Here is a 229,693-nt window from a genome sequence, read left to right as displayed (position 1 = left end):
CGTCGACCTCGGGAGCGTCGTCGGGGCCGGCCTGCGCGGCCCGCTTGATCAGGCGGAACTCGACCACGGCGAGCGTGCCGTAGATCGCGGTGAAGGCGAGCAGCGAGATCAGGACCTCGAGGCCGCTCACTCCGGGCGAGACTCCGTCGGCGGTCTTCAGCAGTCCGAACACGAGCCACGGCTGGCGGCCCATCTCGGTGAAGACCCAGCCCACGATCATCGCCATCAGCGGCAGCGGGGCGGCCCAGATCGCGACCTTCCACATCCACTGCTTCGGCTCGCGGCCCTTCCGGGTGAACCAGAGGCCGGCCGCGGCGATGCCGATGGCCAGGACGCCGAGGGCCATCATCCAGCGGAACGACCAGTAGGTGACCCAGATGATCGGCGTGTAGTCGCCGGGTCCGTAGACCTGGGTGTACTGCGCCTGGAGGTCGTTGATGCCTTCGACCGTGCCGGTGAAGGTGTGCGTCGAGAGGAAGGAGAGCAGGTAGGGGATGCGGATCGAGAACAGCTCGCTCGAGCCGTCCGGCGTGCCCCAGGTGAAGACGGAGAAGGAGGCGTCGACGCCCGTGGAGGTCCTGTAGAGCGCCTCCGCGGCCGCCATCTTCATCGGCTGCGTGTCGACCATCGCGAGGCCGAGCGAGTCGCCGGTGAACAGGGTCAGGCCGCCGCTGACGAGCATCATCCAGGCGCCGAACCTCAGCGCGGGGCGCATGGTCTCGAGGTGCTGGTTCCGCGAGAGGTGGTAGGCCGCGACGCTGATGATGACGGCGGCCGAGACCATGAAGCAGGCGAAGATCGTGTGCGGGAACGCGGCGAGAGCGACCTTGTTGGTGAGGAGCGCCCAGATGTCGGTGAGCTCCGCGCGGCCCTTGGTCTCGTTGATGCGGAAGCCGACCGGGTTCTGCATGAACGCGTTCGCGGCGATGATGAAGTAGGCCGAGAGCGTGGTGCCGAGCGTGGTCAGCCAGATGGTGGCCAGGTGCAGCTTCTCGGGCAGCTTGTCCCAGCCGAAGATCCAGAGGCCGATGAAGGTCGCCTCGAGGAAGAAGGCGAGCAGGCCCTCGAACGCCAGCGGGGCCCCGAAGACGTCGCCGACGAAGCGGGAGTAGTCGCTCCAGTTCATCCCGAACTGGAACTCCTGGACGATCCCGGTCACGACGCCCATCGCGAAGTTGATCAGGAAGAGCTTCCCGAAGAACTTCGTCAGCTGCAGGTAGTGCACCTTCCCGGTGCGCACCCAGCAGGTCTGGAAGATCGCGACGGTGAGCGCCATGCCGATCGTGAGCGGCACGAACAGGAAGTGGTAGATCGTCGTCAGACCGAACTGCCATCTCGACAGCAGGAGCGGGTCCAGGAGTTCGTTCACAGCTCCGAGAGTAGGTCGGCGGAAGGGGTCCGACGGCCTCCGATCCCAGTACTGGGGCGGATGTGCGGCCTTCCGCGAGCTCCTGGCGGCACCCTTTCCGGGGTGGCCCCGGACGCCCCTCCGAGCGCTCCCGCCGACCGGTCGCTCGACGTCGAGACAGTCCCTCTCGACGTCGAGGGAGTCCCCCGCGCGGCGACTGCCGAGCGGGGCTCGCCTCCGTCGGACCAGCCGCCGCCGGCCTCTCGACGCCGAGCGATCAGGCGGGCGACGGAGCGCTGAGACTTCCTCTCACGGGCCTTCAGCGGATTCCCAGGCGCACATCCGCGAGATCGGCTCTGGGAATCCGTTCACTGCGCGACGCCATCGACGGACTCGCCCGGTGAAGAGACTCCCGGAGCCGATGCCGATGTGCCGTCGGCGGGCGCCCCGCGGTCAGCCGGCGTCGACGCGCGAGCGGGAGCCGGAGAACCAGGCGGGCGCCTGGAAGCCGTACTTCAGCACGGGCAGGTCGCGGGTGAGGCGCCAGTAGCCCAGCGCCGCCGCGACGCCGATCCCGCAGACCAGGAGCGGCACGACCGGTCCGATGACGTCGAGCCAGCGCTCGCCGTCGAAGAGCAGCAGGGTGCTCGTGGCGAGCGAGACGAAGAGGACGTGCACCACGTACACCGGGAGCGTGTTGCGGCCGATGAAGGTGATCCAGCCCGCGCCGCGCCGGTTCGAGAGGAAGCGGGCGACCACGAGCCCGGCGAGGACCGCCAGCACGCTCACCAGGACCAGCCCGATCGTCAGCAGCGGGAAGCGGGCGCGGACGGCGAGGATCACGCCGGCGAGCACGAGGAACAGCACGCCGAAGCCGACTCCGCTGAGGATCCCGCGGCGCTCCACGAACGCGATCACCGCGTTCCGCAGGTAGAGGCCGAGCAGGAAGAACATCAGGTAGCGGGCCATGCCGTCCCAGGCGATGTTCCCGGTGCCCTCGGAGGTGCTGGAGCGGACGGCGTACCAGACCACGGCGATCGCGGTCGCGATGCCGATCTGCACCCGCCAGTCGATCCGGCCCTGCGCGAGCTTGGCGGCCACGAAGAAGATCGTGAGCGCGTAGAGGAACCAGAGCCCGTTGTGCGGCATCACCGGCTGGAGGAGCAGCGCGAGCGGGTCGGACTCGTCGGTGCCGCCCGGGTTGGGCACCACCAGGAAGAAGAGGAACCGCACCACGGACCAGAGCAGGAAGGCCCAGACCAGCAGGCTCAGCCGCGAACGCCAGAGCTCCGGCCACGACCGGGTGAGCACGGAGCCGGCGAACAGCCCCGAGGCGAGGAAGAACAGCGGCATCCGGAAGGTGATGAGGAGGAGGTTGATCTCGTTCCACGAGTCGGGGGCGATCCCGGCCGTCGTGGTCCACTGCACGGAGTGGGCCAGGGCGACCAGGATGATCGCGATGCCCTTCGCCGTGTCCACCCAGGTGATGCGTGCGCGTGCCATGAGTCCTCGTCGTGATCGTCCATCGGAAGTCGGCCGGCGGCGACGATGGCGATGGCGATGTGCAAGTGTTGCACGGCTGTGCATCCTCTGTGATGTTCTGCACGGATCCGATCACGGCGATCCGGTGACGGAGAGACGGCCACCGGGTGCGCGGGTCCTCGGACGGCCGCATCGTGGACGACGCGCCCCCGCCGATGCCCGAGGATCGAGCCATGACTCGAGCGACGCCCTCCGGCTCCGCCCCCGGCCCCCGCCGCATCCGCCTCCGCCTCCTGGTCGCGCTGCTGGTGCTCGCGCTGGTCCTCGCCAGCGCGGGCATCGCCCTCTCGCTCGCCTCGCGGAGCGGAGGCGCGGGCGCTCCGGCCGCGAGCTCCCCCGACCCCGGCCCGACCTCCTCCGTCGACATGGCCGAGCGCGTCGCCGGTCTCGAGAAGCGCTTCGCCGCCGGGTTCCCGCAGCACAGCATCGTCCTCACGGGCAGCTCCACGATCGGCCGCTGGACGACCTCCAAGGAGGACCTGCGTCCGCTCGAGACCTACAACATCGGGATCGGCGGCACGACCGTCGCCGATCACCTCGCGTGGCTGGACCGCATGGTCGCCCCCTTCGATCCCCGCGCCGTGATCGTGTACGTGGGAGCGAACGACATCAGCGGCGAGGAGGGCTCGCGCACCGGCGCCCAGACCGCCGGCGCCGTCGTCGAGTACCTCCAGCGCGTGGAGGAGGTCGCCCCCGACGCCGAGCTGTTCTACGTCGAGATCGCGGAGACGCCCGCCCGCGCCTCCGTCGGCGCCGAGGTCCGCGCCGCCAACACCGCGGTCAGCGCCTACGCCGAGACGGACGACCGCGTCACCTTCGTCCCCACCGCCGACGCGCTCGTCACTCCCGACGGCTCTGTCGACCCCTCCCTCTTCGTCGACGACGGCCTGCACTTCGACGAGGTCGGCTACGCCCGGTTCTCGGAGGCGGTCCGCGCGGTGGTCCTGCCCGCTCTGGAGTGAACCGGCGGGCCGACGCGCTGCAGCCCCGCTCGACGTGAGCGGCCCGGGGACACCGCGCCCGGAGCCCCCAGTGTTGACCCTGAAGGGGGACACGGCCCCTCCGCCGCGCGCGCCTATCCTGGCCCCGCGTCATCGCCGACAGCGCCCTCTGCACCGCCGCAGACCGCCGCTCGCTCAGCAGCGCCGACCGTCTCGGAGTCACCGATGCCCCGCTCGAGGATCCGCCCCCGCGGTCTCGCCCTGCTCACCGTCCTGGCGATCACGGCCGCCGCGCTCGTCGCCGGGCCCGCGGGTCCGGCGTCCGCCGCTCCCGTCGTGCCCGCCGGCTTCACCGACTCGCGGGTGGCGGCCGTCCCCGCGCCGACCGCCCTCGCCTTCACGACCGACGGGCGCACCCTCGTCTCCTCGCAGACCGGAGCGATCCGGGTGATCCGCGCCGGCGGCCTGGTCGCCACTCCGGCCCTCGACCTGCGCTCGAAGGTCTGCGCCAACGGCGAGCGCGGTGTGCTCGGCCTCGCGGTCGACCCGGCACCGGGCTCGCGCACCGTCGTCGTCTACTACACCGCGAAGGGCTCCGACTCCTCCTGCCCGACCAACGCCGGCGGCACGGTGAACCCCGCGGGAGCCCCGCGCAACCGCGTCTCCTCGTTCCAGCTCGGCACCGACGACCGCATCGACCCGGCCTCCGAGCGCGTCCTCCTCGACGGCATCTACTCTCCCGCGAGCAACCACAACGGCGGCGACCTCGCCATCGGCAAGGACGGCCTGCTCTACGTCAGCGTCGGCGACGGCGGCTGCGACTACCGCGGCGGAGTCGGCTCGCCGGGCGGCAGCGGCTGCGGCGGCCGGAACGACGCCGCCCGCGACCCGAACATCCTGAACGGCAAGATCCTCCGGATCACCCTCACCGGCGGCGTCCCGGCCGGCAACCCCTACCTGGGCACCGGGACCGCCTCCTGCCGGCTCGCCCCGGCCGCCGCGGACCTGCGCTGCCGCGAGACGTTCGCGAGCGGCCTGCGCAATCCGTTCCGGATGGCCTTCGACCCGAACGCGACCGGCACCGTCTTCCGCATCAACGACGTGGGCCAGGACGCCTGGGAGGAGATCGACCAGGGCGTCGCCGGCGCCGACTACGGCTGGAACACCCGTGAGGGCCACTGCGCGAAGACCGGCTCGGCCTCGAACTGCGGAGCCGCGGCGCCCGCCGGGCTCACCGACCCGGTCCACGACTACGCGCACAGCAGCGGCTGCGCCTCGATCACGGGCGGCGCCTACGTCCCCCGCGGCGTCTGGCCGGCCGCCTACGACGGCGCGTACCTCTTCGGCGACTACGTGTGCGGGAAGATCCGGACCCTCGGCCGCACCGGCGCGGCCGGCGACCTCGTGACCGGCCTCGGCGGCAGCAGCGCCGTCGCCATGGCCTTCGGTCCCTCGCGCGGGACCCAGGACTTCTTCTACACCAGCTACGCGAACGGCGGCGAGGTCCGGCGCCTCGCCTACACCGCCGCGGCGAACCGCGCCCCGACCGCGACCCTCACCGCCGCCCCCTCCTCCGGCGCGGCTCCTCTCGCCGCGCGGCTGAACGGCTCGGGCAGCAGCGACCCGGAGGGCGGTGCCCTGACCTACCTGTGGTCGTTCGGCGACGGCACCCCCGACCGCATCACGACCGGCCCGACCTTCACCCACAGCTACGCCGCCGGCAGCTGGACCGCGTCCCTCCGCGTCCGCGATCCGAAGGGAGCCGTCTCCGCACCCGCGACGACGAGGATCACCTCGGGCGGCAGTGCCCCGACGGTGAGCATCACCGCACCCGCCGACGGAGGGGTGTTCGTGACGGGCCGGAGCTACGGCCTCCGCGCTACGGCGACCGACGCCGAGGACGGCGTCCTGCCCGCCTCGGCGCTCACCTGGACCGTCCAGCGCCGCCACGCTCAGCACACGCATCCCTTCCTCGGGCCGCTGACGGGGAACGACCTCTCCTTCGTCGCCCCCGGCCCGGAGGACCTCGCCGCCGCCGCGGACAGCGACCTCCTGATCAGCGTCACGGCGACGGACTCGAGCGGAGTGTCGACGAAAGCGACGCGGACGTTCTCCCCGCAGAAGGTCTCCGTCACCCTGGCCACCGCTCCCGCCGGCCGGACGGTCGTCGTCAACGGCACCGAGGTCGCCGGAGGCACGACCGTCGTCTCGTGGGCGGGCTCGGCCCTCCAGCTGGAGGTCCCGGACCAGACCGACGCGTCGGGCACGGCCTACCGGTTCTCGTCCTGGTCGGACGGCGGCGCCGCCTCGCACAGCGTCGTCACTCCCGGGAGCAGCACCACGCTGACGGCGACCCTCGTCGCCGCCGGGCTCCCCGGCGCTCCGACCGCCGTCACCGCCACGGCGGGTTCGGACGGCACGGCGACGCTCGCGTGGTCGCCCCCCGCGGGGACCGGTGGCTCGGCGGTCACCGGCTACCGGGTGTCGCGCGACGGGTCCGACACGAGCGGAGCCGGAGCCTGGAGCGCCGTGGTCGCCGCGACCAAGCGCTCGCAGACCTTCACGAAGCTGGTCCCGGGCCGCAGCTACACCCTCTCGGTGCAGGCGGTCACGGCGAACGGCACCGGCCCGGCGGCCTCCGCGCTCGTCGCCGTCCCCTGACCGCCCGGCGTCCACCGGCCTCCCGGGCGCAGCCCTGCCGCCGCCCAGCCGTGCGCCCCTACGATCTAGCCATGCCGAGCATCCGGAGCCGCCGTCGGCCCCAGCCCCCGATCGAGTCCCCGGCGGGCAGGGGCGCCCGGTGAACGACACCCTCACCGGGATCCTGGACTTCGTCGTCAGCGTCCCCCCGGTCTGGCGGACGCTCCTCGCCGGACTCGCGATCTTCTTCGAGACCACGATCCTGGCGGGCCTCGTCGTCCCCGGCGACACGATCGTGATCGTCAGCGCGACCGGCGTGACCAGCCCGCTGCAGTTCGCGGCGCTGGCCGTCACGGTCGTCATCGGCGCCCTCTGCGGCGAGTCCGTCGGCTTCTACCTCGGCCGCTGGTTCGGGCCGCGGATCCGCGCGTCGCGCCTGGGACGCCGGCTCGGCGAGAAGAACTGGCTGAAGGCCGAGCGCTACCTCGCGCGGCGCGGCGGGTTCGCCGTGTTCCTCTCGCGCTTCCTGCCGGTGCTGCACTCGCTGATCCCGCTGACGGTGGGGATGAGCGGGATGCGCTATCGGACCTTCATGGCCTGGACGATCCCGGCGTGCGTGCTCTGGTCGTCCGCCTACGTCGGCGTCGGCGCGGCCGCGGCGGGCAGCTACCGGGAGCTCTCGGAGAGCCTGCACGGCGCCGGCTACGTCTTCGTGGGCGTCATCGTCGTCTTCGCCCTGCTCGTGCTCCTCGGGAAGAAGCTCCTGAACAGAGCGGAGGCGCGTCACCTCGACGAGTGACGCGCCTCCGGGCGTGGATCCGGGGAGGATCAGTCGACGAGACCCGCCGACTTCAGCCACTCGCCCGCGATCGCGGACGCGGACTTCTGCTCGTTGACGCTCTCGGAGTTGAGGGCGACGAGGTCGTCCGCCGTGAGCTTCGCGCTGACCGCGTTCAGCACCTCGGCCGCGTCGTCCGTGATCTTGCTCGAGACGATCGGCACGACGTTGTCGGCCACGAACAGTCCGTCCGGGTCCTCGAGAGCGACGAGGTCGTTCTTCTGGATGTTCGGGTCGGCCGTGTAGACGTTCGCCAGCTGGATCTGGTCGCTGGTGAGCGCGTCGACGGTGGTCGATCCGCCGCTGTCCTCGATCGCCTGGAAGGTGGTCGTGATGCCGTACTTCGACTGCAGCGTGTCGGGCCCGTAGGGGCGCGTCTGCAGCTCGGAGTTGCCGCCGACCACGATCGGGTCGGTGACGTTCTTGAGCGACGCGATGTCGGTCAGGTCCCACTTGTCGGCGAAGGCCTGGGTGACGGTGTACGAGTTCTGGTCGCTGGCCTCGGCGGCGTCGAGGGCGCGGAGGCCGTCGGGCAGCGCGTCGCCGAGCGCGGAGTACACGTCGTCGGCGGTCGTGGCCGTCGCGTCGGGCTCGAGCGCCTGCAGGAGGCTGCCGTCGTACTCCGGGAAGACGTCGATGGATCCGCTCTCGATCTCGGGCAGGTAGATCTCGCGCTGGCCGATGCGCAGCTGGCGGTCGACGGTGAAGCCGTCGTTCTCCAGCGCCTGCGCGTAGATCTCGGCGAGGATCTCGTTCGAGTAGTAGTCCTGCGAGCCGACCACGATGGTCTCGCTGCCCGCAGTCGCACCCGATCCCTCATCGAGCGGATCGCTCGAGGAACACCCTGCCAGTGCCACGACGGCACCGACCGCGAGTGCGCTGAGCGCGACACGGCCCTTCGTGAAATGTGCTGTGAACATTGCTATTTCCCTTCTTCGATGGGGATTCCCATCACCGCGCGTCGTCGGGGCGACGAGGCGCGGGAACCTGTGCGGCCGGCGGTGCCGGCCAGGCCGAGCACGACTCCGCGCGGCACGGCGAGCCGCTGGAGGAGGGCGAAGAGGACCTCGCTGAGGAGCGTCAGCACGATCACCAGGATCGAGCCGGCGAGCATCTGCGGGTAGTCCCCCGACTTCACTCCGCGGAAGATGTACTGCCCGAGGCCGCCGGCGCCGATGTAGTCGGCGAGCGTGGCGGTCGCGATGATCTGCAGCGCCGCCGAGCGGAGCCCGCCGATCAGCAGCGGCAGCCCCAGCGGGATCTCGACCTTCGTCAGGATCTGCCACTCGGTCATGCCCATCGAGCGCGCCGCGTCGACCGTGCGGCGGTCGACCGCCTCGAGCCCGGAGTACGCGCCGGCGAGCACCGACGGGATCGCGAGCACGACGAGGGCGATCACCGGAGCGCCGAGGCCGAGCCCCAGGCTCATCGCCGCGAGGACGAGCACGCCCAGCGTCGGCAGGGCGCGCAGGCCGCCTGCGACCGGCACGGCGATGCCCTTGCCGCGCCCGGTGTGCCCGATCAGGTAGCCGATCGGGATCGCGATCGCGGCCGCGATCACGAGCACCAGCAGGCTGATGCCGACGTGCTGGGCGACACGGGTCGGGATCGCGTAGACCCCGGTCCAGTGCGCGGGGTCGGCGATCCAGGCGAAGGCCTCGGCGATGAGGTTCACGACGTCACCGCCCTCTCGACCGCGACCGGTCTGCGCGAGCGGCGCGTGCGGTCCAGAGCCGTCCAGGGCATGAGGAGACGGCCGATCAGCACCAGCAGTCCGTCGAGCACCAGCGCGAGGACGATCGTGAGGACGATGCCCGTGACGATCTCACCGGTGATGCCGCGCTGGAAGCCGTCGGTGAAGAGCAGGCCGAGGCTCTGGATCCCGAGCACCGCGCCGACCGTCACCAGGCTGACCGTGCTGACCGTGACCACGCGCAGGCCCGAGAGCAGGACCGGACCGGCCAGCGGGAACTCGACCCGCCAGAAGCGCGCCCAGCCGGAGTAGCCCATCGCGGTCGCCGACTGGCGGACGTCGTCCGACACCGCGCCCAGTGCGTCCGAGGTGGTGCGGACCATCAGCGCGACGCCGTAGAGGGTGAGGCCCGTGATCACGTTGGCGGTCGAGCGGAGCGGGATGCCCAGCAGGACCGGCAGCAGGATGAACATGGCCAGCGAGGGGATGGCGTAGAGCACGCCGAGCCCTGTCAGCAGGGTGCCGCGGCTCCAGCGGTAGCGGTTCGCGAACCAGCCGAACGGCAGCGAGACGAGGAAGCTGAGCAGGATCGGCGGGACCGACAGGGCCAGGTGCGCCAGCAGGTTCGCGACGATCGCGTCCGTGTTGTTGACGACCCAGTTCACGCGGCGGGGCCGTCCTGCGCGCGCAGCACTCCGGTCGGGCGCCCGTCGCCGTCGACCACGATGCGGGCGCCGTCGCGCTCCTCGATCCGGAGCGAGCGCTTGCCGCGGTCGGCACCGACGAAGCCGGCGACGAACTCGCTCGCGGGGTTCGCCAGGATCTCGGCGGGCGAGCCCTTCTGCGCGATCCGGCCGCCCTTCTCGAGGATGACGACCTGGTCGCCGAGGAGGAACGCCTCGTCGATGTCGTGGGTGACGAAGACCACGGTCTTGTCGAGCTCGTCCTGGAGCCGCAGGGTCTCGCGCTGCAGGTCGGCGCGCACGAGAGGGTCGACCGCGCCGAACGGCTCGTCCATCAGCAGGATGTTCGGGTCGACCGCCAGGCCGCGCGCCACCCCGACGCGCTGCTGCTGGCCGCCGGAGAGCTGGCTGGGGTACCGGGCGGCGAGCGCACGGTCCAGTCCGACCGTGTCCATCAGCTCGAGCGCGCGGGCGTGCGCCTGCTTCTTGGCGACCCCGTTCAGGCGCGGCACGGTCGCGATGTTGTCGATGACCTTGCGGTGCGGCAGGAGGCCGGAGTTCTGCATCACGTAGCCGATGCGGCGGCGGAGCGCGACGGCGGGCAGGGACGAGATGTCCTCGCCGTCGATCTCGATGGTGCCGGAGGTCGGCTCGATCATCCGGTTGATCATGCGGAGGATCGTGGTCTTCCCGCAGCCCGAGGAGCCGACGAAGACGGTCGTCTGCCGGGAGGGCAGCACGAGCGAGAAGTCGTCGACCGCCCGCGTGCCGTCCGGGTACTGCTTGCTGACGTTGCGGAACTCGATCACGAGGCCGCCCGCCGTCCGGCGGTGTGCGCGCCGATCTGTCCCTGGTCCACGACTGTGCCCGCTCTCGCTCCGCGCGTCCGGCCGTTGCACGGCCCGCGGCCCCGAACGGGGCCAGGCGGCAAGGAAAACACCAATAGCAGCCGCCTGCCAACCCGGACCGCGAAGTGTTGCGGGATGTTCCGGGAGCGACTAGGGCCTTGACAGTCCTAGCCGGTCAGGACTCCTCGACGGCTCCGTAGTGCGAGGTCATGTAGTGGCGCAGCAGCGAGCGGCTCTCGTCGATGAAGCGCTGGTCGCCGTTGGGGTCGATGAGGAACGCGCGCGTGAGCAGCGCGTCCGCGACCTCGATGGTCACCTCGAGGCGGAAGGACAGCTGCGCGCCGCCCGGGAGGCCGTACTCGGACGCGAGGATCTCGGCGAAGCGGCGGGCGAAGAAGCCGGCCTCGAACGCCTCGCCCGCGACCTCGGGGGCGTGGATCGTGTCCACGAAGCGGATGGAGCGGAAGCCCGGCTCGTTGCGGTGCATCTCGCAGAAGGCGTCGATCGCGCAGTCGACCGCGCCCCACCAGTTGCCCGGGTGGGTGTCGCGGATCTCGGTGATGACGCGGCGGCGGAAGCGCTCGAGGGCCCGCTCGCGCAGCGCCTGGAGGACGGCGATGCGGTCCGGGAAGTAGCGGTAGACCGTGCCGATCGCGGCTCCCGCGCGCTCGGCGACCATCGCCGTGGTCAGACGGTCGAAGCCGACCTCGTCGACGACGGCGGCCGCCGCGTCGAGCAGCGAGGCGAGACGGGCGGCGCTGCGCACCTGCACCGGCTCGTTGCGGACCTGGGACGATTCACCGAACGGTCGATCGACGAGGTTTCCAAGAGGCACGGCGGGCTCCTTCGGTCGTGGTTCCTACAATCGTACGCACGGCGACCGCCGGTCGGGGTCGTCTCATCGAAAGTCCCTCGTGTTTCGCGCCCCCGGAAGGGCGACGGCTCCGCGGGTCCGATCCACCCGGGAGAAACCATGTGCGGACGCTTCGTCCTCTCGCAGACCACCGCCGACCTGGTGGCGCTCTTCGACATCGACGAGCCGGGCGCCGACCTTCCGGAGCCGTCCTGGAACATCGCGCCGACGCAGCGGATCGCCGTCGTCGCGGAGTCGATGAAGGGGGTCGAGGAGGGCAGCCCGCCGCGGCGTCGGCTCGCCGGAGCCCGCTGGGGCCTGGTGCCCCGCTCCGCCGCCGACCCGTCCGCGGGGCCGCCGCTGTTCAACGCGCGGATCGAGTCCGTCGCCGAGAAGCCGTCGTTCCGCGAGTCCTACGCCTCCCGGCGCGCGATCGTGCCCGCCTCGGGCTGGTACGAGTGGCGGGTCGGCGCGGACGGGGCGAAGGCACCCGTCTACGTCTCGCCGGGCGAGGGCTCGCTCCTCCTGTTCGCCGGTCTCTACGAGTGGTGGCGCTCGGCCCAGCCGGGCTCTCCGTGGCTGCTCTCGGCGACGGTCCTCACCCGCCCCTCCGCCGGGCCGCTCGCCGAGGTGCACGAGCGGATGCCCGTGCTGCTGCAGCCGGAGCTGATCGAGGACTGGCTGGACCCGGCGCCCCCCGGGGACGGCGAGCTGCTGCGCGCGGCCGCCGAGGGTGCGGCCGAGCTGGCCGAGGAGCTCGAGGTGCACGGCGTCGGTGCAGCCGTGGGCTCCGTCTCGGCGAACGGCCCCGAGCTGATCGAGCCCACCGGAGCCTGACGATCGCGTGAGAGCGCGATCCGCGGTCCGGCATCCGGTCTGACAGACTGGGCGGATGCCGCTGACGCCCGAGAGCAAGCCCCTGAGCGCAGGCAAGGCGGAGGTCATGCACCGCGCCGCCCGCCTCGAGGACCGACTCCACTCCTTCCGGATGAGGCGCGTGAAGCGCAAGGGCTACGTCCCGAGGGTCATCCCCTACACCGGCTACGGCTCGACGACGCAGCTGCGCGTCCTGGCCCGCGTCCTCTACACGCGGCCGACCCCTCCCGGGGTCGAGGAGGTCCGCCCCGTCGAGGGCGTGCGCGGCTGGCGGAGCTTCACCAGCGTCTTCGTGAGCGGGGCCGTCGTGACCGTCGAGGCCGACGGGCAGACCCACCGGGTGACGGCCGACCGCGGCGGAGTCGTCGACGCGGACCTCCCGATCACGCTCGAGCCCGGCTGGCACACCATCACCTTCTCGACCGCGGGCTCGAAGCCCGTCGAGGCGCCCGTCTTCATCGTGCGTCCGGAGGCGCGGCTGGGCGTCGTGTCGGACGTGGACGACACAGTGATGGTCACCGCGCTCCCCCGCCCCTTCGTCGCCGCCTGGAACACCTTCGTGCTCGACGAGCACGCCCGGATGCCCACGCCCGGCATGGCGGTCTTCCTCGACCGCTTCGCCCGGCAGTACGAGGGCTCCCCGGTCATCTACCTCTCCACCGGCGCGTGGAACGTCGCCCCGGCGCTCACCCGCTTCCTGTCGCGGCACCTGTACCCGGCCGGAGCGCTCCTCCTGACCGACTGGGGCCCGACGCACGACCGCTGGTTCCGCAGCGGCAAGCAGCACAAGGAGATGAACCTCCGCCGACTCGCGGCCGAGTTCCCGGACGTGCGCTGGCTGCTGGTCGGCGACGACGGGCAGCACGACGAGGAGATCTACTCCGACTTCGCGGACGAGCACCCCGACAAGGTCGCGGCGATCGCGATCCGCCAGCTCTCCACAGGCGAGGCGGTGCTCGCGGGAGGCCGCTCCAAGGCCGAGGACCGCTCCCTGACCAGCGGCACGACCTGGGTCTTCGCGCCCGACGGCGCCGGCATCTCCGAGCAGCTGACGGAGCTCGGCATCCTCTGATCCCGCACCGGCTCCGGGAACGACGGAGCCGTCCGCTCCCCGGGGGGAGGGACGGCTCCGGTCGATCGGCTCGGACTACGCCTGGTGGGCGGCCTGCAGGTCGAGGGTGATGGTGACCTTCTCGCCGATGAGCACGCCACCGGTCTCGAGGGCCGCGTTGTAGGTCAGACCGAAGTCGGTGCGGTCGATGGTGGCCTTGGCGGTGAGGCCGGCCTTGTAGTTGCCGTAGGGGTCGGTGCCGAAGCCGCCGAACTCCACCTCGAAGGTGACGGGCTTGGTGGTGCCCTTGATGGTGAGCTCGCCGTCGACGAGGAAGTCGTCGCCGTTCGGGCGGACGGCGGTCGAGACGAAGTGGATCTCCGGGTACTTCTCGGCCTCGAAGAAGTCGCCGGTGCGGAGGTGGCCGTCGCGGTTGGGCTCGTTGGTGTTGACGGAGGCGACCTCGGCGGTGGCCTCGACCTTGGAGTCGAGCGGGTTCTCGCCGGTGGTGAACGTGGCGGTGAAGCGCTCGAACTTGCCCTTGACCTTGCTGATCATCAGGTGGCGGACGCTGAACGCGACCTCGCTGTGGGTGGGGTCGATGACCCAGGTGCCGGCCTTGTAGCCGGGGATGGTGACGGTGTCGGTCATGGTTTCTCCTCGAGTGTGACGGTCGTCGCGGGGAGAGCGTCCCCGTCCGATGTATGCAAGCGCATCGACGTCGATCAGTATTCCATGTAGCGACAACTATTTCATCCACGTTCCGTCGAAGGATCGGCGGACACCGCGTGAACACGAAGCGCCGCACCCCGGACGGGGGTCGGAGACGCTCCCCGAGCAGTCGTCAGCGGTCGGCGGGAGCCGGGTTGCGGATGCCGAGGAGGGAGACGACGCCCCCGGCGACCAGGAGGGCGGAGGTCGCGACGGCGGCACGGGAGAAGCCCTCGACGTCGAGCGAGTCGCCGACCACGAGCGAGGTCGCGGCGATGGCGACCAGCCCGGCGATGCGCGAGACGGCGTTGTTCACGGCGGAGCCGACTCCGCTGTGCCCGTCCTCCACCGCGCCGAGGATCGTCGAGGTCAGCGGAGCGACCGTCACCGCGAGGCCGAAGCCGAAGAGGAGGATCCCCGGCAGCAGCTGCGTGGCGTAGTCGGCGCCCTCGTCGACGAAGGAGAGCAGGAGGAACCCGGCCGCGGCGATCAGCGGTCCGACGCCCATGAAGAGCCGCGGGCCGAACCGCGCCGACAGCGACCCGGAGACCTGCGAGAGCAGGAGCAGCAGGATCGTCGGCGGGAGCGTCGCGAGCCCGGCCAGGGTCGCCGAGAAGCCCAGGGTCTGCTGGAGGAACAGGCCCAGCGCGAAGAAGCCGAAGGAGAGCGCGCCGTAGACGAACGCCGTCGAGACGTTGCCGACGGTGAAGTTCCGCGACGCGAAGAGCGACAGCGGCAGCATCGGATGCGCCGCGCGCCGCTCCCACACGACGAACGCGACGAGGGCGGCGACTCCCCCGATCAGGGCGGTCAGCACGAGCGGATGCTGGATCCCGAGCCGCTCCTGCTCGATCAGCGCGAACACCGGCCCTCCCAGGCCGATCACCCCGAGCACCGCGCCGACGCCGTCGATCGGCACCCGGGTCCCCGAGTCGACCGCGCCGAGCCTGCGCAGCAGGGCCAGCGTCACCGCGATCGGCAGCAGGTTGAGCGCGAAGACGTACCGCCACGAGCCCGCGTCCACCAGCAGGCCGCCGAGCACGGGCCCGGCGATCGTCGCCGTGCCGGTCCAGGCCGTCCACGCACCGATGGTCCGAGCCTGCGCGGCGCCGTGGACGGTCGCGATGATGAGGGCGAGCGAGCTGGGCACGAGGATCGCGCCGGCGGCACCCTGGAGCATCCGCGCCACGATGAGGACCTCGGCGGTGGGGGCCAGCGCGCACAGCAGCGAGGTGACGCCGAAGCCGATCAGGCCGATGGTCATGCTGCGGGCCCGGCCGATGCGGTCGGCGAGCGAGCCGGCCACGAGGATCAGCGCGCCGAGCGTGATCAGGTACCCGTCGACCACCCACTGCTGCACCGCGAGCCCGCCGCCGAGCTCGCGGGTGATGGCGGGCAGGGCGACGTTGACGACGGTGCCGTCGAGGAAGGCGACGAAGGAAGCGAGGACGGCCACCACGAGCACCGCGCGGCGGCGCGTCTCGGCGGGGTCGGCGGAGGCGGTCATGCTCGGGCTCTGGTCACCCGCTCACCGTACCGGCGGCCGCCGCCCCCGGGGCCGGGAGGGCGGGCATCCGGGCCCCCGGGCGCGGCCGCACGACGGATCCAGACTCGTCGCCTACTCTCGTAGCCATGTCTGCGCAAGGAACCGCCCGCGGCGGCGTGCTCGCCCGGGTCCTCGGGATCGTCGGAGCCAGCCTCGCCGGGGGCCTGCTGATCACGGTCGGGGTCACTCCCGCCCTCGCCGTCACCGGTCTCGCCGAGAACAACCCGATCGGGCTGTTCGAGACGGTGCCCGAGTACCTCGAGCTCGGCCAGCTGGCCCAGAAGACCGAGATCTACGCCAAGCGCACCGACGGCTCGGACGAGCTGCTCGCCTCCTTCTACGCGCAGAACCGCGAGGAGGTGGCCTTCGACCAGGTCAGCCAGTCCGTGAAGGACGCGGCGGTCTCGACCGAGGACCCGCGCTTCTACGACCACGGCGGCGTCGACCTGCAGGGCACGATCCGCGCGGTGCTCAGCAACATCGTCGGCGGGGACCTCCAGGGCGGATCCTCCATCACTCAGCAGTACGTCAAGAACGTCCTCGTGCAGAAGGCGGAGTCGCTGAGCGCGACCGACGAGGCGGCCTCCGAGGCCGCCTACGAGGAGGCGACCGCGACCACTCCGAGCCGCAAGCTCAAGGAGATGAAGCTCGCCGTCGACCTCGAGAAGAAGTACAGCAAGGACGACATCCTCCTCGGCTACCTCAACATCGCGGGCTTCGGCGGGCAGGTCTACGGCATCCAGGCGGCGGCCGAGTACTACTTCTCGACCACCGCGGCCGACCTGAGCCTGGCGCAGGCCGCGAGCCTGATCGCCACGGTCAACAACCCCAACGGCCTCAGGATCGACCAGCCCGAGAACATCCCGGACAACAAGATCCGCCGCGACTACGTCCTCGACCAGATGCTGCAGGAGGGGAAGATCTCGCAGGCCGACCACGACGCCGCCGTCGCCGAGGAGGTCGTCCCCGCGATCACGCAGACGCCCACGGGCTGCCAGACCGCCGGCAACGCGGCCTTCTTCTGCGACTACATCACCCGCGTCGTCCAGAACGACCCGGCGTTCGGCGACGACGCGGACACCCGCCTCGCGAACTTCCAGCGCGGCGGCTACAAGATCTACACGACGCTCGACCGCGACCTGCAGGACACCGCGGCCAACGCGACGAACAACGCCGTCCCCAAGGTCCCCACCCTCGACACCAACATCGGCAGCGCGACCGTCTCGATGGAGGTCGGCACCGGCCGGATCCTGGCGATGGTGCAGAACAAGGACTACGACGCGGCCGGCGCCGTCAACGGCGCGAACTTCTCCGCCGTCAACTTCAACACCGACACGGCCTACGGCGGCTCCGCCGGGTTCCAGGTCGGATCGACCTACAAGGTGTTCACGCTCGCGCAGTGGCTCGCGAGCGGACGCACCCTGAACGAGACGATCAACGGCCGCGAGCGCACCTTCTCGGGCTTCCCCGCCAGCTGCGCGCCGGGCGGCGAGCTCGACACCTCCTACGAGGTCAACAACGACGACAGCGAGAACGGCAGCTACAGCGTGCTGACCGGCACGATGCAGTCGATCAACACCGTCTACGTCTCGATGGCGCAGCAGCTCGACCTCTGCGCGATCCGCGACCGCGCGGTCGGCTTCGGCGTGAAGGCGGCCGACGGCGGCGAGGTCGACTACAAGCCGTCCGCCGTCCTCGGCTCGGACACGCTCATCTCCCCCCTCTCGATGGTCACCGCCTTCGCCGGCTTCGCCAACAACGGCACCGCCTGCTCCGCGATCGCCATCGACTCGATCACCGACGCGACCGGCGCCGCCGTCCAGCCGCCGACCTCCACCTGCAACCAGGCCCTCAGCCCCGAGCTGACGGCGGTCGCGAACTACGCCCTGCAGCGCGTCGTCACCGGCGGCACGGCCGCCCAGTCCGACCCGGACGACGGCATCGAGCACATCGGCAAGACGGGCACCACCGACAACGCGGAGTCGACCTGGATGGACGGGGCGAGCTCTCGCGTCGCGACCGTGGTCTGGGTGGGCAACATCGACGGCCACACCTCGATGCGCGAGGTCCGCTTCCCGAACTCGGAGCTCGAGAGCCGCCCGTACGCCTCCAACATCCGCCACTACATCTGGAACTCGGTGATGACCCGCGCCGACCAGAAGTACGGCGGAGACGACTTCGAGGAGCCCAGCAGCGCCCTGCTGAACGGCCGCCAGATCGCCGTGCCGACCGTCTCCGGCCGCTCGGTCGACGACGCCACGGAGGCGCTGGAGGACCTCGGCTTCGACGTCGAGGAGGGGGCGACCATCGACTCGTCGCTCCCGGCCGGCGTGGTGGCGGGCACCGACCCGGCCGCGGGCACGACCGTCGCGCGCTACTCCGACATCGCCCTGCTGATCAGCAACGGCTCGCAGGTCCCGGCTCCCGCCACCCAGGCACCGGCTCCGGCTCCGACCGGCACGGGAGTCCCCGCGACCGAGGCTCCCCCGGCGACGCCCACGGCGACCCCGACAGCGACAGCCACGGCGACTCCGACGGCGGAGGTCGAGGAGTGAGCTTCGACGCGGACTTCCTCGGCGTCCCCGCGGGTGCGCCGCGCCTGAGGGTCGAGCGCCCGGTGCGGCTCCTGCCGTACACGCACTTCGAGGTGCTGCTGGATCCGGAGCGGCGCCTGGCCGCCTCGACGGCCGTGAACATCGACGGCGCGCGCCTGGTCGAGCTCGGCCGCGGCGACGACTGGCACCTCGACGACCGCATCCCCGCCTCCGAGCAGACCGGGCCGGAGGTGTACGCCCGCAACGACCTCGACCGGGGCCACCTCGTCCGCCGCCGCGACCCCGTCTGGGGCGACCGGGACGAGGCCGCCGCGGCCAACCGCGACAGCTTCTGCTACACGAACGCCGCGCCCCAGGCGAGCGGCTTCAACCAGTCGCAGGAGCTGTGGCTCGGGCTCGAGACGCTGGTGCTCGAGTACGCGCAGACCTGGCGCACGCGCCTGAGCGTCTTCACCGGGCCCGTGCTCGCGGACGACGACCCGGTCTACCGCGGTACGGGCATCCCCCGCCGCTTCTGGAAGATCGCGGCGTGGAGCCCGGACGGATCGACGCTCGCGACGAGCGCGTACCTGCTCGACCAGAGCGAGCTCGTGGAGCGGGTGCGCGAGGGCCTGGTGCCGCTCGGCGGCTTCAGGACGTTCCAGCTGCCGGTCGCCGCGATCGGCGAGCTGACCGGTCTCGACGTGGACCTCCTCGCCGGGGCCGACGTGCTCGGCTCGGCAGGACTCCGGCCGGAGCCGTGGCGCGAGATCGTCGAGCCGTCCGACGTGGCGAGCGGCCTCCTCCCCCGCTGAGGCTCCGCCGGGGGCAGGATGGGCGGATGAGCACCCCCGTCCTCGTCGAGATCACCTCCGGCGCCGTCGTCCTCCGCGACCCGGAGGGTCCGCTCGTCCGCGTGGACGAGGCGGGCTACCTCCGCGGCGACGGGGTCTTCGAGACCGTCGCGGTCCTCGACGGACGTCCCCGTGCGCTCGGCGAGCACCTCGAGAGGCTGGCCGGATCGGCCCGGGCCGTCGGGCTGACGATCCCGGAGGCGCCCCTCTGGTCCCGAGCGGTCGACCTCGCCGTGGCGGAGCACGACCGGGTCGACGACCTGACGGTCCGCTTCATCGCCGCCCACGGCTCGAGCGACTCCGCCCGGTGCACCGTGCGCGCGGCTCCGACTCCCGACTCGAGCGCGCTCCGGGAGAAGGGCGCGGCCGTCGTCGTGCTGGACCGCGGGTACGCGAGCGGTCCGCTCGCGCCGTGGCTGCTCCCGGGCGTCAAGACCACCTCGGGCGCCGTCACCCGGGCGGCGCTGCGCGAGGCGGCGTCCCGGGGCGCGGACGACGTGGTCTGGCGCACGAGCGACGGGCTTCTCCTCGAGGGGGCGACGTCGAGCCTGGTGCTCCTCGGCGACGGGGTGCTCGCGACGCCGCTCTCGGGCAGCGTGCTCGCCGGCACGACGGTCGAGCGGGTCCTCGCGCTGGGCGAGCGCCGCGGGCTCGCGTCGTCGCGCCGCGAGCTGCCGGTCACGGCGCTCACCGGTGCGGATGCGGCGTGGCTGGTGTCGAGCACCCGGCGGGCGATCCCCGTCCGCTCGGTCGACGGCGCACCGCTCGCGATCGACGCGGGCCTGACGGCGGCGTTCGAGGCGGGGCTGCTCGCCGGCTGACCGCGTCCGCGGCTCGGACTCCCTGCGCCTCAGGCCGCTGCGGCCAGCGCGCGGGACGTGTGCGGGCCGACCCCGGCCTCCTCCGCGTCTCCGAGATCGGCGAGCGTGTCGACGTCCAGCCTCAGCGTCGACGAGCCGGGCAGCACGACGACGGCGCAGCCCGCGTCGCGGTGCCGGGCCAGCGAGCCCGGGCCGAACGCCGGAGCGACCAGGGCCCCTGCCGCCAGCAGGAGCGCCGTGGTGCCGCTCCCCTCGCGGTCCGGGACGACGGCCGGGAGCGACCGCGTCGCGAGCGCCTCGGAGAGGTCCGACGTCAGCAGGGCGGGCAGGTCCCCGGTCAGCACGATCACCGGGGCGCCCGGCCGGCGGTGGAGGGCGGCCTCGGCTCCCCCGGACACGGCGGCGTCGAGGGTCCCCGGGTCGGGCACCACCACCAGCTGCGGGTGCTCCGCCCGTGCGCGGTCGGCCGCACCGGCGTCGGAGGTGACCAGGAGAAGGCTCGTCACCGGCTCCGCGGCGGCCACCGCGGCGAGCGTGTCCAGGAGGAACGCCTCGGCCAGCGCCGCGCGGCCCGGCACGTCGAGGCGCGTCTTCGAGCCGCCGCGGCCCTTGAACACGACGACCGCGCTCCAGCCGGTCACGGGCGCTCCTCGCGCGAGGCGGCTCCGGCCGCGAAGCCCTCGGCGAAGGCCTCGTCGGCGCCGAGGCGGAACATGTCGTCGGGGCCCGTCCGGGTCAGCGTGCGGGCGCCCGGGCTCTCGATCCCCGTCACCAGGCGGGCGAGCCCGCGGACGACGGCGACGGGGCGACCGCTCGCCTTGCCCTTCACCAGGTCGCCGAGCGCGGCGATCTCGTCCGCCACGGCCGGCATGGTCACTCCGAGCGTGCGCCCCAGGGCGTCGACCCCGCCGCGGAGGTCGTCGATCACGAGGACGCCCGCGGCTCCGATGGCCGCGTCGGTCTGTCCGACCCGCCACGCGCGGCCCAGGGTGTCGCTCACGAGCACACCCACCTCCACGCCGAGCCGCTCCCGGAGACCCGCGCAGAGGGCCCGCGCCGAGGCGTCCGGGTCGACGGGGAGGAGGAGGACCGTCCCCTCCGCGACGTTGCTGGCGTCGACTCCGGCCGCCGCCTGCACGATCCCGAGGCGGTTCTCCACGATGCGGGTGACGCCGGAGCCGTGCGCCCGGGTGGCGACGACGCGGACGGTCTCGGCCGTGATCGCGTCCTCGCGGTCGGCCGCGGCGACGACGCGCCCCTCCGCCTTCGAGACGATCTTGCTCGTGACCACGAGGATGTCGCCGTCCGCGGGCCGGTCCTCCTCGGCGGCGGCGGCGACGGCCGCGAGGATCAGCTCGAGCAGGTCGTCACCGGGAGTCACCTCCGGGATGCCGTCGAGGGCCCAGGCCTGCACGCGCGTCTCGCTCACCGGTCCATTCTCCCGGCTGCCGCGGGCGCACGGGTCCACGGCCCGGGATCGCCCGGGTGGACGATCGGCGGCGCCTCAGCCGGCGGCGAGGTACGCGGCGACCGCGGGCGGCACGTAGGGGGCGACGTCGCCGCCGAGGGAGGAGACCTGCCGCACCAGCGAGCTCGACACATGGGCGTGCGCGGGATCGGGCAGGAGGAACACCGTCTCGACGTGCGCGAGGTTGCGGTTCACGATCGCCATGGGGGTCTCGTACGCCACGTCGACCTGCGAGCGGATGCCCTTCACCAGGATGCTCGCGCCGACGTCGGTGCAGTAGTCGACGAGCAGGCCCATGCTCCACGAGGCGACGACGATCCGCCCCTCGAGCCCGGCCTCCGCGATCGACTGCTCGATCAGCGAGACGCGCTGGGCGATCGGCAGCAGCGCCGTCTTGGCGGGGTTGTGCACCACCACGACGTGCAGCTCGTCGACCAGGCGCGCGGCCCGCTCGATCACGTCGAGATGACCGAGGGTCACGGGGTCGAAGGAGCCGGGGACGACGGCGATGCGGGCCATGCCGACAGAGTAGCGGGCGGGCACCGCCTAGCTCTTGGCGAGGAACTCCCGGTCGCGGTCCTGCACGCGGCGCTCGAGCGCGGCACGGAGCCGGTCGTGCGCGGCGAGCGACGGGTCCTCCGCGAGGAGCCGCTCGGCCAGCGCCCGCGCCTCCACGATCACGTCGGCGTCCTGCACCACCCGCAGCAGGCGGAGCGACGAGCGCCCGCCGGACTGCGAGTCGCCCAGCACGTCGCCCTCGCGGCGCAGCTCGAGGTCGACCTCGGCGAGCGCGAAGCCGTCGAGCGTCGCGGCGACCGCCTCCACCCGCTCGCGCGCGACCGTCCCCGCCTCCGCCGCCGTCACGAACAGGCACACCCCCGCGACGCCGCCGCGCCCGATGCGCCCGCGGAGCTGGTGCAGCTGCGAGACCCCGAACCGCTCCGCGTCGAGCACGACCATCATCGAGGCGTTCGGCACGTCCACGCCGACCTCGATGACCGTCGTCGACACCAGGACGTCGATCTCCCCCGCGGCGAAGGAGCGCATCACGGCGTCCTTCTCCTCCGTCGTCATCCGCCCGTGCAGCGCGGCCGACCGGCGCTTCCCGAGCAGCGGATGCGCGCGCACGCCCTCCAGCGTCGCCGCGACGGTCGTGAGCGGCGCGGCGGCGTCCTCCTCGGGCGGCTGCGCGCCCTCGGCGGGCTCCCCCGGCTCGATCGCCGGGCAGACGAGGTAGACCTGGTGCCCCGAGCGGATCTCCTCCTCGGCGCGCTCCCAGGCCCGCGCGATCCACGCGGGGTGGTCGGCGAGCGGGACCACGTGGCTCGTGATGCCGGGGCGCCCGGCGGGCAGCTCGCGGATGGTCGAGGTGTCGAGATCGCCGAAGACCGTCATGGCGACGGTCCGCGGGATGGGCGTGGCCGTCAGCACCAGCACGTGCGGCGGGGTGGCGCCCTTCCGGCGCAGAGCGTCCCGCTGGTCCACGCCGAAGCGGTGCTGCTCGTCGATCACGACGAGGCCCAGGTCGTAGAAGGAGACCGCGTCGCCGAGGAGGGCGTGCGTGCCGACGACGATCTTCGCCGTGCCCGAGACGATCCGGAGGAGGGCCGCACGGCGCTGCGCCGCCCCCAGCCCGCCGGTGAGGAGGGTCGGCACCAGCTCGGCCGCGAGCTCCGGGCCGAGGGTCCTCGCGATCGAGCGGAGGTGCTGCCCCGCGAGCACCTCTGTGGGAGCGAGCAGAGCCGCCTGCCCGCCGCTCTCGGCCGTGGCGAGCATCGCCCGGAGCGCGACGAGGGTCTTGCCGGAGCCGACCTCGCCCTGCACCAGCCGGGTCATCGGGCTCTCGGCGGCCAGGTCGGCGGCGATCTCGTGCCCCACCGCGGTCTGGTCGCCGGTGAGGGCGAAGGGCAGCGCGGCGTCGAAGCGCTCGAGCAGCCCGCCGGGGCCGGGCACGCGGGCGGTCGCGGGGCTGCTGCGCGCCGAGGCCCGGCGCTCGAGCAGGGCGAGCTGCAGGAGGAACGCCTCGTGGAAGCGCAGCGTCTCGCGCGCCTGCGCCTCCTCGCCCTCCCGCTGCGGGCGGTGGATCAGCTCCAGCGCCTCGCCGAGGCCCAGCAGCGAGCGGCCGGCGCGCACCTGCTCGGGCATCGGGTCGGGCACGTCGCGCAAGCCGTCCAGCAGCACGCCGATCGCGGCCTGGAGCTGCCAGCTCGAGATCGCGCTGGTCGCCGGGTAGATCGGGATCGGCCGCTCGGCCCAGTCCTTCGCGAGCTCACCGCCTCCCGTCTCCGTCGCGGCGGCCTCCTCGTCGTCGAACAGGCGGTAGTCGGGATGCGTGAGCTGCGGGGTGTCGCGGAACATCGAGACCGTGCCCGCGAAGATCCCGCGCACGCCGCGGTGGAGCTTCGCCGCGCGCCAGGGCTGTCCGAAGAACGTCAGCGAGAGCGTGCCCGAGCCGTCCGAGATGACGACCTCGAGCAGGGTGCCGCGCCGGTTGCGCATCGGCCGCTCGCGCACCTCGCGCACCTCCGCCACGATCGTCACGCTCTCTCCCACGGGGAGACGCGAGAGCGCCGTCAGCTCGCCCCGCTTCGCGTAGCGGCGCGGGTAGTGGCCCAGGAGCTCGCCGACCGTGCGGTACCCGAAGGCCTTCTCGACCGCGGTCGCCGTGCGCGGCCCGATCAGCGGCGCGAGCGAGGCGTCGAGGGGGTCCGGGATCACCTAGCGATCATAGGTCGGACCTCGGACGCGCGAGCCGGGCGACCGGGTCCAGCGCCGAGCGCGGCACGACCGACGCGAGCACCCGACGACCGGCACCCGCGGAGCCGCGGAGCGCGGCGGCCACGGCGGTCGCGTCGTCCCACGCCTCCGACTCGCTCGCGGACGGCGAGTAGCGCCGGCGCTCGACGCGCTCCCGGAGCCCCTGCAGACGTGCCGCCGCTCCGGGGTCGAGGGCGGGAGCCATGCGGGCCTCCTGCGCGCGCGGAGACTCCGTGTCCTCCACGGGGACGCCCAGGTCGCGGGCGGTCGCCAGCAGCTCGGCCCACGCGGCCTCGACGGAGCCGGAGCGCGCGGACCGGCGCCGCAGCGCGCGCTGGACGGCGCGCATCAGCCAGGGGACGAGCACGAGCAGCAGGAGCAGCACCCAGAGCGTGGCCGCGGGAGCCGCCGTGGTGCTCGAGGCGCCGACGGCACCGGGGGTCGGCGTCGCCGACGCGGCCGTCGGAGTGGGTGTCGCGGCGGGAGCGCTGGTCGCACCGGGCGCGGTGGTCGCGGTCGAGCCCGGGGCGGTGGGGCCCGAGGACGCCGTCGCGCTCGGCAGGGTGTAGGAGGCCGGAGCGCCGCGGCTGGGCGTCGGCTCGAAGGGCAGCCAGCCGACTCCCTCGAAGTACAGCTCGGGCCAGGCGTGCAGGTCGGAGGAGAGGACGCGGTAGGTGGTCAGGTCGCTGCCGCCGGAGGGCACGACGGAGCCGGGCTGGTAGCCGATGGCGAGCCGCGACGGGATCCCGAGCTCGCGCGCCATCACCGCCATCGCCGAGGCGAAGTGGACGCAGTAGCCCTCCTTCGTCGTCAGGAACGCCGAGAGCACGCCGACTCCGTCGCCGTCGTAGCCCTCCTCCGCGGGGGTGTCCTCGGAGTAGCGGAACTCGGACGAGCGGAAGTACGTCTGCAGCGCGCGCGCCCGGTCGTAGGCGGTCGGAGCCTCCGCCGTGACCTCCTCGGCGGTGGTGCGGACGATCTCGGGCACGTCGTCGGGGAGCGAGAGGTACCGGTCGACGCCGGACGGCGCGGGCGCGGCGAGCAGCTGCTGCGGGTCGGGCTCGAGCCGCAGCGCCTGCACCTGGTAGTCGTCTCCGGAGCGGGTCGTCGCGTCGCCGCGGATCGAGCCGTCCTGCACGTCCTGGAGCCAGCCGTCGCCGACGCCCGTCAGCGACGAGACCGGATACGGCACGGGGAGCCACTGGCTCCGCAGCGTCTCCACCGAGACGTCGACCTCCTCCGCCTCGCGCGGCACGCTCTCGGAGAGCCCCTCGGGCGCGATCGGCGCCTCGATCGGAGCGGTCTGCTCCGTCTCGCTCGGCGCCCAGTCGTCACCGTCGAAGTCCGAGACGGTCAGCACGCGGAGGTAGACGGGCAGGTCGGAGTCGGTGGCGTAGCGCAGCACGGTCACGGGGTTCGGGCGGCGCAGGTCCGCGCCGAGAGCGACCACCGGGTCGATCGCGCCGTTGAAGAGGCTGCCGGAGACGCCCGAGGGGGCGGTGGTGCGCGCGTAGCCTGCCGCCGACCCGGCGACGACTCCCGCGCCCAGGACGACGACGGTCACGGCCGCGAAGGCGGGCAGCACGGCCGCGGCCGCGCTCGGGCCGCTCGGGCGGCGAGGGGCGGCCGTGGCGGCGAGCACGCCCGCGTAGGCGAGCGCAGTGACGACGAGGCTCGCCCAGGACACCTCGGAGGGGTCCACGATCGCCGGCACCGCGAGCAGCGCCGCAGGGAACAGACCGGCCAGGGCGGGGAGGCGGACGGAGAAGGCGAACAGGTCGGCCGCCCAGGCGAGCACGACCACCCCGCCGATCAGGAGGAACGAGATGCCGTCGTCGGCGATGGCCGGGAGCCCCTGCTGGGCGATGGACTGGAAGCCGCCCTGCGCGAGCGCCTCCGCCTGCGCGACGGCGCCGGGCGTGGGGATCACGAACAGCAGGGCCCGACCGGGCACGAACATCGCGGTCAGCACGCCGACCATCGTCAGCGTGCCGAGGATCGGCGGGACGACGGGGTGCACGCGCAGAGCCCGGGCGGCGGCCGGGACGCCGAGCACCACGGCGACCGCGCTCGCGAGGAGCACCAGCCAGTCGACGCCGACGAGGAGCCGCCCGATCCCGGCGGCGGCGGCCGTGATCGCGAGGAAGAGCAGACCGCTCAGAGGAGCCGACCCGGCGCGCGGATCGCTCTCGACGCGGCGGCTCACGCCACCACCCGCAGAGCGAGAGCCTGCGCCCACGCCTCCTCGACGGAGGCACTCGGGTCGACGGACACCGCGTACCAGCCGAGCGAGGCGAGAGCCGCCTCCTCCTCAGCGGTGCCGGCGACGACGAAGGCGATCGCGGGGCGCGACTGCGCGGCCAGGGAGCCGAGGGCGTCGAGGTCCGACTCGAGGAGTCGGGTGAGGACGGCGAAGACCGGTCGCACTCCCCCGGTGTCGCGCATGTCGGCCGAGATCCGGGTCACCGCGTCGACCGACTCGCGCGAGGGCGCCAGCTCGGCCAGGCGCAGCAGCACGTCGTGCGCCACCTCGCGCTCGTCCTCCGAGTGCTCCGGCTCGCCGTCCGCACCCGTCTCGACGAGGTGGGTCTCGAAGCCGCGGTCGAGCAGGTGCACGGCGAGGGAGGCCGTCATCGACACCGCCCACTCGAGCCGGTCGTCGCCGCGCCGCTCGAGCACGCGCTCGGCCCGGGTCTCGAGGAGGATCCACGCGTGCGGATCGGTGTTCTGCTCGTCCTGGCGGACCATGAGCTCACCGGAGCGGGCGCTCGCCCGCCAGTGCACCCGGCGCATGGCGTCCCCCGGGCGGTAGTCGCGCGGGATCACGTCGTCCGTGCCGGCGCCGGCCGTCGCGTGCGCGACCGGGCTCGATCCGCCTGCTCCGTGCGCGTCCAGGACGTCGCTCTGGAGCGGCACGACCCGCGGAGTCACGACGAACGGCTGCGCAGCCCCCACGACGCTCTCGCGGAGCGCGAGCCCGAGGCCGTCGCCGCGCACCAGGCGCAGCGGGCCGATGCGGTGGATCCCGCGCCGCTCGGCGGGCAGACGGTAGCGGGCGCGCACGCGGCCGCCCGACGGGACGCCCGGCAGCCCGAAGACGCCCTCGGCGACCGGCCGGCCGACGACGACCCCGCGCTCCACGCGCTCGAGCCGGTCGTGGGCGCGCGCCCCGCTGCGGACGGCGCGGCCGCGGTTCTCGAGCAGCACGTCGACCTCCACCACGTCGCCGGCCGCGACGGTCTGGGGAGCGAAGCGGCGCTGCACTCGGAACGACGCCGGCGCCAGGAGCAGGGAGACGAGCGCGCCCAGGGGCAGGCCCAGCAGCACCAGGCCGACGAACAGCAGCTCGCGGAACTCTGTCAGCGGCGCGATCACCACTCCCGCGACGCCCAGCAGAACGAGCGCCCAGCCGCGCAGCGTCAGCGCGACCCCGCGGAGCGCGGGCAGACCGCCGAGACGGGACGACGGCGTCTCGGCGGCGCGGGCCTCAGTCGCCACGGTTGCCGAAGGGGACGGGGGTGGCCGCGACGATGCGCTGCACGATCTCGGTGACCGAGTGCGAGGATCCGGCGCCGGAGCGGCCGGGGAGGCGCGTGGCGGGCAGGAGGCGGTGGCCGAGCACGGGGACGGCGAGCGCGTCGACGTCGTCCGGCACCACGAAGTCGCGGTCGCTGAGGGCGGCGAGAGCCTTCGCGGCGGCGATCAGCTGGAGCGTGGCGCGCGGGCTCCCCCCGAGCCGCAGCTCGGGGTCGACCCGCGTGGCCTGCATGATCGCCACCACGTACTCCTGCACGGGTGGTGCGACGTACACGGAGCGCACGTAGGCCATCATCCGCTCGAGCTCGGCGAGGCCCACGACGGGCCGCAGCTCCTCGAGGGGGCTGGCCGAGTCGCGGGTGCGGATCATCTCGAGCTCGGCGCGCTCATCGGGGTAGCCGAGCGAGAGGCGGGCCATGAAGCGGTCGCGCTGGGCCTCGGGCAGCGAGTAGGTGCCCTCCATCTCGACCGGGTTCTGCGTCGCGATCACGGCGAAGGGGCGCGGGAGGAGGTGGGTGGTGCCGTCGACCGAGACCTGGCGCTCCTCCATGCACTCCAGCAGCGCCGACTGCGTCTTGGGCGAGGCCCGGTTGATCTCGTCGCCGATCAGGATGTTCGCGAAGACCGGGCCCGGCTTGAACTCGAAGTCGCGGGTCGCCTGGTTGTAGACCGAGACCCCCGTGACGTCGGAGGGGAGCAGGTCGGGCGTGAACTGGATGCGCGCGACGCTGCCGCCGACCGAGGCCGCCAGCGACTTCGCCAGGACCGTCTTGCCGGTGCCGGGGACGTCCTCCATCAGGAGGTGCCCACCGGCGAGGAACACCGTCAGCGCCATCGAGACCTCGGCCGACTTGCCGTCGATCACGCGGGTGAGGTTCCCGAGGACGGCGCCGCAGTGCGCCGTGAACTCCTCGCGGGTCAGGGGCGTCTCGGGAGCCGCTCGGCGGCCGACAGCGGAGCGGGTGTCTTCGAGCGACGTCATAGCTAGGGATTCTCGCAGTCCTGACGGGAAAAGGGTCCAGGTTCCGAGAGTTCGCAGTGTGCCGCCAGGCGGGAGCGCGCGGCGGCCGCCGGACGCCGTGGGCAGGGGTGCCGCCCTATGCTCGATCCGGTGACCAGGATCATCGCCGGATTCGCCGGCTCGCTCACCCTCCGGGTCCCGCGCGCGGGCACCCGCCCCACCAGCGACCGCGTGCGCGAGGCCGTCTTCTCGGCCCTCGAGGCCCGGGACGCCCTCGACGGCGCGACGGTGGTCGACCTCTACGCGGGCTCCGGCGCCCTCGGGCTCGAGTCGGCCAGCCGCGGAGCGAGCGCGGTCGTCCTGGTCGAGCGCGACCCGAAGGCCGCCCGGACCGCGGGCGAGAACGCACGGGCGATCGTGACCGCGGCTGCCAAGAACAAGCGGCCCGCCCCGCGGATCGAGGTGGTGACCGGCTCGGTCCGCTCCTTCCTCGACGGGTCCCCGGCCCTCAACACGGACACGGTGTTCCTCGACCCGCCCTACGACCTCGGCGAGGACGACCTCGCCGCCGATCTCGCCGGCGTGCTGCCGCTGCTGCGCGAGGACGCGGTGGTCGTCGTGGAGCGGAGCTCCCGCAGCCCGGAGCCGCGCTGGCCCGCGGGTCTGGAGCGGGAGCGGAGGAAGGACTACGGCGAGACCACGATCTGGTGGGCTTCACCGGCGTCGCCCGTCTCGCCCGCTTCCTCCGCGGCCGGCTGACCGGCCTCAGCCCGCGGCGCCGTCCCAGCCGAGGTACGGGTCCCAGCCCCCGCGCCCCTCGAGCGCGACCCCGCCCAGGCGCACCTCCGGGTCCCCCTCGCGGACGACCCCGAGCGGGACGAAGCCCTCCGGCAGCGCCGCGGCGGGCGGGAAGCACGCGAGCATCGCGTGGTCCTCGCCGCCTCCCAGCACCAACGCCCTCGCCAGGTCGAGGTCCACGCCCTCCACGCCCGTGAGCCCGCGCGCGTGCACGTCGACCGCCGCGGCATCGAGGTCGATCGCCACTCCGCTCGCACGCGCCATCCGACGGGCGTCGAGCACCACGCCGTCCGAGACGTCCATCATCGCGGTGGCGGTCCCGCCCGCGGCCTCGCCCGCGGAGATCGGCGCGGTCGGGCGCAGCTGCGCCTCGAGGAGGGACGGATGCCGCTCGCGGAGCCGGGCGGCGAGGTCGGCCGACGGCTCCCCGTCCCGCCGCGCCTGCTCGAACAGCAGGCGCAGCCCGAGCCCCGCTCGTCCCAGCGGACCGGCCACGGCGAGCACGTCCCCCGGCCTCGCACCGCTGCGGAGCACCGGCGGTCGTCCGTCGAGCGAGCCGAACGCCGTGATCGAGAGCGTCAGCGTCGCGGAGGCGGACAGGTCTCCCCCGACGACTCCGCATCCCGGCGCCATCGCGGCGCAGCCGGCGGCGAGGCCGCCCGCGATCCCCTCCAGCACGTCGACGCCCAGCGACTGGGGTGCCGCGAGCGCGACGACGAGCCCGGTGGGACGGGCCCCCATCGCCGCGACGTCGGCGAGGTTCGAGGCCGCCGCCTTCCAGCCCAGGTCCGCCGGGCGCGACCAGGCCAGCCGGAAGTCGGGGCCGTGCACCATCATGTCCGTGGTCACCACGAAGCGGCCGTCGGGAGCGCGCAGCACCGCGCAGTCGTCGCCGGGCCCGACCAGGGTCTCCGCGCCCGGGCCGCCGAGCCGGGCCAGCACCCTCGCGAGCACCTCGCCCTCGCTGAGCTCGGCCAGGGTGGGACTCCGATCCTCTGCCATGGTTCACACGCTAGCGTTGACGGCGATGTCCCCCCGCCGACTCCGCTCCCCCCTTCTCGCCGCCGCCGCCGTCCTGCTGCTCTCGGGCTGCTCGGCCAGCGTCGCCCTCGAGCCCGCCGCCGATGCGACGAGCACCGGCTGCGCGGAGGTCTCGGTGCGCCTGCCCGACGTGGTCGCGGAGCAGCCCGAGCGCGAGACGAACGCTCAGGGCACCGCCGCCTGGGGCACCCCGGCCGCCGTCATCCTCCACTGCGGAGTCGAGGTGCCCGGCCCGACGACGGACCTCTGCGTGAACGTCAGCGGAGTCGACTGGATCATCGACGAGACGCAGAAGGACGAGGACATCTACACGCTGACCACCTACGGTCGCGATCCCGCGGTGGAGATCACCGTCGACCAGAGCCGCGCGTCCGGATCCTCCGCCGCGCTCGACCTGGCGAACGCCGTCTCCTACGTCCCGCAGACGCGCGAGTGCACCGACGTCTCGGACGCCGACACCCTCGATCCGACGGACACGCCCACCGGCTGAGCTTCAGCGTCAGACGCCGAGGGCTCGACTCGCTGCGGTGAGCGCACCATCGGAGGTCGCCCCCAGCTCGCGCGCGCGGGACGCGAACACGGCGGCCGCGGCCTGCAGCTCGCGCTCCAGCGCGTCCACGCCTCCCGCGACGACCGTGCCCGCCCGGCCGCGCGTCTCGACCAGGCCCGCCGACTCCAGCTCCCGGTAGGAGCGGGCGACCGTCCCCGCGGCGACGCCCAGCGTCTCGGCCAGCGCGCGCACCGGCGGCAGCCGCGTGCCGACCGGCAGCTCGCCCGCGGCGATCAGAGCGGTGATCTGCTCACGGATCTGCTCGAAGGGCGCCGCGGCCGCGCCCGCCTCGACGCGGAGCGCGAGCGCCGACGTCATCGGGCGGCGACCGGGACGCGGTCGAGCGCCGAGTCGAGCAGCTCGCTGATCAGGTCCGGGTAGTCCACGCCGCTCGCGCCCCACATGCGCGGGAACATCGAGACCGGCGTGAAGCCGGGCATGGTGTTGATCTCGTTGACGACGAAGCCGTCGGCGGTGAGGAAGAAGTCGACCCGGGCGAGGCCCTCGGCTCCGATCGCGTCGAAGGCGCGGATCGCGAGGGACCGCATCTCGGAGAGCTCGCCGTCGGTGAGATCGGCCGGGCAGACCAGCTCGATGCCGGACGCCCCGAGGTACTTCGCCTCGAAGTCGTAGAAGCCGCGGCCGGTGACGACCACCTCGCCGGCGACGGAGGCGCGGGCCGGAGCACCGCGGCGGCCGCCGAGCACGCCGATCTCTACCTCGCGGCCGACGATGCCCGACTCGATCAGCACCCGCGAGTCGTGCGCGAACGCCTCCTCCAGCGCGGCCTCGAGCTGCTCGCGCTCGTCGATCCGGCTGACGCCCACGCTCGAGCCGGCCCGCGCCGGCTTCACGAACGCGGGCAGGCCCAGCTCGTCGAGGGCCGAGGAGGCGTCGCCCGGGTCGGCGCGCCACTCCGCCTCGGTCACGAGGTACCAGGGCGCCACCGCGAGGCCCGCGGCCCGCAGCACCGTCTTGGTGAAGTGCTTGTCCATGCCGAGCGCCGACGCGAGCACGCCCGAGCCGACGTAGGGCAGCCCGACGAGCTCGAGCATCCCCTGGACGGTGCCGTCCTCGCCCCACGGGCCGTGCAGGATCGGCAGCACCACGTCGACCTCGCCGAGCGAGCGCGTCGCGCCGTCCTCGGTCGTCACGGTGAGCTCACGCGAGAGGGCCGACTCCGGCCAGCGCACACGGGAGCCGTCGTCCTCGACGCGGGGCAGCGACGCGGCATCGAGAGCGAACTTCTCAGGACGGTCCTCCTCGAGCACGAAGGCGCCGTCGGAGGTGATCCCGACGGGGATCACCTCGAAGCGGTCACGGTCGATCGCCCGCAGCACCCCGGCCGCCGTTGCGCAGCTGATCGAGTGCTCGCTGGAGCGCCCCCCGAACAGAACGGCCACGCGGAGCTTGCTGGTCATCGAGGTTCCTCTCACCCTGTGGCTCGTCCGAATCCGTGGTCAGGTGCGGCGCGATGTCCTTCGGATCGAGCGTACCGGCGAGCACCTGCGACACCTGCTCGACGATGGGCATGTCGACTCCCCTGGCGCGCGCCAGCTCGAGGACCGGCGCGACGGAGGCGAGCCCCTCCGCCGTCTGCTGCATCGACTTCACCACGTCGGTGAAGCTGTAGCCCTGGCCGAGCAGGCGCCCGGCCGTGTTGTTGCGCGAGAGGGACGAGCTCGACGTCGCGATGAGGTCGCCGAGCCCAGCGAGTCCGGCCATCGTCTCGGCCCGTCCGCCGTACGCGACCGCGAAGTCGGTCATCTCGGCGAGACCGCGCGTGATGATCGATGCCTTCGTGTTCTCGCCGTAGCCGACGCCGTCGACGATGCCGATCGCCACGGCGATGAGGTTCTTCAGCACGCCGCCGAACTCGGTGCCGATCACGTCGGTGTTGACGTAGGAGCGGAAGTAGCGGTTGGTCGCCGCGAGAGCCACCTCCTGCGCGGTGACGAGGCTCTCGGAGGCGATGACCGCCGCGGTCGGCTGCTCCTTGGCGATCTCGAGGGCGAGGTTGGGCCCGGAGGCGACGGCGATCCGGTCGAGAGAGACCGGCAGCATCTGCGCGATCACCTCGCTCATCCGCTGGCCGGTGCCCTTCTCGACGCCCTTCATCAGGCTCACCAGCACCGTGCGCTCGGTGAGGAACGGCGTGATCGCCTCGAGGTTGCTCCGCAGCGACTGCGACGGGATGGAGAGGTAGACGTGGTCCGCGCCCTCCAGCGCCTCCTCGATGCGCGGCGTGGCCCGGATGTTGCGCGGGAGGTTGATGCCGGGGAGGTAGTCGCTGTTGCGCTTGGCCTCGGTGATCTCGCGGGCCAGCTCGGCGCGGCGCGCCCACATCACGACGTCGGAGCCGCCGTCGGCGAGGATCTTCGCGAACGTGGTGCCCCAGCTGCCGGCGCCGAGGACGGCGACGCGGCGGGGCACGGGGATGGGCGCCTTCCTACTGCTCGGACTCAAAGCGACCCGTGCCCTTCTGGTTGTGCTCGGAGGGGTTCCAGCGCTTCTCGGGCGCCGCCTCGCCGCGCAGCTCCTCGAGCAGGGCGGTGATCGCCGCCATCACGACCGCGGAGGCCTCGTTGAGTGTGGCGGAGTCGAGGCTGCGTCCGCGGAAGGCGGACAGGTCGACGGGGTCGCCGACGATCACGTCGACGCGCTTGCGGCGGAAGAGGGTGATCCGCTTGGAGTAGCGGCCCATCAGCTGCTGCGCGCCCCAGTGCGCGACCGGGACGACGGGCAGGCCGTACTGCAGCGCCATCCGCACCGCTCCCGTCTTGCCGCGCATCGGCCAGAGCTCGGGGTCGCGGGTGAGGGTGCCCTCGGGGTAGATGATGACCGAGCGGCCCTCGTCCACGAGAGCCTTGGCGGTCTTCAGCGGCTCGCTGCCGCGGACCGAGCCCGAGCGCTCGACGGGGATCTGCCCGGAGCCGCGCAGGATCGAGCCGAGCACGGGCACCGAGAACAGCGAGGCCTTGGCGAGGAAGCGCGGTGCGCGGCCGGCGCGCCACAGGGTCCAGCCCGTGATGATCGGGTCAATCTCGCTGTAGTGGTTCGGCGCGAACACGAAGGCTCCGGTGCTCGGGATCTTGTCGCCGTTCCGGATCCGCAGGTCGACCGAGGCGGTCATCACGGGGATCACCGCCGCCGCGAGGAACCAGAAGATGGACGGACGGCTTCGCTCAGACACCCGCCCATCCTCGCATCCCGCATCGGAGGGGCCGCGTCCCCACGCCCGGGAGCAGCGGGGCCCCGCGGTGGGAGGAGCGGCCCGGCCGCCGGGTACGGTACCGGCACGCCCCGTCCGCGTCGCCGCCCGTCGCCGTGGGACGCCGTCGGCCGAGCGCTCGGCCGCCTCGCCGACTCGCCGATCGCGCAGTCCGGCCTGGTGCTCCTGCTCGTGTGGGGAGTCGTGCTGCTCGCCACGCAGGCCGGACGCGACGCGGCCGCGCTCGGCGACGGCCTCCTGCTGACGCTCGCGGTCCTCGTCGGCGGCTCGGCGGCCGTCGCCCTCGTGATCGGCGGGGTCGACGCCCTCTGGCGCGTGGCGGTGGCACCGCTCGCCCACGTCGAGGCGGAGGCGACCGGCGGCGTCGCGGTCCTCGGACGCGGCCGGCTCGGAGCGGGCCTCCGTCGTGTCGAGCCGCGGTTCCCGCTGCCGACGCTGCGGCCCTACGCGGTGGTCGTGCCGCGCCGCCGGGGACTGACCGTCTCCTTCGGCGACTGGGGCGTCGTCGTGCCCTGGGCGCGGATCGCGCGGCTGGAGCGGCGGTGGGTGCTGGTGGGCCTGCGTCCGCGCGAGGCCCTCGAGGTCGTCCTGGCCGGCACGCGGCGCGGACGCCTCACGCTGGTCCTGGTCGAGTCGCCCGGACCGCTGAGCCTCCGTCCCGCGCCGGAGACGACGCTCGCGCTCCTCGAGAAGCGGATCCGGGGACGCCTGGAGGAGGACGCGGAACCGCCCGCGTGGGGCGCGCCCGGGCGCGACAGGACCCCGGGCCGCTGAGGACGGTCGTCCTCAGCGGCACCGGGGTCCCGGTGGGCGGCTACGCGTCGAGCGAGAAGTCGGCGCCCAGCAGCTCGAGCTTGGTGAGGAAGTTCTCGTAGCCGCGGCTGATGATGCCGACGTTCGAGACCGTCGAGGTGCCCTCGGCCGAGAGCGCCGCGATCAGGTGCGAGAAGCCGCCGCGCAGATCCGGCACGACGATGTCGGCGCCGTGCAGCTTCGAGGGTCCCGAGATCACGGCCGAGTGCATGAAGTTGCGCTGCCCGAAGCGGCAGGCCTGCCCGCCGAGGCACTCGCGGTGGATCTGGATGGTCGCGCCCATCTCGACGAGCGCGTCGACGAAGCCGAAGCGCTGCTCGTAGACGGTCTCGTGCACGATCGAGACGCCCTTGGCCTTCGTGAGCGCCACGACCAGCGGCTGCTGCCAGTCGGTCATGAAGCCGGGGTGCACGTCGGTCTCGATGATGACCGGCTTGAGCTCGCCGCCCGGGTGGTAGAAGCGGATGCCGTCCTCGGCGATCTCGAACGCGCCGCCGACCTTGCGGAAGACGTTGAGGAAGGTGGTCATCTCCTGCTGGCGGGCGCCGCCGACGAAGATGTCGCCGTCGGTCGCGAGGGCCGCGGCCGCCCAGGAGGCCGCCTCGTTGCGGTCGAAGAGCGCGCGGTGGGAGTAGCCGGTGAGCCGGTCCACGCCCTCGATGCGGATCACCCGGTCGGTGTCGACCGAGATGATGGCGCCCATCTTCTGCAGGATGTTGATCAGGTCCATGATCTCGGGCTCGATCGCCGCGCCCGAGAGCTCGGTGATGCCGGAGGCGCGCACCGCGGTCAGGAGGACCTGCTCGGTCGCTCCGACGCTCGGGTAGGGCAGCGACACCTTGGCGCCGTGCAGGCCCTCGGGTGCCGACATCCGGATGCCCGAGGGCAGCTTCTCGACGACGGCGCCGAAGTTGCGCAGCACCTCGAGGTGGTAGTCGATCGGGCGGTCGCCGATGCGGCAGCCGCCGAGGTCGGGGATGAACGCCTCGCCCAGGCGGTGCAGCAGCGGGCCGCAGAAGAGGATCGGGATGCGGCTGGAGCCGGCGTGCGCGTCGATGTCGGCGAAGTGCGCGGACTCGACGTTGGAGGGGTCGAGGATCAGCTCGCCCACCTCGGCGCCCTGCTTCACCTTGACGCCGTGGACTTCGAGCAGGCCCTTCACGACGCGGACGTCGCTGATGTCGGGCACGTCGCGGAGGGTGGAGGCGGTCTCGCCGAGCAGCGCCGCGACCATCGCCTTGGTGACCAGGTTCTTGGCCCCCTTGAGCTCGATCCGGCCCACCAGCGGTCGCCCGCCGTTGATGGTGATCCGCTCGGTCGTCATTCCCACCCGTGCTCCCGACGCCTTGGCGTCCTGCAGGGCCTTGGCGTCCTGAAGAAGTGTGTTCACGCTATTTCACCGGCAATGTCTTGGGCCGCCAGCTCTCGCGGCGGGTCTCGAATTCGGAAATGAGCGCTTCGTCGCGCAGGGTCAGGCCGATGTCGTCCAGGCCCTCGATCAGGCGCCATCGAGTGTAGTCGTCGATCTCGAAGTCGAAGGTCTCGCCACCGGCGGTGACCGTACGCGCAACCAGATCCACCGTCGGTTCTATTCCCGGGGTGCCCTCGATGATCTCCCACAGCCGCTCGACGTCGGGCTCCGAGACGACGGCCGCGAGCAGTCCCTGCTTGCCGGCGTTGCCCCGGAAGATGTCGCCGAAGCGGGGGGAGATGACGACCCGGAAGCCGAAGTCGCGCAGCGCCCAGACGGCGTGCTCGCGGCTGGAGCCGATGGCGAAGTCGGGGCCGGCGACGAGGATGCCGGCGCCGCGGTAGCGCTCCTGGTTGAGGACGAAGTCCGCGTCCTGCCGCCAGCCGTGGAAGAGCGCGTCCTCGAAGCCGGTCTTCGTGATGCGGCGGAGGTAGATGCCGGGGAGGATCTGGTCGGTGTCGACGTTGGCGCGCTTCAGGGGCGCGGCGATCGCGGTGACGGTCTCGAACTTCTGCACGGTCAGACTCCTGCTCTCTCGCGGACCGGCTCCAGATCGGAGGGACTGGAGAGGGTGCCGCGCACGGCCGTGGCCGCGGCGACGAGGGGCGAGACGAGGTGGGTCTTCGCCCCCTTGCCCTGACGACCCTCGAAGTTGCGGTTGGACGTGGAGGCCACGCGCTCCCCCAGGACGAGCTGGTCGGTGTTCATCCCGAGGCACATCGAGCAGCCGGCGAAGCGCCACTCCGCGCCGAACGCGGTGACGATCCGGTCGATCCCCTCGGCCTCGGCCTCGAGCCGCACCCGGGCGGAGCCGGGGACGACCATCACGCGGACGCCGGGGGCCTTGGTGCGCCCCTCGACGACGGCAGCGAAGGCCCGCAGGTCCTCGATCCGCGAGTTGGTGCAGGAGCCCATGAAGACCACGTCGACCGGGATCTCCTTCATCGGCGTGCCGGGCTCCAGCGCCATGTACTCCAGCGCTCGCAGAGCGCTGGCGCGCTCGTTCGGATCGTCGAGGACGTCAGGGTCCGGTACCGCCTGCGAGAGCGAGACGCCCTGGCCGGGGTTCGTGCCCCAGGTGACGAACGGCTCGAGCGCGTCGGCGTCGATCACGACCTCGGCGTCGAACACGGCGCCCTCGTCGCTCGGCAGCGTCCGCCAGTAGGCGACCGCGGCGTCCCAGTCCTCGCCCGCCGGAGCGTGCGGGCGGCCGTGCAGGTAGGCGAAGGTCGTCTCGTCCGGCGCGACCATGCCGGCCCGCGCACCCGCCTCGATCGACATGTTGCAGATCGTCATCCGGCCCTCCATCGAGAGCGCGCGGATCGCGGAGCCGCGGTACTCGAGGATGTAGCCCTGGCCGCCGCCGGTGCCGATGCGGGCGATGACCGCGAGGATGATGTCCTTGGCCGTCACCCCCTCCTTCAGCGTGCCCTCGACCGTGATCGCCATCGTCTTGAAGGGTTGCAGCGGCAGCGTCTGCGTCGCCATCACGTGCTCGACCTCGCTCGTGCCGATGCCGAAGGCGATCGCGCCGAACGCGCCGTGCGTGGAGGTGTGCGAGTCGCCGCAGACCACCGTGACGCCGGGCATCGTCAGGCCCAACTGGGGGCCGACGACATGCACGATGCCCTGCTCGACGTCGCCCAGGGAGTGCAGGCGGACGCCGAACTCGCCGGCGTTGCGGCGCAGCGCGTCGATCTGGGTGCGGCTGATCGGATCCTCGATGGGGCGTCCGATCTCGAGGGTCGGCGTGTTGTGGTCCTCGGTGGCGATGGTGAGGTCCGGCCGGCGCAGCGGGCGCCCCGCGGCACGCAGGCCGTCGAACGGCTGCGGGCTGGTCACCTCGTGCAGCAGGTGCAGGTCGATGTAGAGCAGGTCGGGAGCGCCGTTCTCGCCCGCGACGACGACGTGGTCGTCCCAGACCTTCTCGGCGAGGGTGCGCGGCTTCTCGGCTCTCCTGCCGGTCCCTGCTCCACTCGACGCGGGCGCGGCTGTGCCGGGTGTGGTCTCGATCATGACGGTTCCTTCTCCTCCTGGAGTCGCTGCTCGGCCGGGCGAGGCACCGCGACGAGGGAGGCCGTCAGTTCGAGGTCTCGTCGCGGCACGGAAGGAGGTGCGGGCCACTCAGCATGGACCGAGAATAGCACCGCGCTCCCCCGCCTCCCGGGCGGGCGCGGCACGGAGTCGCCCGGCTCAGGCGCGGGCGTCGAGCACGGCGTCGACGACGACGACGGTGACGTTGTCCCGTCCGCCGGCCTCGACCGCCGCACGCACGAGCGCCTGAGCGAGGTCGGCAGGGTCGCCGGAGTCGCGGCGGGCGAACAGGGCGGCGATCCGCTGGTCGGAGAGCTCCTTCGTCAGCCCGTCGGAGCAGAGCAGGTAGCTGGCGCGCGGCACGACGGGCAGCGTCCAGACGTCCGTCTCGACCTCCTCGTCGGCGCCGAGGGCGCGGGTGACGATGTTGCGGTCGGGATGCGACTCCGCCGACTCGGGGGTGAGCAGGCCGGCCGAGACGAGCTCCTGCACGGCGGAGTGGTCCACCGTCAGCTGCTGGAGTTCGGCACCGTCCCAGCGGTAGACGCGGGAGTCCCCGACGTTGAACAGCGCCCAGCGGGCCGGGCCCGCGGGCTCGGGGAGCACGAGCATCAGCCCGGTCAGCGTCGTGCCGCAGAGCGCACCGCCCACGTCGAGCGCGCGCACGGCCGTGTTGGCGCCCTCCACCAGGTCGAACACCGCGTCCACCGGACCCAGGCTCGTCGGCCGGTTCTCGCGCAGCGCCTCGACGGCGGCTGCGCTCGCGAGGTCCCCTCGTGCGTGCCCGCCCATCCCGTCCGCGACTGCCAGGAGCAGCTCGTCGGCGAGGAGGGCGTCCTCGTTGACGCGGCGGACGGCGCCGACGTCGGTGCTGCTGCTGACGGCGAGCCGCAGCGCCCCCTGGGGCAGGTCGACCGTGGTCGTCGTCATCGCGGGATCACTTCTCCTCGGCGGAGGACCGGGCGTCGTCCGCGACGACCTCGGGGTGCCCGTCGTGCAGCTGGATGTGGCGGTGCTCGCGGCGCATCTTCGCCAGGCTCGCCAGCGTCGCCACGGTCATGCTCAGCACGATGACCACGAGCGAGGTGATCGTGTCGATGTCCCACACCGGCACCGGCTCGCCCCCGTTGAGGAAGGGCAGGTCGTTCTCGTGCAGGGCGTGCAGGACGAGCTTCACGCCGATGAAGGCGAGGATGAACGCGATCCCGTACTTGAGGTACTCGAGCTTGTCGATCAGCCCGCCGAGCAGGAAGTAGAGCTGGCGGAGCCCCATCAGCGCGAAGACGTTCGCGGTGAACACGATGAAGGGGCTCTCGGTGATGCCGAAGATCGCCGGGATCGAGTCGAGCGCGAAGAGCAGGTCGGTCGAGCCGATCGCGAGGAACACGATCAGCATCGGCGTGAAGTGGCGCGTGCCGTCGATCGTGGTGCGGATCCTGGAGCCGTCGAACGAGTCCGAGATCTTGACGCGGCGGCGCAGGAGCCGGATGAGCAGGTTGTCGGTGCCCTCGTCCTCGTCCTCCGCGCCGAACGCCTGGTTCCAGGCCGTGTAGACCAGGAACGCGCCGAAGAGGTAGAAGATCCAGCTGAAGCTCTCGATGAGCTGCGCGCCGAGCAGGATGAAGACGCCGCGGAAGACCAGCGCGATGATGATGCCCACCATCAGCACCTCCTGCTGGAGCTTCGCCGGCACCGCGAAGCGGCCCATGATGATGACGAAGACGAACAGGTTGTCGACCGAGAGGCTGTACTCGGTCAGCCAGCCTGCGACGAACTGGCCGGCCAGCTCGCCGCCGCCGAGGATCAGCATCAGCAGCGCGAACACGAGCGCCAGCGACACGTAGAAGCCGACCCACAGCCCCGACTCCTTCAGGCTCGGCACGTGCGGGCGCTTGTAGACCAGCAGCAGGTCGGCGGCGAGGATCAGGCTCAGGACGACGAACGAGCCGATCACGAACCAGACGGGCAGATCGAGCATGGGGGCCTTCCGAGTGGATGAGGGGCCGAAAGTCTCTCCCCGGGGAGCGGACGGCCGTGCCGGTCCGCGTCACCCGTCCCGCCCCGGCGCCGCGCAGGGGCGGTGCGTACTGACGGGAGCGGAAAGGTCGGGATACTCCCCTTCGCGGATGCGATCCTAGCGCCGATCCGGCCGGGCACCGCCGCGGGCGGGAAAGCCGGACCGGGGTGGACACCGGAGCGTTAAACGAGAAGAACCCCCGGGATGACCGGGGGTTCTTCTCGTGTTGCCGTGGTGACCCCAGCGGGATTTGAACCCGCGTTACCGCCGTGAGAGGGCGACGTCCTAGGCCGCTAAACGATGGGGCCGCGTTTTTGCAACTCGAAGAGTGTTGCACACGGATCCGCATCCGTGCAAATCGAGCGGCCCGCCGATCCGCTCGCCGACCCGCAGGCCCTTGCCCGCCGCTCGCCGACGCGGTTGGCTCGGAGGATGAGACTGACGAAACTCGAGCACGCGAGCGTCCTGATCGAGGAGGGCGGCGCCCGGCTCGTCCTCGACCCCGGCTCCTTCACCCGGCCCGTCGAGGGGACGGCCGGGACCGTCGCCGTGGTGATCACGCACGAGCACGCCGACCACTGGACCCCGGAGCAGCTGCGGCGCCTGCGCGACGCGGCCCCGTCGCTCCGGATCCTCGGCCCGGCCGGGGTCGCCGCCGCGGCCGAGGGCTTCGACGTCGAGACGGTCGCCGACGGCGATGTCGTGACGGTGGGCCCGTTCGAGCTGCGCTTCTTCGGCTCCCGTCACGCGGTGATCCACCGGAGCATCCCCGTCATCGACAACGTGGGCGTCCTCGTCAGCGGCCGCGTCTACTACGCCGGCGACTCCTTCACCGTCCCCGAGGGCGTCGACGTCGAGGTCCTCGCGGCCCCGTCGGGCGCGCCGTGGATGAAGATCGCCGAGGCGATGGACTACGTGCTCGAGATCGCGCCGCGGCACGCCTTCGCGACCCACGAGCAGGTCCTCTCGGAGGCGGGACGCGCGCTCGGCCACGACCGGCTCGGCTGGGCCGTGCGCGAGGGGGGCGGGGAGTACCACGCGCTCGAGCCCGGCGACGTGCTCGAGCTCTGACGCCGGGGACGACGACGGCCGGGTCGGGGGCGAGCCCCGGCCCGGCCGTCGTCGCGATCCGCTAGCGGATCAGTAGTACTCGCCCTGGCGGTAGTCCCAGGAGTTGAACTGCTCGGCGAGGTTCAGCATGATGCGCTCGTAGTCGAGCCCGCGGCGGATGAGCACGGGACCCGGGGTGATCGAGCGCTCGCCGCCCTGCACCGGGATGAGGGCGCCCGAGGCGTCCACCATCGAGACCATGACGCCCTGCTCGTGGCGGGAGTCCTCGTCCTTGTCCGGCTGGATCGAGGAGACGTAGGAGTCGGCCGAGACGATGACGTCGGCCTCGTTCTCGATCCGCTCGCCGATGTTCGCGACGCGGCCGCGGTTGCCCACGCCCGAGGGGTTGGCCGAGCTGGCGAAGGTGAGGGTGCGGTCGCGCTCCCACATGGTGGCGACCAGCTGCTCGGCCGGGCGGCCGAAGCGGATGACGAAGCAGCTGGTGCCCCGTCCGTCGCGGACCAGCTCGCGGGCGTCCTCGTCGATCAGGTCGACGGCCTCGGCCTTCCACGGGAGGATGCAGCCGAGCAGGACGTCCTGGTCCCAGTGCTTCTGGTAGAAGGCGAGGACCTCCTCGTTGAGCTCGGCGAGCTCGGTGAGCTGCTCGATGCTGGAGCAGAGCACGACGCCCGGCTTGTTGCGGTTGCGCTGCTTGGCCGAGAACTTGCGCTCGAGGCCCGCTCCGTCGGTCGTCATCAGGATGTAGCCGACCTTGGTCGCGCAGACGACCAGTCCACCGGGGGCGTAGAGCGCGTCCACCGCTTCCGCAGGAGCCTGCTCACGCCATTCGATCACCGTCGTGCTGGTCATTCTTTCCCTTTCGTGGTGTCCAGAGACGCCATGGGCGGGGCCCCGGCCGAGCGGAAGCCTAGCGGATCGCCTCCCGTCGTCCGCGGCGGTGATGCCGCGAACGGACGCGCACCGGGCTCCGGATCGACTCCGGTGCCCGGTGCGCGCCCGTCCGCGCCGCGCGCGCCGACGGGACGGCTCAGGCGAGGGCCGTGAGCGAGCCTCGCGCGAGCGTGTTGACGGTCAGATGGAAGCCGACCAGCGAGGCCGGAGTCGACTCGTCGACCGGCAGCGTCGGCACTCCGAGCGCGTGCACCGTGAAGAGGTAGCGGTGCGGGCGGTCACCGGGCGGCGGGGCCGCACCGGCGTAGGCGAGCGACCCGAGGTCGTTGAGCGCCGGGCGCCCCACTTCCGTCGAGCCGGCGGCCAGCTCGGTGACCTCCTTCGGGATGTCGACCAGGACCCAGTGGTGGATGCCGCCGAGGGTCGGCGCATCGGGGTCGAACACGGTCACGGCGTACGACTGCGTGCCCTCGGGGCCGGCGCTCCAGCGCAGGGACGGGCTGGTGTCGCCGCTCCCCTGGGCCTCGGCGAGCCGCTCGCCGTCGGTCACGTCGTCGCTGGACACCTCCAGGGGCGCCGTCGCGGGCAGGAAGTCGAGCGGGTGCGGGGGCGTGCTCCTGGTCAGATCGGTCATGTCGTTCTCCTTCTCTCTCAGTCGGTGACTCGGCCGCGGACGCCGTCGAGCCAGTAGTCGGAGTGGCGGTCCGCGGTCGCCGCCTCGCGGAACGAGTACGTCTTCAGCAGCCAGCGGAAGCGGGTCTTGTCGCGGTCCTGGACGTCGACGAGCTGACGGCTGTGCAGGCCGTCCTGGTTCGCGATGATCAGCAGGTCCGCGTCGCGGATCCGGTGGTACTGCTCGCTGACCTTCGAGAGCGCATCGCGGAACTGCCAGAGCGCCCACAGGTGCGGCAGGTCGTCCGGGTCGGCCGGCACCGTCCGGGTGTCGTAGTAGCGGAAGCTGTGCTCGTTCTCGAGCAGAGCGTGCTGGTCCGACACGATCTGGTTCTTGTTCTGGGCGCGCGAGAGCTCGTCGAACGGGGTGATGTAGACCGCCTCGCGCAGGAGCGCCTGGTTCTCGGGTGAGATGAAGCGCAGGATCTCGCGGCCGTCGACGTACTTCGTGTAGACGAGGTCGGTCTCGGGCGTGCGCAGTCCCAGGAGCGAGATGAAGTCGGCGCGCACCGGGTGCGCGGTCCGCTCGTTGTGCCAGTACAGCTCGCCGTCGGTCTTCTGCGTCTGGGTGTTCGAGAAGCGGTTGTCGGCGTAGACGTCCTGGAAGAAGTCGCCGTTGTTGCGGGTGGCGTACGCGAGCAGCGGCGAGCCGAGGTACTGCGACTGCAGCTCGAGCAGGCCCTCGCCGACGAACGTCAGCTTCTTGCGGTACTTGTCCTCGAGCGCGTCGTCCTGGTCGAGCCAGGGGATCTCGTCGTCGACCGGGTTGTTCGAGATCAGGTGCGCGTAGGTGATCTTCTCGTCGCGCTCGCGCCGGATGCGGGCGAGCGCGTCGACGAAGCCCTGCGGGACGTCGCCGCTGTCGATCAGCGCGGCGATCGCGTCGCGGAAGCGGTCGTAGTCCTTGTAGGGGTCGATGGCGACCGCCAGCAGCGACTGCTGGAGGGTCGATCTGTCGGAATCGGAGAACGTGTAGATGGGCTGCATTGCTTCACTCCTTGCACGTGGATGAGGGACGCCGCCGGCGGGCTCTTCCCGGACTTCCTCTGTCACTCCGCTTCCGCGGTGACGGCCCTCCTCTCCTGTCGTCGCATCGAGACGGCCCCGATCGTCTGCGCGAGGACCGCGAGGACGACGAGGACGATGAGGGTCGGCGCGGTCCCTCCCGTGAGGGGGACGAGTATCCCGGCGCCGACGAGCAGGACGGCCTGGAGGATCCCCTGGTTGCGCTCCAGTCCGCGCATCACCGCGACCCGGGCGCCGTCCTCGAGCCCGTTCATCGCCGGCGCCAGGGCGATCATCGTCGCGGGCCGCACGAAGCCGCCCGCGATCCCGAGCAGGGCCAGTCCGGCGATCGCGGCGCCGAGCACCCCGAGGGTGGTCAGGGCGAGGCCCAGCACCTGGGTGAGCGCCGTCAGCCGGAAGACCAGGGGCGTGCCGGCGATGAGCGGCGAGAGCCGGGCGGCGGCCAGGCCGGCGAGCGTGTAGAGGCCGAGCACCAGGCCGAACGCGGGCAGCGTCAGACGCAGCTCCTGGAACAGCAGCAGCGGGATCACGAAGGTGTAAGCGGCGAGCAGGACGGCGCGGTTCACGGAGTAGTAGAGGGACCAGAAGCGCACCGCGGCGGGCAGGACGGCCGGCCGCACGGCGCGCGCCGCCACTCCCGAGGCGGCGCTCGCGCCGAGCGGCAGGCGGGCAAGGAGCACCACGGCCAGCGCGGCGCACGACACGAGCGCGCTGAGGAGGAACGGCAGCCGGTCCCAGAGCGCGAGCGAGGCGGCCCCGAGCACTCCCGCGCCGAAGGAGGCGAGGAACATTCCGCTCTGCACCCGCGTCTCCTGGCGGCGAGCATCGGCTCCGGCGCGCAGCGAGGAGGCCAGCGCGGCGTCCCGCCCGGCCGTCAGCGAGAAGCCGCAGCCGGCGAGCAGCTGGCTGATCACGACGGCGACCGGATCCGCGTCCAGCACGATCACGACGAGGCCCAGTGCCTTCACGCCCTCGCCGACGACGAGCGCGCCCGCCGAGGACAGGCGGCGTGTGAGCGGCGAGAGCGGGCCGTCGGCGAGCGCCGCCACCACTCCGTAGAGCGCCAGCAGCAGCGCCACGGCCAGGATCGGGTAGCCCCGCGCCAGCAGGAACACCGCGACCACGGGCAGGTGGAAGTAGGCGCGCGAGACGATCCGGTAGACCGTGATCAGCCCGGCGGCGCTGCGGCCGCGCGGGGCGTCCCCGCGCCCGAGGTCAGACAAGGGAGGGCACGACGACGCGCAGTGCGTCGGCGCCCACGTCGCCCTGACGGACGATCGACGCGCCGCCCACGAGGGAGACGATCGTGCTGCTCATCGTGGAGTCGGGGGCGGTGGTGCTGCGGATCAGGTAGTCGCTGTCGCCGCCGAGGTGCTCCGCGGCGAGGTCGAAGTCGACGAGTCCGGTCGACACCGTGCCGCTGATGTTGGCGGAGGTGGCCGCGAGCGGCAGGCCCGCGAATATCGAGAGCAGGTTGATCGGGGCGCTGAGGTTGTGCACGACCGACACCGTGTCCTGGCCCGAGGTGACCCAGTCCGGGACGACGGGCTTGCGGCGCAGGATGACGTTCAGCGGCCCCGGCCAGAACGCTGCGACGAGCGCGTCCATGTCGGCCGTCTCCGGGGCGAAGGCCCAGGTCGCCCAGTCGCGGGGCGCGGAGACGAAGAGGGTGAGCGGCTTCGCGCCGTCCCGCTTCTTCATGTCGTAGAGGCGGAAGCAGGCGCTGCGCGAGAAGGGGCTGGCGAACACGCCGTAGTTCGTGTCGGTCTGCGCGATGACGGTCGCGCCCTCGCGGAGCTCCTGCCCGACGCGCCGGAGCTCGTCGAGATCGGTCGCGTCGATGATCTGTGCCGTCATGGGTAGTGCTCCTGCTGCGCTCGGGCGCGTCCGGGCGGGGCCGGATCGCGTCGCTGTCGTGTGGCCCGCTGACGGCGGCGCCCCACGGAGGGCGCCTGGCGGGTCGGACGGCGGAGGCCGTCCGGATGCGGGTGACCACGGAGGAGAGATGCGGCTGCGTCCTCCCCCCGAGGACGTCTGCCCGGTGAAAGTAGCAGGGTGCGCATCCGGCCCGCGTGTTCGCGACGCTGCATGACGAAAGAAGTCGTCGACGTCGGGGAGCAGGGTCGGGGATCGGTATGTTCCGCTGACGCGCCGCGTCTCCGCGGCGTTCTCCCGGCTCCGCGGATCCGCGCGATCGTCCGTCTGGCGGCGCACCACGGCCGGGGCTGGACGGCTCGCGGCGACCCGGTCTCCGGGCCCTCCCGCTCCTCGACAGAAGGACCGCCCATGACCGACTACTGGCCCGTGCTCCTCATCCTGCTCACGATCGTGGCCGTCGTGGTCCTGATCGTCGTGCTGAAGGTCGAGCCGGTGATCGCCCTCCTCGTCTCGGCCCTCGGGCTCGGCCTCGTCTCGGGGCAGGGCGGCGAGGGGACGGTGACCGCGATGACGTCCGGATTCGGCGCGGTCCTCGGCGACATCGGCCTGCTGATCGCGCTCGGCCTGCTGCTCGGATCGCTCCTGGAGGCGCTGGGCGTGGCCCCGCTGCTCGCCCGCTGGCTCGTGAAGCGCTTCGGTCGGCGCGCGCTCCCGGTCGCCTACGCGCTGACCCTGGGCGTCGCCTTCCCCTCGATCTACTCCGACGTGCTGGTCGTGATGAGCGCACCGCTGACTCGTCTGGCCTCGCGGGGGCTCGGTGCCGGTGGCTACGGGCTGCTGGCCGGCTCCTCCATCGTCGGGATGATCGTGGGCGTGGTCTTCGTCGTCCCCGGAGCCGCCGCGCTGGCCACGGCAGGCATCGCGGGCGCTCCCCTGCCGTCGATGGTCGCCATCGGCGCCCCGCTGGGCATCGTCACCATCGTGCTGACCGTGCTGGTGTACAGCGCCCTGGTGAAGCGCGGCGGCTGGCGGGACGAGCGCGACCTCGAGGGCGGGGCGGTCCCGGGGCCCGCTCTCGAGCCCGAGGCGGGCGCGGCCACGGGAGGCACGGCGCTCGCGACGCGGCGGGTGCCGCTCGCGCTGGCCGTCGCTCCGATCGCCCTCACCATCGTGCTGATCGCCGCGAACTCGCTCACCCAGCTGGCCGAGCTCGACGTCCCCCTCCTGCGGTTCCTCGGCGACGCGCACATCGCGCTGCTGGCCGGCTTGGTGCTGGCCTACGCGACGGCACTGCGGACGCTCCCGAAGGGCGCCGTGGCCACGGCACTGGGCGGAGCACTGACCCGCAGCGGCCCGATCGTCGTCCTGACCGGGGTCAGCGGCAGCCTCGCCGCCGTGGTCGGAGGAACCGGGGTCGGCGACGCGCTCGCCGGCGCCTTCGACGGGCGGGCCCTCTCGCCGATCCTGCTCACCTGGGTCGTCGCGGCCGTGCTGCACGCGGCGATCGGCTCGGTCTCGACGGCCGCGATCACCGCGGTCGGCATCGTCGCCCCGCTGATCCCCGTGCTCGACGTGAACCCGGCGCTGATCGCCCTGGCCGCCGGCTCCGGCGCGCTCTTCCTCGGGATGGTCAACGCCAACGCGTTCTGGCTCTTCAAGTCCGTGCTCGGCCTCACCGTGCGGGGCACGTTCACCGCCTACTCGCTGACGCTCTCGATCGCCTCGGTGATCTCGCTGCTGGCGCTGCTGGTGGCGGGAACGTTCGTCTGAGCGTCGGCCGGCCCCCACGAGGCCACGCTCGCGAGGTCGGCGCCGAACTCGACCCGGAGGCGCACGGGCGCGCCCCCGCGCAGCACGCCCGGCAGCCAGAGGCGGGCGTCATCCCACATCCGCTCGAACGGCACCTCCTCGACCGGGACGAAGGCGGCGGCGAGCTCGCTCGACTCGGTGACCTCGCCGGTGACGCGGCGGCAGAGGAAGACGTGCGAGCGCTGGCTCCAGGCCGGCCGGTGCGGGAAGGAGTAGTCGAGCACGCCGCGCGGCTCCAGATCGGCCGCTCGGGCGACGAGCCCGGCCTCCTCCTGCAGTTCGCGGACGGCCGCGTCGACGGGCGACTCCCCGGGCTCGAGCTTGCCGCCGGGGGCGACCACGCGGCCCTCGCCGAGGCCCCTGCGCTTGCAGCCGAGGAGCACCTCCGCGCCCCGCGGGCCGTCGCGGAGGACGTAGACGACGCAGACCTCGGGCAGCCCCACCGCGCACCTCCGCTCCGACGGGCCGGGAGCCCGGCACCGCCGTCGTAGGCTAGCCCGGTGACGACGACCGCGCTCGAGCGCTTCCAGGCCCTGCTGCGCGTCGACACCGTGTCCCACTCGGACGAGTCGGCGACCGACTGGAGCCGCTTCCACGCCTTCCGGGAGCTCGTCGCCGAGCTCTACCCGGCGCTGCACGCGGCGCTGGAGTCCGAGACCGTCGCCGGCCACTCCCTCCTCTGGCACTGGCGGGGCGAGGAGCCTGGCGAGCCGGCCGTGCTGATGGCCCACTACGACGTGGTCAGCGTGACGGCGGCGGAATGGTCGCACGACCCGTTCGCGGCCGAGACGGTCGTCGCCGCGGACGGCCGCACCTCCGTCGTGGCGCGCGGCGCCCTCGACGACAAGGGCTCCCTCGTCGCCCTCCTCGAGGCGGTCGAGGCGGCCGTCCTGCGGGGCGAGCGGCCCCGGCACGACGTGTACCTCCTCTCCACGCACAACGAGGAGACGGCGGGCGACGGCGCCCCCTCGGTCGTCGCCCTGCTCGGCGCGCGCGGGGTCCGCCCGCGCCTCGTGCTCGACGAGGGCGGGAACGTGCGGCGCGGCATCCTGCCCGGAGTCACGACCCCCCTCGCCGTGATCGGGGTCACCGAGCGCGGGATCATGAACCTCGAGCTGACCTGCCGCGACGTCGGCGGCCACGCCTCCGCTCCGCCGCCCCCGCCCGGGCTGCTCGCCACCCAGCGGCTCGCGAGGGCGATCCACCGCCTGACCGAGAACCCGTTCCCCTCGACCCTCCCGGAGCCGATCGCCCAGCTGGTGCGCGCGGCGGCCGACCACGCGGACGCGGCCCACGCCGTCTGGTACGCCCGCCCGCACGAGCACCCGGACGCCGTCGTCGGCGCGCTCGCCGCCCACTCCAACCGCTCGGCCGCGATGCTGCGGACGACGGTCGCGATCACCGAGCTGCGCGGCAGCACCGGAGCGAACGTCCTCGCCTCCAGCGCCAGCGCCACCGCGAACGTGCGGATCAACCCGGGCGGCACCGTGGCGGGCGTGGTCGAGCGCATCCGCGCCGTCATCGACGACCCGGAGGTCGAGGTCGAGGTGAAGGTCGCCCACGAGCCCTCCCCCGTCTCCCCCACCGGCGAGCGCGGCGACGGCGGGCCGTACGACCTGCTCCGCGCGGTCGTGCAGGAGTCGTTCCCGGAGGCGGTCGTCGCTCCGTACGTGCAGACCGGCGGCAGCGACGCGCGGCACTTCCACGCGATCAGCGACCACGTCTACCGCTTCATCCCGTTCGAGATCAGCCCGCGGCAGCAGCTCGGGATCCACGGGGTCGACGAGTCGGTCGAGGCCGACCAGTTCGAGCGCGCGATCGCCTTCTACGCGCGCCTGCTCGCGCGGCTCTGAGCCCGGCGTCGGGACCGCCGGGTCGGAGGAGGACATCGGAGCGGCGTCCCTGGCACAACCTGGGAGAACCGTTCGATGACGCGCCGACCGGTGTTGGCCCGGAGTTCACCCCGCGATGATGGACTGATCGCAGCGGGGTCGCCTCCGCTGGAGCAGTGCGCAAGTGCCGACGCCGGGTCGCGTGATCCGGCTCCCGCCGATCGTGGAACCCGAGGATCATGTCCCTCCGCCAGGCCGAGTACCCCCGGCCCAACCACTTCATCCTTCACCTGAGCGACACCCACTTCATCGCCGGAGACGGCGGCCTGTACGGCTCCGACGTCGACAGCGAGGCCCAGCTGCGGCTCCTGTTCGACGAGCTGGAGGCGTCCGGCGGACGTCCGGAGGCCGTCGTCATCACGGGTGATCTCGCCGACAAGGGCGAGCCGGAGGCGTACGCGAAGCTGCGCGCCGTCGTCGAGCCCGCGGCCGCACGCCTCGGCGCCGAGGTGATCTGGGTGATGGGCAACCACGACGACCGCGGCGCGTTCCGCTCGGGGCTGCTCGACCAGCTCCCGACCACGCAGCCGGTCGACCGCGTGCACGACGTCAACGGGCTCCGGATCATCGCGCTGGACTCCACCGTGCCCGGCGCCCACTACGGCGAGATCTCGGACGCGCAGCTCGACTGGCTGGCGGAGGAGCTCTCCAGCCCGGCCCCGCACGGCACGATCCTCGCGCTGCACCACCCGCCGGTGCCGAGCGTGCTCGACCTCTCGGTCCTCGTGGAGCTGCGCGACCAGCCCGCCCTCGCGGAGGTGCTCGAGGGCTCCGACGTCCGCAGCATCATCGCGGGCCACCTGCACTACTCGTCGACGGCGATGTTCGCCGGCATCCCGGTCTCGGTCGCGTCGGCCACCTGCTACACCCAGGACCTCAACGTGCCGGTCGGCGCGACACGCGCCCGCAACGGCGCCCAGGCGTTCAACCTGATCCACGTCTACGACGGCACGGTGCTGCACTCGGTGGTGCCGATCGGCGCCTCGACCGAGGTGTCGTACGTTTCGGCGGACGAGACGCAGCGGATCCTCGCGGACCGCGGCGTCGAGATCGCCGCGGCGACGGCGGCTCCGGTCGCGCGCGACGAGGCGCTGTACCCGCCGCTCGTGGAGCCGGTGGGCGTCAGCGCGTAGCGACGCGACGGGGCGTCGGGGTCGCCCCGACGCCTCCGGGCGCCGCGTCGACCGCGTCCTCGGACACGGCCGGCGGTATCAGCGCCCGCCGGCGCGGTCCCGCGCGAACAGCCATCCGGCGAACGCCAGCGCCGCGGCCAGCGCGACGCCCACGCCGACGCCCGCTCCCACTCCGATGCCCGGGAACACGAGCGAGCTCGCCAGGCCGAGAAGCAGCCCGGCAACCGCTCCCCCGACGGCCCAGCCCACGGTCAGTCCTCGCGCTCCCACGGAGCCGGGATCGGGTAGTACTCCTCGAGGAACCCGATGACGGCCTTGGTGCGCGCCTCCGCCGAGATCTCGGGGAAGCTGCCGTCGTTGAGGCAGAAGAAGTCGACTCCGCGGTTCTTGAGGAGCTTGCGCATGTCCTTCAGCCCCTGGTGCATCGTCGTGTCGACGTACTTCACCGAGGCGTTCTCCTGCACGACCGCGCGGCCGGTCATCAGCGCGTAGTAGTGGTAGAGCGAGTTGGTGACGGAGACGTCGCTCGCGGAGCGGAAGCGGCTCGCGGCGGTCGCGGTGAACTCCGGCTCGAACTCGGCCTCGAGCTCGGCCATCACGGTCTTGCGGAGCGGCGTGGCGGCGTGCTCGAGGTGACGGGTCGTCATCGCGCCGAAGCGCTCGCGGAGCAGGCGCCGGTTGACGCGGGCCGCGTTCTCGAAGCCGCTGCGGGAGGCGTTGGAGTCGCCCATGCCGATGCGCGTCGTCGCCTCGATGAACTTCGTGATGCCCCCGGGCGAGAAGAAGATCGACGGGTCGACCGGGCGCCCGAAGAACATGTCGTCGTTGGAGTAGAGGAAGTGCTCCGCCAGCCCCGGGATGCGGTGCAGCTGGCTCTCGACCGCGTGGGAGTTGTGCGTCGGCAGCACCGAGAGGTCGCGGAAGTGGTCCTCGCTGCGCACGAGGGTGACGTCCGGGTGCTCGTCCAGCCAGCGCGGGCGCGGGGAGTCGGTGACGATGTAGATGTGCCGGATCCACGGCGCGTACATGTAGACGCTGCGCAGGGCGTACTTGAGCTCGTCGATCTGGCGGAAGCGCGCCGGAGCGTCGTCGCCCTCGCCCACCACGTAGCTCGCCATGCGGGCCGCACGGGCGCGCTGGAACTCCAGGTCGGTGCCGTCGACCCACGAGAAGACGATGTCGACCTCGAAGCGGATGTCGCTGACGAGCGGCTCGAACATGCCCTCGAACGTCGGCCAGGTGCGGCCGTACGCCTCGACGTGGGCGTCGATGGCTTCGGCGACGGGGAGGCTGTTGCGCATGAGCGCGTTCTCGGCGGGAGTGATGATCTCCTCCTCGCCCACCTTCCACAGCTCGAGGCGGACGCCGCTGCGGGCGCCGTAGCGCAGCGATCCCGTGGAGGAGACGCGCGGACGGAAGAGCTTGAAGACGGAGGCGCGCGGATACGGCGCGAGCACGCCCTCGGCCAGGAGCTGGGGCGGGGTGCCCCGCTTGTCGACCGTCTTGGCGTAGAAGGGCTCGGTCGCGAAGGCGCGCGCCAGCAGCGTCGCCAGCTCGGCGCCGAGCACGCGGTCCACCGCGAGGAAGGGCGAGCCGTCGGTGCCGCGGATGAGGCGGTAGGGGAATTCGGCGGCATCGAGGACCTCGCCGATGGCGATCAGGTCCTCGGTCCAGGCCGCGCGGGGCGTCGTACTCGAGTTCACCAGCGAGAACAGGCCGGCATGGACCACGACGTCGTCGCGGTCGAAGTGGCGCGGGCGCAGGAGCGGTGACGGAAGAGCACGGACGGAAGGCATGATTCACATTATCCGCCGTGGATTTCGTCCGTGTGACCGGGCCGTCGGCTTGACAGCGACCGCGGGGCCGCACGGTCAGCGCGAGAGCGACCCCAGACGGTCCCCCGCCTTCTCCGCGGCCTTCGCGGCCCGCCTGGCGCGGTGCCGCTCCTCGGCGGCGACGACCCCCAGCGCGAAGGCCCCCTCCCCGCTGCGATCGGCCTCCTTCAGGATCAGCGCACGGGCGGCGAGCGCGTCGCGCTCCTCCCCCAGGGCGTCGGCGAGGTCCTCGCCCGCCTCGGCGAGCGAGCGGCGCCGGGCGCCGACGGCCTCGGGGACGACCGCCCGCCACGCCTCCACGGTGTAGCGGAGCCGCTTCGCCGCCTTCCGCAGGTCGTGACGAGCCTCGAGCGAGCCGCCGGCCGCCGCGGAGCCCGCCGCGGAGATGCGCGCGAGGTCCTTCGCGACGGAGCGGCGCACCAGCGCCGTCGCGCTCGAGCCCGCCCGCGCGGTGCGGGGCGGATCCGCGAGCAGGGCGTCGAGCGAGGCGAGGAGCGCGAGGTAGCGGCCGCCGCGCAGAGTGCGGTCGACGCGGCGCAGCGCCGAGGCGTGCCGGTGCTCGATCTCCTCCAGCAGGGCGGTGGGGGTGCTCGGGGCGCCCTCGACGGCCGCCAGGGAGGTGCGGAACCGCTCGGCGAGCACCTCCTGGTCGCGGGCCGCGCCGAGGACCCCTCCCAGCCAGCGCAGCTCGTCCCGCACGGGGTCGGTCGCCGCACGGTCGAGCACGGAGCGGGAGGCGGCGAGGACGGACCGGAGCCGGCGCGCGAGCACGCGCATCCGGTGCAGGGCGTCGTCGGCCTCGAGGCGCACCCGCGGGTCGACGGCGCGCAGCTCGCGCAGGAGCGAGCGGACCGCGGCGAGCGCCGCCTCCCCGCCGTTCCGCGGATCCGGGACCGCCTCCTCGATCGGGCCGCCGGTGGCCCGGGCGAGCTTGGAGGCGCTGGCGGCCGGGCGGGCGCCCGCGGCGAGGAGGCGCTGCTCGATCGCGTCGAGGACCCGCTCGCCCTCGTCCCCAGGGACGTCGACGAGCTCGACCTCCCACTCCCTCCAGCGCCGCTCGCGGCCGGTGCGCTGGTCGCGCGCGGTCACCAGATCGTCGGCGATCTCGGCGAGCTCCCGCCCGTGGGAGTCGAGGGCGCGGGTGATCGAGCGGACCGTCTCGAGCAGCGCCAGCGGCTCGAGCGGCGCGCGCCCCACCTGCCCGAGCACCGGCTCGCGGACGGCGGACGGGACCGTGCGCGAGGCCGTGAGCTCCGCGTGGATCTCGGTGCGGCCGGAGGAGCCGGGCAGCTTGACGTGCCAGCCCTGGTCGGATCCGCCCTCGCGGCGGCGCAGCGTGATCCGCGCCCGGGACAGAGCGCGCTCGGCGGTGTCGAAGTACTCGGCGCGGAGGGTCACCGGCTCCTCGGTGCGGACGCTCGCGACGCTCCCGGTGCCGGTCAGGTCGGGCAGCCGGGTGCCCGCGTCGACGTCGTACTTGCGCTCGACCTCGGTCTGCACTCTCCGCGCACCGCCCGCCCGGGACGTCGCCGACTCGTTCTCCGCACCGCTGGCCATGCTCCATTGTGATCACGCCCGGCGCCGCTGCGGCACCCCGGGCGGCCAGGGGCGCCCTCGCCCTAGGCTGGAGCGATGACCGCGCCCGTTCCGCCCGTCGCCCGCCGCGTCCCCCTCGAGCGCCGCCACCACGGCGACGTGGTGGTCGACCACTACGAGTGGCTGCGCGAGAAGGAGAGCCCCGAGGTGATCGCGCACCTCGAGGCCGAGAACGCGTACACCGAGGCGGTGCTGGCTCCTCTCGCTCCGCTGCGCGAGCGCCTGTTCGAGGAGATCCGCTCGCGGACGAAGGAGACCGACCTCTCGGTGCCCGTCCGGGAGGGCTCCTGGTGGTACTTCTCGCGCTCCTACGAGGGCCGCCAGTACGCCGTGCACTGCCGGGCGCCGATCAGCGGGCCGGACGACTGGACGCCGCCGTCGATCGCCGAGGGCGGTCCGCTCGAGGGCGAGCAGGTCGTCCTGGACGGCAACGCGGAGGCGGAGGGGCACGACTTCTTCTCGCTCGGCAGCTTCGACGTCTCGGCCGACGGCCGACGGCTGCTCTTCGGCACCGACGTCGAGGGCGACGAGCGCTACACCCTCCGCATCCGCGACCTCGAGACCGGCGAGGATCTGCCGGACGTCATCGAGGGCACCGGCGGCGGAGCGACCTTCGGCGCCGACGCGCGCTTCGTCTTCTACCCGACCGTCGACGAGTCCTGGCGCCCCGACACGATCTGGCGGCACGAGGTCGGCGCCGGGACCCCGGACGAGGTCGTCTTCGCCGAGCCCGACGAGCGCTACTGGATCGGCGTGGGCCTCACCCGCAGCCGCCGCTTCCTCGTCATCGAGATCGGCAGCAAGATCACGAGCGAGTGCCTGCTGCTGGACGCGTCCGACCCGACCGGCTCCTTCCGCTCGGTGTGGCCGCGCCGCGAGGGCGTGGAGTACGAGGTCGAGCACGCCGTCGTCGACGGACGCGACCGCCTGCTGATCGTGCACAACGACGGCGCCCTCGACTTCGAGATCGTCGAGGAGCCGGCCGACCTGTCGCTCGACGCCGACGCCCGGGCCCGCGAGCGCCGCGTGGTGGTGCCGCACCGCGAGGGCCGCCGGATCGAGGGCGTCGACGCCTTCGCCGGGCACGTCGTCGTCTCCTACCGGGCCGACGGAGCCACCCGGCTCGGGCTGCTCCGCGAGGACGGCGCCGGAGCGCGGCTCGAGGAGATCGTCTTCGACGAGCCGCTCTACGACGCGGGCCTGGCGGGCAACCCGGAGTGGGAGCAGCCCTCCCTCCGCCTCGCCTACACCTCGTTCGTCACCCCCTCGACCGTGCTCGCGCTCGACGTCGCGACGGGCGAGCGCACGGTGCTCAAGCAGCAGCCGGTGCTCGGCGACTACGACCCCGCGCTCTACGTGCAGCGGAGGGAGTGGGCCGTGGCGGAGGACGGCACGCGGGTGCCCCTCTCGCTCGTCTGGCGCCGCGACGCCGCCGATCCGGACTCGGCCCCCGCGCCGCTCCTCCTCTACGGCTACGGCTCGTACGAGGCGAGCATCGACCCGGGCTTCTCGATCGCGCGCCTCTCGCTGCTCGACCGCGGCGTCGTCTTCGCCGTCGCGCACGTCCGCGGCGGCGGGGAGATGGGCCGCTCCTGGTACGAGAACGGGAAGACGCTGGCGAAGCGGACGACCTTCACCGACTTCGTCTCCGCGGCGCGGCACCTGGTCGACGCGGGCTTCACCACTCCGGACCGCCTGGTCGCGCAGGGAGGGTCGGCCGGCGGCCTGCTGATGGGCGCGGTCGCGAACCTCGCCCCGGAGGCGTTCGCCGGCGTCCTCGCGCAGGTCCCGTTCGTCGACGCGCTCACCTCGATCCTCGACCCGTCGCTCCCGCTCACGGTGATCGAGTGGGACGAGTGGGGCGACCCGCTGCACGACGCCGAGGTCTACGCCTACATGAAGTCGTACTCGCCCTACGAGAACGTCCGCGAGGGCGTGCAGTACCCCCGGATCCTCGCGACGACGAGCCTCAACGACACCCGGGTGCTGTACGTGGAGCCGGCGAAGTGGGTGGCCAGGCTCCGCGAGGTCGGCGCTCCCGCGCTGCTGCGCACCGAGATGACAGCGGGACACGGCGGAGTGAGCGGACGCTACGAGCGCTGGCGCGAGATCGCGTTCGAGTACGCCTGGACGCTGGACGTGCTCGAGCTGGCCTGAGCGCCCCGCCGCAAGCCCCTCCGCCCGTCGTCCGCGGCCAGTAGGGTTCGGGGTGCCGACGGAGGGAAGAGCATGAGCGCAGGCCTGTCGATCGACCGCATCGCCGCATGGGTGGCGGACCAGAGGTGGTACGCGAGCAAGGGGCGGCGCCCCGAGCTGGAGGTCCGCGGCGCCTGGTCGCTGCACCCCGGCGAGGCGGAGGTGGTGGACCACCTCTTCATCGACCGGGCAGGCACGAGCCCGGTGCTGTACCAGGTGCCGGTGACCGTCCACGCGGCTCCGGTGCCCGGGCTCGAGGACGCCCTCGTCTACTCCGACGACGCGCACTACGTGTACGACGCTCCGCGCGACCCGGTGTTCGCCCGCGCCCTGCTCGGGATGATCGCCTACGGTGGCCGCTCCGACGAGGACGGCGCCCAGGGCGGCGCCCGCGCCGAGGGCCACCGGCAACCGGGTGCCGCGATCGGGGCGTTCGCGTCCTCGAAGGTGCTCAGCGGCGAGCAGTCGAACACCTCGGTGATCGTCCGCACCACCGCCGACGACGGATCCGACGCGACCCCGGTGATCGTCAAGGTCTTCCGCGCCCTCCACCACGGCGACAACCCGGACGTGACGGTGCAGTCGGCGCTCAACGCCGCCGGGAGCGCCCTCGTCCCGCCCGTGATCGGCAACGTGACCGGCGAGTGGGACGACGAGGGCGAGGAGACGGGCCGCGCCTTCGGGCACCTCGCCTTCGCGCAGGAGTTCCTCCCCGGGGTCCAGGACGCGTGGCGCGTCGCCCTCGAGGCGGTCGCCGCCGACTCCGACTTCACCGGACCCGCCCGCGAGCTGGGCCGCGCCACCGCCGAGGTGCACGCGACGCTGGCGGAGGTCATGCCGACCGAGGACACCACGTCCGAGGTCGTCGAGCGGATGGTCGCGGCCATGCGCCGTCGCCTGCGCATCGCCTCGGCCGAGGTCCCCGTGATCGCCGAGGACTCGGAGGCGATCGAGGCCGTGTTCCGCGCCGCCGAGACCGCTCCGTGGCCGAGGCTCCAGCGCATCCACGGCGACTACCACCTCGGGCAGGTCCTGTCCGTGCCCGATCGCGGCTGGGTGCTCCTCGACTTCGAGGGCGAGCCGCTGCGGCCCATGCACGAGCGCCGTCTTCCCGACGTGGCGCTGCGCGACGTGGCGGGGATGCTGCGCTCCTTCGACTACGCGGCGGGTGCGCACGAGCAGGCCGAGCCGGGCGCCTCGAGGGCGGCGTGGGCGGCGGCGAGCCGTGCCGCGTTCCTCGAGGGCTACGCCGAGCAGGCGGGCGACGCGGTCACCGCGCACCGGGCGGTGCTCGACGCGTTCGAGCTCGACAAGGCCGTCTACGAGGCGATCTACGAGGCGCGCAACCGGCCGGAGTGGCTGTCGATCCCGGTCGCCGCGGTGCAGCGCCTCGCCGGACGCTCGTAGGGTGGCAGGCATGAGCGACGACACCGACGACAAGAAGCCCCTGGACCCGCTGAGCGACTTCAGCATCCCGGGCGACACCGATCTGCACACGACCGGCGACGCCTCGGGCGCGGACGGCGACGAGGTCGCGGAGCCCGGAGCGGACGAGGACTGAGCCGCCTGCTCTGCGGGGCCGGCCGTCGGCTCGGCTCCGCGGAGCCGACGGCCGGACTAGCGCAGCGGGGCGAGCGGCTCGACCGCCGGCCCCTCCAGCACCGTCCCGTCGGCTGCGAAGCGAGAGCCGTGCAGCGGACAGTCCCAGCTGCGCTCCGAGTCGTTCCAGGTGACGATCCCGCCCAGGTGCGGGCACACCGCCGACACCGCGCAGCGCCTCCCCTCCACGGTGGAGACCGCGACGGGCTGCAGGCCGTCGCGGGCGAGCGAGCCCTGGCCCTCCGCCGGCACCACCCCGGCCGACCGGGGCGCGCGGAGCACTGCCGACCAGCCGCGGGCGTACCAGGCGCCCACCGCCAGCCCGGCGCCGAGCCCCTCCGCCATCACCCGCGGCAGCGTGGGCCGGCGGTGCAGCGTCCTCGCCCAGGCCGGCGTCCTGCCCTCGAGGTCGGCGACGAGCGTCATCGCGGCCTGCACCGCGTTGGTCATCCCCCACTTGTCGTAGCCGGTCGCCAGGAAGATCCGTCCGCGGCCCCGCGGCAGCCAGCCCACGAACGGCACGCGGTGGAACGGCTCGTAGTCCTGGGCGCTCCACTGCGCGACCGGCTCCGCCCCCGGGAAGGACCGCCGCGTCCAGGCGACCAGGTCGTCCACCGCCTCCGAGGTGACGGGCCTGCGCCCCACGGGGTGGCCGTTGCCGCCGATCAGGAGGAGCCGCTCGCCGTCGCGCTCGGCGTCGCGCACCGAGCGGGACGGCTCGTCGACCGAGAGGTACATGCCGTCGGGGATCGGCGCGTCGGTGCGGAACGCGACAGCGTACGAGCGCAGCGCGGCGATCTTGGCGAAGTAGAGGCCGCGGTCGAGGATCGGCGCCCCCGTGAGCAGGTAGGCCCGGTCCCCGGTCACCGGGCCCGCGCTGGTGCGGACCCGGACGGGAGCGGTCGCTCGCATCCCGAGGGCCCGGACGCCCTGGACCAGCGTGCCCCCGGCGGCGCGGAAGTCGGCGGCGAGCGCCGTGAGGACGTCCATCGGGTCGAACTGGGCCTGGTCGTCGAGGGCGACGGCCGCCGTGCTGGGGAACGGCACGTCGAGCTCGCCGACGAGGCGGGTCGCGAGGCCGAAGCGGCGCGCGGTCGCGTGCTCCTTCAGGACGGCGTCCACGCCCTCGGGCGTCTGCGCGTAGCTGTAGGCGGTGCGCCTCTGCACCGGCACGCCCGCGCCCTCGCAGTAGTCGAGCAGCCAGCGGAAGCCCGCGAGGTTCGCCGCGACGTAGGCCTCGGTCACCGCGGGGATGTTGCGCTCCGAGATCCGGGAGAGGTGCGCTCCCTGCAGGAGGCTGAGCTTCGCCGTCGTGTTCCCGGTCGTGACGGCGCCGACCTCCCGCGCCTCCAGCACCAGCACGCGCCGGCCGGTCCGCTGCAGGAGGAGCGCGGTGACCAGCCCGGTGAGCCCGGCGCCGACCACGACGTCGTCGTAGTGCGCGCCCGGCACGAACTCGTCGGAGGGGATCGGAGCCGCGCCCGCCCGCCAGAGGGAGCGGGGCCGCGGGGCCGTCGTGGTCGTGTCCTCCGGAGTCATCGGGAGTCCCTCCGTTCAGGGGCCGGACGGCCCGCGAGCGACGCTACGCGGAGCCTCCGGCACCGTCACGGTGTTGACACGTCGCGGGACGCGGGCTCAGAGCCAGCCCCACCGCTTGAAGAGCCGGTGCAGCACCACGCTCGAGGCGAGCATCGCCGCGAGCGCCGCCGGGTACCCCCATGCCACGTGCAGCTCGGGCATCACGTCGAAGTTCATGCCGTAGATGCTCGAGATCATGGTCGGCGCGAAGAAGATGGCCGCCCAGGCGGAGATCCGCTTGACCTCGTCGTTCTGCTGGTTGCCCACCTCCGCGAGCTTCTTCATGTCCTCGTTCTGGCGCTGGGCGACGAGGGTCGCGTTCACCGCCAGGATCTCCCGCAGCGTGGTGCGGAAGCCGTCGACCCGCTCGGTGACGAGCGCGACGTGGTCGGCGACGTCGCGGATGTAGCGGCGCAGCTCCACATCCGACTGGAACACCTCGAAGTCGGTGACGAGCCGCCCGAGCATGCCGGTCAGCGGAGCGACCGCACGCTGGAAGTCCAGCACCTCCTGGCTGAGCTCGTAGATGCGGCGGGACACCGCCGGGTCGCCCTCGAAGACCTGCGCCTCGATCTCGTCGATGTCGTTCTCGAGACCGGCGACGACGGGCGAGTACTGATCCACGACGGCGTCGAGGATCGCGTACAGCACGGCGACCGGGCCGACGCGCAGCAGCTCCGGATCGGCCTCCATCCGCCGCCGCACCAGCGAGAGGTCGGGCTTCTCGGAGTGGCGGACCGTGACGACGAAGTTCGACCCCACGAACAGGTGGAGCTCGCCGAAGTCGACCTCCTCGCGCTGGTCGGAGTAGCTGGCGGCGCGCAGCACCACGAACATGTCGCTGCCGTACCGCTCGAGCTTGGGCCTCTGGTGCGCGCTGATCGCGTCCTCGAGGGCGAGCGGGTGCATCGAGAACTCGTCCTCGAGCGCGGCGAGCTCGGCCGCGTTCGGCCGGTACAGCCCGATCCACGCCATCGCGTCGGGCAGCTTCTGCAGGGCGGCGAGCGCCTCCGGGATGCTGCCGGGTGAGACGACCCGGCGGCCGTCCTGGTAGATCGCGTTGTCGACCGTGCTGGTGCGGGCCGGCTCGTCGTCCGGGCGCAGACGCTGGATGGGAGCGGTGTCCTCGGCGGCGGCGCGGGTGCGCGAGCCCAGACCCAGGATCGTCGCGGGGACGCGGGGCAGCTTCACGACCATCTCCTCTGCTCGACCGACGCCCTATTGTGCACCTCCCGGTGAACGGGAGGTGTCCGCTGCGCCGCCGGTGTCGGAGGGCCTCACTAGCCTGGAGGCGCTCCCCCGGACGACGCAGAGGAAGGACGACCGTGAAGCTGCTGCACACCTCGGACTGGCACATCGGCCGCACCTTCCACGGGCACTCCACGACGGCGGCGCTCGCGACCGTGCTCGAGGCCCTGGTCGAGACGGTGCGGGCCGAGCGCGTGGACGCGGTGCTGATCGCCGGCGACGTCTTCGACTCCGCCGTGCCCGCCGCGGAGCACTACACCCTCCTCACCCGCACCCTCGAGGCGATCCGCGCGGCCGGCGCCGAGGTCGTCCTCACCAGCGGCAACCACGACTCCCCCGCCCGGCTCGGCTTCCAGGCGGGGCTCCTTCGCGGAGCGGGCGTCCACGTCCTCACCGACCCCGAGGCGTACGCCGAGCCGGTCGTGCTGCGCGACGCGTCCGGGCTCGAGGTCGGCGTCCACGGCATCCCCTTCCTCGAGCCCGCCCTCTACCGCCACCGGCACCCGGAGGAGCAGCTGCGCCGCCACGAGGACGTGCTCGCCTTCGCGATGGCGCGGGTGCGCGCCGCCGCCGAGGCGGCGGGCCGTCCCTGGGTCGTGCTCGCGCACTGCTTCGCGGTCGGAGCCCCGGCCGCGGTCCTCGAGCGCGACATCACGGCGGGCGGGCTCGACTACGTCTCGGTCGAGCACTTCGCCGCGGCCGACTACGCGGCGCTCGGGCACATCCACGGACGCGCCGAACTGCTGCCGGGCGTGCGCTACTCCGGAGCGCCGCTGCACTACTCGTTCGGCGAGGCGTCGAAGCCGCGCGGCGCCTGGCTGGTGACGATCGGGCCCGAGGGGCTCGAGGGCGTCGAGTGGTCGCCGCTCCCCGTACCGAGGAGGCTCAGCGTGATCGAGGGCGAGCTCCAGCAGCTGCTGCGCGATCCCTCCCTGGCCGAGGTGGAGGGCGACTGGGTCTCGGCGGTGCTCACCGATCCCGTGCGCCCGCTCGACGCGATGGCGCGCCTGCAGTCGCGCTTCCCCGGCTGCGCCACGCTCGAGCACCGGCCCCCGCACGCCGCGGCCGAGCCGCGCGCGTACGCCGAGCGGATCCGCGGGCGGAGCGACGTGGAGGTCGTCGACGACTTCCTCGCCCACGTCCGCGGCGGCCACGGCGCCACGGACACCGAGCGCGCCCTCACCCTCGTCGCGCTCGCGGCCGTCGAGGCCGAGGCTCTGCGGTGAGGATCCGCCGACTCGCCTTCGCCGGACTCGGACCGTTCCGCGCCGAGCAGTGCGTCGACTTCGACCGGCTCGAGGACGTGGGCGTGTACCTCATCGCCGGGCGCACCGGAGCGGGCAAGTCGACGATCCTCGACGCGATCGCGTTCGCGCTCTACGGCTCGGTCCCCCGCTTCGACGGCACCGCCTCGCGCCTCCGGAGCGACCACAGCGGCCCCGAGGACGAGACCTTCGCCGAGCTCGACTTCGAGGCGGCGGGGCGCGTCTACCGCGTCCGGCGCTCGCCCGAGTACGAGCGGCCGAAACGGCGCGGCACCGGCACCACGACCCAGCCGGCGAAGGTCGAGCTGCTGGAGCAGGTCGACGGCGCCTGGGTCGGGCTCTCGTCGAGCGCGAAGGAGGTGGGTGCCGACATCGGCCGGATCGTCGGCCTGACGAAGGACCAGTTCCTCCAGGTGATCCTGCTGGCGCAGAACCGCTTCCACGAGTTCCTGCTCGCGAAGAACGACGACCGGCAGCGGCTCCTGCGCACGCTCTTCGCGACCGAGCGCTTCGATCTGCTCCGCCGCCGCCTGCTCGAGCAGCGCGACGCGAGCGCCGTCGGGCTCGAGGAGGAGCGCGCGGCCGTGACGGCGCTCGCGGACGAGGCCGTCCGGCTCCTCGATGACGGAGCCGAGCCGCCTCTGCCGGACGCCGCCTGGTTCGCCGGGCTGCCGGCGCGGCTCGCCGCTCCGCTCGAGGCGGCCCGGGCCGGCTCCGCCGCGGCCGACGCGGCGCACGAGGCCGCGGGCACCGCTCTCGACGAGGCACGGCGCATCGCCCGGGGCCAGGAGCGGCGCCGGCGCGCCCTCATCGAGGCGGAGGAGCTCGTGGTCGCCGAGGCGCACGTCGAGCAGCAGCGGGCCGCGATCGAGCGCGCGCGCCGGGCCGACGGCGTGCTGCCGCTGCTCCGCTCCGCCCGGGCAGCCGCCGAGAAGGAGCGGGCCGCCCGGCAGCAGCGCGACCTCGCCGCCGACGCCTACGGGGACGCGTCCGGGGGCCCGGCCGCCGAGACGGCCGAACGGCTCGCCGCTGTCCTCGGCGCCCTCGCCGAGGCGCTGGCAGAGGAGCGCCGGCTCCCCGACGCGGAGCGCGTCACCGAGCGGTCCGCACGCGCCGAGCAGGCGGCGGCGACCGCGCTCGCGGGGATCGAGGCGGAGCTGCGCGAGCTGCCCGCCCGCGTCGACGCGCTCGCCGCCGAGGAGGAGTCCCTGGCCGGGGAGGCCGCCGCTGTCCCCACGCGCGTCGACGAGCTCGCCGCGCTCGAGCGGAGGATCGCCGCGGCCCTCGAGCGCGATCTCACTGCGGCGGGTCTGCAGCGGCTCGGCACGGCCTACGCCGACGCGGCGCGCGTCCACGGCGAGCGCGCCGCGGAGCAGGCCGCCCTGATCGCGCGCCGGTTCGCCGGGTTCGCCGGGGAGCTCGCCGAGCGGCTGGAGCCGGGCGAGCCCTGCCCCGTCTGCGGCTCGTGCGAGCACCCCCGCCCGGCCGAGCACGACGGCCCGACGACGGTCGGCACCGACGACCTCGACCGGGCCCGCGTCGCGGTGGAGCGCGCCGCCGCCGCCCTCGACGGCGCCCGCGAGCGCGAGGGAGCCGCGGCTCGGGCTCTCGCGGCGCTCGAGGAGCGCGTGGGCGAGGACGCGGATCCGGAGTCGCTCCGCCCGGCGCACGAGGAGCGGCTCGCCTCGGCGCGCCGCGCCGCCGCCCGCATGGAGGAGCTGCGGCGCGAGCGCATCCGGCTGCGCACCCGGATCGACGCTCTCACGACCGGGCGGGACGCCGCTCGTGAGGAGCACCGCGCCCGCGCCGACGAGTCCGCCCTCGCCGCTGAAGCGCTGCGGCTGCTGCGGGAGCGCGTCGAGGCCTTCCGCGACGGCGCGACGAGCGTCGCCTCGCGCGTCGAGCAGCTGAACGCCCAGCGCCGTCGTGCCGTCGCCCTGGTCGAGGCCGAGGAGGCGGCCGTCTCGCGGTCCGAGGCCGCCGCCGCCGCCCGGGAGGAGCTCGCCGAGGTCCTCGCCGAGCGCGGCTTCACGACCGCCGAGGAGGCCGAGTCGGCCGCGCTGGCCAGCGGGGACCGGGCGCGGGCCGAGGCCGTCGTCGCCGAGCACGAGCGGCGGCGGAGCGCGACGGAGGCGGTGCTCGCCGACCCGGAGCTCCGCGGACTGCCGGGCACGGCCGTCGACCTCGCCGACGCCGAGGGGCGCTCGCGCGAAGCCTCCGCCCGTCGCGACGAGGCGCGAGCCGGCCTCTCCGTGCTCGAGCACCGCTCGGAGCGCCTGGCCGAGCTCACCGCGACGGCCGCGGGCCGCCTCGCGGTGCTGGGTGAGCGCCTCCACCGCCACGAGGAGCTGCGCGCGCTGGCCGAGACCGTCTCCGGCCGGGGGCAGAACACGCGCCGGATGGACCTCGAGGCCTTCGCCCTCGCCGGACGCCTGGAGGAGATCGTGACCGCGGCGAACCTCCGCCTCGACGCGATGACCAGCGGCCGCTACGCACTCGCCCACGACGACTCGCTCGCCTACCGCGGTGCCGCCTCCGGCCTCGGGATCGACGTGCTCGACGCCTTCACCGGCGTCCGCCGGCAGCCCGCCTCGCTCTCCGGCGGCGAGACGTTCCTCGCCTCGCTCGCCCTCGCCCTCGGCCTCGCCGACGTGGTGACGGCGCAGTCCGGCGGCATCTCGCTCGAGACCATGTTCATCGACGAGGGCTTCGGCTCGCTCGACGCCGAGACGCTCGAGACGGCGCTCAGCACGCTCGACGAGCTGCGGTCGGGCGGTCGGACGATCGGCCTGATCAGCCACGTCGACGCGATGCGCGAGCGGCTGCCGATCGGCCTCCGCGTCGCGGTGGGGCCGCGCGGCGACTCGACGATCCTCACCGGCTGAGCGGCCGCTCCCGGGCGAAGGGGCGACGACGGCCCGCTGGCTCCTCTCGCACTGCAGCAGCGAGCGCGCCCGCGCCCGCTGCTAGGGTCGTGCGCAGTGACACGGGGTGCCCGCCAGGGCTGAGAGAAGACCCGTTGAACCTGATCTAGTTCGTACTAGCGAAGGGATGTCGCGAATGAGCATTCGCACGCCTGTCCACCCGACCCTCCCCGCCGACACGGCGCCCGACCCGGCCTCCGTGGGTCGCGATCTCGCCGAGCTCCGCGCCGCCGGGCCCCTGGTGCAGTGCATCACGAACGCGGTCGTCACCGGCTTCACCGCCAACAGCCTCCTGGCCCTCGGCGCCAGCCCGGCGATGTGCGACCTGCCCGGCGAGGCGGGCGTCTTCGCGGGCCTCGCCTCCGCGGTGCTCGTCAACCTCGGCACGCCCGGAGCGGAGCAGCGCGAGGGTGCTCGCGAGGCGGTCGCCGCGGCCGGACGCGCCGGCACCCCGTGGGTGCTCGATCCGGTCGCCGTGGGCCCGCTGCCCGTCCGCACCGCTCTGGCGGTGGAGCTGCTCGAGGCGCGGCCCGCGATCATCCGCGGCAACGCCTCCGAGATCCTCGCCCTCGCGGGAGCCGGTGCGGGCGGCCGCGGCGTGGACGCCGTCGACACCGCCGAGCAGGCGCTCGACTCCGCCCGCGTCCTCGCCCGCCGCACCGGAGGCGTGGTCGCCGTCTCGGGAGCGGTCGACCTCGTCACCGACGGCGAGCGGATCGTCCGGGTCACGGGGGGCCACCCGCTACTGACCCGCGTGACCGGCGGCGGCTGCGCGCTCGGCGCCGTGATGGCGGCGTTCCTCGGCGCGGGCGCCCGCCCGCTCGACGCGGCCGTCAGCGCTTCCGCGGTCTGGGGCCTCGCCGCCGAGCGGGCCGCCGCCGCGAGCAGCGGTCCCGGATCCTTCGCCGTCGGCCTCCTCGACGCCCTCGCTGCCCTCCAGCCGGCCGACGCCGAGGCCGGGGCGCGCATCGCATGAGCCTCGACCTCTCGCTCTACCTCGTCACGGACACCGCCCAGTGCGGCCAGCGCGGCGTGCCCGCGGTGGTCGCCGCCGCCGTCCGGGGCGGAGTCACGACCGTGCAGATCCGCGATCACGACGCCCCCGCCGCCGAGCTCGTCGCCCTGACCCGGGCCGTCGCCGCCGTCCTCGACGAGCGCACGACCCTGCTGGTCGACGACCGCGTCGACGTCGCCCTCGCCGCCCGCCTCGCGGGCGCCCGCGTCCACGGCGTCCACCTCGGGCAGTCCGACCTCCCCGTCACCGCCGCCCGCTCGCTGCTCGGTCCCGACGCGGTGATCGGGCTCACCGCGAACACCCCCGAGCACCTCGCCGCCGTCCGTGCCCTGCCCGCGGGGACGGTCGACTACCTCGGCGTCGGCGTCATCCGGCCCACCGCGACCAAGCCCGACCACCCCGCTCCCCTCGGTGTCGACGGGTTCGCCGCCCTCGCCGCGGCCGCGGCGCTGCCCTGCGTCGCCATCGGCGGAGTCGGAGCCGCGGACGCGGGGCCACTCCGCCTCGCCGGTGCGGCCGGCCTCGCGGTCGTGTCGGCGCTCTGCACGGCCGCCGACCCCGCGGCGGCCGCCCGCCTGATCCGAGCGGAGTGGGACCGGTGACCGCCGGCGCCCGCGTCCCCCGTGTCCTCAGCATCGCCGGCACCGATCCGACCGGCGGTGCAGGCGTCCAGGCCGACCTCAAGTCGATCGGCGCGCTCGGCGGCTACGGCATGGCGGTCGTCACCGCGCTCGTCGCGCAGAACACGCACGGGGTCCGCTCCGTGCACCTGCCACCCGCCGTGTTCCTCCGCGAGCAGCTCGACGCGGTGAGCGACGACGTCACGATCGACGCGGTGAAGATCGGGATGCTCGCCACGGCCGAGTACGCCGGAGTCGTCGCCGAGTGGCTCGACGAGGTCCGCCCGCCCGTCGTGGTCGTGGATCCGGTGATGGTCGCGACCAGCGGTCACCGGCTGCTCGCTCCCGAGGCGGAGGACGCCGTGCGCGACCTGCTCCGCCGCGCCGACCTGGTGACGCCGAACCTCCCCGAGCTGGGCGTGCTGGCCGGAGAGCCGACCGCCTCCGACTGGCCGGCCGCGCTCGCGCAGGGAGCAGAACTCGCCCGCGCCCTCGACGCCGCCGTGCTGGTGAAGGGCGGCCACCTCGACGGCCCCGCCACCCCGGACGCGATCGTCACCCCCGACGGCCTCGTGCGCGAGGTCCCCGGCGAGCGCGTCGCCACCTCGAACACGCACGGCACCGGGTGCTCGCTCTCGTCCGCGATGGCGACGCTCCTGGCCGGGCGCGACACCTCCTCCGACGCCCTGGTCGAGGCGCTGACGGAGGCCAAGGAGTGGCTGACCGGCGCCCTGCGCGCCGCCGACGCTCTCGAGGTCGGCACCGGCAACGGCCCGATCGACCACTTCCACCGGCAACGTCCTCCGGCGTTCTGCGCGGACGTCTGGGAGCGGACCCGGACCCTCCGCGACGAGATCGACGCGCTCCCGTTCGTGCGGGCCCTCGGCGACGGCTCCCTCGGGCGGGAGGACTTCGAGTGGTACCTCGAGCAGGACGCTCTCTACCTCACCGAGTACGCCCGCGTCCTGGCCGTGGCGGCGCAGCGCGCGCCGACCACCGCCGAGCAGGTCTTCTGGGCCGAGGGCTCGGCGTCCGCCCTCGCAGCGGAGGCGCAGCTGCACCGCGACCGGCTCGGGACCAGGGACGCGGCTCCCGCGCCCGTGACCCGCGGCTACACCGACCACCTGCTCGCGGTCGCCGCGGGCGGCGGCTACGGCGAGATCGTCGCCGCCCTGCTCCCCTGCTTCTGGCTCTACGCCGACGTCGGGTCGCGCCTCGCCGCCTCCGGGCACCCCGAGCACCCCTACGCGGACTGGCTGCTCACCTACGGCGACCCGGTCTTCGCGACGGCCACCGAGCGGGCGATCGAGTTCACGGAGCAGGCCGCCCGCGACGCCTCACCGAGGGAGCGCGCCGCGATGAGGGACGCGTTCCTGCGGTCGAGTTCGTTCGAGAAGGACTTCTTCGCCGCACCGCTCGCCCGGACCGGCTGAGCTCTCAGCCGGCCCGGTCGGGTGCGCTCAGCCGATCGCCTCGCGCAGGACGTGCATGAGGGCGTCCAGCTGCACCGTGTCGGCCGAGGCCGTCTCGGCGTCCGCGCCGTCGAGCGCCCGGGCGGCGAGACCGGCCTTGGCGTCGATGAGCTCCGCGATCTTCGCGTCGATCGTGTGCGCCGCGATGATCCTCCACGCCGTCACCGGCTCCTCCTGGCCGATGCGGTGCACGCGGTCGATCGCCTGCGTCTGCTCGGCCGAGGTCCACGACAGCTCGGCGAGCACCACGTTGGACGACGCCTGCAGGTTCACGCCGACTCCCGCCGCGGTGAGCGAGCAGACGGCGACAGAGACGTCCGGGTCCTCGTTGAAGGCGTCGATCTGCGTCTGGCGGAACGCCGCGGTCTGGTCGCCGCGGATGGAGACGGACGTCAGCTCGCGCTTCTCGAAGGTGTCCTCCGCCTGGTCCATCACGTCGATGTGCTTCGCGAAGAAGACGACCTTGCCCACCGAGCGGGCCAGCTGCGAGGCGTAGTCGGCGGCCAGCGCCGCCTTGGCCTGGCCGATCCGGCGCACCATGGTGAAGACGTTCTCGCCGGTCTTGGCCGACTTCGACTCCTCGAGCTCGCTCTGCGCCACGATGCGGATGAACCGCTCGCGCTCGTCGTCGTCGAGCTCGTGCGTGATCGAGGAGGTGACCGCCCTGAAGCGCTGCAGCATGCGGGCGCCGAGCTCGCGCTCGGCCTTCTGGATGGAGCGGCCGAGGTCGTCGTCCAGCTCGACGGGCAGATCGACGATCCGCTTCGACGGCAGGTCGGCGGCGACGTCGATCTTCTTGCGCCGGACGATGCCGAGGTCGATCACGGCCTCGCGCGCCTCCGGGTAGAAGCCCGTGTCGGCGGGGGTGAGGCCCGTCTCCTCGAGGCGGCCCATCAGCTCCGGTCCCGGCTTGGTCTCGTCGATCCAGCCGAGGAAGCGCCAGATGGCGCGGAAGTCGTCGACGTCGTTGATCAGCGGGGTGCCGGTCAGCGCGATCATCAGCGGATCGTGCCCCGGAGTGGTCTCGCGGATCCTCGACGCCAGCGCGAGCACGCTCTGCGAGCGCTGCGAGCGGAGGTTCTTGATGAAGTGCGCCTCGTCGACGACCATGCCGCGGAAGCCCAGGCTCCCGAGCCAGCCGATGTGCCGGTCGAGGATGTCGTAGTTGACGATGACCACGTCGGCGAACGCGTCGAGCGTGCCGCCGTCTCCGTGGATGACCGTGGCGCGCCGCTGCGGCGTCCAGTGCTCGACCTCGCGCGCCCAGTTCATCTTGACCACGTTCGGCACCACCGCGAGCAGCGGGTACGCCCCGACCACCGAGGCGGCGAGGAGGCTCTGCGCGGTCTTGCCCAGACCCGGCTCGTCGGCGAGCAGGAAGCTGCGGTGCCCCTCGCGGGCGCTCTCGATGAAGCGCGCCTGGTGCGGCATCAGCTCGCGGCCGCGCGGCGAGACCCGGTCGAGCTTCGGCGGCTCCGGGAGCTCCATGCTCGCGGCCCGTCCGCCCGCTCCGTACTCGAACGCCTTGAAGAGCGGCCCGAGCAGCTCCCAGTCGTCGAGCCTGCGGCGCGGCGCCGGAGCCGAGGCCTCGGCGATCGAGAAGTCCGGCGGGAGGAAGGGGTTCGCCAGCTGGCGGGCGCGCACCGACTGCGGCACGACCTGGTTGACCGGCACCTCGGGCTTGGGCTCCGGCTCGGTCACGATCAGCAGCTCGTCGGGGCTGAGCTCCGCGCCCGCCTCGAGCAGCCAGTCGCGGCGGAGCTTCTGCGCGGCCGCCGTGACGCCGGCCTCCGATTCGAGCAGCGCGATCAGGCTGGTGTCGCGGGCGGCCGTCTTGGCCAGGATCGTGGCGATGCCGTCGAGGCGCTTCATCTCCTCGGCGCGCTGCGCGTCGCTGAGCGAGGGATCGACCTTGACCCGCTTGCGCTCCTCGCGCATCAGGAGGGCGATCACCAGGAACTTCGTCCGGTTGGTCGGCCCGACCTTGCCGGTCTGGGCCTTCGCCTCCACCTCGCGGACGCGGCGGGCGAGGATCGGGATGATCCCCGCGTTGTCCACGCCGCGCGAGCGCGATCGGGGTCGGCTCCCGGCGGCGTTCGACGCTCGTCGCGTCTGACCGGACTGACGCTGGCCGCTGCGAGCCATGCTCCTCCTCGATGTGTGACGGGGGGCGGAGGAGGGGTTCCCGCGCGCTGCCGTCGCCGTGCATCCGCCGGATCGCCTCCGGGGAGGCGTCGGGCGTCGGTGCATCCGGTGGCCGTCGGGAGCTCCGAGCAACGGGTCTGGGACCCGGTCGCAGCATCCCCGGCGTGCGGGTGCGGCGCCAGTCTACTCCTCGGGGCGGTCCGGTCGGCGCTCCGCCGCGCGGACGGTCGCGCTCGTCGTCATTCCGGGGTCGGGACGCGGATCACGAGACCCGCCGCCACGAAGACGCCGACCGCGGCGAGGCTCAGCGAGAACCAGATCGCGTCCGGGAACGCGAACGGCAGCACCGGGTTCCACAGCACGAGCACGGGGACGAGCCCGATCAGCCAGAGGAGTGCGCGCGCCTGGATCGCGAACCAGCCGATGACCGCCGCGAGGATCGCGACCGGGTAGCGGATGAAGTCGTAGGCGTCGGAGCCGACGAGGGCGAGCCCGGCCAGCAGCACGATCGCGCCGAGGATCCCGGGCGCGAGCGCCATGCGGGCGCGGTCGCGCGAGGGGTAGCGGGCGGCGGTCGCGCGGGACGGCTTGCGGGTGCTCACCCCTCGATCGTAGGCGCGCATACCCCGCCCGGGTACCGCCTGCGGCGCGTAGGCTGGAGGAGTGATCGAGGACCTCAAGAAGCGCTCGCTGCACCGTGCCCGGATCCTGGGCGGCCAGATGCGCGGCCTCGAGCGGATGATCGAGAACGAGGACTACTGCGTCGACATCGTCACGCAGTCCCTCGCGATCCAGAAGTCGCTCGGCTCGCTCAACAAGCTCATCGTCGAGAACCACCTCCGCACGCACATCACCGCGATGTTCGAGGAGGGCGGAGACGCCCGCGAGGCGGCCATCGCCGAGCTCGTGAAGATCTTCGAGCTCTCCAACAACCGCTCGTGACCGCCGGCCTCGTCGCCGCGGCGCGGGTGCGCCCGCTGCTGCTCGACGGGGGCCTGGGCACGGAGCTGGAGGCGCAGGGCGCCGCGGTGGACTCCTCGCTCTGGAGCGCCCGGGTCCTGCTGGAGGAGCCCGGCCGGGTCGTCGCCGCGCACCGCGCCTTCGCCGAGGCGGGCGCCCGGGTCGCGGTGACCGCGAGCTACCAGGTGTCCGCGACCGGATTCGCGGCCGCGGGGCTGGCCCCGGGCCTCGTCGAGCGCGCCCTCCGGGAGAGCGTCGACCTGGCCCGGCGCGCGCAGAGCGGCTGGGTCGCCGCCTCCGTCGGCCCTTTCGGTGCGAGCCTCGGCGACGGCTCCGAGTACCGCGGCGACGACGGCCTCACCGTCGGCGAGCTCGCCGCCTGGCACCGCCCGCGCCTGGAGACCCTGGCCGCGGCCGGGCCCGACCTGCTCGCCGTCGAGACCATCCCGTCGGTGCGGGAGGTGCGGGCCGTCGTGGAGGCCCTCGCGGGCTCCTCGGTCCCCGCCTGGATCTGCGTGAGCGGCCGTTCGGGCCGCACCGCGGCCGGCGAGCCCCTGGCCGAGGCGTTCGCCGTCGCCGCCGCCTCCGAGGAGGTCGTCGGCGTGGGAGTGAACTGCTGCCCGCCCGGCGACGTCGCCGAGGCGGTCCGCATCGCCCGCTCCGTCACCGGCAAGCTGGTCGTCGTGTACCCGAACAGCGGCGAGGAGTGGGACGCCGTCGAGCGTCGCTGGGCAGGCGACGCGGCCTTCGACCCCGCGCTGGTCGCCTCCTGGCGCGCGGCGGGAGCGGATCTGATCGGCGGCTGCTGCCGCGTGGGACCTGCGGCGATCGCTGCCCTCGGACGAAGCCTGGAGGAGGAGTCGTGACCACCCTGAGAGCCGTGCGCGGCGACCTCACCCGCGAGCACGTCGACGCGATCGTGAACGCGGCGAACTCGTCGCTCCTCGGCGGCGGCGGCGTCGACGGCGCGATCCACCGCGCGGGCGGACCGGAGATCCTCGCCGAGTGCCGCCGGCTCCGCGGGACCGAGCTGCCGGACGGTCTGCCCGCCGGCTCCGCGGTCGCCACGACCGCCGGCCGCCTCCCTGCCCGCTGGGTCGTGCACACCGTCGGTCCCGTCCACTCGCGGTGGGAGGACCGCAGCGCCGTCCTCGCCTCGGCCTACCGCGAGTCGGTGCGCACCGCCGTCGGTCTCGGTGCGCGGACGCTCGCCTTCCCGGCCGTCTCGGCGGGCGTCTACGGCTGGCCGATGGACGACGCGGCGCGCATTGCGGTGGAGACGGTCCGCGAGGCGACCGCGGACGGCGCACTCGACGAGGTCCGGTTCGTCCTCTTCTCCGCGGACGCCCTCGCGGCCTTCGAGGCCGCCCTGGCCGCGGAATGACGGAAGGGGAGCCGACCCTGCGGTCGACTCCCCCTCCACGGTGCTGCGCTAGGCCGTCTTCGGCCGCGCGAACTCGTCGTAGGGCAGCGTGATCGGGCGGGTCCGCGGAGGCATCCGCACGACCGCCTCGAGCGCCGGGCCCAGTGCCTCGCGCCACGCGCGGTAGCCGTCCTCGTTGAGGTGCAGGCCGTCCGGCGAGTACTGCTCGAGCAGTCCGCCGTCCTCCCCCGCGAGCACCGGCCACAGGTCGAGGTAGCCCGCGTGCGCCGTGGGCGCGAACTGCCACAGGTGGCGGTTGATCTCGCGGATCTGCGGTGCGAACTCGTGTCCGCGCGGCAGGACCGAGGTCACCAGGATGCGCACGTCCGGAAGATCGCGCCGGAACGTCGCGACGATCGTCTCGATGTTGCGCACGACGTGCTCCGTCGTGCGGTGCCAGGCGAGGTCGTTGGTGCCGATCAGCAGCACCACCGTGTCCGGCTCCTGCGCGACCAGCTCGGCGAGCCGCGCGACGACGTCCGCCGTGGTGGCCCCTCCGACTCCCTCGTCGACGACCGTCGACTCCGTCAGCCACTCGCCCCAGGCTCCCGACTGGATGATGCTGTCCCCGATGAAGAGGACCTTCCCCAGCTGGAGTCCGCGCCCCGCGTCCGTACTCGACCGTTCGCTCATCGTGCTCCTCTCGTCGGCGTCCCGGGCGGCCTCGCCGCCGCCGGACCCCTCCATTGTCACCGCTGCACCCGGCGCCCGCCAGGGGAGCGCTCGTCGCCGGAGTCCGGCAGGTCGGCCGCGGTGGCCGTGATGCGGTTGGCCATGCCGTTGAAGATGATGCCGTGGAAGGGCAGGATCGCGAACCAGTAGAGCCTGCCCGCGAGGCCCTGCGGGAAGAACACCGCGCGCTGCGTGTAGACCGAGCCGCCGTCTCCGGAGGGCTCGGCGCGCATCTCGAGCCAGGCCCCGCCGGGCACCTTCATCTCGGCGCGCAGGCGCAGGAGCTTCGGCCGCTCGATCTCCTCGACGCGCCAGAAGTCGAGGGCGTCGCCGGCGTGCAGGCGCGCGGAGTCGCGGCGCCCGCGCTGCAGGCCTACTCCCCCGACGAGGCGGTCCATCCAGCCGCGGATCACCCACGCGAGCGGGAAGGAGTACCAGCCGTTGGTGCCGCCGATGCCCTCGATGACGCGCCAGAGCTTGGCCGGGTCGGCCTGGGTGCGGCGCTCCTTGAGGTCCACGTAGACCGTGTGGCCGGCCCACTCCGGGTCGCTCGGCAGCGGATCGCTGGGAGCGCCGACGACCTCCGCGTTCTGCCAGCTCGTCTCGATCTCGCCCGCCTGCATCTTTCCCAGCGCGAGCCGGACGGCGCGGCGGTAGGAGGTCAGCCCGCCCTCGGGGTCGGGGATGAGCGCGCGGATGTCCTGCTCGTGCACGACGCAGTCGTACTGCAGCGAGGCGATGATGGGCACCGCGAGCGAGCGCGGGATCGGCGTGACCAGGTTGACCCACTGCGAGGCCAGCCACGGGGTGAACACCGGCAGGGACGCGATCGGCCGCTGCGGGAGCCCGGCCTCGACCGCGTAGCCGTTCATCATCTGGCCGTAGCGGAGCACGTCGGGCCCGCCGATGTCGAAGGTGCGGTTGAGCGTGGCGTCCTCGAGCGACGCGGAGCCGATCAGGTAGTGCAGCACGTCGCGCACGGCGATCGGCTGGATGAAGTTGCGCACCCACTGCGGCGCGGGCATGTACGGCAGCACGTCGGTGAGGTGGCGCACCATCTCGAACGAGGTCGACCCGGAGCCGATGATCACGCCCGCCTGCAGGGCGATCGTCGGCACTCCCGACTCCATCAGGATCCGGCCCACCTCAGCGCGCGAGCGGAGGTGCTTCGAGAGCTCCTGGCCCTCGGGGTGCAGGCCGCCGAGGTAGACGATGCGGCCGACGCCGGCCGACTCCGCGGCCGTGGCGACGTTGTGCGCGGCGCGGCTCTCGACCTCCTCGAAGTGGGCGTGGTCGTTGCCCGAGCCCATCGAGTGGACGAGGTAATAGAGGACGTCGACGCCCTCGACCGCGGCCTCCAGCGACTCCGGATCGCCGAGATCGCCCTGAGCGACCTCGACCTCCTCCGCCCACGGCACGTCGACCAGCTTGCGCGGGTCGCGCACCAGGACACGCACCCGGAAGCCCGCCTCGAGGAGGCGCGGCGTCAGCCGGCCGCCGATGTAGCCGGTCGCGCCGGTGACGAGCGCGAGGGGGCGCGCCGAGTCGGAGGGGGTTTCGCTCATGCGGCCACGGTACGCCGATGGCCCCGGGACCTCTCCCGCTGGTGCGGGCCCGCGGCCCCTGCTAGGCGGCGCCCGGCATCCCGCTCAGTCGATGCCGAGGACCTCGCGGACCTGCACCACGTCGTGGTTCATCTGGCGGATGAGGGGCTCGACGCCCTCGTAGGCGACCTGGCCGCGGATCCGGCCGACGAACGCCACGTCGACCACGCGGTCGTAGAGGTCGAGGGTGTCGAGCGTCTGATCGAGCACGTACGCCTCGACCTGCTTGGGCGGCACTCCGACGAAGGTCGGGTTGCTGCCGACCGAGATCGCGGCGGGATGCGTGACGCCGTCGGTGGTGAGCCGGCCCGCGTAGACGCCGTCGGCCGGGATCAGGCCCTGCGACTCCGGCGAGAGGTTCGCGGTCGGGAAGCCCAGCTCGCGGCCGCGCTTCGCTCCGTGCACGACCACGCCGCGGACGACGGGCTCGTGCCCGAGCAGGCGCGTCGCGTGCTCCACATCGCCCTCGGCCAGCAGCTCGCGGATCCAGGTGGAGGAGACGCGGCGGCCGTCCTCGGGCCGCACGTCGTCGATCAGCTCCACCTCGAATCCGTGCTGCCCGCCGAGCACGTGCAGCAGGTCGACGTCGCCCGCTCCCCGGGCGCCGAAGCGGAAGTCGGAGCCGACGAGGACCACACGGGCCTCGAGCGCCTCCACCAGCACCTGCTCGACGAACTGCTCGGGTGAGAGCGCCCGGAACGCCTCGTCGAAGGTGAGCAGCAGCGTCGCGTCCACGCCGGTCCCCGCGAGGAGCTCGAGCTTCTGCTCGTTGCCGACCAGGACGGGCGGGCACTTCTCCGGCGCGATCACGCTGAGCGGATTGCGGTCGAAGGTGACGACGACGGCGGCGAGCCCCTGCTCGCGGGCCCGCTCGTGCAGCCGGCCGATGACGGCCCGGTGCCCGGAGTGGACGCCGTCGAACTTGCCGATCGTGACGGCGGAGGGTCCGATCCCGGCCAGGTCGCCGGGGCGGGTCTCGACGCGCATCAGGCGGCCGCCCGGGGCGTGCGCCGCCCCTGCACGCGGAGCCACCAGAGGCCGAGCACGGGCAGGACGAGCGGGATGAGCAGGTAGCCGGCGCCGAAGGCCGCCCACACCGTCGACTGGCGCCCGAACGGGTCGGCGCTCGCGAGCCCGAGGAGCTGCGGAGCGAGGAGGCTGAGCGCGCCGACCACGAGCACGCCCACCAGCTCGAAGGTGATCGTCACCCACGCGACGCGCTGCCAGGCGCGGCCCGGGACGATCAGGGCGACCGTCGCGACGATGTACACGACGGCCGAGAGCGCCGAGAGCGAGAACGCCAGCGGCGCCTCGTCGAACCGGTCGATGATCTGGAAGACGGAGCGCCCCGTCGCGGCGAGCGCGAGGATCCCGTAGACCACGACCAGGAGGCTGCCGATCCCGCGCGAGCGGGCGGAACGGGTCGGCTCGCCGCTCCCGGGGGCCGAGGGGACTGAGGGGTCGTGAGCGGCCCGTCCGGACGCATCGCTGGCTGGTTTCGACATCGCACGTCCATGCTAGGCGCTCGCCGGGCCGGGCCCGGTGGCGGGCCCGATCAGGCGCTCTGGAAGAACCAGATCTGGTGCATCCGGTAGACCATGACCGCGATCGAGAGGCAGGCGACGCCCAGGATCACGGTGCTCCAGCGGCTCCGCTCGATGAGCGCCCAGAACCCGGCCGCGAGCGGCAGGAGCAGCGCCGAGATCAGGTAGATGTAGTACTCCGGCAGGCTCCCCGACGGGCGGTTGCCGACCAGCGGCGACACGATCGCGACCGCCAGCTGGACGATCAGCAGCAGCTCGACGATCGCCGTCGCGCCGACCGAGACGTCCGAGGGACGGCGGGCGAGCAGCCCGAGCACGAGGCAGAGCAGGCCGGCCGCGACGGCGATCCCCACCTGGAGGATCGTGAACCACTCGATCACGAGGCGGCCGTCCGCAGGTCCTCGGTCGGGAAGTTGACGACGCTCTTGAGCTGGGTGCCGCGCCGCTCGGCGAGGCCGATCAGCCGCTCCCCCGGGCCGACCGCGGCGAGGAGGCCCTTCGCGCCCGCCACCGCCTCCGGGGCCGGGATGCGCTTGCCGTTCGCGAGATCGCCCGCCTCCTGGGCGTCGAGGCGCAGCAGGGGGAACAGCTCGCCCGCCACCAGCGTCGGCGGCAGGAGCGCGGCGGGGACGTCGAGCTCGTCGATCTCGCCGGCCTGCGCCACGGAGAAGGGGCCGACCGCGGTGCGCCGCAGCGCGGTCAGGTGGCCGCCGACTCCGAGGGACGCGCCCAGGTCGCGGGCGAGCGCGCGGATGTAGGTGCCGGAGGAGCAGGTGACGCGCACGTCCAGGTCGAGGAACCCCTCGACCGGGCGGCTCGCCAGGACGGCGAACTCCGAGACGGTCACGGGGCGGGAGGCGAGCACGACCTCCTCGCCGTCGCGGGCGCGGGCGTAGGCGCGGCGGCCGTCCACCTTGATCGCGCTGACCGTGCTCGGGACCTGCTCGATCGCTCCGGTGAGGGCCGCGATCGCGTCGGACACCGACTCCGGGGCGAGGGCCGCGACGAGGGCGGGCTCCGCCGAGGCGAGCACCTCGCCCTCCTGGTCGTCGGTGGTGGTGGAGGAGCCCAGCCGGATCGTCGCCTCGTACTGCTTGTCGAGGCCGACGAGGTAGGTGAGCAGGCGCGTCGAGGGGCCGAGACCGAGGATCATCAGCCCGGTCGCCATCGGATCGAGCGTCCCCGCGTGGCCGACCTTGCGGGTCCCCGCGCGGCGGCGGGTCCGCGAGACGAGGTCGTGGCTGGTGATGCCGCCGGGCTTGTCCAGCAGGAGGATCCCGTTCGGAGCCGGGGCGGGGGTCTCGAGCACGGGTGCGAGGATACACGGACGGATCGGGAGTACCCCCGGGGTGGAGCCGGAGCCCTCGCCCGCCCGTCCTAGGCTGTCCGGATGAGGATCGCAGTACTCGGAGCAGGCGCCGTCGGCGGCACCATCGCCGCCCTTCTCGACCGCGCCGGGCACGACGTCGAGGTCACCGCCCGAGGCGACCACCTCACCGCGATCCGCCGGTCGGGGATCCGGCTCGACGGGGCGTGGGGCGAGCACACCGCCTGGGTCCGCTGCGGCGAGTCCCTCGACCTCGTGCCCGATCTCGCCTTCGTCTGCACGAAAGCGCAGGACGCCGAGGACGCGCTGCGCACCAACCGCCGCACGGTCGACGGCACTCTCGTCGTCGTCGTCCAGAACGGACTGGACGGACTCACCGCGGCGGCCCGGCAGGTGCGCGACGCCCGGCTCGTGGGTGCTCTCGCCCTCTTCGCCGCGAGCCACCTCGAACCCGGCCGCGTCACCGTCACGGCTCCTGCCACGACCACGCTCGGCGTCCCCGGCCGCCCGGCCGACGACGACGTGCGCCGTGCCGCCGCCGTGCTCGGCGAGGCGGTCCCCACCGCCGTCACCGACGACTTCACCGGAGCGCAGTGGACGAAGCTGCTGATCAACGAGGTCAACGCCCTGCCCGCGATCACCGGGCTCTCGGTCCAGGAGACGATCGTCGATCCGGGGCTGCGGCGCGTCCTCGCCCGGTCGATGCGCGAGGCCGCCCGGACGGGCCTCGCGTCGGGCGTCCGCTTCGGCTCGCTGCAGGGACTCTCGAACGCGTCCGTCCGCGCCCTGGCCGCCGCTCCCCTGCCCCTGGTCGAGCTGCTCCCCCGCCGGATGGCCGCGCGGATGGGCGAGGTGCCGAACCCCGGGTCGACGCTGCAGAGCGTCCGCCGCGGAGTGCCGAGCGAGATCGACCACCTGGCCGGGGCCGTGGTCCGCACCGCTCACCGCGGCGGGCGCGAGGCACCGGTCAACCAGCTGCTGGTCGACCTGGTGCACGAAGTCGAGCGGGCGGGCGCCTTCGTGCCGCCGGCTGAGGTCGTGCGCCGCGCCGCCCTGGTCTGAGCCCGCGGCCCTGTCGGACCGACGCCGCCCGCGGCGGCGGCCTCCGTCCCGAGGCTCAGCAGGAGTCGGCGAAGAGGCGCCGGGGCTGCTCCGGATCGCGGATGTCGACGAGGATCCCCGCCAGCCGGCGCGGATCCGTCGTGGCGCGGTACGCCGCGTCCACCGGCGGCTCCTGCGTGTCGAGGCGGATGCTGGTGCTCCACGCGCCGCGCAGCTCCGGCCGGAGGGCGAACTCGCCGTCGACGAGCAGCACCGCGTCGCGGCCGGCGGTCCGCCAGCGCGCCTGCCGCGCCTCGTCGCGCACCGCGTCGAAGCCCGCGAGCACGAACCCGGTGCTGCCGCCGAGGGTGAACGGATCGAGCAGCACGCGGCGCAGGAGCTCGTAGTCGTACCCGGCCGCGTAGGAGCGCTGCTCCTCGGGCACGGCGGGGTCGTCCCGATCGGCGCGGGGACGTCGGAAGTCGGTGAGGTGCGCGACGATCGCGTCCTTGCCGGCCCGGCGGAGCGCCTCCGCGAGGTCGAGCGCGAACGCCGCGCTCACCGCGGGGTCGTCGCCGTCGATCCCGACCTTGACCCGTCCGCGCCCGTAGTTGTGCAGCACCTCCGCCGCGAGAGCGTCGAGCACATCGGCCTTCTGCGGAGCCCACCTGGTCATCCGCCCACGATACGCGCCGCCGCCTAGTGTGGGCTGATGCCCTCCGACCCTCTCGCCGACGCGATCACCGCCTGGTTCCGCGCGAGCGCCCGCGACCTGCCGTGGCGCCGAGAGGGGTTCCCCGCCTGGGGCACGCTCGTCAGCGAGTTCATGCTGCAGCAGACCCCGGTGGTCCGCGTCGTCCCGCGTCTGGCGGAGTGGCTGGAGCGCTGGCCGACACCCTCCGCGCTCGCCGCCGTCCCGCCCGGCGAGGCGGTGCGCGCCTGGCAGTCCCTGGGCTACCCGCGGCGGGCCCTGCGCCTGCACGCCTGCGCCGTGGCGATCGCCGAGGAGCACGGCGACGTGGTCCCCGACGACGTCGAGACCCTCCTCGCGCTGCCCGGCATCGGCGACTACACCGCCCGCGCCATCGCCGTGTTCGCCTACGGGAGGCGGCACCCCGTGGTCGACACCAACGTCCGCCGGGTCCTCGCGCGCGCGGTCGACGGAGCGGCGGAGCCCGGTCCGCCCCGCGCGAGGGCCGACCTCGCCGCGATGTCGGCGCTGCTGCCCGAGTCGCTCTCCGAGGCGGCGGCCTTCAACGCGGGCGCGATGGAGCTGGGGGCGGTCGTCTGCACCGCCCGCGCTCCGCGCTGCGACGAGTGCCCGATCCGCGACCTCTGCCGCTGGCGGGCGGAGGGGTACCCCGAGCACACCGGGCCCGTGAAGGCGAAGCAGAAGCGGTTCGAGGGCTCGGACCGCCAGGTCCGCGGCCTCATCCTCGCCGAGCTGCGCGCCGCGCACGGCCCGGTCACCGCGGCCGAGGTGGAGTCTCTCTGGCCGGACGCCGACCAGCGCGGTCGCGCCCTGGCCGGGCTCCTCGCCGACGGCCTGGCGACGGGCGGCCCGGAGGACGGCTACCTCCTCCCCGGCTCCTGAGGGCCCGTCGACCGCCGTCCGCGTCGGAGGAGGCGGGTAGGGTCGGCGCCGTGACCGGTCGCCGCCTCCGCCTCCCCCGCCCCGACGCCGCCGTCGAGCGCGCCCTCGACGTCGACCTCGCCCAGGACGTCCAGCGCGCCCTCGCCGCGGTCCGCGTCGAGAACGACATGCCCGGCCCGTTCCCGCCGGCCGCGCTGGCCGAGGCCGAGCACGCGGACGCCGGAGCGGACGACGAGGACCGCGTCGACCGGACGGACCTCCCCTTCGTGACGATCGACCCGCCCGGCTCGCTCGACCTGGACCAGGCCCTCCACCTGGAGCGCACGTCGGAGGGCGTCGTCCTCCGCTACGCCATCGCGGACGTTCCCGCGGTCGTCCGCACCGGCGGGGCGCTCGACGCCGAGACGCGCCGCCGCGGCCAGACCTACTACCTCCCGGACGGCCGCGTCCCGCTGCACCCCGCGGTCCTCTCCGAGGGGACCGCGTCGCTCCTGCCGGACGAGACGCGCCGAGCGCTGGTCTGGACGCTGACCCTCGACGAGCGGGCGGAGCCGCGCTCGGTGCACCTCGAGCGGGCGCTCGTCCGCAGCGTGGCCCGGCTCGACTACGAGGGCGTGCAGCGCAGCGTCGACGCGGGCGATCCGCACCCCTCCCTCGCCCTCCTCCCCTGGTTCGGACGCGAGCGCCTGGCGCGCGAGGCCGAGCGTGGAGGAGCGAGCCTGACGCTGCCCGAGGAGGAGATCGTCGCCGCCGACGGCGGCTACCGGGTCGAGCGCCGCGCTCCCCTGGCCGTCGAGGGCTGGAACGCCCAGGTCTCGCTGCTGACCGGTATGGCGGCGGCGACGATGATGCTCGACGCGGGGGTGGGCATCCTCCGGACCATGCCCGAGGCCGACCCCGCCACCGTCGCGGCCTTCCGCTCCCGAGCCGCGGCGCTCGGCGTCCCGTGGCCCGAGGAGGAGGCCTACGGCGCCTACCTGCGCCGCCTCGACACCGCCGACCCCGCCCAGCTCGCCATCATGTACGCCGCGGCGAGCCTGTTCCGCGGCGCCGGCTACACCGCCTTCGACGGCGCCCCGCCGGAGCATCCCGAGCAGGCGGCTCTCGCTGCGCCGTACGCGCACGTCACCGCGCCGCTGCGGCGCCTGGTCGACCGGTTCGGCCTCGCCGTCTGCCTCGCGGTGTCCCGCGGCGGAACGATCCCGTCGCAGCTGCGCGAGGCGCTGCCCCTGCTCCCGCCGCTCCTCGCCGCGAGCGACCGCCGGGCCGGAGCCGCCTCCCGTGCGGCGACCGCGATCGTCGAGGCCGCCGCCCTCCGCGGCCGCGAAGGAGCCTCCTTCAGCGGGATCGTCGTCTCCTCGACGCGCACCCGCTCCTCGGTCCAGCTGCTCGACCCGGAGATCACCGTCGACGTCCCGGCCCCGCTCACGCCGGGAGCCCGTGTCGTCGTCGTCCTGGAATCGGTCGACGTCGCCACGGGCTCCGCGGTGTTCGGGCTCGGCGCCTAGTCCTCGTCGTCCTCGCGGGGCTTCACATAGGGGTCGGCCTCGCCGGCGTAGTCCGCCTGAGCGGCGAGCGACTGCACCTGCGAGTCCTGGCTGCGCGCGGCGGCGAGCAGATCCTCGATGTGCTTCGCGTTCTCGGGCACCGCGTCGAGGATGAACTCGAGCGACGGCGTGAGCCGGGACGTGATGTTCCTGCCCACCTCGGTGCGGAGCATGCCGGTGGCGGCCTTGAGTGCCGCGGCCGAATCGGCGCGCTCCTCATCGGTGCCGTAGACCGTGTAGAACACCGAGGCGTGCTGCAGGTCGCCGGTCACCTGGACATCGGTGATGGTGACGAAGCCGAGGCGCGGGTCGCGGAGACCGCGCTCGAGCCGCTTCGCGACGATCACCTGGATACGTTCGGCGAGCTTCCTCGCCCGGGCCGGATCTGCCATGGCTGGTCCTCACATCTCTCTCGGCGAACCGTTCAGCTCGCCATTCAACCACTCTCCGCCCGGACGACCGGTCGCGTTTGAGGGGGCCTTGCTTCTGGGGCGTGATGCCCCTCGACCGCGCGTCATCGACGGCGCGGGTGGGGTGCCTTCTCGCGGCTCCCTCCCGCGGGCCTGCGGCCCGCCCGCCAGGCCCGGCCAGGAGCCGCGAGAAGGCACCCCACCCGTGCCCGCGATCGGAGGGAGTGCGGGTCCGCCCCCCGGATCCTCGGGGACCGGGGCGGGAAGGCTCAGGTGCTGGATCGGGAGCCGGACGTCGCCCGCAGGCGCGCTGCTCGCGAGCTGCTCGTTCAGCGGGCGCACCCACCGAGACAGGAGCGCCTGATCGGGGTCGGTCTCCCGCACCCGGGGGTGCGGAAGCGCCCACTGGAGGGTGCGCACCTCCGGGACACGGGCGGCCCCCGATTCCTCCCGCAGGGCGCGAGAGGACGAGAGTCCCCTCCCGATCCCGCACGAACAGCGCCGTGAGACGCCGGAAGGCCCGGGCGGACCCGGGCCTTCCAGTGGAGCGGATCAGCCTCGCGGCTTCTCCTTCATCTCGATCGTCTCGATCTCGTCGCCGATCTGGATGTCGTTGTACTTTCCGAGTCCGATACCGGCCTCGTAGTCCGTACGGACCTCCGTGACGTCGTCCTTGAAGCGACGCAGCGACTCGATGGCCAGGTTGTCCCCGACCACGACGCCGTCACGGATGACGCGCGCCTTCGAGTTGCGGGTGATCGTGCCGGAGCGGACGATGACACCCGCGATGTTGCCGAACTTGGAGGAGCGGAACACCTCGCGGATCTCGGCGACACCGGACTGGACCTCCTCGAACTCGGGCTTGAGCATGCCCGTGAGCGAGTTCTCGACCTCTTCGATCGCGTTGTAGATGACCGAGTAGAAGCGGATGTCCACTCCTTCTCGAGCAGCGCGCTCGCGGGCCTTCGGGTCGGGGCGGACGTTGAAGCCCACGATGATCGCGTTGTCGATCGTCGCGAGGTTGACGTCCGACTCCGTGATCGCACCGACACCGCGGTGGATGATGCGCAGCTGCACCGAGTCGTCGACCTCGATCTTGACGAGCGACTCCTCCAGCGCCTCGACGGCACCGGACACGTCGCCCTTGATGATGAGGTTGAGCGACTCGACCTTGCCCTCCTCGAGAGCACGGGTGAAGTCCTCGAGCGAGATGCGCTTGCGGGCCTTGGCCAGCAGGGCGTTGCGCTGAGCGGCTTCGCGCTTCTCGGCGATCTGACGGGCCGTGCGGTCCTCCTCGGTGACGAGGAAGGTGTCGCCGGCGCGGGGCACGGACGAGAGTCCCTGCACCTGCACCGGACGCGACGGCACGGCTTCGAGGACGGCGTTGCCGTTCTCGTCCGCCATCGCACGGACGCGGCCGTAGGCCGTTCCGGCGACGATCGCGTCTCCGACGCGCAGCGTTCCCGACTGGATGAGCACGGTCGCGACCGCACCGCGTCCCTTGTCGAGCTTCGCCTCGATCGCGACTCCGCGCGCCTCCTTGTTGGGGTTGGCGCGCAGGTCGAGACCGGCGTCCGCGGTGAGCAGCACGGCGTCCAGGAGGTCTTGGATGCCGGTGCCCGCGCGAGCCGACACGTCGACGAACATGACGTCTCCGCCGTACTCCTCGGCGACGAGCCCGAACTCGGTGAGCTGCTGGCGCACCTTGGCCGGGTTGGCGTCGGGCTTGTCCACCTTGTTCACCGCGACCACGATCGGCACGTTGGCCGCCTGGGCGTGGTTCAGCGCCTCGATGGTCTGCGGCATGATGCCGTCGTCCGCCGCGACCACGAGGATCGCGATGTCCGTGACCTGGGCACCGCGGGCTCGCATGGCGGTGAACGCCTCGTGACCCGGGGTGTCGATGAACGTGATCGGGCGCTCGATGCCCTCGTGCTCCGCGACGACCTGGTACGCACCGATGTGCTGCGTGATGCCGCCCGCCTCGCCGGCGACGACGTTGGCGTTGCGGATCGCGTCGAGCAGGCGCGTCTTTCCGTGGTCGACGTGACCCATGACGGTGACGACCGGCGGACGGATCTCGAGGTCCTCGTCCGTCTCGTCGTCGAGCTCCTGCTCGAGGTCGAGACCGAAGCCCTCGAGGAGCTCCTTGTCCTCGTCCTCGGGCGAGACGACCTGGATCTTGAAGCCGAGCTCGGAGCCGAGCACCTCGAAGGTGGCCTCGTCGAGCGACTCGGTCGCCGTCGCCATCTCGCCGAGGGCGAAGAGGACGGTGACCAGGTTGCCGGGGGGCACCGGCACGCCGGTCATGGCCTCGATCTTGTCGGCGAAGTCCGAGATCGACGCGCCGCGGCGCAGACGGATGACCGTCCTGCCGTCGCCGCGGGGGACGCTGACGCCGCCGAGCGACGGGGCCTCCCTGAGCTCGAACTCCTGACGCTTCGTGCGCTTGGACTTCCGGGCCTTGCTCTTGCCGCCGCCGCGACCGAAGGCTCCTGCGGTTCCACCGCCGGGGCCGCGACCGCGACCGCCGCCGCCACCGGGACGCGGGGCGAAGCCGCCACCGGCACCGGGAGCGCCGCCGGGGCGCTGGAAGCCGCCGCCGGCCGGACGACCGGCACCGCCGGGACGTCCTGCTCCGCCGCCGGGTCCGCCGGGACGCTGGCCGAAGCCGGCGGGGCGCTGGCCCATGCCGGGTCCGCCGGGTCGGGGCGCGCCGGGGCGCGGAGCAGCCGGGCGGGGGATGTTGCCCGGGGTCGGACGCGATCCCATGCCCTGCGAGCTGGCGAAGGGGTTGTTGCCGGGGCGCGGGGCGGCGGGACGCTGTCCCATGCCCTGGTTGCTGGCGAACGGGTTGTTGCCCGGGCGCGGGGTGCCGCCGGGGCGGTTGGAGCCGCCCGAGGCGCCGCCGGGGCGCGGGGTGTTCGCGGCGGGAGCCGGACGCGGGGTCACGGGCTTGGGTCCGCCGGGGGTCGCGCCGGACGCCGGCTTCTCGGCGGCGGCCGGAGCCGCGGGGGCCTCGGTCGGAGCCGGAGCGGCGGCCTCGGCGGGCGCGTCCTTGGCTGCCTGAGCGCGCTGAGCGGCCGCGGCCTCCTGGGCGGCCTGAGCCTGGGCCTGGCGCTCGGCGACCGACATCGGCGGTGCCGGCGCCGGAGCGGGCGGCTTGGCCGGTCCGGGCGTGGGCGCGGACGGACGCGCGCCGGAGGGGCGCGGGGCCCCGGGACGGGCGCCGGCGGCGGGGGCGGCCGGGGTCGCCGACGCTCCCGCGGAGGAACCGCCCTGGCCCTGGAGGGCCTGGCGGAGCTTGCGCGCCACCGGGGGTTCGATGCTCGAGGACGGGCCCTTGACGAACTCGCCGAGCTCCTTCAACTTCGCAAGTGCGACCTTGCTATCGACACCCAGTTCGGATGCGATCTCGTGTACGCGTGGTTTTGCCACTTCTCTCCTGTCTTGGGCCTGCACCCAAGACGGGGGCAGGCGTCACGAACGGACGGGTCTCATTTCGAGCCGCTCATCAGTCTTCGCTCATGATCAGTTCACGGGCCGTTCTGCCTGTTCTCTATGGTGTGATCGTGCGCTGCTCCGGCCCCTCCGGTCGAGGGGCCGAGCCGGTCGGATCGTGCGATGTACTGCTCCAGCTCGCTCGCGTCCACGCTCTCGCGTGTCCGGAACGCTCTTCCGAACGCGCGGCGCTTGACCGCGAGCTCGTAGCAGTCGGCTGTGTCGTGGAGCCACGCTCCCCGACCAGGACGGACGGCACGCGGGTCTACCGCGAGGACGTTCGAGTGGAGGACCAGCCTCAGAAGAGAGGCCCGGGGGGCGCGCAGACGGCAGCCGACGCACGTTCTGACGGCTTCCACTCTACTCCCTCCCCTCCGGGACCGCTCCCCCGCACGGCCGATGCTCGGGGATCACTCCCCGTCCATCACCGAATCGGGCTGGATGTCGATCTTCGCGCCGGTCAGCTTGGCGGCGAGGCGGGCGTTCTGGCCCTCCTTGCCGATGGCGAGCGAGAGCTGGTAGTCGGGGACGAGCGCGCGGACGGCCTTGAGGCTCTGGTCGATCACGAACGCGCTGGTCACCTTGGCGGGCGAGAGCGCGCTGGCGACGAAGGTCGGCAAGTCGGAGGAGTAGTCGACGATGTCGATCTTCTCGTTGTTGAGCTCGGCGGTCACCGCGCGCACGCGCTGGCCGAGCTCGCCGATGCAGGCGCCCTTGGCGTTCACGCCGGGCTCGGTCGCGCGCACCGCGATCTTGGTGCGGTGGCCGGCCTCGCGGGCGAGGGAGACGATCTCCACCACGCCGGACGCGATCTCGGGGACCTCGAGGGCGAACAGCTTGCGCACCAGCGACGGGTGGGTGCGGGACACCTGGACCGACGGGCCCTTGGGTCCGCGGCCGACGCTCGTGACGTAGACGCGGATGCGGCGTCCGTGGCTGTAGTCCTCGCCGGGCACCTGCTCCTCGGGCGAGAGGATCGCCTCGATGGAGCCGAGGTCGACGTGGATCATCCGCGGATTGGGGCCCTGCTGGATGACGCCGGCGACGATGTCGCCCTCGCGGCCCTTGAACTCGCCGAGCACGTGCTCGTCGGCGATGTCGCGCAGGCGCTGGTTGATGACCTGCTTCGCGGCGAAGGCGGCGATGCGGCCGAAGTCGCGCGGGGAGTCCTCGGCCTCGCCCACGACGGCGCCCTCCTCGTCGAGCTCGGGCACGAAGACCGAGACGTGACCGGTCTTGCGGTCGAGGTGCACGCGCGCGTCGACGGCGGTGGCCTTGTCGGCGTCGTCGGCCTGGCCGATGTGCTTGAGGTAGGCGGTCAGGATCGCCTGCTCGATGATCTGCACGAGTTCCTCGAAGGGGATCTCGCGCTCGCGCTCCATGAGTCGCAGAACGCTCAGGTCGATGTCCACGGGCGGGCCTTTCTCTCTATTCACTTGGATGCCGCGGTGGTGACCGCGGTCGTTCGCCTGCCGGGCTCTCACCCGGATCAGCCCTCAAGGGTACCCGACGCGGCCCGGGGTTCCACCCGCGGTTCCTGCCGAGGCACGGAGGGCCCCGCCTGCCGCGGGAAGCGGTGGCGGGGCCCTCGGCGTGTCGGGTCTAGGCGCCCAGCCGGGCGAGCGCCTCGGCGACCGGGAGCTGCTCGCGCTCGCCGGACCGGCGGTCCCACAGCTCGACGATCCCGTCTGCCGCTCCTCGCCCCGCGATGACGATCACGGGCACCCCGATCAGCTCGGCGTCGCCGAACTTGACGCCGGGCGAGACCTTCGGGCGGTCGTCGATCAGCACGTCGCGGCCGGCGGCCTCGAGGGAGGCACCGACCGACTCGGCGAGCTCGAGAGCCGCCGCGTCCTTGCCGGTCGCGATGACGTGCACGTCGAACGGCGCGACGTTCGCGGGCCACAGCAGTCCGCGGTCGTCGTGGGTGGCCTCGGCGATGATGGCGAGGATGCGGGTCACGCCGATGCCGTAGGAGCCCATCGTGACGGTGACCAGCTTCCCGTTCTCGTCGAGCACCTTCAGCCCGAGGACGTCGGCGTACTTGCGGCCGAGCTGGAAGACGTGGCCGATCTCCATGCCGCGGGCGGTCTCGATCGGGCCCGAGCCGTCGGGCGCCTCGTCGCCGGTGCGGACGTCCGCGACCTCGACGGTGGCGTCGCCGTGGAAGTCGCGGCCGGCGACCAGGTCGAGGACGTGCTGCCCGGAGACGTTGGCCCCGGTGATCCAGGCGGTGCCGTCGACCACGCGCGGGTCGAGCAGGTAGCGGACGCCGGTCGCCGACTCCTCGCCCAGGACGGCTCCCTCGGCCGACCAGGGTCCGATGTAGCCCTTGACCAGTCCGGGGTGCTTCGCGAAGTCCTCCGCCGTGGCGGCCTCGACCTCGGCCGGGGCGAACGCCACTTCGGCGCGCTTGAGGTCGACGTCGCGGTCGCCGGGCAGCCCTACGATCACGAGCTCGCGGGTGCCGTCGAGCGCGGTGAGCGCGAGGACGACGTTCTTCAGGGTGTCGGCGGCGGTCCAGGCGCGGCCGTCGGGGCGGGGCTGCGTCGCGTTCGCCAGGTCGACCAGGGTCTGGATGGTCGGGGTGTCGGGCGAGTCGAAGACGCGCGCCTCGGGCAGGCCCTCGACGGGCAGCGCCGCGGGGACGGGCGTGCGGTACGCCTCGACGTTCGCCGCGTACCCTCCCGCCGACCGGACGAAGGTGTCCTCGCCGACGGGGGTGGGGTGCAGGAACTCCTCGCTCCGGGAGCCGCCCATCGCTCCGGCGTCGGCCTGCACGATCACGTACTCCAGGCCCAGACGGGCGAAGATCCGCTCGTAGGCGTCGCGCTGGCGCTGGTAGCTCGCGTCGAGGCCGGCGTCGGTGTAGTCGAAGGAGTACGCGTCCTTCATCGTGAACTCGCGGCCGCGCAGGAGGCCCGCGCGGGGCCGCGCCTCGTCCCGGTACTTGTCCTGGATCTGATAGATCGACAGGGGCAGGTCCTTGTAGGAGGAGTAGAGGTCCTTCACGAGCAGCGTGAAGAACTCCTCGTGCGTGGGAGCCAGCATGTAGTCGGCGTCCTTGCGGTCCTTCAGGCGGAACACGCCGTCGCCGTACTCGGTCCAGCGGCCCGAGAGCTCGTAGGGCTCGCGGGGCAGGAGCGCGGGGAAGTGCACCTCCTGGGCGCCGGCGGCCTCCATCTCCTCGTGGATGATCCGCTCGATGCGGCGCTTGACGCGCAGTCCCAGCGGCAGCCAGGCGAAGACGCCGGGCGCCTGACGGCGGATGTAGCCCGCGCGGACGAGGAGGCGGTGGCCCGCGACCTCGGCGTCGGCGGGATCCTCCCGGAGCGTGCGGACGAACAGATGCGAGAGACGGGTGACCACGAGGGACGATCCTATCCGCTGCGCTCCCCCGGCTCGCGAGGGCGCCGGGAGCCTCAGTCGGGGATCCGCGAGAAGACGACCGCTCCGCCCGTGCCGTCCAGCAGCACGTCGTCGGGGGTGCCGCCGATCGTCATCGGGCCGGAGAGGAGCGCCCGGAGCCGGATGGCCTCGGGGCTCGGCGTGTCGGAGCAGGTGTCGGATCCGGTCACCTCGTCGCCGGGGATCAGCACGCCGTCGTCGATCCGGTAGGCGGCGCTGACCACGAGGCAGCCCGTGCCGACGACCAGGGTCGGCGCACCCCCGATGCTCTCGGAGCGGAGGCGGACGCGGGCGTCCTCGACCCAGGCCGTGTACGGGGTCTCCCCCTCGGCCGCGGTCAGCACCCAGCGGTCGCAGCCGAAGGGGTCCTGCGGGCTGCGGCTGTCGATGCACTCGCCGGCCTCGGAGGACGGGCCGCTGCGGAGCGCGGCGACACCGGAGGCGAGGAGCGCGGCGGCGACGACCACGAGCGCGAGGCGCAGTGCGGGGCGGACCACGTCGATCCGCCCCGCGCCGTCAATTCGCGCCGACGGTGACGACCGGGGCTCCGGTCGAGGTGTCGTCGGCCGGCATCTCGGCGGCCAGGCGGTTGGCCTCCTCGATGAGGGTCTGGACGATCTCGGCCTCGGGGACGGTCTTGATGACCTCGCCCTTGACGAAGATCTGGCCCTTGCCGTTGCCGGAGGCGACGCCCAGGTCGGCCTCGCGGGCCTCGCCGGGTCCGTTGACGACGCAGCCCATGACGGCGACGCGCAGCGGGACGCTCATGCCCTCGAGGCCGGCGGTGACGTCGTTGGCGAGCGTGTAGACGTCGACCTGCGCGCGGCCGCAGCTGGGGCAGGAGACGATCTCGAGCTTGCGCTCGCGGAGGTTCAGCGACTGGAGGATCTGCAGGCCGACCTTGACCTCCTGCGCGGGCGGGGCCGAGAGGGACACACGGATGGTGTCGCCGATGCCCTCGCCGAGGAGGATGCCGAAGGCGGTGGCGGACTTGATGGTCCCCTGGAACTCGGGGCCGGCCTCGGTGACGCCGAGGTGGAGGGGCCAGTCGCCGCGCTCGGCGAGCTGGCGGTAGGCCTTCACCATGACGACGGGGTCGTTGTGCTTGACCGAGATCTTGAAGTCGTGGAAGTCGTGCTCCTCGAAGAGGCTGGCCTCCCAGACGGCGCTCTCGACGAGGGCCTCGGGGGTGGGCTTGCCGTACTTCTGCAGGATGCTCGGCTCGAGCGAGCCGGCGTTGACGCCGATGCGGATCGAGACGCCGGCGGCCTTCGCGGCGGCGGCGATCTTGCCGACCTGGTCGTCGAACTTGCGGATGTTGCCGGGGTTCACGCGGACCGCGGCACAGCCGGCGTCGATCGCGGCGTAGACGTAGTTGGGCTGGAAGTGGATGTCGGCGATGACCGGGATCTGGCTCTTCTTGGCGATGATCGGCAGCGCCTCCGCGTCGTCGCGGCTCGGCACCGCGACGCGGACGATGTCGCAGCCGGACGCGGTGAGCTCGGCGATCTGCTGGAGGGTCGCGTTGATGTTCGTCGTCGGTGTGGTGCACATCGACTGGACGCTGACCTGCGCGTCACCGCCCACGAGCACCTTGCCCACCTTGATCTGGCGGGACTTGCGGCGGGGGGCGAGGGTCATGGGGACCTTGGGAAGACCCAGATTCACTGCTGGCACGCGCCCCATCGTACGCGCGCCGCGGTACCCCTCGTCCGCTCGCCGCACCTTCCCAGCCGCCGCCCCTCCTGCGCGCCTCGGAACCCGTCCACCGCACCTGCTCTCAGCCCGAGACCGCACGACGATCCGCGGTCGCCTCGCTCCCGAGCCGAACCGCCGATCCCGTCCCAGCGATTCACCTCAGACGGTCGCAGCCCCGAGGCGAACGGGTGAATCGCATCCCAGCGTTTCGCCCCAGCCGTCCGCACCCCGCTCCACCCACGCCCCCACCCCGAGAAGCCGACCGCGCCACGCCGGGCGAGGCCCGGCGTGGAATCCAACTCAGAACAGCGTGATCGGCTTGACGATGTCGGCGTAGATGAGGAGGGCGCTCATGCCGCCGAGGACGAGGACGACGACGTAGGTGAGCGGGAGCAGGCGGGCGATGTCGACGGGGCCGGGGTCGCGGCGTCCGAAGAGCTTGGCGATCCGGCGGCGCAGGCCCTCCCAGAGGGCACCGGCGATGTGGCCGCCGTCCATGGGGAGCAGCGGCACCAGGTTGAAGACGAGGAGGGCGACGTTGAGCGAGGCGAGGACGCCGACCATCGTCTGCACCTTCGACACGACGGGGAGCTGGTCGGAGGCGGCGATCTCGCCCGCGATCCGGCCCACTCCGACGACGCTGATCGGGCCGTTGGCGTCGCGCGCCTCCGAGCCGAACGCCGCCTGGGCGACGTCGATGAGGCGCTGCGGCAGGTTGAGGATCACATGGGCGACGCTGGTGATGTTCGACCAGACCGTCTCGGGCACCGCGGTGACCGGCTGCTGCGCGAGGGCCGACGTGGGCGAGATGCCGATGAAGCCGACCGTCTGCGTCTCGATCGCACCGGAGGCGTCGGTGACGGGGGCGCCGTTCGCGTCGGTCACCGCGACCTCGTTCTCGGCGGGGGTGATCGTGAGGGTCAGCGGGGCGCCGTCGCGCTGGACGGACACGCTGAGCGGGACGCCCGCGGAGCGCTGGATGATCGGGGTCAGGTCGTTCCAGGTGCTCACCGGAGTGCCGTCGATCGCCGTGATCGTGTCGCCCGGCAGCAGGCCGGCCGCGGCTCCGGGTGCCAGCGGGTCGTCGGCGGTGCAGGTCGCGGTCGCGCGCTGCGACTCCGGGACCACGCACTGCGAGACCGCGGCGAGGGTGCTGGTGCTCTGCGGGATCCCGATGCCGCAGAGGAGGACGGTGAAGAGGACCGTGGCGATCACGAGGTTCATGAAGGGGCCGCCGGCCATGACGACCACGCGCTTCCACACGGGGAGCCGGTAGAACGCGCGATGGTCCTCGCCGTCGCCGATCGTCTCCGCGCTGGCGGCACGGGCCTCGTCGATCATCGTGGCGTAGGCGCCGCGCCGGGGCTCCTCGAGCTGGGCCTCGGAGGACGCCAGGCCGTTGAAGAAGCCTGTGCTCGACTCCGTGGGCCGGTCCCCCGGGTGCTTCGGCGGGTACATGCCGATCATGGCGATGTAGCCGCCGAGCGGGATCGCCTTGACGCCGTACTCCGTCTCGCCGCGTCGCCGGGAGAAGAGGGTCGGCCCGAACCCGATCATGTACTGCGTGACCTTGACCCCGAACAGCTTGGCGGGGAGGAGGTGCCCGACCTCGTGCAGGGCGATGGAGAGGGCGACGCCGACGGCGATGATGACGACGCCGAGGACGAAGAGCAGCACGGATTCCACCGACACACTGTAGGCCGGGCCCGCCCGTCCACGCTGGGGTGCGCCTGCACGGATCCGATGAACTCCGCGGCCGAGCGGATCAGCGGCGCGACGTCCGCCGACACGGATCCGCGGAGACGGAGCCCGTCCGGATGACCCCTGGTCAGACTCCGGCGATCCGCTCGTCCGCCGTGCGGCGCGCCCACTCCTCCGCCGCGGCCAGCGACTCGCGGGTCAGCGTGCCGTCGACGCTGTGCGCGTCGACCACCGCCTCCACCGTCTCGAGGATGTCGAGGTAGCCGATCCGCCCGGCGTGGAACGCCTGCACGGCCTGCTCGTTCGCCGCGTTGAACACGGCCGGGTAGGAGGCGCCCGCCTCCCCGACGCGCTTCGCGAGCCGGACCGAGGGGAACGCCTCCTCGTCCAGCGGCTCGAACGTCCAGGAGTGGGAGCGGGTCCAGTCGAGCGGGACGCCGACCCCGGCGACGCGGTGCGGCCAGTCGAGGCCGAGCGAGATCGGGAGCCGCATGTCCGGCGGCGAGGCCTGGGCGATCGTCGAGCCGTCGACGTACTCGACCATCGAGTGGATCACCGACTGCGGGTGCACGGTGACGTCGATCCGGTCGTAGGGGACGTCGAAGAGCAGGTGCGCCTCGATCACCTCGAGCCCCTTGTTGACCAGGGTGGAGGAGTTGGTCGTGACGACCAGGCCCATGTCCCAGGTCGGGTGCGCGAGCGCCTGCGCCGGGGTGACGTCGCGGAGGGAGGCGCGGTCGCGTCCCCGGAACGGCCCGCCGGACGCGGTCAGCACGAGGCGGCGGACCTCGCGGTGCTCGCCCGCGAGGAGGGCCTGGGCGATCGCGGAGTGCTCGGAGTCGACCGGCACGATCTGGCCGGGACCGGCGAGCGAGGTGACGAGCTCGCCGCCGACGATCAGCGACTCCTTGTTGGCGAGGGCGAGCGTCCTGCCCTCCTCGAGCGCCGCGAGCGTCGGGCCGAGCCCCACCGAGCCGGTGATCCCGTTCAGCACGACGTCCGCGTCGACCGAGCGGATCAGCTGCTCGGCCTCCTCCGCGCCGAACGCCGTGTGCTCGACGCCGAACGCGGACGCCTGCTCGGCGACCGCCGCCCGGTTCGAGCCGGCGGCGAGGCCGACGACCTCGAACCGCTCGCGGTTCGCGCCGATGACGTCGAGAGCCTGCGTGCCGATGGACCCGGTCGAGCCGAGGATGATGACCCTGCGCATCCGCCCATCCTGGCACGGAGCGCCCAGCGCCTCCCGGTCAGCTGATGGCGAGGATGTCGACCACGAAGACGAGGGTGTCGGTCCCGCTGATCCCCGCGTTCTGGTTGCCCTGGTCGCCGTAGCCCTTCGACGGCGGGATGGTGACCAGCACCTGCGAGCCGACGGTCCGGCCGACCACGGCCTCCTTGAAGCCCTCGATCACGTCGCCGGTGCCGAAGGCGGCGGGAGCGGGCTTCCCCCAGCTCTGGTCGAACACCTCGCCGGTGCCCCAGACCACGCCCTGGTACTGCACGATCAGCTGGTCGCCGTCGGCCACGGTCGCGCCGCTCCCCTTCTTGAGGACGGCGAGCTGCAGGTCGGCGGGCGGGTCGGTCGAGGGGATGGTGACGGTGGGCGCCCCGTCCTCGGCGAGCGCCACCGTCGGCAGGCCGTCGACCGGGGGCTGCGGCTCGCCGTCGGCGGCGGTCGGCACGATCTGCTCGACGTCGATCACCATGACGATCGAGTCGGTCGCGGCGATGCCGAACTGGCTCTGCCCGGCGTCGCCGAACGCGTCGGCCGGGGGAACGACGGCGACGACGCGCGAGCCGACGGTCGCGCAGTTGACGGCCTTCACGAGACCGGCGAGGTACTGGTCGGTGTCGACCTCGAAGGCCGCGCGGCCACCGGACGCGTAGCTGCTCGCCGAGAACTCGGCACCGCTCGTCCCGTTGTAGAGCGTGTAGTCGACCAGCACGGTGTCGCCCTCGGCGACCTCCTCGCCGGTGCCCTCGATCGCGACGGAGCGCTCGGTGGCGTCCACGCTGACCGGGCTGGGGAACACGGTGACCGGCTTGGTGGCGAAGTCGCCGCTGGTCTGCACCGCGGCGGTCGCCTCGCCCTCGGTCGCGCAGCCGAGCGGGGTGGCGGAGGCGGACGGCGCTGCATCCGGCTCCCCGGGGGTGCAGGCCGCCAGGCTCAGGGAGGCGCCGAGGACGGCGAGGATCGCGAGGGTTCTGCGCACAGGGGCACCTTTCGTGACCGGCGGCGGCCGGTGGACGTTCGGGGATCGCCTCCATCCTGCACGGCGCGCCTCGCAACGCGCTGGGTGCGGGTCCTCGAACGGTCCCAGGCCTACCATCGGGGCATGCGTGAATTCTCGGTCCCCCAGTCCCGAGAGCTCGTCACCGAGCTCCCCGGCCCGCGCTCCGTCGCCCTCCAGGAGCGCCGCGTCGCCAGCGTCTCCCGCGGCGCCGGGACGCTCGCGAACATCTACATGGACCACGCGTCGGGCGCGGTCCTGGTCGACGTCGACGGCAACCGCCTGATCGACCTCGGCTGCGGCATCGGAGTGACCACCATCGGCCACGCGCACCCCGCGGTCGCCGCGGCGGCCGCCGCGCAGGCCGAGAAGCTGACGCACACCCTCTTCACCGTCACTCCGTACGAGAACTACGTCCGGGTCGCCGAGAAGCTCGCCGAGATCACCCCCGGGGACTTCGAGAAGCACTCGATCCTGGTCAACTCCGGCGCGGAGGCGGTCGAGAACGCCGTCAAGATCGCGCGGAAGTTCACCGGCCGCCGCGCCATCGCGACGCTCGACCACGCCTTCCACGGCCGCACCAACCTCACGATGGCGATGACCTACCGCCCCTGGCCGGAGCGCGCGGGCATGGGCCCCTTCCCAGGAGAGATCTACAGCCTCCCGATCAGCTACCCGTTCCGCGACCCCGAGGGCATGACGGGCGAGGAGGCGGCCGAGCGCACCATCGACTACATCACCACCCACATCGGCGCGCAGGAGCTGGCCGCGCTCTTCGTCGAGCCGATCCAGGGCGACGGCGGCATCATCATCCCGGCGCCGGGCTACTTCCGCCGCCTGTCCGAGTTCTGCACCGAGAACGGCATCGTCTTCGTCGCGGACGAGATCCAGGCCGGCATCGCCCGCACCGGCACCTGGTACTCCATCGAGCACCACGGCGTGGTCCCGGACCTCATCACGACGGCCAAGGGCATCGCCGGCGGCTTCCCGCTCGCCGCCGTCACCGGCCGCGCCGAGATCATGGACGCCGTGCAGCCCGGCGGCATCGGCGGCACGTTCGGCGGCAACCCCGTCTCCACCGCCGCGGCGCTCGCGACGTTCGAGGCGATCGAGTCCGAGGGCCTGCTGGAGGAGGCGCAGCGGGTCGAGCGCCTGCTGCAGGCGCGGATCGGCGACTGGGCCGAGCGCTTCGCGGTCGTGGGCGAGGTCCGCGGCAAGGGCGCGATGTGGGGCGTCGAGCTCGTCCACCCGGGCACGAAGAAGCAGTACCCGGAGGCGCTCACCGCGATCCTGAAGCATGCCACCACGAACGGCGTGATCGTCCTCGACGCGGGCAGCTGGGACAGCGTGCTGCGGATCATGCCGAGCGTGGTCATCAGCGAGGAGCTCATCGACGACGCCGCGACGGTCATCGAGGAGGCGCTCGCCCAGTTCGGCTGATCCGCCGCATGACCGGAGCGGCATGGACGCCCCGGTAGCTTCGTCGGAATGCGGATCGACGACGACCACGAGAGGCCGACTCCCCCGGGGATCGGCCTCTCCGCGCGTCTGGCGCGCCTGTCCATCGGCGGCGTCGGCCGGCTGGTCTACCGGCCGATCGTGGAGGGGCGCGACAACGTCCCGGCCGAGGGACGCGTGATCCTGGCGGCCAACCACCTCTCGTTCATCGACTCCCCGGTGCTGACGCTGCTCGCCCCGCGGCCGGTGCAGTTCCTGGCCAAGTCGGACTACTTCACGGGGACCGGCGTGCGGGGCGCCCTCTCGCGCGCGTTCTTCACGAGCGTCGGAGCCGTCGCGGTCGAGCGCGGCGCCGGCCAGGCCGCTCAGGAGGCGCTGGACCTCGGCCGGGCGATCCTCGAGCGGGACGAGGCGTTCGCCGTCTACCCCGAGGGCACCCGCTCCCGCGACGGGCGCCTCTACAAGGGCCGCACCGGAGTGGCATGGCTCGCCCTCACCACGGGCGCGCCGGTGGTCCCCGTCGGCATGATCGGCACGCAGGAGCTCCAGCCGGTGGGCACGAGGGTGCCGCGCCTGCACCGGATCACGGTCCGCTTCGGGGCTCCGCTGGACCTCTCGCGGCACGGCTCCGCCGACTCCGGCCGCGCCCGACGCCACGCCACCGACGAGGTGATGGCGGCCGTCCACGCGCTCTCCGGGCAGGAGCTCGCCGGTGCGTACAACGAGTCGCCGCCGACGACCACGGTCGAGCGCATCCGCCGGGCGCTCCCGCACGAGCGCCGCTGAGCCTCAGCGCGCGGACGCCTCCGGCTCGTGGGCGACGGGGAAGTTCACCGAGTTCGCGATGAAGCAGAGCCGGGAGGCCTCGGCGTGCAGCGTCTGGGCGATCGCCACCATCGACTCCTCGGCGACAGTGACGCGGGGCCGGAGGGTCACCGAGGTGAAGCGGCCGCTCTCCCCCTCCTGCAGCATCGAGCCCACCGCGTCGTCCGTGTAGCCGGTGACGACGACTCCGTTCTTGACCGCCACGTGCAGGTAGGAGAGGAGGTGGCACTGCGCGAGCGCCGCGAGGAGCAGCTGCTCCGGGTTCCAGCGGTCGGCGTCGCCCCGGAAGGGCGTGTCGGCCGAGGCGAGGATGGGCGCCGGGCCCTCCGCCGTGACGGTCAGCTGGCGCCCGTACTCGCGGTAGCCGCTCGTGCCGGTGCCCCGGTCGCCCTCCCAGACGACGGACACCGCGTACTCGTGCTCGGACTTCATCGGGCTCCTCCTCGACGGCGGTGGATCAGGCCGGTCGCGCCGGTCTGGACCTCTGGACGCGGAACCCCCGCGGGTAGACTCCGAGGACCATGACAGACACGCTCGCCCCCCAGGTTCCCACGTCCGCAGTCCCCCAGGAGCGGCGCGTCGCGACCGAGATCCCCGGGCCGCGATCCCGGGCCCTGCATGAGCGCCGCCTCGCCGTCGTGCCCACCGGCGTCGGCACCGCGCTCCCCGTCTACATCGACCGCGCGCACGGCGCGATCCTGGTCGACGTCGACGGCAACAGCTTCATCGACCTCGGCGCCGGCATCGGCGTGACGACGATCGGGCACACCGACGACTGCGTCGTCGCGGCCGCCGCGGAGCAGCTCGCGCGCCTCACGCACACCCTCTTCACCGTCACTCCGTACGAGCCCTACATCCGAGTCGCGGAGCTGCTGGCCCAGCACACCCCCGGCGGCTTCGCCAAGAAGACCGTCCTGGTCAACTCCGGCGCCGAGGCGGTCGAGAACGCCGTCAAGATCGCGCGCAAGCACACCGGCCGCCCGGGCGTCGCGGTGCTCGACCACGCGTACCACGGACGCACGAACCTCACGATGGCCATGAACTTCAAGGCGCTGCCCTACGGCCTGGGCTTCGGACCCTTCGCCAGCGACGTCCACCGTGCGCCGAGCTCGTACCCGTACCACGACGGCCTGTCGGGAGCCGAGGCCGCCCAGCGCGCGATCTCGTACCTCGAGAAGACCGTCGGCGCGTCCGCCCTGGCCTGCCTCGTCGCCGAGCCCATCCAGGGCGAGGGCGGCTTCATGGTCCCCGCCGACGGCTTCCTCCCGGCACTGCAGGAGTGGTGCACGGCCAACGGCATCGTCTTCGTCGCCGACGAGATCCAGTCGGGCATGGCCCGCACCGGCGCCTGGTTCGCCAGCGAGCACCTCGGCCTCGTCCCCGACCTCGTCCTCTCGGCCAAGGGCATCGCCGGCGGCCTGCCGCTCGCGGGCGTGACGGGCCGCGCCGAGATCATGGACTCGGCGCAGGCCGGCGGACTGGGCGGCACCTTCGGCGGGAACCCCGTCGCCGCCGCCGCCGCCGTCGCGGTCTTCGAGCGCATCGAGCGCGAGGGCCTCCTCGCCGAGGCCGACCGGATCGGCGCACGCCTGGGCGCGGCGCTGCGAGGCCTGCAGGAGCGCTACGACATCATCGGCGACGTCCGCGGCATCGGCGCGATGATGGCGATGGAGCTCGTGCAGCCCGGCACCGCCGGCACCACGAAGGAGCCGAACGCCGTCGCGGTCCAGGCGATCATCGACTACGCCGCCCAGCACGGGGTCCTCGTGCTGAGCGCCGGCACCTACGGCAACGTGGTCCGCTTCCTGCCGAGCCTCGCCCTCACCGACGAGCTGCTCGACGACGCCGTGTCGGTCATCGCTGACGCGTTCGCCACCCTCTAAGCGCGATCCTCCGAAGGCCACCGCGGGCGCCGAGGCGCTCCCCGGTGGCTTTCGGCGTCTCCGGGAGCGCGGGACCGGTCGGCGCATCGGGCAGGATGGGGGGATGCCAGCAGGAACCTTCACCGTCGCCGAGTCCGTCGAGCTGGCCGTCGTCGAGCGATCCGGGTTCGTCGAGTCGCGCCACGCCGGCTCCGCCGTCCTCCTCGACTCCGAGGGCCGCGTCGCCCGCAGCCTCGGCACCCCGACGGCTCCCGTCTTCCCCCGCTCCTGCCTCAAGCCGTTCCAGGCCCTCGCGGTGATGACCGCCGGAGTCGAGCTGAACGGCGCGGAGGCGGTCATCGCCACCGCGAGCCACGCCGGCATCCCCCAGCACGTGGCGCTGGTGCAGAACCTGCTCTTCCGCGCCGGCCTGGACCACACCGCCCTGCAGTGCCCGGCCGACTGGCCCGGCGACTCCGGGACCCGCGCTCAGCTGCTGCGGGCGGGCGCGACTCCGGACCCGCTCTACATGAACTGCTCGGGCAAGCACGCGGCGATGCTGCTGGCCTGCGTGCAGAACGGCTGGAGCACCGAGGACTACCTCGAGCGGACGCACCCGCTGCAGCAGCACATCGTCGACACGATCGAGCGCCTCACCGGCGAGCGCGTCGTGGCCTCGGGGATCGACGGCTGCGGAGCTCCCGTGCACGCCCTTCCTCTGACCGCGCTGGCGAAGGGCGTCTCGCGGATCGTGTCCTCCTCCCCCGCCTCACCGTTCGGCCTCTACCGCCAGGCCGGCGTCCTCACGGCCGCGATCCTCGAGAACGCGTGGGCGATCGACGGCCCGGGCCGGGACAACACCGTCGTGATCGAGCGCTTGGGCCTGGTCGCCAAGCTCGGCGCCGAGGGCGTGCTCGTGATGGCCTCGCCCGACGGCACCACCGTCGCCCTGAAGATCCTCGACGGGAGCCTCCGCGCCGCGACCGTGGTCGCACTGAAGCTCCTGGTCGAGGCGGACGCGGTGGACCGGACCGCGGCGAACGACGTGCTGGTGCGGCTGAACCCGGTCGTGTCGGGCGGCGGGCGCCCGGTCGGCGCGATCCGCGCCTCCTACGTCTGACCGCACGTCCCGGCACGCCCTGAGCTACTGCTCGCGCGCGAGGCGCTTCGCCCGGGCCGCCGCGGAGACCTGCGTGATCACCACCACGAGGATCGCGAGGACGAACACCGCCGATGCGATGACGTTCGCCTCCGCCGGGATGCCGCGCGCCGCCGCGATGTAGATGTACTTCGGGAACGTGGTGACCGATCCGGAGTTGAAGTTCGTGATGATGAAGTCGTCGAAGCTCAGCGCGAACGAGAGCAGCGCCGCGGCGAGGATGCCGGGCAGCAGCAGCGGGAAGGTGATCCGCCAGAAGACCTGGTTCGGCGACGCGTAGAGGTCGCGTCCCGCCTCCTCCAGCTTCGGGTCCAGGCTCGCCACCCGCGCCTTCACGGTGACCACGACGAAGCTGATGCAGAACATCGTGTGCGCCAGCACGATCGTGACCAGCCCCTTCTCGGCGCCCACGCTGAGGAACTGCGCGGCGAGGCCGGCTCCGAGCACCACCTCCGGAGTCGCCATGGGGAGGAACAGCAGCAGGCTGATCGCCGACCGGAACCGGAAGCGGAACCGCACGAGCGCGATGGCGATCATGGTGCCGAGCGCAGTGGCCAGCACGGTGGCGATCACACCGACCAGCAGGCTGTTCCCGAAGGCGGTCATCACCTCCTCGCTGGTCCAGGCCGACACCCACTTGTCGAGGGTGAACCCGCGCCAGGCGAGGTTGCTCTTCCCCGAGTCGTTGAAGGAGAAGACGAAGGTGTACCCGATAGGGATGAGCAGGAAGAGCAGCGCCAGCGCCGTGTAGACGCCGAGCCCGAGGCCCCGGAAGCGGCGGCGGCCCCGGATCGGGGCGGGGGGCGGCGCGCCGAGCGCCTCCTGGGCGCTCGCGAGCGGACGGTCGGCCGTCGCGGTCACAGGAGGTCCTCCGTTCCACTGCGCTTCACGTAGAAGCCGACGATGACCAGGATCACGGCCATCAGCACGATCGAGAGCGCGGCGGCCGCCGGGTAGTTCTCGAGCGTGAGGAAGTTCGCCTCGATCGCGTTGCCCACCATCGAGGTCTGCGACGAGCCGAGGAAGTCCCGGCTCGCGTTGATGTAGTCGCCCGCCGCGGGGATGAACGTCAGCAGCGTGCCGGAGACGATGCCCGGCATCGACAGGGGGACGGTCACGCTCCAGAACACGGAGGCGGGGTGCGCGTAGAGATCCGACCCTGCCTCCAGGAAGCGCACGTCGAGGCGCTCGAGCGTCGTGTACAGCGGCAGCGTCATGAACGGGATGAAGTTGTAGGTGATGCCGAAGATCACGGCGATCGGCGTCCCCGTGAGGTGGCCGTCGCTCGGCAGGACCGCCACGGCCTTGAGCGCCTGCACGAGCGGGCTCTCGTCCGCGAGGATCTGCTTCCACGCCAGCGTCCGGAGCAGGAAGCTGATGAAGAAGGGCGCGATCACCAGCGTGAGGAGCAGGTTCTGCAGCAGCGGCCAGGGCCGCGCCTTCACTCCGATGAAGTAGGCCAGCGGGTAGCTGATCACCAGCGCGAGCACCGTCGCGATCAGCGCGTAGCCGAAGGAGCGGAGCACGTGCGGCCAGTAGTCGCCCATCACCACGAGGTAGTTCTGCCAGGCGAACCCGGGGGCGTACTCGCCGATGTCCCCGTCCGGCACCTCGGCCTGGAAGGACGTGAGCACGAGCGAGATCAGCGGCGCCAGGAAGAACAGCAGCATGTAGGCGATGCCCGGCAGCAGCAGGACGAGCGCGACCGTCGACCGCCGGCGGACCGGAGCGTCCTGAGGATCCGCCTGCCCCGTGGCGAAGGCGGCGAAGGCCATGCCTACGCTCCCCCACTGCGACCGGCCAGGAGCCCCCGGCGCTGCACGGCGATGGCGCTGGTGGAGTCGTCCGCCTCGAAGCGCGGGACCGAGCCCGGTTCGTCCGCGAGTCCGAAGCCGTGCTCGGTGCTGAAGCCGACCCACACCTCCGCTCCCTCGCCGACGACCGGCCCGAAGACCATGTTCTGCGCGAAGACGACCACCGGGCCCAGGCCCGGCATCCGGATCGTGTACTGGGTGCTGACCCCGCTGAAGGAGACGTCGACCACTCGGCCGGGCCCGAGCACGTTCCGGCCGGAGTCCGCCGGCGGCTCCTGCGTCAGCAGCAGGAGCTTCTCGGGGCGGACGCCGACCGTGATCTCCCCGCTCGTGCGGGCGCAGCGGGCGACGGGCACGACGATCCGGTGCCCGCCCGCGTCGACGGTGAGTGCGCGGTCGGTGCTGCCGACCACCTCACCCGTGAAGAGGTTGGACTGGCCGAGGAAGTTCGCGACGAACGCGGTGCGCGGGAGCTCGTAGAGCTCCTCCGGCGCGCCCATCTGCTCGATCCTGCCCTTGTTCATCACCGCGACGGTGTCGGCCATCGTCATGGCCTCCTCCTGGTCGTGCGTGACGTGGAGGAAGGTGAGGCCCACCTCCTCCTGGATCGACTTGAGCTCCAGCTGCATCTGCCGGCGGAGCTTGAGGTCGAGGGCGCCGAGCGGCTCGTCGAGCAGGAGCAGGGCGGGCCGGTTGACGAGGGCGCGCGCGAGGGCGACCCGCTGCTGCTGACCACCGGAGAGCTGCGCGGGGCGGCGCTGGGCGAGGTGGTCGAGCTCGACCAGACGGAGCGCCTCGTGCGCCTTGCCGACGGGGTCGGCGATCCTCCGCCGCTTCAGGCCGAAGGCGACGTTCTCGAGGATCGACATGTGCGGGAACAGCGCGTAGGACTGGAACACGGTGTTGACGGGCCGCCGGTACGTCTTCGTCTCGGTGACGTCCCGCCCGCCGATGAGGATCCGGCCGGCGGAGGGCTCCTCGAGCCCGGCGACCAGGCGCAACGTCGTCGTCTTGCCGCAGCCCGAGGGGCCCAGCAGGGCGAAGAAGGAGCCCGCCGGGATGGTGAGGTCCAGGGAGTCGATGGCCGTGAAGCCCGGGTACTGCTTGCTGATCCCGACCAGCTGGAGGTCGGCGCCGCTCTCGGCGAAGGTCCCGATCGCCATCAGATGCCCAGGAGCACCTTCTGGAACTCGGCCTGGTACTCCTTCTCCTCCGCGGCGGTCAGGGTCCGGAACACGTGCGCCTGCGCGAGCGTGTCCTCGTCGGGGAAGATCAGCTGGTTCTCGGCCAGCTCCGGATCGATGCTCTCCATGACGTCCTTCGCTCCATCCACGGGGGTGATGTAGTTGACCCAGGCGGCCACCTCGGCGGCGACCTCGGGCTCGTAGTAGTAGTTCATCAGGGCCTCGGCGTTGGCCTTGCGCTCGGAGCCCATCGGGACCACGAAGGTGTCGTTCCAGAGCGCGCCGCCCGAGTCGGGGAAGGCGAACTCCCACTTGTCGCCGGCCTCGGCGTTGATCAGGGTGATGTCGCCGGACCAGCAGATCGCCGCGAGGGTGTCCTCGTTCTGCAGGTCGTTGAGGTACGCGTTCCCCTTGATGTTGCGGATCTGTCCGGCGTCGACCTGCTCGCGGAAGACGTCGATCGCGTTCATGTACTCGTCGTCGCCCCAGGAGCCGGCGATGTCCGTCCCCTGAGCGAGCATGATGAGCCCGATCGTGTCGCGCATCTCGCTCAGCACGCCGACGCGGCCGCGGAGCGACAGATCCCACAGCTCCTCGATGCTCGAGAGGCCCTTCGGCAGCTTCTCCCTGTTCCAGCAGATGCCCGAGAACCCCGCCTGGTACGGGAGGGAGAGCCGGCGGCCCGGATCGAAGTCGGGGTTCGCCAGCGAGGGCGTGAGGTTGGCGATGTTCGGGATGTTCGCGTGGTCGAGCTCCTGCACGTAGCCGCGGCGGACCAGGCGCGAGACCATCCACTCCGTCAGGCAGACCGTGTCGGCGCCGATGTACTGCCCGAGCGCGAGCTGATCCTTCACCTTGCCGTAGTACGAGTTGTTGTCGTCGACGGCGACGTTGTAGGTCACCGCGATGCCCGTCTGCTCCTCGAAGCCCTGGAGCGTGGGGTGGTTCCCGTCGTCGTCCTCGTCCATGTAGGCGGGCCAGTTGTCCCACACCAGGCGCGGGTCGCCGGCCGATCCGTCGGCGGCGGCGGTCGGAGCGGCACGGGTCTGCGGGGCGCAGGCGGCCAGGGCGAGGGCACCCGCTCCGAGGCCGATCCCGCCGAGGACCGCCCGACGCGAGAGGACCGCCCGGCGCTCGCGCTCGTGCGAGCGTGCCGCGGCGACGGCCCGGCGGAGGACGGGATCCCTCGGGAGGGGACGGGTCATGGCGGGGGCTCCTGACTGCGTCGGGGCTCGTGCCTCGGGGGCCGAACGTGGGGAAATACTGGCACAGCGCTCATCCGCCTGTCACGGCGAACGGAGGAGAACGCTCATCCGGAAACATGATCGTCACGAATTCCGCACCCGGAGGCCGTGTCGACCGCCGATTCGGTCCCCGGAGGCCGTGCCGTCAGCGGGTGAGGGGCGGGCGTCCCGAGCCGCCGGCGGACCCGTCGACGCGCTCGACCGCCATCTCGACCGAGGAGAGCAGGATCCGGCTGCCGAGCTTCGCGCGGTAGCGGCGGCCGGCCTCGAGCGGGAGCGGCGCCTGGGTCGGCGCGACCAGCACGGACCCGTTGGCCGACCAGCGGTCCCTGACCCAGAGCCCGCCCTCGTCGAAGCCGAACTCGAGGTGGGTCTTGGAGAGGGATCGCGACGGATCCGGGATCGCGAGGATGTGCCGGAACGTCTCGTTGGGGTCCGGGAGCGGCTGGCGTCCGATCAGGCCGTTGCCGGTCACGATCGCGTGCTGCCCGGTCGCGAAGCTGAGGCGCACGAGCCCCTGCGAGGGCGGCGCCATCGGTGCGCCGGGGGCGGGACGCCGGTGCCGGCCGGGGGCCAGGCCCGGCAGCCACGCACGGCGGGACGGGTCGAGGACCGTCGTGTCGCCGGAGGACGAGGGGCGGGACGCACCCGTCGTGGCATGCGCCGCCACCGACGAACCGCACTCGCCGCAGAGGATCGCCCCGGGAGCGAGATTGGAGCCACACGTGCTGCAGATCACCGAGAACGCCCTTCCGCTCACCATCGTACCCAGCGCCGGCGCGGGGAGCCTCGAGCCGGCCGAACCCGACGCGAACCGGCAGGCGCAGGACCGTCGTACGGCCGTTCGGCGCGTGCGGGCGGTCCGGCGGCACCGCGACCGCGGCCGTCCCGTGCCGGAGCGCTGCTCGTCAGACCGGTGCGCCGGCCTCCTCGTCGCCGGTGACCGCGAGGACGTCGACGACGATCACGGTGACGTTGTCGCGCCCGCCGTTGTCCAGCGCGGCGTCGACCAGGGCGTCGGCCGCCTCCTGAGCGGAGCCGGTGCCGCTGAGCAGGTGGCCGACGCCGGCATCGGTCAGCTCCTTCGTGAGTCCGTCCGAGCAGATCAGCAGACGCGATCCGGCGAGGACGGGCACGAGCCGGTAGTCGGGGACGGGCGCCTCGTGGAAGCCGACCGCGCGGGTGATCACGTTGCTGTGCGGATGCACGTCGGCCTCGTCGCGGGAGATCAGGCCCGCGTCGACCAGCTCCTGGACGATGGAGTGGTCCACGGTGAGCTGCACGAGGGTCCCGGCGACGCTCAGGTACACGCGCGAGTCGCCGATGTTGAAGACGGACCAGTAGGGCTCTCCCCCGACCACCGTGAGCGCGATCCCGGTGACCGTGGTCCCGGTGCCGACGTCGGCCGTGTGCGACTGCCGGGCGATGTCCCCTACCGCCTCCCGAAGCGCCCGGTCGATCTCCTCCGCTCCGACGGTCGCGCCGAGCGCCGCGGTGGACAGGCGCGACACGACCGCGTCGCTGGCGACCTCTCCTGCCGCGTGCCCGCCCATCCCGTCGGCGACAGCGAAGAGCGGGCTCTTGGCGAGGTAGCTGTCCTCGTTCGCGCTGCGCACGTGGCCGGTCTCGGTGCGCGCGGCCCAGCCGAGGGTGACTTCGGCCGAGGGTGCGTCGGAGCTCCAGGCGGAGACGGGGACGGTGACGGACGCGCGGCTGCGGCCGATCTGCGTCATCGCTGCTCCTCGCATCCCCGTGGCCCGCAGCCGTCCGGTCCGACGGCCCGTGACCGCCGGCTCCAGGGGTGCCCGGCCGCCTCCCGATGGTAGTCGCTGACGGCCCTCCGCCGAGCCGGCCGCCATCGCTGTCGCCCGATGTCCGTCGCGCAGACGGGACCACGCTCAGACCACCGGATCCGATGCCGGAGCGAGCTCCGACGTGCGGATCCACTTGCCCGGGCACTCGAGGACTGCCAGAATCGCCGCATGGCCCCGTCTCGCCCGCCCTCTCAGCGTCCTGTCCAGCTCGACGAGGTGTCGAAGGCGATCATCGAGCAGCTGCAGGCCGACGGTCGGCGCTCGTACGCCGAGATCGGCAAGGCCGTGGGCCTGAGCGAGGCGGCCGTCCGGCAGCGGGTGCAGAAGCTCACCGAGTCGGGCGTCATGCAGATCGTCGCGGTGACGGATCCGATGCAGCTCGGCTTCTACCGCCAGGCGATGATCGGTGTGCGCGTCACCGGCGACACCCGCGACGTCGCGGACCGGCTCGCCTCCATCCCCGCCGTCGACTACGTCGTGCTGACGGCCGGCTCCTTCGACATCCTCGCCGAGGTCGTGTGCGAGAACGATGACGATCTGATCGCCCTGCTCAACCAGGAGATCCGGTCGCTTCCCGGCGTGCTCTCGACCGAGACCTTCGTCTATCTGAAGCTCCACAAGCAGTTCTACAACTGGGGAACGCGGTAAAAGATGACCACCGAGACAGCCTTCTCGACCTCCGGCCTCGAGTCGGGCGATCCCGTCCGCGGGACCGACGCGCCAGGGGGGATCGACGACGCCTCCCTGCAGAAGAAGGCGAAGGACCACCTCTGGATGCACTTCACCCGTCAGTCGACGATGGACTCGGGCGCGGGCGTGCCGATCATCACGCGCGGCGAGGGACACCACATCTGGGACAGCACCGGGCGCAAGTACTTCGACGGCCTGTCCGGCCTCTTCGTCGTCAATGCGGGACACGGGCGGCGCCGACTGGCGGAGGCCGCGGCGAAGCAGGCGTCCGAGCTCTCCTTCTTCCCGCTCTGGTCCTACGCGACCCCCTCGGCGATCGAGCTGGCCGACCGGCTCGCCGACCACGCGCCGGGCGACCTCAACCGGGTCTTCTTCTCGACCGGCGGCGGCGAGGCGGTGGAGACGGCCTTCAAGCTCGCCAAGCACTACTGGAAGCTGCAGGGCAAGCCGGGCAAGCACAAGGTCGTCTCGCGCTCGGTCGCGTATCACGGCACTCCCCAGGGAGCGCTCGCGATCACGGGCATCCCCGGGATGAAGTCGATGTTCGAGCCGCTGGTGCCGGGCGGCTTCCGCGTCCCCAACACCAACTTCTACCGGGCTCCCGAGCACGGCGACGACCTGGAGGCGTTCGGCCTGTGGGCGGCGAACCGCATCGAGGAGATGATCGAGTTCGAGGGGCCGGACACGGTGGCCGCCGTGTTCCTGGAGCCCGTGCAGAACTCGGGCGGCTGCTTCCCGCCCCCTCCCGGGTACTTCCAGAGGGTCCGCGAGATCTGCGACAAGCACGACGTGCTGCTGGTGTCCGATGAGGTGATCTGCGCGTTCGGCCGCATCGGGCACATGTTCGCCTGCGACGAGTACGGCTACGTGCCGGACATGATCACCTGCGCGAAGGGGATGACCAGCGGCTACTCCCCCATCGGCGCGACGATCGTCAGCGATCGGATCTACGAGCCCTTCCGCCACGGTCAGGTCGTCTTCCCGCACGGCTACACCTTCGGCGGCCACCCCGTCTCGGCCGCGGTCGCGCTCGAGAACCTCGACATCTTCGAGGAGGAGGGCCTGAACGAGCGCGTGCGCGAGAACTCGCCCGTCTTCCGGTCCACGCTCGAGAAGCTGCTCGACCTGCCGATCGTCGGCGACGTCCGGGGCGACGGCTACTTCTTCGGCATCGAGCTGGTGAAGGACAAGGCGACGAAGGAGACGTTCGACGAGGACGAGTCGGAGCGGCTGCTGCGCGGATTCCTCTCGAAGGGGCTCTTCGACGCGGGGCTGTACTGCCGGGCGGACGACCGCGGCGATCCCGTCGTCCAGCTCGCGCCGCCGCTCACCATCGGCCCGCGCGAGTTCGACGAGATCGAGCAGATCCTCCGGAGCGTGCTCACCGAGGCCTGGTCGCGGCTCTAGCGCCCTCACGCGGCGCGCTCCCGACGATCGGCGGCGAGTGCGGCCGCGACTCGGCGCGCACCTGCGTGGTGCGGATCGAGAGCGACAGCCTCGTCGGCGAGCCGTCCGGCCTCGTCGGCACGGCCCTCGCCGGCCAGGATCCGGGCGAGGAGGACGAGCACTCCGGCTCGCTCACTCGGGGGTGCGACGACGGCGGCACGGCGGAGCAGCGGGGCGAGCGCTCCCGCCGCGCCGGGGTCACCGCTCCGCGCCGACCGCAACACGCGGTCCGCACCGCGGCTGCGCTGCACGGCCACGACGAGCGCAGCCAGGCCCGCCGGTCGGATCTCGGGATCGGGACCGGCGAGAGCTCGCCGGAGGAGGTCGTCGACACCGCGCAACAGCACGTCGGGCAGTTCGGCCCGCGGGTGGCGGTCGAGGAGACGGTCGACCGCGGCGGCCACCGCTCGCGGGTCGTCCCGGTCGCCGGCCTCGAGCCCATCGTCGCCGCCGGACGACGGGAGCACGGCGACGCGGAGGGCGAGGCCGGGGAGCCGGCGCGCACGCTCCTCGAGGGCGGCGACGAGTCCCTCGCACGACTCCGGACCCGCCTCGCCGGGATGCACCAGCGCGAGTGCTCGCTGCACCCGCCCGAACCGGCCGAGCGCACCGAGGCTGGCCCGCGCGATCAGGGACGGATCCGCCCCCGACAGCTCGAAGCGGAGCGAGCCGCTCGGCGCGCCGGCCCGGAACGGGACGAGCACGAGGCTCGCCTCGGCCGCACCCCGCCGGGACCCGTGAGCGGCGTGGAACAGGGCGGCGTCGTCGGGTGAGGCCGGGACACGCGAAGCGGGAGCGGGGTGGAGGAAGATCGCTGAGGAGGTCATGCTGCGATCCTGCCGACCCTCGCACCCGCCGAGAGCGACGGCCCTCGGGATCATCGGAAGGATCTCGAGATCGCCGCCTGTGGAGGGAGAGGTCCCATCGACACCGAATCGCCGGCGCACGGATGGCGCCCTCCGGCCCCCAGGAATCCCTCCACAGGGACCGATCGGCCGAGTTCTGCACCGGTGTCCGATTCCCGCCGGTCGGTGGGGAGTCCCGCGGATACTCTCGACGCATGAGAACGACTCCCCTTCACGTCCGACGGACGACGAGCCCCCTCGGCCGCATCGAAGTGGGCAGCGACGGCGATGCGATCGTCTCGCTCGCCATCGAGCAGGCCGGTCTGCTCCCGCACGAGCACCTCCCGGAGTCGGACCTCCCGGTGCTCCTGCGGGCCGTCGAGCAGCTGGACGAGTACTTCGATGGGACCCGCCGCTCCTTCGATCTGCCGGTCGCTCTGCGCGGCACGCCCTTCCAGCTCGAGATCTGGCAGCGGCTCCAGGCTCTGGGCTTCGGGGAGATCACCTCCTACGGCGCACTGGGCACGGCCGCCGGTCGCCCCCGGGCGGGCCGGCCGATCGGCGGAGCGGTCGGTGCGAACCCGGTGCCGATCATCGTGGGCTGCCACCGCGTCCTCGCGAGCGACGGACGGATCACCGGCTTCAGCGCGGGCGAGGGCGTCGCCACGAAAGCCTGGCTTCTCGATCACGAGGGGATCCCCCACCGATGAGCACGGCCGACGGACTCGTCGAGGGAGAGGACGGCCTGGTCCGCTGCGCCTGGAGCGGCGCGGATCCGGAGTACCGCCGCTACCACGACGAGGAATGGGGCACCCCGCTGCACGGAGATCGCCTGCTGTTCGAGAAGATCTCCCTCGAGGCGTTCCAGTCCGGCCTCTCCTGGATCACGATCCTCCGCAAGCGGCCGAGGTTCCGCGAGGCCTTCGACGGCTTCGATCCGGCCCGCGTCGCCCGGTACGACGACACCGATGTCGAGCGGCTGATGGAGGACAGCGGCATCATCCGGAACCGCGCGAAGATCATCGCCACCCGGGACAACGCCCGGGCCGTGCTCGCGCTCCTGGAGCAGAGAGGCGAGGGCGCGCTCGACGAGCTCGTGTGGTCCTTCCACGATCCGGACGTCGAGGACCGGGTGGTCCGAGCCGCCGACGTCCCTGCGACGACGCCCGGGTCGACGGCGCTCGCGCGAGCGCTGAAGGCCGCCGGGCTCCGCTTCGTCGGACCGACCACCGCGTACGCGCTGATGCAGTCGGCCGGAGTCGTCGACGACCACCTCACCGGCTGCTGGCGCCGACGCTGACGCCTACGACTCCGGCACGACGAGGTCGAGCTCTCCCGTGTGCCGGTTCTCGGCGAGCAGGAACCCGCGCCCGGCCGCCCACGCCGAGAGCTCGCCGAGCGACTCCGTCGCCACCCGGTCCTCCGCCAGCGCCCTAACGAAGCGTCCCTTGCCCTGCTTGTTGAAGTGGTTCAGCGACCGGAGGACGCCGTCGGCCCCGCGCGAGCGGACGCGGACGAAGAACCGCCCCTCGCCCGCAGGGACCGGTCCGAGCGCCGCGTACGCCTCACTCCGCAGATCGAGGACGAGCCCGTCGAGCGCGCTCAGCACCCGCCCGGCCTCCGCCGCCCACCACCGCTTGAGCGGTCTGCCCGGCACACGGGAGTCGTGGGACAGACGGTATGCAGGGATCAGGTCGAGGGCGCGGATCGGCCCCCAGAGCGCGGACTGCACGATCGCCGTCCGACCGAGCACCTCCCGTGCACCGGAATCGAGGCTGCGCGCGTCGAGCGCATCGAAGAGCACCCCGTCGAAGCGGTCGACCGCGGGGAGGCCTGCCGCGGTCGCGAGCCCCGCGTTGCGATCGATCTCGCCGAGCTGACGCGGACCGAGCTTCAGCGCCCGGGCAGAGAGCTCGGGGTCCCCGGCCAGCGCGATCAGCGCCTCCGCCAGCTCGCGCCGCTTCGCGTGGAGCTCGGGGAAGGCGAGCGACTCGAGCACGAACGGCTCGTCGCCGCCGTCGCGCTTCGTCTCGGACGGTGGCAGCAGGACGTGCACAGGACTCCTTCGGAGAAGAGGGACGGGCGGCACGACGAAGGGGCCGGACGATCGCGATGATCGTCCGGCCCCTCCGTGCCGCGGTGAGCGGCGGTGTACTAGACCAGCGATGCCTGACGGGCGACCACGGTCACCACGTCGTTCTCGACGGACAGGAAGCCGTCGTCGGCCTGCGCGGTGAGACGCGTGCCGTCCAGGGCCGTGACGCGCACCTCGCCGGTGGCGAGGATCGCGAGCATCGGCTCGTGGCCGGCGAGGATGCCGATCTCGCCCTCGACCGTGCGAGCCGTGAGCTGCTTCGCCTCTCCGGACCACACCTCGGCGTTCGCGGACACGACGCTGACCTTCAGGGTCCCGGCCATGATCAGCCGTTCTCCTTCTGGATCTGGGTCCACTTCTCCTCGACGTCCGAGATCGAGCCGACGTTGAAGAACGCCTGCTCGGCCACGTGGTCGAACTCGCCCTTGGTGATCGCGTCGAACGACTCGATCGTGTCCTTCAGCGGGACGGTCGATCCCTCGACACCGGTGAACTTCTTCGCCATGTAGGTGTTCTGCGAGAGGAACTGCTGGATCCGGCGCGCACGCGACACCGTGATCTTGTCCTCCTCCGACAGCTCGTCGACACCGAGGATCGCGATGATCTCCTGCAGCTCCTTGTTCTTCTGCAGGATCTGCTTCACGTTCGTCGCCACGCGGTAGTGGTCGGCGCCCAGGTAGCGGGGGTCGAGGATTCGCGAGGTGGACGTGAGCGGGTCGACGGCCGGGTAGAGGCCCTTCGACGCGATCTCACGGGAGAGCTCGGTGGTCGCGTCGAGGTGGGCGAAGGTGGTCGCCGGCGCCGGGTCGGTGTAGTCGTCGGCGGGGACGTAGATCGCCTGCAGCGAGGTGATCGAGTGTCCGCGCGTCGAGGTGATGCGCTCCTGGAGCACACCCATCTCGTCGGCGAGGTTCGGCTGGTAGCCCACCGCGGAGGGCATGCGGCCCAGGAGGGTCGACACCTCCGAGCCGGCCTGCGTGAAGCGGAAGATGTTGTCGATGAAGAGCAGCACGTCCTGCTTCTGCACATCGCGGAAGTACTCCGCCATGGTCAGTGCCGACAGGGCGACGCGCAGACGCGTTCCCGGCGGCTCGTCCATCTGGCCGAAGACGAGCGCGGTCTTGTCGAAGACGCCCGCCTCCTCCATCTCGGCGATGAGGTCATTGCCCTCACGGGTGCGCTCGCCGACGCCGGCGAACACGGACACTCCACCGTGGTCCTGCGCGACGCGCTGGATCATCTCCTGGATGAGGACGGTCTTGCCGACGCCCGCGCCGCCGAACAGGCCGATCTTGCCGCCCTGCACGTACGGAGTGAGCAGGTCGATGACCTTGATGCCGGTCTCGAACAGCTCGGTCTTGGACTCGAGCTGGTCGAACTGCGGGGGCTTGCGGTGGATCGGCCAGCGCTCGGTGATCTCGAACGACTCTCCGTTGATCTTCCCGTCGGCGTCGGCGTTGAGCACCTCGCCGATCACGTTGAAGACCTTGCCCTTGGTCACGTCGCCGACCGGGACCGAGATCGGCAGGCCGGTGTCGTGGACCTCCTGGCCGCGGACGAGTCCGTCGGTGGGGTTCAGGGAGATGGCCCGGACGAGGTCGTCGCCCAGGTGCTGCGCGACCTCGAAGGTCAGCTTGCTCGAGACGCCCTCGACCTCGACGTGCGTGTAGAGCGCGTTGTAGACCTCGGGGATCGCGTCGTGGGGGAACTCGATGTCAACGACGGGGCCGGTGACGCGGGCGATGCGGCCGATGGCCCCGCCCGACGTCCCGGTCGCCGCCTCAGGTGCGGTCAGTGTCATTGCTACTTCCTTCTGTGGTCTCACCGCTCCCGGAGGGCGGAGTCGAAACTGTGTGGAGCGGAGCCCTCTTACTTGGAGGAGGACAGGGCGTCGGCGCCGCCGACGATCTCGGCGATCTGCTGCGTGATCTCGGTCTGGCGGGCGTTGTTGGCGAGACGCGTGTAGGTCTTGATCAACGTGTCCGCGTTGTCGCTCGCCGACTTCATGGCCTTCTGGCGTGCCGCGTGCTCCGAGGCCGCCGACTGCAGCATCGCGTTGAAGATGCGGCTCTCGACATACACGGGCAGGAGGCGGTCGAGGACCGTCTCGGGGTCGGGCTCGAACTCGTAGAGCGGGTACAGCTCGCTGTTCTGCTCCTCGGCGCCCTCGACGACCTCGAGCGGCAGCAGCCGGACGACGGTCGGCTGCTGGGTGACCATGCTGACGAAGCGGTTGTAGACGAGGTGGATCTCGTCCACGCCGCCCTCCTCGTCATCGAGGTTGTACGACTCGACGACCGCGTCCGCGATCTCCTTCGCCGTCTCGAACACGGGCTGGTCGGTGCCGCCCGTCCAGACGCGGACGCTGGCCCGCTTCCGGAACGAGAAGTACGCGTTCGCCTTGCGACCGACCAGGTAGAAGACGACCTCCTTGCCCTCGCTGCGCAGCAGCGCGGCCAGCTCCTCGGCCTCCTTGAGCACGCTCGAGGAGAACGCGCCGGCGAGGCCGCGGTCGGAGGTGAAGATCACGATCGCGGCCGTGTCCAGCTTCTCGCGCTCGGTCGTGAGCGGGTGCTCCACGTTCGAGTAGGTCGCGACAGCGGACACGGCGCGCGTGATCGCGTTCGAGTACGGCGCCGCGGCAGCGACGCGGTTCTGCGCCTTCTGGATGCGCGAGGCCGAGATCAGCTCCATGGCCCGAGTGATCTTCTTGGTCGTCTGGGCCGAGCGGATCTTCGACCGGTAGACCCGGAGTTGCGCTCCCATGTGTCTCCTGTTGTCCTAAAAGTGGCGAATCGACGGGGTGCCGCTGGTCAGCGACGGCCCTTGACGATCTTCTCCTGGCCGACCTCGTCGGCCGCGATGGCCTGGTGCTCCTCGCGCCCGACCGAGGCGAGCGGCTTGCCCTCACCGGTCTGGAACTCCAGCTTGAAGCCGTCGACGGCACGGTTGAGCTCGGCGACGGTGTCGTCGGAGAGCACGTTGGTGTCGCGGAGGGTGTTCAGCACCAGGGTGTTGCGGCCCAGGTAGTCCAGGAGCTCGCGCTCGAAGCGCAGCACGTCGGGGACCGGGACCTCGTCGAGCTTGCCGTTCGTTCCGGCCCAGATCGAGACGACCTGCTCCTCGACGGGGTACGGCGAGTACTGCGGCTGCTTGAGCAGCTCGGTCAGGCGGGCGCCGCGGGCGAGCTGACGGCGCGAGGCGGCGTCGAGGTCGGAGGCGAACATCGCGAAGGCCTCGAGCGAGCGGTACTGCGCCAGCTCGAGCTTCAGCGTGCCGGAGACCTTCTTGATCGACTTGACCTGCGCGTCGCCGCCGACCCGCGAGACCGAGATGCCCACGTCGACCGCGGGCCGCTGGTTGGCGTTGAAGAGGTCGGACTGGAGGAAGATCTGGCCGTCGGTGATCGAGATCACGTTGGTCGGGATGTAGGCCGAGACGTCGTTCGCCTTGGTCTCGATGATCGGGAGACCGGTCATCGAGCCGGCGCCGAGCTCGTCGGACAGCTTCGCGCAGCGCTCCAGCAGACGGGAGTGCAGGTAGAAGACGTCGCCCGGGTACGCCTCGCGTCCCGGCGGGCGGCGCAGGAGGAGCGACACGGCGCGGTAGGCCTCGGCCTGCTTCGACAGGTCGTCGAAGATGATCAGGACGTGCTTGCCGCCGTACATCCAGTGCTGGCCGATGGCCGAGCCGGTGTAGGGGGCGAGGTACTTGAAGCCGGCGGGGTCGGAGGCGGGGGACGCGACGATGGTCGTGTACTCCATCGCTCCGGCGTCCTCGAGCGCGCCCTTCACCGAGGCGATGGTCGAGCCCTTCTGGCCGATGGCGACGTAGATGCAGCGGACCTGCTTGTTCGTGTCGCCCGACTCCCAGTTGGCCTTCTGGTTGATGATCGTGTCGATCGCGATGGCCGTCTTGCCGGTCTGGCGGTCGCCGATGATGAGCTGGCGCTGGCCGCGGCCGACCGGGATCATCGCGTCGATGGCCTTGATGCCGGTCTGCAGCGGCTCGTGGACCGACTTGCGTGACATGACGCCGGGAGCCTGGAGCTCGAGGGCGCGGCGGCCCTCGGAGGCGATCTCGCCGAGTCCGTCGATCGGGTTGCCGAGCGGGTCGACGACGCGGCCGAGGTAGCCGTCGCCGACGGGGACCGAGAGGACCTCGCCGGTGCGGGTGACCTCCATGCCCTCCTCGATGCCGGAGAACTCGCCGAGGACGACGACGCCGATCTCGTTCTCGTCGAGGTTCTGGGCCAGGCCCAGGACACCGTTGGAGAAGCGGATGAGCTCGTTGGCCATGACGCCGGGGAGGCCCTCGACGTGGGCGATGCCGTCGGCGGCGTCGATGACGTAGCCGACCTCGGTGGTGGAGGCCTTGCCCGGCTCGTACGACGAGACGAAGTCCTTCAGCGCGTCGCGGATCTCATCCGGGCTGATGGTGATATCTGCCATGGGAATTCCTATTCGTTGGGTCCGTGCGAGCCGAAGAGGTCGTCGGGGCCTGACCTGGATGGTGCGGGGATCGAGGGCAGTGCCCTCTGAGGATACGTGCGCCCGTCAGGACGCGAGCTGGAGCTTCAGGTCGGACAGCCGTGCGGAGACGGTTCCGTCGATGACCTCGTCGCCGACGTGCAGGCGCATCCCGCCCAGGAGGGAGGGATCGACCACGACGTTGACGGAGACCGGTCGGCTGTACTGGCGCGTGAGCGCCGAGCGGAGCCGGTCGAGCTGCTCGGGGGCGATCGGTGCGGCGACCGAGACCGTGGCGAGGATGAACCCGCCCTGGTCGGCGACCACGCCTGCTGCGAAGCGGACGAGCTCCGGGATGCGGCGACCGCGCGGGTGCGCGATCAGCTGCCGGAGGATCGCCAGCGTCTCGGCCGCGGCCTTGCCCTCGAGGAGGCGCTGCACGAGCGCGACCTTCGAGTCGGCGGCGGCGAGCTTGCTGCCGAGCGCGAGCTCGAGCTGGGCGTCGGAGGCGACGACCTCGCCGAAGGAGTGGAGCTCCTTCTCGAGGTTGACGCCCTCCGGAGCGGACGACGCGATCGCGCGGACCCCGACCTCCTCGACCCCGGCGACCATGTCGCTCGGGCTCGACCAGCGGTGGCCGACGATCACGGTGAGCAGGCGCTTGGCCGGCTCGCCGAAGGGACCGAACACGCGGGCGACGAGAGCCTGCTTGCTGCTCGAGTCGGCGCTCGGGTCGGCGAGGGCCGCGCGCAGCTGCGCCTGGCCGTCGATGACCCGTGCGGCCTCGAAGAGCTGCTGGGCCGTGTCGAGGGACGCCTGACCGGCGAGGGCGGAGAGCTCCGCCTTCGCCGATGCGAGTGCCTGCCTGGACGCGCTGCCCATCAGTTGTTCGCCTTCTCCGAGGCCTCGAGGTCGGCGAGGAAGCGGTCCACGATCGCGGACGCCTTCGCGTCGTCGTTGAGGCTCTCGCCGATCACGCCGGAGGCGAGGTCGATGGCGAGGGTTCCGACTTCGGAGCGGAGCGAGACCACGGCGGCCTGACGGTCCGCCTCGATCTGAGCGTGCGCGTTGTGGAGGATGCGCTCGGCCTCGACCTGCGCCTGCTCCTTCTTCGCCGCCACGATCGCGTTGCCGTCGGCGTTCGCCTTCTCACGGATCACTCCGGCCTCGGCGCGGGCCTCGGCCAGCTGGGCGGTGTACTTCTCGAGGGCGGCCTCGGCCTGTCGCTGGGCCTCGTCGGCCTTCGCGATGTTCCCCTCGATCGCGGCGGAGCGCGCGTCGAGCATCTTCTGCAGGCGCGGCAGGACCAGCCTCCAGAAGAAGAACAGCAGGATGAGGAAGATCACCCCCGACCAGAAGAAGTCGTAGAACTCCGGGATCAGAATGACCGCGGGGACGTCACCTTCTTCCGCAGCGATGTTCACAGCGGTGCTGAACACGACTACGCCGCGAAGATGAAGTAGGTGGCGAGGCCGATGAGCGCGAGCACCTCGGTGAACGCGATGCCGAGGAACATCGTGGTCTGGAGGCGGCCGGCCATCTCGGGCTGGCGCGCCATGGCCTCGACGGTCTTGCCCGCGACGATGCCGACACCGATGCCGGGGCCGATCGCTGCGAGGCCGTAACCGACCGTCGCGATGTTGCCGGTGAGTTCGGCGAGAACGGTGACTGAGTCCACGAGTGGGTCCTTTCAGTGGGGTGATCGTGAGAACGGGCGGGAGCCCGTGAGTAGTGGGGTCAGTGCTCCTCGGCGACGGCCAACTGGATGTAGACCGCAGCGAGGAGGGTGAAGATGTAGGCCTGCAGCACGGCGACGAGGAGCTCGAAGAGCGTGAACGCACCGCCGAAGGCGAAGGTCACGACGCCGAAGAGCTTGAAGCCCGGGTCGATCTGGGAGCTGAAGAGGAAGAACTGCGTGGCCGAGAAGCACAGCACCAGCAGGAGGTGGCCGACGATCATGTTCATCACGAGCCGCAGTGCGAGCGAGAGCGGACGGATGATGAACGTCTGCAGCAGCTCGATCGGCGTGAGGATGAAGTAGATCAGGAACGGCGCTCCGGGCGGGAACAGGGCGTTCTTGAAGAAGCCCATCCCCCGGTCCTTGATGCCCGCGTAGATGAACGTCACGTAGGCGACCAGGCCGAGGAAGAGCGGCATGCCCACCACGGAGGTCCCCGCGATGTTCAGGAACGGGACGATGCCGGTCAGGTTCATCGAGATGATCGCGAAGAAGATCGTCACGAGGATCGGGAGGAACCGGCGCGCGTCCTTCTCGCCGAGGATGTCCTTGGCGATGGTGACGCGGACGAAGTCGAACGCGAGCTCGACGACGTTCTGGAAGCGGCCGGGGACGAGTCGCAGCTTGCGCGTCCCGAGCCAGAAGAACACCATCAGTGCGATGACCGCGATGAAGCGGACCAGCATGACGCGGTTGATCTCGAAAGGGGTTCCCTCGAAGAGGAAACCGGGCGGGAAGAACTCGGAGATCGACGGGGTGTGGAAGTCACTCTCACCGGTCGAGGACGAGACCAACAGGGTCACAGCGTTAGCAAACAGCGCTAGCTCCTGGAATTCGGGGCGTGGCACGTTGCAGCCGACCGAATCGAATCATTCGGACGCAACGCTCTCGCGACGACGAAAGGTGGGGTTTTCCGCTCGGACGGCGATCGTGCTCGACGACCGCCATCAACGATGAGACGATCTGAGGACACGTTCGCCTGCGGGATTCGTCCCTACTGTAGCAACAGAACGGCCTGAGAGCCGAATCGTGGTCCTCTCAGGAACCGTTCGGCTCGTCCTCATCGAGCGATGTCGCTGACGTTCGGCATGCGCGAGCGCGAGACGACGAGGACGTCGATCACCAGGGACCCCAGGACGGCGACGATGATCGTGACGAACATCGCGGTGCTGTTCAGCCACGGCTGATCGCGCAGGACCAGGGCGGCGATCACGAACAGCACGAACTTGGCGAGCCACGTGCCGAGGACGACGGCGAAGAACCCGCCGATGTCGAGGCGGTTGGCGACGAGGATGCTCGCGGCGGTGAGGAGCACCATCACGCCGCCGACGATCGCGCCGAGGAGGGCTCCGATCGCGCCCTCTCCCCCGGCGGCGATCCCGCCGACGACGGTGCCGAGAACGGCCAGGGCGAGCACGAAGAGGCCGCCCACGACCAGCGCGCGGCGCAGGACGGGGACGGACGCGGGCTGCGGACGGGGGGTGGCCGGGGAGGCTCCGGTCATGATGCTTCCTTCCGCGCCGTGGTCGGCGCTGTCGTGTCCCGGTCGATCGGGAGTCCGGCCGGCGGACGGAGCAGCTCCGTCGAGGACGCGCGGTCGAGGGGGTCGAGGACGGGTGAGGCCTCCGCGGACTGCGCCGCCGCCTCGAGCCGCTTGCGGCGGCTGAGCGGGGCGAGCGTGACGACGGTGCAGACCAGCAGACCGACTCCGAGGAAGACGAGCGGGACCCACAGCACGTCGACCACGAACATCAGCAGGCAGCTGACGGCGACGACGGCGGTCCACGCGTAGAAGATCAGCACGGCGTGCAGGTGGGAGTGCCCCATGTCGAGCAGGCGGTGGTGCAGGTGCTTCCGGTCGGCGCTGAACGGCGACTTTCCCGCGCGCAGGCGCCTGATCACAGCGAGGCCGAAGTCCATCAGCGGCACCACGAGGATCGCGAACGGCAGGATGATCGGGATGAACGCGGGCAGGAGCTCCTTCGCCGCGAGCTGGGCCGGGTCGATCTGGCCGGTGACCGCGATCGCGGAGGTGGCCATCAGCATCCCGATCAGCAGTGCGCCGCTGTCGCCCATGAACATCCGCGCCGGACGCCAGTTGATGGGGAGGAATCCGGCGCAGGCGCCGACGAGCAGGACCGCGATGAGCGAGGCCAGGTTGAAGTAGTCGGTGGGCGAGGTCTGCTGCACCAGCAGGTAGCTGTAGAGGAAGAAGACCCCGTTGGCGATCAGGGCGACGCCCGCCACGAGGCCGTCGAGGCCGTCGATGAAGTTGAGAGCGTTGGTGACCAGGACGATCGCGAGCACGGTGATGATCAGCGACATCCACGGCGAGCCGACGGTCAGGCCGCCGATCGGCAGGGAGACGATCTGCACGCCCTTCCAGGCGATCAGGCCGGCGGCGATCAGCTGACCGGCCAGCTTCGTGGTCCAGTCCAGGTCCCAGATGTCGTCGGCGACGCCGATGAGGACGATGAGCAGGCTCGCGCCGAGGATCGCGAGGATCGGCTCGGGATTGGCGAACACCAGCCGGAAGTAGGGCAGCTGGGAGGCGATGCCGAAGCCGACGAGGATCCCGAGGAACATCGCGATGCCGCCCAGGCGGGGGGTCGGCCGCGTGTGCATGTCCCTGACGCGGATCTTCGGGTAGAGCCGGTACTTCAGGCTCAGCTTCCAGATGACCCACGACAGCGCTCCGGTCACGAGCGCGACCGCGAGCGAGACGAGGGCGAAGGTGATCACCGGTTACTCACCCGGAGCGGAGTCGGTGCGGGCGGCGCCGGTGCCGGTGTTGGGCGTCGGCGCGTTCGTGCTCGACGAGCCCGTGTCCGGCGCATCGGCGGAATCGACGGGCGCGGAGTCGCCGGGCGCGGAGTCGTCCTGCAGGCGGGCGCCGGAGGCCCAGTCGGGGCGCGCGGTCGGGGTCCGCTCGAAGGCGTACGGGTCGCTGCCGGTCGCGGTCTCGGCGGGCTCCTGCTGGTACCCGGCCTGCGCCGCGCCGACCGTGGAGGCGTCGGGCTCCGACGTCTCGGCGCGGGGCGCGTCCGGATCCGGCAGCAGGTCGCCGACGACCTCGCGGATCCGCTCGGCCGACACGACGCCCTGGCGCAGGATGCGCAGGGTGCCGCCCTCGAAGCTCAGCGCTGTCGCATCGACGATCGTCGAGGACTCGCTGGCGCCCGCGGGGCGGTCGCTGTAGCGCGATCCGGCGGCGCCGGCGTCGAGATAGACGTCGACGGAGTCGCCGAGCTGGTCGAACGCCTCCTGTGCGGTCGTGGCCGAGGGCTGCCCCGTGCGGTTGGCGGAGGAGACCGCCAGCGGACCGGTCTCGGCGAGGAGCTCGATCGTCACCGGGTTGTCCGGCATGCGCAGCGCCACGGTCCCGCGCGTCTCGCCCAGGTCCCAGACCAGGGAGGGCTGGGCGTGCAGGACGATGGTGAGCCCGCCGGGCCAGAACTCGCGCGCGAGGTCGCGCACCGCCTCCGGCACGTTCTCGGCGAGGGCGTCGAGGGCGGCCACGTCCCCGATCAGGACGGGCGGCGGCGACTGCCTCGTCCGTCCCTTCGCGTCGAGCAGGCGCTGGACCGCGGCGGCGTCGAACGCGTTGGCCGCGACGCCGTAGACGGTGTCGGTGGGGATCACCACGAGCTCGCCGCGGCCGATGGCCGTCCGCGCGAGACGGGTGCCGGTCAGGAGGTCCGTGTCGACGGAGCAGTCGTAGATGCGTGCCATAACGGGTCGATGATACCGGCGCGGTCCGTGTCCGGACCGGCTGCGGCGCGGCGGTCGCGTCAGCGCCGCCCGAGGCCGGGGCTCGGCGGCCGTCGCAGCGGCGCCCGACCCGCGCCGGCCGAGGCCGCCGGAGCGCTTCCGTGAGGCACTCGGCCCGGCGCGGGCGCCTCCGCCGACAGGACGCCCACGAGCGCCACGGAGACGGCGAGCGTCGCGAGCGAGTGCTGATCGCCGAACCAGGTGGTGTTGTCGGCCATCCCGTGCAGGAACGTCCAGAGGACGGCGACGGCGAGCGCACCGACGGCGACGGCCTCGTTCCGGGCGACCCGGAGGAGCAGGCGCACGACGGCGACGGTGGCGAGGAGGAGGAACGCGAGGACGGGGAGCGCGATCGGGAGTCCGCCGTTGGTCCACGCGGTGACGAGGAGGTTGTGGGGCGGGCGCGGCTCGCTGTGCTGGGTGAACTGCGACCCGCGCGCCAGCCACAGCTCCTGCCATCCGCCGTACCCCAGCCCCAGCAGCCAGTTGTCGGGGAACGCACTCGCAGCCAGGCGCAGGAAGTCGCCGCGGGCCCCGAGCGTGAGCAGGCCCGCCTCCGCCAGCTGAGGGAAGGACACGGCGACGGCGTACACGGCCGTGATCCCGGAGGGGATGGTGATCATCCAGGCGACCGGACCGAGGCTGCGTCCCTTGAGTCCGCGGATCGCGGCGACCAGCAGGGGCAGGACGATCGCGAGGACGATCGCGGTCTTGGACAGCGTGAAGAGGGCGCCGACCAGCCCGGCGACGGCGACGAGCAGGAGGAGCCTCCCCCGCTGCCGTCTCCAGACGGCGAAGGCCAGCGCGCCGGTCGTGGCCATGTACATCGAGGCGATGTTGCCGTTGAGGAAGAACCCTCCCGACTTCTCCTGCAGGACGTTGTTGAAGGACGTCGTGAAGATGTCCCGCACGTAGATGTCGGAGAACAGCACCGCTTCCGGCCACCGGAGGTAGGCGGTCTCCTGCACGGGATCGAGCTGGAAGAGGATCGTGAGCGTCACCTGGAGGAGGAACACGGGCGCCGCCCAGTTGAGGGCGCGGCCGACGACACGCCAGGCGCCGTCGCCGAGCCCGCGGACGGCCAGGTACGGAGTGAGGAAGGAGACGACGGAGACCACGTCGCGCAGCGCGGCCGCGCGTGCTCCGGAGTAGGTGAGCGCGAAGAGGGTGCCGGCGATCACGAGGAGGACCACGACCACGAACCGGTCGATCCGCCCGCCGCGCAGCCGCGCCACGGAGTACGGGAGGAAGAGCAGGCTCCAGGCGACCGGAGCGGTGACGGGGCCCAGGGTGTAGAGCTGCACGACGCTCAGCGCCAGGAGCACCGCGAGGAAGACGAGGACGATCCGCTCGTGCCGCCGCTGAGCGGGATCCGCCGGCGCGCGCGACGGCCGCCCGCGGGTCTCCGGAGCGTCGGTGACGCGGGTCGCGGCGATGACGGAGGGACGAGAGGCGGTCGGGCGGCGGAGGAGGGCGTCGTCGGCGTGGCGGCCCATGTCAGAGCCGTTCCGCGGAGGTGCCGGTGGCGGCCTCCGTCTGGCGGAGCGGAGGAGCGGCGCGCCGATTCCGGGACGACGGGCCGACCTCTCGCGGCGGGAGGGTCGTCCGCGGGCGCCGGTCCGGAGCGGGAGGCGGATCGAGCAGCACGGGAGAGGCGGTGGCGTCGGCGGACGCGGGCGGGAGAGGGGATGCAGGTGGCATGTCGCGCCGACACTAATCGCGCGGCACGAGCCTCGACGGGCTTGGCGCGGAACGTCGATCCGCGTGCGCGCGGCGGCCCCGCGCCTCAGCCACGGGGGTCTGCCAGCAGCTCGTCCGCGCGGCGGGCGATGCCCGGCCAGCCGAAGTCCGCCGCTCGGCGCCGCGACGCCGCAGCGACCTCCGCGCGTCGCCGGGGATCGCGCAGCGAGGCGATGAGGGCGGGGAGCTCCGCGAGGACGGCGTCCGCGACCTCCTCCTCCGTGCCTGGCGGGACGAGGACGGATCCGTCGACCACTCCGTCGGAGGTGCGCAGGATCTCGGGGAGGCCTCCGCGCTCGACCGTCACGACGGGGATCCCCCGCGAGAGCGCCTCCACCACCACCATCCCGAACGGCTCGTCCCAGCGGCAGGGGTAGAGCAGGAGCGCCGAGGAGCCGAACAGCTCCAGCAGGTCCTCGTGCCGGAGGAACGGGAGCCGGCGCACGACGCCGGGCAGGGCGGCGACAGCCTCGTCGAGCGCTCGGACGTACGGGGTGGGCGTCGCGTCGTCCCCGAGGCCCGATGCGCCGGCGATGACCAGCCGCAGATCGGCGCCGTGCTCGCTCCGCATCCGCCTCACGATCTCGACGGCCTCGCGGGCTCCCTTCTCGGCCACCAGCCTCCCGGCGAAGACCGCCTCCGCAGTACCGCCGAGCGGCGCCGGCGGGACCTCGGGCGGAGGGACGACCCCGTTGTACAGGACGGCTGTGGCGATCAGGCCGTACCGGTCGACCGCCCGGGCGCGCAGGAACTCGCTGCAGAAGATCCACTCGTCGACCGCGTCGAGGTAGCGCCGGGCGGCGGCGGGATCGGGTGGCAGGTGATCGAGCAGGTCGTTGTGCAGGTGTGCGACGATCCGCCCCCGGTAGCCCAGGCGGCGCAGGCGCACGGCGTAGCGGGGGCGGTTGTGGATCCAGACCGTCGGGACACGGCGCAGCGACGGAGCGAGCACCAGCAGCCAGAAGCGCCCGCCGAAGGACAGCCGGCGCAGCTCGGCGCCCGGGTCGCTGTCGCGCCGACGCGCCAGGAGGAGTGCCGCGCGCCGCTGGACCGCGTAGATCCGCCGGTACAGGCGGTGCGGCCGGACGTCCACGCCCGGTGACGCCGACGACCACGGCGCGTGCACGGCGATCCGGAGCGAGGACCGGGACACCGTCTCGCGGACCCAGGTCGCCACGGCTCCCCCGCTGCCGTCGAAGCGCTCCTCGGCGGCCAGCACCACGGCGACCTCGACCGGGGCGGCGGAGCCGGGCCGGAGCCGGGCGGGCAGTCGCGACAGGACGAGCGATCGCGCCTCGGCGATGTCGCGCCCCGGCGCCAGGAGGGCGGTCGCTCCCAGCACGAGGACCGCGAGCGCCAGCTCCACCGGGAGCAGCCGCAGGGGCGCGCCCTCGGGGAGCAGGCGGAGCAGGAGCAGCACGATCGCCATCGGTGCGGCGAGCAGCGGCCCCGCGGCGCACGCGCGCAGGAACGCGCCGAGGCGCACTCCGAGCACCACCCGCAGCACGGCGCAGGTGACGGCGAAGCCGAGAGCGCTCGAGAGCAGCAGCCCGCCGATCAAGCCGTCGAGTCCGAACAGCACTCCCCCGCCGACGATCATCGGGACCGTGATCGCGGTCTTCACGATGTTCACGACCAGCCCGAACCGCACCCGGTCCATCGCCATCAGGATGAAGCCGACCGGATTGCCGATCGCCCGCACCGCGCCCACCACCGTCAGTGCGCTCGTCATGCCCGCGATCCAGCCCCAGCCGGGTCCGTAGAACAGCCGCACGATCTCCTCGGAGCGCAGCGCCACCAGCATCAGCGGCGGGATGCTCGCCATGCTGAGCACCGCGGTGACGCGGAGGTGGTTCCGCGCGACGCGCTCACGGTCGTGCTGGATCGAGGAGAACACCGGGAACATCACCCGCGTCACGATCGGGTTGACCCTCGCGGGGAGGTTCACGGCGAGGTTGTATCCCAGGGTGTACCCGCCCAGCTGGGCCGGTCCGAGCAGGCGGCCGATCGCGAGCGAGCCGGCGTTCGAGCCCAGGTAGTTGACGATGCCGTCGAGGGTCTGGAAGACGCCGAAGGAGAGGAAGCGGGCGGTCTCGCGGATCCGGAACCGGAACCGCAGCCGGAACCAGCGGCGGGCCTGCACGAGGGCGAGCACGGAGCGCAGAGCCGCGGTCGCGACGAGCCCCCACGCATAGGAGAGCGCCCCCGCGCCCGAGACCGCGAGGCAGACCGTCACGGCGAAGCCGCCGACGAGAGCGATCGTCTCGGACACGGCGACCGCTCGGAACCGGATCCCCTTCTCGAGCACCGCTCTCGGCACCTGCCCGGCCGCGCTGCCCACGAACACGAGCGAGGCGACGGTGAGGACCGGCGCCGCGGCGGCGGACCCGAGCAGGGAGGCGATCGGTGCGGCGCCCAGGAGGACGGCGACGGTGACCAGGAGCCCGACGGAGAGGTTGAGCCAGAAGACCGACGAGAGCTCGAAGCTGGTCGCCCGCCGGCGCTGGATGATCGCCTGGGCGACCCCCATTCCGAGGAAGATGTCGACGAACGCGTTGAGCAGGGCGACGATCGCGATGATCCCCATCTCGGAGGGGTCCAGCAGTCTCGCCAGGAGCGCGAACTGCCCGAGCTGCACGACGAGCGCGACGGCGAACGAGACCGCCGTCCAGGCGGTCGCGTCGACGGTGCTCCGGCGCAGGCTCACCTCTCCCGCCCGGCGGAGGCCGGACGGAGGCCCGGTCGCGGATCGTCGGCGCGGTGCTCGGCGCGGCTCATCCGTGATCTCCGTCCGTCGTCGACGCTGACCGCCCGGCCGCTCGGTCGTAGAGGTCCTCGAGGTCGCGGATCCGCTCGGCGAGGTCGAACGAGGCGAGCACGCGCTCCCGCCCGGCCGCGCCCATCCGCGTCGCGCGGTCCGGGTCCCGGAGCAGGGCGGCGAGCGCCCCGGTGAGGCCGGGCACGTCCCCCTCCGGGACGAGCAGCCCGGTGACGCCGTCCTCGACCGCCTCCGGGACGCCGCCGTGGTGGTACGAGACGACGGGGACGCCGGCGAGCGCGGCCTCGAGGAAGACCATGCCGAAGCCCTCGGAGTCGCCTGTCGCCGCGGTCCGCGACGGTGCGCAGAAGACCGCGGCGCCGGCGAGGAGGCGAGCGACCTCGGCGGGGGGCAGGGAGCCGGTGAAGGTCACCCGCAGGCGCAGCCGCGCCGCCTGCTCGACGAGCGCCTCCCGCAGGTGGCCGTCGCCGACGACGGTCAGGGGGACGTCGCGGATCGGTCCGGGGAGGGCGGCGACCGCCTCGAGCAGATCCGGGACGCCCTTCTTGTCGGTGAGGCGTCCGACGAAGACGATTCCCGCGCGCTCCGCAGCCGGTGCGGCCTCGGGGCGGGAGGTCGGGACGCCGATGTAGCCCACTCCGGTGCGCCGCGGGTCCGCGCCCAGGCGCAGGAGCCCGTCGGTGATGAAGCGGGAGACCCCGATCACCGCGTGCGCGGTGCGGAAGACGGCGCGGGCCTCGAGGGCGCGGTGAGCTCGGGCGAGGGGGCGGAGCAGGCGCGGAGCTCCGGTCGCGAGCGGCCAGCTGGTCACGTCGTAGCCGTGCCCCGTCACGACGAGCGGGAGGCGCCTCCTCCGTGCGTACCGCGCGATGAAGACGGCGTCGATGAGGAAGTGCGCGTGGATGAGGGCGGGCCGGTGCTCATCGACGATCGCGTCGAGCCGTCGTGACACTCCGAGCCACCGCAGGAGGAGGGACCGCCGCCCGCGAGGGGTGATCGGATCGTGCAGGACGATGTCCGTGCGGTCGTGGAGGACGCCCGAGCCGGTGCGCTCGAGGCCCACTCCGAGGGCGCGCCAGCGCTCGAGTCCGTGCATCTGATTGCGGACGAACGTCTCGGAGTCCTGCAGCCACGCGCGCTTCCAGACCAGGACCAGCGGCCTCTCGGCGGCGGCGGCGACTCCCGCGTGCTCAGCGGACGGCACGGCGCACCCGGTAGCGGAGGGCCGCGACCACGCTCGGCAGCACCCGCACGGCGTCGCCCAGATAGCGCCGCCAGAGCCTGCCGGGCTCCCGGCTGAGCCGGTGCGCCCACTCGAGGCCGAGGCGCTGCACCACGAGCGGCGCCCGCGGGATCTCGCCGGCGAGGAAGTCCACGGCGGCGCCGACGCCGAGGCACACCGCTCCCGTGCCGCCGACGGCGAGCAGGCGCTCGCGGACCTCCTCCTGCTTCGGGGAGCCGAGGCAGAGCGCGACGATGCGGACGTCGGCCGCGCGCAGGGTCGAGGAGAGGCGGGCGAGGTAGGCGTCGTCCGCGAGCTCGGCCGGCTCCGGCGAGACGACGACCGGCACCTGCAGCCCGGCGAAGCGCTGCTGCAGCTCGGCGGCTGCGCGATCGCCGACTCCGGGGCGTCCGCCGATGAGAGCGACCGGCGCGCCCTCGAGCGCCGCGCGACGGCAGACCTCGGTGAAGAGGTCGATGCCCGTCACGCGGCTCGCCGTGCGGTGACCGTACGAGCGGGCCAGCCAGACCAGAGGCGCCCCGTCGAGCACCACGAGGGACGCCCGGCCGTAGTACCGCCGGAACTCGCCGGAGTGCTTCCAGCGCACGAAGTGGTCGGTGTTCGGCGTGACGACCAGCTCGTCGCGGCCGCTCCGGGACAGCTCGAGCACGGCCTCCGCCGCCTCGTCGAGCGTGGTGATGCTGGCCGGCATCCGCTCGATGCGGCCGGTGATGTAGGAGGTCATGCCGGTGCTCCTCGGGGGTCGGTGCGGGAGGGAGGGAACGGAGCGGAGGTGCGGAAGGGGCCGGTCGCGGCCGCCTGCACGGGGACCGTCACGTCGTGCACCGGGTGCTCCTCCGATCGGAGAGCCGGCGGCGGGTGTCGTGCACGGCGTAGAGGATCCGGCTGAGCGCCGTGAAGGCGGCGGGGACGTGCTTGAGCACCAGCCCCAGGACGAGCAGCCGCGGCGACCGCGCGGAGCGGAGCACGCGGACGTCGCGCAGCGCCTCGGACCCGAGCCGGACGCCGGTCTCGACGAGCGCCGCGTCGGAGTTCTGGCGGATCGGGGTGAGCGCGACGGGGACGGCGTAGAACCAGGTCGTGAACCAGTCCGACAGCGGGCGCGGCACCTCCTCGAACGTACGGGCGAGCGCCGCGCGCATCTCCTCGGCGCAGACCAGGAGGTTCCGGAGGTCCGGGTCGCGCCGACGGGTGATCGAGGACGCCGTGTGGACGTAGGAGTAGAGGATCTCCGGCACGAAGAGCACCCGTTCCGACGCCTGGACCGCCCGCAGCACGCCGACGAAGTCGGACTGGGAGCTCAAGCGCGGGAAGAGCTCCTCCTGCAGGACGGCGCGGCGGAAGAGCTTGTTCCAGAGGAAGCCGTGCAGGCGTCCGGACGCCATCCGCTCGAGAGCGAGTTCGGACGAGACCAGTTCGCGCCGGTCGAGGCCGTCGATCACACGTCCGGAGGTCGACTGCCGGGTGCGGTAGAGCGCCCGGCAGACGACGACGTCGGCCGCCGTCCGCTCGGCCTCGGCGGTGAGGGTCCGGAGGATCTCCGTGTCCCACTCGTCGTCGACGTCCACGAACCAGACGAACTCGGAGTCGATGCCGTCGAGGGCGCGGTTCCGGGCGGCAGCGACGCCGCCGTTCTGCTCGAGGAGCAGGACCCGGGCGTCCTCGCGTCCCTCGGCCCACTTCTCGAGCACCTCCGCCGTGCCGTCCGAGGACGCGTCGTCGACGAGGACGACCCGCATCCCCGGTCCGAGAGTGAGTGCGAGCCGCGCGAGGAAGCCGTCGAGCCGGGCGATCGCGTTGTAGCAGGGAGCCACGACGGTCACCGAGTGCACGCGCCCGCTCACCGTCGGCCCCCGAGCTCGCGGTAGGCGGCGACGACGGGGCCGAAGACGGCGTCGGGCGAGGCGGCCTCGTCCACCCACGCCTTCGCGCGGTCGGCCTGCATCAGGAGCCCCTCGGGTCGCTCCAGAGCGGCGGCGAGGAGCTCGGCGATCCGCTCCCCGTCGGCGTCGGCGGGGAGCAGGAGGCCCCGACCGTCGGCGAGCAGCTCACCCACACCGCCGACGTCGGTCGCCACGACCGGGCGACGGCGGGCCATCGCCTCCAGCATCACGAGCGGAGTCCCCTCCCACCGCGAGGTCGACAGGAGGAGATGCGCCGCGTCCAGCGCTCCGGTCACGTCCGCCGACGGACCGGCGAAGTCGACCACTCCGGCTCCCCGGGCGCGCTCGCGCAGCACCGGCAGCATCGGACCGTCGCCGAGCCAGGTGCCGGTGACGGGCCGGACCCGGGCGAGGGCCTCGACGGCCGCGAGGAAGCGGATCGGGTCCTTCTGCTCCGCGAGCCGCCCGATGCCGAGGACGCGGACGACCGGCTCGGCGAGTTCCTGCGCGCTCGCGGGCTCCGCGGTGACGTTCGCCGGGGCGTTGCCGGTGACCACGACGCGATCCTGCGGGCGGCCGTAGTCCTCGACGACCATCCGCCCCACGGAGGCGGAGACGGCGAACACCCGCCGGGAGCGGAAGGAGAGCGCTCGCCTGTCGATCCCGGGCAGCTCGGTGTGCGCGTGCTCGACCACGGGGACACCGAGCGCGGCGCCGACGAGGAGGGCCAGCAGAGCCTCGCGGCGATGGTGGGCGTGCAGGACGTGCGGGCGGAACCGGCGGACGGCGAGAGCGACGCCGCGGAGATCGGCCGCGAAGCCCTGTCTCGGTCTCGGCACCACGAAGACGGGCGACTCCTGCGCGGCGCGGTCGCTGAGCGGCCCGGGACGCCCCCAGTAGGCGGTCTCGCAGCCGTGCTCGCGGCTCCACACGCCCAGGGAGAGGGCCACACGCTGCGCTCCGCCGTCCTCGAAGGAGTCGAGGACGTGCAGGATCCGCAGGGATCGGGAACGGGCGGCCCTCATGAGAGCGCCCCGTCGGGAACCGCGCCCGGGAAGCGGACGTCGAGTTCGGCCAGGACGGCGTCGACGTCGCGGCCCATCGTCCCGGGATCGACGTCGTAGTGATCGGCGAGGAGGTCGACGACCTCGTCCCGGCGCCGGCGCTGCCGGATCACGGCCTCGAAGACCGAGGCGGCGCTCAGCGAGAGCACGATCGGGGGCACCGACGGGCGGGACAGGTCGAGCACGTAGACCTGACGGTCCGTGCGCTCGACGGCGAAGCGCTGGGCCGGCGGCGCGCTGCCACCCTGCGCCTCGGCGGAGGCCTCCACCGGATGCACGGCGCTCGCCGCGGGATCGGACGAGGCCGGGAGGTCGCTCACCGGCGCCGTGGTCGCCGCGATCGCCTCGAACGAGGACGCCGGGCCCTGCTCCTCGCTGCGGCCGCTCAGCGCCACCCTGGCGAAACCGGTGAGGGCGGAGGGGAGGCCTCGGAGCGCCCGCAGGGTCCGCTCCCCCCGGAGCCGGAGCCGACGTCGGACCGTCGTCGCCTCGGGATGGCTCGCCTCGAGATCCGCGCGGGTGGGGAAGGCGGCTCTCAGCAGCAGGCCTCCCTTCAGGCGCCAGGGAGCGGACGCCACGGCGTGCAGCCAGTTGAAGGTGTGCCGGTCGGAGCTGCGGCGCACGTCCCAGAGAATCTGGGCCTGCCGGTAGCGCTCCTCGGGCGCGGCGGGGACTCCCCAGGAGGTGAGGAGCTCCGTCATCGGCGTCTGCGCGCCGAGCTCGACGGCCGCGTCGCGGATCGCCTCGCGCTCCTCGCTCGGAAGGCCGGCGGCGTGCGCCTTCAGAACCGCCAGCGCCGTGGTCGCCGAGGCGGAGCGCGCGCTGCGCAGCTGGTGCAGGGCGTGCAGCACGAGGTGGTGCGCGCGCCCGGGGATCCGCAGGGTCTCGTCGCTCAGCGGCAGATCCTCGGCGGCCGCCCAGAGGCGGTCGAAGACGATCCGCTCCTCCTCGAAGGCACCCGGGAAGGAGCGGTGGACGTCGACGTCGCACGGCCACGAGGGGTGGACGAGCGTGATCGAGTGGTCGACGAAGAGCGTCCAGCTGAGAGCCTCGGCGCGGCGGCGCCAGCCCATCGAGGCGAGCAGCCCGAGAGCCTCGTCGAAGCGCTCGGGGTCGACCCAGAGGTCGACGTCGGCCGACGTCATCGGCGCGCGGATCCCCTGGCGGTGCAGACCCTCGCCCTTCACCACGAGGTTGCGGACGCCGTGCGTCCGCAGGGTGTACTGCACCAGCACGGCGGCCAGGCGCAGGGCGACGGCGTTCGGCAGCATCGCGTCGGCGGAGGCGCCGACAGCAGGAACCGGTTCAGGCGACACGGACGCGTCCCTCCGCGAGGGCGAGGATCTCCTCGGCCGCGACGGACCACGGGCGCTCCCGCGCGAGCTCGGCGGCCCCCCGGGAGAGAGCCGTCCACTCGCGCCGGAGCCGATGGAGGGCGTCCTCGTAGTCCTCGCGCGTCGCGTCGTCGGAGAGGACCACGCCCGCCCCCGCCGCGCAGAGATCGGCCAGGACGCTCGACTCGATCGCGAGGACCGGCAGCCCGCTCGCCAGCGCGTCGAGTCCGGCGGCCGCGCCGGTCGTCGTCGGCGTCAGGTGGGCGTACACGTGGGAGTGGCGGAGCACCTCGACGACGCCGTCGCGGTCCTGCTCGCCGACGGAGCGCAGCCCCGACGCGAGGTCGTCGGCGATGCCGCCGCCGTCGTCGATCACGGTGACGTACTCGGTGCCGTCCAGCCGGGCGAGGAGATCGAGCCGCTCGGTGCCCCGGTCGAGACCGGAGGCTCCCACGGCGGCGAAGCGGAGGGGCCCGTCGGGGGCGGACGGCGTCGGGAACGACGCGTCGGGCAGGCCCAGGGGCACGACCGTTCCCGCGAGGGCTGACGCGAGCCGCTCCGTCGGGGTGACGACGACAGCACCGCGGCGCTCCTCCTCGAACCGGAGGCGCGGGAGTGCCGGGAGGTCGTCGGCCAGGAGGACGGTCGTCGGAGCGAGCCCGGCGAGCTCCACGGCCGTCCCCGGGAGAGCCACCACGAGGTCGGGCCGCTCCGGGGCGAGCAGTCGGCGGGCCCGGCGCGTGACGACGGCGAGCCCGACGGACCCGGCGCCCCTCCGGCGGGCGGGCTCGAGGAAGCGGGCGAGCACGCTGGGGCGGAGCTCCGCCCCGCTGAACCCCTCCGGGTCACCGGTCACCACGACCACGCGGTGCCCCTGGCGGCGCCAGGCGCGCTCGAGCGGAGCCGCGTGCCAGGCGTCGAGGGCGACGATCCCGATGGTCAGCACGGGCGGACTCCCCCCGTCAGGGGGGATCGGCGGCAGGGACCGGGAGACGGGAGGAGCGCGGAATCCCGCTGGTCGATGACCTCGTGCACAGGGCGGTACCTCTCTCCGTCGCGGCAGGCGGAGCCGCGGACGTCGGAGAAGTTATCCCCGTGCCCGGCGGCCTCCGAGTGGGAGGCGCGATACGGAGGCGGGGGCGGCGTGCGCGCCGCTCACGGAGTCGGATCGCGTCGGCAGCGGTCGCTCGACCGTCAGTCCCCGCCACGGGTTCCGCGCCCGCCGCACCGGCATGCGGAGGCACCGCGGCGCCGCCGATAGAGTCGGCTCCGTGACCCTCTCCCCGCAGATCTTCACGCTCCCCTCGGCGGTGCAGCGGACCCCCGCCGCAGCTCCTCACCCGGGGCTGCTCCGATGAGGGGCATCGTCCTCGCGGGTGGTTCGGGGTCGCGGTTGTGGCCGATCACCAAGGGCATCTCGAAGCAGCTGATGCCGATCTACGACAAGCCGATGATCTACTACCCGCTGTCGACGCTGATGATGGCCGGGATCGACGAGGTCCTCGTGATCACGACCCCCGAGTACAACGACCAGTTCCGCGCCCTGCTGGGCGACGGGTCGAGCCTGGGCATGCGGATCGAGTACGCCGTGCAGCCCTCCCCCGACGGGCTCGCGCAGGCGTTCCTGATCGGCGAGGAGTTCATCGGCGACGAGTCGGTCGCCCTGGTCCTGGGCGACAACATCTTCCACGGCACCGCCCTGGGCACCGCCCTCGCGGCGAACACCACGATCGAGGGCGCCGTCATCTTCGCCTACCAGGTCGCCGACCCGCGCGCCTACGGGGTCGTCGAGTTCGACGAGAACTTCCGAGCCGTCTCCATCGAGGAGAAGCCCGAGCAGCCGCGCAGCAACTACGCCGTGCCCGGCCTCTACTTCTACGACAACGACGTCGTGGCGATCGCGAAGACGATCACGCCCTCGGCCCGCGGCGAGCTCGAGATCTCGACGATCAACGAGCGCTACCTCGAGGCGGGGCGGCTGAACGTCGAGGTCCTCGACCGGGGAACGGCCTGGCTCGACACCGGGACCTTCGATTCCATGATCGAGGCGACGGAGTTCGTGCGCGTGATCGAGCAGAGGCAGGGGTTCAAGATCGGCTGCATCGAGGAGATCGCCTGGCGCAACTCCTGGATCGACGACGCCCGCCTCGCCGAGCTCGCCGCACCGCTGGTCAAGAGCGGATACGGCGCCTACCTCCACCGCCTGCTCAGCCTCGAAGGCGTGAACGCGGGCCGCTGAGCCCGGCCTCCCCCGACCTTCCCGACCTCCAGGAGAACCCGTGCGGATCCTCGTCACCGGCGGTGCCGGCTTCATCGGCAGCAACTTCGTCCACCTGACCCTGCGCGAGCGTCCCGACGCGCGGATCACCGTGCTCGACAAGCTCACCTACGCGGGCAGCCGCGACTCCCTCGCCCCCGTCGCCGACCGAGTGCGGCTGGTCGAGGGCGACGTCGCCGACGCCGAGCTGGTGGACCGGCTGGTCGCCGACGCGGATCTGGCGGTCCATTTCGCCGCGGAGTCGCACAACGACAACTCCCTGCACGACCCGACGCCCTTCCTCGCGACGAACGTCATCGGCACCTTCGCGCTCCTGCAGGCGGTGCGCGCGCACGACGTGCGGTACCACCACATCTCGACGGACGAGGTGTACGGCGACCTCGAGCTCGAGGACCCCGCGCGCTTCACCGAGCACACCCCGTACAACCCCTCCAGCCCGTACTCCTCGACCAAGGCCGCCAGCGACCTCCTCGTGCGCGCCTGGGTGCGCTCCTTCGGCGTGCGCGCCACGATCTCCAACTGCTCCAACAACTACGGCCCCTACCAGCACGTCGAGAAGTTCATCCCCCGCCAGATCACCAACGCCATCGACGGCATCCGCCCCAAGCTCTACGGCACCGGCGCCAACGTCCGAGACTGGATCCACGTCGACGACCACAACACCGGCGTCTGGGCCATCATCGACCGCGGCGAGATCGGCGAGACCTACCTCATCGGCGCCGACGGCGAGAAGAGCAACCTCGACGTCGTCACCCGCATCCTCGCCGCCTTCGGACAACCCGAGGACGCCTTCGACCACGTCACCGACCGCGCCGGACACGACCTCCGCTACGCCATCGACTCCACCCGCCTGCGCACCGAACTCGACTGGCGCCCCCGCTATACCGACTTCGACGCCGGACTCGCCGCCACCATCGACTGGTACCGCGCCAACGAGGACTGGTGGCGCCCCGCGAAGGCCGCCACCGAGGAGAAGTACTCCGCTCAGGCCTGAGGCGGCCCGCCGGCGGGGATCAGTGCGGACCGACTCCGGTCGACACCCGGCCGGAGAGCCGCGGAGAGTCGCACGGGCCGGGCGTCCGCTTCGCGCTGGACCGACCGGACAGGACGATGCGGAGCAGCTGCAGTGGCTCGAGGAGGTAGCGGGCCGCGAGCCGGCGCGGGTCGCGCGCCAGGCGGAACAGCCACTCCACGCCCAGGGCGCCCATCCACCGCGGGGCGAGCGCCTGCGTGCCGGCGATGTAGTCGAGGCAGCCCCCCACGTTCGCGAACGCCGCCCGCGGGGCGAGGTCCCGGTTCTCCAGGATCCAGCGCTCCTGGCGGGGCATGCCCATCCCGACCAGGACGAGATCGGCACGGGCGAGCGACTCGGCGAGCGGCCGCTCCTCGCCGATGCCGTGCCACTGCTGGTCGAATCCGTCGTACGCGAGCCAGGTCATCCGGGACGTGCGGGCGGCGACCGCCTCCGCCGCTTTGGCCGAGGACTCCGGCGTGCCGCCCACGGCGACCACCACCAGAGGCTCGTCGTTCTCGATCAGCGGGAACAGCCAGTCGGTGCTGTGTAGAAGGCTTCGCCGACGTCCGTCCAGGAGCCCGCGCCGCCCGCGGTGAGAGAGAGGCTCTGATCGCTGGGCCAGCCGACCTCCCCGACCGAGCAGTGCACCCCGTACCGCCGGCACCACTGCCCGAAGGTCGTCACCGCCGCCACGAAGACCTGCTCGTCGGTGCCGCCCTGCTTGTCCGAGCGCAGGGTCGTGCCCGTGCAGCCGGGGTAGAAGTGCTGCGAGTACACGATCCGGTCCAGCGGGTCCTGGATCCACGGCCCGTCGGGTGCGATCGCAGCGACCGTGCCCGTCGTCACCTCCCGCATCCCCTCGACCCAGATCGTGTGCCGATCGCCGGTCCCCCGGACGGCCGACACCACGGCCTCCGTGTAGGCCTTGTAGGTCTCGACGGGGACCAGCGACCGCTTCACCTCGTTGAAGAGGTCGTAGGCGGCGATGCGTCCGTCGTCCTGGAACTCCGCCGCGAGCAGGGTCCAGACCCGCTGCGCCTGGGATACCGAGAGCCCGGATCCGAACCAGACGGTCCCCTCGGGCAGATCGCCCTGGCTCGCCGGATAGGTGCCGTTGTTGTGCAGGTCGAGCACGGCCCGCATGCCGGCGGCGCCGATGGCGGCGATCTCGGTCCGGAGCAGCGCGACCGCCGCCGGATCGAGCCCCTTCGCCAGAGCGTCGTCGGTGCTCTCCCCGTCGGCCTGCGGCTGCAGGAGCGACCAGGGCACCGCGAGCCGGACCAGGGTGAGCCCGCGGTCCGCCAGGAACTCGTAGCTCTCGGCCGGATTCCCGGCGGTGCAGTCGACTCCGACGTCGACGCGCGACTGCAGGTCGAACACGTTCACGCCGCGGAGGTAGGACCGGCCGCCCAGGTAGTCGTCGACCGAGCCGATGGCAGGCGCGGGCGACGCGGAAACGGACGACGGCGCGCAGGCCACGGGAGCAGTTCCGTCGCTCCGCTCGAGGAGCCGCACGGCGACTACGACGAGGGCCGCGACCACCACGACGGCCAGGAAGATCAGCAGCGGGCGGCGGAGCCCATGGCGCGGCCGATCGCGTGCGGCGGCGATGCGAGCCTCCCGAGCCTGCCTGCCCGGTGCGGCCACCGGATCGCCGCTGAGGCTAGCAGAGCTCCGCGACGCCTCAGCGCACCGCCACCGTCGCGCGGTCGCGGCCGGTGAGGTCGCGCTGCGTGGTCGCTCCGCGCCAGCCGTCGGCAGTGAGCAGGGCGCGGATATCGGCGCCCTGCAGCTCGCCGTGCTCCATCACCAGCACTCCCCCGGGGCGGAGCAGGCGGAGGGCGGTCGCCGAGAGCGAGCGGACGACGTCCAGGCCGTCCTCGCCGCCGTAGAGCGCCGAGGGCGGGTCGAACAGGCGCACCTCCGGGTCGCGCGGGACGGCGGCGGCCGGGATGTAGGGCGGGTTGGAGACGACGACGGAGACGGTGCCGTCCAGCTCGGGAAGTGCCCGGGCGAGGTCGTCGAAGACGATGCGGGCGTTCTCGAGCCCGAGCCGCTCGCGGTTGCCGCGGGCCCAGATGAACGCCTCGGGAGCGTTCTCCACGCCGATCACGCGCGCGTGCGGCACCTCGTGCGCAAGCGCGAGCGCCAGGGCTCCGCTGCCCGTGCCGAGGTCGACGGCGATCGGCTCCGGATCGACGACCGCGCGGAGCGCGTCGATCGCGATCTGCGCGACGCCCTCGGTCTCGGGTCGCGGGACGAACACGCCGGGTCCGACCGCGAGCTCGAGCGAGCGGAACGGCGCGATCCCGGTGATGTGCTGCAGCGGCTCGCGAGCCGACCGGCGCTCGATCGCGCTCGCGAACGCCGCGGCGTGCTCGTCGTCGACGCTCAACCCCGTGATGAGGCGCGCCTGCAGCCGGCCGCGGCCGAGCCCGAGCAGGTGCCCGAGAAGAAGCTCCGCATCGACGTCCGGTGTGGGGACGCGGGCGGCGGCGAGGCGGGCGACCGCGTCCGCGAGGAGGGTGCGCGCGTCGACGCCGGTGGTCACGAGGGTCACGCGTCCTCGGAGCCGATGTCGGCCAGGCGGGCCTCCTCGTCGGCCTGGATGGCGCTCTCCACCACCGGGTCGAGCGCGCCGTTCATCACTCCGTCGAGGTTGTACGCCTTGTAGCCGGTGCGGTGGTCGGCGATGCGGTTCTCGGGGAAGTTGTAGGTCCGGATGCGCTCGGAGCGGTCCATCGTGCGGATCTGCGTCTTGCGCGCGTCCGAGGCCGCCGCGGCGATCTCCTCCTGCTGGCGGGCCAGGATGCGGGCGCGCAGCACGCGCATGCCCGCTTCACGGTTCTGCAGCTGGCTCTTCTCGTTCTGCATCGACACGACGATGCCGGTCGGGAGGTGGGTGATCCGCACGGCGGAGTCGGTCGTGTTGACGGACTGCCCGCCGGGACCGGAGGAGCGGTAGACGTCGATCTTCAGGTCGTTCTGGTTGATCGCGACCTCCTCGGGCGCGTCCACCTCGGGGAACACGAGCACGCCCGTGGTCGAGGTGTGGATCCGCCCCTGCGACTCGGTCACGGGGACGCGCTGCACCCGGTGCACGCCGCCCTCGTACTTGAGGTGCGCCCACACGCCCTGCGAGGGATCGGTGGCGTTGCTCTTGATCGCGACCTGCACGTTCTTGTAGCCGCCGAGGTCGGACTCGTCGCGGTCCAGGATCTCCGTCTTCCAGCCCTTCGCCTCGGCGTAGTGGAGGTACATCCGGAGGAGGTCGGCTGCGAACAGCGCGCTCTCGGCTCCGCCCTCGCCGCCCTTGATCTCCATGATGACGTCGCGGCCGTCGTCGGGGTCGCGCGGGATGAGCAGGCGCCGCAGCTTCTCCTGCGCCACCCGCAGCGACTCCTCCAGCTCGGGGACCTCCTCCGCGAAGGCCTCGTCCTCGCGGGCGAGCTCGCGCGCGGCCTCGAGGTCCTCGCCGGCCTGGATCCAGGCGGAGTGGGCCGACTTGATCTGGCTCAGCTCCGCGTAGCGCCGGTTGACCTTCTTGGCGCGGGCGGCATCGGCGTGGAGGGCCGGGTCGGAGAGCTGCGTCTGCAGGTCCTCGTGCTCGGCGAGGAGGACGCTGACGGATTCGAACATGGGGTCCTGGCTTCCGGAGGTGGTCGGGGTCGGGCTCATCGCCCGGGGACGCGAAAACGCCCGCGGCCGCCCCCGGTGACAGGGGCGACCGCGGACGTCGGGGCGCTAGTGGTGGCCGTTGCCGTGGCCGGCGGTGGCCGGGCCGACGGCCGACTTCGAGACCTGCATGAGGAACTCGACGTTGGACGAGGTCTCCTTCAGGCGCGACAGGATGATCTCCAGCGCCTGCTGCTGGTCGAGCCCGGCGAGGGCGCGGCGCAGCTTCCAGGTGATCTTGACCTCGTCGGCGCTGAGCAGCATCTCCTCGCGGCGCGTGCCGGAGGCGTTCACGTCGACGGCGGGGAAGATCCTCTTGTCGGCGAGGTGACGGGAGAGGCGGAGCTCCATGTTGCCGGTGCCCTTGAACTCCTCGAAGATCACCTCGTCCATCTTCGAGCCGGTCTCGATGAGCGCCGTCGCGAGGATGGTGAGCGAGCCGCCGTTCTCGATGTTGCGCGCCGCTCCGAAGAACTTCTTCGGCGGGTACAGCGCCGAGGCGTCCACGCCGCCCGAGAGCACGCGGCCCGAGGGAGGAGCGGTCACGTTGTAGGCGCGGCCGAGACGGGTGATGGAGTCGAGCAGCACGACCACGTCGTGGCCCAGCTCGACCAGGCGCTTCGCGCGCTCGATCGCGAGCTCGGCGACGGTCGTGTGGTCCTCGGCCGGGCGGTCGAAGGTGGAGGCGACGACCTCGCCGCGCACGGTGCGCTGCATGTCGGTGACCTCCTCCGGACGCTCGTCGACCAGGACGACCATCAGGTGGACCTCGGGGTTGTTCTGCACGATCGCGTTGGCGATCTGCTGCAGGACGATGGTCTTGCCGGCCTTGGGCGGCGCGACGATCAGGCCGCGCTGTCCCTTGCCGATCGGGGCGACCAGGTCGATGATCCGCTGGGTCAGCTTGCCGGGCTCCGTCTCGAGGCGCAGGCGCTCGGTCGGGTAGAGCGGCGTGAGCTTCTGGAACTCGACGCGCGCAGCGGCCTCCTCGACGGTCTGGCCGTTGATCGAGTCGACGCGGACGATCGCGTTGTACTTCTGGCGGCCGCCGCCCTCGCCCTCGCGGGGCTGGCGGATGGCGCCGACGACCGCGTCGCCCTTGCGCAGGTTGTACTTCTTGACCTGGCCGAGGGAGACGTAGACGTCGCTGACGCCGGGCAGGTACCCGGTGGTGCGCACGAAGGCGTAGTTGTCGAGGACGTCGAGGATGCCGGCGACCGGGATGAGGACGTCGTCCTCGCCGATCTCGGGCTCGAAGTCGTCGCCGATCGCTCCGCCGCGGCGCTTGCGGTCGCGGTAGCGGCTGCGGCGGCCGTCCTCGCCCTCGGCCTGCTGGCCGTTCTGGGGCTGTCCGGAGCCGTTCTGCTGAGGAGCCTGCTGGCCCTCGGACTGCGCGGCGCGCGCGCCCTGACCGTTCTGCGGCTGGGACTGCGAGGCGGGGCTCTGCTGAGCGTCGTTCTGGCGGTCGTCCCCGCGGTTGCGGTTCCGGTTGCGGCGGTTGCGACCGCGGCCGGTGCCCTGCTGGTCGCCGTTCTGCTGCTGGTCGCCGCCCTGCTGCTCCTGCTGGTCGCCGGAGTCGGAGGAGTCGGCGTCGTTCTCGGCGGGCGCCTGCTCGGCCTGCTCGCTCTGCTCGGAGGCGCCCCCGCGGCTGCGGCGGCGTCCGCGGCGCTCGCGCTGGCCGCCCTCGCGGGAGGAGTCGTCCGACTCCGGCCCGTTGGGCAGCTCGATGTCGATGACGGGCTTCGCAGCCTGGTCGGCGTCGCGGTCCTGCTCGATGACGGGGAGGTCGGGGATCAGCGACTCGACGCCGGTCCCGCCGGGGATGTTGAGGTGCTCGCCGGCGGCGACGGTGCCGCTGGAGGCGCGGCGCGAGCTGCGTCGGCGGGGCGCGCGCTCGGCGGGCTCGGCGACCGGCTCGGCCGCCGCGGGGAGCTCGAGCTCGACGGGGGCCGACTCGGCGGCCGTCGCGGAGGGCTCGTCGACGGTGGGCGCGGCCTGCTCGAGGACGTCGGCCGTGTCGGCCTCGGTGCTCTCGACGGGCGTCGGCAGCTCCGCCGGCGCCTCGGGCTGCGGAGCGGACTGCTCGGCCACATCGGCCGGCTCGGCCTCGACGCCGGTTGCGTCGACGTCCGGGGCGACCGCTGCGTCGTCCGGACCGACCGCGTCTGCGATCGCGGCGGGCGCGTCCTCGGCGGAGGCGGCGCGCAGGTCCGAGATGGCCTGGACCAGCTCGCCCTTGCGGAGCTTGGAGGCGCCGCCGAGGCCGAGCCGCGTCGCGAGAGCCTGGAGCTCGGCGACGCGCAGACCGGAGAGGTCGGCGGTGAGGTCCACGGTCGAGCCGTGGGTGTTGACGTCTGTCACTGGAGAGGGTTCCTTCCCCCCGGGAACGAGTGCTCACCGGGAGAGCTCATCGACCGTGCGGTGCCATCGCGTGTTCTGATCCACGCGATGCTCTCGGCCGCCGGGACCGACTGCCGCAGAGAGCGAGGAGAGGGCCCGGAGACCAGGCGCCGGTCTGCAAGAGGAGCAGGGGCGCCCTTCACACGATGTGATGGCCGTGGTTGTCGGGACGATCCGTCGGACAGATTCCGCTCGTTACGCGGTTCCTCGGGATGCGGTCCCCACTGTAGCACCCTTGAAGTCGACGGCCAGCATGTGCGCGCGCCACGGCGTGGGGGCCTCCCGCTCCACCAGATCCGCGGCGGCGAGGCGCTGGGCGGGGTCGCTGCAGAGCACCAGGACGCTCGGTCCGGCACCCGAGACGACGGCCGCGTAGCCGTTCGAGCGCAGCAGCGCGATCAGCGCTGAGGTCTCGGGCATGGCGGCCGCGCGGTAGTTCTGGTGCAGCTTGTCCTCGGTCGCCGCGAACAGCAGCTCCGGGCTCTGGATGAGGGCGGCGATCAGGAGCGAGGAGCGCGAGACGTTGAACACCGCGTCCTCGTGCGGCACGCTCTGCGGCTGCAGCGAGCGTGCCAGCCGCGTCGACATGGTGTGCTCGGGCACGAAGACGACCGGGGACACGCCGCGGTGGACCATGAGCTTCTTGGAGCGCGGTCGCAGCGGCGAGTCGTCGGCGCCGGAGGCGTGCGGCTCGACCCAGGCGATCGTGAGGCCGCCGAACAGTGCGGGCGCCACGTTGTCGGGGTGCCCCTCCATCTCGGTGGCGATGCGGAGGAGGTCGTCCGAGTCGAGCTCGACGACGCCCTCGAGCAGGCCCTTCGCGGCCATGATGCCGGAGACGATCGCGGCGCCGGACGAGCCCATCCCGCGGCCGTGCGGGATGATGTTGCGCGCGATCACCTCGATGCCGGGCATCTCCTGCCGCTGGTCGGCGAACGTGTACGCGATGGCCTGCACGACGAGGTTCGTCTCGTCGGTCGCCACCTCGCCCTCGCCGACTCCGTGCACGGTGACCCGCGCACCCGTGGCCGCGACGGCCGTCACGTCGAGCTCGTCGTAGAACGAGAGCGCCAGGCCGAGCGTGTCGAAGCCGGGGCCCAGGTTCGCCGAGGTGGCGGGGACCTTGACGTGGACGGTGCGGCCGACGGGAACCGCCGAGGTCATGCGCCGGCCAGCCCCAGCACGTCCGCGATCGCGGCGGTGTCGACCGGGACGACGGTCGGCGTGATGTCCGCGCCGTCGGCCGTGCGGAGCGCCCACTGCGGGTCCTTGAGCCCGTGGCCGGTGACCGTCAGGACGACGGTCGCGTCCTTAGGGATCGCTCCGGCCTCGGCGCGCTCGAGGAGCCCCGCGACGCTGATCGCCGACGCCGGCTCGACGAAGACGCCGACCTCGCCCGCGAGGATGCGGTACGCCTCGAGGATCTTCTCGTCGCTGATCGCGCCGAAGTAGCCGTCGCTGACGGTGCGCGCGTTCAGGGCGAGCTCCCACGAGGCCGGGTTGCCGATCCGGATCGCGCTGGCGATCGTCTCGGGGTGGCGGACCGGGGCGCCGTGCACGATCGGAGCGGAGCCCTCGGCCTGGAAGCCGAACATGCGCGGGAGGCGGGTCGACTCGCCGCGCTCCAGCTCCTCCGAGTAGCCGCGGAAGTAGGCGGTGTAGTTGCCCGCGTTGCCGACCGGGACGATGTGGAAGTCCGGCGCGTCGCCCAGCACCTCGACGACCTCGAAGGCCGCGGTCTTCTGGCCGGCGATGCGGTCCGGGTTCACCGAGTTGACCAGGTGGACCGGGTAGTTCTTCGCGAGGTCGCGGGCGATGTCGAGGCAGTCGTCGAAGTTGCCCTGCACCTGCAGCAGCTGCGCGTTGTGCGCGATCGCCTGGCTGAGCTTGCCCAGGGCGATCTTGCCCTCCGGCACCAGGACGGCCGCGGTGATGCCGGCGTGCGTCGCGTAGGCGGCGGCCGACGCGGAGGTGTTGCCGGTCGAGGCGCAGATGACGGCCTTCGCGCCGTGCTCGACGGCCTTCGAGATCGCCATGGTCATGCCGCGGTCCTTGAAGGAGCCGGTCGGGTTCATGCCCTCGTACTTGACCCACACCTTCGCGCCCGTGCGCGCCGAGAGGGCCGCTGCGGGGATGAGCGGCGTGCCGCCCTCGCCGAGAGTGATGACCGGGGTCGCCTCGGTGACATCGAGGCGGTCCGCGTACTCGTGCAGGACTCCGCGCCACTGCTTGGCCATCTCAGGCTCCTTCAACTCGTAGAACGGACGTCACGGCGCCGACGAAACCATGCGAATGGAGGGCGGTGACGGTGGCCGCCAGATCGGATTCCGCCGCGGCGTGCGTGCCGATGACCAGGGTAGCGGTCGGCTCGCGCCGCTCCGCACCGCCCTGCTCCTCCAGCGGGTCGGCACTGGGCGGGGTCTGCACCAGGGTCTCGACCGAGACGCCGTGGTCGGCGAAGACGCCCGCGATCTGCGCGAGCACGCCGGGGCGGTCGAGCACCTCGAGGGTGACCTGGTATCGGGTCGTGACGTGTCCGATCGGGAGGACCGCGAGTCCGGAGCTCGCGCTGGTCACCAGGCCGGGGCCGCCGACGACGTGACGGCGGGCGGCCGAGACGACGTCTCCGAGGACGGCGGAGGCCGTCTCGATCCCGCCGGCGCCGGCGCCGTAGAACATCAGGTCGCCGGCCGCCTCCGCCTCGACGAAGACCGCGTTGTTGGCCCCGTGCACGGCCGCGAGCGGGTGGGAGCGGTGCACGAGCGCGGGGTAGACCCGCGCGGACACGCCCTCCACGCCGGTCTTGGCGTCGGTCAGCCGCTCGCAGATCGCGAGCAGCTTGATCACATAGCCGGAGTCGCGGGCCTGGTCGACCTGCGCCTTCGTGATGCCGGTGATCCCCTCGCGGTGCACCAGGGTGACCGGGACGTCGGTGTGGAACGCGAGGCGGGCGAGGATCGCCGCCTTCTGCGCCGCGTCGTAGCCCTCGATGTCGGCGGTCGGATCGGACTCGGCGTAGCCGAGCTCGGTCGCGCGGGCGAGCGCGTCCTCGAGGCTCGCGTGCTCGGTGTCCATCCGGTCGAGGATGTAGTTGGTCGTTCCGTTGACGATGCCGAGGATGCGGTGGACCCGGTCGCCGGCGAGGCTGTCGCGCAGCGGCCGGATGATCGGGATCGCGCCGGCGACGGCCGCCTCGTAGTTGAGCTGGGCGCCCACCTGGTCGGCGGCCTCGAAGAGCTCGTTGCCGTGGGCGGCGAGCAGCGCCTTGTTGGCCGTGATCACGTCCGCGCCCGACGAGATCGCCGTGAGGATGTGGCTGCGGGCGGGCTCGAGCCCGCCGATCAGCTCGACCACGATGTCGGCGCCCAGGATCAGCGACTCGGCGTCGGTGGTGAGCAGGTGCTTCGGGATGTCGGCGGTGCGGGGCGCGTCCACGTCCCTGACGGCCACGCCCACGAGCTCCAGCGGCGCCCCCACGCGCTGGGCGAGCTCGTCGCCGTGGTCGAGCAGGAGGCGCGCCACCTGGGCACCGACGGACCCGGCGCCCAGCAGGGCGACGCGGAGGCTGCGGTACTCGATCATCGGGAGGTGGCCTTTCGTTCGATGCCGGCGTCGCGGCGGAGGAGGTCCTCCTCGGTCTCGCCGCGCACGAGGACGCGCGAGCGCCCGTCGCGGACGGCGACCACCGGGGGGCGCCCGAGGTAGTTGTAGTTGCTGGCGAGCGACCAGCAGTAGGCGCCGGTCGCGGCGACGGCGAGCAGGTCGCCCGGTCGCACGTCCGCGGGCAGGAAGTCGTCGTGGACGACGATGTCGCCCGACTCGCAGTGCTTCCCGGCCACCCGCACGAGGGCGGGCTCGGCCGAGGAGGAGCGGTCGGCGATCCGCGCCGTGTAGTCGGCGCCGTAGAGCGCCGGACGGGCGTTGTCGCTCATGCCGCCGTCGACGCTGACGTAGCGGCGGACCGCGGTCGAGCCCTCGGAGCCGACCGTCACGTCCTTCACGGTGCCCACCTCGTAGAGGGTGACGCCGGCGGGCCCGATCAGCGAGCGGCCGGGCTCGATCGCGATGTGCGGCACCGGGACGCCGCGGGCGGAGCACTGCTCGGCGACCGCGTCCGCGACGGCGGCCGCGATCTCGGCGATCGGGGTCGGGTCGTCGGCACTGGTGTACGCGATGCCGAAGCCGCCGCCGAGGTTGAGCTCCGGCACGGGGCCGTCCGCGAGCAGTGCCGCGTGGACGTCGAGCAGGCGCGACGCCGACTCCGCGAACCCGGCGGAGCCGAAGATCTGGGATCCGATGTGGCAGTGCAGCCCGAGGAACCGCAGGGAGGAGAAGGAGCGGATGCGGGCGACCGCGGCCGGGCAGTCGGCGAGTGCGAGGCCGAACTTCTGGTCCTCGTGCGCCGTGGCGAGGAACTCGTGGGTGTGCGCGTGCACTCCGCTGTTGACCCGGAGGCGCACCGCCTGCACGCGGCCGTGCCGCTCGGCCGCGGCTGCGACGCGCTCGATCTCGACGAGGCTGTCGAGCACGATCGTGCCCGCGCCCACCTCGACGGCCCTGTCGATCTCGCGGAGCGACTTGTTGTTGCCGTGGAGGCCGAAGCGCTCGGGCTCGATCCCGGCGGCGAGGGCCACTGCCATCTCGCCGCCGCTGGAGAGGTCGAGGTTCAGGCCCTCGTCGCGCATCCAGCGGGCGACCTCGGTCGAGAGGAACGCCTTGCCCGCGTAGTAGACCGTGACGCCGGTGCCGATGCGGCCGAGCTCGCGGGCGAAGACCTCGCGCATCTCGACGGCCCGGCGGCGGGCGTCGGCCTCGTCCACCACGTAGAGAGGAGTGCCGTGCTCGCGCACCAGCTCGGCGACGGGCACTCCGGCGATCCGGATCCCGCCGTCCTCGCCGCGCTCGGCGCTGTCCGGCCACACGCCGTCGGCCAGGGCGTTCGGGTCGGCGGGCGTGTGCAGCCACTCAGGCGCGAGCGGATGCCGGGGGGCGCGGGCGCGGGCGTCGACGGTGTCCACGGGTGAGACCTCACAGGAGAGAGTGGGAGCGTCACTGCGGGGCGAGCGGGTCCGGATTGACCCCTGAAGCCAGCGATGTCAGTGTTCGGCCCGCGGAAGACGCCGGCACAGGGCTCCGATCCTACCGGTCCGGGGCGGCGGCGCCGCGCGGGCTCAGGCGCACGTGCCCGGTTCCTGCTCCGCGGGGTCGCTGAGGAACGTCGGAGAGAGCGCGAAGCTCGCGTTCAGCGACTCGTCGGCGACCTCGACTCCGGTCAGCGTCAGTCCGCGCGGCACCGAGTCCGCGATGCACACGGAGGACGGAGCGAGCAGGTCGCCGGAGACGGCGCCGAAGCGGTCGCGGAAGTCGGTCGCCGAGAAGGTCGCACCGGCGGCGGAGACCTCGGCCGGGGTCAGCCGGATGGCGCCGTCCACGGCGGCGAGCTCCATCCCCACGCCCGCGCCGAGCCGGAGGCCCAGCACCTCGACGGAGGCGGTCACGCGCACGAGCGGAGCGTCCAGGGTCACCTCGTCGACGGGAACGGTGCTGCGCTCGGTGACGAGCCGCGAGACCGAGGCCGCGTCGATCGCGACCGTGGTGCTGCCGGACTCGACCGCTCCGACGCCGCTCACCGGCACCCCGATCAGGGTCGCGGCGACGTCGCCGTCGAGCTCGCCGAACGTCACGTCCGAGCTGCGCAGGTCGAGCCGGTCCAGCCGCCCCGAGACGAGCTGCGGGAGCACGGCCCAGCCGGCGACGTCGACGTCCACCGCCCGGTCCGCGGGCAGTGCGAGCGCCTCGCGGAGGCTCGCGGCGGCGCGGTCCGCGACGGCGCGGCGGGCGAGCGAGTCGCCCACCACCGCCGCGACCACGAGCAGCACCAGCACCACGACGACCACCACGGCCGCGCGTCCCCCGCGCCGGCGCCGCGGCGCAGCCCCCGACGCGCTCACATCCGGTCCGGGGCCGTGACGCCCAGCAGGGAGAGCCCGTTGCGGAGCACCTGCCCGGTCGCCTCGTTCAGGCGCAGCCGGGTCGAGTGCACGGCCTCGACCGGGTCCTCGCCCTGCGGCACGACCCGGCAGTTGTCGTACCAGCGGTGGTAGAGGCCGGCGACCTCCTCGAGGTACCGCGCGACGCGGTGCGGCTCGCGCAGCTCCGCGGCGTGCGCCACGATGCGCGGGAACTCCTGCAGGCCGCCGAGCAGCGCCGACTCGGTCGGATGCACCAGCGTCTCGGGCGCGAACGGCTCGACGGGGACGCCCGACGCCGCGGCCTTCGCCGCGACCTGGCGGGTGCGCGCGTGGGCGTACTGCACGTAGTAGACGGGGTTGTCGTTGCTCCGCTTGGTCAGCAGGTCGAGGTCGATGTCGAGGGTCGAGTCGGCCGAGGAGCGCACCAGCGAATAGCGCGCGGCGTCCACGCCGACGGCCTCCGTGAGGTCCTCCATCGTGACGACGGTCCCCGCCCGCTTGGACATCCGGACCGCCTCGCCGTCGCGGAGCAGGTTGACCAGCTGGCCGATCAGGATCTCGAGGTTCACGCCCGGGGTGTCGCCGAACGCCGCGCACATCGCCATCATCCGGCCGATGTAGCCGTGGTGGTCGGCGCCGAGCATGATGATCGCCCGATCGAAGCCGCGCTCGCGCTTGTCGAGGTAGTAGGCGAGGTCGCCCGCGATGTAGGCCGCCTCCCCGTCGCTCTTGATGATGACGCGGTCGCGGTCGTCGCCGAACGAGGTGGTCCGCAGCCAGGTGGCGCCGTCCGCCTCGAAGATGTGCCCGAGCTCGCGGAGGCGCTCGATCGCGCGGTCGACGGCGCGCGACTCGTGCAGGGAGTTCTCGTGGAAGTACACGTCGAAGTCGACGCCGAACTCGTGCAGGCTCTGCTTGATCTCGCCGAACATCAGCTCGACGCCGATCGAGCGGAAGGTCTCGGCGAGCTCCTCCTCGGGCAGGACGGCGAGGTCGCCCGGGTAGGCGGCCGCGACGCGCTCGGCGATGTCGCCGATGTAGGCGCCGCCGTAGCCGTCCTCCGGGGTCGGCTCGCCGCGGTGGGCGGCGAGGAGGCTCCGCGTGAAGCGGTCGATCTGCGCGCCGTGGTCGTTGAAGTAGTACTCGCGGGTCACCTCGGCGCCCTGCGAGAGGAGCATCCGGGCCAGGCTGTCGCCGACCGCCGCCCAGCGCGTCCCGCCGATGTGGATGGGGCCGGTGGGGTTGGCGGAGACGAACTCGAGGTTCATCCGGACGCCGGCGTAGGCGGACCCGGTGCCGTAGGCCTCGCCCGCCTCGACGATCGCGCCGGCCAGGGCACCCGCGGCCGCGGCCTCGAGCCGGACGTTGAGGAAGCCGGGACCGGCGACCTCGACCGTGGCGACGCCCTCGACCGCGCCCAGCCCCTCGGCCAGCTCGGCGGCGAGCTCGCGCGGGTTCGCGCCGACCCGCTTCGCGAGCTTCATCGCGATGTTCGAGGCCCAGTCGCCGTGGTCGCGGTTCTTCGGGCGCTCCAGCACGACGTCCGAGAGCTCGACGCCCGCATCGCTCCCCCGTCGCTGCACGGCGTCGAGGACGAGGGCGTGCAGGGAGGCGGCGAGCTGTTCGGGAGTCACGGGGAGCGATTCTACCGGCCGCCGCGCCCGCGCCCCCCGTCCCTCCTGCACCGCGGGGCCGCTCGGCAGGGCGGCGTTGCTAGGGTGCGACGCATGCGCCGTCCCGCCGCCCTCCTCCTCGTCGCCCTCGCCGCGGCGGCCCTCTCCGGCTGCTCCCCCGCGGCCGACCCGGAGCCCAGCGCGAGCGGCGCCGTCAGCGGCACGCCGATCCCCCTCGCCTGCGAGCAGCTGGTCCCGGCCTCGGCGCTCGCGGGCCTGTGGGGCGGATTCTCCCCGGACGACGGCATCGGGACCACCGCCGTCTCCGAGGAGATCGCCCAGTACGACGGCCTGGTCTGCGGATGGTCCGACGATTCGGGCGCCGAGCTGCAGCTGGCCGTGGCCCACCTCGACCCCGCGGTGATCGAGGCGCTCAAGAACGAGTTCTTCACCACCAGCAAGGCCGTCCCCACCTACGGCAAGCCGCCGGAGATCGAGGGCTACTACCAGGTGGCCGAGGGGCGGGGCGTCGCGGACGCCTTCGTCGGCGAGTACTGGATCGAGGCGTCCAGCGCCTCCTTCGTCGAGCCGGGCGACCCCGAGCCGCTCGTGCGGTCGGCGATCGGCGTCCTCGCCGGCTGAGCCCCGGCGTCAGCCCAGGCGCACCGGCGAGACGTGGTCGTCGACGAGCGCCGCGTCGCAGTCGGCCTCCACGCTCATCCCGGTCAGGCACAGGTCCGTCAGGTAGCTGCTGAGGAACGCGGTGTCCGCCGTGTCCCGGCCGGACGAGATGCGCAGCATCGACCCGCGCGGAGCCAGCCGGGTCGCGTCCACGACGTGCCAGGCGCCGCCCACCCAGGCCTCCGTGACCGCGTGGAAGTCCCGCGGCTCGAGGCCCGGCGCGTAGACCGCCGTCACCCGGGCGGGGATGTCGAGGGCGCGGAGCAGCCCGGCGACCGTGTGCGCGAAGTCCCGGCACACGCCCTGGCCGCTCTCGATGACCTGCGCCGCTCCCCCGGTGCCGACCGTCGACCCGTAGACGTACGACAGGTGGCCGTGCACCCATTCCTCGACGGCCGTCAGCGCCTCGAAGCCCCGGGCCCGCCCGAATTCGCGCCGGGCTATCCCGCCGAGCACGTCCGCCTCGGCGTACCGGCTCGGCCGCAGGTACTCGACGAGCTCGAGCTCGCTCGGCTCGTCCGGAGCGCCGTGCCCGGCGACCCGCGCCCGGTACTCGACCCGCAGGTCGCCCTCGTTCCCCGCGACGCGGTGCACGCGGGCGCCGTGCCGCGCCGGGAACTCCCGCACCGGCACGTCCTGCCCGTCGAGCCGGACGGTGAAGGAGTCCTCGAACGAGTCGCCCGTGGGCGTCGCCGCCACCAGGAAGATCAGGTCGGTCGGGCCGTTGAGACGCAGATCCAGCGAGGCGGAGACGGTGCGCAGCATGGCTCCATCGTGGCATGCGGGAGGACCGCTCCCGGCGTCGGGGCCCGCCCCGCCCGGGTGCTAATGTGGTCAGGCACTCCTGGCCCCCATAGCTCAGGGGATAGAGCACTGCCCTCCGGAGGCAGGGGCGTAGGTTCGAATCCTACTGGGGGCACATCCGCGGTCCTCCGCTCTCCTTCCTCGCACATGGGCGCTCAGCTCCGGTGCTCGACGCCCCTCGAGGCGCACCCCTCCATCACGGACCGAGCGGCGTCACCCGGTGGGCGACCGAGTCCGACCGTCCCGCTCCTCACCCGGCGCTCCGACACTCCCGAGACAGCACGAAGGCCCGCGATCGTCGATCACGGGCCTTCGGAACGTTCACCACCGGCACTCGGCCGGTCGGGCTCACTCGTAGAGGTGGAAGGTGCCGGCGCAGTCGGCCGAGCAGAAGCCGTCGCGGCGACGGGCCGAGGCCGCTCCGCAGGCTTCGCAGCGGCGGCGTCCGAGCATCCGCGAGATCAGGCTCTGAGGCGCCGACGCGACCACCGAGACCGGGGTGTCGGGGCGCACGGGGGCTCCCGCGGTCGAATCGAGCTGGATCCCAGCGGTGTCGAGCGTGGCGCGAAGCCTCCGTGTTCCTTCCGATCGGTGAACCATGTGCGAGCACTGCATTGCCAGTCCCTGAGATTCTGCGAAGGGCTTGACGCGGCTCGCGATCGAGAGGAGCCGAAATCGACATCTGTCGGTCAGTCGGGATCGACCCGGGGAACGACGAACAGCCGCGCCCCCTCCTGGCGGAGAGAGGCACGGCTGTTCGGGCGTCGGGGATCGGTGGGCGGACGACGCCGGAGCTCATGGGAGCGGGGCGTCGAGCCCGGAACGACCGGGAAGTGGGCCTAGTACGCGCCGCTGGTGCTCCGGGTGTCGATCGCCACCGTCGGTACGGGAACCGGCACCGGTCGCAGGGCGGGGAGCGAGGCGCTCCTGCCCGTGCGGAACGGCAGCAGGACGAGCATGACGGGAAGAAGGACAATCCACAGGAGGACCGATAGCGCGAGACGCGCCCAGATGGAAAGAATATTGAGCATTTTTGTGCCGCCTTCGGGTGACGGTAGAGGTGAACTTCGCGAACAGGATCATCGGGCCGACGGGGAGAGAAGAGTAGAAATGCGCCACTGATCGCGCCTCTCCCGCCACGCCCCCGAGCGGTCTGTCACTCCTCATTCGTCGCCCAGCGCCGATCGGATGGGTCGATCCCGCATCCGATCGACACACGGCCCGCGCAGTGCGTCCTCCTGAGAGCCGGGCCGTAGGGTGAGCGCGTGAAGATCCTTGTCGTCGAAGACGATCCAGCCATGGGTGAGGCCCTCGTCGGCGGCCTCGAAGACGCCGGCTACGAGGCCGTGCTCACCACGAACGGCATCGACGCGCTCGTCGCGTTCAGCAACGCCGAGTTCTCGGCCGCCATCGTGGACGTCATGCTCCCGGCGATGTCGGGCTTCGAGATCTGCCGCCGGATCCGCGAGCTCGGCCGGCCCACGCCGATCATGCTGCTGACCGCGCGGGACGCGATCGAGGACCGCGTCTTCGGGCTCGACGCCGGAGCGGACGACTACCTCACCAAGCCGTTCGCGTTCACCGAGCTCAACGCGCGGCTCCGGGCCCTCCTGCGCCGCAGCCCGTCGCTGATGTCCACCTCGATCGACGTCGGACGCATCACCGTGGACGGATCGAGCATCCGGCGCACCGCCGACGGCTCACGCATCCACGTCAGCCCGAAGGAGCTCGAGCTCCTCAAGCTCCTCATCACTCCCGTCGGCTCCGTGGTGACCCGCCAGCGGATCCTCTCCGAGATCTGGGGCGGCGGCGAGATCGTCGACAACAACATCGTCGACCAGTACGTCAGCTACCTGCGCAAGAAGCTCCCGACCGAGGACACGGGCGTCAGCATCGTGACCGTCCGCGGCAAGGGCTACTTCCTCCGCCCGGTCGAGTAGCCCGTGTCGCGGATGAGCACGGCACGCCGCCGGGTCGGCGCGCTCTCGATCCGCGCGAGGATCACCGTGGGAACGGTCGCTGTGGCGACCGCCCTCTTCGCGCTCGCGGCGCTGCTCTTCTACCAGGTGGTCACCGGAATCGTCGACCGCAGCGAGCGGACGATCCTGATGTCGATCGAGGACGAGGTCCGCCGCGACATCTCGGCGGGCAACGTCCCGCGCACGCAGGGCTCGTCGACGGGCCAGCTGTTCCTCGCCCTCGCGCCCGACGGGAGCGTCAGCACCTCGACCATGCCCTCGCGCCTGAGCGGCGAGGTGCTCAGCGCTCTGGCGGAGGAGCCGGCCGACACCTCGCCCCGGTACGCCGACGTGACGACGGCGAACGGCAGCTACCTGGTCCGCTTCACGGCCATCGAGAGCGATCGCGGCGTCTGGCAGGTCGCCTCCGCCCGCGATCAGGCCGCGTCGCAGCTCGTCCTCGACGACTTCGCCCACGTGCTCGTCTACGCCGCGATCTTCCTCGTCGTCACGTTCGGGCTCGCCTCGTGGATCCTGACGGGCGCGGCCCTCGCCCCGGTGCGGCGGATGCGGGCGCGCGCGGATCAGATCGCCGCGGAGCCCGGGCAGGGCGACCAGCTCCCGGTCGTCGGCACGCGCGACGAGATCGACGAGCTCGCGGTGACGCTGAACGCCTTCCTGACCAAGCAGACCGCGTCGCTGGCCCGGGAGAAGCAGATGGTGTCGGATGCGAGCCACGAGCTCCGCACTCCCCTCGCCGCGCTCTCCGCGCAGCTCGAGATCGCCCACCACCGCGTCGACGATCCGGTCGCGGTCGACCGGGTCATCCTCGATGCGCAGAAGAGCGTCGACCGGCTCGTGCGCCTCGCGTCCGCCCTGCTCGACATCTCGCGCATCGAGAGCCGCACCGTCCGCCCGACCGCTCCCTTCGCCGAGCTCGTCGACGAGCTGGTGGGCGCCGTCGACCGCACCCGCCTGCTCGCCTCGGAGTCGGGGGTGGAGATCGACTACGAGATCGACGAGCGCGAGCCGGCCCGGCTCTACGCGGTCGCGTCCCAGGACTTCGGCCGGGTGATCGACAACCTCGTGAGGAACGCGATCCAGGCGATGAACGGCGGCGGCATGATCGTCGCCTCCCTCTCGCAGTCGGACGGACGCCTGATGCTCAGCGTCTCGGACGACGGACCGGGGATGCCCGACGCCTTCATCCCGGTCGCCTTCGACCGCTTCTCCCGCCCGGACGACTCCCGGACCCTCGCCTCCGGCGGCAGCGGTCTCGGACTGGCCCTGGTGCACACCACCGTGCTCTCGGCCGGCGGGACGGTCGCCCTGGTCAACCGCTCCCCCCGGGGTCTCGCGGTCGACATCGTCCTCCCGCCCGTCGGCTCCGCCTGATCCGCCCCGCCCCGGGAACGAATAAGGCCCCCGGCGGACCGGGGGCTTTCGTGGAGGATCGTCAGCGCGGGTCGTCCTCGGGGCGGACGGGCTGCGGCTGGGGGTCGCCGACCGCGGCGGGCGGCGGAGCCCAGGCCGTCTGCGGCGCCTCCGCCGGGGAGGTGCCGCCGTCGAGCAGGTTGCGCGCGCGGTTGACCACCTCGGGGTCCACGAGCACGGAGTAGCTGGTCGCGATCACCTGCATGGTCGAGGTGAAGTCGCGACGGCGGCGGTTCACGGCGTAGGAGGCGAGCCCGAAGAGCATCCCGAAGCCGGCGCCGAGGAGGACCGCCGCGATGAGGAAGGAGAACTCCGTCGTCGGCGAGAAGATGATGAGCAGGAGGCCCAGGAAGACACCGAGCCAGGCGCCGGAGGCCGCTCCGGCGAGAGCGACGCGGCCCCAGGTGAGCTTGCCGGTCACCCGCTCGACGCTCTTGAGCTCGTTGCCGATGATGGCGAGCTGGCGCACCGGGAAGTCGGCGCGGGCGAGCACGTCGACGGCGGCCTGCGCCTCCTGGTACGTGTCGAACGTGGCGAGGATCTCCCCGCGCGGGATCGTGGGGAAGGCCGGCCCTCGGCCGCTGAACGGCGTCTGCTGAGTCACCCGGACAGAATCGCACAGGCCACTTGAAGGTCTCTGAACGGATTCGGAGAACCGGCCGAGGGCGAGCCGGGAACGCTCGGCGTCCGCCCGGCTGCACGGGACTAGGTTTGTAGCCGTGAGTTCCGCCAGAGTCTTCGTCGCGCGCTTGGCCGGATGCAGTGTCTTCGACCCGGCCGGCGATCGCGTCGGCAAGGTCCGCGACGTGCTCCTGGTCTACCGGCAGAACGACGCCCCGCGGGTGGTCGGCCTGGTGGTCGAGATCCCCGGGCGCCGTCGCGTCTTCGTGTCGATCGGCCGGGTCACCAGCATCGGCAGCGGCCAGATCATCACCACCGGGCTCATCAACGTGCGCCGCTTCGAGCAACGGGGCGGCGAGGTCCGCGTCATCGCCGAGCTCCTCGGCCGCCGGGTGACCTTCGTGGACGGCTCCGGTGACGCGGTCGTCGAGGACGTCGCGATCGAGGAGGCCGCTCCCGGCGAGTGGGAGCTCGCGCAGCTCTTCGTCCGCCGGCCCAAGACCAGCCCCTCCCCCTTCGCCAAGGGCGCGACCGCCTTCGCCGGCTGGCGCGAGGTCCGCGAGAGCGTCTCGACCGAGGCGCAGTCCGCCGAGCAGTACGTCGCCAGCCTCTCCGAGCTCAAGCCCGCCGACCTCGCCAGCACGCTCCTCGATCTGCCGCAGCAGCGGATGCTCGAGGTCGCCGGCGAGCTCTCGGACGACCGCCTCGCGGACGTGCTCGAGGAGATGCCCGAGAGCGAGCAGGTCGAGATCCTCGGCCGGCTCGACGACGACCGCGCCGCCGATGTGCTCGACCAGATGCAGCCGGACGACGCGGCCGACCTGATCGCCCAGCTCTCGGAGGAGCGCGGCGAGGCGCTCCTGGAGCTGATGGAGCCCGAGGAGGCGGACGACGTCCGCATGCTCCTCACCTACGCCCCGGAGTCCGCCGGCGGTCTGATGACCACGGAGCCGATCATCGTCTCCTCCGAGGCGACCGTCGCCGAGGGTCTCGCCCTCATCCGCCGCCACGAGCTCGCCCCGGCCCTCGGCGCCGCCGTCTGCGTCACACTGCCGCCCTACGAGCCGCCGACCGGCCGCTTCCTCGGCATGGTGCACTTCCAGCGGATGCTCCGCTACCCGCCGCACGAGCGCCTCGGCACCCTGCTCGACCAGAGCATGGACCCGATCACGCCCGAGACCTCGGCGGCCGAGGTCGCCCGGATCCTGGCCAGCTACAACCTCGTCTCGGTGCCCGTCGTCGACGCGTCCCACCGCCTCGTCGGCGTCGTGACCATCGACGACGTCCTCGACTACCTCCTCCCCGACGACTGGCGCAGCCACGGCGACGACGACGAACCGAGGAAGCCGGTGACGACGGCGACGCAGGGCGTCCCGCTCGTGCCGCCGGCACCCGCGGCGACAGGCAGGACACGACGGGGACGGAGGGGCGCGCGTGGCTAGGGACACCAAGCAGGACCGGCGCCTCGACGCTCCCAAGGGCTTGCGCACCCGCGTCCTCTCGCGGCGGAACCGCCCGAGCAGCGACCGCTTCGGCCGCCTGACCGAGTCGTTCGCCCGCGGCATGGGCACGCCGTGGTTCCTGGTCGGGATGACGATCTTCTGCGTCTTCTGGCTGATGTTCAACACCTACGGGCCCGCGGACGCGCGCTTCGACTCGCAGGCCCTCGGCTTCACGGTGCTGACGCTGATCCTCTCCCTGCAGGCCTCCTACGCCGCGCCGCTGCTGCTGCTCGCGCAGAACCGCCAGGACGACCGCGACCGCGTGCAGATCGAGCAGGACCGTCAGCGGGCCGAGCGCAACCTCGCGGACACCGAGTACCTCGCGCGCGAGGTCGTGGCCCTGCGCCTGGCGATCCGCGACATGGCGAGCAAGGACTTCATCCGCTCGGAGCTGCGCGGCCTGCTCGAGGAGCTCGAGAAGGATCGGGCGCAGGAGCCCGAGCGGCGCGATGCCTGACGTCGCCGCCATCGAGACCGCCGTCAGGACGGCGCTGGCCCGCGTCGTCGATCCGGAGATCCGGAAGCCCATCACCGAGCTCGACATGCTCGAGTCGGTCGAGGCGGGGGCCGACGGAGCCGTCCGCGTCGCGATCCGGCTGACCATCGTCGGCTGCCCGGCCGCCTCCGCGATCGAGCGCGACGTGCGCGAGGCCGCGGCCTCGGCTCCCGGAGTCACGGCGGTCGACGTCGTGGTCGGAGTCATGACGCCGGCGCAGCGCACCGCCCTCACCGAGCGCCTCCAAGGCGGGCGCCGGAGCATGCCCTTCGGCCCGGACTCGCTCACCCGCGTGTACGCGGTCACCAGCGGCAAGGGCGGTGTCGGCAAGTCGACCGTCACCGCCAACCTCGCGGTCGCCCTCGCTCAGCGGGGGCTCGCGGTCGGCCTCGTGGACGCCGACGTGCACGGCTTCTCCATCCCCGGCCTGCTCGGCCTGATGCACGACGGGCGCGTCGCGGGGCCCACCCGCGTCGGCGAGCTGATGCTGCCGCCGGTGGCGCACGGCGTGAAGGTCATCTCGATCGGGATGTTCCTCGAGGGCGACACCCGGGGGGCGGCCGTCTCCTGGCGCGGACCCATGCTGCACCGCACCATCTCCCAGTTCCTCACCGACGTGTACTTCGGCGACCTCGACGTGCTCCTGCTCGACCTGCCTCCCGGCACGGGGGATGTGGCGATCTCCATCGGGCAGCTGCTCCCGCATGCGGAGGTCCTCATCGTCACCACCCCGCAGCCGGCGGCCGCCGACGTGGCCGAGCGCAGCGGCGCGCTCGCCCGCCAATCGGGTCAGCGCATCGTCGGAGTGGTCGAGAACATGTCGGGGCTTCCGCAGCCCGACGGCTCGGTGCTGGAGCTCTTCGGCAGCGGAGGCGGGGCCGAGGTCGCGCGTCGGCTCACTGCGACGGGCGACGAGGTGCCGCTGCTCGCGTCGCTGCCGATCTCCGTGGCGCTGCGGGCAGGGGGCGACGAGGGCGTGCCCGTCGTCGTCGGCGATCCGGAGGATCCTGCCGCCCGGGCGATCGACGCCCTGGCGGCGACGCTCGCCGCGCGGCCGCGGGGACTGACCGGCCGTCGTCTTCCGCTCGCCGTCGGCTGACGCCTCCGCGCGGCTTCGTGCGGGCGGCGTCGGTCGAGACGCCCGCCCGACGCTCCTCGCGGAGCAGGGCTCAGGTGGCCTCGGAGTCGATCGGCGGCGGCGCGACGCTCGAGAGCGTGCCGGACGAGACGGAGCGCTGCATCGTCGTGTAGTAGCTGTCCTGCGCGGAGCCGGTGCCGCCCGGCACGACCGGAGCGGCGACAGCGGTGGGCGGCTTCACGGTGGGGGCCGGATCGTCCTCGAGCAGGGCGTCGCGGATGATGCGGCGGGGATCGTACTGGCGCGGGTCGAGCTTCTTCCAGTCGACGTCGTTGAACTCGTCGCCCATCTCGTCCTTGACGCGCTCCCGGGCCTGCGTGGCGAATCCGCGCACCTTGCGCACGAGCTGCCCGAGCTGGGCGGCGTAGTGCGGGAGGCGGTCGGGACCCAGCACGAAGACAGCGATGACCCCGATGATGAGGAGCTTGTCGAACGTCAGACCGAACACGAGGACAACACTAACCCGCCGCGCCTCCCTCGCGGAGCCCGCGCGCCACCGTACCCTGACGATGCCCGGGCGCGATCCGCTCGGTGCACCGATCAGAGGAGCGCCCCCGTGTCCGACAAGGATGCCAACTGGAAGTACGCCGAGGACGCGGTCGTCGAGTCGGAGGCCATCGCCTCGGCCCGCCGGCTCTCGGTCGAGCTGGGCATCGACGCCGTCTCCCCCTCGATCGGAGCGCAGGCCGCGCTGGTCGCCGCCGCGGCGCGCGCGACCTCCATCATCGAGATCGGCACCGGCACCGGAGTGAGCGGCCTGTGGCTGCTCGACGGCGCCCCCGAGGCGATGCTCACCTCGATCGACTCCGAGGCCGTGCACCAGCAGCACGCGCGCGCCCAGTTCCACGAGGCGGGCATCTCGCCCAACCGGCTGCGGCTCATCCCGGGCCGCGCCCTCGAGGTGCTGCCCCGGATGAACGAGAACTCCTACGACATCGTCTTCGTCGACGGCGATCCGCTGCAGGTCATCGAGAACGTCGAGCACGCGCTGCGGCTCGTCCGTCCGGGCGGGACGGTCCTCGTCCCCCACGCGCTCTGGCGCGGACGCGTGGCCAACCCCGCGCAGCGCGACGAGATCGCGACGGCGTTCCGCACGCTGGTGGCCGAGGTCTGCGCCTCCCCCGCCGTGGTCAGCGTGCTCTCGCCGATCGGCGACGGCCTGCTGCAGGCCAACAAGCGCCGCGCCTGACGAGCGCGGCCGACCGAGGAAAGACGGAACGCCCGCCGCACGGTGTGCGACGGGCGTTCACGACGGTGCGGATCAGGCGGGAGACACCACCGACGCGAGCGCGTCGTGCAGCTCTTTCGCCTCTGCATCGTTGACCGAGACGACGAGGCGTCCGCCTCCTTCGAGCGGAACGCGCACGACGATGAGTCGGCCCTCCTTAACAGCCTCCATCGGTCCGTCTCCGGTCCTCGGCTTCATGGCCGCCATAGAGTTCCCCTTTCGTGACGTATCCCCCTATTATCGTGCATCCGCGGGGGTGTTCCGAACCGCGCCCGGAAGTCGGGCGTCAGCCGATCACGGCGGGGACCAGTCGCCCGGGGTGAACACCCAGCACAGCAGCACCCAGACGATTTGCCCGACGATCGATGCGGCCACCACGAACACCCTCAGGAGAGTCGACCGCGGCACCGCGAGCGCCCCGGCCAGCGGGAACATCGGCATCAGGATGCGGAACGTGCTCGACTGCGGGTAGAAGAACGCGAAGAGGTAGATCGCGTAGCCGCCGACCCAGAGCCGCGAGAAGACGTCGAGGCTGCGCGTGGCCCGCGAGAACAGGATCGCCAGGAATCCGAGCACCACCACGACGGTGATGCCCATGCCCGTGATCGGCGAGCCGAACCAGAGGCCTCCCCACCAGCCTCCACCGGCGAACCAGGAGGTGAAGGGGATGAGCTCGCCCTCGCCGATGAAGACGCTGCGCCAGGCGAGCTCGGTGTCGGTGTAGGCGGTGAAGGAGCCGGTCACGGCCCAGGCTATGAGCAGCCAGGCGAACCCCACCGCGAGGGACCAGACCGTGAGGGAGACCGTGAAGGCGAACTCCCGGCGGGCGAACGGCTCGGTGCCGCGCACGTGCCGCCAGACGCGGTAGAGGAAGTAGAGGCCCGTCATCGCCGCGATCGCGAGACCGCTCGGGCGCAGGAGCCCCACGACCAGCACGACGGGGAACGTCCAGATCCACTTGCGGCGCACCAGCAGGAGGAGCAGCACGGCCGTCAGGAGGATGCCGCCGGACTCCGCGTAGCCGATCTGCAGGATCGGGGACGTCGGAGCGACGCAGAAGAAGACGATCCCCATCAGCGCCTGGCCCTCGCTGAGCGAGACGCGGAACAGCCGGTAGATCACCAGGCACGCCGCTGCACTGCAGACCAGGGCGACGAGCACCGCCGCGTTCGCCCAGTCGAGCCCGGTGATGTTCATCAGGCCGCGGACGGTGAACGGGTAGACGGGCATGAACGCCCAGGGGTTCTGCTCCACGGCTCCGGACGGCGAGAGCGGCAGGACCGACGGGTACCCCGTCATCCCGATCCGCTCGTACCAGCCGCCGTCCCACGTCGTCGCGAATCGGACGTAGGTGTCGCGGAGTCCCGTCCACTCGACGCCCTGACGCACGGCGCCGACACGGAGCATGATCACGGTCGTGACGACGCGGGACACGGCGAAGACCAGGAGCACCTGGATCCACCACGGGATCCTCCGGAGCAGACCCCAGCGGGAGCGGGACGGAGAGGCGTCCTCCGTCTCCGGCGCGATCGCGGTGGCGCTCACGCGAGAGGCCCGCGGTCCGTCGAGGAGGCGGAGGGGGTCGTCAGCGGGGAGCGGGCGGGTGTCGCCGCGGCTCGCCGGCGAGTCGGCCGGAGGAGGGGCGACGCGTGTCGCGGCTCACCGGCTGGCGTGAGGGGAGACATTCCGACGAGCATACCCGTGCGGGAGTCGGGAGTCCCCGGAGGAGCACCGCGCCGGGCGGGCGCTCGGCACGATCACGGCGGGGTCCAGTCCGATCCGGCGACGGCCCAGCAGATCGAGATCCAGACGATCTGGCCGCCGATCCCGAGCAGGACCAGCGCGACCCGGAAGACCGGCGAGCGCGGCACCGCCAGCGCTCCGACGAGCGGGAACATCGGGCCCAGCAGCCGGAAGGTGCTCGACTGCGGGAAGAAGAACGCGAGCAGGTAGACGCCGTACCCGGCGACCCAGGCCCGGCTGAAGAGATCGAGCCGCCGTGTCCACGGTGCGGCGAGGATCCCGACGAACGCCGCCAGCAGGAGCACCACCAGCACGACGCCGACGGCCGGAGCACCGAACCACCATGAGCCCCACCAGGCGCCGCCCTGGAACCACGGGGTCAGCGGGAGCAGCTCCTGGTAGCCGATGTAGACCGCACGCCACGCCAGCTCGGTGTCGGTGTACGCGGTCATCGACCCGGTGACGGCCCACGCCACGGCGGGCCAGAGGAAGCCGACCACGAGCCCCCACGCCGTCAGGCCCACAGCCGGCAGCCACTCCGACCGAGGGAACGGCTCCGTGCGGCGCCGGACGAACCGGTAGACGACGTACAGGCCGAGCGCGGCGGCGAAGGCGAGCCCGCTCGGCCGGGTCAGGCCCAGCAGCAGCACGACGGGCACGACCGCGAGCCAGCGCCGCCGCACCAGGAGGAGGAGCGTGACCGCGGTCAGGAGCATCGCCATCGACTCCGCGTAGGCGAGCTGCATCAGCGGCGAGGTCGGCGCCACGCAGAACAGCAGCACCGCCGTCAGCGACTGCGACTCGCCGAGGGAGTGCCGGAAGAGGCGGTACAGGACGAGGCAGGCTCCGGCTCCGCACAGGACGGAGACGGTCACGGCGGCCGGAGCCCAGGTGAGGCCGGTGAGCGCCATCAGCGCCTTCACGACGCCCGGGTAGAGCGGCATGAAGGCCCAGGCGTTCTCCCCCACGTGGCCGTCCTGCGTGATCGGCAGGAAGCCGGGGTACCCGGTGGCCGCGATGATCTCGTACCAGCGGCCGTCCCACATCGACGCGAAGGCCGAGTAGGACGGGGAGGGTCCGGTCCACGGGTTCGCGAGCTGGTGCGCGGCGAACTGCAGCAGGATCACCGTCGTGACCACGCGGGTCGCGATGTACACCAGGAGGACCCGCGCCCACCACGGGACCAGGCGCAGGCGGAGGCGGACGGGGACGGCCGTGGCGCTCGCGCTCACGAGGACGCGGTCAGCCAGCGGCGGAGGCCCTCGGCGCACTCGGTGATCTCGCGCACCGCCACGCGCTCGTCGTCGGCGTGGGCCCGGAGCGGGTCGCCCGGTCCGTAGTTGACAGCCGGGATGCCCATGGCGGAGAACCGCGCGACGTCGGTCCAGCCGTACTTGGGCTTCGCCTCGGCTCCGACGGCCGCGAGGAAGGCCTGGGCCAGAGGTGCGTCCAGCCCCGGGCGGGCGCCCTCGGCCAGATCGTCCACCGTCACCTCGAACCCCTCGAAGAGCTCCTCGAGGTGGGCGAGCGCCTCCTCCCCGGACCGGTCGGGGGCGAAGCGGTAGTTGACCTGCACCGTGCAGAGGTCCGGGATCACGTTGCCCGCGACCCCGCCGGTGACGCGCACGGCGTTGACGCCCTCGCGGTACACGAGGCCCTCGACCTCGACCTCGCGCGGTACGTAGGCGGCGAGGCGGTCGAGGATCGGCGCCGCCGCGTGGATCGCGTTCTCGCCGACCCAGCTGCGGGCGGAGTGGGCGCGGACTCCTCGGGTGACCACGTCGACCCGGAGCGTCCCGTTGCAGCCGCCCTCCACTGCTCCGCTCGTCGGCTCGCCGAGCACCGCGAAGTCGGCGGAGAAGAGGTCGGGGCGGTGCCGGGAGAGGCGGCCGAGGCCGTTGAGGTCCGCTGCGACCTCCTCGTTGTCGTACCACATCCAGGTGATGTCGACGGCCGGATCGGAGAGCTCGGCGGCGAGGACGAGCTGCACCGCCACTCCGGCCTTCATGTCGACGGTCCCGCGGCCGACCAGGTGCTCGACGCCGTCGATCGTCTCGGCGACGACGGGCAGGTTGCCGTTGACCGGCACCGTGTCGAGGTGCCCGGCGATCACGACGCGCTGGGCGAGGCCGAGGTTCGTCCGCGCCACGACGGTGTGGCCGTCGCGGATGACCTCGAGGTGGTCGTACTGCTCGAGCGCCCACTGCACCGCGTCCGCGATCTCGAGCTCGTCGCCCGAGACGGACGGGATGTCGCAGAGGATCCGCGTCAGGGCGACCGGATCGGTGCGCAGATCGAGCGGAGGGGCGGTGGTCGGATCGGCCATGCGCCCCAGGGTAGCGGCCGGACGCTCCGCGCTACCCTGATCGGCATGACCCTCGAGCACTCCGCAGACTCCTCCGCGCCCGCCTCCGCCTGGGGATACGGGCTCGCCACCGTGGCCGCCGACGGCACCGTCCTCGACACCTGGTTCCCGGAGCCGCGCCTCGGCACCATCCCGGCCGGCCGCGACCCCTGGATCGTGCCGGCGGAGTTCGAGGAGCAGGCCGGCGAGGATCCGCGCCGCGAGGTCCGCATCGACGTGGTCACGCTGCAGATCGACGTGCAGGCGCCGCCCGCCTCCACGTCCGACGCCTACCTGCGGCTGCACCTGCTCTCGCACCTCCTGGTCCGCCCGAACGAGGTGAACCTCGACGGCGTCTTCGCCCACCTGCCGAACGTGGTGTGGACGAACGCCGGTCCGGTCTCGCCGGAGTCGTTCACCCGCCTGCGCCCCTCGCTCCGGCGCCACGGCATCCAGGCCACCGGGATCGACAAGTTCCCGCGGCTGACCGACTACGTCACCCCGGCGAAGGTGCGCATCGCGGACACCTCGCGTGTCCGCCTCGGGGCGCATCTGGCACCCGGCACGACGGTGATGCACGAGGGCTTCGTCAACTTCAACGCCGGGACTCTCGGCAGCTCGATGGTCGAGGGGCGCATCTCGCAGGGCGTCGTGGTCGGCGACGGCTCGGACATCGGCGGAGGCGCGTCCATCATGGGCACCCTCTCGGGCGGAGGAGTGCAGCGCGTCTCGATCGGCGCGCGGGCGCTGCTGGGTGCGAACTCGGGCATCGGCATCTCCCTCGGCGACGACACCGTCGTCGAGGCCGGCCTCTACGTGACCGCTGGCACCAAGGTCGTCGTGGTCGGCGGAGCGCCGCGCGCCGACGGCGCCCCGCAGACCGTGAAGGCCGTGCAGCTCTCGGGCGTGCCGAACCTGCTCTTCCGCCGCAACTCCCTCACCGGGGCCGTCGAGGTCCTCCCCCGCACCGGCGCCGGCATCGAGCTGAACGCCGCCCTGCACGCCTGAGGGCGGGCGTCCGGCGCCGCTGGTCCCGCATGCGGCGCCCCGGGACGACCCGTGCTGATCGAGTCCGCGGCGACCACGCCGCTCTGCGTCCCGCCTCGAAGAAGAGGTTCGAGCCTCGGACGGCTGACGAGAGGCGGGTGCGCTGCACAGCGAGAGCCCGCCCCCGGCGGGGACGGGCTCTCGGGGACCGGTCAGCGGTCGGTCGGCCAGTGGCGCTCGGGCGAGCCCATGTAGAGCTGCTGCGGGCGGCCGATCTTGGTCTGCTTGTCGGTGTTCATCTCGCGCCAGTGGGCGATCCAGCCGGGCAGGCGGCCGATCGCGAAGAGCACGGTGAACATCCGGGTCGGGAAGCCCATCGCCTTGTAGATGACGCCCGTGTAGAAGTCGACGTTCGGGTAGAGGCGCCGCTCCTTGAAGTAGTCGTCCTCGAGAGCGAGGGCCTCGAGCTCCATCGCGATGTCGAGCAGCGGGTCCTTCACGCCGAGGGCCTGCAGGACCTCGGAGGCGCTCTCCTTGACCAGCTTCGCGCGCGGGTCGTAGTTCTTGTACACCCGGTGGCCGAAGCCCATCAGGCGCACGCCCTCCTCCTTGTTCTTCACCCGCTCGACGAACGTCGACACGCTCTCGCCCGACTCGCGGATCCGGCCGAGCATGGTGAGCACCGCCTCGTTCGCTCCGCCGTGCAGAGGGCCGAACAGGGCGTTGATGCCGGCCGAGACGGAGGCGTAGAGGTTCGCCTCGGTGGAGCCGACGAGGCGGACGGTCGACGTCGACGCGTTCTGCTCGTGGTCCTCGTGGAGGATCAGGAGGCGGTCGAGCGCCTTCGAGAGCACCGGGTCGACCTGGTACTGCTCGGCCATCGTGCCGAAGTTGAGGCGGAGGAAGTTGTCGACGAAGCTCAGCGAGTTGTCCGGGTAGAGGAACGCCTGGCCGATCGCCTTCTTGTGGGCGTACGCCGCCATCACGGGCAGCTTCGCCAGGAGGCGGATCGTGGTGAGCTCCACCGCCTCCGGATCCTTCGGGTTGGAGCTGTCCTCGTAGTACGTCGACAGGGCCGAGACTCCGGCCGAGAGCACCGACATGGGGTGCGCGCTGTGCGGGAGCGCGTCGAAGAAGCGCTTGAGGTCCTCGTGGAGGAGCGTGTGGCGGCGGATGCGCTCGTCGAAGCCCGCGAGCTCGTCGGCCGTCGGCAGCTCGCCGTAGATGAGGAGCCAGGCCACCTCGAGGTAGGTCGCGTTGGTGGCCACCTCCTCGATCGGGTAGCCGCGGTAGCGGAGGATCCCCTGGTCGCCGTCGATGTAGGTGATCTGCGACTTGGTCGCCGCCGTGTTCACGAAGCCGTAGTCGAGCGACATGAAGCCGGTCTGCTTCGACAGGGTCGAGAAGTCGATGCTCGAGGAGCCGTCGACGCTGCGCAGGACCGGGAAGTCCGCGGTGCGGTCGCCGAAGGTGAGCGTGACCTTCTCGGGGAGCTCCTGCTCCGCCGGCGCGGGAGGCGGCGTCGTGGCGCTCCCGGTCGCGGGCTCCGTGGAGCCCACCGTCGCGGTTCCGTCGCTCTGCGTGCCGGATTCGGTCACAACGCCTCCCAGGTCGTCGCGGTCGCACCCCGGAAGCGCTCGCGCGGAGCGGGCGGCGCCGGGTCTGGATCGTGGTGCAGCCGGGGCCTCGCGAGGCGCCGTCGACCGAACCACATACAGCCTATGGGCAAAGCGGGGGCACTGTGACATCGCCCAGCGCTGGGGCCGGGGCCTTGTCGGAACCCGCCAGGATCGGCCGGGTCGAACGCCTCAGAGGCCGCCGGACAGGCGCTCGACGGCCGCGTCGATCCGCTCGTCGGAGGCCGTCAGCGAGAGGCGCACGTGCTCGGGGAAGCCCTCCCCGTAGAAGACGCCGGGGCCCGCGAGGACGCCGAGGCGGGCGAGCCGGTCGATGGACTCCCAGGCCGCGCGGCCCTCGGTCGCCCACAGGTAGAGGCCGGCCTCGCTGCGGTCGATCCGGAAGCCCGCGGACTCGAGGGCGGGCCGGAGGCGGTCGCGGCGGGAACGGTAGCGCTCCTTCTGCGCGGCGACGTGCTCGTCGTCGGCGAGGGCGACGATCATCGCCTCCTGCAGCGGACCGGGCACGATCATGCCCGCGTGCTTGCGGACGGTCACCAGGCGCGCGATCAGGGCCGCGTCCCCGGCGACGAAGGCGGCGCGGTAGCCGGCGAGGTTCGACTGCTTGCTCAGCGAGTAGACGCCGAGGACCCCGGTGCGGTCCTCCCCCACCACGCGCGGGTCGAGGACGCTCGGGATCGGCTCGTCGGCCCAGCGGCCGTCCCAGCCGAGCTCGGCGTAGCACTCGTCCCCCGCGATCACGGCCCCCAGCTCACGGGCACGCGCGACGGCGCGCTGCAGGGCGGGCACGTCGAGCACGGCGCCATCGGGGTTGCCGGGAGAGTTGAGCCAGACCAGGCGGGTCGTCGCGGGCCATTCGGCCGGGTCGTCGGAGGCGAGCGCCTCGGCGCCGGCGATCGCCGCGCCCATCGCGTACGTCGGGTAGGCGGCGCGCGGATGCACGACCACGTCCCCCTCCCCGAGTCCGAGGAGGAAGGGCAGCCAGGCGACGAGCTCCTTGGAGCCGATCGTCGGCAGGACCTCGTCGATCCCGAGGCCCTCGACTCCGCGCCGCCGCGCGTACCAGGCGGCGATCGCCTCGCGCAGAGCGGGGGTGCCCACGGTCGTGGGGTACGCGTGCGAGTCCGTCGCGCGGGCGAGCGCGTCGCGGATCGGGGCGGGCGTCGAATCCACCGGCGAGCCGATCGACAGGTCGACGATCCCGCCGGGGTGCTCCGCCGCCGTGCGGGCGAAGGGCGCCATCAGGTCCCAGGGGTAGTCGGGCAGCGCGCCGAGGGCCACGGGAGCGGCCTCAGTGGCCCTGCGGAGGCAGCGCCGCGATGACCGGGTGGTCCTTCGCGATCACGCCGACCTTGGCGGCTCCACCCGGGGAGCCGATCTCGTCGAAGAACTCGACGTTGGCCTTGTAGTAGTCGGACCACTCCTCGGGGAGGTCGTCCTCGTAGTAGATCGCCTCGACGGGGCAGACCGGCTCGCAGGCACCGCAGTCCACGCACTCGTCCGGGTGGATGTAGAGCGAGCGCTCGCCTTCGTAGATGCAGTCGACCGGGCACTCGTCGATGCAGGCGCGGTCTTTGACATCGACGCACGGAAGTGCGATCACGTAGGTCACGGTGCTCCAGGTCCCTTCGAACAGTGTGTCTATCGTACGGGGGCCGACGGGGCGTCGGCGTCCGCCGGCCGCGGGGCGGCGGCGGGAGCGGCCGCCCGCAGCCGCGGCCAGGCGATCACGACGAGGGCGATGAGGGCGGGGAGGAAGGTCCAGGCCACGCCGAGGCCGTTCGCCGGGACGAGGACGGATCCGCCGGTGCTGCGCAGGGCGAGCAGCCCGATCATCCCGAGCAGGCCCATCGCGGTGCAGAACGCGACGAACCGGTCGATGAGCACGAGGCGCAGCCCGAGCAGGAGCAGCAGCACGCCGGCGAGGGAGGCGGCGAGGCCGACCGGGAGGACGACACCGCCGACCGACACGGTGCTCTGATGGGCGACGGTCGTGATCGCTCCGACCACCGCGCCGACCAGGACTCCGGCGACGCCCGACAGCACGCGCGATCCCAGCGTCGGACGCTCCTCCGGCAGCGGCGCCGGACGCCCCGCCTGCGCGACCGGGCGGAAGCGCTCGATGCGGCCGATGGGGAACGGCGGACCGCTCGAGAGCCGGGCCTCGTCGCCCTCGACCACCAGCTGCGTCGCGTGCGCCTCGAGGGCCGCGCGCTTGCGGGCGTGGTCCTCGGCGGACAGCTCGATCACGACGTCCCCGGGGAGGGGCGGGGCCGCGTCGGGGAGGACGGCGAGGAAGCGCAGGCCCAGGCGCTCGGCGGCGCGCTCGGCGACCCGGGCGGTACGGACGTGGTCCGGGTGGCCGTAGCCGCCGCCCGCGTCGTAGGACAGCACGACGCCCGCGTCGACCTGCCGGAGGACGGCGACGAGATCCGCCACCTCCTCGTCCTCGGGCGCGGCGGTGAAGGACGCGGGATGCACCGGCTCGAGCGGCACCGGGACGCGGCCGGGCCCCCACTGCATGCCGGAGTCCCGGTAGACGCGCGGAGCGAGGCCGGGTGCGCGGGCGCCCCCCTCGCCGAGGAAGCGGTGGTCGGCGACGCCGAGGGCCGTCAGGGCGACGACGAGCTCGGTCGTCCGGTGCGCGGCCAGCTCGGCCGAGCCCTCGAGCGGAGCGAGGTCCTCGGGGATGACCTCGCCGCACTCGCCCCGCGTGGCGGTGACGACGGTGACGGAGGCGCCCTGCGCCACCAGCCGCGCCAGGGTCCCGCCCATGGTGATCGTCTCGTCGTCGGGGTGGGCGTGCACCGCCACCACCCGCTCCGCTGCTGCGTCCCGGCCCGCGTCCACTCTCCGCCTCTCGTCCTGCGCGTCCTCCGCTGCGGGTGCTTCTGGACAGCGACCGGGCAGCGGACTACAGTCGACCCGGGTTAGGCAAGGCTTACCGAACAACGGAGCCCCGCCGACCGGATCGACTCGGGGCGGGAGTCGCCCCCTCCTCGTCCACCATCGACCAAGAGAACACGCGTGCTCGCAAACTACCTCATCGGCCTCCGCGAAGGCCTCGAAGCCGGCCTCGTCGTCGGCATCCTCGTGGCCTACCTGACCAAGCTCGGCCGGCGCGACGTGCTGCCGCGGCTCTGGACCGGTATCGCCGCCGCGATCGCGATCTCACTCGTCACCGGTGCGATCCTCACCTGGGGCCCCTCGACCCTGTCGTTCCAGGCTCAGGAGCTCATCGGCGGCGGCCTCTCGATCCTCGCGGTCGGCCTGGTCACCTGGATGATCTTCTGGATGGGCGCGAACGCCCGCAGCATGAAGGGCGACCTCGAGTCCCGGCTCGACGGCGCCGTCGCGGGTTCGGCCCTCGGCATCGTGGTCCTCGGCTTCATCAGCGTCGGGCGCGAGGGCATCGAGACGGCCCTCTTCGTCTGGGCGAGCGTGTCCTCGAGCAGTGCGGGATCGGGATCCAGTGCGTGGGTCGGCACGGTCGGCGCGCTGCTGGGCATCCTCAGCTCGGTCGTCATCGCGTACCTGATCTTCCGGGGCTTCGTCCGGATCGACCTCGGGCGCTTCTTCACCTGGACGGGCGGCTTCCTCATCCTCGTCGCGGCCGGCGTCCTCTCCTACGGCGTCGGCGACCTGCAGGAGGCGTCGCTCCTGCCCGGCTGGGGCACCCCGCTGTTCTCGCTCGGCCCGATCCTCCCGCCGCCCGTGACCGCCGTGGTCGGCGGCCTCTTCAACTACACGCCCGAGCCGACCGCTCTGCAGTTCGCCGCCTGGCTGCTCTACCTCGTCGTCGTCGGTGCCCTGTTCGTCCGCCAGGTCCGCCTGCGCGGTCCGCGACGGGGCAGCGCGGCCCCGGTCGCCGCTCCCGCTCCCACCTCCGTCTGACCCGCTCCGGCACCGCCGGCGCACTCGCCCCGATTCAGGAGAAGCATGTCCTCGCGCGCTCGTCCCACCCTCCCCCGCGTCACCCTCGGCCTCGCCGGCGCCGGCGCCCTGGCGCTGATCCTCACGGGCTGCGTGCCGAACACCCCCGCGTCCTCCTCCTCCGTCGCGCTCGACGTCGCGATGAGGGACGACGCCTGCGAGGTGTCGACGGCGACCGCCGAGGCGGGAGCGGTGACGTTCTCACTGACCAACGGCGGCTCGGACGTCAACGAGTTCGAGATCCTGGCCGAGGACAAGCTGCGGATCGTGGGCGAGAAGGAGAACGTGACCCCGGGCCAGAGCGTCTCCTACGTCGCTCAGCTCGAGCCGGGCACCTACTACACCGCCTGCAAGTTCCAGCAGGTCGGCGCCCCGGTCGGGCTGAGCGAGTTCACCGTGACCGGTGAGGCCACCGCTCAGTCGGCGGACGAGAAGGCGGCGACGGAGGCGGCGGTCACCAACTACGTGGCGTACGTGAAGTCGCAGGTGGGCGAGCTGCTCCCCGCGGTGGCCGAGTTCGCGCAGGCCTACGAGGCCGGCGACGACGAGAAGGCGCGCGGCCTCTTCGCGTCGACCCGCGTCTTCTACGAGCGGATCGAGCCGACCGCGGAGGCGTTCGGCGACCTCGACCCGCGCATCGACTACCGCGAGGTCGACGCCGTCGCCGAGGGCCTGGACTGGACCGGCTTCCACCGCATCGAGAAGGACCTGTGGGCCCCCGCGGAGGGTGCGCTCAACTCCGACGGCACGAGCGCGCTCCTCGACTGGGCGCCCTCCACCCCCGAGCAGCGCGCGCAGTTCGGCCAGGGCCTCGTCGACGACGTGCAGAGCCTGGCCGACCTCGTGAACGCGCCCGGCTTCACCGTGTCGGTGGGCGACATCTCGAACGGCGCCATCGGCCTGCTCGACGAGGTCGCGGCCGGCAAGATCACGGGCGAGGAGGACTGGTGGTCGAGCACCGACCTCACCGACTTCGCCGCGAACGTCCAGGGCGCGGAGGTGGCGTTCGGCAATGTCGAGCCGATCGCGACCGCCAGCGGCGACGAGGGCGCCGACCTCACCGGACGGATCACGCAGCGGTTCTCCGAGCTCGACGCTCTGCTCGCGCAGTACGGCTCGATCGACTCCGGCTTCGCCGCGTACTCCACTCTCACCGCGGAGCAGAAGAAGGAGCTCTCGGACGCGGTCAACGCTCTCTCCGAGCCGCTCTCGCAGCTGACCCACACGGTGCTGGGCGTCGAGGAGCCGACCGCATAGTGGACGCCGAGCAGCACGAGGGAGCCCGGCCGACGGAGTCCGAGCAGCCCGCCGACGAACCCCGCCGCCTCTCGCGGCGCGGGCTGCTCGGCCTCGTCTCGGCGGGGACGGCCGGGCTGGCCGCCGGAGTGGGCGGCACGGTGGCCGTCACATCGACCGCGAGCGCGACGGCCTCCTCCGACCCGCGTACCGTGCCGTTCTTCGGCGCGAACCAGGCGGGCATCACCACCGCCGCGCAGGACCGGCTGCACTTCGCCGCGTTCGACCTCGCCGCGGGCACCACGCGCGAGGACCTCGTCGAGCTCCTGAAGGACTGGACGCTCGCCGCCTCCCGGATGACCCAGGGCCTCGAGGTCGGCGAGAACGGCGCGGTGGACGGGCCGGACACGGCTCCCCCGGAGGACACCGGAGAGGCGCTCGGGCTCGACGCCGCGTCCCTCACCGTCACGGTCGGCTTCGGACCCACCCTCTTCACGGACGAGTCCGGCGCCGACCGCTTCGGCCTCGCCGACCGCCGGCCTCCTGAGCTGCAGGCCCTGCCCCGCTTCCGCGGCGACGCGCTCGTCCCCTCGGCCGGCGGCGGCGACCTGTGCATCCAGGCCTGCGCCGACGATCCGCAGGTCGCCGTGCACGCCATCCGCAACCTGAGCCGGATCGCGTTCGGCCGGGCCTCGCTCCGCTGGTCTCAGCTCGGCTTCGGCCGCACCTCCTCGACGTCCACCGCCCAGGCGACTCCGCGCAACCTCTTCGGCTTCAAGGACGGCACGGCGAACGTGAAGTCCGAGGAGGCCGACGCCGTCCAGGAGCACGTCTGGGTCCCCTCCTCCGACGGCCCCGCGTGGATGGTCGGCGGCAGCTACCTGGTCGCGCGGAAGATCCGGATGATCATCGAGACGTGGGACCGCAGCCAGCTGGGCGAGCAGGAGCGGGTCATCGGCCGCAGCAAGGGGTCCGGAGCGCCGCTCTCGGGCGGCACGGAGTCCACCGAGCCGGACTTCGCAGCGGCCGGCGCCACCGGTGCCCCGCTGATCGATCAGGAGTCGCACGTGCGCCTCGCGCATCCGAGCGTGAACAACGGAGTGCGGCTCCTGCGCCGCGGCTACAACTTCGTCGACGGCAACGACGAGCTCGGACGCCTGAACGCGGGGCTGTTCTTCCTCTCGTTCCAGCGCTCCCCGGAGCAGTTCGTCACCGTGCAGCGGAACCTCGCGACGGACGCACTGAACGAGTACGTGAAGCACGTCGGCTCGGCCGTGTTCGCGGTGCCGCCCGGTGCTCGCGACGAGACCGACTTCCTCGGCTCCGGCCTCTTCGCCTGATCCCTGAGAGGACCCGCACTCCGTCCCAGGATCCGGCGGGCTCACTCCACGGCGCGCCGAAGCCTCCGCCCGTAGCGTCGTCGGCGATGTCCGGGAACAGTGCGAGAAGCGGCCTGACCAAGCGCGAGCGCCAGGAGCTCGCCCGAGCGCAGGCGCGGGAGCGCCGCGAAGCCGAGAGGCGCCGGCGGCGCCGGAACCGGCTGCTCGGGCAGGGCGGAGCGGTCGTCGGGCTCCTCGCGGTCGTGGCCCTGGTCTGCTGGAACGTCTGGTCGCAGCAGGAGGTCGCGAGCGCCGGCCCGGCGAACATGCTCAGCGACGGCATCGTCCTCGCGGGCGACGGCCCGGCCGTGACGGCGACGACGAGCGCGGCGATCGCTCCGGGAGCATCCCCCGTCCCGACCGATGAGAGCGCCACTCGTGCGGGCGGAGTCGTCGCCGTCGACCTCTACGTCGACTACCTCTGCCCGTACTGCGGGCAGTTCGAGAAGGCGAACGCCGAGCAGCTGCAGTCGTGGCTGACGAAGGGGGCGATCACGCTCGAGATCCACCCGGTGGCGATCCTCGACTCCTCCTCGGCCGGCTCCGAGTACTCCAGCCGGGCCGCGAACGCCGCCGCGTGCGTCGCCGACGAGGATCCGGACCGCTTCCTCGCCGTGAACGCGGCGCTCTTCGCGCAGCAGCCGGCGGAGGGGACGACGGGCCTCGACGACGACGCTCTGCGGGCGCTGGTGACCGGAGCGGGCGTCACCGACGACGACGTCCTCGCCTGCATGACCGCGGGCGAGTTCCGGCCCTGGGTGAAGGCCGCGACCGAGCGGGCCACCTCGCTCCCCCTCGCTAACTCCTCGCTGCCGAAGCTCGAGTCGACGCCCACCGTGCTGGTGAACGGCGAGCAGTACACGGGGAAGCCGGACGACGCGGCGGCGTTCGTCTCCTTCGTCACCTCGACGCTCGAGGCGGAGTCCTCGACCCCCTCTCCCTCTCCGAGTCCGGCGGGCTGATCCGGACCGCGAGGGACGGGATCGGCGCTGCACGCTGCAGCACCGGGCGGAGACGACGAGACCGGCCGGAGCATCGCTCCGGCCGGTCTCGTCGTGGGCGGGCGCCGAGGCGCCCGGGGCTCAGCCCTGCTTCTTGAGGCGGCTCGTCATGCGCGCGCGGGCGTTCGCATCGAGCTCCACCTTGCGGATGCGGACGACCTCGGGGGTGACCTCGACGCACTCGTCCTCGCGGGCGAACTCGAGGCACTCCTCGAGCGTCAGCTGACGCGACGGCGTCATCGACTCGAAGGTGTCGGAGGTGGACTGACGCATGTTGGTCAGCTTCTTTTCCTTGGTGATGTTGACGTCCATGTCGTCGTTGCGCGAGTTCTCGCCGATCACCATGCCCTCGTAGACCTCCTCGGTGGGGTTCACGAAGAAGGTCATCCGCTCCTGGAGCGCGATGATGGCGAACGGGGTCACGACGCCGTTGCGGTCCGCGACGATCGACCCGTTGTTGCGGGTGACGATCGCGCCGGCCCACGGCTCGTAGCCGTGCAGGATCGCGTTCGCGATGCCGGTGCCGCGGGTGGTGGTGAGGAACTCGGTGCGGAAGCCGATCAGGCCGCGCGACGGGACGATGAACTCCATGCGGACCCAGCCGGTGCCGTGGTTCGACATGCCGTCCATGCGGCCCTTGCGGGCGGCGAGGAGCTGCGTGATCGCGCCGAGGTACTCCTCCGGAGCGTCGATCGTCAGGTGCTCGAAGGGCTCGTGCGTCTTGCCGTCGACCTGGCGGGTGACCACCTGGGGCTTGCCGACGGTCAGCTCGTAACCCTCGCGGCGCATCTGCTCGACGAGGATGGCCAGCGCGAGCTCGCCGCGGCCCTGGACCTCCCACGAGTCGGGGCGTCCGATGTCGACGATCTTGAGCGACACGTTTCCGATGAGCTCGCGGTCGAGGCGGTCCTTGACCATGCGCGCCGTGAGCTTGTGGCCCTTCACCTTGCCGACGAGCGGCGAGGTGTTGGTGCCGATCGTCATCGAGATCGCCGGGTCGTCGACCGTGATGGCCGGCAGCGGGCGGATGTCCTCGGGGTCGGCGATGGTCTCGCCGATGGTGATCTCGGGGAAGCCCGCGATCGCGACGATGTCGCCGGGGCCCGCGGACTCGGCCGGGTAGCGGTCGAGCGCCTTGGTGATCAGCAGCTCGGTGATGCGCGCGTTGGTGTGGGTGCCGTCGTGGTGGACCCAGGCGACCGTCTGCCCCTTCTTGATCGTGCCGTTGAAGACGCGGAGGAGGGCGAGGCGGCCGAGGAACGGCGACGCGTCGAGGTTGGTGACGTGGGCCTGGAGGGGCGCGTCGTCGTCGTAGGTCGGCGCGGGGATGTGCTTGAGGATCGCCTCGAACAGCGGCTCCAGGTCCTCGGCGTCCGGCAGCGTGCCGTCCTCGGGCTTGTTCGCCGAGGCGCGGCCGGCCTTGCCGGAGGCGTAGACCACGGGGACGTCGAGGATCGCGTCGAGGTCGAGGTCCGGCACGTCGTCGGCCATGTCGGAGGCGAGGCCGAGGAGCAGGTCCTGGCTCTCGGCGACGACCTCGTCGATGCGCGCGTCGGGGCGGTCGGTCTTGTTGACCAGGAGGATGACGGGGAGCTTCGCCTCGAGCGCCTTGCGCAGCACGAAGCGGGTCTGGGGCAGCGGGCCCTCGGACGCGTCGACGAGGAGGCAGACGCCGTCGACCATCGACAGGCCGCGCTCGACCTCGCCGCCGAAGTCGGCGTGGCCCGGGGTGTCGATGACGTTGATGGTGATGGGACCGTCGCTCGCGTGCTTGCCGCTGTACGAGACAGCGGTGTTCTTCGCGAGGATCGTGATGCCCTTCTCGCGCTCGAGCTCGTTGGAGTCCATCGCGCGCTCGTCCACGTGGGCGTGCGCGTCGAAGGAGTTCGTCTGCTTGAGCATGGCGTCGACCAGCGTGGTCTTGCCATGGTCGACGTGGGCGACGATCGCGACGTTGCGCAGGTCGGAGCGGGTGGCACTTGCCATGGATACGGACTCGTCTCGTGTTCTCGTGCAAAAGGGGGACCATCCATCGTACCGCAGCGAGGCGTCCGCACGGCGAAGGGCCCCGGATCCCCGCTCTGGAGGGCTCCGAGGAGCGCTCCAGGCGGGGCCGGGGCCCTGGTGACGGTCGGTCAGACCGCGAACTCGATGCCGGCGCCGGGGATGGCGTCGAGCAGCTCGCGGGTGTACTCCTGCTGCGGCGAGTCGAACACGGTGTCCGTCGGGGCGTGCTCGACGATCCTGCCCTTCTGCATCACGCAGACGTCGTCGGCGATCACGCGGACCACCGCCAGGTCGTGCGTGATGAACAGGTAGGTCAGCCCGAGCTCGGCCTGCAGGTCGGCGAGGAGGCGGAGGATCTGCGCCTGGACGAGGACGTCCAGAGCCGACACGGCCTCGTCGAGCACCACGATCTCCGGCTTCAGCGCGAGCGCGCGGGCGATCGCCACGCGCTGGCGCTGGCCGCCGGAGAGCTCGTTCGGGTACCGGCTCGCGATCACGCGCGGGAGGGACACCTGGTCGAGCAGCTCGAGGACGCGCTCGCGCTGCGACGTCCGGTCGCCGACCTTGTGCACTCGCAGCGGCTCCGAGATGGTGTTGCCGATGTTGTGCAGCGGGTCGAGCGAGCCGTACGGGTCCTGGAACACCGGCTGCATGGAGCGCCGGAGCGCCAGCATGTCGCGGCCCTTGAGCTTCTCGGTCCGGCGACCGGCGATCGAGATCGCTCCGGACGTCGCCGTCTCGAGGCCCAGCACCAGGCGGGCGATCGTCGACTTGCCCGATCCGGACTCGCCCACGAGCGCCGTGGTGGTGCCCTTCGGGATCGAGAACGACACGTTGTCGACGGCGGTGAAGTCCTCGGCCTTCAGGCCGCCGCGGCGGATCTTGAAGACCTTCGTGAGGCCGTCGACCTCGATCATCGGGGCGCCCGAGGCGACCGCGCCGGCGTGGTGCGCGGCGCCCGCGCCGACCAGGTCGACCTCGCGCACGGCCTCCGACTCGCCGGAGACCGACTCCACGGCCCGGCCGGCCGTCGACTGGATGCGGCGCGACGCGAGGCTGGGCGCCGCCGCGATCAGGCGCTGCGTATAGGGGTGCTGCGGGTTCTGCAGCACCTCCACCGAGGCGCCGGACTCGACGATGCGGCCCTTGTACATGACGATGAGCTTCTCGGCGCGCTCGGCGGCGAGGCCCAGGTCGTGCGTGATGAAGAGCAGCGCGGTGCCGTCGGTCTTCGTCAGCGTCTCGAGGTGGTCGAGGATCCGGCGCTGGACTGTGACGTCGAGCGCCGAGGTGGGCTCGTCGGCGATCAGCAGCTGGGGAGCCGCGGCCAGGCCGATGCCGATCAGCACGCGCTGGCGCATGCCGCCCGAGAACTGGTGCGGGAACTGCTTGAGGCGCTTCTCCGCGTCGGCGAGGCCCGCGTTCTGCAGGACCTCGATCGCCTTGGCGCGCACCTCCTTGCGACCGGTCGCGAGGCCGTTGGCCTTGATGGTCTCCTCGACCTGGAAGCCGACCGACCAGACGGGGTTCAGGTTCGACATCGGGTCCTGCGGGACGTAGCCGATCCGGCGGCCGCGGATGTCCTCGAGCTCGGTCCTCGTCGCCTTCGCGAGGTCCTTGCCGTCGAACAGCACGGAGCCGGCGGTGACCTGGCCGGTGCCGGGGAGCAGGCCGATGATCGCGGCGGCGGTCGTCGACTTGCCGGAGCCCGACTCCCCCACGATCGCGACGGTCTGGCCGTGCTCGATCGTGAGGCTCACGCCGCGGAGGGCGGGGACCAGTCCGCTGCCGGTCTGGAAGCCGACCTCGAGGTCGGTGACCTCGAGCAGCGGCCCGTGCGGTGCGTTCGGTGTCGTGGCGGTCATCGGAGGGCCCTCGCCTTCGGGTCGAGCGCGTCGCGGAGCGATTCGCCGAGGAGGATGAAGCTCAGCACCGTGACCGTCAGGGCGATCGACGGGTAGATTAGCGTCTGCGGGTTGGTGCGCAGATCGCGCTGGGCCTGGCTGATGTCGTTGCCCCACGACATGACCGAGCCGGGAAGGCCGACGCCGAGGAACGACAGCGTCGCCTCCGCGGTGATGGCCGCGCCGAGCGAGATCGTCGTGACGACGATGACGGGAGCGATCGAGTTCGGCAGCACGTGCCGGAACAGGATCGCCATGCGGGAGAGGCCGGTCGCGGTGGCGGCGCCGACGAAGTCGGCCTGCTTCACGCGGAGGACCTCGGAGCGCAGGACGCGCGCCGTCGTCGGCCAGGCGAACGCGCCGATCGCCAGGGCGATGACGAACACGTTCCGGTAGGCCGAGAAGACGGACATGATGACGACCGCGGCGAGGATGTAGGGGATCGAGAAGAAGATGTCGCCGAGGCGCATGATCACGGTGTCGACCCAGCCGCCGAAGAAGCCGGCCAGAGCGCCGCCGATGACGCCGGAGACCGTCGTGATCACGATCACGATGAGGCCGACGGTCAGCGACGTGGACGTGCCGTGGATGATCCGCGAGAAGACGTCGCACCCCTGCTTGGTGTAGCCGAGCAGGCTGCCGTCGCCGGGGCCCTGGTTGCTGAACGAGAGCGCGCACTGGCGGGGGTCCACCGAGGTGAACAGGCCCGGGAACAGCGCGACGGCGATGATGACGAGGATCAGGACGCCCGAGATCCAGAACATGGGCCGCTTGCGCAGGTCGCGCCACGCGTCGGTCCAGAGGTTGCTGGGCTTCTCGTCGAGGCTGACGGCGTCGACCGACGCGATCGGCGTCTCCTCGAGCGGGGCCACGAAGTGGTCGATGCGGCGGGCCTTCTGCGCGCCGCCGGTGGACTCATTTGGCATAGCGGATCCTCGGGTCGAGTACGGCGTAGAGCAGGTCGACGAGGATGTTCACCACGAGGTAGAACAGCACCATGACCGTGACGAAGGAGACGACGGTCGGCCGCTCACCTCGGATGATCGCCTGATAGAGCGTGTTCCCGACTCCGGGAACGTTGAAGATGCCCTCGGTCACGGTCGCGCCGACGATCAGGAGGCCGAAGTCGGCTCCGAACTGCGTCGTGACCGGGATGAGCGAGTTGCGCAGGACGTGCACGGGGATGACGCGGCGTCGCGAGAGCCCCTTGCTGTACGCGGTGCGGACGAAGTCCGAGCCGGCCGTCTCGATGACCGAGCCGCGCGTGAGGCGGATGGCCGAGGCGACCACGAACAGGGCGAGCACGATCGCGGGCAGCAGCAGCCTCTGGAACGACGCGTCGGCTCCGACGGTCGGAGGGAACCATCCCAGCTGGATCGCGAAGAAGGACTGCGCGATGAAGCAGAGCACGAAGATCGGCACCGACACGAGCAGGAGGCTGACGACCAGCGCGCTCGCGTCGAAGAAGCTGCCCTTGCGCAGACCGCTGACGAGGCCGATGGTCAGCGCGACGACGATCTCGATGACGATCGCCATCATGGCGAGCGTCAGGGTGACCGGGAAGGTGCGGGCGAGGATCTCGTTGACGGACTGGCCGGAGAACGAGATGCCGAAGTCGCCGCGGACGACGCCTCCCAGGTAGTACAGGTACTGGACGAAGAAGGGCTCGTTCAGGTGGTACTGCTCCTCGAGGCGGGCGAGGAGTGCGGGGCTCGGCGTCTTGTCGCCGAAGAGCGACAGGAGCGGGTTCCCCGGCATGGAGAAGACCATGAAGTAGATGAGGAACGTGGTGCCGATGAGCACGGGGACGGCTTGCAGGATGCGTCGGACGATGTAGGCGAGCATGTCAGCCCAGCCGGTTCCGGAGTCGCATGGATGGGGACCTCATTCGATTGTGACCGAAACAGGGCGCTCCGCCCGTGCCGTGACCTGGTGGCCGACGGCACGGGCGAAGCGCCCCAGTGGTTCGAGCTTAGTTCTTGGTGATCTCGTAGTAGAGCGGCACCGAGTTCCAGCCGAACTCGACGTTCGACACGCCCTCGCCGTAGCCGCCGGTCACGTTCGCGTACCACAGGGGCAGCGACGGGAGGTCCTTCAGGAGGATCTCCTGGGCCTGCTGGAACGTCTTGTTCGCAGCGTCGGCGTCGGCGTCCGACAGGCCCTGCTGGAGCAGGGTGTCGAACTCGGGGTTCGAGTAGTCGCCGTCGTTGGACGAGGCGCCGGTCACGTAGAGCGGTCCGAGGAAGTTGTAGAGGCTCGGGTAGTCGGCCTGCCATCCGGTCCGGAACGCGGTCTCGATCGAGCGGTTGACGATCTTGGTGCGCGCCTCGGCGAAGGTCGGGTACGCGTCGCCCTCGGCGTCGATGCCCAACGTGTTCTTGATCGAGTTGGTCACCGCGTCGACCCAGCCCTGGTGGCCGCCGTCGGCGTTGTAGGCGATCTTGAAGGTGCCGTCCCAGGGGCTGATCGCGTCGGCCTGAGCCCACAGCGCCTTGGCCTCGTCGGGGTTGTACTCGAGCACGTCGGCGCCGGAGAGGGCGTCGCTGTAGCCGTCGATCACCGGGGAGGTGAAGTCGGAGGCCGGGGTGCGGGTGCCCTCGAAGATCACGTCGGTGATCTCCTTGCGGTCGAAGGACATCGAGATCGCCTGGCGGCGGAGCTGGCCCTCCTCGCCGTCGAAGTGCGGGAGACGGCCCGGGATGGTGAAGGACTGGAACACGGCCGAGGGCTGGTTCACGGCGCGGTCGCCGAGGTCGCTCTCGAAGGTGCCGAAGGCGGAGTCCGGGATCTGGTCGATCACGTCGACGTTGCCGCCGAGGAGGTCGGCGTAGGAGGCGTCCTGGGTGGCGTAGAAGACGATCTTCAGGCCGCCGTTCTGGGCCTCGCGGGGGCCGGTGTACTCGTCGTTCTTGACGAGCTCGATCTGGACGTCGTGCTGCCACGCGTCGTCGCCGTCGAGCTTGTACGGGCCGTTGCCGATCGGGTTCTCACCGAAGGCGGCCATGTCGTCGAACGCGGCGGCGGGCAGCGGGTAGTACGCCGAGTAGCCGAGGCTGATCGGGAAGTCCGACTGCGGGGACTTGAGCGCGACGGTGAAGGTGGTGTCGTCCACGGCCTTGAGGCCGGTGAGCTCGCTGTCCTCGGTGTCGCTGAAGCCCTCGAAGTTCGAGAAGAACGACGCGCTGAGCTGGTTGTTCGACAGCTTGGCGCCGTAGTTCCAGGCGTCGATGAACGAGCTGGAGGTGACCGGGTCGCCGTTCGTGAAGGTCAGGCCCGACTTGATTGTGATCGTGTAGTTCTGCGCGTCGTCCGACTCGATGGACTCGGCGACGTCGTTCTCGGGGGCGCCCTTGGCGTCGTAGTAGACCAGGCCCGCGAAGATCTCGTCGAGGATCTTGCCGCCGCCCACCTCGTTGGTGTTCGTCGGGATCAGCGGGTTCTGCGGCTCGGAGCCGTTGGTGGAGATGATCGCGGCGGCGTCGCCTCCCGATGCACCTCCGCCCGAGTCGTTCGAGCTGCTGCAGCCGGCCAGGACCAGCGTGCTCGCGGCGACGAGCGCCAGAGCCCCGAATCCGTAACGTCTGATGTTCACTATTCCTCCAGTGATGTGGGGGCGCGCGAGAAGTGGTTTCCCTGACGCGTGGAGTGCCGTGCGCGTGGCGACGGCGGCGGCGCACGAGACTGGTGGCCGTCGCGCGGATGCCTTCAACGAGACTATGTATTCGCCCGCTATCTGCACAAAAGCATGTGGCAACCGTTACACAGCGGTAACCGGGAGGTGGAATCCTTGCGCTGTTCTGCACGAAACGTGCGTACCGGGCGGCCGTCGCGCAACACATCGACTTCAGAGGAGACGCACGGAGTGTCCACCGACCTGTCAGGATCCGCGCCCGGACGGCGCCGGATCCGCATCGAGATCCTGCTGGTCCTCGGGCTCTCGCTGGGCGCCTCCGCGGTCTACTCGGTGGTCTCCATCGCCAACCGGCTCACCCGCTCGACCGCACTGGCCGACCAGACCGCGACGATCAACGGCGCCCTCAGCGACCGCCCGGGCTTCGACCTCGTCTACCAGCTGCTCGCGCTCTTCTTCGACCTGGTGCCGGTGGCCCTCTGCGCGTTCCTGCTCTGGCAGAGCTCGGGCCGTCCGCTCGGGCGCCTGGGGCTCGACCTGCGCCGGCCGTTCGCGGACCTGGGGACCGGGACCGTCCTCGCGGTGGCGATCGGCGCGCCGGGCATCGCGCTGTACGCCCTCGGACGCGCGCTGGGCATCACCGTGGCGGTGGTGGCCTCGCCGCTGGACGCGTACTGGTGGACGGTGCCGGTGCTCGTGCTCTCCGCGATCCGGGCGGGAGTGCAGGAGGAGGTCGTCGTGATCGGGTACCTCTTCGCCCGCCTGGGCGATCTGGGCTGGGGGCGGTGGCGGATCCTGGTGACCAGTGCGCTGCTCCGGGGCAGCTACCACCTGTACCAGGGCATCGGGCCCTTCATCGGGAACGTGGTCATGGGCCTGGTGTTCGGACTGTTCTACCAGCGCTTCGGACGCACCCTGCCCCTGGTGATCGCCCACTCGATCATCGACATCGTCTCGTTCGTCGGCTACCCGCTGGCCGTCGCCCTCTGGCCCGAGCTGTTCGCGCCGCCGGCTCCGCGGCCGTGACGACGGACCGATCGCATTTGAGGAGCCGCAGGACCGCGCCGCGGCTCTCCACTGCCGCGGCGTGACGCCCGCACGGTGGAGCTGCTCGCTCGTCGCGACTCCGTCGAGCCCTGCCGGCACCTCCACCACGCGTTCCACACGGTCGGGCTCCCTCGTGCATCGGAGTCGCCGTGCGCCGTTCCCCCCGGATCGGGAGAACTGCGCCCCACTCCGCGCCTGTGCGGGACCGACGGTGTCCGCAGCCGAGGGTGGGAGATGACAGGACGGGCTCGAGGCTCCGTTCCTGCTCTCTCACCCTCGGTTGCGGACGAGCGCGTGCGGGCGGATCAGGCGAAGGCCTCGATGGGCGGGCAGGCGCAGACGAGGTTGCGGTCGCCGTAGGCCTGATCGATCCGGCGGACCGGCGGCCAGTACTTGCCGCGCACCAGCGAGCGGACCGGGTAGACGGCCTGCTCGCGGCTGTAGGGGTGCGTCCACTCCTCGGCCGTCAGGCACTCGGCGGTGTGCGGGGCGCCGCGCAGCGGGTTGTCGTCCACCGGCCACTCCCCCGCGCCGACGCGGTCGGCCTCCGCCCGGATCCCGATCATCGCGTCGATGAAGCGGTCGATCTCTACGAGGTCCTCGCTCTCCGTCGGCTCGACCATCAGGGTCCCGGCGACGGGGAAGCTCATGGTCGGGGCGTGGAAGCCGTAGTCGACGAGGCGCTTGGCGACGTCGTCCACGGTCACTCCGGTCGCCGCCGTCAGCGGACGGATGTCGAGGATGCACTCGTGGGCGACGAGCCCGTTGTCCCCCGTGTAGAGCACCGGGTAGTGCTCGCGGAGGCGCGCGGCGACGTAGTTGGCCGAGAGGACGGCCGCCCCGGTCGCGGCCCGCAGGCCCTCCTCGCCCATCATCCGGGCGTATGCCCACGAGATCGGCAGGATGCCGGGGCTGCCGTAGGGCGCTGCCGACACCGGTGCGCCGCCGTGGACGATCCGCTCGCCCTGCGTGCCCACGCCGTGCTCGAGCCGCTGCGCGAGCGGGTGACCGGGCAGGAACGGCGCGAGGTGCGCCTTCGCGGCGACGGGACCGACGCCGGGACCGCCTCCGCCGTGCGGGATGCAGAACGTCTTGTGCAGGTTGAGGTGCGAGACGTCGCCGCCGAAGTCTCCGAAGCGGGCGAAGCCCAGAAGCGCGTTGAGGTTCGCGCCGTCCACGTACACCTGTCCGCCGGCCTCGTGGACGAGGCGGCAGATCTCGGCGACCTCGTGCTCGTAGACGCCGTGGGTCGACGGGTAGGTGATCATCAGCGCGGCGAGGGAGCCCGCGTGCTCGGCGATCTTCGCCCGGAGGTCGTCCAGGTCGACGTTGCCGAGCTCGTCGCAGGCCACGACGACGACGCGCATGCCGGCGAGGACCGCGCTCGCGGCGTTGGTGCCGTGGGCGCTCGAGGGGATCAGGCAGACCGTGCGGTCCTCGTCGCCGTTCGACCGGTGCCAGCCGCGGATCGCCAGCAGGCCCGCGAGCTCGCCCTGCGAGCCGGCGTTGGGCTGGAGCGACACGGAGTCGTAGCCGGTGAGGTGGGCGAGCCACCCCTCCAGCTGGTCGATCAGCGCCAGGGAGCCCTGCACGTCCGCCTCGGGGGCGAACGGGTGCAGGTCCGCGAACTGGGGCCAGCTGACCGCCTCCATCTCGGTGGCGGCGTTGAGCTTCATGGTGCAGGAGCCGAGCGGGATCATGCCGCGGTCCAGCGCGTAGTCCGAGTCGGCGAGGCGCTTGAGGTAGCGCATCATCGAGGTCTCGCTGTGGTGGCTGCTGAAGACCGGGTGCACGAGGAAGGGCGTGCGGCGGTCGAGCTCGGCGGGGATGCTCCGCGCGGAGCCGCCGAGGAAGCCGAACGACGAGTCCAGCTGCCCGACGGCGGACGCGACGGCGATCACCTCGAGGTCGGTGACCGTCTCGTCGATCGACACCGAGACCGTGTCGGCGTCGACCAGGCGCACGTCGAAGCCGGCCTCGCGGGCGCGGGCGACCGCCGCCTCCGCACCGCCGGGCACGACGACCGAGACGGTGTCGAAGAAGTCGGCGTGCCGGAGGGAGTGGCCCCGGTCGAGGAGGAGGCGCGCGAGGAGCGCGGCCCGGCCGTGCACGCGCTCGGCGATCGCGGCGAGCCCGTCCGGCCCGTGGTAGACCGCGTACATCGCCGCCATGACGGCCAGGAGGACCTGCGCGGTGCAGATGTTCGAGGTCGCCTTCTCGCGGCGGATGTGCTGCTCGCGGGCCTGGAGGGACAGGCGGTAGGCGGGGTGGCCGTCCGCGTCCTGGCTGACGCCGACGAGGCGGCCGGGCAGCTGGCGCTCGAGTCCCTTGCGGACGGCGAGGTAGCCGGCGTGCGGTCCTCCGAAGCCCAGCGGGACACCGAAGCGCTGCGTGGTGCCGACGGCGACGTCCGCGCCGAGCTCGCCCGGCGAGCGCACCAGGGTCAGCGCGAGCAGGTCGGCGGCGACGACCGCCAGGCCTCCGTGGGCCTTCGCCGCGGCGAGCACCGCCGACGGGTCCCAGAGGTGCCCGGACGCGCCGGGGTACTGCACGAGGGCGCCGAAGCACTCCGGCACCTCCTCCGCGGCGGTGCGCGAGAGCGGGAGCTCGACGATGCGGATGCCGACGGCCTCCGCGCGGCCGCGCAGCAGCGCGAGGGTCTGCGGGAGAGCGTCGGAGTCGACGACGAAGACGTCGGTGCGCGCCTTCGAGGCGCGGCGCGCGAGCAGCATCGCCTCGACGACGGCCGTGCCCTCGTCGAGCATCGACGCGCCGGCCGTGTCGAGGCCGGTGAGGTCGGAGACCATCGTCTGGAAGTTGATCAGCGCCTCCAGGCGCCCCTGCGAGATCTCGGGCTGGTACGGGGTGTAGGCCGTGTACCAGCTGGGGTTCTCGAGCACGTTGCGCTTGATCACGGCGGGGGTGTGCGTGCCGTAGTAGCCGAGGCCGATCATCGGCCGACGCACCGTGTTCCTCGCGGCGAGGGCGCGCAGCTCGGCGAGCGCCTCCGTCTCGGTGGCCGGAGCGGGCAGCACCTGCGGGAGGTCGCGGACGTGGATCGACTCGGGGACGGCGGCGGTGACGAGCTCCTCCACGGAGTCGTAGCCGAGAGCCGCGAGCATGGTGCGCTGCGCGTCGGCGTCGGTCCCGATGTGGCGGGACTCGAAGGCGCCGGGGGTCCTGGTGGCCGCCATCTACTCGCCGACCAGCTCGGTGTAGGCGGCCGAGTCGAGGAGGCCGTCGGGCAGGGCGTCGAAGCGGACCCGGATCAGCCACCCCCCGCCGAACGGGTCGGAGTTGACGAGCTCGGGGCTGTCGACGACGGCCGTGTTGGCCTCGAGGACCTCGCCGTCGACGGGGGCGAACAGCTCGCCCACCGACTTGGTCGACTCGATCTCGCCGACGACGCTGCCGCCCTCGACGCGGGCTCCCGCCTCGGGGAGCTCGACGAAGACGACGTCGCCCAGCTTGTCGGCGGCGTAGGCGGTGATGCCGACGGTCGCGACCTCTCCGTCGACCCGGATCCACTCGTGGTCGGAGGTGTACTGCAGCTCGGTGGGCACGGCCATGTCAGTTCTTCTTTCTCGAGTAGAAGGGGAGCTCGGTGACGGTCATCGGGAGGCGCGTGCCGCGGATGTCGACGGCGAGCGCCGTCCCGGGCTGCGCGGAGGCGGGGGCGACGTAGGCCATCGCGATCGGGACGCCCAGGGTCGGCGAGAGGACGCCGCTGGTGACCACTCCGACCTCGTCGTCGCCGGAGAGGACGGTGTAGTCGGCGCGGGCGGCGCGGCGGCCCTCGCCGACGAGCCCGACGAGCACAGGAGCTTCTCCGGAGGGACCCTCCTCGCTGGCCGCGCGGCCGACGAAGTCGATCGGCTTCCCTAAGGCGACGACGCGGCCGAGGCCGGCCTGTGCGGGGAAGACGTCGCGGGAGAGCTCGTGGCCGTAGAGCGGCATGCCCGCCTCGAGGCGGAGGGTGTCGCGGGCGGCGAGGCCGGCGGGGACGAGGCCCGCTCCGGCGCCGGTCTCGGCGAGAGCCTGCCAGAGCGCGGGAGCGGAGTCGGGCGAGACGTAGATCTCGAAGCCGTCCTCGCCTGTGTACCCGGTGCGCGCGATCAGGATCGGGTGCGCCTCGAAGGTCGCGGGCACGGCGCGGTAGTAGCGCAGCTCCGCGAGGAGGCGGGCGGCGGCGTCCGTGTCGAGCACGGACTCCGCTCCCCGCTCGGTCTCGACGGCGAGGCCCTGGACGTTCTGCAGGATCTCGAGCGCGCGCGGTCCCTGCAGCGCGATGAGGGCGACGTCGTCGCTCTCGTCGAACAGCTCGCACTCGAACATCGCGGTGCGGTCGCGGAGCGTCTCGACGACGACGTGCCGGTTGGCCGCGTTCGCGACGACCATGAAGCGGTCCTCGCCCGTGCGGTAGACGACGAGGTCGTCGATCACGCCGCCCGTGCGCTCCAGGAGGAGGGTGTACTTCGCGCGGCCGGCGGCGACGGCCGAGATGTCGCTCGCCAGCGCGTAGTCGAGGGCGTCGACCGCCTCGGGGCCGACGACGAGGATCTCGGCCATGTGCGAGAGGTCGAAGAGGCCGGCGGCGGTGCGCACGGCGTGGTGCTCGGCGAGATCGCCGGAGTAGCGGACCGGCATCTGCCATCCGGCGAAGTCGGTGAAGGACGCGCCAGCGGCGACGTGCACCTCGTGCAGGGGCGAGTAGCGGGCTTCGGGGCTGGTCGTCGGGGTCTCGGACATGAGTTCTCCATTTCGTCGCAGTGCTGGACTCGCGCCGCGTTCGCGGCAGAGCACAGCAGTGCCGTGGGAACTCCCCCTCTGTCGTGGAGCCTGAGAGATTCGCGACGCCCCGAGGGGTCGAGCGCTTTCACCATGGGCGGATCCGAGCGGATCGCTTTCCAGAGTGGCCAGTTCGACGCGGTACAAGACCTGAGAGATTGGCGGGGAGGCTTGCTCCTTCGGTGCCGACCGGAGTCAGCTCTCCCGCGTCGCGTATTGCGGCCCGGTATTCGGTTGTGCGGTCAGCCTAGCGGTGAGGGCGGACCCTGCGCGGCGTGTCGCCTCTTCCGCTAGGCGTTCAGGTGTTCGTGACACTAAGGTGATCCCAGCACTTACAGTCGGTGCGACTCTTAGTAGGGACATCGGATGCCGGACGTGCAGCTCGCCGTGTCGACGGTGATCTTCGCCCTGCGGCCGCACCCGGAGACCGGAGCGAGCACAGCCTGGATCCCCGTCGTCCGGCGCATCCGCGAGCCGTTCGAGGGACTCTGGGCACTGCCCGGCGGACCGCTGCATCCGGACGAGGACCTCGCCGAGTCGGCCCGCCGCACTCTCCGCGAGACCACGGGCCTGGCTCCGCGCTACCTCGAGCAGCTCTACGCCGTCGGCGGCACCGACCGCTCCCCCGGTGAGGACCGCGTCGTGTCGATCGTCTACTGGGCGCTCGTGCGCTCCGCCGAGGCCGACGAGGCCATCGTGGGAGAGAACGTCGCCTGGCTCTGCACCGATCTGCCGCTCGAGCTCGCCTTCGACCACGGACTGATCGTCGACTACGCCCTCTGGCGCCTGCGCAACAAGATGGAGTACTCCCGCATCGCGCAGGCCTTCCTCGGCGGCGCCTTCACCCTGTCCCAGCTGCGGGAGGTCCACGAGGCCGTCCTGCAGAAGCCCCTCGACCCGGCCAACTTCCGCCGGACGATCGAGAGCTCCGGCACCGTGGTGCCCACCGGGGAGCGCCTGACGGGCACCCGCCACCGTCCCCCGCGCCTCTACCGCTACGACGAGTCGGCGGCGCTCGTCGACAACGGCCCGCTGCCCGTCTGAGCGCGCCGCCCGACTCCCCCACCCGTCTCACGAGGAGAACACCGTGACATCCGTCGACAGCACCATCCGGCTCATCGAGGGCGGCTCCGCGCCCGGCGCAACCTGCGCGCCCGAGCTCGCGGAGGCCCCCTGGTCGTTCGACCTCGGCCTGCCCGCCTACGGGCCCGGCGCCTCCCAGGCCGACCCGATCCCGGCCGACGCCCCGGTCCAGGGACGTCTGCCGGAGGAGTACACGACGGCGAGCGCCGACGAGCTGCACCACCGCATCCTCGCGGCGAAGGAGACGCTCGGCGAGCGGGTCGTCGTGCTCGGGCACTTCTACCAGCGGGACGAGGTGGTGCAGTACGCCGACTACGTGGGCGACTCGTTCCAGCTGGCGAAGGCGGCGACGAGCCGGCCCGACGCCGAGGCGATCGTCTTCTGCGGCGTGCACTTCATGGCGGAGACGGCCGACATCCTCTCCGGTCCGGAGCAGGCCGTGATCCTCCCGAACCTGGCGGCCGGCTGCTCGATGGCGGACATGGCCGACATCGACTCCGTCGAGGACGCGTGGGCCGAGCTCACCGAGCTCTACGGCACCGAGCCGGACGCCGACGGCCGCGTGCCGCTCGTCCCGGTCACGTACATGAACTCCTCGGCCGCGCTGAAGGCGTTCTGCGGCCGCAACGGAGGCGTGGTCTGCACCTCCTCGAACGCGGCGACCGTTCTCGAGGACGCGTTCGCGCGCGGGCAGCGGGTGCTGTTCTTCCCCGACCAGCACCTCGGCCGCAACACCGCCAAGGCGATGGGCGTGCCGCTGGAGCGGATGCCGATGTGGAACCCGCGGAAGCCGCAGGGCGGCTCCGACACTGCGACGCTCCTGGACGCGCAGGTGATCCTCTGGCACGGCTTCTGCTCGGTGCACAAGCGCTTCACGACGGCCCAGATCGCGAAGGCGCGCGCCGAGCACCCGGGCGTGCGCGTGATCGTGCACCCGGAGTGCCCGATGGCGGTCGTCGACGCGGCCGACGAGTACGGCTCGACCGACTACATCGTGAAGGCGATCCAGGCGGCACCCGCGGGATCGACCTTCGCGATCGGCACCGAGATCAACCTGGTGCAGCGCCTCGCCGTCCAGTACCCGCAGCACACGATCTTCTGCCTCGACGACGTGGTCTGCCCCTGCTCGACCATGTACCGCATCCACCCCGGCTACCTCGCCTGGGTGCTCGAGGGACTGGTCGCGGGGACGGTGCTCAACCGGATCGAGGTCGCGGAGTCGGTGCAGGCCGAGGCGCGCATCGCCCTCGAGCGGATGCTCGCGGCCGTTCCGCCCGCCGGGCCGGCGGCGGTCTGACATGGCGCGGGCCGTCGTCGTCGGCAGCGGCATCGCCGGGCTGGTCGCCGCGCTGACGGCGCAGCACCGCCACGAGGTGCTGCTCGTCACCAAGGGCACGCTGGCGGAGTCGTCGACGCGCGCCGCGCAGGGCGGGATCGCCGCGGTCACGGCGCCGGGCGACTCCGTGGCGCTGCACGTGGAGGACACGCTCACCGCCGGTGCGGGCCTCGCCGTGCGCTCGGCGGTCGAGGTGCTCTGCGCCGAGGGGCCGGAGGCGGTCGCGGTGCTGCAGGAGTGGGGCGTCGGCTTCGACCGCGAGGGCGGCGAGCTGGCGCGGGGACTCGAGGGCGCCCACTCGCGTCCGCGGATCCTGCACGCCGGCGGCGACGCGACGGGCGCCGCGATCGAGGCCGCTCTCGTGGCGGCGGTGCGGGCCTCGTCGGTCGAGGTGCGCGAGCACGCCGCCCTGGTCGACCTGGTGCGGGAGGGCGGCTCGGTCACGGGCGCCGACGTCCTGCACGACGGCGTGCTCGAGCGCCTGGCGGCCGACGCGGTCGTGCTGGCCACCGGAGGCGCCGGGCAGCTCTACCGGCACACCACCAATCCGTCCGTCGCGACCGGGGACGGGCTCGCCGCCGCCCTGCGGGCAGGAGCGGAGACGGCGGACCTGGAGTTCTACCAGTTCCACCCGACCACGCTCGCGCTGCCGGGCGGCTTCCTCGTCTCGGAGGCGGTGCGCGGCGAGGGCGCGGTGCTGCGCGACGCCGCGGGCGAGCGGTTCCTGGCCGGGGTGCACCCCGAGGCCGAGCTGGCGCCGCGCGACGTCGTGGCGCGCGCGATCGCGGAGCGGATGCGGCTGCAGGGCGGACTGCCCGTGCACCTGGACGCCCGGGCGATCGACCCCGAGGTGCTGGCGAAGAGGTTCCCGACGATCTCGGCGGCCTGCCGCGAGAACGGGCTCTCGCTCGCCGACGACCTGCTGCCCGTGACTCCGGCCGCGCACTACTGGATGGGCGGGATCGCGACCGACCTGGACGGGCGCACCAGCCTCCCCGGGCTGCTCGCAGTGGGCGAGGTCGCCCGCACCGGCGTCCACGGCGCGAACCGCCTCGCCTCCAACAGCCTGCTCGAGGGCGTCGTGTTCGCGCGCCGCGCGGCGCTCGCCCTCGACTTCCTCTCCTGGAGCGGCGGCCCGGTCGCGCCTCCCCGCGCCGTCGTCCCGATGACGCTCGACCGCACCGCTCTCCAGGACGCGATGTGGGCGGGAGCCGGCCTCTCCCGGGACGCGGCGGGGCTCACCGCGGCGCGCGACGCGCTCGTCGCCTCCGCCTCGCCCGCTCCGCTCGGACTGAGGACGCTCGAGGACGCGAACCTGCTGACCTGCGCCCTCGCTCTCATCGACGCCGCGACCGCGCGCACGCACTCCGTCGGCGCCCACCACCGCACCGACTCCCCCGACCCCGCGACGGCGAGCGCCGCCGCCCCCACCAGAGAGGCGGCCCTTCCGTGCTGACCCGCCAGAGCATCGACCGCGTCGTCACCCTCGCCCTCGAGGAGGACGCGCCCTGGGGCGACCTGACCTCCGACACCCTCCTCCCCGCGGACGCCACCGCGAGCGCCGCCCTCGTGGCCCGCGAGCCCGGCGTCCTCAGCGGCGGCGCCGTCCTCGTCGGCACGATGCGGCAGGTCGACGCCCGGATCCGCTGCTCGGTGCTCGTGGAGGACGGCGCGGTCTTCGAGGCCGGGCAGACCCTCGCCCGGATCGAGGGCCCCGCGGGCGGCGTGCTCCGCGGCGAGCGGGTCGCGCTCAACCTCGTGCAGCGGATGAGCGGCATCGCCACCCTGACGGCGCAGTACGTCGCAGCGGTGGAGGGGACGCGCGCCCGCATCGTCGACACCCGCAAGACCACGCCGGGTCTGCGTGCGCTCGAGAGGCACGCCGTCCGCAGCGGCGGCGGCCGCAACCACCGCTTCTCGCTCTCGGACGCGGTGCTGGCGAAGGACAACCACCTCGCGGTGCTCGCCGCGCGCGGGATCGACCTGACCGCGGCCCTGCGGGCGGCGCGCGCCTCGATCCCGCACACGGCGCACCTCGAGGTCGAGGTCGACCGGCTCGACCAGATCGAGCCCGCGCTGGCGGGAGGCGCGGACACGATCATGCTCGACAACTTCACCCCCGAGCTGCTCCGCCAGGGCGTCGCCCTCATCGGCGGGCGGGCCGTGGTCGAGGCGAGCGGCGGCGTCGACCTCTCGACCGTGCGCGCGATCGCGGAGGCGGGGGTCGACGTGATCTCCGTCGGCGCGCTCACCCACAGCGTCCGCTCGCTCGACCTCGGCCTGGACATCGCGGTCGAGTGATCTACCTCGACCACGCCGCGACCTCGCCCGTGCGCCGCGAGGTGCTGGAGGCCATGTGGCCGTTCCTCACCGCCGAGTACGGCAATCCGTCGAGCAGCCACTCGCTCGGCGACGCCGCGGCGCGCGCGCTGGAGGCGGCGCGCGCTCACGTGGCCCGCTTCCTCGGCGGCCGCGCCTCCGAGACGCTCTTCACCTCCGGCGGCACGGAGTCGATCAACACGGCGGTCAAGGGCCTCGCGCTGGGATCGCCGCGCGGACGGCACCTGGTGATCTCGGCGCTCGAGCACGAGGCGACCGTCGAGTCGGCCGACCACCTCCGGCGCCTGCACGGCTTCGAGGTGTCGACGGCCCCCGTCGACGCGACCGGCCTGCTCGACCTCGACGCGCTCGCCGCGCTGGTCCGGCCGGACACCGCGCTGGTCTCGGTGCTCGCGGCGAGCAACGAGATCGGGACGGTGCAGGACGTTCCGGCGATAGCGGCGCTCTGCCGATCGCGCGGCGTGCCGCTGCACGTGGACGCCGTCCAGGCCGCCGGCTGGCTGGACGTCGCGGGCTGGGGCGCCGACGCGGTCTCGGTCTCGGGGCACAAGCTCGGGGCGCCGAAGGGCGTGGGGGCGCTGCTGCTGCGCAGCCGGCTCCCGTTCGAGCCCCTGCTGCACGGCGGCGGCCAGGAGCGGGAGCGGCGCTCGGGCACCGAGAACGTGGCCTTCGCGGTCGCGCTCGGCACCGCGGTGCGCCTGCTCGATCCGGACCGCGCGGCGCGGGTCGGAGCGGTCCGGGACGCGTTCGCCGAGCGGGTCGCGGCCCTGGCGCCCCGGGCCGTGCCGCTGGGCTCCGCGGCGCACCGGCTCCCCTCGATCGCCGCGTACGCCGTCCCCGGGCGCAGCGGCGAGTCGACGCTCCTCGAGCTGGAGGAGCGCGGCGTAGTCGTCTCGAGCGGCTCGGCGTGCGCCGCCGGGCGCGACGAGCCCTCGCCCGCGCTGCTGGCCCTCGGCCTCGACCCCGACGTCGCCCGGACCGCCGTGCGGTTCAGCTTCGGCGAGGGCGCCACGCTCGAGGAGGCCGAGGCCGCGTCCTCCGCGCTCTCCACGGTCCTCACCTGAGACCTCTCGCAGCGGATCCCCGTCGATCGGGAATGTCCGGGGCGTCCGCCGCTGTTCTCCCTCCGTACCCCGCATCCGCGCCCGCGAGTCGAGCCGTCGATGCGCCCCTCACACCGATCCCCTCACGACCGGAGAACACCTGTGACCGAGCGCAGCACCCTTCCCGCCGCGCGGCCCGCCGCACCCGCCGCCGCCACGACCCTCGAGCCGCGCAGCCGCCTGGTCATCAGCCTCCTGCTGGTGTCGGCGTTCGTCGTGATCCTCAACGAGACGATCATGAGCGTGGCGCTGCCCGACCTCATGCGCGACTTCGACGTCGAGGCGCACGTGGGCCAGTGGCTCTCGACCGCCTTCATGCTCACGATGGCCGTCGTCATCCCGATCACGGGCTACCTGATCCAGCGGCTGCACACCCGCACGCTCTTCGCCGCCGCGATGATCCTCTTCAGCCTCGGCACGCTCACCGCCGCGCTCGCCCCGACCTTCGCGGTCCTCCTGGCGGCCCGCGTGGTGCAGGCCGGCGGCACGGCCATCATGATGCCGCTGCTGATGACGACCGTGATGACGCTGGTGCCCCCGGCGATCCGCGGCCGGATGATGGGCAACATCTCGATCGTCATCTCGGTGGCTCCGGCCGTCGGACCGACGATCTCGGGCGTCATCCTCAACTTCCTCGGCTGGCGCTGGATGTTCTGGATCGTGCTGCCGATCGCGATCGGCGCGCTGCTCCTGGGCCTGCGCAAGGTCGAGAACGTCACCGAGCCCCGCTCCATCCCGATCGACTCGCTCTCGGTCGTCCTCTCGGTCTTCGGCTTCGGCGGCCTCGTCTACGGCCTGTCGAGCCTCGGCGAGGGCGGAGCCGCGGTCGTCGCGCCGTGGATCCCGTTCGTCGTCGCGGGCCTCGGCCTCGCGGGCTTCATCGCGCGCCAGCTCCTGCTGCAGCGCACCGACCGGGCCCTGCTGGACCTCCGGACCTTCTCCTCCGCGAACTTCACCATCGTCATCGCGATGATGGCGGTCAGCATGTCGGCGCTCTTCGGCACGCTGATCCTGCTGCCCCTCTACACGCAGAACGTGCTGGGCCTGACTCCGCTGGAGACCGGGCTGCTCCTGCTCCCCGGCGGCCTGCTGATGGGCCTGCTCGCGCCGTTCGTCGGCCGCGGCTACGACCGCTTCGGCCCGCGCGTACTGCTCGTGCCCGGCTCGATCGTCGTCGCCGGCGCACTGTGGGGGTACACCCTGCTCGCGGCGGACTCGTCGCCCTGGTTCGTCCTCTCGCTGCACGTCACCCTCAGCCTGGGCCTCGCCTTCGTCTTCACGCCGCTGTTCACCGCCGGCCTCGGCTCGGTGCGCCCCTCGCTCTACTCGCACGGCAGCGCGATCATCGGCACCGTGCAGCAGCTGGGCGGCGCGGCGGGCACGGCGCTGTTCGTCACCGTCCTCTCGATCCGGTCGGCGGAGCTCGCGCAGGGCGGAGCCGACGAGGTCGCCTCCTACGCCGGCGGCATCCACTCCGCGTTCCTGTGGGGCGCGTCGATCGCGACGGTCGCGATCGTGGCCGCGTTCTTCGTCCGCCGCCCGGCGGAGTCGGACGCGCCGCTCCCGATGGCGCACTGAGCCGGGCGGGCCGACCCCGCCTGTTCACCTCCGCGTCACCCCGCCTCCCTACGGTGTCGCCCCGGCCGCCGCGCTCCCGATCGCGCGGCCGGGACGGAGACGAGACGTGACCGAGACGGCCGGCCCCCAGGACGTGCTCGACGCCGGAGCGGCCACCCCGCCTCCCCGAACGCTGGTCGACGTCCTCCGCGACACCGCGGAGCGCCACCCGGACGCCTCCGCGCTGGAGGACCCGGCCGGAGCGCTCAGCTACCGGGAGCTGCTGGCCCGCACGGTGCAGCTCGCGGGCGAGCTCACCACCGCAGGGGTCCGACGCGGCGACCGCGTCGGGATCCGCATGCCCAGCGGCTCCCGCGAGCTCTACCTCGCGATCCTGGCCGTCCTCGCCGCGGGAGCCGCGTACGTCCCGGTGGACGCGGACGACCCCGAGGAGCGGGCGCGCCTCGTCTTCGGCGAGGCCGCCGTCCGCGGCGTGATCACCGGCTCCGGCCGCTTCGAGCGCACCGGCGCCGACGAGCCGGCCGCCCGCCTGTTCACCGCGAGCGCGCCGCACCCGAGCACAGCGTCGATCCCGCTGCTGCAGCCGCCCTCGCTCGAGGACGACGCCTGGATCATCTTCACCTCCGGCTCCACCGGAACCCCCAAGGGAGTGGCGGTCAGCCACCGCTCCGCCGCCGCCTTCGTCGACGCCGAGGCGCGCCTGTTCCTCCAGGCGGAGCCGCTCGGCCCCGGGGACCGGGTGCTGGCCGGTCTCTCGGTCGCGTTCGACGCGTCCTGCGAGGAGATGTGGCTCGCCTGGCGGCACGGCGCCTGCCTCGTCCCCGCTCCCCGCTCGCTGGTCCGCAGCGGCATGGACCTCGGCCCCTGGCTGACCACGCACGGCATCACCGTGGTCTCGACCGTGCCGACCCTCGCGGCGCTCTGGCCCGCGGAGTCGCTCGAGAACGTCCGCCTGCTGATCTTCGGTGGCGAGGCGTGCCCGCCGGAGCTCGGCGAGCGCCTGGCCGTCGAGGGCCGCGAGGTCTGGAACACCTACGGGCCGACCGAGGCCACCGTCGTCGCCTGCGCCGCGCCCCTCGGCGGGCCTCCCCCGGTGCGCATCGGGCTGCCGCTGGACGGCTGGCGGCTCGCCGTCGTGGACGCGGACGGGCAGCGGGTCGGCGAGGGCGAGGTCGGCGAGCTGGTCATCGGCGGGGTCGGGCTCGCGCGCTACCTCGACCCGGTCAAGGACGCCGAGAAGTACGCGCCGGCACCGCTCCTGGGCTGGGAGCGGGCCTACCGCTCCGGCGACCTGGTGCGCTTCGAGAGCGCCGGCCTCGTCTTCCAGGGGCGCGCGGACGACCAGGTGAAGCTCGGCGGTCGGCGGATCGAGCTCGGCGAGGTCGAGGCGGCGCTGCAGGCGCTCCCCGGAGTCTCGGGGGCGGCGGCCGCGGTCCGCACCACGGCGGCCGGCAACCAGGTCCTCGTCGGCTACCTGGCCCTCGCCGGCGGCCGGGAGCTCGACCGCGACGCGGCGCTCGCCCGCCTGCGTGAGGAGCTGCCCGCATCCCTCGTGCCGCTGCTGGCCGTGGTCGAGGAGCTGCCGACCCGCGTCTCCGGCAAGGTCGACCGCGCCGCACTCCCCTGGCCGCTCGCCGTGGGCACGACCGAGGACGCCTCCCTCGACCCCGAGGAGGCGTGGCTCGCCGCCCTCTGGCGCGACGTGCTCGGCGTGCCGGTCGACGAGCGGGCGAACTTCTTCGACCTCGGCGGCGGCTCCCTCGCCGCCGCCCAGCTGGTCGCGCGGATCCGCGAGCGCGACCCCGAGTTCATGGTCGCCGACGTCTACGCCCACCCGCGTCTCGCGGCGATGGCCGCCGAGATCCAGAGCCGCTCGACCGGCGCTGCGGAGGTGTCCGCTCACCGCATCGCGCCGGTCCCCCTCCGGATGCGCGTGCTGCAGACCCTCCTCGGCGCACCACTGCTCGTGCTCGGCAGCGCCCGCTGGGTCACTGCGATCCTCACCGTCACCGCGGTGCTCGACCTGGTGCCGGGGTTCGGCTGGCTGCCCACCGCTCCGCTCGCCGCGCTGATCCCCGCGTTCGCGCTCTTCCTCACGCCGTTCGGGCGCATGGGGCTCACCGTCCTCGCCGCGCGCACCCTGCTGCGCGGGATCCGAGCCGGAGACCACCCGCGCGGCGGGAGCGTGCACCTCCGGCTCTGGCTGGCCGAGCAGATCGCGTTCCAGCTCAAGGCCGTGAGCCTCGCGGGCGCGCCCTGGGTCGCCTATTACGCCCGCGCGCTCGGCGCCCGCATCGCCGACGACGTCGACCTGCACTCCCTCCCTCCGCTGACCGGGATGCTCACGCTCGGGCGCGGCGCCGCGATCGAGCCGGAGGTCGACCTCTCCGGCTACTGGATCGACGGCGACGTCCTGCGCGTCGGTGCCGTCCGGGTCGGCGCCGGCAGCACGGTGGGCGCGCGCAGCACGCTCCTCCCCGGCGCCCGGATCGGCAAGCACGCGCAGATCGAGCCGGGATCGGCCGTCTTCGGGCGGGTGCCGGCCGGGCAGCGCTGGGGAGGATCCCCCGCCCAGCGGCTCGGCAGGGCGAACGCCGGGTTCCCCTCGGAGCGCCCGGCGCGCCGCCCGGGCTGGGTCTGGGCGTACGGAGCGTCCGCGGTCGGCCTCGCGGCGGTCCCGGTCCTCGCCCTCGCGGCCGGGCTCGCCGTCGTGGCCGCCGCCGTGCGCGGCTCGGCCGGCCTCGGCGCCGCGCTCGGGCCCGCTCTCGCCGCCCTCGTGCCCGCCGTCGCCGTCTCCGGAGTCGTCCTCGCCGCTCTCGTCGTCGTCCTGGTGCGCCTGCTCGGCCGGGGCGTCGAGCCGGGCACCCACCCCGTGCGCGGTCGGATCGGCTGGCAGGTCTGGTCGACGGAGCGGCTGCTCGACTCCGCGCGGGTCCTGCTCTTCCCGCTCTACTCGGGCCTGTTCACCCCGGTCTGGCTGCGGCTCCTCGGCGCGAAGGTCGGACGCGACGTCGAGGCCTCGACGGTGCTGCTCCTGCCCGCGATGACGACCATCCGCGACGGCGCGTTCCTCGCCGACGACACGCTCGTCGCCTCCTACGCGCTCGGCGGCGGCTGGATGCGGCTCGCCCGCGCGGAGATCGGCGAGCGCGCGTTCCTCGGCAACTCCGGCATGGCCGCGCCCGGCCACACCGTGCCCGCCGGCGGACTCGTCGCCGTCCTCTCCTCCGCGCCCCGCAAATCGAAGGCGGGCTCGTCGTGGCTGGGCTCACCTCCCGTGCGGCTGCGGCGCACCGTCGTCGAGGCGGAGTCGGCGCGCACCTTCCGCCCGGCCCGCCGACTCCGCGCGGCCCGCATCGCGTGGGAGCTCGGCCGCTTCGTCCCGGTGGTCGTCTCGGTCGCGATCGGCCTCGGCGTGGTAGCCGGACTGCTCGCGCTGATCCAGACGCTCGGGGCGGTGCTCGCCGCGCTCGTGGGAGGCGTCGTGCTGCTGGCCGCCGGGGCGGTCGCCGCGGCCGTCTCCACCGCCGCGAAGTGGATCCTGATCCAGCGGGTCGAGCCGAGCGAGCAGCCGCTGTGGTCCTCGTTCGTCTGGCGGAGCGAGCTGGCCGACGCCTTCACCGAGATGGTCGCCGCGCCCTGGTTCGCCCACGCCGCCGCGGGCACTCCGGCGCTGGTCTGGTGGCTGCGGAGCCTCGGCGCCCGGATCGGACGCGGCGTCTGGTGCGAGAGCTACTGGCTCCCCGAGGCCGATCTGATCTCGCTCGGCGACGGAGCGACCGTGAACCGGGGCTGCGTCGTGCAGACGCACCTGTTCCATGATCGAATCATGAGCATGGATCTCGTGAGCCTCGACGCCGGCGCCACCCTGGGCCCGCACAGCGTGATCCTCCCCGCCGCGCGGATCGCCGAGCACGGCACGGTCGGCCCGGCCTCGCTCGTCATGCGGGGGGAGCTCGTGCCCGCGGGCAGCCGCTGGAGCGGCAACCCGATCGGCCCGTGGCGCGAGGTGCGCGTCGCCGACTACCACGCGCCCGTCGCGTGAGCCCCGCGCTGACCGGGCTCGAGACCGCCGGCGACCCCTACGTCCCCGGCATCGGGAACACCGGCTACCGCGTCGAGTCCTACGACCTCGACCTCGACTACCGCGTCGCCTCGAACCGCCTGGCCGGCCGGGCCGTGCTGCGGATCGTCGCGCTGCAGCCGCTCCGGCGGTTCTCCCTCGACCTCTCCCGGCTCCGCGTGGCCCGCGTCCGGATCGACGGACGCCGCGCCCGCCACGAGCAGGCGCCGCACAAGCTGCGGGTGTCCCCCGCCGAGCCGCTGGCCGCCGGCGAGAGCGTCGACGTCGAGATCGAGTACAGCGGCCACCCCGCCCCCCGCGCCAGCCACTGGGGCGAGCTCGGCTGGGAGGAGCTGGAGGACGGGGTGCTCGTCGCCTCGCAGCCCTCCGGCTCCTCCACCTGGTTCCCCTGCAACGACGACGTCGCCGAGAAGGCTCCGTACCGCCTGCGCGTCACCGCCGAGGAGGGCTACGCCGTGCTCGCGAACGGGGTGCTCATCGACTCGAGCGCCCGCTCCGGCCGCCGCACCTGGCTCTACGAGCAGCGCGAGCCCAGCGCCGCGTACCTCGCCTCGGTGCAGATCGGCCGCTACGCGATCGAGGAGTGCGTGCTCGCCGGGGTCGCGGTGACCCTCGCCCGCCCCGCCGCCCTGGCCGCTCGGGTCGCGCACGACTTCGCTCCGCTCGAGCGCATGCTCGCCCTGTTCACGCGGCTGTTCGGGCCCTACCCCTTCGCCCGCTACTGCGTCGTCGTCACGGCGGACGAGCTGGAGATCCCGCTCGAGGCGCAGGCGATGGCGGTGTTCGGCGCCAACCACGCCGACGGCCGCGGCGGCTCGGAGCGCCTCATCGCTCACGAGCTCGCGCACCAGTGGTTCGGCAACAGCGTGGGCATCGCCCGGTGGCGCCACATCTGGCTCAACGAGGGGTTCGCCTGCTACGCGGAGTGGCTGTGGTCGGAGGGGTCGGGCCGCGCCACCGCCGACGCCTGCGCCCGCCGCCACCACGCGGTGCTGCGGGATGCGGCGCAGGATCTCGTGCTCGCCGATCCGGGGCCGGTCGCGCTCTTCGACGACCGCGTCTACAAGCGCGGCGCGCTCACCCTGCACGCGCTGCGGCTCACCGTCGGCGACGAGCCCTTCCTCCGGCTGCTGCGGGAGTGGACGTCCCGCTACGCCTCCGCCGCCGTCACCGACGAGGAGTTCCGCGAGCTCTGCACCGAGGTCCTCGGCGAGGGCGTGGACGACCTGCTCGACGCCTGGCTCCTCGACGAGGAGCTGCCGCCGCTACCGTCCGGGCGCTGACACCAGCGAGTCCGCGAGCGCGTCGCCGTGCTCGCGCCGCCAGCCGATGATGGGCCCGGCGCCCGCGTCCCCCATCGGCCCGAGGGCGACGCTGACCCGCAGCGCGGGGTCCAGCTGCGGCTCGGCCAGCCGGAAGCGGACGCCGTCGATCCGCGCCTCCGCCGCGTGGTGCGACTCGTGCACGTGCACCCGGCGCGGGTCGAGCTCGAGCCCGCGGCCGTCCGCCTTCAGCGCGGCCTCGATCCGGGTCCAGTGCAGGACGGGGTCGGCGGGGCGCATCCCGCCCGTGGCGAAGGGCGCCCCGGCGATGCGCGTGATCCGCTCCCCGCGCTCGGGCGTGCCCAGCGTCGGCTCCACATCGACGCCGACCGCACCGGCGCTGCTCGCCGCGACCACGACGGCGCCCGCGCAGTGCGCGATGCTCACCGACAGCAGCTCGAGCGCGATCCCGCGTCCCTCCAGCCGCGGCCGGCCGTGCGCGCCCCCGCAGCGCGGGCAGCACGCGACGACCCGGACCTCCGACGCGCGCGTCCCCGTGAGCTCGGCCGCGAGCATCCGCAGGAGCACCCGCCCGAAGACGAAGCGCTCGGCCGCCGACGCGGCGACCGTGCCGGCGTAGCGCTCGCGCTCCTCGTCGCTCAGCAGCGGCAGCAGCCGCTCGGCGTCCAGCGTCTGCTCGTCGAGCGCCAGCCAGCGCAGGTGCACCCCCGGCAGCTCCGCGCCGATCCCCGACTCCCCCATGTCCGTCCCCCCGGTCAGCTCGTCGCGGCGTGCTCGCCGCGCTCGTACACGTCCGCGGCCGATCCGACGATCAGCGGGTCCGGACCCAGCGGGCCCACGACCTCCTCGTCGCGTCCGTCGTAGTCGTAGAGGCTCAGGACGTAACGCATGGCCTCGAGTCGGGCGCGCTTCTTGTCGTTGCTCTTCACGATGGTCCAGGGAGCGTCGGCGGTGTCGGTCGCCGCCATCATCGCCTCCTTGGCCGCGGTGTAGTCGCCCCACTTGTCGAGCGAGGCGAGGTCCATCGGCGAGAGCTTCCACTGGCGCACGGGGTCGATCATGCGGATCGTGAACCGGGTGCGCTGCTCCTCCGCCGAGACCGAGAACCACAGCTTCACCAGGTCGATGCCGTCGCCGACGAGCATCCGCTCGAACAGCGGCGTCTGGCGGATGAACTCGTCGTACTGCGCCGGCGTGCAGAAGCCCATCACGCGCTCCACGCCGGCCCGGTTGTACCAGGAGCGGTCGAAGAGGACGATCTCGCCGGCGGCCGGCAGGTGCGAGACGTAGCGCTGGAAGTACCACTGACCGGCCTCGCGCTCGGTCGGCTTCTCGAGCGCGACCACGCGGGCTCCGCGCGGGTTGAGGTGCTCGGTGAAGCGCTTGATGGTGCCGCCCTTGCCCGCGGCGTCGCGCCCCTCGAACACGACCACGAGTCGGCGCCCGTGCTTCTTGATCCAGTTCTGCAGCTTCAGCAGCTCGATCTGGAGGAGGCGCTTGCCCGCCTCGTACTCCTCGCGCGACATCCGCTCGTCGTAGGGGTAGCCCTCGCGCCAGGTGTCGATCTGCGTGCCGTCGCGGCGCAGGAGCACCGGATCGTCGTCGTCCTCGTCCAGCACGACGAGGTCCCGCGCGTCGGCGGGCGTGAGCGTGCGGAGCAGCTCGGGAGTGGGACGGAGGGCGTCATCGGCGGTGTCGGGCACGGAGGGACGCTAGTGCGCCCGTGCGACGCTCCGGTGAACGGCGGGTATCCCCGCGTCTGCGGGGAGGACGGTCGGACGGGCTGCCGCGCCGATCGCGGTCCCGGCCGCCGCATGCGCAGGCTGATCACAAAGGCTGTACGCGACCGAGGCTGCAGTGCTCGATCCGGTGCGTTCCCGCGAGGATCGACCGGCTCCGCCTCGTCTCGGGACGGCGTCAGCCGGTGAACGCCGCAGGAGGCAGGTCGGTCTCGCCGTCCTCGATCGCGTCGAGCAGCCGGTCGACCACGTCCTGCGGCGCCAGACCCGCGCCGAAGCGGGGCGCGTCTCCCGCGAGCGGGTGCCGGGACAGCTCGGTCTCGGTGTGGCCGGGGCGCGCGTCGAGCAGGAGGACGCCCGCCCGCTTGTACTCGCGGGCCGAGGCCTTCACGAAGGAGTGCAGTGCCGCCTTCGAAGCGGAGTACGCGGCGAGTCCCGCGGTCGGAGCCTCCGCCACCACGCCGCTGATGGTCAGCGCGAACGGCTCGCGCCCCTCGCCCGCCGACGCGACGAGCGACGGCAGCGCGGCGGTCAGCACCCGGATCGGCGCCAGCGCGTTCACCTCGACGAGCTCCTCCAGAACGGCCGGATCGAGCTCGGCGGAGGGCCCGAAGGCCACGACGCCCGCGGCCACGACGACGCCGTCGAGGCGCCCGTGCCGCTCGAGCACCTCGGCGACCACGCGCCGGGGCTCGTCCTCCCCGCGCAGGTCGGCGACCAGGGGTGCCTCGCCGAGCGCCGCGGAGTCACGCCCCGACCGCACCGCGACGGCACCGCGCGCCTCCAGCGAATCGGCCAGGAGGCGGCCGAGGCCGCCCGAGGCTCCGAGGACGAGGACGACGGCACCGTCGAGACGAGTCATGTGGCGAGCCTAGACGGGTGCGCTGTCGCGGATCGGCACTACCGTCCGAGCGACCGGGCCCCTACCGTGAGGCCCATGACACGACTGCAGAGCCGTGCCGTGCTGCACCGCCTGCTCGAGGTCCTCGAGGATCCCGCCCCCGTCACCATCGGCCACGCGCGTCACGTCCGGATGCTCGTCCGCGAGGCTCTGGAGTGGATCGCCGGCCCTCGGGCGCACGAGTCCGGTGCGTGGAGCGGCCCCGCTTCGGGAGAGCCCGCGGCCGCGCTCGCCCCCGAGGATCCCGCCGCCACGGACCCGGGTCTCTGACGCTCCCGCCCTCCTCGTAGACTCGTTCGCCGGAGGAACGGGGGGGGTCGATGGACGAGGGTGCGCCGGCGGGCTGGTACCGCGACGATGCCGATGCGGCCGAGATGCGCTGGTGGGACGGCAGGCGGTTCACCGGGGCGCGTCGCTCCGCGCAGGACAGTGCCGCGGTGGTGGGGGACGCACCCGTCACCCCCGTCACGGAGCGCGTCGTCTACCGCCTCCCGAACGCCGGCGGCACCCCGAGCGTCGACGCCCTCGCCGAGGCCGAGCGGATCGAGGAGATCGCCGATCTGATCGGCCGCACGCTCGAGCCGGGCGAGATCGACGAGCGGACCCTCGAGGTCGACCTGATCCCCGAGCCCGACCACCCCACCGGCCTCGACGCCGTCTCGGTCCGGGTCGGCGGCCGCGTCCTCGGCTACCTGCCGAACGCCTCCGCCCACCGGGCCGCTCTCGACCGGGTCGTGGCGAGCGGAGCCGTCCCGGTCACGACCGCGCGCCTCCGGGTCGAGCGCGGCGAGGAGGGCCTGCGGGCCGTCCTCCGCGTCGCCCTCGTCGCCCCCGAGCTGCTCGTGCCGCTCAACGAGCCGCCCGTCGAGCGCCACTCGATCCTCCCCTGGTCGCGGGGCCTGCCGGTCCTGCGCGAGGACGAGCACTTCGCCCGCCTCTCGACGGTCGTCCCGGCGAGCGGCCGCGGCCTGCTGCTGGTGACCCTGCACCCGGCCGGCGACCTCGTCGAGCTCCGTCTCGACGGCGAGCGGGTGGGCGAGCTCTCCCCGACCCTCTCGGCGGATTTCACCCCGACCCTCCGCCACCTCGCGAGCCTCGGCCTCACCGCCGCCGCCTACGCCTCCCTCCGCGGATCCCCGCTGAAGGTCGAGCTCACACTGCAGGCCGCGAAGGCCGTGGAGCTGCCCGCCGAGTGGGTCGACGGCCGTCCGGTCACTCTCCCCCGACTCCTCCCGCCGGCCCGGACCTACTCCGTCCCGCCCGCGTACACGGCGCCGCTGCGTCCCACTCCCCGCAGCTCGGAGGCGGTCTCCCGCTCGCTCCGCCGGACCGTCGCCTGGGTGGTCGTCGGCGTCTGCACCCTCGTCGGGCTGTCGAGCTGGCTGATCGGGGACGTGCTGAACTGACGGGGCGGGGCGGACGTCCGGGGACGTGACCGGCCTCGTGTCGGACTCCCGGGGTCGGCGATCCCGCACCGCCACGAGAAAGCGCCCGGCTCGCGGTTCCGGAAATCCGAGCGAACCGGGCGCCTCGAGCCGAGCGCGGCCGTCCTACACGTTGAAGCGGAACTCCACGACGTCGCCGTCTTGCATCACGTAGTCCTTGCCCTCGATGCGGGCCTTGCCCTTCGCGCGGGCCTCAGCGATCGAGCCGGTCTCGACGAGGTCGTCGAACGAGATGATCTCGGCCTTGATGAAGCCCTTCTGGAAGTCGGTGTGGATGACACCGGCGGCCTGGGGCGCGGTCCAGCCCTTCCCGATGGTCCAGGCGCGCGTCTCCTTCGGGCCGGCCGTGAGGTAGGTCTGGAGGCCCAGGGTGTCGAAGCCGATGGTCGCGAGCTGGTTGAGGCCCGACTCCGTCTGGCCGGTCGACTCGAGCATCTCGGCGGCGTCGGCCTCGTCGAGGTCGATCAGCTCGGACTCGATTTTCGCGTCGAGGAAGATCGCCTTCGCCGGCGCGACCAGGGCTGCGAGCTCTGCCTTCCGGGCGTCGTCGGTCAGCACGGCCTCGTCGACGTTGAAGACGTAGATGAAGGGCTTGGCGGTCAGCAGGCCCAGCTCGCGGATCGGCTCCAGATCGATCGAGGAGGCCGACAGCGGCTTGCCCTGGTCGAGGAACTCGCGCGCCTTCTTCGCGGTCTCGACCACGATCGGCTCGATCTTCCTCCCCTTGAGCTCCTTCTCGTAGCGGGCCTCGGCCTTCTCGAGGGTCTGGAGATCGGCGAGGACCAGCTCGGTGTTGATCGTCTCCATGTCGCTGGCGGCGTCGACCTTGCCGTCGACGTGGACGACGTCGGAGTCCTCGAAGCCGCGGATGACCTGCGCGATCGCGTCGGCCTCGCGGATGTTCGCGAGGAACTTGTTGCCCAGGCCCTCGCCCTCGGACGCGCCGCGCACGATGCCGGCGATGTCGACGAAGGAGACGGGCGCCGGGAGGATGCGCTCGGAGCCGAAGATCCCGGCGAGCACCTCGAGGCGGGAGTCGGGCAGGTTCACCACACCCACGTTCGGCTCGATCGTCGCGAACGGGTAGTTCGCCGCGAGCACCGTGTTCTTGGTCAGTGCGTTGAAGAGCGTCGACTTGCCGACGTTGGGGAGACCGACGATTGCGATAGTGAGAGCCACGGGCATCCATCCTACGGCGTGGCTGCGGAAGGGCCGGGCGGGCGGGGCGCGGAGGAACGGGAGGCGCCCGGCCCGCGGCCGGCGGGTGCTCCCGGCAGCTCGGGGCGACGCGCGCGCGACGCTCCCGGCGGCGTCGGAGGTGCGTGAGAGGCTGGAGCGTGCCCATCGACTTCACCGCCATCGACTTCGAGACCGCCAACTCGCACGGGGCCTCCGCCTGCTCCGTCGGGCTCGTGAAGGTCCGCGACGGCCGCGTCGTCGACCGCGCCGGCTGGCTCATCCGCCCACCGCTGGGGTACGACGACTTCCTCGAGTGGAACACGCGGATCCACGGCATCCGCAAGCACGACGTGCACGCCGCCGCCTCCTGGGTCGACCAGTTCGCCGACCTGGCGGCCTTCGCCGGCGAGGACGTGTTCGTCGCGCACAACGCCGGCTTCGACATGGGCGTCATCCGCGCGGCCTGCGCGGCGACCTCCCTCGAGCACCCCGAGTACGACTACCTCTGCTCGCTGCAGCTCGCCCGCAAGACGTACGAGCTCGACTCCTACCGCCTCCCCGTCGTCGCCATGGCCGCGGGCTTCGAGGACTTCCGCCACCACGACGCGTCGGCCGACGCCGAGGCGTGCGCCGCGATCGTCGTGCACGCGGCCCGGCGGCACGGCGCCGCGAGCATGGCCGAGCTCGGCGAGCTGGCCGGCGTCTCCGTGAAGCGCCTGCGCCCGAAGGCCCCCGTCGCCGCCTGACGTCCGTCGTGCCGAGCCGGCTCGAGACGATCGGCTCAGCCGCGGGGGTCGCCGAACCAGGTGCTGAAGATGCGCCAGAAGTTCCGGTTCCCGTAGGCCGAGCAGTCGTCGCCCTCGCCGTAGAGGTTCGCGAGCGCCGCCGCGTTCGGCTGGTACGGCGTGTAGTAGTAGAGTCCCGCCGTGGCCGCGTTGGCGATCGTCACCGGGGCGGTACCGCAGGACTCGTCCGGGGAGTAGCGGACGTCGCCGGCCGCGCCGACCGGGTACCAGTCGAAGCTCGAGTCCGGATTCCGGTAGCGCTGGAACTGCCACGCCGCTCCGTACACCTGCGCGGCGAAGCCGTAGGAGTCCGTGTCGCAGTCCGCGGTGTCCGGGCAGCCGTAGCCCGTGGCGCTGCGGAACTGCCGCTCGCTCGGCTCCGGATCGGTCACGAGCGACTGCTCCTTCTGCAGCAGCACCAGGAGGACGGCCGGATTCACGCCGCACGCGCCGGCGACCGAGGTGATGATCTCCGCGGCCGGGACGTCGCGTCCGGCGGGCAGCGCATCGCACTGCTCGTCGGCCGTGATCGCCGCGGTGTCCTCGGCGTAGTCGCGCAGGCACGGCACCGGCCCGCCCGCGCAGTCGGGGACGCGGGCGTCGAGGAACGCCTGCACCGTGAGCGGTCCGAGCGCGTCGCCGGCGAAGAAGACCTCGTCGGAGATCAGGTCGCCCGGGTCGAAGTCGGCCGCGACGGGGCCCGGCTGGAGGAAGGTCCACAGCCGGACGGTCTGCGGCTCGGACGGCACCGCGGCGAGGCGCGTGCCGTCGACGGACCCTCCCAGCAGGAGCGCCACCAGCGCCCCGACGACGACGACCGCACCGCCCCGCCGGCGTCGGACGCCGGTCGGGGACGGTGCGGTCGGGGTCATCCCTCCACGCTAGTGGCGGGGCCGCGGGCGATCAGCCGCAGGGGGTGAGGCGCGCGACGTCCTCCGAGAGGGTGGTGGGACCGCCGAGGAGGACGACCCGCTGAGCTCCCGACTTCGCGATGTCGGTCAGGACGGCGCGGGGCACGCAGTTCGTCGGCACGGCGAACAGCGGGCTGTTCGAGTAGCCCGCCGCCGTGGCTCCGGCGAGGGCGTCGGGGAAGTTCTCGCCCGTCGCCAGGAACACGGTCTCGGCCCTCGAGAAGGCTGCCCGGTTCAGCTGCTCCGAGGTGTCGTAGCGGTCGACTCCGCCGATGCGGGTGATCGTCGGCACCGGAAGCGAGTTCTTGATCCCCTCGCTCACCGACAGGGGGCTGCCCGCGATGGTGAGGTTCTGCACCTTGAGCTTCGAGAGGATGCCCTTCGTCACGGCGTCGGCCGTGCTGCCGGTGCCGTTCACGAGGACGACGGGCGCGTCGACGGAGCCGGCCGCGGCGCTCGCGCCGAGCGCGTCGGGGAACTTCTCGCCCGTGGCGAGCCAGGCCCGCGTCGAGCCGCCCGAGAACGCGCTCTGGATGATGAGCCTGGACGTGTCGTAGCGGTCCTTCCCTCCGATGCGGTCCACCGTCGGCGAGTAGGACCTCAGCTGGTTCAGCAGGCCGTCGCCGACGCTCAGTGCGGAGCCGACCACGACGATCCTCGCCGGCTTGAGCCGGCTGAGCTCGTCGCGAACGGGCTGCGACATCGAGTCCCGGTCGACCAGGAGCAGCGGACCGCCCTGCTTGGCCGCGGCAGGGGCGGCGCTCAGGGCGTCGGGGAAGTTGGCGCCGGTCGCGATGTAGACGACCGGGACGTTCGTGCGGAAGACGGCCTTCGAGATCGCGACGGCGGTGCCCTGGCGGTCCGTGCCGGCCAGGCGCGAGACGTCGATCCCGGCCGACGTGCTCACGGACGAGCAGCCGAGATCCTTCCGGCCGGGGCCCCGGGAGTCGCCCGTGCCGACCCAGCGGTTCCAGTCGACGGAGTCGGCGGAGACGCAGACCTGGTAGGTGCCGGGTGCCGAGACGGGCGTGGTGGCGCCGAAGCCGTGGGCGCGGCCGGCGACGGAGTACTCGCCCGGGATGTCACCGCGGTCGCCGTTCGCGGTCTGCGTGCGGACCGTGCGGGTGCCGTCGGGGCCGGTCACCGTGACCGTCGTGGTCAGCGCGGCCTGCTGCGTCGTCGGATCGACGGCCCAGCCGGACACGCTCAGGGTGCTGCCCGAGATGCGCGGGGCGTCGACGCGTCCCGCGGGGGCGATCCCGGCGTTGGCCAGGGTGCCGTTCGGGTTCCAGTCGCTGAAGAGGTACCAGAAGTTGATGTTGCCGTAGGTCGCGCAGGCCGCGTTGCCGGAGCCGGTGAGCGCGTAGTCGTTGGGCTGGTACGGCGTGTAGTAGTAGAGGTCGGCCGTGGCCTGGTTGCGGATGGTGACCGGCGAGGAGCCGCACGCGGTGCTCGGGTAGTAGGCGACGTTCGGCGTCGTGCCCGGAGCGTAGGTGGTGAAGTTCGAGCCGGAGCCGGGCGGGTTGGCGTAGCGCTTGAACTGGCGGGCCGCGCTGTAGACCTGCGTGAAGAAGCCCGCCGAGCCGGGGTCGCACGCCGAGGTGTCCGGGCAGTTGTAGCCGGTCGCCTTGGCGTAGTCCTCGGGGCTCGGGGTCGCGTCGGTGACGAGGCTCCGCTCCTTCTGCACGAGCACGACCAGGGCCAGCGGGTTGATGCCGCAGGCCAGGCCGACGCGCGTGAAGATCGAGGCCGACGACTCGCTGCCGGAGCCCTGGTAGGCGCTGCACATCGCGTCCGCCGCCTTGGACGGCGTCGCCTGCGAGAAGTTCTTGAGGCAGGGGGCGGTGCCGGCGCTGGAGCACCGGCTGCCCTTCTCGTTCAGGAGCGACTGCACCTGACCGGTGCTCAGCGCGTCGCCGTCGAAGAACTGGGCGTCGCTGACGATGAAGCCGGCGCGGAAGCTCTTCGTCTCCTCGGCGCTGTACTGCGTCGACTGGTCCGGGACGCCGAGGTCGGCGCGGTCGAGGGACGCGTCGAGAGCGCCGGTCTCGACCGAGACGGTCGACGGCGCGTCCTCGGCGGCGGAGGCGGAGGTGATCGGGACGAGGGCGGTGCCGAGCCCGACGGCGAGAGCGAGCGCGGCCGTGAGCAGGCGCGATGAGCGGTGGTGATTCCCCATGATCGCGAAGTCTACGAGGCGGTCGCAGGGCGTCCTGGCCCTCGTTCGGTGGTCGTGGCGCGTCGATCGATCGATGTCGGAAGTGCGTGGTGTCATCGGCGGCATGGATCTCTCCTTCGCCCTCGGCCTGGTGGTCGGCGCGCTCCTCGCGGGAGTCGTGGCCGTCCTCCTCGCCCGCTCCCGCACGCCCGACGCCGCCCTCGCCCTCGACCTCGCGACGGCCCGCGCCCGCGCGGAGGGCCTGGAGGAGCGCCACGAGGCCGTCGTCGAGCAGCACCGCGAGCACCTCGGCTCCGCCCGCGATCAGATCCGCGAGCTCCAGGAGCAGCTGCGCGTCGTCGCCGAGCGCGAGCGGCACGACGCGCGCATCCTGCAGACCCTCTCCCCCGTCGCCGAGAGCCTGCGCGGCATGCAGGAGGCGGTCGGCCGGCTCGAACGCGAGCGCGCCGCCCAGTTCGGGGCGATCACCGAGCAGCTCGAGGGGCAGCGGGCGGCGGGCGAGCAGCTGCGCTCGACGACCGAGACCCTCGCGTCCGCGCTCCGCTCCACCACGAGCCGCGGCGCCTGGGGCGAGACGCAGCTGCGGAACGTCGTCGAGGCCGCCGGGCTCACCCAGCGGGTCGACTTCGACGTGCAGTTCGGCCTCGAGGGCGAGGCGGGCCGCGGCCGCGCCGACATGGTGGTCCGCCTGCCCGGCGGCAAGGCGATCGCGGTGGACGCCAAAGTGCCGTTCGACGCGTACCTGGAGGCGAGCGCGATCCCCGCGGGCGCCGGCGGAGAGGAGGAGGCGCGGCGTGCGGGGCTCCTGCGCGCGCACGTCCGCGCCCTCCGCGGCCACGTGGACGCGCTGGCCGCCCGCTCCTACTGGACCGGCCTCCCGGCGAGCCCCGAGTTCGTCATCGCGTTCGTGCCGAGCGAGCCGCTGCTCGCGAGCGCGCTCGACGCCGACCCGAGCCTGCTCGAGTACGCGTTCCGCAAGCGCGTCGCCCTCGCCTCGCCGGTGACCCTGTGGTCGGTGCTGAAGACCGTCGCCTACACCTGGCAGCAGGACGTGCTCACCGACGACGCCAAGCGCCTGCTCGACCTCGGCAAGACGCTCTACGCCCGTCTCGGCACCCTCGCCGACCACGCCGAGAGCCTGCGCCGCTCGCTCGAGAAGACGGTCGACTCCTACAACGCCTTCGCCGGCTCGCTCGAGAGCCGCGTGCTGGTCACCGCGCGCCAGTTCGACTCCCTCGACGAGTCGCGCGTCATCGCCCCGGTCGGAGGAGTCGCCTCCTCGCCGCGCCGCCTCACCGCCGTCGAGCTGCTCGCCGCGGAGGACGAGTCCGAGCGGAGCGCGTAGGGCCCCGGGTTCCCGCTGAGCGAGCACCGGGCGTGCAGGCCGCGCGCGAGCGGCGCCGTCCATCCGGCTCGACACCCGGACGACCGCAGCTCGCGACGGCGCTCCGCCTCCGCGGCTCGGCGGAGGAGCGCCCGCGAGGCGTCTCGAGACCCGCCGCGGCCCCGCCCGCTCGCCTCGGTGACCGAGGCCGGTGTCCTTCCGCGTCCTGCACGCCGAGACGCCGCCGCACTCGACGAGTGCGCCGTCAGCGGTGCGGCGCCTCGGCAGCAGTGCGGCGTCTCTGAGAGAGCGTGACGGCCTAGACCCACTTCTCCGCGAGGTGCTGGGCGGTCACGCGGCGGATGGTGCCCGAGCGGGAGCGCAGCACGATGGACTCCGTCGTGATGATGTGGCCCTCCTTGCGCACGCCCTTCACGAGTCCGCCGTTCGTCACTCCGGTCGCGACGAAGTAGGTGTTGTCGCTGCGGACGAGGTCGTTGGCGTGGAGCACGCGGTCGAGGTCGTGCCCGGCGTCGATGGCACGCTGGCGCTCGTCGTCGTCCTTCGGGCGGAGGATGCCCTGGATGACTCCCCCGAGCGCGCGGATGGCGCAGGCCGTGATGATGCCCTCGGGCGTGCCTCCGGTGCCGACGCACATGTCGAGTCGGGAGTCGTGGCGAGCGGCGTTGATGCCGCCCGCGACGTCGCCGTCGAGCAGGAGGCGCGTGCCGGCTCCGGCCGCGCGGATGTCCTCGATCAGCTGAGCGTGGCGCGGGCGGTCCAGCACCGCGATGCGCATCTCCTCGACGGGCTTGCGCTTGGCGCGGGCCAGGGCGCGGATGTTCTCGCCGATCGGGCGCTGGATGTCGATGATCCCGACGCCCTCGGGCCCGGTGACGATCTTCTCCATGTAGAACACGGCGGAGGGGTCGAACATCGCGCCGCGGTCGGCGACGGCGATCATCGAGAGCGCGTTCTGGCGCCCGGCGGCGGTCAGCGAGGTGCCGTCGATCGGGTCGACGGCGATGTCGGCGGCGGGCCCCGAGCCGTTGCCGACGTGCTCGCCGTTGAAGAGCATGGGCGCGTTGTCCTTCTCGCCCTCGCCGATCACGACGACTCCGTCGAAGTTCACGGTCCCGAGGAAGGTGCGCATGGCATCGACCGCTGCGCCGTCGGCGGCGTTCTTGTCGCCCTTGCCGATGAAGGGCACGGCGCGGATCGCGGCGGCCTCGGTGGCGCGGACGAGCTCCATGCCGAGGTTGCGGTCGGGGTGGAGGTAGAGCGAGTCGTTGTCGATCACAGAGCGGAGTCCTTCGTCGTCGAGTTCGTGCACGTCGTCGCAGGACCCGCGGAGCGGATCCCCATCCCTGCCCGAAGCCTAGTCCAGGGCCCTCCACGGGCGGAGGGACCGCGGAGGGGCGCCTCGCTAGACTCGTCCGCGACGCGGGCCTCGCCCGACCCCCCTTCGTTCATCCGTCAAAGGAGATGCCATGCCCGTCGCTACCCCGGACCAGTACGCAGAGATGCTCGACAAGGCGAAGGCGGGCGGCTTCGCCTACCCGGCGTTCAACGTCTCGTCGTCGCAGACGATCAACGCGGTCCTCCAGGGCCTCACCGAGGCGGGCTCGGACGGCATCATCCAGGTCACCACCGGAGGCGCGGACTACTTCGCCGGCCACACCGTGAAGAACCGCGCGGCAGGCGCGATCGCCTTCGCGAGGTTCGCGACCGAGGTCGCCAAGAACTACCCGGTCACGGTCGCGCTCCACACCGACCACTGCCCGCAGAACGCGCTCGAGGGCTTCGTCTACCCGCTGATCGCCGCCTCCGAGGAGGAGGTCAAGGCCGGTCGCGAGCCGCTCTTCCAGTCGCACATGTGGGACGGCTCCGCGATCCCGCTCGACGAGAACCTCGCCATCGCGAAGGAGATCCTCCCGCGCGTCAAGAACATCAACGCCATCCTCGAGGTCGAGATCGGTGTCGTCGGCGGCGAGGAGGACGGCGTCTCGCACGACATCAACGAGCACCTCTACACCACGCTCGACGACGCGATCGCGACCGTCGAGGCCCTCGGCTTCGGCGAGCAGGGCCGCTACATGGCCGCCCTCACCTTCGGCAACGTCCACGGCGTCTACAAGCCGGGCAACGTCCGACTGCGCCCGGAGCTGCTCCGCGAGATCCAGGACGGCCTGCAGGCGAAGTACGGCACCGGCGCGCTCCCCCTCGATCTCGTCTTCCACGGCGGCTCGGGCTCGACCGACGAGGAGATCGCCGAGGCGGTCCGCAACGGCGTCGTCAAGATGAACATCGACACCGACACGCAGTACGCGTTCAGCCGCTCCGTCGCGGACACCGTGCTGAAGAACTACGACGGCTTCCTCAAGGTCGACGGCGAGGTCGGCAACAAGAAGGTCTACGACCCGCGCTCGTGGGGCAAGATCGCCGAGACCGCGATGGCCGCGCGCGTCGCCGAGGCGACCCGTCAGCTCGGCTCGGCCGGGAACTTCGGGAAGTAGGGCACCGCTCCGTGACGAACGCACACGATCAGCCGGGCGACAGGCGTCCGGAGCCGCAGTACGGCGAGTACGCGCCGCCCGGCTGGTCGTGGCAGCCGCCGGAGGACGCCGTGGTCGTCCCCGACCCGAGGGGGTCGGAGACCGATCCGAGGCCCGCGACCGCTCCGGCCGCGAAGCCCGTCGCGCATCCCGTCGACCGCCTGCTCACGATCGTGCTGCTCGCGCTCGGCGTGTTCTTCGCCGTGCCGACGCTGCTCGATCCCTCGAGCTTCGCGACGACCCTCCAGGAGCTCTACCGCTCCCAGGGCATCGGCACCTACGCGTCGCCGGAGCTCGCACGGATCCTCGGCGTAGTGGTGGCGCTCGCGCAGTCGCTGATCGTCGCCTTCGCGGTGTGGATCTCGATCCGGCGGCTCCGCGCCGGCAAGCGCGCCGTGCTCGTCCCGATCCTCGGGATCGCGGCGACCGTGCTGCTCTCCCTGATCGTCGCGGCGATCGCCATCCTGGGCGACCCGACGTTCGCGGAGTACGTCACGCGCATGTCGGGCTCGCAGGGCGGCGCCGGCACCGACGTCTAGCGTCGATCCCCGTTCCACCGCACACGGAAGAGGCCGCCGCTCCCGAGGGAGGGCGGCCTCTTCCGTGTCCGGGCCGGAACGCTCTAGGCGCCCGCTCCCGCGCTGATGCGTCCACCGACGCCGCGGGCGTCGCGCTTGCCGGCGACGTCCTTGCGCAGCTCCTTGGGGAGCGAGAACATCAGGTCCTCCTCCGCGGTCTTGACCTCCTCGACATCGCCGTACCCGGCGGCGGCGAGGTCGTCGAGGACCTCCTGGACGAGCACCTCGGGCACCGAGGCGCCGCTGGTGACGCCGACGGTGCGGATGCCCTCGAGCCACTCCTGCTTGATCTCGCTCGCGTAGTCGACCCGGTAGGCGGCCTTCGCGCCGTACTCGAGGGCGACCTCGACGAGGCGCACGGAGTTGGAGGAGTTCGCGGAGCCGACGACGATGACCAGCTCGGCGCCCGCGGCGACCTTCTTGATCGCGACCTGGCGGTTCTGCGTGGCGTAGCAGATGTCGTCGCTCGGCGGGTCCTGCAGGTTGGGGAAGCGCTCGCGGAGACGGCGCACCGTCTCCATCGTCTCGTCGACCGAGAGCGTCGTCTGCGAGAGCCAGACGACCTTGTCCGGGTCCTTCACGACGATGTTCGGCACGTCGTCGGGGCTGCCGACGAGGGTGACGTGATCGGGGGCCTCGCCCGCGGTGCCCTCGACCTCCTCGTGGCCCTCGTGGCCGATGAGGAGGATCTCGAAGTCGTCGCGCGCGAAGCGGACGGCCTCGCGGTGCACCTTCGTCACCAGGGGGCAGGTCGCGTCGATCGCCTGGAGACCGCGGTCGGCCGCGCCCTGGACGACGGCCGGTGAGACGCCGTGCGCGCTGAAGACGATGTGCGATCCCTCGGGCACCTCGTCGACCTCGTCGACGAAGATGGCGCCCTGGCTCTCGAGCGTGGAGACGACGTGCACGTTGTGCACGATCTGCTTGCGCACGTAGACCGGCGCACCGTAGTGCTCGATGGCCTTCTCGACGGCGACGACCGCGCGGTCGACTCCGGCGCAGTAGCCGCGGGGCGCGGCGAGGAGGACGCGCTTGCGGCCCTCGACGGGGACGTCGCGCAGACGCCCTGTGGCGCGGGGCATGCGCGGCATGGGCAGGCTGATCGGGACTTGGCTCACCCCCTGATTCTACGTGGTGCATCCTGTGCCCGGGCCGTCCCGGTGTCGGACCCGTCCCGTACCGTTGTCGTCGCGGGAGGGCACTCCCGTTCCCCCCGTCCCTCCGAGCAGAGGCAGCGATGACCGACGCCCCACCCACCGCCGACGCACCCTGGCCGGTCGGCCTGCTCGCCAGCAAGATCAAGGGCTGGATCGAGCGCCTCGGCACCGCGTGGGTCGAGGGCGAGATCACCCAGTGGGGCGCGTCCGGCGGCAACGTCTACGGGAAGCTGAAGGACCTGTCCGGAGACGCGACGGTCGGCTTCACCGTCTGGTCGTCGGTGCGGAGCCGCCTCCCGGCCGACCTCAAGCAGGGCGATCGGGTCATCGCGCTGGTGAAGCCCAACTACTGGGTCAAGGGCGGCACGCTCTCGATGCAGGTCTTCGAGATGCGCCACGTCGGCCTGGGCGATCTGCTGGAGAAGCTCGAGCGGCTCCGCCGGCAGCTCGCGTCGGAGGGGCTGTTCGACGCCTCCCGCAAGAAGCCGCTGCCGTTCCTCCCGCACGGCGTGGGCCTCATCACCGGCAAGGACTCGGACGCCGAGAAGGACGTGCTGCGGAACGCGCAGCTGCGCTGGCCGGCCGTGCGCTTCCGGGTGGTCCACTCGGCCGTGCAGGGCGACCGGACGGTCCCGGAGGTGCTCTCGGCCCTGCGGACCCTCGAGGCCGACGACAGCATCGACGTGATCGTGATCGCCCGCGGAGGCGGCGACTTCCAGAACCTGCTCGGCTTCAGCGACGAGGCGCTCGTGCGCGCCGTCGCCGCCTGCTCCACTCCGGTCGTCAGCGCGATCGGCCACGAGGCCGACCGCCCGCTGCTCGACGACGTCGCCGACCTGCGCGCCTCCACTCCCACCGACGCCGCGAAGAGGGTCGTGCCCGACGTCTCCGACGAGCTGCTGCGCGTGCAGCAGGCCCGGCTGCGGATGACCGGCCGCGTGAGCGGGCTCGTCTCGCACGAGATCGACCGGCTCTCGCAGCTGCGCTCGCGGCCGGTGCTCGCCCAGCCGCACGTGCTGGTCGACCGGCACTCCGAGGAGCTGACCCGCTGGGTGGCGCGCGGCGCCGAGCTGGTGGACCGCCGCCTCGAGCGCGCGCACCTCGAGGTCGAGCGCCTGCACGGCCACCTGCGCGCCCTCTCCCCCCAGCACACCCTCGACCGCGGCTACGCGATCGTCCAGAACGCGGCCGGGCACGTCGTCCGGGCGCCCGGTGACGCGCCGGCCGGCGGCGCACTCGTCCTCACGCTCGCGGAGGGGGCCGTCGGCGCCCGCTCCGAGGGGCCCACCGGCGATCCCGCCGGCCGGTCCTGAGCCCGCCGCGCCACCCGTCCCCCCTCAGCCCCGATCGATAGGATCAGACCCATGCCCGACTCCCCCGACGCCCCGGCGAACGACTCCGACGTCTCGGGATTCTCCTACGAGCAGGCGCGCGACGAGCTCGTCCGCGTCGTCTCCGAGCTCGAGCAGGGCAGCTCCACCCTCGAGCGCTCGCTCGCCCTGTGGGAGCGCGGCGAGGCCCTCGCCGCCCGCTGCGAGGAGTGGCTGATCGGAGCACGCGCCCGGCTGGACGCGGCCCGCTCCGGAGGGGCGGCCGCCGGATGAGCCGCGCGAAGCCCGCGCGGGTCGTCGCCGAGCTCGGGCGCCCGGAGACGGCCGCCGAGACGGCCGCACGCAAGGCCGAGAACTCCAGGCTCTACCGTCAGCGCAAGACGGTCAACAACCTCGTCTTCTCGCTGCTCGCGACCGTCGGCGCCGTAGCGCTCATCGTCCTGCTCGTCCCCCGCGGCGACACCGTGGAGCTCTCCTCGGTCGACGTCCCCCGCGTCGCCGCACAGGTCCAGCTGGGCGAGGAGCAGACGCTCGCCGTGCCCTCCCTGCCCGAGGGCTGGAAGGCCAACGCGGCCGAGCTCCGCCGCGAGAACGGCACCGACTACTGGTACGTCGGCCTGATCACCCCGAAGGCGGGCTACATCGGCCTGAGCCAGGGGCTCGACGCGGACGCGGCCTGGGTCGCGACGCAGCTCGACCGCCGGGCGGCGACCGGCGTCGAGACGATCGACGGCCGCGACTGGACCGTCTACGACCACCGCGACTCCGGCGACGACACCGGCAACACGCCCTACGCACTCGAGACGACGGAGGGCTCCAGCACCTACCTCGTCTACGGCACGGCCCCGACGGACGAGATCCGCCTGGTCGTGGACGCCATCACCCCGCAGATCGGCCAGGAGGAGTCCCGATGAGCCTCGGAACCAGCAGCACCGTCCCCCGCGAGTCCCGCCCGCCGGCATGGGTCTGGAAGGAGATGCTCCGCGGCAACCAGCGCTTCGTCGCCGGCGAGCCCCGCCACCCCCGCCAGGACGTCGAGCGCCGCGCCGAGCTCGCCGCCGCGCAGGCCCCGCTCGCCGCGCTCTTCGGCTGCAGCGACTCCCGCCTCGCGGCCGAGATCATCTTCGACCTGGGGCTCGGCGACCTCTTCGTCGTCCGCAACGCCGGCCAGGTGATCGCCGACTCCATCATCGGCTCGCTGGAGTACGGCGTCGCCGTCCTCGGCGTGAAGGTGCTGCTCGTGCTCGGCCACGACGAGTGCGGAGCGGTCCGGGCGGCGATCCAGTCGCAGGCGCCCGGCGCCGAGCGGCTCCCCCCGCACATCGAGCACCTGATCGAGCCGATCATCCCCGCGGTGCGCCGCCTCGTGGGCGCCCAGCCGGACGGCCGCGTGCTCGTCGACCCGTCAGCGACCGACGCGCTGGCCGTCGGCCGCGAGCACCTGCGCGACACGGTCGCCGAGCTGCTCCAGCGCTCCCCGCTGATCGCCGACGCTGTCGCGACCGGGCGGCTCGCCCTCGTCGGCGCCAACTACCGGCTCTCGGACGGCACCGTGATGTCCGATGTCGTGCTCGGCATCGATCCGCCCGAGCTCAGCCCCTACGTCTCCGAGCTGGAGCGCGACTCCGGCTCGGCCTCCTCCGCCGCCGCTCCGAGCGCGGTGGGATCGGATCCCGCGTGAGCGGCTCCGGACAGCACAGCACCAACCGATCAGACAAGGACGAACACAGCGTGGTGGATCACTCCCCGACCGACGACTCCGGCGACTTCCGCATCGAGCACGACACGATGGGCGAGGTGCGGGTCCCCCGCGACGCCCTCTACGCCGCGCAGACCCAGCGGGCGGTCGAGAACTTCCCGATCTCGGGTGCGGGCCTCGAGCCGGCCCAGATCGCGGCCCTCGCGCGCATCAAGAAGGCGGCGGCGCTGGCCAACGCCGAGCTGGGCGTGCTCGACGCCGACATCGCCACGGCGATCGCCGACGCGGCCGACCTCGTCGTCGGGGGCGGCTACGACGCGCACTTCCCGATCGACGTCTACCAGACCGGCTCGGGCACGTCCTCGAACATGAACATGAACGAGGTGCTGGGCTCGCTGGCGACCACGGCCCTCGGACGCACCGTGCACCCGAACGACCACGTCAACGCCTCGCAGTCCTCCAACGACGTGTTCCCCACCTCGGTCCACGTCGCCGTCACCGGCGCGCTCATCGAGTCGCTGATCCCCTCGCTCGAGCAGCTCGCTGAGTCGCTCGAGGTCAAGGCGGAGCAGTGGGCCGAGGTCGTCAAGGCCGGCCGCACCCACCTGATGGACGCCACCCCCGTCACGCTCGGCCAGGAGTTCGGCGGCTACGCCGCGCAGATCCGCCTCGGCATCGAGCGCGTGCAGTCGGCGCTCCCCCGCGTCGCCGAGGTCCCGCTCGGCGGCACCGCGGTCGGCACCGGGATCAACACCCCCGCCGGCTTCCCGCAGAAGGTCATCGCGCGCCTCGCGGAGGAGACGGGCCTTCCCGTCACCGAGGCCCGCAACCACTTCGAGGCCCAGGGCGCGCGGGACTCGCTGGTCGAGGCCTCCGGAGCGCTGCGCGTGCTCGCGGTGAGCCTGACCAAGATCAACAACGACCTCCGCTGGATGGGCTCCGGCCCCAACACCGGCCTCGGAGAGCTGCGGATCCCCGACCTCCAGCCCGGATCCTCGATCATGCCCGGCAAGGTGAACCCGGTGATCCCGGAGGCCGTCCTCATGGTCTGCGCGCGCGTGATCGGCAACGACGCCACCATCGCCTGGGCAGGCGCCTCGGGTGCCTTCGAGCTCAACGTCGCGATCCCCGTCATGGGGACGGCGCTGCTGGAGTCGATCCGCCTGCTCGCCAACTCCGCCGTGCTGCTCGCCGACAAGACCGTCGACGGCCTCGAGGCCGACGTCGAGCACGCCCGCGCCCTCGCCGAGTCCTCCCCCTCGATCGTCACCCCGCTCAACAAAGTGATCGGCTACGAGGCCGCCGCCAAGGTCGCGAAGAACTCGGTCGCCAAGGGGATCACCGTCCGCGAGTCGGTCGTGGACCTCGGCTTCGTCGAGCGCGGCGAGGTGACGGAGGAGCAGCTCGACAGCGCCCTCGACGTCATGTCGATGACCCACCCCGGCTGAGCCCGGCCCTCCGACGGCCCGTCCCTGCGCTCGGCGCGGAGGCGGGCCGTCAGAGCACCAGCCAGAACCCCGTGAGCAGGAACGGTCCGAACGCGACCCGTCCGCGGACGCGCAGCACGAGCACCCACAGCCCTGCCACCGCGAAGCCGACAGCGGGCGCGGCGACGACGTGCTCGGGTCCGAGAGCCGCGAGCGGCGGTGCGAGGGCCGCCTGGAGCTTCACGTCGCCGAGGCCCAGCCCGCCCGCCGCATGCAGCACGCCCAGGCACAGCACCGTCGCGAGGACGGCGAGAAGCGTCCCCGCCGTGGGCGCGAGGACGGCTCCGACCACCAGCAGCGGGAGCGTGACCGCGTTCGGGAGCCGGTGCCCGCGCACGTCCGCCAGCACCAGCGGCACGCTCGCGAGCGCCACCGGGACGAGGCCGGGCGCCCGACCGAGGTGCGGGGCCCCGATCAGGAGGAGCACCAGGGCGCCGAGGAGCAGGGCGGCCCGGTCGAGCAGAGATCCGCGGAGCATCCGCCGAGACTAGGGGGCGACGCCCTCGGGGCGTCGGAGTTCTCCACAGGGCGGCCCGCCGGCGTGCTCGGGCGGCGGCGGGTCCCATCCCGGCCTCAGTCGTGCGGCGGCAGCGGTCCCAGCAGGAGCGACGCCCAGGCGCCGTGCGCCGACGCGTCGTCGGAGGGGTGGAACTGCCCGGCGAGCACGTCTCGGTAGAGGCGACCGAGCTCCGACCGGCGCTGGTACGCCGAGCCGCCCGCGATCCGGACGGCGCTCTCGACCACGCGGAGCGCTCCTTCCGTGGTGCGGATCTTCACCCCGACCAGCGAGGGGAACCAGCGCGCACCGCGGTCGACGAGCGCGTCCACGTCGGCCGCCGCCGTGCGCAGGGGCGCCTCGAGCCCGTCGAGCAGCATCCCGGCCTCAGCCACCCGGTGCCGCACCTCGGGGTCCTCCGCCAGTGGCCGCCCTCCCGCCCGGAGGGAGGTCCGTCGGCGGACGGAGGCGACGGCGAGGTCGAGCGCGCGCTGCGCGACACCGAGGTAGACCGAGGAGATCAGCAGCTCGAAGGCCGCGAAGACGGCGAAGACGAAGGGGTCGGCGGTCGGTCCGACGGGCAGCGAGCGGATCATCCGCTCGGCCGGGACGACGACGCCGTCGAGCACCGTCGTGCGGCTCTGGGTCGCCCGCATGCCGAGCGTGTCCCAGTCGTCGCGGACCTCGAGCCCGGCAACCGGCGAGTCCGGGCTCCCGCGGTCGACGAAGCCGTGCACGAGCCGCGGCTCCGACCCGCTGTCGTCGCGGCCGAACACGCCGAGCCGCGTCCAGGCGGGCGCGAGGGAGGTGAACACCTTCGTGCCGGTGAAGCGGTAGCCGCCGTCCCCGAGCGGCTCCGCCCGCGTCAGCGAGTCCGAGAGCACCAGGTCGTTGCCCGCCTCGCTGTTGCCGAAGGCGAAGACGTGACCCGCCGCGGCGTCGACGAGGACCGAGCGGAGGGAGTCGTCGCCCCGCTCGCGCAGGAGCCGCGCGATCCCGGTCCAGACCAGGTGCATGTTGACGGCGAGCGCGGTCGCGGGCGCGGCGGTCGCGAGGCGCGTCTGCTCGGCGGCCGCCTGCTCCAGGCCGAGGCCGGCACCGCCGAGCTCCTCGGGGACGAGCAGCGCCAGGTACCCGATCGAGCGCAGCTCCTCCAGGTCGTCCGCGCAGAACGCGTTGCGCTCGTCGTAGTCGGCCGCGCGGGTGCGGAAGCGCTCGAGGAGCGCGTCGTCGAGGATGCTCACCCGTCCACGCTACGCCCCGGTGCCCTGCAGGGACGCGCCCGGCCCGGGGATCCTCGGATCCCACGGGCCGGACGCACGGCGAGCCCGTCAGGCGAGCTCGTTCGATTCCAGCATCTCGGTGACCAGAGCGGCGATCGCCGAGCGCTCGGAGCGGGTCAGCGTGACGTGCGCGAACAGCGGGTGGCCCTTCAGCGTCTCGATCACGGAGGCGACCCCGTCGTGCCGGCCGACCCGGAGGTTGTCGCGCTGCGCCACGTCGTGGGTCAGCACCACCCGGGAGTTCTGCCCGACGCGCGAGAGCACCGTGAGCAGGACGTTCCGCTCCAGCGACTGCGCCTCGTCGACGATCACGAACGCGTCGTGCAGCGAGCGCCCGCGGATGTGCGTGAGCGGCAGCACCTCGAGCATCCCGCGCTCGATCACCTCGTCGAGCACGTTCTGCGACACCAGCGCCCCGAGCGTGTCGAAGACCGCCTGCGCCCAGGGGTTCATCTTCTCAGCCGCGTCGCCGGGCAGGAAGCCGAGGTCCTGGCCGCCCACCGCGTAGAGCGGCCGGAAGACCATGATCTTCTTGTGCTGGCGCTTCTCCAGCACCGCCTCCAGGCCCGCGCAGAGCGCCAGCGCCGACTTGCCGGTGCCGGCCCGGCCGCCGAGCGAGACGATGCCGACCTCCGGGTCGAGCAGCAGGTCGATCGCGAGCCGCTGCTCCGCCGACCGCCCGTGCAGGCCGAACACGTCCTTGTCGCCGCGGACCAGCGTGATCTGCCGCTTGCCAGTGACCCTCGCGAGAGCGGAGCCGCGGTCGGAATGGACGACGAGTCCGGTGTTGACCGGGATGTCGGCCACGACGTCCGTGAAGAGCCGCTCGCGGTCGTAGAGCTCGCTCATCGCGTCGCCGCCGAGCGTCACGTCGTCCATGCCGGTCCAACCGGACTCGGGGGCCTGCTCGGCCAGGTACTCCTCCGCGGCGAGGCCGATGGAGGCGGCCTTCACGCGCATCGGCATGTCCTTGGACACGACGGTCACCGCGGCGCCCTCGCTCTGCAGGTTGAGCGCGACGGCGAGGATCCTCGCGTCGTTGTCGCCCATCTGGAGCCCGCTCGGCAGCACCGACATGTTCGAGTGGTTGAGCTCGACGCGGAGCGTGCCGCCGCGGCCGACGGCGATGGGGAAGTCGAGGCGCTCGTGCTGCACGCGCAGCTCGTCGAGGCGGCGCAGGGCCTGCCGGGCGAAGTAGCCGATCTCGGGATCGTTGCGCTTGCCCTCGAGCTCGCTGATGACGACGATCGGCAGCACGACGGCGTGCTCCGCGAACCGGAACATCGAGGAGGGATCCGACAGCAGCACCGAGGTGTCCAGGACGTAGGTGCGGAGGAGCTGATCGGCCGGATCCGAGGAGCCGTGCTGGACACGGCGGTGGACGCCGCCCTGCGTCCCGGTCTGCGGATCCATGCCCTGGGGAACTGTCACGACGACTCTCCACACTCCGGGGGCCGGAGCCCCCGGCTCATGTCCTCGAGCCGGTCTCATCGGTGCGTGTCGTGCACCGCGCAGTGTCCCTTCGGCGTCTGCGCGATGTCGAGCCGTACTTCTGTGGCCGTCTCGACCAGGCGCTGTACCTGATGACTCGAACCTAACCCGGCGAATGACATCCGTGTGCTTCTCACCGCTACGAATGTGTAACCAGTGTGTGAACGCGCGGAATCCGGCCTAGTAGTCGATGCTCGTGGCCGACGAGATCAGGGCGGCGCGGAGCAGCGCGAGGGTCGCGTCGGTGGTGCCGGCGTGCGCGCTGAAGCGGACAGTGCTCGGACGCAGGCGCGCGGTCACGCCGTGCGCGGCGAGGGAGGCTGCCAGCGGGGCCAGTTCCTCCGGCTCCGGCTCGACGACCACGATGCCGGCGCGCTCGTGCTCGCCGCGGGAGCCCACGACCGCCAGTCCGAACTCGTCCGCGAGGTCCACGATCGCGCTGACCCGCTCCGCCACGAGCGCGGCGATCGTCGACTGCCCGACCGCGGCGACCTCCTCCAGCGCCGACGCGAGCCGGGCCTGGGCGATCGGGTCCGGGTTGCTGATGCTGAAGGCGCGGGCGTCGCCGCGCGGCGGAGCCACCTCGTCCCACGGCTCCGCCTGCTCCGATCCCGTCCAGCCGGAGAGCACCGGGGTCAGCCGCGACAGCGCCCGCTCGCTGAGCGCGAGGAAGCCCGTCCCCCAGCCGGCGCGGAGCCACTTCTGGCCGCCGGTGACGACCACGTCCGCCAGCTCGTAGGGCGCGTCGACGACGCCGAAGCCCTGGATCGCGTCGAGGACGAGCATCCGGTCGCCGATCACGTCCCGGATCGCCGCGACGTCCGCGAGGTAGCCCGTCCGGGAGTCGACCAGGCTCACCGCGACGGTCGTCACGTCGTCCGTGAGCTGCTCGCGGACCGCCTCCGGCGTCACCCGTCCCTGCTCGGTCCGCAGCCAGCGGGGCTCCACCGAGCCGAGAGCCTGCGCCGAGCGCACCGCCGCGAACGGCAGGCTCGGGAACTCCGCGGCCGACAGCAGCACCGCGCCCGAGGCGCCGAACAGCGCGTGCAGGAGGCCGGTCGAGGTGTTGGGCTGGAAGACGACGCGGTCGCTGGGGACGCGCACGAGCGCCGCCGCCGCCTCCCGGACGCGCTCGTCCTGCCGGAACAGCTCGTCGAGGGTGCCGCTGCGCGCGCGCACCAGCAGCTCGACGGCCGCCTCCTGCTCGGCGGCGACGGTCGCCGAGAGCGGGCCCACCCGGCCGAAGTCGAGGTACCCGGTCTCCTCGCCGAAACCGGCGAGGTAGTCCTCGGTCGTGGTGGAGGTGGCCTCGTTCGAGCTCATGCCGGCCCTTCCGGTCGGTGGTGCGGCAGGAGCCGCGAGGTCAGCTGCCGAAGCGGCGGTGCCGTCCGGCGTAGTCGCGGAGCGCGCGGAGGAAGTCGACCTCGCGGATGTCGGGGCCGAGCGCCTCCATGAAGTAGAACTCGCTGTGCGCGCTCTGCCAGAGCATGAAGTCGGAGAGGCGCTGCTCCCCCGAGGTGCGGATGACCAGATCCGGGTCGGGCTGCCCGCTGGTGTACAGGTGCTCGCCGATGAGCTCCGGGGTCAGCAGGCCCGCGACGTCCTCGATGGAGGAGCCGCGCTTGCCGTGCTCCTCCAGGATGCTCCGCACGGCCTGGGCGATCTCGTGCCGCCCGCCGTAGCCGACCGCGAGATTGACGTGCAGGCCCGTGTGGGAGGCGGTGCGTGCCTCCGCCGTGTCGAGCGCGGCCACGAGCGAGGGCGGGAGGCCCTCGTCGGAGCCGACGTGCTGCACCCGCCAGTCGGGCTGCTGGGAGACCTCCTCGGCGAGGTCGGCGATGATCGCGATCAGCTCGGTCAGCTCGCTGCTGTCGCGGCCGACGAGGTTGTCCTGCGAGAGCAGGTAGAGGGTGACGTGGCGCACGCCGAGCTCGTCGCACCACTGCAGGAACTCGTGCACCTTGGCGGCGCCGGCCCGGTGGCCGTGCGCGGCGGTCTCGAGGGCCCGCTGCCGCGCCCAGCGCCGGTTGCCGTCGATGATCATCGCGACGTGGTTCGGCAGGGAGTCGGGAGGAAGGCTCGAGCGGAGGCGCTTCTTGTAGACGCCGTAGAGGAGGTCCCTTCCCACAGGCAGTCTCGGCTTCGGCACAGTGACACGGTAGTCGACCCGGGGCGCTCCTCGAAGCCCGGCGGCGCTCGGCGTCGGCCCGGGACGGCGTCGTAGTCTGTCCGGCATGAGCCAGCGGCCGACGCCTCCCCCGTCCGATCCCCGCGCCCGCACCGACCGCGGCGGAGACGCCGTCGGAGCGGACGGCCCGGACCTGCCCGCCCTCCCCCTCGTCGAGGACGCGATCGAGCACGACTCCTCGGCGGAGGTCCGGCCCACCTGGCGCGGCTGGATCCACGCCGGCCTCTTCCCGCTCGCGATCGTCGCCGGAGTGGTGCTGATCGTGGTCGCGGAGGGGACCGCGGCGAAGTGGGCGGCCGCGGTGTTCGCGACCACGTCGCTCCTGCTCTTCGGCAACTCCGCTCTGTACCACCGCTTCGACTGGAAGCCGCGGACGAAGATGATCCTCAAGCGGATCGACCACGCCAACATCTTCCTGCTGATCGCCGGCACCTACACGCCGCTGGCCGTGCTCGCCCTGCCGCCCGCGCAGGGCACGCTCCTGCTGGTCCTGGTCTGGGCGGGGGCGCTGCTCGGGATCGGCTTCCGCGTCTTCTGGATCGGGGCGCCGCGCTGGCTCTACGTGCCGCTCTACCTGCTGCTGGGCTGGGCGGCCGTGATGTACCTCGGACCGCTCTTCGAGGCCAGCGCGACGATGATGGTGCTCGTCCTCGTCGGCGGGCTCTGCTACTCCGCGGGCGCCGTGATCTACGGGATCAAGAAGCCGAACCCGGTCCCGGGCGTCTTCGGCTTCCACGAGATCTTCCACGCGCTCACTGCCGTGGCGTTCCTCTGCCACTGGACGGCGGCGCTGATCGTCTCGCTCCACCCCGCGTACAACGCCTAGAGAGGCCCGGGCCCACCGCTGCGGGCCGGGCTCAGCCCTCGCTGCGCTCCGCCTCCTCGGCGTCGAGCCGCTCCTTCACCTGGGCGGTGTAGGTGGTCCGCCGCACGCGCCGGACCATGTCGAGCGCGAGGAGGACGGCGGCCAGAGCGATCACGAGCATCGTGATGAAGCCGAAGAGGCCCGGCGTGACCGTGTCCTCGTTGAACTCGGGGCCGGGGGTCGGCACCGTCGTGGAGGCGAGGACGACGGCGCGCTGGGCGCCCTCGAGCAGCCCGGCGATCACGCGCGCACCTCGTCGGCGACGACGACGCCGGAGCCGTCGGGCTCCGGGGACACCGGGGCGTCCCCCGAGGGCTCGGGGTCGGGAGCGATCGGCGGGACGACCGCGGTCGGGCCCGGGGCGAGCTCGGCCAGGTCGAGACCGGCGAAGAGATCCGTCTCGGGCGTCGGCGCGTCGACCCGGCTCTCGACGAGCTGGAAGTCGTCGGTCGGCCAGGCGGCGTCGATCGCCTCGTGCGGGAGGAAGAAGAAGGCGTTGTCCGGAGCGACCTGGCTGGCGTGGGCCAGCAGGGCCGCATCGCGCCGATCGTGGAAGCCGGAGATCACGACCCGCGTGGTCGCGAGGTACGGGGTGTCCTCGTTCCAGCGCTTCATCTCCTCGAAGACCGACAGGCGCGGGTCCTCCGGGTCGATCGAGCGCAGGTGCTCGGCGATCGCCCGCAGCTTCTGGCCACTGAAGACGCGGTCGTAGTACAGCTTCGAGATCGACCACGGAGCGCCCGTGCCCCGGTACTCCTCGGCGAGGCCCGCCGCGCGGTACGCCTCGACGGCGACCTGGTGGGCGCGGATGTGGTCGGGGTGCGGGTAGCCGCCGTTCTCGTCGTAGCTGATGATCACGTGCGGCCGGAACCGGCGGACCAGGCGCACGAGCGGAGCGGCGGCCGTGGCGAGCGGCAGGCCCGCGAACGAGGCGGCGTCGACCTTCCCGTCCTCGGGCATGCCGGAGTCGACGAAGCCGAGCCAGGCGTGCTCGACGCCGAGCGCCTCGCGAGCGGCCGCCATCTCGTACCGTCGGAGGCCGCCGATGTCGCGCTCGGCGTGCGCGCGGGCCTCGAGGCCCTCGTTCAGCACGGAGCCGGCCTCGCCTCCGGTGCAGGAGACCACCATGACCTCGGCGCCCCGCGAGGCGTAGGCGGCCAGCGTCGCCGCGCCCTTGCTCGACTCGTCGTCAGGATGGGCGTGCACGGCGAGGAGGCGCGGAGTGTCCCGCACCTCCGAATCGACGGAGACCTCGACGGCCTGGGACACGATCGCTCGATTCCTCGGGGTTTAATGGGATCGGCGCTCCCGTCCGCGAAGGACGCGCGCCACCCGTCCAGAGTAGACGCATCACCCAGGGAGTTCCGTGGCCGCCCGCACGTCCGAGAGCGTCGAGGGAGCCGCCGCGCCCGCGCTCGATCCGGACGCCGTCCGCGCCGCCGGACCCCTCGCCACCCGCTACGGCCGCACGACGCGCACCCGCCGCGGGAACCGCTGGCTCTTCGGCGGTGTCGCGCTCGCCTTCGTCGCCGTCTTCGCCGCCTGGGTCGTCTGGGCCGGCCTCGACGGAGCACGCGGCGGAGTGGACGTCCAGGACACCGCGCACCAGGTCGTCGACGACCGCACCGTCACCGTCTCCTTCGACCTCACCGCGCCCGTCGGCCGCGAGGTCGCCTGCGCGGTCCAGGCCCTCAACGAGCAGTCCGCCGTGGTCGGCTGGCTGGTCGTGGAGTACCCCGCCACGACGGAGCGCTTCCGCTCCTACACGGAGACCGTCCGCACCACCGAGCTCGCGAACACAGGTTTGATCTCCTCCTGCTGGCTCCCGTAGGCTTGCCCGAAGCCCTGACGGACTCGTCGGGGCCTCGCCATTCCCACCGCCGCCTGACGCCGGCCGTCCCCACCGCCGGACGCGGACACCTCCGCACGGTGCTGCCGGGCGCCGCGAGCGCGGCCCGCAGAGCAGGAGCCCACCATGGCCGACCAGTCACAGGTGACCTGGATGACCCAGGAGTCGTACGACCGCCTCGAGGCGGAGCTCACCGAGCTGTCCACCAACGGACGCGAGGAGATCGCCAAGCGCATCGAGGTCGCCCGCGAGGAGGGCGACCTGAAGGAGAACGGCGGCTACCACGCCGCGAAGGACGAGCAGGGCAAGATCGAGGCCCGCATCCGCCAGCTGACCTCCCTCCTCCGCGAAGCCGAGATCGGCACGCCCCCCGAGAGCCACGGAGTCGTCGAGGCCGGCACCATCATCACCGCCGAGATCGCCGGCGACGAGTCCCGCTTCCTCCTCGGCAACCGCGAGATGGCGGGCGAGAGCGACCTCGACGTCTACAGCCCCCAGAGCCCCCTCGGATCGGCGATCATGGGCCTGAACGTCGGCGACACCGCCCGCTTCACGGCACCCAACGGGCGGGAGATCGAGGTCCGCGTCGCCAACGTCGAGACCTGGTCCGGCCACTGATCGCACGTCGCGGCGCTCTCCGCGGCGTTGTCGTCGGGCGCGATACCGCCGGTATCGCTTCCTCCTCCGCCTTGCGGAGAACGCCGCGACGCACGATCAGCCCTCTCCAGACGGGGGGCGCCGGCTTCGCGGCGAGAGCGTCGGGCGCGATACCGCCGGTACCGCTTCCTCCTCCGCCTTGCGGAGAACGCCGCGACGCACGATCAGCCCTCTCCAGACGGGGGGCGCCGGCTTCGCGGCGACAGCGTCGGGCGCGATACCGCCGGTACCGCTTCCTCCTCCGCCTTGCGGAGAACGCGGCGACGCACGATCAGCCCTCTCCGAACGGGCGCGCCGCGCCGGCTTCGCGGCGACGGCGAGGGCGCGAGATCGCCGGTACCGGCTTTGTCCTCCGCTCTGCGGAGAACACCGCGGCGCCCTCGAGCGGTCAGTTGCGGGAGATGCGGGGGGCGTAGCCGGCGTCGGTGAGGACCTGGATGACGCGGTCGGCGTGCTCGGGGCCGCGGGTCTCGACGCTGATCTCGATCTCGACCTCGCTGATCTGCAGGCCCCGGCCGTGCCGGGTGTGCAGCACCTCGACCACGTTCGCGTTCGCCTCCGAGATGAGCTCCGCGATGCGCGACAGCTGCCCCGGACGATCCGGCAGCCCGATGCTCATCTTGAGGTAGCGCTCCGACGCGGCCAGGCCCCGGCTGATCACCCGCTCCATCATCAGCGGATCGATGTTGCCGCCCGACAGGATGACCGCGGTCGCTCCGGCGTTGCGGATCTTCCCCGTCAGGATCGCCGCGATGCCCACCGCGCCCGCTGGCTCCACCACGAGCTTCGCCCGCTCCAGCAGCACCAGCAGGGCCCGGGCGATGTCGTCGTCCTCGACGGTGACGACCTCGTCCACCATCTCGCGGACGATCGCGAAGTTCAGCTGCCCCGGCTTCGCCACGGCGATGCCGTCGGCGATCGTCGGAGAGATCGTGATCGCGGTCGGCTCGCCGCTCGCGAGCGAGAGCGGGTACGGCGCCGCGTTGGCCGCCTGCACGCCGATGACGCGGAGCGTGCGCCCCTCCTCGGCCGCCTTCTGCTTGGCCGCCGAGGCGACCCCGGCGATGAGGCCGCCCCCGCCGATGGGCACCACGATGGTCTCGACGGCGGGGGCCTGCTCGAGGATCTCGAGGCCGACCGTGCCCTGGCCGGTGATCACGTCGGGGTGGTCGTAGGGAGGAACGAAGACCGCGCCGGTGCGCTCGGCGAACTCCGCCGCCGCCGCGAGCGCCTCGTTGAAGATGTGCCCGCTCAGCACCACGTCAGCGCCGTAGTCACGGGTGGCCGCGAGCTTGGGCAGCGCGACGCCGATCGGCATGAAGATCGTGGCCTTGATCCCCAGCTCCCGCGCCGCGTAGGCGACGCCCTGCGCGTGGTTGCCGGCCGAGGCCGCCACGACTCCGCGGGCCCGCTCCTCCGGGGTGAGCCGCGACATCCGGAACACGGCTCCGCGGATCTTGTAGGAGCCGGTGCGCTGGAGGTTCTCGCACTTGAGGAACACGGGCGAGCCGAGGACCTGCGCGAGGAAGGTGCTCGTCTCCATGGGGGTGGCGGCGATGACGGGGGCGAGGACGGCGCGGGCCGCCTCGAACTCGTGGAGGGCGGGTCCGACGACGCGGCTAGTCTGCATGCTCTGCGGCAACTCTCTCGGGGGTTCGGGTCGGCGAGCGCCAGGCTCCGCTCGCGACGTACTTGACCATGACGTTGAGTGTGGCCACGACGGGCACCGCGAAGAAGGCGCCGGCGATGCCGCCGATGATCGAGCCTCCGGCCACAGCGAGCACGACGGCCAACGGGTGGACCTTGACCGCCGACCCCATGATCAGCGGCTGGAGGATGTGGCCCTCGAGCTGCTGCACCGCGAGGACGACGATCAGCAGGAAGAGCGCGATCAGCGGTCCGTTGTAGACCAGCGCGATGAAGACGGCCAGCGCCCCCGTCACCACGGCGCCGATGACCGGCACGAAGGAGCCGAGGAAGACGAGCACGCCGATCGGGATGGCCAGCGGGACGCCGAGGAGGAAGGAGCCGAGGCCGATGCCGACCGCGTCGACGAAGGCGACCAGGATCTGCACCTTCACGAAGTTGGTCAGCGTCACCCACCCTGCGCGGCCGGCGCCGTCGACGGCTCCGCGGGCGCGGCGCGGGAAGAGGCGGACGACCCAGCTCCAGATGTTCGGCCCGTCGATGAGGATGAACAGCGTCGAGAAGAGGGTGAGCAGCACGCCCGTCAGCAGGTGGCCGACGGTCGAGCCGACGCTGAGCGCGCCGCTGACCAGCATCCCCGAGTCCTGCTGCAGGGCCGTGAGCGCCTGCTGCGCGTACTGGTTGATGTCGGTCTCGGTGAGGTGGAGCGGCGACTCGAGGAGGAAGGCCTTGAAGTCGTCGTAGGACTGCACCGTCTGCCGGCTGAGGTCGTCGAAGCCGGAGTAGACCTGGGTGACGACGAGGAAGAGGAGCCCGCCGATCACCACGACGATCCCCAGCTCCGCCAGGACGACGGCGGCCCACTTGGGCCAGCGGTGGCGCTGGAGGAAGCTCGAGAACGGCACCAGGAGGGCGGCGATCACGATCGCGAGCAGGAGCGGGATGACGATCAGCCGCAGCTCGATGACGAGCAGCACCAGCACCGCGAGCGCCGCGACCACGACGAGGACACGCCAGGCCCAGGCGCCGGCGATGCGCATCCCGTCGCTCACGAAGGCCGAATCGGCGACGGGAGCGGGCCGGGAGGGAGTGGCCGGGGCGACGGGCGCGGCGGGCTGGACGGCGCGCGGGCCGGAGGTGCGGCGGGACCTGCCGAGTCTCATCTGCCCAGACTAGGCCCCGGCGCATACCCCGCGCGGTATCCCCGGGGAGTGCTCATGCGGCGGCGCCGACCGCCGCCTGCTCCG

207 protein-coding genes, 2 tRNA genes and 2 riboswitches (2 of these 211 only partly in view) are annotated in these 229,693 nt (G+C 72.6%); of the genes, 75 read left to right on the top strand and 134 right to left on the bottom strand.

The features are described from left to right. Both C5D09_RS02370 and C5D09_RS02365 read right to left on the bottom strand, forming a co-directional pair. Nucleotides 1-1,369, bottom strand: partial view of a cytochrome ubiquinol oxidase subunit I gene (locus C5D09_RS02370; protein ID WP_104261744.1) — the 5' portion only. Its footprint begins 41 nt before the window's first position; only the first 1,369 of its 1,410 coding nucleotides appear in the window; it begins with the start codon at nt 1,367-1,369; its stop codon lies off the left edge, out of view. Between the two features lie 432 nt (nt 1,370-1,801). After that, entirely contained in the window at nt 1,802-2,851 is a 1,050-nt protein-coding gene (locus tag C5D09_RS02365) for an acyltransferase family protein (RefSeq protein WP_181131414.1), read from the bottom strand. 212 nt (nt 2,852-3,063) lie between these two features. On the opposite strand from C5D09_RS02365, the gene C5D09_RS02360 reads away from it, so the two are divergent. From C5D09_RS02360 to C5D09_RS02350, 3 genes are all read left to right on the top strand, one after another. Continuing rightward, entirely contained in the window at nt 3,064-3,852 is a 789-nt protein-coding gene (locus C5D09_RS02360) for a GDSL-type esterase/lipase family protein (protein ID WP_146085185.1), read from the top strand. 204 nt (nt 3,853-4,056) lie between these two features. Beyond that, a complete protein-coding gene (locus tag C5D09_RS02355) occupies nt 4,057-6,492 on the top strand; it encodes a PQQ-dependent sugar dehydrogenase (RefSeq protein WP_104268511.1) in 2,436 nt (811 codons plus the stop codon). A 139-nt stretch (nt 6,493-6,631) separates the two neighbouring features. Continuing rightward, the gene (locus C5D09_RS02350; protein ID WP_104223112.1) at nt 6,632-7,270 is read left to right on the top strand and encodes a DedA family protein; all 639 of its coding nucleotides are present in this window, start codon (nt 6,632-6,634) and stop codon (nt 7,268-7,270) included. A 29-nt stretch (nt 7,271-7,299) separates the two neighbouring features. Here the strand turns inward: C5D09_RS02350 and C5D09_RS02345 are convergent, their stop codons facing one another. From C5D09_RS02345 to C5D09_RS02325, 5 genes are all read right to left on the bottom strand, one after another. Continuing rightward, the gene (locus tag C5D09_RS02345) at nt 7,300-8,229 is read right to left on the bottom strand and encodes an ABC transporter substrate-binding protein (RefSeq protein WP_104223111.1); all 930 of its coding nucleotides are present in this window, start codon (nt 8,227-8,229) and stop codon (nt 7,300-7,302) included. 2 nt (nt 8,230-8,231) lie between these two features. Then, nucleotides 8,232-8,984 (bottom strand): ABC transporter permease, encoded by a 753-nt coding sequence (locus C5D09_RS02340; RefSeq protein ID WP_104225632.1) that lies wholly within the window; start codon nt 8,982-8,984, stop codon nt 8,232-8,234. Further along, nucleotides 8,981-9,667 (bottom strand): ABC transporter permease, encoded by a 687-nt coding sequence (locus C5D09_RS02335; protein ID WP_104223109.1) that lies wholly within the window; start codon nt 9,665-9,667, stop codon nt 8,981-8,983. The genes C5D09_RS02340 and C5D09_RS02335 overlap by 4 nt, the downstream gene beginning before the upstream one ends. Beyond that, nucleotides 9,664-10,494 (bottom strand): ABC transporter ATP-binding protein, encoded by an 831-nt coding sequence (locus C5D09_RS02330; RefSeq protein ID WP_104225631.1) that lies wholly within the window; start codon nt 10,492-10,494, stop codon nt 9,664-9,666. The genes C5D09_RS02335 and C5D09_RS02330 overlap by 4 nt, the downstream gene beginning before the upstream one ends. A gap of 214 nt (nt 10,495-10,708) precedes the next feature. Then, entirely contained in the window at nt 10,709-11,368 is a 660-nt protein-coding gene (locus tag C5D09_RS02325) for a TetR/AcrR family transcriptional regulator (protein ID WP_104223107.1), read from the bottom strand. A gap of 138 nt (nt 11,369-11,506) precedes the next feature. Here C5D09_RS02325 and C5D09_RS02320 point away from each other — a divergent pair, with 138 nt between their 5' ends. Both C5D09_RS02320 and C5D09_RS02315 read left to right on the top strand, forming a co-directional pair. Next, entirely contained in the window at nt 11,507-12,223 is a 717-nt protein-coding gene (locus tag C5D09_RS02320; protein WP_104255134.1) for an SOS response-associated peptidase, read from the top strand. Nucleotides 12,224-12,278: 55 nt separating this feature from the next. Next, a complete protein-coding gene (locus C5D09_RS02315; RefSeq protein ID WP_244229442.1) occupies nt 12,279-13,334 on the top strand; it encodes an App1 family protein in 1,056 nt (351 codons plus the stop codon). Between the two features lie 75 nt (nt 13,335-13,409). Here the strand turns inward: C5D09_RS02315 and C5D09_RS02310 are convergent, their stop codons facing one another. Then, complete coding sequence (locus C5D09_RS02310) at nt 13,410-13,964, bottom strand: YceI family protein (protein WP_104223105.1); 555 nt, start codon at nt 13,962-13,964, stop codon at nt 13,410-13,412. Nucleotides 13,965-14,157: 193 nt separating this feature from the next. After that, nucleotides 14,158-15,531, bottom strand: coding sequence for a DHA2 family efflux MFS transporter permease subunit (locus C5D09_RS02305; protein ID WP_104268510.1), 1,374 nt, complete (start codon nt 15,529-15,531; stop codon nt 14,158-14,160). A 125-nt stretch (nt 15,532-15,656) separates the two neighbouring features. On the opposite strand from C5D09_RS02305, the gene C5D09_RS02300 reads away from it, so the two are divergent. From C5D09_RS02300 to C5D09_RS02290, 3 genes are read left to right on the top strand one after another with little or no spacing between them, the layout of a single operon-like run. Beyond that, nucleotides 15,657-18,125, top strand: coding sequence for a transglycosylase domain-containing protein (locus C5D09_RS02300; RefSeq protein ID WP_104255131.1), 2,469 nt, complete (start codon nt 15,657-15,659; stop codon nt 18,123-18,125). Further along, on the top strand, nt 18,122-18,919 hold the full coding sequence (locus tag C5D09_RS02295) for a DNA/RNA non-specific endonuclease (protein WP_258066885.1): 798 nt from the start codon (nt 18,122-18,124) through the stop codon (nt 18,917-18,919). The genes C5D09_RS02300 and C5D09_RS02295 overlap by 4 nt, the downstream gene beginning before the upstream one ends. A gap of 26 nt (nt 18,920-18,945) precedes the next feature. Further along, complete coding sequence (locus C5D09_RS02290; protein ID WP_104268509.1) at nt 18,946-19,779, top strand: aminotransferase class IV; 834 nt, start codon at nt 18,946-18,948, stop codon at nt 19,777-19,779. Nucleotides 19,780-19,808: 29 nt separating this feature from the next. Here C5D09_RS02290 and cofC read toward each other — a convergent pair whose 3' ends face one another. The 7 genes from cofC to C5D09_RS02255 form a co-directional block, all read right to left on the bottom strand. Beyond that, nucleotides 19,809-20,420 carry a 2-phospho-L-lactate guanylyltransferase gene (gene cofC / locus C5D09_RS02285; protein WP_104268508.1) on the bottom strand — a complete coding sequence of 204 codons (612 nt, stop codon included), beginning with the start codon at nt 20,418-20,420 and terminating at the stop codon, nt 19,809-19,811. Continuing rightward, on the bottom strand, nt 20,417-21,208 hold the full coding sequence (locus tag C5D09_RS02280) for a coenzyme F420-0:L-glutamate ligase (protein WP_258066883.1): 792 nt from the start codon (nt 21,206-21,208) through the stop codon (nt 20,417-20,419). The genes cofC and C5D09_RS02280 overlap by 4 nt, the downstream gene beginning before the upstream one ends. A gap of 75 nt (nt 21,209-21,283) precedes the next feature. Further along, nucleotides 21,284-21,766: a pantetheine-phosphate adenylyltransferase gene (coaD, locus tag C5D09_RS02275; RefSeq protein WP_104233800.1), complete on the bottom strand. Its 483-nt coding sequence runs from the start codon at nt 21,764-21,766 to the stop codon at nt 21,284-21,286. Between the two features lie 27 nt (nt 21,767-21,793). Further along, nucleotides 21,794-23,965: an ATP-dependent DNA helicase RecG gene (locus C5D09_RS02270; RefSeq protein ID WP_374953798.1), complete on the bottom strand. Its 2,172-nt coding sequence runs from the start codon at nt 23,963-23,965 to the stop codon at nt 21,794-21,796. Between the two features lie 7 nt (nt 23,966-23,972). Next, the gene (locus tag C5D09_RS02265; RefSeq protein ID WP_104246549.1) at nt 23,973-26,210 is read right to left on the bottom strand and encodes a DUF3488 and transglutaminase-like domain-containing protein; all 2,238 of its coding nucleotides are present in this window, start codon (nt 26,208-26,210) and stop codon (nt 23,973-23,975) included. Continuing rightward, nucleotides 26,207-27,502 (bottom strand): DUF58 domain-containing protein, encoded by a 1,296-nt coding sequence (locus tag C5D09_RS02260; RefSeq protein ID WP_104223099.1) that lies wholly within the window; start codon nt 27,500-27,502, stop codon nt 26,207-26,209. Before C5D09_RS02260 ends, C5D09_RS02265 begins: the two co-directional genes overlap by 4 nt. After that, the gene (locus tag C5D09_RS02255; RefSeq protein WP_104225624.1) at nt 27,492-28,523 is read right to left on the bottom strand and encodes a MoxR family ATPase; all 1,032 of its coding nucleotides are present in this window, start codon (nt 28,521-28,523) and stop codon (nt 27,492-27,494) included. The genes C5D09_RS02260 and C5D09_RS02255 overlap by 11 nt, the downstream gene beginning before the upstream one ends. A 129-nt stretch (nt 28,524-28,652) precedes the next feature. Between C5D09_RS02255 and C5D09_RS02250 the strand changes: the two genes are divergently transcribed. Then, nucleotides 28,653-29,261 (top strand): RsmD family RNA methyltransferase, encoded by a 609-nt coding sequence (locus C5D09_RS02250; RefSeq protein ID WP_104223136.1) that lies wholly within the window; start codon nt 28,653-28,655, stop codon nt 29,259-29,261. Nucleotides 29,262-29,267: 6 nt separating this feature from the next. Here C5D09_RS02250 and thiL read toward each other — a convergent pair whose 3' ends face one another. Next, on the bottom strand, nt 29,268-30,302 hold the full coding sequence (gene thiL / locus C5D09_RS02245) for a thiamine-phosphate kinase (RefSeq protein ID WP_104225623.1): 1,035 nt from the start codon (nt 30,300-30,302) through the stop codon (nt 29,268-29,270). Nucleotides 30,303-30,327: 25 nt separating this feature from the next. Here thiL and C5D09_RS02240 point away from each other — a divergent pair, with 25 nt between their 5' ends. After that, complete coding sequence (locus tag C5D09_RS02240; protein WP_104223096.1) at nt 30,328-30,831, top strand: DUF3515 family protein; 504 nt, start codon at nt 30,328-30,330, stop codon at nt 30,829-30,831. A gap of 9 nt (nt 30,832-30,840) precedes the next feature. Here the strand turns inward: C5D09_RS02240 and C5D09_RS02235 are convergent, their stop codons facing one another. Genes C5D09_RS02235 through C5D09_RS02220 form a run of 4 tightly spaced genes read right to left on the bottom strand, consistent with a single transcriptional unit; the run spans nt 30,841 to nt 34,084 of the window. Next, on the bottom strand, nt 30,841-31,209 hold the full coding sequence (locus C5D09_RS02235; RefSeq protein ID WP_104223095.1) for a GntR family transcriptional regulator: 369 nt from the start codon (nt 31,207-31,209) through the stop codon (nt 30,841-30,843). Further along, nucleotides 31,206-32,312: a D-alanine--D-alanine ligase family protein gene (locus tag C5D09_RS02230; protein WP_104223094.1), complete on the bottom strand. Its 1,107-nt coding sequence runs from the start codon at nt 32,310-32,312 to the stop codon at nt 31,206-31,208. Before C5D09_RS02230 ends, C5D09_RS02235 begins: the two co-directional genes overlap by 4 nt. Then, nucleotides 32,209-33,324: an NAD(P)H-dependent glycerol-3-phosphate dehydrogenase gene (locus C5D09_RS02225; protein ID WP_181027083.1), complete on the bottom strand. Its 1,116-nt coding sequence runs from the start codon at nt 33,322-33,324 to the stop codon at nt 32,209-32,211. The genes C5D09_RS02230 and C5D09_RS02225 overlap by 104 nt, the downstream gene beginning before the upstream one ends. 16 nt (nt 33,325-33,340) lie before the next feature. Then, nucleotides 33,341-34,084 (bottom strand): 1-acyl-sn-glycerol-3-phosphate acyltransferase, encoded by a 744-nt coding sequence (locus C5D09_RS02220; protein ID WP_244229445.1) that lies wholly within the window; start codon nt 34,082-34,084, stop codon nt 33,341-33,343. A gap of 198 nt (nt 34,085-34,282) precedes the next feature. Here C5D09_RS02220 and C5D09_RS02215 point away from each other — a divergent pair, with 198 nt between their 5' ends. Next, a complete protein-coding gene (locus C5D09_RS02215; protein WP_104233771.1) occupies nt 34,283-34,897 on the top strand; it encodes a hypothetical protein in 615 nt (204 codons plus the stop codon). A 40-nt stretch (nt 34,898-34,937) separates the two neighbouring features. Here the strand turns inward: C5D09_RS02215 and murA are convergent, their stop codons facing one another. The 6 genes from murA to C5D09_RS02185 all read right to left on the bottom strand — a co-directional run bounded on the left by murA (nt 34,938) and on the right by C5D09_RS02185 (nt 40,766). Further along, nucleotides 34,938-36,260 carry a UDP-N-acetylglucosamine 1-carboxyvinyltransferase gene (gene murA, locus C5D09_RS02210; RefSeq protein ID WP_181067970.1) on the bottom strand — a complete coding sequence of 441 codons (1,323 nt, stop codon included), beginning with the start codon at nt 36,258-36,260 and terminating at the stop codon, nt 34,938-34,940. A 67-nt stretch (nt 36,261-36,327) separates the two neighbouring features. Next, nucleotides 36,328-36,924, bottom strand: a complete 597-nt coding sequence (gene leuD, locus C5D09_RS02205; protein ID WP_104223089.1) for a 3-isopropylmalate dehydratase small subunit — start codon at nt 36,922-36,924, stop codon at nt 36,328-36,330. A 2-nt stretch (nt 36,925-36,926) separates the two neighbouring features. Next, nucleotides 36,927-38,423, bottom strand: coding sequence for a 3-isopropylmalate dehydratase large subunit (leuC, locus tag C5D09_RS02200; RefSeq protein WP_104223088.1), 1,497 nt, complete (start codon nt 38,421-38,423; stop codon nt 36,927-36,929). A 177-nt stretch (nt 38,424-38,600) separates the two neighbouring features. After that, entirely contained in the window at nt 38,601-39,371 is a 771-nt protein-coding gene (locus C5D09_RS02195; protein ID WP_104223087.1) for a PP2C family serine/threonine-protein phosphatase, read from the bottom strand. A gap of 7 nt (nt 39,372-39,378) precedes the next feature. Beyond that, a complete protein-coding gene (locus C5D09_RS02190; RefSeq protein WP_104223086.1) occupies nt 39,379-40,419 on the bottom strand; it encodes a TerC family protein in 1,041 nt (346 codons plus the stop codon). Between the two features lie 271 nt (nt 40,420-40,690). Continuing rightward, nucleotides 40,691-40,766, bottom strand: a tRNA-Glu gene (locus tag C5D09_RS02185). Nucleotides 40,767-40,890: 124 nt separating this feature from the next. On the opposite strand from C5D09_RS02185, the gene C5D09_RS02180 reads away from it, so the two are divergent. Continuing rightward, a complete protein-coding gene (locus C5D09_RS02180; RefSeq protein ID WP_104246552.1) occupies nt 40,891-41,529 on the top strand; it encodes an MBL fold metallo-hydrolase in 639 nt (212 codons plus the stop codon). A gap of 69 nt (nt 41,530-41,598) precedes the next feature. Here C5D09_RS02180 and C5D09_RS02175 read toward each other — a convergent pair whose 3' ends face one another. The 5 genes from C5D09_RS02175 to C5D09_RS02155 all read right to left on the bottom strand — a co-directional run bounded on the left by C5D09_RS02175 (nt 41,599) and on the right by C5D09_RS02155 (nt 45,975). After that, nucleotides 41,599-42,378: an L-threonylcarbamoyladenylate synthase gene (locus C5D09_RS02175; RefSeq protein WP_104223084.1), complete on the bottom strand. Its 780-nt coding sequence runs from the start codon at nt 42,376-42,378 to the stop codon at nt 41,599-41,601. 178 nt (nt 42,379-42,556) lie between these two features. Then, the gene (locus tag C5D09_RS02170; RefSeq protein WP_104223083.1) at nt 42,557-43,054 is read right to left on the bottom strand and encodes a YbhB/YbcL family Raf kinase inhibitor-like protein; all 498 of its coding nucleotides are present in this window, start codon (nt 43,052-43,054) and stop codon (nt 42,557-42,559) included. Between the two features lie 17 nt (nt 43,055-43,071). After that, on the bottom strand, nt 43,072-44,079 hold the full coding sequence (locus tag C5D09_RS02165) for a TauD/TfdA family dioxygenase (RefSeq protein ID WP_104268507.1): 1,008 nt from the start codon (nt 44,077-44,079) through the stop codon (nt 43,072-43,074). Between the two features lie 62 nt (nt 44,080-44,141). Then, nucleotides 44,142-45,341, bottom strand: coding sequence for a hypothetical protein (locus C5D09_RS02160; protein WP_104225617.1), 1,200 nt, complete (start codon nt 45,339-45,341; stop codon nt 44,142-44,144). Continuing rightward, nucleotides 45,334-45,975 (bottom strand): L-threonylcarbamoyladenylate synthase, encoded by a 642-nt coding sequence (locus C5D09_RS02155; RefSeq protein WP_104225616.1) that lies wholly within the window; start codon nt 45,973-45,975, stop codon nt 45,334-45,336. The genes C5D09_RS02160 and C5D09_RS02155 overlap by 8 nt, the downstream gene beginning before the upstream one ends. Before the next feature lie 429 nt (nt 45,976-46,404). Between C5D09_RS02155 and C5D09_RS02150 the strand changes: the two genes are divergently transcribed. Continuing rightward, nucleotides 46,405-47,766, top strand: a complete 1,362-nt coding sequence (locus C5D09_RS02150) for a GntP family permease (protein ID WP_181028702.1) — start codon at nt 46,405-46,407, stop codon at nt 47,764-47,766. Here the strand turns inward: C5D09_RS02150 and C5D09_RS02145 are convergent. Continuing rightward, nucleotides 47,694-48,248, bottom strand: coding sequence for an 8-oxo-dGTP diphosphatase (locus C5D09_RS02145; protein ID WP_181133804.1), 555 nt, complete (start codon nt 48,246-48,248; stop codon nt 47,694-47,696). The two genes, C5D09_RS02150 and C5D09_RS02145, sit on opposite strands and share 73 nt — an antisense overlap. A 57-nt stretch (nt 48,249-48,305) precedes the next feature. On the opposite strand from C5D09_RS02145, the gene C5D09_RS02140 reads away from it, so the two are divergent. Both C5D09_RS02140 and C5D09_RS02135 read left to right on the top strand, forming a co-directional pair. Further along, on the top strand, nt 48,306-49,658 hold the full coding sequence (locus C5D09_RS02140; protein ID WP_104268505.1) for a M20/M25/M40 family metallo-hydrolase: 1,353 nt from the start codon (nt 48,306-48,308) through the stop codon (nt 49,656-49,658). Between the two features lie 218 nt (nt 49,659-49,876). Next, entirely contained in the window at nt 49,877-50,830 is a 954-nt protein-coding gene (locus C5D09_RS02135; protein WP_104268504.1) for a phosphodiesterase, read from the top strand. A 78-nt stretch (nt 50,831-50,908) separates the two neighbouring features. Here C5D09_RS02135 and C5D09_RS17335 read toward each other — a convergent pair whose 3' ends face one another. From C5D09_RS17335 to C5D09_RS02125, 3 genes are all read right to left on the bottom strand, one after another. After that, entirely contained in the window at nt 50,909-51,079 is a 171-nt protein-coding gene (locus C5D09_RS17335; RefSeq protein WP_159939285.1) for a hypothetical protein, read from the bottom strand. Nucleotides 51,080-51,081: 2 nt separating this feature from the next. Beyond that, nucleotides 51,082-52,626, bottom strand: coding sequence for a stealth family protein (locus C5D09_RS02130; protein ID WP_104233778.1), 1,545 nt, complete (start codon nt 52,624-52,626; stop codon nt 51,082-51,084). 75 nt (nt 52,627-52,701) lie between these two features. Then, nucleotides 52,702-54,222, bottom strand: a complete 1,521-nt coding sequence (locus C5D09_RS02125; RefSeq protein WP_104268503.1) for a CYTH and CHAD domain-containing protein — start codon at nt 54,220-54,222, stop codon at nt 52,702-52,704. Between the two features lie 75 nt (nt 54,223-54,297). On the opposite strand from C5D09_RS02125, the gene C5D09_RS02120 reads away from it, so the two are divergent. From C5D09_RS02120 to C5D09_RS17330, 3 genes are all read left to right on the top strand, one after another. Continuing rightward, nucleotides 54,298-56,418 (top strand): S9 family peptidase, encoded by a 2,121-nt coding sequence (locus C5D09_RS02120; protein WP_104268502.1) that lies wholly within the window; start codon nt 54,298-54,300, stop codon nt 56,416-56,418. A gap of 72 nt (nt 56,419-56,490) precedes the next feature. Further along, nucleotides 56,491-57,864: a phosphotransferase gene (locus tag C5D09_RS02115; protein ID WP_104268501.1), complete on the top strand. Its 1,374-nt coding sequence runs from the start codon at nt 56,491-56,493 to the stop codon at nt 57,862-57,864. A gap of 10 nt (nt 57,865-57,874) precedes the next feature. Further along, the gene (locus tag C5D09_RS17330; protein ID WP_159914626.1) at nt 57,875-58,018 is read left to right on the top strand and encodes a hypothetical protein; all 144 of its coding nucleotides are present in this window, start codon (nt 57,875-57,877) and stop codon (nt 58,016-58,018) included. 56 nt (nt 58,019-58,074) lie between these two features. On the opposite strand, the gene C5D09_RS02110 is transcribed toward C5D09_RS17330, so the two are convergent. Together C5D09_RS02110 and C5D09_RS02105 are read right to left on the bottom strand one after the other, a co-directional pair. Next, the gene (locus tag C5D09_RS02110; RefSeq protein ID WP_104268500.1) at nt 58,075-59,595 is read right to left on the bottom strand and encodes an FAD-dependent oxidoreductase; all 1,521 of its coding nucleotides are present in this window, start codon (nt 59,593-59,595) and stop codon (nt 58,075-58,077) included. Between the two features lie 96 nt (nt 59,596-59,691). Further along, complete coding sequence (locus C5D09_RS02105; protein ID WP_104223070.1) at nt 59,692-60,831, bottom strand: magnesium and cobalt transport protein CorA; 1,140 nt, start codon at nt 60,829-60,831, stop codon at nt 59,692-59,694. A gap of 128 nt (nt 60,832-60,959) precedes the next feature. On the opposite strand from C5D09_RS02105, the gene C5D09_RS02100 reads away from it, so the two are divergent. The 5 genes from C5D09_RS02100 (at nt 60,960) to thiD (ending at nt 68,139) form a co-directional block, all read left to right on the top strand. Next, nucleotides 60,960-62,108: an exonuclease SbcCD subunit D gene (locus tag C5D09_RS02100; RefSeq protein ID WP_104268499.1), complete on the top strand. Its 1,149-nt coding sequence runs from the start codon at nt 60,960-60,962 to the stop codon at nt 62,106-62,108. Then, entirely contained in the window at nt 62,105-65,032 is a 2,928-nt protein-coding gene (locus C5D09_RS02095; RefSeq protein ID WP_104268498.1) for an AAA family ATPase, read from the top strand. The genes C5D09_RS02100 and C5D09_RS02095 overlap by 4 nt, the downstream gene beginning before the upstream one ends. Nucleotides 65,033-65,124: 92 nt before the next feature. After that, nucleotides 65,125-65,216, top strand: a riboswitch (TPP riboswitch). Beyond that, the gene (gene thiM, locus C5D09_RS02090) at nt 65,208-66,047 is read left to right on the top strand and encodes a hydroxyethylthiazole kinase (protein ID WP_104246561.1); all 840 of its coding nucleotides are present in this window, start codon (nt 65,208-65,210) and stop codon (nt 66,045-66,047) included. Its footprint overlaps the riboswitch before it by 9 nt. After that, nucleotides 66,044-66,688 (top strand): thiamine phosphate synthase, encoded by a 645-nt coding sequence (thiE, locus tag C5D09_RS02085; protein ID WP_104268497.1) that lies wholly within the window; start codon nt 66,044-66,046, stop codon nt 66,686-66,688. The genes thiM and thiE overlap by 4 nt, the downstream gene beginning before the upstream one ends. After that, the gene (gene thiD / locus C5D09_RS02080) at nt 66,685-68,139 is read left to right on the top strand and encodes a bifunctional hydroxymethylpyrimidine kinase/phosphomethylpyrimidine kinase (RefSeq protein ID WP_104268496.1); all 1,455 of its coding nucleotides are present in this window, start codon (nt 66,685-66,687) and stop codon (nt 68,137-68,139) included. The genes thiE and thiD overlap by 4 nt, the downstream gene beginning before the upstream one ends. Nucleotides 68,140-68,166: 27 nt before the next feature. On the opposite strand, the gene C5D09_RS02075 is transcribed toward thiD, so the two are convergent. Both C5D09_RS02075 and C5D09_RS02070 read right to left on the bottom strand, forming a co-directional pair. Further along, nucleotides 68,167-70,323 (bottom strand): DEAD/DEAH box helicase, encoded by a 2,157-nt coding sequence (locus C5D09_RS02075; RefSeq protein ID WP_104225603.1) that lies wholly within the window; start codon nt 70,321-70,323, stop codon nt 68,167-68,169. Nucleotides 70,324-70,562: 239 nt separating this feature from the next. Next, on the bottom strand, nt 70,563-70,925 hold the full coding sequence (locus C5D09_RS02070; protein ID WP_258059290.1) for a DUF6804 family protein: 363 nt from the start codon (nt 70,923-70,925) through the stop codon (nt 70,563-70,565). Nucleotides 70,926-70,986: 61 nt separating this feature from the next. Here C5D09_RS02070 and C5D09_RS02065 point away from each other — a divergent pair, with 61 nt between their 5' ends. The 3 genes from C5D09_RS02065 to C5D09_RS02055 are packed head-to-tail and all read left to right on the top strand — an operon-like array spanning nt 70,987 to nt 72,667. After that, nucleotides 70,987-71,265 (top strand): metal-sensitive transcriptional regulator, encoded by a 279-nt coding sequence (locus C5D09_RS02065; protein ID WP_104223062.1) that lies wholly within the window; start codon nt 70,987-70,989, stop codon nt 71,263-71,265. Continuing rightward, complete coding sequence (gene mmuM / locus C5D09_RS02060) at nt 71,262-72,149, top strand: homocysteine S-methyltransferase (protein WP_104268495.1); 888 nt, start codon at nt 71,262-71,264, stop codon at nt 72,147-72,149. The genes C5D09_RS02065 and mmuM overlap by 4 nt, the downstream gene beginning before the upstream one ends. Beyond that, on the top strand, nt 72,146-72,667 hold the full coding sequence (locus C5D09_RS02055; RefSeq protein ID WP_104246566.1) for an O-acetyl-ADP-ribose deacetylase: 522 nt from the start codon (nt 72,146-72,148) through the stop codon (nt 72,665-72,667). Before mmuM ends, C5D09_RS02055 begins: the two co-directional genes overlap by 4 nt. 48 nt (nt 72,668-72,715) lie before the next feature. Here the strand turns inward: C5D09_RS02055 and C5D09_RS02050 are convergent, their stop codons facing one another. From C5D09_RS02050 to truB, 6 genes are all read right to left on the bottom strand, one after another. Beyond that, entirely contained in the window at nt 72,716-73,339 is a 624-nt protein-coding gene (locus C5D09_RS02050; RefSeq protein WP_104268531.1) for a GDSL-type esterase/lipase family protein, read from the bottom strand. 56 nt (nt 73,340-73,395) lie between these two features. Further along, nucleotides 73,396-74,943, bottom strand: a complete 1,548-nt coding sequence (locus C5D09_RS02045; protein WP_104268494.1) for an SDR family oxidoreductase — start codon at nt 74,941-74,943, stop codon at nt 73,396-73,398. A gap of 84 nt (nt 74,944-75,027) precedes the next feature. Then, nucleotides 75,028-75,969: a bifunctional riboflavin kinase/FAD synthetase gene (locus tag C5D09_RS02040; protein WP_104268530.1), complete on the bottom strand. Its 942-nt coding sequence runs from the start codon at nt 75,967-75,969 to the stop codon at nt 75,028-75,030. Then, nucleotides 75,969-76,487 carry a hypothetical protein gene (locus C5D09_RS02035; RefSeq protein ID WP_258064086.1) on the bottom strand — a complete coding sequence of 173 codons (519 nt, stop codon included), beginning with the start codon at nt 76,485-76,487 and terminating at the stop codon, nt 75,969-75,971. Before C5D09_RS02035 ends, C5D09_RS02040 begins: the two co-directional genes overlap by 1 nt. A gap of 50 nt (nt 76,488-76,537) precedes the next feature. Then, nucleotides 76,538-76,906, bottom strand: coding sequence for a hypothetical protein (locus C5D09_RS02030; RefSeq protein WP_104223058.1), 369 nt, complete (start codon nt 76,904-76,906; stop codon nt 76,538-76,540). Next, nucleotides 76,903-77,835 carry a tRNA pseudouridine(55) synthase TruB gene (gene truB, locus C5D09_RS02025; RefSeq protein WP_104223057.1) on the bottom strand — a complete coding sequence of 311 codons (933 nt, stop codon included), beginning with the start codon at nt 77,833-77,835 and terminating at the stop codon, nt 76,903-76,905. The genes C5D09_RS02030 and truB overlap by 4 nt, the downstream gene beginning before the upstream one ends. 81 nt (nt 77,836-77,916) lie before the next feature. Here truB and C5D09_RS02020 point away from each other — a divergent pair, with 81 nt between their 5' ends. Next, a complete protein-coding gene (locus C5D09_RS02020; RefSeq protein ID WP_104268493.1) occupies nt 77,917-78,915 on the top strand; it encodes a ketopantoate reductase family protein in 999 nt (332 codons plus the stop codon). A gap of 55 nt (nt 78,916-78,970) precedes the next feature. Here the strand turns inward: C5D09_RS02020 and C5D09_RS17780 are convergent, their stop codons facing one another. Next, nucleotides 78,971-79,570 carry a hypothetical protein gene (locus C5D09_RS17780; RefSeq protein WP_258065749.1) on the bottom strand — a complete coding sequence of 200 codons (600 nt, stop codon included), beginning with the start codon at nt 79,568-79,570 and terminating at the stop codon, nt 78,971-78,973. Nucleotides 79,571-79,606: 36 nt separating this feature from the next. On the opposite strand from C5D09_RS17780, the gene C5D09_RS02010 reads away from it, so the two are divergent. Next, complete coding sequence (locus tag C5D09_RS02010) at nt 79,607-80,488, top strand: A/G-specific adenine glycosylase (protein ID WP_104268492.1); 882 nt, start codon at nt 79,607-79,609, stop codon at nt 80,486-80,488. Between the two features lie 50 nt (nt 80,489-80,538). Then, complete coding sequence (locus C5D09_RS02000; protein WP_258066882.1) at nt 80,539-81,996, top strand: ribonuclease catalytic domain-containing protein; 1,458 nt, start codon at nt 80,539-80,541, stop codon at nt 81,994-81,996. Here the strand turns inward: C5D09_RS02000 and rbfA are convergent. From rbfA to C5D09_RS01950, 10 genes are all read right to left on the bottom strand, one after another. Continuing rightward, entirely contained in the window at nt 81,993-82,427 is a 435-nt protein-coding gene (gene rbfA, locus C5D09_RS01995; RefSeq protein WP_104223052.1) for a 30S ribosome-binding factor RbfA, read from the bottom strand. The genes C5D09_RS02000 and rbfA overlap by 4 nt on opposite strands. A 570-nt stretch (nt 82,428-82,997) precedes the next feature. Then, the gene (infB, locus tag C5D09_RS01990; protein WP_104246572.1) at nt 82,998-85,883 is read right to left on the bottom strand and encodes a translation initiation factor IF-2; all 2,886 of its coding nucleotides are present in this window, start codon (nt 85,881-85,883) and stop codon (nt 82,998-83,000) included. A gap of 98 nt (nt 85,884-85,981) precedes the next feature. After that, entirely contained in the window at nt 85,982-86,305 is a 324-nt protein-coding gene (locus C5D09_RS01985; RefSeq protein WP_104225593.1) for a YlxR family protein, read from the bottom strand. A gap of 51 nt (nt 86,306-86,356) precedes the next feature. Then, a complete protein-coding gene (nusA, locus tag C5D09_RS01980) occupies nt 86,357-87,358 on the bottom strand; it encodes a transcription termination factor NusA (RefSeq protein WP_104225180.1) in 1,002 nt (333 codons plus the stop codon). A gap of 190 nt (nt 87,359-87,548) precedes the next feature. Next, nucleotides 87,549-89,315 (bottom strand): proline--tRNA ligase, encoded by a 1,767-nt coding sequence (locus C5D09_RS01975; protein WP_104225179.1) that lies wholly within the window; start codon nt 89,313-89,315, stop codon nt 87,549-87,551. A gap of 53 nt (nt 89,316-89,368) precedes the next feature. Then, complete coding sequence (locus tag C5D09_RS01970; RefSeq protein ID WP_104268491.1) at nt 89,369-89,851, bottom strand: hypothetical protein; 483 nt, start codon at nt 89,849-89,851, stop codon at nt 89,369-89,371. Nucleotides 89,852-89,870: 19 nt separating this feature from the next. After that, nucleotides 89,871-91,031: a flavodoxin-dependent (E)-4-hydroxy-3-methylbut-2-enyl-diphosphate synthase gene (ispG, locus tag C5D09_RS01965; RefSeq protein WP_173244694.1), complete on the bottom strand. Its 1,161-nt coding sequence runs from the start codon at nt 91,029-91,031 to the stop codon at nt 89,871-89,873. A gap of 321 nt (nt 91,032-91,352) precedes the next feature. Further along, nucleotides 91,353-92,738, bottom strand: coding sequence for an RIP metalloprotease (locus C5D09_RS01960; RefSeq protein ID WP_258065747.1), 1,386 nt, complete (start codon nt 92,736-92,738; stop codon nt 91,353-91,355). A gap of 142 nt (nt 92,739-92,880) precedes the next feature. Further along, complete coding sequence (gene dxr / locus C5D09_RS01955; RefSeq protein WP_104223045.1) at nt 92,881-93,963, bottom strand: 1-deoxy-D-xylulose-5-phosphate reductoisomerase; 1,083 nt, start codon at nt 93,961-93,963, stop codon at nt 92,881-92,883. A 37-nt stretch (nt 93,964-94,000) separates the two neighbouring features. Continuing rightward, nucleotides 94,001-94,966 (bottom strand): FKBP-type peptidyl-prolyl cis-trans isomerase, encoded by a 966-nt coding sequence (locus C5D09_RS01950; RefSeq protein ID WP_181134996.1) that lies wholly within the window; start codon nt 94,964-94,966, stop codon nt 94,001-94,003. 123 nt (nt 94,967-95,089) lie between these two features. Here C5D09_RS01950 and C5D09_RS01945 point away from each other — a divergent pair, with 123 nt between their 5' ends. After that, nucleotides 95,090-96,424, top strand: coding sequence for an aminotransferase class III-fold pyridoxal phosphate-dependent enzyme (locus C5D09_RS01945; RefSeq protein WP_104223043.1), 1,335 nt, complete (start codon nt 95,090-95,092; stop codon nt 96,422-96,424). Between the two features lie 48 nt (nt 96,425-96,472). Continuing rightward, nucleotides 96,473-97,228 carry a 1-acyl-sn-glycerol-3-phosphate acyltransferase gene (locus C5D09_RS01940; RefSeq protein WP_104223042.1) on the top strand — a complete coding sequence of 252 codons (756 nt, stop codon included), beginning with the start codon at nt 96,473-96,475 and terminating at the stop codon, nt 97,226-97,228. 3 nt (nt 97,229-97,231) lie between these two features. On the opposite strand, the gene C5D09_RS01935 is transcribed toward C5D09_RS01940, so the two are convergent. Then, nucleotides 97,232-97,699: an OsmC family protein gene (locus C5D09_RS01935; protein WP_104223041.1), complete on the bottom strand. Its 468-nt coding sequence runs from the start codon at nt 97,697-97,699 to the stop codon at nt 97,232-97,234. Nucleotides 97,700-97,788: 89 nt separating this feature from the next. Between C5D09_RS01935 and gabT the strand changes: the two genes are divergently transcribed. Both gabT and C5D09_RS01925 read left to right on the top strand, forming a co-directional pair. Beyond that, a complete protein-coding gene (gene gabT / locus C5D09_RS01930) occupies nt 97,789-99,150 on the top strand; it encodes a 4-aminobutyrate--2-oxoglutarate transaminase (protein WP_104268488.1) in 1,362 nt (453 codons plus the stop codon). A 103-nt stretch (nt 99,151-99,253) separates the two neighbouring features. Next, nucleotides 99,254-100,249 carry an asparaginase gene (locus C5D09_RS01925; protein ID WP_104223039.1) on the top strand — a complete coding sequence of 332 codons (996 nt, stop codon included), beginning with the start codon at nt 99,254-99,256 and terminating at the stop codon, nt 100,247-100,249. Nucleotides 100,250-100,273: 24 nt separating this feature from the next. On the opposite strand, the gene C5D09_RS01920 is transcribed toward C5D09_RS01925, so the two are convergent. The 6 genes from C5D09_RS01920 to C5D09_RS01895 form a co-directional block, all read right to left on the bottom strand. Further along, a complete protein-coding gene (locus tag C5D09_RS01920) occupies nt 100,274-101,080 on the bottom strand; it encodes an ABC transporter permease (protein ID WP_181027101.1) in 807 nt (268 codons plus the stop codon). Between the two features lie 65 nt (nt 101,081-101,145). Further along, nucleotides 101,146-102,063: an ABC transporter permease gene (locus C5D09_RS01915; RefSeq protein ID WP_104260097.1), complete on the bottom strand. Its 918-nt coding sequence runs from the start codon at nt 102,061-102,063 to the stop codon at nt 101,146-101,148. Nucleotides 102,064-102,065: 2 nt separating this feature from the next. Next, nucleotides 102,066-103,265: an ABC transporter ATP-binding protein gene (locus tag C5D09_RS01910; RefSeq protein WP_104268487.1), complete on the bottom strand. Its 1,200-nt coding sequence runs from the start codon at nt 103,263-103,265 to the stop codon at nt 102,066-102,068. Next, nucleotides 103,265-104,491, bottom strand: coding sequence for a PotD/PotF family extracellular solute-binding protein (locus C5D09_RS01905; protein ID WP_104268486.1), 1,227 nt, complete (start codon nt 104,489-104,491; stop codon nt 103,265-103,267). The genes C5D09_RS01910 and C5D09_RS01905 overlap by 1 nt, the downstream gene beginning before the upstream one ends. 184 nt (nt 104,492-104,675) lie before the next feature. Further along, a complete protein-coding gene (locus tag C5D09_RS01900) occupies nt 104,676-105,200 on the bottom strand; it encodes a hypothetical protein (RefSeq protein ID WP_104223034.1) in 525 nt (174 codons plus the stop codon). Between the two features lie 238 nt (nt 105,201-105,438). Continuing rightward, nucleotides 105,439-106,263, bottom strand: coding sequence for a PP2C family serine/threonine-protein phosphatase (locus tag C5D09_RS01895; RefSeq protein ID WP_104225583.1), 825 nt, complete (start codon nt 106,261-106,263; stop codon nt 105,439-105,441). Nucleotides 106,264-106,512: 249 nt separating this feature from the next. On the opposite strand from C5D09_RS01895, the gene C5D09_RS01890 reads away from it, so the two are divergent. Next, nucleotides 106,513-106,992, top strand: coding sequence for an Lrp/AsnC family transcriptional regulator (locus C5D09_RS01890; protein WP_104223032.1), 480 nt, complete (start codon nt 106,513-106,515; stop codon nt 106,990-106,992). A 3-nt stretch (nt 106,993-106,995) separates the two neighbouring features. Further along, the gene (locus tag C5D09_RS01885; protein ID WP_104223031.1) at nt 106,996-108,441 is read left to right on the top strand and encodes an aspartate aminotransferase family protein; all 1,446 of its coding nucleotides are present in this window, start codon (nt 106,996-106,998) and stop codon (nt 108,439-108,441) included. A gap of 5 nt (nt 108,442-108,446) precedes the next feature. Here the strand turns inward: C5D09_RS01885 and C5D09_RS01880 are convergent, their stop codons facing one another. Beyond that, nucleotides 108,447-109,307 carry a hypothetical protein gene (locus tag C5D09_RS01880; protein WP_104268485.1) on the bottom strand — a complete coding sequence of 287 codons (861 nt, stop codon included), beginning with the start codon at nt 109,305-109,307 and terminating at the stop codon, nt 108,447-108,449. Nucleotides 109,308-109,540: 233 nt separating this feature from the next. Between C5D09_RS01880 and C5D09_RS01875 the strand changes: the two genes are divergently transcribed. Together C5D09_RS01875 and C5D09_RS01870 are read left to right on the top strand one after the other, a co-directional pair. Further along, complete coding sequence (locus tag C5D09_RS01875) at nt 109,541-110,035, top strand: methylated-DNA--[protein]-cysteine S-methyltransferase (protein WP_104223029.1); 495 nt, start codon at nt 109,541-109,543, stop codon at nt 110,033-110,035. After that, a complete protein-coding gene (locus tag C5D09_RS01870) occupies nt 110,032-110,625 on the top strand; it encodes a DNA-3-methyladenine glycosylase I (RefSeq protein ID WP_104232699.1) in 594 nt (197 codons plus the stop codon). The genes C5D09_RS01875 and C5D09_RS01870 overlap by 4 nt, the downstream gene beginning before the upstream one ends. 3 nt (nt 110,626-110,628) lie before the next feature. Here the strand turns inward: C5D09_RS01870 and C5D09_RS01865 are convergent, their stop codons facing one another. The 20 genes from C5D09_RS01865 to C5D09_RS01770 form a co-directional block, all read right to left on the bottom strand. Further along, nucleotides 110,629-111,381 (bottom strand): YaaA family protein, encoded by a 753-nt coding sequence (locus C5D09_RS01865; protein ID WP_104266966.1) that lies wholly within the window; start codon nt 111,379-111,381, stop codon nt 110,629-110,631. A 98-nt stretch (nt 111,382-111,479) separates the two neighbouring features. Next, a complete protein-coding gene (locus tag C5D09_RS01860) occupies nt 111,480-111,743 on the bottom strand; it encodes a F0F1 ATP synthase subunit epsilon (protein ID WP_104223026.1) in 264 nt (87 codons plus the stop codon). A 2-nt stretch (nt 111,744-111,745) separates the two neighbouring features. After that, on the bottom strand, nt 111,746-113,221 hold the full coding sequence (atpD, locus tag C5D09_RS01855) for a F0F1 ATP synthase subunit beta (protein WP_104223025.1): 1,476 nt from the start codon (nt 113,219-113,221) through the stop codon (nt 111,746-111,748). Between the two features lie 68 nt (nt 113,222-113,289). Continuing rightward, on the bottom strand, nt 113,290-114,186 hold the full coding sequence (locus tag C5D09_RS01850) for a F0F1 ATP synthase subunit gamma (RefSeq protein ID WP_104223024.1): 897 nt from the start codon (nt 114,184-114,186) through the stop codon (nt 113,290-113,292). A 47-nt stretch (nt 114,187-114,233) separates the two neighbouring features. Beyond that, nucleotides 114,234-115,871, bottom strand: a complete 1,638-nt coding sequence (atpA, locus tag C5D09_RS01845) for a F0F1 ATP synthase subunit alpha (protein WP_104268484.1) — start codon at nt 115,869-115,871, stop codon at nt 114,234-114,236. A gap of 105 nt (nt 115,872-115,976) precedes the next feature. Next, a complete protein-coding gene (locus tag C5D09_RS01840) occupies nt 115,977-116,771 on the bottom strand; it encodes a F0F1 ATP synthase subunit delta (protein ID WP_104232703.1) in 795 nt (264 codons plus the stop codon). Then, nucleotides 116,771-117,328, bottom strand: a complete 558-nt coding sequence (locus C5D09_RS01835) for a F0F1 ATP synthase subunit B (RefSeq protein WP_244229449.1) — start codon at nt 117,326-117,328, stop codon at nt 116,771-116,773. The genes C5D09_RS01840 and C5D09_RS01835 overlap by 1 nt, the downstream gene beginning before the upstream one ends. A 2-nt stretch (nt 117,329-117,330) precedes the next feature. Continuing rightward, a complete protein-coding gene (locus C5D09_RS01830) occupies nt 117,331-117,567 on the bottom strand; it encodes an ATP synthase F0 subunit C (RefSeq protein WP_055794702.1) in 237 nt (78 codons plus the stop codon). A gap of 59 nt (nt 117,568-117,626) precedes the next feature. Next, nucleotides 117,627-118,430 (bottom strand): F0F1 ATP synthase subunit A, encoded by an 804-nt coding sequence (atpB, locus tag C5D09_RS01825; RefSeq protein WP_104268483.1) that lies wholly within the window; start codon nt 118,428-118,430, stop codon nt 117,627-117,629. Nucleotides 118,431-118,687: 257 nt separating this feature from the next. Next, nucleotides 118,688-119,131: a hypothetical protein gene (locus C5D09_RS01820; protein ID WP_104223021.1), complete on the bottom strand. Its 444-nt coding sequence runs from the start codon at nt 119,129-119,131 to the stop codon at nt 118,688-118,690. Continuing rightward, on the bottom strand, nt 119,128-120,369 hold the full coding sequence (locus tag C5D09_RS01815; protein ID WP_181065442.1) for an MraY family glycosyltransferase: 1,242 nt from the start codon (nt 120,367-120,369) through the stop codon (nt 119,128-119,130). Before C5D09_RS01815 ends, C5D09_RS01820 begins: the two co-directional genes overlap by 4 nt. Nucleotides 120,370-120,372: 3 nt before the next feature. Then, nucleotides 120,373-121,359, bottom strand: a complete 987-nt coding sequence (locus C5D09_RS01810) for an L-threonylcarbamoyladenylate synthase (protein ID WP_104268482.1) — start codon at nt 121,357-121,359, stop codon at nt 120,373-120,375. A 59-nt stretch (nt 121,360-121,418) separates the two neighbouring features. Next, nucleotides 121,419-122,894, bottom strand: coding sequence for an O-antigen ligase (locus C5D09_RS01805; RefSeq protein ID WP_104268481.1), 1,476 nt, complete (start codon nt 122,892-122,894; stop codon nt 121,419-121,421). A 290-nt stretch (nt 122,895-123,184) separates the two neighbouring features. Next, the gene (locus tag C5D09_RS01800; protein ID WP_104268480.1) at nt 123,185-125,845 is read right to left on the bottom strand and encodes an MOP flippase family protein; all 2,661 of its coding nucleotides are present in this window, start codon (nt 125,843-125,845) and stop codon (nt 123,185-123,187) included. Between the two features lie 67 nt (nt 125,846-125,912). Beyond that, nucleotides 125,913-127,121 carry a glycosyltransferase gene (locus tag C5D09_RS01795; RefSeq protein ID WP_104268479.1) on the bottom strand — a complete coding sequence of 403 codons (1,209 nt, stop codon included), beginning with the start codon at nt 127,119-127,121 and terminating at the stop codon, nt 125,913-125,915. Further along, nucleotides 127,108-127,884 (bottom strand): WecB/TagA/CpsF family glycosyltransferase, encoded by a 777-nt coding sequence (locus C5D09_RS01790; protein ID WP_104268478.1) that lies wholly within the window; start codon nt 127,882-127,884, stop codon nt 127,108-127,110. The genes C5D09_RS01795 and C5D09_RS01790 overlap by 14 nt, the downstream gene beginning before the upstream one ends. An 88-nt stretch (nt 127,885-127,972) precedes the next feature. Then, on the bottom strand, nt 127,973-129,004 hold the full coding sequence (locus tag C5D09_RS01785) for a glycosyltransferase family 2 protein (protein WP_181134995.1): 1,032 nt from the start codon (nt 129,002-129,004) through the stop codon (nt 127,973-127,975). Further along, on the bottom strand, nt 129,001-130,068 hold the full coding sequence (locus C5D09_RS01780; RefSeq protein WP_104268476.1) for a glycosyltransferase family 4 protein: 1,068 nt from the start codon (nt 130,066-130,068) through the stop codon (nt 129,001-129,003). The genes C5D09_RS01785 and C5D09_RS01780 overlap by 4 nt, the downstream gene beginning before the upstream one ends. Beyond that, complete coding sequence (locus C5D09_RS01775; RefSeq protein WP_146085594.1) at nt 130,065-131,423, bottom strand: PqqD family peptide modification chaperone; 1,359 nt, start codon at nt 131,421-131,423, stop codon at nt 130,065-130,067. Before C5D09_RS01775 ends, C5D09_RS01780 begins: the two co-directional genes overlap by 4 nt. After that, a complete protein-coding gene (locus tag C5D09_RS01770) occupies nt 131,413-132,387 on the bottom strand; it encodes a hypothetical protein (protein ID WP_104268474.1) in 975 nt (324 codons plus the stop codon). The genes C5D09_RS01775 and C5D09_RS01770 overlap by 11 nt, the downstream gene beginning before the upstream one ends. Before the next feature lie 408 nt (nt 132,388-132,795). On the opposite strand from C5D09_RS01770, the gene rfbA reads away from it, so the two are divergent. Beyond that, nucleotides 132,796-133,680 (top strand): glucose-1-phosphate thymidylyltransferase RfbA, encoded by an 885-nt coding sequence (rfbA, locus tag C5D09_RS01765; protein WP_104268473.1) that lies wholly within the window; start codon nt 132,796-132,798, stop codon nt 133,678-133,680. A gap of 40 nt (nt 133,681-133,720) precedes the next feature. Further along, nucleotides 133,721-134,713, top strand: a complete 993-nt coding sequence (gene rfbB, locus C5D09_RS01760) for a dTDP-glucose 4,6-dehydratase (RefSeq protein WP_104268472.1) — start codon at nt 133,721-133,723, stop codon at nt 134,711-134,713. Between the two features lie 19 nt (nt 134,714-134,732). Here rfbB and C5D09_RS01755 read toward each other — a convergent pair whose 3' ends face one another. The 11 genes from C5D09_RS01755 to argS all read right to left on the bottom strand — a co-directional run bounded on the left by C5D09_RS01755 (nt 134,733) and on the right by argS (nt 148,415). Beyond that, a complete protein-coding gene (locus tag C5D09_RS01755) occupies nt 134,733-135,233 on the bottom strand; it encodes a WecB/TagA/CpsF family glycosyltransferase (RefSeq protein ID WP_219813034.1) in 501 nt (166 codons plus the stop codon). A gap of 20 nt (nt 135,234-135,253) precedes the next feature. Continuing rightward, complete coding sequence (locus tag C5D09_RS17675; protein ID WP_219813033.1) at nt 135,254-136,381, bottom strand: glycoside hydrolase family 5 protein; 1,128 nt, start codon at nt 136,379-136,381, stop codon at nt 135,254-135,256. A 37-nt stretch (nt 136,382-136,418) separates the two neighbouring features. Continuing rightward, entirely contained in the window at nt 136,419-137,294 is an 876-nt protein-coding gene (prmC, locus tag C5D09_RS01745; RefSeq protein ID WP_104268469.1) for a peptide chain release factor N(5)-glutamine methyltransferase, read from the bottom strand. Next, complete coding sequence (gene prfA, locus C5D09_RS01740; protein WP_104268468.1) at nt 137,291-138,373, bottom strand: peptide chain release factor 1; 1,083 nt, start codon at nt 138,371-138,373, stop codon at nt 137,291-137,293. Before prfA ends, prmC begins: the two co-directional genes overlap by 4 nt. A 105-nt stretch (nt 138,374-138,478) precedes the next feature. After that, a complete protein-coding gene (gene rho / locus C5D09_RS01735; RefSeq protein WP_104246597.1) occupies nt 138,479-140,770 on the bottom strand; it encodes a transcription termination factor Rho in 2,292 nt (763 codons plus the stop codon). Between the two features lie 234 nt (nt 140,771-141,004). Next, nucleotides 141,005-141,973, bottom strand: coding sequence for a homoserine kinase (gene thrB, locus C5D09_RS01730; RefSeq protein ID WP_104225562.1), 969 nt, complete (start codon nt 141,971-141,973; stop codon nt 141,005-141,007). Then, nucleotides 141,970-143,046 carry a threonine synthase gene (thrC, locus tag C5D09_RS01725; RefSeq protein ID WP_104223003.1) on the bottom strand — a complete coding sequence of 359 codons (1,077 nt, stop codon included), beginning with the start codon at nt 143,044-143,046 and terminating at the stop codon, nt 141,970-141,972. The genes thrB and thrC overlap by 4 nt, the downstream gene beginning before the upstream one ends. 1 nt (nt 143,047) lies before the next feature. Beyond that, the gene (locus C5D09_RS01720) at nt 143,048-144,391 is read right to left on the bottom strand and encodes a homoserine dehydrogenase (protein ID WP_104225561.1); all 1,344 of its coding nucleotides are present in this window, start codon (nt 144,389-144,391) and stop codon (nt 143,048-143,050) included. Further along, entirely contained in the window at nt 144,388-145,827 is a 1,440-nt protein-coding gene (gene lysA, locus C5D09_RS01715) for a diaminopimelate decarboxylase (RefSeq protein WP_104225560.1), read from the bottom strand. The genes C5D09_RS01720 and lysA overlap by 4 nt, the downstream gene beginning before the upstream one ends. Nucleotides 145,828-145,980: 153 nt before the next feature. Further along, on the bottom strand, nt 145,981-146,709 hold the full coding sequence (locus tag C5D09_RS01710; RefSeq protein WP_104262485.1) for an LmeA family phospholipid-binding protein: 729 nt from the start codon (nt 146,707-146,709) through the stop codon (nt 145,981-145,983). Nucleotides 146,710-146,756: 47 nt separating this feature from the next. Beyond that, entirely contained in the window at nt 146,757-148,415 is a 1,659-nt protein-coding gene (gene argS, locus C5D09_RS01705; RefSeq protein WP_104222999.1) for an arginine--tRNA ligase, read from the bottom strand. Nucleotides 148,416-148,508: 93 nt separating this feature from the next. On the opposite strand from argS, the gene C5D09_RS01700 reads away from it, so the two are divergent. Continuing rightward, nucleotides 148,509-149,036, top strand: a complete 528-nt coding sequence (locus tag C5D09_RS01700; RefSeq protein ID WP_104237561.1) for a hypothetical protein — start codon at nt 148,509-148,511, stop codon at nt 149,034-149,036. A gap of 9 nt (nt 149,037-149,045) precedes the next feature. Here the strand turns inward: C5D09_RS01700 and C5D09_RS01695 are convergent, their stop codons facing one another. Further along, nucleotides 149,046-149,840, bottom strand: a complete 795-nt coding sequence (locus C5D09_RS01695; protein WP_104268467.1) for a transglutaminase family protein — start codon at nt 149,838-149,840, stop codon at nt 149,046-149,048. 82 nt (nt 149,841-149,922) lie between these two features. On the opposite strand from C5D09_RS01695, the gene C5D09_RS01690 reads away from it, so the two are divergent. Then, nucleotides 149,923-149,994, top strand: a tRNA-Arg gene (locus C5D09_RS01690). A gap of 233 nt (nt 149,995-150,227) precedes the next feature. Here C5D09_RS01690 and C5D09_RS17325 read toward each other — a convergent pair. Continuing rightward, complete coding sequence (locus C5D09_RS17325) at nt 150,228-150,392, bottom strand: hypothetical protein (protein ID WP_181134994.1); 165 nt, start codon at nt 150,390-150,392, stop codon at nt 150,228-150,230. A 752-nt stretch (nt 150,393-151,144) separates the two neighbouring features. On the opposite strand from C5D09_RS17325, the gene C5D09_RS01685 reads away from it, so the two are divergent. Both C5D09_RS01685 and C5D09_RS01680 read left to right on the top strand, forming a co-directional pair. Continuing rightward, the gene (locus C5D09_RS01685) at nt 151,145-151,819 is read left to right on the top strand and encodes a response regulator transcription factor (protein WP_258059273.1); all 675 of its coding nucleotides are present in this window, start codon (nt 151,145-151,147) and stop codon (nt 151,817-151,819) included. Between the two features lie 12 nt (nt 151,820-151,831). Continuing rightward, a complete protein-coding gene (locus tag C5D09_RS01680) occupies nt 151,832-153,232 on the top strand; it encodes a cell wall metabolism sensor histidine kinase WalK (protein ID WP_146076469.1) in 1,401 nt (466 codons plus the stop codon). A 61-nt stretch (nt 153,233-153,293) separates the two neighbouring features. On the opposite strand, the gene C5D09_RS01675 is transcribed toward C5D09_RS01680, so the two are convergent. Continuing rightward, nucleotides 153,294-153,875 carry a general stress protein gene (locus C5D09_RS01675; RefSeq protein ID WP_258063423.1) on the bottom strand — a complete coding sequence of 194 codons (582 nt, stop codon included), beginning with the start codon at nt 153,873-153,875 and terminating at the stop codon, nt 153,294-153,296. Nucleotides 153,876-153,990: 115 nt separating this feature from the next. Here C5D09_RS01675 and C5D09_RS01670 point away from each other — a divergent pair, with 115 nt between their 5' ends. Genes C5D09_RS01670 through C5D09_RS01660 form a run of 3 tightly spaced genes read left to right on the top strand, consistent with a single transcriptional unit; the run spans nt 153,991 to nt 156,989 of the window. After that, nucleotides 153,991-155,334, top strand: coding sequence for a magnesium transporter MgtE N-terminal domain-containing protein (locus C5D09_RS01670; RefSeq protein ID WP_104222992.1), 1,344 nt, complete (start codon nt 153,991-153,993; stop codon nt 155,332-155,334). Next, nucleotides 155,327-155,851: a DUF1003 domain-containing protein gene (locus tag C5D09_RS01665; protein WP_104222991.1), complete on the top strand. Its 525-nt coding sequence runs from the start codon at nt 155,327-155,329 to the stop codon at nt 155,849-155,851. The genes C5D09_RS01670 and C5D09_RS01665 overlap by 8 nt, the downstream gene beginning before the upstream one ends. Then, nucleotides 155,844-156,989 (top strand): Mrp/NBP35 family ATP-binding protein, encoded by a 1,146-nt coding sequence (locus tag C5D09_RS01660; RefSeq protein WP_104222990.1) that lies wholly within the window; start codon nt 155,844-155,846, stop codon nt 156,987-156,989. The genes C5D09_RS01665 and C5D09_RS01660 overlap by 8 nt, the downstream gene beginning before the upstream one ends. A gap of 70 nt (nt 156,990-157,059) precedes the next feature. Here the strand turns inward: C5D09_RS01660 and C5D09_RS01655 are convergent, their stop codons facing one another. Then, nucleotides 157,060-157,476: a twin-arginine translocase TatA/TatE family subunit gene (locus C5D09_RS01655; protein WP_146076468.1), complete on the bottom strand. Its 417-nt coding sequence runs from the start codon at nt 157,474-157,476 to the stop codon at nt 157,060-157,062. A 108-nt stretch (nt 157,477-157,584) separates the two neighbouring features. On the opposite strand from C5D09_RS01655, the gene C5D09_RS01650 reads away from it, so the two are divergent. Continuing rightward, nucleotides 157,585-158,217, top strand: coding sequence for an O-methyltransferase (locus C5D09_RS01650; protein ID WP_104222989.1), 633 nt, complete (start codon nt 157,585-157,587; stop codon nt 158,215-158,217). A gap of 72 nt (nt 158,218-158,289) precedes the next feature. On the opposite strand, the gene C5D09_RS01645 is transcribed toward C5D09_RS01650, so the two are convergent. The 4 genes from C5D09_RS01645 to dapE all read right to left on the bottom strand — a co-directional run bounded on the left by C5D09_RS01645 (nt 158,290) and on the right by dapE (nt 162,325). After that, on the bottom strand, nt 158,290-158,463 hold the full coding sequence (locus tag C5D09_RS01645; protein ID WP_068208299.1) for a DUF3117 domain-containing protein: 174 nt from the start codon (nt 158,461-158,463) through the stop codon (nt 158,290-158,292). Between the two features lie 87 nt (nt 158,464-158,550). After that, a complete protein-coding gene (locus C5D09_RS01640) occupies nt 158,551-159,801 on the bottom strand; it encodes a hypothetical protein (protein ID WP_104222988.1) in 1,251 nt (416 codons plus the stop codon). Nucleotides 159,802-160,013: 212 nt separating this feature from the next. Further along, complete coding sequence (locus tag C5D09_RS01635; RefSeq protein WP_258066879.1) at nt 160,014-161,231, bottom strand: hypothetical protein; 1,218 nt, start codon at nt 161,229-161,231, stop codon at nt 160,014-160,016. Then, nucleotides 161,228-162,325 carry a succinyl-diaminopimelate desuccinylase gene (gene dapE / locus C5D09_RS01630; protein WP_104225552.1) on the bottom strand — a complete coding sequence of 366 codons (1,098 nt, stop codon included), beginning with the start codon at nt 162,323-162,325 and terminating at the stop codon, nt 161,228-161,230. Before dapE ends, C5D09_RS01635 begins: the two co-directional genes overlap by 4 nt. A 45-nt stretch (nt 162,326-162,370) precedes the next feature. On the opposite strand from dapE, the gene dapD reads away from it, so the two are divergent. After that, nucleotides 162,371-163,351 carry a 2,3,4,5-tetrahydropyridine-2,6-dicarboxylate N-succinyltransferase gene (gene dapD, locus C5D09_RS01625; protein ID WP_104232738.1) on the top strand — a complete coding sequence of 327 codons (981 nt, stop codon included), beginning with the start codon at nt 162,371-162,373 and terminating at the stop codon, nt 163,349-163,351. Between the two features lie 191 nt (nt 163,352-163,542). Here the strand turns inward: dapD and C5D09_RS01620 are convergent, their stop codons facing one another. The 4 genes from C5D09_RS01620 to C5D09_RS01605 form a co-directional block, all read right to left on the bottom strand. Next, nucleotides 163,543-164,928 carry a citrate synthase gene (locus tag C5D09_RS01620; protein WP_258059270.1) on the bottom strand — a complete coding sequence of 462 codons (1,386 nt, stop codon included), beginning with the start codon at nt 164,926-164,928 and terminating at the stop codon, nt 163,543-163,545. Between the two features lie 210 nt (nt 164,929-165,138). After that, a complete protein-coding gene (gene dapC / locus C5D09_RS01615; protein ID WP_104268466.1) occupies nt 165,139-166,248 on the bottom strand; it encodes a succinyldiaminopimelate transaminase in 1,110 nt (369 codons plus the stop codon). Between the two features lie 10 nt (nt 166,249-166,258). Further along, entirely contained in the window at nt 166,259-166,579 is a 321-nt protein-coding gene (fdxA, locus tag C5D09_RS01610; RefSeq protein WP_104268465.1) for a ferredoxin, read from the bottom strand. A 29-nt stretch (nt 166,580-166,608) separates the two neighbouring features. Continuing rightward, entirely contained in the window at nt 166,609-167,817 is a 1,209-nt protein-coding gene (locus C5D09_RS01605; RefSeq protein ID WP_104309065.1) for a PIG-L family deacetylase, read from the bottom strand. Nucleotides 167,818-167,994: 177 nt separating this feature from the next. Here C5D09_RS01605 and efeU point away from each other — a divergent pair, with 177 nt between their 5' ends. The 4 genes from efeU to C5D09_RS01585 all read left to right on the top strand — a co-directional run bounded on the left by efeU (nt 167,995) and on the right by C5D09_RS01585 (nt 172,477). Beyond that, nucleotides 167,995-168,861, top strand: coding sequence for an iron uptake transporter permease EfeU (efeU, locus tag C5D09_RS01600; RefSeq protein WP_104222982.1), 867 nt, complete (start codon nt 167,995-167,997; stop codon nt 168,859-168,861). Nucleotides 168,862-168,906: 45 nt separating this feature from the next. Then, a complete protein-coding gene (efeO, locus tag C5D09_RS01595) occupies nt 168,907-170,157 on the top strand; it encodes an iron uptake system protein EfeO (protein WP_104268464.1) in 1,251 nt (416 codons plus the stop codon). Further along, a complete protein-coding gene (gene efeB / locus C5D09_RS01590; protein ID WP_104268463.1) occupies nt 170,157-171,476 on the top strand; it encodes an iron uptake transporter deferrochelatase/peroxidase subunit in 1,320 nt (439 codons plus the stop codon). Before efeO ends, efeB begins: the two co-directional genes overlap by 1 nt. An 86-nt stretch (nt 171,477-171,562) precedes the next feature. Next, nucleotides 171,563-172,477 carry a thioredoxin domain-containing protein gene (locus C5D09_RS01585; RefSeq protein ID WP_104268462.1) on the top strand — a complete coding sequence of 305 codons (915 nt, stop codon included), beginning with the start codon at nt 171,563-171,565 and terminating at the stop codon, nt 172,475-172,477. Nucleotides 172,478-172,597: 120 nt separating this feature from the next. Here C5D09_RS01585 and typA read toward each other — a convergent pair whose 3' ends face one another. From typA to C5D09_RS01560, 5 genes are all read right to left on the bottom strand, one after another. Then, nucleotides 172,598-174,502, bottom strand: coding sequence for a translational GTPase TypA (gene typA / locus C5D09_RS01580; protein WP_104222978.1), 1,905 nt, complete (start codon nt 174,500-174,502; stop codon nt 172,598-172,600). Nucleotides 174,503-174,651: 149 nt separating this feature from the next. After that, on the bottom strand, nt 174,652-176,388 hold the full coding sequence (locus C5D09_RS01575; RefSeq protein WP_104260189.1) for an ABC transporter ATP-binding protein: 1,737 nt from the start codon (nt 176,386-176,388) through the stop codon (nt 174,652-174,654). After that, the gene (locus C5D09_RS01570; RefSeq protein ID WP_104222976.1) at nt 176,385-177,353 is read right to left on the bottom strand and encodes an ABC transporter permease; all 969 of its coding nucleotides are present in this window, start codon (nt 177,351-177,353) and stop codon (nt 176,385-176,387) included. Before C5D09_RS01570 ends, C5D09_RS01575 begins: the two co-directional genes overlap by 4 nt. After that, nucleotides 177,343-178,272 (bottom strand): ABC transporter permease, encoded by a 930-nt coding sequence (locus C5D09_RS01565; RefSeq protein WP_104268461.1) that lies wholly within the window; start codon nt 178,270-178,272, stop codon nt 177,343-177,345. Before C5D09_RS01565 ends, C5D09_RS01570 begins: the two co-directional genes overlap by 11 nt. Before the next feature lie 127 nt (nt 178,273-178,399). Continuing rightward, a complete protein-coding gene (locus C5D09_RS01560; protein ID WP_104268460.1) occupies nt 178,400-180,019 on the bottom strand; it encodes an ABC transporter substrate-binding protein in 1,620 nt (539 codons plus the stop codon). Between the two features lie 270 nt (nt 180,020-180,289). Here C5D09_RS01560 and C5D09_RS01555 point away from each other — a divergent pair, with 270 nt between their 5' ends. After that, complete coding sequence (locus C5D09_RS01555) at nt 180,290-181,084, top strand: CPBP family intramembrane glutamic endopeptidase (protein WP_258066877.1); 795 nt, start codon at nt 180,290-180,292, stop codon at nt 181,082-181,084. A 326-nt stretch (nt 181,085-181,410) separates the two neighbouring features. Here the strand turns inward: C5D09_RS01555 and gcvP are convergent, their stop codons facing one another. From gcvP to gcvT, 3 genes are read right to left on the bottom strand one after another with little or no spacing between them, the layout of a single operon-like run. After that, a complete protein-coding gene (gene gcvP, locus C5D09_RS01550) occupies nt 181,411-184,299 on the bottom strand; it encodes an aminomethyl-transferring glycine dehydrogenase (protein ID WP_104268458.1) in 2,889 nt (962 codons plus the stop codon). Continuing rightward, on the bottom strand, nt 184,300-184,674 hold the full coding sequence (gene gcvH / locus C5D09_RS01545; protein ID WP_104268457.1) for a glycine cleavage system protein GcvH: 375 nt from the start codon (nt 184,672-184,674) through the stop codon (nt 184,300-184,302). It lies immediately after the preceding gene. A 1-nt stretch (nt 184,675) separates the two neighbouring features. Continuing rightward, a complete protein-coding gene (gcvT, locus tag C5D09_RS01540; protein ID WP_104268456.1) occupies nt 184,676-185,854 on the bottom strand; it encodes a glycine cleavage system aminomethyltransferase GcvT in 1,179 nt (392 codons plus the stop codon). Nucleotides 185,855-186,022: 168 nt separating this feature from the next. After that, nucleotides 186,023-186,110, bottom strand: a riboswitch (glycine riboswitch). Nucleotides 186,111-186,259: 149 nt separating this feature from the next. Here gcvT and C5D09_RS01535 point away from each other — a divergent pair. From C5D09_RS01535 to C5D09_RS01500, 8 genes are all read left to right on the top strand, one after another. Continuing rightward, nucleotides 186,260-186,937 carry an NUDIX domain-containing protein gene (locus C5D09_RS01535; protein ID WP_104268455.1) on the top strand — a complete coding sequence of 226 codons (678 nt, stop codon included), beginning with the start codon at nt 186,260-186,262 and terminating at the stop codon, nt 186,935-186,937. Between the two features lie 43 nt (nt 186,938-186,980). Next, nucleotides 186,981-188,273 carry a quinolinate synthase NadA gene (nadA, locus tag C5D09_RS01530; RefSeq protein ID WP_104222968.1) on the top strand — a complete coding sequence of 431 codons (1,293 nt, stop codon included), beginning with the start codon at nt 186,981-186,983 and terminating at the stop codon, nt 188,271-188,273. A gap of 1 nt (nt 188,274) precedes the next feature. Further along, a complete protein-coding gene (nadB, locus tag C5D09_RS01525) occupies nt 188,275-189,768 on the top strand; it encodes an L-aspartate oxidase (RefSeq protein WP_104268454.1) in 1,494 nt (497 codons plus the stop codon). After that, a complete protein-coding gene (gene nadC / locus C5D09_RS01520; protein ID WP_104268453.1) occupies nt 189,762-190,613 on the top strand; it encodes a carboxylating nicotinate-nucleotide diphosphorylase in 852 nt (283 codons plus the stop codon). The genes nadB and nadC overlap by 7 nt, the downstream gene beginning before the upstream one ends. Continuing rightward, nucleotides 190,610-191,716: a cysteine desulfurase family protein gene (locus C5D09_RS01515; protein ID WP_104246615.1), complete on the top strand. Its 1,107-nt coding sequence runs from the start codon at nt 190,610-190,612 to the stop codon at nt 191,714-191,716. The genes nadC and C5D09_RS01515 overlap by 4 nt, the downstream gene beginning before the upstream one ends. 99 nt (nt 191,717-191,815) lie before the next feature. Next, entirely contained in the window at nt 191,816-193,333 is a 1,518-nt protein-coding gene (locus C5D09_RS01510; protein ID WP_104255091.1) for a DHA2 family efflux MFS transporter permease subunit, read from the top strand. Nucleotides 193,334-193,439: 106 nt separating this feature from the next. Beyond that, nucleotides 193,440-197,378 (top strand): Pls/PosA family non-ribosomal peptide synthetase, encoded by a 3,939-nt coding sequence (locus C5D09_RS01505; protein ID WP_258066876.1) that lies wholly within the window; start codon nt 193,440-193,442, stop codon nt 197,376-197,378. Further along, complete coding sequence (locus tag C5D09_RS01500) at nt 197,375-198,700, top strand: M1 family metallopeptidase (RefSeq protein ID WP_258066875.1); 1,326 nt, start codon at nt 197,375-197,377, stop codon at nt 198,698-198,700. The genes C5D09_RS01505 and C5D09_RS01500 overlap by 4 nt, the downstream gene beginning before the upstream one ends. Here the strand turns inward: C5D09_RS01500 and C5D09_RS01495 are convergent. From C5D09_RS01495 to C5D09_RS01485, 3 genes are all read right to left on the bottom strand, one after another. After that, complete coding sequence (locus tag C5D09_RS01495; RefSeq protein WP_104222962.1) at nt 198,683-199,441, bottom strand: 4'-phosphopantetheinyl transferase superfamily protein; 759 nt, start codon at nt 199,439-199,441, stop codon at nt 198,683-198,685. The two genes, C5D09_RS01500 and C5D09_RS01495, sit on opposite strands and share 18 nt — an antisense overlap. A 14-nt stretch (nt 199,442-199,455) precedes the next feature. Then, complete coding sequence (gene ppk2, locus C5D09_RS01490; RefSeq protein ID WP_244229668.1) at nt 199,456-200,316, bottom strand: polyphosphate kinase 2; 861 nt, start codon at nt 200,314-200,316, stop codon at nt 199,456-199,458. A gap of 301 nt (nt 200,317-200,617) precedes the next feature. Then, on the bottom strand, nt 200,618-201,301 hold the full coding sequence (locus tag C5D09_RS01485) for an SDR family oxidoreductase (protein WP_104268451.1): 684 nt from the start codon (nt 201,299-201,301) through the stop codon (nt 200,618-200,620). 75 nt (nt 201,302-201,376) lie between these two features. On the opposite strand from C5D09_RS01485, the gene C5D09_RS01480 reads away from it, so the two are divergent. Both C5D09_RS01480 and C5D09_RS01475 read left to right on the top strand, forming a co-directional pair. After that, the gene (locus tag C5D09_RS01480; protein ID WP_104222960.1) at nt 201,377-201,610 is read left to right on the top strand and encodes a hypothetical protein; all 234 of its coding nucleotides are present in this window, start codon (nt 201,377-201,379) and stop codon (nt 201,608-201,610) included. Nucleotides 201,611-201,660: 50 nt separating this feature from the next. Beyond that, a complete protein-coding gene (locus C5D09_RS01475; RefSeq protein ID WP_104268450.1) occupies nt 201,661-202,746 on the top strand; it encodes a DUF2510 domain-containing protein in 1,086 nt (361 codons plus the stop codon). Nucleotides 202,747-202,890: 144 nt separating this feature from the next. Here C5D09_RS01475 and ychF read toward each other — a convergent pair whose 3' ends face one another. After that, complete coding sequence (ychF, locus tag C5D09_RS01470) at nt 202,891-203,964, bottom strand: redox-regulated ATPase YchF (RefSeq protein ID WP_104222958.1); 1,074 nt, start codon at nt 203,962-203,964, stop codon at nt 202,891-202,893. Between the two features lie 158 nt (nt 203,965-204,122). Here ychF and C5D09_RS01465 point away from each other — a divergent pair, with 158 nt between their 5' ends. Then, nucleotides 204,123-204,710: an exonuclease domain-containing protein gene (locus tag C5D09_RS01465; RefSeq protein WP_104224410.1), complete on the top strand. Its 588-nt coding sequence runs from the start codon at nt 204,123-204,125 to the stop codon at nt 204,708-204,710. Nucleotides 204,711-204,745: 35 nt separating this feature from the next. Here the strand turns inward: C5D09_RS01465 and C5D09_RS01460 are convergent, their stop codons facing one another. Both C5D09_RS01460 and C5D09_RS01455 read right to left on the bottom strand, forming a co-directional pair. Then, the gene (locus tag C5D09_RS01460; RefSeq protein WP_104268449.1) at nt 204,746-205,621 is read right to left on the bottom strand and encodes a hemagglutinin; all 876 of its coding nucleotides are present in this window, start codon (nt 205,619-205,621) and stop codon (nt 204,746-204,748) included. 31 nt (nt 205,622-205,652) lie between these two features. Continuing rightward, on the bottom strand, nt 205,653-207,839 hold the full coding sequence (locus C5D09_RS01455) for a cell wall-binding repeat-containing protein (RefSeq protein ID WP_104268448.1): 2,187 nt from the start codon (nt 207,837-207,839) through the stop codon (nt 205,653-205,655). 103 nt (nt 207,840-207,942) lie between these two features. Here C5D09_RS01455 and C5D09_RS01450 point away from each other — a divergent pair, with 103 nt between their 5' ends. Then, nucleotides 207,943-209,184: a DNA recombination protein RmuC gene (locus C5D09_RS01450; RefSeq protein ID WP_219813031.1), complete on the top strand. Its 1,242-nt coding sequence runs from the start codon at nt 207,943-207,945 to the stop codon at nt 209,182-209,184. 298 nt (nt 209,185-209,482) lie between these two features. On the opposite strand, the gene glpX is transcribed toward C5D09_RS01450, so the two are convergent. Next, nucleotides 209,483-210,415 (bottom strand): class II fructose-bisphosphatase, encoded by a 933-nt coding sequence (gene glpX, locus C5D09_RS01445; RefSeq protein ID WP_104268527.1) that lies wholly within the window; start codon nt 210,413-210,415, stop codon nt 209,483-209,485. 238 nt (nt 210,416-210,653) lie between these two features. Between glpX and fbaA the strand changes: the two genes are divergently transcribed. Together fbaA and C5D09_RS01435 are read left to right on the top strand one after the other, a co-directional pair. After that, on the top strand, nt 210,654-211,679 hold the full coding sequence (fbaA, locus tag C5D09_RS01440; RefSeq protein WP_104268446.1) for a class II fructose-bisphosphate aldolase: 1,026 nt from the start codon (nt 210,654-210,656) through the stop codon (nt 211,677-211,679). A gap of 11 nt (nt 211,680-211,690) precedes the next feature. Then, nucleotides 211,691-212,257 (top strand): DUF6264 family protein, encoded by a 567-nt coding sequence (locus C5D09_RS01435; protein ID WP_104224415.1) that lies wholly within the window; start codon nt 211,691-211,693, stop codon nt 212,255-212,257. Between the two features lie 83 nt (nt 212,258-212,340). Here C5D09_RS01435 and C5D09_RS01430 read toward each other — a convergent pair whose 3' ends face one another. Further along, a complete protein-coding gene (locus tag C5D09_RS01430; RefSeq protein WP_104225527.1) occupies nt 212,341-213,387 on the bottom strand; it encodes a 4-hydroxy-3-methylbut-2-enyl diphosphate reductase in 1,047 nt (348 codons plus the stop codon). Nucleotides 213,388-213,533: 146 nt separating this feature from the next. Between C5D09_RS01430 and xseA the strand changes: the two genes are divergently transcribed. Genes xseA through C5D09_RS01405 form a run of 5 tightly spaced genes read left to right on the top strand, consistent with a single transcriptional unit; the run spans nt 213,534 to nt 217,931 of the window. Beyond that, nucleotides 213,534-214,766 carry an exodeoxyribonuclease VII large subunit gene (gene xseA, locus C5D09_RS01425; protein ID WP_104224417.1) on the top strand — a complete coding sequence of 411 codons (1,233 nt, stop codon included), beginning with the start codon at nt 213,534-213,536 and terminating at the stop codon, nt 214,764-214,766. A gap of 51 nt (nt 214,767-214,817) precedes the next feature. Continuing rightward, complete coding sequence (locus tag C5D09_RS01420) at nt 214,818-215,057, top strand: exodeoxyribonuclease VII small subunit (RefSeq protein WP_104262471.1); 240 nt, start codon at nt 214,818-214,820, stop codon at nt 215,055-215,057. Beyond that, nucleotides 215,054-215,698 carry a DUF4245 domain-containing protein gene (locus C5D09_RS01415; RefSeq protein ID WP_104225525.1) on the top strand — a complete coding sequence of 215 codons (645 nt, stop codon included), beginning with the start codon at nt 215,054-215,056 and terminating at the stop codon, nt 215,696-215,698. Before C5D09_RS01420 ends, C5D09_RS01415 begins: the two co-directional genes overlap by 4 nt. Beyond that, nucleotides 215,695-216,465 (top strand): carbonic anhydrase, encoded by a 771-nt coding sequence (locus C5D09_RS01410; protein ID WP_208543312.1) that lies wholly within the window; start codon nt 215,695-215,697, stop codon nt 216,463-216,465. Before C5D09_RS01415 ends, C5D09_RS01410 begins: the two co-directional genes overlap by 4 nt. 50 nt (nt 216,466-216,515) lie before the next feature. Further along, the gene (locus C5D09_RS01405; RefSeq protein WP_104224420.1) at nt 216,516-217,931 is read left to right on the top strand and encodes an aspartate ammonia-lyase; all 1,416 of its coding nucleotides are present in this window, start codon (nt 216,516-216,518) and stop codon (nt 217,929-217,931) included. Nucleotides 217,932-217,980: 49 nt separating this feature from the next. Here the strand turns inward: C5D09_RS01405 and C5D09_RS01400 are convergent, their stop codons facing one another. The 5 genes from C5D09_RS01400 to C5D09_RS01380 form a co-directional block, all read right to left on the bottom strand. Further along, on the bottom strand, nt 217,981-218,448 hold the full coding sequence (locus tag C5D09_RS01400) for a prepilin peptidase (RefSeq protein ID WP_104268445.1): 468 nt from the start codon (nt 218,446-218,448) through the stop codon (nt 217,981-217,983). Nucleotides 218,449-218,543: 95 nt separating this feature from the next. Continuing rightward, nucleotides 218,544-219,710 (bottom strand): acyl-CoA dehydrogenase family protein, encoded by a 1,167-nt coding sequence (locus tag C5D09_RS01395; RefSeq protein WP_104268444.1) that lies wholly within the window; start codon nt 219,708-219,710, stop codon nt 218,544-218,546. 87 nt (nt 219,711-219,797) lie between these two features. Next, entirely contained in the window at nt 219,798-221,162 is a 1,365-nt protein-coding gene (locus C5D09_RS01390) for a PhoH family protein (protein WP_104224423.1), read from the bottom strand. Nucleotides 221,163-221,420: 258 nt separating this feature from the next. Further along, nucleotides 221,421-222,563, bottom strand: coding sequence for an aminotransferase class V-fold PLP-dependent enzyme (locus C5D09_RS01385; RefSeq protein WP_104232765.1), 1,143 nt, complete (start codon nt 222,561-222,563; stop codon nt 221,421-221,423). Nucleotides 222,564-222,603: 40 nt separating this feature from the next. Beyond that, nucleotides 222,604-223,368: an isoprenyl transferase gene (locus tag C5D09_RS01380; RefSeq protein WP_279630826.1), complete on the bottom strand. Its 765-nt coding sequence runs from the start codon at nt 223,366-223,368 to the stop codon at nt 222,604-222,606. A gap of 106 nt (nt 223,369-223,474) precedes the next feature. Here C5D09_RS01380 and C5D09_RS01375 point away from each other — a divergent pair, with 106 nt between their 5' ends. Beyond that, on the top strand, nt 223,475-224,254 hold the full coding sequence (locus tag C5D09_RS01375) for a hemolysin III family protein (protein WP_104268443.1): 780 nt from the start codon (nt 223,475-223,477) through the stop codon (nt 224,252-224,254). Nucleotides 224,255-224,285: 31 nt separating this feature from the next. Here the strand turns inward: C5D09_RS01375 and C5D09_RS01370 are convergent, their stop codons facing one another. Together C5D09_RS01370 and mca are read right to left on the bottom strand one after the other, a co-directional pair. Continuing rightward, on the bottom strand, nt 224,286-224,537 hold the full coding sequence (locus C5D09_RS01370) for a hypothetical protein (RefSeq protein ID WP_244230611.1): 252 nt from the start codon (nt 224,535-224,537) through the stop codon (nt 224,286-224,288). Beyond that, complete coding sequence (gene mca, locus C5D09_RS01365; RefSeq protein ID WP_244229458.1) at nt 224,534-225,562, bottom strand: mycothiol conjugate amidase Mca; 1,029 nt, start codon at nt 225,560-225,562, stop codon at nt 224,534-224,536. Before mca ends, C5D09_RS01370 begins: the two co-directional genes overlap by 4 nt. A 97-nt stretch (nt 225,563-225,659) precedes the next feature. Between mca and C5D09_RS01360 the strand changes: the two genes are divergently transcribed. Continuing rightward, a complete protein-coding gene (locus tag C5D09_RS01360) occupies nt 225,660-226,124 on the top strand; it encodes a DUF4307 domain-containing protein (RefSeq protein ID WP_104232767.1) in 465 nt (154 codons plus the stop codon). 144 nt (nt 226,125-226,268) lie between these two features. Then, nucleotides 226,269-226,760: a transcription elongation factor GreA gene (gene greA / locus C5D09_RS01355; protein WP_104225519.1), complete on the top strand. Its 492-nt coding sequence runs from the start codon at nt 226,269-226,271 to the stop codon at nt 226,758-226,760. Nucleotides 226,761-227,187: 427 nt separating this feature from the next. Here the strand turns inward: greA and ilvA are convergent, their stop codons facing one another. The 3 genes in view from ilvA to C5D09_RS01340 are tightly spaced (at most 52 nt apart) and all read right to left on the bottom strand, a layout consistent with a single transcriptional unit that may run on beyond the window. Continuing rightward, complete coding sequence (ilvA, locus tag C5D09_RS01350; protein WP_104225518.1) at nt 227,188-228,429, bottom strand: threonine ammonia-lyase; 1,242 nt, start codon at nt 228,427-228,429, stop codon at nt 227,188-227,190. After that, complete coding sequence (locus tag C5D09_RS01345) at nt 228,419-229,609, bottom strand: AI-2E family transporter (protein WP_104268442.1); 1,191 nt, start codon at nt 229,607-229,609, stop codon at nt 228,419-228,421. Before C5D09_RS01345 ends, ilvA begins: the two co-directional genes overlap by 11 nt. A gap of 52 nt (nt 229,610-229,661) precedes the next feature. Next, nucleotides 229,662-229,693, bottom strand: partial view of an ABC transporter ATP-binding protein gene (locus tag C5D09_RS01340; RefSeq protein WP_104268441.1) — the 3' end only. Its footprint extends 1,054 nt past the window's final position; the window shows 32 of its 1,086 coding nt (coding positions 1,055-1,086); the start codon falls outside the window, past its right edge — the gene reads right to left on this strand; its stop codon occupies nt 229,662-229,664.

The organism is Rathayibacter sp. AY1C9, assembly GCF_002932315.1.
In the GTDB taxonomy this organism is placed as follows: Bacteria; Actinomycetota; Actinomycetes; order Actinomycetales; family Microbacteriaceae; genus Rathayibacter.
This window is presented reverse-complemented; position numbering and strand designations above follow the sequence as displayed.

Bases quoted from the DNA above. Each gene is read 5' to 3' on its own strand.
- greA (WP_104225519.1), top strand. From the start codon at position 226,269: ATGGCCGACCAGTCACAGGTGACCTGGATGACCCAGGAGTCGTACGAC.
- dapD (WP_104232738.1), top strand. From the start codon at position 162,371: ATGACCCTCGAGCACTCCGCAGACTCCTCCGCGCCCGCCTCCGCCTGG.
- C5D09_RS02345 (WP_104223111.1), bottom strand. From the start codon at position 8,229: ATGTTCACAGCACATTTCACGAAGGGCCGTGTCGCGCTCAGCGCACTC.
- C5D09_RS02035 (WP_258064086.1), bottom strand. From the start codon at position 76,487: ATGTCGAAACCAGCCAGCGATGCGTCCGGACGGGCCGCTCACGACCCC.
- C5D09_RS01645 (WP_068208299.1), bottom strand. From the start codon at position 158,463: ATGGCGGCCATGAAGCCGAGGACCGGAGACGGACCGATGGAGGCTGTT.
- C5D09_RS01450 (WP_219813031.1), top strand. From the start codon at position 207,943: ATGGATCTCTCCTTCGCCCTCGGCCTGGTGGTCGGCGCGCTCCTCGCG.
- C5D09_RS01535 (WP_104268455.1), top strand. From the start codon at position 186,260: ATGCCGGACGTGCAGCTCGCCGTGTCGACGGTGATCTTCGCCCTGCGG.
- C5D09_RS01455 (WP_104268448.1), bottom strand. From the start codon at position 207,839: ATGGGGAATCACCACCGCTCATCGCGCCTGCTCACGGCCGCGCTCGCT.
- C5D09_RS02110 (WP_104268500.1), bottom strand. From the start codon at position 59,595: ATGACTCCGGAGGACACGACCACGACGGCCCCGCGGCCCCGCTCCCTC.
- C5D09_RS02120 (WP_104268502.1), top strand. From the start codon at position 54,298: ATGACCGCGCCCGTTCCGCCCGTCGCCCGCCGCGTCCCCCTCGAGCGC.
- C5D09_RS02170 (WP_104223083.1), bottom strand. From the start codon at position 43,054: ATGACCGATCTGACCAGGAGCACGCCCCCGCACCCGCTCGACTTCCTG.
- C5D09_RS01510 (WP_104255091.1), top strand. From the start codon at position 191,816: ATGCGCCCCTCACACCGATCCCCTCACGACCGGAGAACACCTGTGACC.
- nadB (WP_104268454.1), top strand. From the start codon at position 188,275: ATGGCGCGGGCCGTCGTCGTCGGCAGCGGCATCGCCGGGCTGGTCGCC.
- C5D09_RS02365 (WP_181131414.1), bottom strand. From the start codon at position 2,851: ATGGCACGCGCACGCATCACCTGGGTGGACACGGCGAAGGGCATCGCG.
- C5D09_RS01700 (WP_104237561.1), top strand. From the start codon at position 148,509: ATGCGCCGTCCCGCCGCCCTCCTCCTCGTCGCCCTCGCCGCGGCGGCC.
- C5D09_RS02305 (WP_104268510.1), bottom strand. From the start codon at position 15,531: ATGACCGCCTCCGCCGACCCCGCCGAGACGCGCCGCCGCGCGGTGCTC.
- typA (WP_104222978.1), bottom strand. From the start codon at position 174,502: ATGGCAAGTGCCACCCGCTCCGACCTGCGCAACGTCGCGATCGTCGCC.
- C5D09_RS02040 (WP_104268530.1), bottom strand. From the start codon at position 75,969: ATGCGCGTCGAGACCCGCCCCGGCGACCTGGCCGGGATCGGACCCTCC.
- C5D09_RS02235 (WP_104223095.1), bottom strand. From the start codon at position 31,209: ATGACGTCGGCGCTCGCGCTCCGCGTCGAGGCGGGCGCGGCCGCGGCG.
- C5D09_RS01860 (WP_104223026.1), bottom strand. From the start codon at position 111,743: ATGGCCGGGACCCTGAAGGTCAGCGTCGTGTCCGCGAACGCCGAGGTG.
- C5D09_RS02010 (WP_104268492.1), top strand. From the start codon at position 79,607: ATGCCCTCCGACCCTCTCGCCGACGCGATCACCGCCTGGTTCCGCGCG.
- C5D09_RS01875 (WP_104223029.1), top strand. From the start codon at position 109,541: ATGAGAACGACTCCCCTTCACGTCCGACGGACGACGAGCCCCCTCGGC.
- ilvA (WP_104225518.1), bottom strand. From the start codon at position 228,429: ATGCAGACTAGCCGCGTCGTCGGACCCGCCCTCCACGAGTTCGAGGCG.
- C5D09_RS01910 (WP_104268487.1), bottom strand. From the start codon at position 103,265: ATGGCGATCGGGACCTTCGCCGAGAGCGGCGCCGACCTCCAGCTGGTC.
- C5D09_RS01570 (WP_104222976.1), bottom strand. From the start codon at position 177,353: ATGCCAAATGAGTCCACCGGCGGCGCGCAGAAGGCCCGCCGCATCGAC.
- C5D09_RS02165 (WP_104268507.1), bottom strand. From the start codon at position 44,079: ATGCAGCCCATCTACACGTTCTCCGATTCCGACAGATCGACCCTCCAG.
- C5D09_RS01345 (WP_104268442.1), bottom strand. From the start codon at position 229,609: ATGAGACTCGGCAGGTCCCGCCGCACCTCCGGCCCGCGCGCCGTCCAG.
- C5D09_RS01780 (WP_104268476.1), bottom strand. From the start codon at position 130,068: ATGAGGGCCGCCCGTTCCCGATCCCTGCGGATCCTGCACGTCCTCGAC.
- C5D09_RS02045 (WP_104268494.1), bottom strand. From the start codon at position 74,943: ATGAGCGAAACCCCCTCCGACTCGGCGCGCCCCCTCGCGCTCGTCACC.
- C5D09_RS02290 (WP_104268509.1), top strand. From the start codon at position 18,946: ATGAGCACCCCCGTCCTCGTCGAGATCACCTCCGGCGCCGTCGTCCTC.
- C5D09_RS02150 (WP_181028702.1), top strand. From the start codon at position 46,405: ATGACCGACTACTGGCCCGTGCTCCTCATCCTGCTCACGATCGTGGCC.
- C5D09_RS01460 (WP_104268449.1), bottom strand. From the start codon at position 205,621: ATGACCCCGACCGCACCGTCCCCGACCGGCGTCCGACGCCGGCGGGGC.
- rfbA (WP_104268473.1), top strand. From the start codon at position 132,796: ATGAGGGGCATCGTCCTCGCGGGTGGTTCGGGGTCGCGGTTGTGGCCG.
- prfA (WP_104268468.1), bottom strand. From the start codon at position 138,373: ATGTTCGAATCCGTCAGCGTCCTCCTCGCCGAGCACGAGGACCTGCAG.
- C5D09_RS02050 (WP_104268531.1), bottom strand. From the start codon at position 73,339: ATGAGCGAACGGTCGAGTACGGACGCGGGGCGCGGACTCCAGCTGGGG.
- C5D09_RS02125 (WP_104268503.1), bottom strand. From the start codon at position 54,222: ATGGCCAGCGGTGCGGAGAACGAGTCGGCGACGTCCCGGGCGGGCGGT.
- coaD (WP_104233800.1), bottom strand. From the start codon at position 21,766: ATGGCCCGCATCGCCGTCGTCCCCGGCTCCTTCGACCCCGTGACCCTC.
- C5D09_RS01400 (WP_104268445.1), bottom strand. From the start codon at position 218,448: ATGCTCCGCGGATCTCTGCTCGACCGGGCCGCCCTGCTCCTCGGCGCC.
- gcvH (WP_104268457.1), bottom strand. From the start codon at position 184,674: ATGGCCGTGCCCACCGAGCTGCAGTACACCTCCGACCACGAGTGGATC.
- C5D09_RS02230 (WP_104223094.1), bottom strand. From the start codon at position 32,312: ATGACCAGCAAGCTCCGCGTGGCCGTTCTGTTCGGGGGGCGCTCCAGC.
- efeO (WP_104268464.1), top strand. From the start codon at position 168,907: ATGTCCTCGCGCGCTCGTCCCACCCTCCCCCGCGTCACCCTCGGCCTC.
- gcvT (WP_104268456.1), bottom strand. From the start codon at position 185,854: ATGTCCGAGACCCCGACGACCAGCCCCGAAGCCCGCTACTCGCCCCTG.
- C5D09_RS01885 (WP_104223031.1), top strand. From the start codon at position 106,996: ATGACCACCGAGACAGCCTTCTCGACCTCCGGCCTCGAGTCGGGCGAT.
- C5D09_RS17330 (WP_159914626.1), top strand. From the start codon at position 57,875: ATGAGCGACGACACCGACGACAAGAAGCCCCTGGACCCGCTGAGCGAC.
- C5D09_RS01430 (WP_104225527.1), bottom strand. From the start codon at position 213,387: ATGCCGCGCATGCCCCGCGCCACAGGGCGTCTGCGCGACGTCCCCGTC.
- C5D09_RS01940 (WP_104223042.1), top strand. From the start codon at position 96,473: ATGCGGATCGACGACGACCACGAGAGGCCGACTCCCCCGGGGATCGGC.
- leuC (WP_104223088.1), bottom strand. From the start codon at position 38,423: ATGATCGAGACCACACCCGGCACAGCCGCGCCCGCGTCGAGTGGAGCA.
- C5D09_RS02320 (WP_104255134.1), top strand. From the start codon at position 11,507: ATGTGCGGACGCTTCGTCCTCTCGCAGACCACCGCCGACCTGGTGGCG.
- C5D09_RS01880 (WP_104268485.1), bottom strand. From the start codon at position 109,307: ATGACCTCCTCAGCGATCTTCCTCCACCCCGCTCCCGCTTCGCGTGTC.
- C5D09_RS01415 (WP_104225525.1), top strand. From the start codon at position 215,054: ATGAGCCGCGCGAAGCCCGCGCGGGTCGTCGCCGAGCTCGGGCGCCCG.
- C5D09_RS01475 (WP_104268450.1), top strand. From the start codon at position 201,661: ATGGACGAGGGTGCGCCGGCGGGCTGGTACCGCGACGATGCCGATGCG.
- C5D09_RS01485 (WP_104268451.1), bottom strand. From the start codon at position 201,301: ATGACTCGTCTCGACGGTGCCGTCGTCCTCGTCCTCGGAGCCTCGGGC.
- C5D09_RS02190 (WP_104223086.1), bottom strand. From the start codon at position 40,419: ATGCTCGATCTGCCCGTCTGGTTCGTGATCGGCTCGTTCGTCGTCCTG.
- C5D09_RS02115 (WP_104268501.1), top strand. From the start codon at position 56,491: ATGAGCGCAGGCCTGTCGATCGACCGCATCGCCGCATGGGTGGCGGAC.
- C5D09_RS02255 (WP_104225624.1), bottom strand. From the start codon at position 28,523: ATGACGTCGCTCGAAGACACCCGCTCCGCTGTCGGCCGCCGAGCGGCT.
- C5D09_RS02075 (WP_104225603.1), bottom strand. From the start codon at position 70,323: ATGGCTCGCAGCGGCCAGCGTCAGTCCGGTCAGACGCGACGAGCGTCG.
- fbaA (WP_104268446.1), top strand. From the start codon at position 210,654: ATGCCCGTCGCTACCCCGGACCAGTACGCAGAGATGCTCGACAAGGCG.
- C5D09_RS02355 (WP_104268511.1), top strand. From the start codon at position 4,057: ATGCCCCGCTCGAGGATCCGCCCCCGCGGTCTCGCCCTGCTCACCGTC.
- murA (WP_181067970.1), bottom strand. From the start codon at position 36,260: ATGACGACCGAGCGGATCACCATCAACGGCGGGCGACCGCTGGTGGGC.
- C5D09_RS01565 (WP_104268461.1), bottom strand. From the start codon at position 178,272: ATGCTCGCCTACATCGTCCGACGCATCCTGCAAGCCGTCCCCGTGCTC.
- C5D09_RS01680 (WP_146076469.1), top strand. From the start codon at position 151,832: ATGAGCACGGCACGCCGCCGGGTCGGCGCGCTCTCGATCCGCGCGAGG.
- C5D09_RS01495 (WP_104222962.1), bottom strand. From the start codon at position 199,441: ATGGGGGAGTCGGGGATCGGCGCGGAGCTGCCGGGGGTGCACCTGCGC.
- thrB (WP_104225562.1), bottom strand. From the start codon at position 141,973: ATGACCTCGGCGGTTCCCGTCGGCCGCACCGTCCACGTCAAGGTCCCC.
- C5D09_RS02175 (WP_104223084.1), bottom strand. From the start codon at position 42,378: ATGACCAGCACGACGGTGATCGAATGGCGTGAGCAGGCTCCTGCGGAA.
- C5D09_RS02300 (WP_104255131.1), top strand. From the start codon at position 15,657: ATGTCTGCGCAAGGAACCGCCCGCGGCGGCGTGCTCGCCCGGGTCCTC.
- thiE (WP_104268497.1), top strand. From the start codon at position 66,044: ATGAGCCTCGACCTCTCGCTCTACCTCGTCACGGACACCGCCCAGTGC.
- C5D09_RS01390 (WP_104224423.1), bottom strand. From the start codon at position 221,162: ATGGATCCGCAGACCGGGACGCAGGGCGGCGTCCACCGCCGTGTCCAG.
- C5D09_RS01660 (WP_104222990.1), top strand. From the start codon at position 155,844: ATGCCTGACGTCGCCGCCATCGAGACCGCCGTCAGGACGGCGCTGGCC.
- C5D09_RS01420 (WP_104262471.1), top strand. From the start codon at position 214,818: ATGCCCGACTCCCCCGACGCCCCGGCGAACGACTCCGACGTCTCGGGA.
- atpD (WP_104223025.1), bottom strand. From the start codon at position 113,221: ATGACACTGACCGCACCTGAGGCGGCGACCGGGACGTCGGGCGGGGCC.
- C5D09_RS01890 (WP_104223032.1), top strand. From the start codon at position 106,513: ATGGCCCCGTCTCGCCCGCCCTCTCAGCGTCCTGTCCAGCTCGACGAG.
- C5D09_RS01915 (WP_104260097.1), bottom strand. From the start codon at position 102,063: ATGGCCTTCGCCGCCTTCGCCACGGGGCAGGCGGATCCTCAGGACGCT.
- C5D09_RS02130 (WP_104233778.1), bottom strand. From the start codon at position 52,626: ATGCCTTCCGTCCGTGCTCTTCCGTCACCGCTCCTGCGCCCGCGCCAC.
- dxr (WP_104223045.1), bottom strand. From the start codon at position 93,963: ATGCGCAGGGTCATCATCCTCGGCTCGACCGGGTCCATCGGCACGCAG.
- C5D09_RS01695 (WP_104268467.1), bottom strand. From the start codon at position 149,840: ATGCTGCGCACCGTCTCCGCCTCGCTGGATCTGCGTCTCAACGGCCCG.
- dapE (WP_104225552.1), bottom strand. From the start codon at position 162,325: ATGGCCGATCCGACCACCGCCCCTCCGCTCGATCTGCGCACCGATCCG.
- C5D09_RS02360 (WP_146085185.1), top strand. From the start codon at position 3,064: ATGACTCGAGCGACGCCCTCCGGCTCCGCCCCCGGCCCCCGCCGCATC.
- xseA (WP_104224417.1), top strand. From the start codon at position 213,534: ATGACCGACGCCCCACCCACCGCCGACGCACCCTGGCCGGTCGGCCTG.
- C5D09_RS01790 (WP_104268478.1), bottom strand. From the start codon at position 127,884: ATGACCTCCTACATCACCGGCCGCATCGAGCGGATGCCGGCCAGCATC.
- C5D09_RS02155 (WP_104225616.1), bottom strand. From the start codon at position 45,975: ATGACGGCACAGATCATCGACGCGACCGATCTCGACGAGCTCCGGCGC.
- C5D09_RS02135 (WP_104268504.1), top strand. From the start codon at position 49,877: ATGTCCCTCCGCCAGGCCGAGTACCCCCGGCCCAACCACTTCATCCTT.
- atpA (WP_104268484.1), bottom strand. From the start codon at position 115,871: ATGGCAGATATCACCATCAGCCCGGATGAGATCCGCGACGCGCTGAAG.
- C5D09_RS02315 (WP_244229442.1), top strand. From the start codon at position 12,279: ATGCCGCTGACGCCCGAGAGCAAGCCCCTGAGCGCAGGCAAGGCGGAG.
- C5D09_RS01895 (WP_104225583.1), bottom strand. From the start codon at position 106,263: ATGACGCAGATCGGCCGCAGCCGCGCGTCCGTCACCGTCCCCGTCTCC.
- C5D09_RS02020 (WP_104268493.1), top strand. From the start codon at position 77,917: ATGAGGATCGCAGTACTCGGAGCAGGCGCCGTCGGCGGCACCATCGCC.
- C5D09_RS01385 (WP_104232765.1), bottom strand. From the start codon at position 222,563: ATGAGCTCGAACGAGGCCACCTCCACCACGACCGAGGACTACCTCGCC.
- C5D09_RS01720 (WP_104225561.1), bottom strand. From the start codon at position 144,391: ATGATCGAGTACCGCAGCCTCCGCGTCGCCCTGCTGGGCGCCGGGTCC.
- C5D09_RS02105 (WP_104223070.1), bottom strand. From the start codon at position 60,831: ATGGTCGTGAAGCTGCCCCGCGTCCCCGCGACGATCCTGGGTCTGGGC.
- C5D09_RS01850 (WP_104223024.1), bottom strand. From the start codon at position 114,186: ATGGGAGCGCAACTCCGGGTCTACCGGTCGAAGATCCGCTCGGCCCAG.
- C5D09_RS02195 (WP_104223087.1), bottom strand. From the start codon at position 39,371: ATGACGACGACCACGGTCGACCTGCCCCAGGGGGCGCTGCGGCTCGCC.
- C5D09_RS01375 (WP_104268443.1), top strand. From the start codon at position 223,475: ATGAGCCAGCGGCCGACGCCTCCCCCGTCCGATCCCCGCGCCCGCACC.
- C5D09_RS01945 (WP_104223043.1), top strand. From the start codon at position 95,090: ATGCGTGAATTCTCGGTCCCCCAGTCCCGAGAGCTCGTCACCGAGCTC.
- rbfA (WP_104223052.1), bottom strand. From the start codon at position 82,427: ATGGCAGATCCGGCCCGGGCGAGGAAGCTCGCCGAACGTATCCAGGTG.
- C5D09_RS02310 (WP_104223105.1), bottom strand. From the start codon at position 13,964: ATGACCGACACCGTCACCATCCCCGGCTACAAGGCCGGCACCTGGGTC.
- gcvP (WP_104268458.1), bottom strand. From the start codon at position 184,299: ATGGCGGCCACCAGGACCCCCGGCGCCTTCGAGTCCCGCCACATCGGG.
- C5D09_RS01810 (WP_104268482.1), bottom strand. From the start codon at position 121,359: ATGGCACGCATCTACGACTGCTCCGTCGACACGGACCTCCTGACCGGC.
- C5D09_RS01410 (WP_208543312.1), top strand. From the start codon at position 215,695: ATGAGCCTCGGAACCAGCAGCACCGTCCCCCGCGAGTCCCGCCCGCCG.
- C5D09_RS01575 (WP_104260189.1), bottom strand. From the start codon at position 176,388: ATGACCGCCACGACACCGAACGCACCGCACGGGCCGCTGCTCGAGGTC.
- C5D09_RS02240 (WP_104223096.1), top strand. From the start codon at position 30,328: ATGTCCCCCCGCCGACTCCGCTCCCCCCTTCTCGCCGCCGCCGCCGTC.
- C5D09_RS02180 (WP_104246552.1), top strand. From the start codon at position 40,891: ATGAGACTGACGAAACTCGAGCACGCGAGCGTCCTGATCGAGGAGGGC.
- C5D09_RS01805 (WP_104268481.1), bottom strand. From the start codon at position 122,894: ATGGGCCGCCACGCCGACGACGCCCTCCTCCGCCGCCCGACCGCCTCT.
- glpX (WP_104268527.1), bottom strand. From the start codon at position 210,415: ATGGAGCTCGTCCGCGCCACCGAGGCCGCCGCGATCCGCGCCGTGCCC.
- gabT (WP_104268488.1), top strand. From the start codon at position 97,789: ATGACAGACACGCTCGCCCCCCAGGTTCCCACGTCCGCAGTCCCCCAG.
- C5D09_RS01585 (WP_104268462.1), top strand. From the start codon at position 171,563: ATGTCCGGGAACAGTGCGAGAAGCGGCCTGACCAAGCGCGAGCGCCAG.
- thiL (WP_104225623.1), bottom strand. From the start codon at position 30,302: ATGGCAGAGGATCGGAGTCCCACCCTGGCCGAGCTCAGCGAGGGCGAG.
- thrC (WP_104223003.1), bottom strand. From the start codon at position 143,046: ATGGCCAAGCAGTGGCGCGGAGTCCTGCACGAGTACGCGGACCGCCTC.
- C5D09_RS01820 (WP_104223021.1), bottom strand. From the start codon at position 119,131: ATGACCGGAGCCTCCCCGGCCACCCCCCGTCCGCAGCCCGCGTCCGTC.
- C5D09_RS17780 (WP_258065749.1), bottom strand. From the start codon at position 79,570: ATGACCAGGTGGGCTCCGCAGAAGGCCGATGTGCTCGACGCTCTCGCG.
- C5D09_RS01935 (WP_104223041.1), bottom strand. From the start codon at position 97,699: ATGAAGTCCGAGCACGAGTACGCGGTGTCCGTCGTCTGGGAGGGCGAC.
- C5D09_RS01870 (WP_104232699.1), top strand. From the start codon at position 110,032: ATGAGCACGGCCGACGGACTCGTCGAGGGAGAGGACGGCCTGGTCCGC.
- C5D09_RS01840 (WP_104232703.1), bottom strand. From the start codon at position 116,771: ATGGGCAGCGCGTCCAGGCAGGCACTCGCATCGGCGAAGGCGGAGCTC.
- C5D09_RS01925 (WP_104223039.1), top strand. From the start codon at position 99,254: ATGCCAGCAGGAACCTTCACCGTCGCCGAGTCCGTCGAGCTGGCCGTC.
- C5D09_RS01480 (WP_104222960.1), top strand. From the start codon at position 201,377: ATGACACGACTGCAGAGCCGTGCCGTGCTGCACCGCCTGCTCGAGGTC.
- thiM (WP_104246561.1), top strand. From the start codon at position 65,208: ATGAGCATTCGCACGCCTGTCCACCCGACCCTCCCCGCCGACACGGCG.
- C5D09_RS01905 (WP_104268486.1), bottom strand. From the start codon at position 104,491: ATGACCCGTCCCCTCCCGAGGGATCCCGTCCTCCGCCGGGCCGTCGCC.